203 protein-coding genes, 7 tRNA genes, 3 rRNA genes, 1 other RNA gene, 17 pseudogenes and 1 other annotated feature (2 of these 232 running past the window's edge) are annotated in these 230,686 nt (G+C 48.2%); of the genes and pseudogenes, 126 read left to right on the top strand and 105 right to left on the bottom strand.

The window, feature by feature from the left end; genetic code table 11:
• The 4 genes from hypD to hypA all read right to left on the bottom strand — a co-directional run.
• Positions 1 to 550, bottom strand: partial view of a hydrogenase formation protein HypD gene (hypD, locus tag ACE15A_RS18370; RefSeq protein ID WP_053509065.1) — the beginning only. It extends 572 nt beyond the left edge of the window; 550 of the gene's 1,122 nt are visible here — the first part of the coding sequence; its start codon is at positions 548 to 550; its stop codon lies off the left edge, out of view.
• The gene (gene hypC, locus ACE15A_RS18365; protein ID WP_023249362.1) at positions 550 to 822 is read right to left on the bottom strand and encodes a hydrogenase 3 maturation protein HypC; all 273 of its coding nucleotides are present in this window, start codon (positions 820 to 822) and stop codon (positions 550 to 552) included. The genes hypD and hypC overlap by 1 nt, the downstream gene beginning before the upstream one ends.
• Positions 813 to 1,685 carry a hydrogenase nickel incorporation protein HypB gene (gene hypB, locus ACE15A_RS18360; protein ID WP_023249363.1) on the bottom strand — a complete coding sequence of 291 codons (873 nt, stop codon included), beginning with the start codon at positions 1,683 to 1,685 and terminating at the stop codon, positions 813 to 815. The genes hypC and hypB overlap by 10 nt, the downstream gene beginning before the upstream one ends.
• 121 nt (positions 1,686 to 1,806) lie before the next feature.
• Positions 1,807 to 2,163 (bottom strand): hydrogenase maturation nickel metallochaperone HypA, encoded by a 357-nt coding sequence (hypA, locus tag ACE15A_RS18355; RefSeq protein WP_023249364.1) that lies wholly within the window; start codon positions 2,161 to 2,163, stop codon positions 1,807 to 1,809.
• 208 nt (positions 2,164 to 2,371) lie between these two features.
• On the opposite strand from hypA, the gene hycA reads away from it, so the two are divergent.
• The 11 genes from hycA (at position 2,372) to hypF (ending at position 13,379) form a co-directional block, all read left to right on the top strand.
• A complete protein-coding gene (hycA, locus tag ACE15A_RS18350) occupies positions 2,372 to 2,833 on the top strand; it encodes a formate hydrogenlyase regulator HycA (RefSeq protein WP_053509063.1) in 462 nt (153 codons plus the stop codon).
• A gap of 145 nt (positions 2,834 to 2,978) precedes the next feature.
• Positions 2,979 to 3,587, top strand: coding sequence for a formate hydrogenlyase subunit HycB (gene hycB / locus ACE15A_RS18345; RefSeq protein WP_053509061.1), 609 nt, complete (start codon positions 2,979 to 2,981; stop codon positions 3,585 to 3,587).
• On the top strand, positions 3,587 to 5,419 hold the full coding sequence (gene hycC / locus ACE15A_RS18340; RefSeq protein WP_053509059.1) for a formate hydrogenlyase subunit 3: 1,833 nt from the start codon (positions 3,587 to 3,589) through the stop codon (positions 5,417 to 5,419). Before hycB ends, hycC begins: the two co-directional genes overlap by 1 nt.
• Positions 5,420 to 5,421: 2 nt before the next feature.
• Positions 5,422 to 6,345 (top strand): respiratory chain complex I subunit 1 family protein, encoded by a 924-nt coding sequence (locus tag ACE15A_RS18335; protein ID WP_129382487.1) that lies wholly within the window; start codon positions 5,422 to 5,424, stop codon positions 6,343 to 6,345.
• 17 nt (positions 6,346 to 6,362) lie between these two features.
• Entirely contained in the window at positions 6,363 to 8,072 is a 1,710-nt protein-coding gene (gene hycE, locus ACE15A_RS18330) for a formate hydrogenlyase subunit HycE (RefSeq protein ID WP_053509057.1), read from the top strand.
• Positions 8,073 to 8,081: 9 nt separating this feature from the next.
• The gene (gene hycF, locus ACE15A_RS18325) at positions 8,082 to 8,624 is read left to right on the top strand and encodes a formate hydrogenlyase subunit HycF (RefSeq protein WP_023249369.1); all 543 of its coding nucleotides are present in this window, start codon (positions 8,082 to 8,084) and stop codon (positions 8,622 to 8,624) included.
• Positions 8,624 to 9,391 (top strand): formate hydrogenlyase subunit HycG, encoded by a 768-nt coding sequence (gene hycG, locus ACE15A_RS18320; RefSeq protein WP_023180410.1) that lies wholly within the window; start codon positions 8,624 to 8,626, stop codon positions 9,389 to 9,391. Before hycF ends, hycG begins: the two co-directional genes overlap by 1 nt.
• Positions 9,388 to 9,798 carry a formate hydrogenlyase maturation HycH family protein gene (locus ACE15A_RS18315; RefSeq protein WP_023249371.1) on the top strand — a complete coding sequence of 137 codons (411 nt, stop codon included), beginning with the start codon at positions 9,388 to 9,390 and terminating at the stop codon, positions 9,796 to 9,798. The genes hycG and ACE15A_RS18315 overlap by 4 nt, the downstream gene beginning before the upstream one ends.
• Complete coding sequence (hycI, locus tag ACE15A_RS18310) at positions 9,791 to 10,261, top strand: hydrogenase maturation peptidase HycI (protein ID WP_053509055.1); 471 nt, start codon at positions 9,791 to 9,793, stop codon at positions 10,259 to 10,261. Before ACE15A_RS18315 ends, hycI begins: the two co-directional genes overlap by 8 nt.
• Before the next feature lie 192 nt (positions 10,262 to 10,453).
• Positions 10,454 to 10,999 (top strand): electron transport protein HydN, encoded by a 546-nt coding sequence (hydN, locus tag ACE15A_RS18305; protein ID WP_023249373.1) that lies wholly within the window; start codon positions 10,454 to 10,456, stop codon positions 10,997 to 10,999.
• 145 nt (positions 11,000 to 11,144) lie between these two features.
• Positions 11,145 to 13,379: a carbamoyltransferase HypF gene (gene hypF, locus ACE15A_RS18300; protein WP_053509053.1), complete on the top strand. Its 2,235-nt coding sequence runs from the start codon at positions 11,145 to 11,147 to the stop codon at positions 13,377 to 13,379.
• Positions 13,380 to 13,481: 102 nt separating this feature from the next.
• Here hypF and norW read toward each other — a convergent pair whose 3' ends face one another.
• Positions 13,482 to 14,615 (bottom strand): NADH:flavorubredoxin reductase NorW, encoded by a 1,134-nt coding sequence (gene norW, locus ACE15A_RS18295; RefSeq protein ID WP_053509051.1) that lies wholly within the window; start codon positions 14,613 to 14,615, stop codon positions 13,482 to 13,484.
• A complete protein-coding gene (gene norV, locus ACE15A_RS18290; protein WP_053509049.1) occupies positions 14,612 to 16,051 on the bottom strand; it encodes an anaerobic nitric oxide reductase flavorubredoxin in 1,440 nt (479 codons plus the stop codon). Before norV ends, norW begins: the two co-directional genes overlap by 4 nt.
• Positions 16,052 to 16,235: 184 nt before the next feature.
• Between norV and norR the strand changes: the two genes are divergently transcribed.
• Positions 16,236 to 17,756, top strand: a complete 1,521-nt coding sequence (norR, locus tag ACE15A_RS18285) for a nitric oxide reductase transcriptional regulator NorR (RefSeq protein ID WP_053509047.1) — start codon at positions 16,236 to 16,238, stop codon at positions 17,754 to 17,756.
• Here the strand turns inward: norR and gutQ are convergent.
• The 7 genes from gutQ to srlA form a co-directional block, all read right to left on the bottom strand.
• On the bottom strand, positions 17,753 to 18,718 hold the full coding sequence (gutQ, locus tag ACE15A_RS18280) for an arabinose-5-phosphate isomerase GutQ (protein WP_053509045.1): 966 nt from the start codon (positions 18,716 to 18,718) through the stop codon (positions 17,753 to 17,755). The two genes, norR and gutQ, sit on opposite strands and share 4 nt — an antisense overlap.
• On the bottom strand, positions 18,711 to 19,484 hold the full coding sequence (srlR, locus tag ACE15A_RS18275; protein ID WP_053509043.1) for a glucitol operon DNA-binding transcriptional repressor SrlR: 774 nt from the start codon (positions 19,482 to 19,484) through the stop codon (positions 18,711 to 18,713). The genes gutQ and srlR overlap by 8 nt, the downstream gene beginning before the upstream one ends.
• A gap of 267 nt (positions 19,485 to 19,751) precedes the next feature.
• Positions 19,752 to 20,111, bottom strand: coding sequence for a transcriptional regulator GutM (gutM, locus tag ACE15A_RS18270; protein ID WP_000255198.1), 360 nt, complete (start codon positions 20,109 to 20,111; stop codon positions 19,752 to 19,754).
• A 76-nt stretch (positions 20,112 to 20,187) separates the two neighbouring features.
• Entirely contained in the window at positions 20,188 to 20,967 is a 780-nt protein-coding gene (srlD, locus tag ACE15A_RS18265) for a sorbitol-6-phosphate dehydrogenase (protein ID WP_053509041.1), read from the bottom strand.
• 10 nt (positions 20,968 to 20,977) lie between these two features.
• Entirely contained in the window at positions 20,978 to 21,340 is a 363-nt protein-coding gene (srlB, locus tag ACE15A_RS18260) for a PTS glucitol/sorbitol transporter subunit IIA (RefSeq protein ID WP_053509039.1), read from the bottom strand.
• Positions 21,341 to 21,351: 11 nt separating this feature from the next.
• Positions 21,352 to 22,323, bottom strand: coding sequence for a PTS glucitol/sorbitol transporter subunit IIB (locus ACE15A_RS18255; RefSeq protein WP_053509037.1), 972 nt, complete (start codon positions 22,321 to 22,323; stop codon positions 21,352 to 21,354).
• Positions 22,320 to 22,883 carry a PTS glucitol/sorbitol transporter subunit IIC gene (gene srlA / locus ACE15A_RS18250; RefSeq protein ID WP_053509035.1) on the bottom strand — a complete coding sequence of 188 codons (564 nt, stop codon included), beginning with the start codon at positions 22,881 to 22,883 and terminating at the stop codon, positions 22,320 to 22,322. The genes ACE15A_RS18255 and srlA overlap by 4 nt, the downstream gene beginning before the upstream one ends.
• A 249-nt stretch (positions 22,884 to 23,132) precedes the next feature.
• Here srlA and mltB point away from each other — a divergent pair, with 249 nt between their 5' ends.
• From mltB to luxS, 13 genes are all read left to right on the top strand, one after another.
• Positions 23,133 to 24,212: a lytic murein transglycosylase B gene (gene mltB, locus ACE15A_RS18245; protein ID WP_053509034.1), complete on the top strand. Its 1,080-nt coding sequence runs from the start codon at positions 23,133 to 23,135 to the stop codon at positions 24,210 to 24,212.
• Between the two features lie 186 nt (positions 24,213 to 24,398).
• Positions 24,399 to 24,896, top strand: coding sequence for a nicotinamide-nucleotide amidase (pncC, locus tag ACE15A_RS18240; protein ID WP_053509032.1), 498 nt, complete (start codon positions 24,399 to 24,401; stop codon positions 24,894 to 24,896).
• An 84-nt stretch (positions 24,897 to 24,980) separates the two neighbouring features.
• Positions 24,981 to 26,042, top strand: coding sequence for a recombinase RecA (recA, locus tag ACE15A_RS18235; protein WP_000963148.1), 1,062 nt, complete (start codon positions 24,981 to 24,983; stop codon positions 26,040 to 26,042).
• Between the two features lie 116 nt (positions 26,043 to 26,158).
• The gene (gene recX / locus ACE15A_RS18230; protein WP_053509030.1) at positions 26,159 to 26,659 is read left to right on the top strand and encodes a recombination regulator RecX; all 501 of its coding nucleotides are present in this window, start codon (positions 26,159 to 26,161) and stop codon (positions 26,657 to 26,659) included.
• 235 nt (positions 26,660 to 26,894) lie between these two features.
• Positions 26,895 to 29,525, top strand: a complete 2,631-nt coding sequence (alaS, locus tag ACE15A_RS18225) for an alanine--tRNA ligase (protein ID WP_053509028.1) — start codon at positions 26,895 to 26,897, stop codon at positions 29,523 to 29,525.
• Positions 29,526 to 29,759: 234 nt separating this feature from the next.
• Positions 29,760 to 29,945, top strand: coding sequence for a carbon storage regulator CsrA (csrA, locus tag ACE15A_RS18220; RefSeq protein ID WP_000906486.1), 186 nt, complete (start codon positions 29,760 to 29,762; stop codon positions 29,943 to 29,945).
• Positions 29,946 to 30,248: 303 nt separating this feature from the next.
• A tRNA-Ser gene (locus ACE15A_RS18215) sits at positions 30,249 to 30,341 on the top strand.
• A gap of 3 nt (positions 30,342 to 30,344) precedes the next feature.
• Positions 30,345 to 30,421, top strand: a tRNA-Arg gene (locus ACE15A_RS18210).
• 62 nt (positions 30,422 to 30,483) lie between these two features.
• Positions 30,484 to 30,560: transfer RNA gene (locus ACE15A_RS18205), tRNA-Arg, on the top strand.
• Between the two features lie 236 nt (positions 30,561 to 30,796).
• Positions 30,797 to 31,363, top strand: a complete 567-nt coding sequence (gene yqaB, locus ACE15A_RS18200; protein WP_023248988.1) for a fructose-1-phosphate/6-phosphogluconate phosphatase — start codon at positions 30,797 to 30,799, stop codon at positions 31,361 to 31,363.
• Positions 31,364 to 31,406: 43 nt separating this feature from the next.
• A complete protein-coding gene (locus tag ACE15A_RS18195; protein WP_072158695.1) occupies positions 31,407 to 31,775 on the top strand; it encodes a YqaA family protein in 369 nt (122 codons plus the stop codon).
• A 76-nt stretch (positions 31,776 to 31,851) separates the two neighbouring features.
• The gene (gene gshA, locus ACE15A_RS18190; RefSeq protein ID WP_023248990.1) at positions 31,852 to 33,408 is read left to right on the top strand and encodes a glutamate--cysteine ligase; all 1,557 of its coding nucleotides are present in this window, start codon (positions 31,852 to 31,854) and stop codon (positions 33,406 to 33,408) included.
• A 149-nt stretch (positions 33,409 to 33,557) separates the two neighbouring features.
• Complete coding sequence (luxS, locus tag ACE15A_RS18185; protein WP_053509025.1) at positions 33,558 to 34,073, top strand: S-ribosylhomocysteine lyase; 516 nt, start codon at positions 33,558 to 33,560, stop codon at positions 34,071 to 34,073.
• A 143-nt stretch (positions 34,074 to 34,216) separates the two neighbouring features.
• On the opposite strand, the gene emrB is transcribed toward luxS, so the two are convergent.
• From emrB to ACE15A_RS18125, 12 genes are all read right to left on the bottom strand, one after another.
• Positions 34,217 to 35,755 (bottom strand): multidrug efflux MFS transporter permease subunit EmrB, encoded by a 1,539-nt coding sequence (emrB, locus tag ACE15A_RS18180; RefSeq protein ID WP_053509023.1) that lies wholly within the window; start codon positions 35,753 to 35,755, stop codon positions 34,217 to 34,219.
• 16 nt (positions 35,756 to 35,771) lie between these two features.
• Positions 35,772 to 36,929 (bottom strand): multidrug efflux MFS transporter periplasmic adaptor subunit EmrA, encoded by a 1,158-nt coding sequence (gene emrA / locus ACE15A_RS18175; RefSeq protein WP_129382486.1) that lies wholly within the window; start codon positions 36,927 to 36,929, stop codon positions 35,772 to 35,774.
• Positions 36,930 to 37,055: 126 nt separating this feature from the next.
• The gene (gene mprA, locus ACE15A_RS18170; protein ID WP_000378431.1) at positions 37,056 to 37,586 is read right to left on the bottom strand and encodes a transcriptional repressor MprA; all 531 of its coding nucleotides are present in this window, start codon (positions 37,584 to 37,586) and stop codon (positions 37,056 to 37,058) included.
• A 496-nt stretch (positions 37,587 to 38,082) separates the two neighbouring features.
• Positions 38,083 to 39,267, bottom strand: coding sequence for an MFS transporter (locus ACE15A_RS18165; protein WP_023248994.1), 1,185 nt, complete (start codon positions 39,265 to 39,267; stop codon positions 38,083 to 38,085).
• Positions 39,268 to 39,431: 164 nt separating this feature from the next.
• Positions 39,432 to 40,427 carry a glycine betaine/L-proline ABC transporter substrate-binding protein ProX gene (gene proX / locus ACE15A_RS18160; RefSeq protein WP_023248995.1) on the bottom strand — a complete coding sequence of 332 codons (996 nt, stop codon included), beginning with the start codon at positions 40,425 to 40,427 and terminating at the stop codon, positions 39,432 to 39,434.
• A gap of 69 nt (positions 40,428 to 40,496) precedes the next feature.
• Positions 40,497 to 41,561 (bottom strand): glycine betaine/L-proline ABC transporter permease ProW, encoded by a 1,065-nt coding sequence (gene proW, locus ACE15A_RS18155; RefSeq protein WP_023248996.1) that lies wholly within the window; start codon positions 41,559 to 41,561, stop codon positions 40,497 to 40,499.
• Positions 41,554 to 42,756, bottom strand: coding sequence for a glycine betaine/L-proline ABC transporter ATP-binding protein ProV (gene proV, locus ACE15A_RS18150; RefSeq protein WP_053509022.1), 1,203 nt, complete (start codon positions 42,754 to 42,756; stop codon positions 41,554 to 41,556). Before proV ends, proW begins: the two co-directional genes overlap by 8 nt.
• Positions 42,757 to 43,110: 354 nt before the next feature.
• Positions 43,111 to 44,070 (bottom strand): class 1b ribonucleoside-diphosphate reductase subunit beta, encoded by a 960-nt coding sequence (gene nrdF, locus ACE15A_RS18145; RefSeq protein WP_053509020.1) that lies wholly within the window; start codon positions 44,068 to 44,070, stop codon positions 43,111 to 43,113.
• Positions 44,071 to 44,080: 10 nt separating this feature from the next.
• On the bottom strand, positions 44,081 to 46,225 hold the full coding sequence (nrdE, locus tag ACE15A_RS18140; RefSeq protein WP_053509018.1) for a class 1b ribonucleoside-diphosphate reductase subunit alpha: 2,145 nt from the start codon (positions 46,223 to 46,225) through the stop codon (positions 44,081 to 44,083).
• Positions 46,198 to 46,608 carry a class Ib ribonucleoside-diphosphate reductase assembly flavoprotein NrdI gene (gene nrdI, locus ACE15A_RS18135; protein ID WP_053509016.1) on the bottom strand — a complete coding sequence of 137 codons (411 nt, stop codon included), beginning with the start codon at positions 46,606 to 46,608 and terminating at the stop codon, positions 46,198 to 46,200. The genes nrdE and nrdI overlap by 28 nt, the downstream gene beginning before the upstream one ends.
• Positions 46,605 to 46,850, bottom strand: coding sequence for a glutaredoxin-like protein NrdH (nrdH, locus tag ACE15A_RS18130; RefSeq protein ID WP_023249001.1), 246 nt, complete (start codon positions 46,848 to 46,850; stop codon positions 46,605 to 46,607). The genes nrdI and nrdH overlap by 4 nt, the downstream gene beginning before the upstream one ends.
• Positions 46,851 to 47,121: 271 nt before the next feature.
• The gene (locus ACE15A_RS18125; RefSeq protein WP_053509013.1) at positions 47,122 to 47,553 is read right to left on the bottom strand and encodes a carboxymuconolactone decarboxylase family protein; all 432 of its coding nucleotides are present in this window, start codon (positions 47,551 to 47,553) and stop codon (positions 47,122 to 47,124) included.
• An 88-nt stretch (positions 47,554 to 47,641) separates the two neighbouring features.
• On the opposite strand from ACE15A_RS18125, the gene ACE15A_RS18120 reads away from it, so the two are divergent.
• Positions 47,642 to 48,976, top strand: coding sequence for a PLP-dependent aminotransferase family protein (locus ACE15A_RS18120; RefSeq protein ID WP_064055742.1), 1,335 nt, complete (start codon positions 47,642 to 47,644; stop codon positions 48,974 to 48,976).
• Positions 48,977 to 49,059: 83 nt separating this feature from the next.
• On the opposite strand, the gene ACE15A_RS18115 is transcribed toward ACE15A_RS18120, so the two are convergent.
• The gene (locus ACE15A_RS18115; RefSeq protein ID WP_001650455.1) at positions 49,060 to 49,386 is read right to left on the bottom strand and encodes a DUF883 domain-containing protein; all 327 of its coding nucleotides are present in this window, start codon (positions 49,384 to 49,386) and stop codon (positions 49,060 to 49,062) included.
• 162 nt (positions 49,387 to 49,548) lie between these two features.
• Between ACE15A_RS18115 and ACE15A_RS18110 the strand changes: the two genes are divergently transcribed.
• Positions 49,549 to 49,899, top strand: coding sequence for a DUF2002 family protein (locus tag ACE15A_RS18110; RefSeq protein ID WP_023249004.1), 351 nt, complete (start codon positions 49,549 to 49,551; stop codon positions 49,897 to 49,899).
• Positions 49,900 to 49,933: 34 nt separating this feature from the next.
• On the opposite strand, the gene alaE is transcribed toward ACE15A_RS18110, so the two are convergent.
• Positions 49,934 to 50,383, bottom strand: coding sequence for an L-alanine exporter AlaE (gene alaE, locus ACE15A_RS18105; RefSeq protein ID WP_053509009.1), 450 nt, complete (start codon positions 50,381 to 50,383; stop codon positions 49,934 to 49,936).
• 696 nt (positions 50,384 to 51,079) lie between these two features.
• Between alaE and stpA the strand changes: the two genes are divergently transcribed.
• The gene (gene stpA, locus ACE15A_RS18100; RefSeq protein ID WP_023249006.1) at positions 51,080 to 51,481 is read left to right on the top strand and encodes a DNA-binding protein StpA; all 402 of its coding nucleotides are present in this window, start codon (positions 51,080 to 51,082) and stop codon (positions 51,479 to 51,481) included.
• A gap of 102 nt (positions 51,482 to 51,583) precedes the next feature.
• Here the strand turns inward: stpA and ACE15A_RS18095 are convergent, their stop codons facing one another.
• The 3 genes from ACE15A_RS18095 to ACE15A_RS18085 form a co-directional block, all read right to left on the bottom strand.
• A complete protein-coding gene (locus ACE15A_RS18095; RefSeq protein WP_023249007.1) occupies positions 51,584 to 51,763 on the bottom strand; it encodes a hypothetical protein in 180 nt (59 codons plus the stop codon).
• A 132-nt stretch (positions 51,764 to 51,895) separates the two neighbouring features.
• Positions 51,896 to 52,423: a rhodanese family protein gene (locus tag ACE15A_RS18090; RefSeq protein WP_023249008.1), complete on the bottom strand. Its 528-nt coding sequence runs from the start codon at positions 52,421 to 52,423 to the stop codon at positions 51,896 to 51,898.
• Between the two features lie 9 nt (positions 52,424 to 52,432).
• Positions 52,433 to 52,732, bottom strand: coding sequence for a helix-turn-helix transcriptional regulator (locus ACE15A_RS18085; protein WP_023249009.1), 300 nt, complete (start codon positions 52,730 to 52,732; stop codon positions 52,433 to 52,435).
• A 182-nt stretch (positions 52,733 to 52,914) separates the two neighbouring features.
• On the opposite strand from ACE15A_RS18085, the gene ACE15A_RS18080 reads away from it, so the two are divergent.
• Together ACE15A_RS18080 and lysM are read left to right on the top strand one after the other, a co-directional pair.
• Complete coding sequence (locus ACE15A_RS18080) at positions 52,915 to 53,073, top strand: YqaE/Pmp3 family membrane protein (protein WP_000508175.1); 159 nt, start codon at positions 52,915 to 52,917, stop codon at positions 53,071 to 53,073.
• Positions 53,074 to 53,172: 99 nt separating this feature from the next.
• Positions 53,173 to 53,622: a peptidoglycan-binding protein LysM gene (gene lysM / locus ACE15A_RS18075; RefSeq protein ID WP_053509007.1), complete on the top strand. Its 450-nt coding sequence runs from the start codon at positions 53,173 to 53,175 to the stop codon at positions 53,620 to 53,622.
• A gap of 6 nt (positions 53,623 to 53,628) precedes the next feature.
• Here lysM and csiR read toward each other — a convergent pair whose 3' ends face one another.
• The 9 genes and pseudogenes from csiR to ACE15A_RS18030 all read right to left on the bottom strand — a co-directional run bounded on the left by csiR (position 53,629) and on the right by ACE15A_RS18030 (position 64,195).
• The gene (csiR, locus tag ACE15A_RS18070; protein WP_023249011.1) at positions 53,629 to 54,321 is read right to left on the bottom strand and encodes a DNA-binding transcriptional regulator CsiR; all 693 of its coding nucleotides are present in this window, start codon (positions 54,319 to 54,321) and stop codon (positions 53,629 to 53,631) included.
• 43 nt (positions 54,322 to 54,364) lie between these two features.
• Positions 54,365 to 55,765, bottom strand: a complete 1,401-nt coding sequence (gene gabP / locus ACE15A_RS18065; protein ID WP_053509006.1) for a GABA permease — start codon at positions 55,763 to 55,765, stop codon at positions 54,365 to 54,367.
• A gap of 129 nt (positions 55,766 to 55,894) precedes the next feature.
• Positions 55,895 to 57,178 carry a 4-aminobutyrate--2-oxoglutarate transaminase gene (gene gabT / locus ACE15A_RS18060; protein WP_023184538.1) on the bottom strand — a complete coding sequence of 428 codons (1,284 nt, stop codon included), beginning with the start codon at positions 57,176 to 57,178 and terminating at the stop codon, positions 55,895 to 55,897.
• A gap of 14 nt (positions 57,179 to 57,192) precedes the next feature.
• Entirely contained in the window at positions 57,193 to 58,641 is a 1,449-nt protein-coding gene (gabD, locus tag ACE15A_RS18055) for an NADP-dependent succinate-semialdehyde dehydrogenase (RefSeq protein ID WP_023249013.1), read from the bottom strand.
• Positions 58,642 to 58,662: 21 nt separating this feature from the next.
• Positions 58,663 to 59,939: pseudogene (lhgO, locus tag ACE15A_RS18050) on the bottom strand (L-2-hydroxyglutarate oxidase).
• A 25-nt stretch (positions 59,940 to 59,964) separates the two neighbouring features.
• Positions 59,965 to 60,942, bottom strand: coding sequence for a glutarate dioxygenase GlaH (glaH, locus tag ACE15A_RS18045; RefSeq protein WP_053509001.1), 978 nt, complete (start codon positions 60,940 to 60,942; stop codon positions 59,965 to 59,967).
• 304 nt (positions 60,943 to 61,246) lie between these two features.
• Positions 61,247 to 62,761, bottom strand: a complete 1,515-nt coding sequence (locus ACE15A_RS18040) for a tripartite tricarboxylate transporter permease (protein ID WP_053508999.1) — start codon at positions 62,759 to 62,761, stop codon at positions 61,247 to 61,249.
• Positions 62,762 to 62,771: 10 nt separating this feature from the next.
• Positions 62,772 to 63,206 carry a tripartite tricarboxylate transporter TctB family protein gene (locus ACE15A_RS18035; protein ID WP_077918491.1) on the bottom strand — a complete coding sequence of 145 codons (435 nt, stop codon included), beginning with the start codon at positions 63,204 to 63,206 and terminating at the stop codon, positions 62,772 to 62,774.
• Positions 63,207 to 63,217: 11 nt separating this feature from the next.
• A complete protein-coding gene (locus tag ACE15A_RS18030; protein ID WP_129382485.1) occupies positions 63,218 to 64,195 on the bottom strand; it encodes a tripartite tricarboxylate transporter substrate binding protein in 978 nt (325 codons plus the stop codon).
• Between the two features lie 155 nt (positions 64,196 to 64,350).
• On the opposite strand from ACE15A_RS18030, the gene tctD reads away from it, so the two are divergent.
• The 3 genes from tctD (at position 64,351) to ACE15A_RS18015 (ending at position 67,573) form a co-directional block, all read left to right on the top strand.
• Positions 64,351 to 65,025 (top strand): transcriptional regulator TctD, encoded by a 675-nt coding sequence (gene tctD, locus ACE15A_RS18025; RefSeq protein WP_023249019.1) that lies wholly within the window; start codon positions 64,351 to 64,353, stop codon positions 65,023 to 65,025.
• The gene (locus ACE15A_RS18020; RefSeq protein WP_053508997.1) at positions 65,012 to 66,427 is read left to right on the top strand and encodes a sensor histidine kinase; all 1,416 of its coding nucleotides are present in this window, start codon (positions 65,012 to 65,014) and stop codon (positions 66,425 to 66,427) included. Before tctD ends, ACE15A_RS18020 begins: the two co-directional genes overlap by 14 nt.
• 132 nt (positions 66,428 to 66,559) lie before the next feature.
• Positions 66,560 to 67,573, top strand: coding sequence for a HoxN/HupN/NixA family nickel/cobalt transporter (locus ACE15A_RS18015; protein ID WP_023249021.1), 1,014 nt, complete (start codon positions 66,560 to 66,562; stop codon positions 67,571 to 67,573).
• A 714-nt stretch (positions 67,574 to 68,287) separates the two neighbouring features.
• Here the strand turns inward: ACE15A_RS18015 and ACE15A_RS18010 are convergent.
• Together ACE15A_RS18010 and ACE15A_RS18005 are read right to left on the bottom strand one after the other, a co-directional pair.
• Positions 68,288 to 69,184 (bottom strand): antimicrobial resistance protein Mig-14, encoded by an 897-nt coding sequence (locus ACE15A_RS18010; RefSeq protein ID WP_023249023.1) that lies wholly within the window; start codon positions 69,182 to 69,184, stop codon positions 68,288 to 68,290.
• 304 nt (positions 69,185 to 69,488) lie between these two features.
• Positions 69,489 to 70,421, bottom strand: a complete 933-nt coding sequence (locus ACE15A_RS18005; protein WP_024149740.1) for a VirK family antimicrobial peptide resistance protein — start codon at positions 70,419 to 70,421, stop codon at positions 69,489 to 69,491.
• Between the two features lie 131 nt (positions 70,422 to 70,552).
• Here ACE15A_RS18005 and ACE15A_RS18000 point away from each other — a divergent pair.
• From ACE15A_RS18000 to fljA, 3 genes and pseudogenes are all read left to right on the top strand, one after another.
• Positions 70,553 to 70,804: pseudogene (locus ACE15A_RS18000) on the top strand (pentapeptide repeat-containing protein); the annotation flags it as partial.
• Positions 70,805 to 71,550: 746 nt separating this feature from the next.
• The gene (locus ACE15A_RS17995) at positions 71,551 to 73,071 is read left to right on the top strand and encodes a FliC/FljB family flagellin (protein ID WP_053508995.1); all 1,521 of its coding nucleotides are present in this window, start codon (positions 71,551 to 71,553) and stop codon (positions 73,069 to 73,071) included.
• Positions 73,072 to 73,136: 65 nt separating this feature from the next.
• Positions 73,137 to 73,676: a phase 1 flagellin gene repressor FljA gene (gene fljA / locus ACE15A_RS17990; RefSeq protein WP_053508991.1), complete on the top strand. Its 540-nt coding sequence runs from the start codon at positions 73,137 to 73,139 to the stop codon at positions 73,674 to 73,676.
• A 107-nt stretch (positions 73,677 to 73,783) separates the two neighbouring features.
• Here the strand turns inward: fljA and ACE15A_RS17985 are convergent.
• Positions 73,784 to 73,984, bottom strand: a pseudogene (locus tag ACE15A_RS17985) (hypothetical protein); the annotation flags it as partial.
• A gap of 864 nt (positions 73,985 to 74,848) precedes the next feature.
• Here ACE15A_RS17985 and ACE15A_RS17980 point away from each other — a divergent pair.
• The 7 genes and pseudogenes from ACE15A_RS17980 (at position 74,849) to ACE15A_RS17950 (ending at position 81,492) form a co-directional block, all read left to right on the top strand.
• Positions 74,849 to 75,181, top strand: coding sequence for a fimbrial protein (locus tag ACE15A_RS17980; RefSeq protein ID WP_053508989.1), 333 nt, complete (start codon positions 74,849 to 74,851; stop codon positions 75,179 to 75,181).
• A 455-nt stretch (positions 75,182 to 75,636) separates the two neighbouring features.
• Complete coding sequence (locus ACE15A_RS17975) at positions 75,637 to 76,191, top strand: fimbrial protein (RefSeq protein WP_053508987.1); 555 nt, start codon at positions 75,637 to 75,639, stop codon at positions 76,189 to 76,191.
• A gap of 49 nt (positions 76,192 to 76,240) precedes the next feature.
• Positions 76,241 to 76,819, top strand: coding sequence for a fimbrial protein (locus ACE15A_RS17970; protein WP_053508985.1), 579 nt, complete (start codon positions 76,241 to 76,243; stop codon positions 76,817 to 76,819).
• A gap of 46 nt (positions 76,820 to 76,865) precedes the next feature.
• A pseudogene (locus ACE15A_RS17965) lies at positions 76,866 to 79,312 on the top strand (fimbria/pilus outer membrane usher protein).
• Between the two features lie 8 nt (positions 79,313 to 79,320).
• A complete protein-coding gene (locus ACE15A_RS17960) occupies positions 79,321 to 80,049 on the top strand; it encodes a molecular chaperone (protein ID WP_053508983.1) in 729 nt (242 codons plus the stop codon).
• Positions 80,046 to 81,044, top strand: a complete 999-nt coding sequence (locus ACE15A_RS17955) for a fimbrial protein (RefSeq protein ID WP_023246863.1) — start codon at positions 80,046 to 80,048, stop codon at positions 81,042 to 81,044. The genes ACE15A_RS17960 and ACE15A_RS17955 overlap by 4 nt, the downstream gene beginning before the upstream one ends.
• Before the next feature lie 55 nt (positions 81,045 to 81,099).
• Positions 81,100 to 81,492 carry a hypothetical protein gene (locus tag ACE15A_RS17950; protein WP_053508982.1) on the top strand — a complete coding sequence of 131 codons (393 nt, stop codon included), beginning with the start codon at positions 81,100 to 81,102 and terminating at the stop codon, positions 81,490 to 81,492.
• A 52-nt stretch (positions 81,493 to 81,544) separates the two neighbouring features.
• Here the strand turns inward: ACE15A_RS17950 and ACE15A_RS17945 are convergent, their stop codons facing one another.
• The 9 genes and pseudogenes from ACE15A_RS17945 to smpB form a co-directional block, all read right to left on the bottom strand.
• Entirely contained in the window at positions 81,545 to 82,153 is a 609-nt protein-coding gene (locus ACE15A_RS17945; RefSeq protein ID WP_023246865.1) for a helix-turn-helix domain-containing protein, read from the bottom strand.
• A 964-nt stretch (positions 82,154 to 83,117) separates the two neighbouring features.
• Positions 83,118 to 83,226 (bottom strand): annotated as a pseudogene (locus ACE15A_RS17940) (IS630 family transposase); the annotation flags it as partial.
• A gap of 1 nt (position 83,227) precedes the next feature.
• Positions 83,228 to 83,360 (bottom strand): annotated as a pseudogene (locus tag ACE15A_RS17935) (integrase); the annotation flags it as partial.
• 165 nt (positions 83,361 to 83,525) lie between these two features.
• Positions 83,526 to 83,888: a transfer-messenger RNA gene (ssrA, locus tag ACE15A_RS17930) on the bottom strand.
• Between the two features lie 71 nt (positions 83,889 to 83,959).
• Complete coding sequence (locus tag ACE15A_RS17925; RefSeq protein ID WP_072158697.1) at positions 83,960 to 85,123, bottom strand: HlyD family type I secretion periplasmic adaptor subunit; 1,164 nt, start codon at positions 85,121 to 85,123, stop codon at positions 83,960 to 83,962.
• 7 nt (positions 85,124 to 85,130) lie between these two features.
• Positions 85,131 to 87,311 (bottom strand): type I secretion system permease/ATPase, encoded by a 2,181-nt coding sequence (locus ACE15A_RS17920; protein WP_053508978.1) that lies wholly within the window; start codon positions 87,309 to 87,311, stop codon positions 85,131 to 85,133.
• Positions 87,308 to 88,717, bottom strand: a complete 1,410-nt coding sequence (locus tag ACE15A_RS17915) for a TolC family outer membrane protein (RefSeq protein ID WP_053508976.1) — start codon at positions 88,715 to 88,717, stop codon at positions 87,308 to 87,310. Before ACE15A_RS17915 ends, ACE15A_RS17920 begins: the two co-directional genes overlap by 4 nt.
• 65 nt (positions 88,718 to 88,782) lie before the next feature.
• On the bottom strand, positions 88,783 to 100,257 hold the full coding sequence (bapA, locus tag ACE15A_RS17910) for a biofilm-associated protein BapA (protein ID WP_129382483.1): 11,475 nt from the start codon (positions 100,255 to 100,257) through the stop codon (positions 88,783 to 88,785).
• Between the two features lie 620 nt (positions 100,258 to 100,877).
• Positions 100,878 to 101,360, bottom strand: a complete 483-nt coding sequence (gene smpB / locus ACE15A_RS17905; RefSeq protein WP_001518569.1) for an SsrA-binding protein SmpB — start codon at positions 101,358 to 101,360, stop codon at positions 100,878 to 100,880.
• A 188-nt stretch (positions 101,361 to 101,548) separates the two neighbouring features.
• On the opposite strand from smpB, the gene ACE15A_RS17900 reads away from it, so the two are divergent.
• Together ACE15A_RS17900 and ACE15A_RS17895 are read left to right on the top strand one after the other, a co-directional pair.
• Entirely contained in the window at positions 101,549 to 101,986 is a 438-nt protein-coding gene (locus ACE15A_RS17900; protein WP_001543334.1) for a type II toxin-antitoxin system RatA family toxin, read from the top strand.
• Positions 101,976 to 102,266 carry an RnfH family protein gene (locus ACE15A_RS17895; RefSeq protein ID WP_053508972.1) on the top strand — a complete coding sequence of 97 codons (291 nt, stop codon included), beginning with the start codon at positions 101,976 to 101,978 and terminating at the stop codon, positions 102,264 to 102,266. Before ACE15A_RS17900 ends, ACE15A_RS17895 begins: the two co-directional genes overlap by 11 nt.
• A 165-nt stretch (positions 102,267 to 102,431) precedes the next feature.
• Here the strand turns inward: ACE15A_RS17895 and bamE are convergent, their stop codons facing one another.
• The 3 genes from bamE to nadK form a co-directional block, all read right to left on the bottom strand.
• Positions 102,432 to 102,770: an outer membrane protein assembly factor BamE gene (gene bamE, locus ACE15A_RS17890; protein WP_001203442.1), complete on the bottom strand. Its 339-nt coding sequence runs from the start codon at positions 102,768 to 102,770 to the stop codon at positions 102,432 to 102,434.
• Between the two features lie 149 nt (positions 102,771 to 102,919).
• Complete coding sequence (recN, locus tag ACE15A_RS17885) at positions 102,920 to 104,581, bottom strand: DNA repair protein RecN (protein ID WP_053508971.1); 1,662 nt, start codon at positions 104,579 to 104,581, stop codon at positions 102,920 to 102,922.
• A gap of 85 nt (positions 104,582 to 104,666) precedes the next feature.
• On the bottom strand, positions 104,667 to 105,545 hold the full coding sequence (nadK, locus tag ACE15A_RS17880) for an NAD(+) kinase (RefSeq protein WP_053508969.1): 879 nt from the start codon (positions 105,543 to 105,545) through the stop codon (positions 104,667 to 104,669).
• 123 nt (positions 105,546 to 105,668) lie between these two features.
• On the opposite strand from nadK, the gene grpE reads away from it, so the two are divergent.
• Positions 105,669 to 106,262 carry a nucleotide exchange factor GrpE gene (grpE, locus tag ACE15A_RS17875; protein WP_023180624.1) on the top strand — a complete coding sequence of 198 codons (594 nt, stop codon included), beginning with the start codon at positions 105,669 to 105,671 and terminating at the stop codon, positions 106,260 to 106,262.
• Positions 106,263 to 106,322: 60 nt separating this feature from the next.
• Here the strand turns inward: grpE and ACE15A_RS17870 are convergent, their stop codons facing one another.
• Both ACE15A_RS17870 and ACE15A_RS17865 read right to left on the bottom strand, forming a co-directional pair.
• Positions 106,323 to 107,609: an HlyC/CorC family transporter gene (locus ACE15A_RS17870; RefSeq protein WP_127624524.1), complete on the bottom strand. Its 1,287-nt coding sequence runs from the start codon at positions 107,607 to 107,609 to the stop codon at positions 106,323 to 106,325.
• Positions 107,610 to 107,628: 19 nt separating this feature from the next.
• Complete coding sequence (locus ACE15A_RS17865; protein WP_001664422.1) at positions 107,629 to 108,420, bottom strand: inner membrane protein YpjD; 792 nt, start codon at positions 108,418 to 108,420, stop codon at positions 107,629 to 107,631.
• A 165-nt stretch (positions 108,421 to 108,585) separates the two neighbouring features.
• Between ACE15A_RS17865 and ffh the strand changes: the two genes are divergently transcribed.
• The 5 genes from ffh (at position 108,586) to rplS (ending at position 112,309) form a co-directional block, all read left to right on the top strand.
• A complete protein-coding gene (gene ffh / locus ACE15A_RS17860; RefSeq protein ID WP_000460056.1) occupies positions 108,586 to 109,947 on the top strand; it encodes a signal recognition particle protein in 1,362 nt (453 codons plus the stop codon).
• A gap of 346 nt (positions 109,948 to 110,293) precedes the next feature.
• On the top strand, positions 110,294 to 110,542 hold the full coding sequence (rpsP, locus tag ACE15A_RS17855) for a 30S ribosomal protein S16 (RefSeq protein WP_000256453.1): 249 nt from the start codon (positions 110,294 to 110,296) through the stop codon (positions 110,540 to 110,542).
• Positions 110,543 to 110,560: 18 nt separating this feature from the next.
• Positions 110,561 to 111,109 (top strand): ribosome maturation factor RimM, encoded by a 549-nt coding sequence (gene rimM, locus ACE15A_RS17850; protein ID WP_023246179.1) that lies wholly within the window; start codon positions 110,561 to 110,563, stop codon positions 111,107 to 111,109.
• Between the two features lie 44 nt (positions 111,110 to 111,153).
• A complete protein-coding gene (trmD, locus tag ACE15A_RS17845) occupies positions 111,154 to 111,921 on the top strand; it encodes a tRNA (guanosine(37)-N1)-methyltransferase TrmD (protein ID WP_053508967.1) in 768 nt (255 codons plus the stop codon).
• A 40-nt stretch (positions 111,922 to 111,961) separates the two neighbouring features.
• Positions 111,962 to 112,309 carry a 50S ribosomal protein L19 gene (rplS, locus tag ACE15A_RS17840; protein ID WP_000065257.1) on the top strand — a complete coding sequence of 116 codons (348 nt, stop codon included), beginning with the start codon at positions 111,962 to 111,964 and terminating at the stop codon, positions 112,307 to 112,309.
• 156 nt (positions 112,310 to 112,465) lie between these two features.
• Here rplS and dgcN read toward each other — a convergent pair whose 3' ends face one another.
• Positions 112,466 to 113,686, bottom strand: a complete 1,221-nt coding sequence (dgcN, locus tag ACE15A_RS17835) for a diguanylate cyclase DgcN (protein ID WP_053508965.1) — start codon at positions 113,684 to 113,686, stop codon at positions 112,466 to 112,468.
• On the bottom strand, positions 113,679 to 114,197 hold the full coding sequence (locus tag ACE15A_RS17830) for a YfiR family protein (RefSeq protein WP_053508962.1): 519 nt from the start codon (positions 114,195 to 114,197) through the stop codon (positions 113,679 to 113,681). The genes dgcN and ACE15A_RS17830 overlap by 8 nt, the downstream gene beginning before the upstream one ends.
• Positions 114,198 to 114,636: 439 nt before the next feature.
• On the opposite strand from ACE15A_RS17830, the gene aroF reads away from it, so the two are divergent.
• The 3 genes from aroF to ACE15A_RS17815 are packed head-to-tail and all read left to right on the top strand — an operon-like array spanning position 114,637 to position 117,803.
• Entirely contained in the window at positions 114,637 to 115,707 is a 1,071-nt protein-coding gene (gene aroF, locus ACE15A_RS17825; protein ID WP_023246175.1) for a 3-deoxy-7-phosphoheptulonate synthase AroF, read from the top strand.
• Positions 115,708 to 115,716: 9 nt separating this feature from the next.
• On the top strand, positions 115,717 to 116,838 hold the full coding sequence (tyrA, locus tag ACE15A_RS17820) for a bifunctional chorismate mutase/prephenate dehydrogenase (RefSeq protein ID WP_023246174.1): 1,122 nt from the start codon (positions 115,717 to 115,719) through the stop codon (positions 116,836 to 116,838).
• 56 nt (positions 116,839 to 116,894) lie between these two features.
• A complete protein-coding gene (locus tag ACE15A_RS17815) occupies positions 116,895 to 117,803 on the top strand; it encodes an SMP-30/gluconolactonase/LRE family protein (RefSeq protein ID WP_129382481.1) in 909 nt (302 codons plus the stop codon).
• On the opposite strand, the gene pheA is transcribed toward ACE15A_RS17815, so the two are convergent.
• From pheA to bamD, 4 genes are all read right to left on the bottom strand, one after another.
• On the bottom strand, positions 117,764 to 118,924 hold the full coding sequence (pheA, locus tag ACE15A_RS17810) for a bifunctional chorismate mutase/prephenate dehydratase (protein WP_053508959.1): 1,161 nt from the start codon (positions 118,922 to 118,924) through the stop codon (positions 117,764 to 117,766). The two genes, ACE15A_RS17815 and pheA, sit on opposite strands and share 40 nt — an antisense overlap.
• A gap of 22 nt (positions 118,925 to 118,946) precedes the next feature.
• Positions 118,947 to 119,073, bottom strand: a sequence feature (Phe leader region).
• Positions 119,025 to 119,072 carry a pheA operon leader peptide PheL gene (pheL, locus tag ACE15A_RS17805; protein ID WP_102025861.1) on the bottom strand — a complete coding sequence of 16 codons (48 nt, stop codon included), beginning with the start codon at positions 119,070 to 119,072 and terminating at the stop codon, positions 119,025 to 119,027. (Overlaps the previous feature by 48 nt.)
• Positions 119,074 to 119,175: 102 nt before the next feature.
• Positions 119,176 to 119,514 carry a ribosome-associated translation inhibitor RaiA gene (raiA, locus tag ACE15A_RS17800; protein ID WP_000178449.1) on the bottom strand — a complete coding sequence of 113 codons (339 nt, stop codon included), beginning with the start codon at positions 119,512 to 119,514 and terminating at the stop codon, positions 119,176 to 119,178.
• A gap of 271 nt (positions 119,515 to 119,785) precedes the next feature.
• A complete protein-coding gene (gene bamD / locus ACE15A_RS17795) occupies positions 119,786 to 120,523 on the bottom strand; it encodes an outer membrane protein assembly factor BamD (protein ID WP_053508957.1) in 738 nt (245 codons plus the stop codon).
• A gap of 131 nt (positions 120,524 to 120,654) precedes the next feature.
• Here bamD and rluD point away from each other — a divergent pair, with 131 nt between their 5' ends.
• The 8 genes from rluD (at position 120,655) to ACE15A_RS17755 (ending at position 130,894) form a co-directional block, all read left to right on the top strand.
• On the top strand, positions 120,655 to 121,635 hold the full coding sequence (gene rluD, locus ACE15A_RS17790) for a 23S rRNA pseudouridine(1911/1915/1917) synthase RluD (protein WP_023246170.1): 981 nt from the start codon (positions 120,655 to 120,657) through the stop codon (positions 121,633 to 121,635).
• On the top strand, positions 121,632 to 122,363 hold the full coding sequence (yfiH, locus tag ACE15A_RS17785; protein WP_053508955.1) for a purine nucleoside phosphorylase YfiH: 732 nt from the start codon (positions 121,632 to 121,634) through the stop codon (positions 122,361 to 122,363). The genes rluD and yfiH overlap by 4 nt, the downstream gene beginning before the upstream one ends.
• 129 nt (positions 122,364 to 122,492) lie before the next feature.
• Positions 122,493 to 125,066: an ATP-dependent chaperone ClpB gene (gene clpB, locus ACE15A_RS17780; RefSeq protein ID WP_023246168.1), complete on the top strand. Its 2,574-nt coding sequence runs from the start codon at positions 122,493 to 122,495 to the stop codon at positions 125,064 to 125,066.
• 451 nt (positions 125,067 to 125,517) lie between these two features.
• Positions 125,518 to 127,059, top strand: a 16S ribosomal RNA gene (locus ACE15A_RS17775).
• An 85-nt stretch (positions 127,060 to 127,144) separates the two neighbouring features.
• Positions 127,145 to 127,220, top strand: a tRNA-Glu gene (locus ACE15A_RS17770).
• Between the two features lie 319 nt (positions 127,221 to 127,539).
• Positions 127,540 to 130,447 (top strand): 23S ribosomal RNA (locus tag ACE15A_RS17765).
• Between the two features lie 197 nt (positions 130,448 to 130,644).
• Positions 130,645 to 130,760 (top strand): 5S ribosomal RNA (gene rrf, locus ACE15A_RS17760).
• The 16S, 23S and 5S rRNA genes sit together here with 2 tRNA genes alongside, the layout of an rRNA operon.
• Before the next feature lie 57 nt (positions 130,761 to 130,817).
• A tRNA-Asp gene (locus ACE15A_RS17755) sits at positions 130,818 to 130,894 on the top strand.
• Between the two features lie 85 nt (positions 130,895 to 130,979).
• Here ACE15A_RS17755 and yafC read toward each other — a convergent pair.
• Complete coding sequence (gene yafC / locus ACE15A_RS17750) at positions 130,980 to 131,894, bottom strand: DNA-binding transcriptional regulator YafC (RefSeq protein ID WP_023248841.1); 915 nt, start codon at positions 131,892 to 131,894, stop codon at positions 130,980 to 130,982.
• 240 nt (positions 131,895 to 132,134) lie between these two features.
• On the opposite strand from yafC, the gene ACE15A_RS17745 reads away from it, so the two are divergent.
• Both ACE15A_RS17745 and ACE15A_RS17740 read left to right on the top strand, forming a co-directional pair.
• Positions 132,135 to 132,935, top strand: a complete 801-nt coding sequence (locus ACE15A_RS17745) for an endonuclease/exonuclease/phosphatase family protein (RefSeq protein ID WP_023177512.1) — start codon at positions 132,135 to 132,137, stop codon at positions 132,933 to 132,935.
• A 77-nt stretch (positions 132,936 to 133,012) separates the two neighbouring features.
• The gene (locus ACE15A_RS17740; RefSeq protein ID WP_023248842.1) at positions 133,013 to 133,783 is read left to right on the top strand and encodes a class I SAM-dependent methyltransferase; all 771 of its coding nucleotides are present in this window, start codon (positions 133,013 to 133,015) and stop codon (positions 133,781 to 133,783) included.
• A gap of 56 nt (positions 133,784 to 133,839) precedes the next feature.
• Here the strand turns inward: ACE15A_RS17740 and mltD are convergent, their stop codons facing one another.
• Both mltD and gloB read right to left on the bottom strand, forming a co-directional pair.
• Complete coding sequence (gene mltD / locus ACE15A_RS17735; RefSeq protein WP_053510640.1) at positions 133,840 to 135,207, bottom strand: murein transglycosylase D; 1,368 nt, start codon at positions 135,205 to 135,207, stop codon at positions 133,840 to 133,842.
• A gap of 71 nt (positions 135,208 to 135,278) precedes the next feature.
• On the bottom strand, positions 135,279 to 136,034 hold the full coding sequence (gene gloB, locus ACE15A_RS17730) for a hydroxyacylglutathione hydrolase (RefSeq protein WP_023248844.1): 756 nt from the start codon (positions 136,032 to 136,034) through the stop codon (positions 135,279 to 135,281).
• A 34-nt stretch (positions 136,035 to 136,068) separates the two neighbouring features.
• Here gloB and ACE15A_RS17725 point away from each other — a divergent pair, with 34 nt between their 5' ends.
• Positions 136,069 to 136,791, top strand: coding sequence for a class I SAM-dependent methyltransferase (locus ACE15A_RS17725; RefSeq protein ID WP_023248845.1), 723 nt, complete (start codon positions 136,069 to 136,071; stop codon positions 136,789 to 136,791).
• Here ACE15A_RS17725 and rnhA read toward each other — a convergent pair.
• On the bottom strand, positions 136,788 to 137,255 hold the full coding sequence (rnhA, locus tag ACE15A_RS17720; RefSeq protein ID WP_023248846.1) for a ribonuclease HI: 468 nt from the start codon (positions 137,253 to 137,255) through the stop codon (positions 136,788 to 136,790). The two genes, ACE15A_RS17725 and rnhA, sit on opposite strands and share 4 nt — an antisense overlap.
• A gap of 63 nt (positions 137,256 to 137,318) precedes the next feature.
• On the opposite strand from rnhA, the gene dnaQ reads away from it, so the two are divergent.
• On the top strand, positions 137,319 to 138,050 hold the full coding sequence (gene dnaQ, locus ACE15A_RS17715) for a DNA polymerase III subunit epsilon (RefSeq protein ID WP_023177499.1): 732 nt from the start codon (positions 137,319 to 137,321) through the stop codon (positions 138,048 to 138,050).
• Positions 138,051 to 138,185: 135 nt separating this feature from the next.
• Positions 138,186 to 138,262 (top strand) — tRNA-Asp (locus ACE15A_RS17710).
• 552 nt (positions 138,263 to 138,814) lie between these two features.
• Here ACE15A_RS17710 and pagN read toward each other — a convergent pair.
• From pagN to fadE, 6 genes are all read right to left on the bottom strand, one after another.
• Positions 138,815 to 139,534: an adhesin/invasin protein PagN gene (gene pagN, locus ACE15A_RS17705; protein WP_023248847.1), complete on the bottom strand. Its 720-nt coding sequence runs from the start codon at positions 139,532 to 139,534 to the stop codon at positions 138,815 to 138,817.
• 318 nt (positions 139,535 to 139,852) lie between these two features.
• A complete protein-coding gene (locus ACE15A_RS17700) occupies positions 139,853 to 140,164 on the bottom strand; it encodes an autotransporter outer membrane beta-barrel domain-containing protein (RefSeq protein ID WP_023248848.1) in 312 nt (103 codons plus the stop codon).
• Between the two features lie 70 nt (positions 140,165 to 140,234).
• Complete coding sequence (locus tag ACE15A_RS17695) at positions 140,235 to 140,501, bottom strand: hypothetical protein (protein WP_023248849.1); 267 nt, start codon at positions 140,499 to 140,501, stop codon at positions 140,235 to 140,237.
• Positions 140,502 to 140,587: 86 nt separating this feature from the next.
• Complete coding sequence (locus tag ACE15A_RS17690; protein ID WP_023248850.1) at positions 140,588 to 140,995, bottom strand: Spy/CpxP family protein refolding chaperone; 408 nt, start codon at positions 140,993 to 140,995, stop codon at positions 140,588 to 140,590.
• Positions 140,996 to 141,156: 161 nt separating this feature from the next.
• On the bottom strand, positions 141,157 to 141,924 hold the full coding sequence (locus ACE15A_RS17685; protein WP_023248851.1) for an amidohydrolase: 768 nt from the start codon (positions 141,922 to 141,924) through the stop codon (positions 141,157 to 141,159).
• A 108-nt stretch (positions 141,925 to 142,032) separates the two neighbouring features.
• The gene (gene fadE, locus ACE15A_RS17680) at positions 142,033 to 144,477 is read right to left on the bottom strand and encodes an acyl-CoA dehydrogenase FadE (protein WP_053510638.1); all 2,445 of its coding nucleotides are present in this window, start codon (positions 144,475 to 144,477) and stop codon (positions 142,033 to 142,035) included.
• A gap of 239 nt (positions 144,478 to 144,716) precedes the next feature.
• Between fadE and lpcA the strand changes: the two genes are divergently transcribed.
• Together lpcA and ACE15A_RS17670 are read left to right on the top strand one after the other, a co-directional pair.
• A complete protein-coding gene (gene lpcA / locus ACE15A_RS17675; RefSeq protein WP_000284051.1) occupies positions 144,717 to 145,295 on the top strand; it encodes a D-sedoheptulose 7-phosphate isomerase in 579 nt (192 codons plus the stop codon).
• A 125-nt stretch (positions 145,296 to 145,420) separates the two neighbouring features.
• Positions 145,421 to 146,188 (top strand): class II glutamine amidotransferase, encoded by a 768-nt coding sequence (locus ACE15A_RS17670; protein ID WP_023248853.1) that lies wholly within the window; start codon positions 145,421 to 145,423, stop codon positions 146,186 to 146,188.
• Here ACE15A_RS17670 and dpaA read toward each other — a convergent pair.
• Positions 146,159 to 146,899 carry a peptidoglycan meso-diaminopimelic acid protein amidase gene (dpaA, locus tag ACE15A_RS17665; RefSeq protein WP_023248854.1) on the bottom strand — a complete coding sequence of 247 codons (741 nt, stop codon included), beginning with the start codon at positions 146,897 to 146,899 and terminating at the stop codon, positions 146,159 to 146,161. The two genes, ACE15A_RS17670 and dpaA, sit on opposite strands and share 30 nt — an antisense overlap.
• Positions 146,900 to 147,151: 252 nt before the next feature.
• Here dpaA and dinB point away from each other — a divergent pair.
• Positions 147,152 to 148,018: pseudogene (dinB, locus tag ACE15A_RS17660) on the top strand (DNA polymerase IV); the annotation flags it as partial.
• 246 nt (positions 148,019 to 148,264) lie between these two features.
• On the opposite strand, the gene pepD reads toward dinB, so the two are convergent.
• The gene (gene pepD, locus ACE15A_RS17655; protein ID WP_023248856.1) at positions 148,265 to 149,722 is read right to left on the bottom strand and encodes a cytosol nonspecific dipeptidase; all 1,458 of its coding nucleotides are present in this window, start codon (positions 149,720 to 149,722) and stop codon (positions 148,265 to 148,267) included.
• A gap of 245 nt (positions 149,723 to 149,967) precedes the next feature.
• Here pepD and gpt point away from each other — a divergent pair, with 245 nt between their 5' ends.
• The 3 genes from gpt to crl all read left to right on the top strand — a co-directional run bounded on the left by gpt (position 149,968) and on the right by crl (position 152,218).
• Entirely contained in the window at positions 149,968 to 150,426 is a 459-nt protein-coding gene (gene gpt, locus ACE15A_RS17650; RefSeq protein WP_001292018.1) for a xanthine phosphoribosyltransferase, read from the top strand.
• Positions 150,427 to 150,514: 88 nt separating this feature from the next.
• Entirely contained in the window at positions 150,515 to 151,759 is a 1,245-nt protein-coding gene (gene frsA / locus ACE15A_RS17645; RefSeq protein WP_053510634.1) for an esterase FrsA, read from the top strand.
• Positions 151,760 to 151,816: 57 nt separating this feature from the next.
• Positions 151,817 to 152,218, top strand: coding sequence for a sigma factor-binding protein Crl (crl, locus tag ACE15A_RS17640; protein ID WP_000174693.1), 402 nt, complete (start codon positions 151,817 to 151,819; stop codon positions 152,216 to 152,218).
• 99 nt (positions 152,219 to 152,317) lie between these two features.
• On the opposite strand, the gene phoE is transcribed toward crl, so the two are convergent.
• A complete protein-coding gene (gene phoE, locus ACE15A_RS17635) occupies positions 152,318 to 153,370 on the bottom strand; it encodes a phosphoporin PhoE (RefSeq protein WP_053510632.1) in 1,053 nt (350 codons plus the stop codon).
• A 282-nt stretch (positions 153,371 to 153,652) separates the two neighbouring features.
• Here phoE and proB point away from each other — a divergent pair, with 282 nt between their 5' ends.
• The 9 genes from proB to ACE15A_RS17590 all read left to right on the top strand — a co-directional run bounded on the left by proB (position 153,653) and on the right by ACE15A_RS17590 (position 160,994).
• Positions 153,653 to 154,756 carry a glutamate 5-kinase gene (proB, locus tag ACE15A_RS17630; RefSeq protein ID WP_053510630.1) on the top strand — a complete coding sequence of 368 codons (1,104 nt, stop codon included), beginning with the start codon at positions 153,653 to 153,655 and terminating at the stop codon, positions 154,754 to 154,756.
• An 11-nt stretch (positions 154,757 to 154,767) separates the two neighbouring features.
• Positions 154,768 to 156,018, top strand: coding sequence for a glutamate-5-semialdehyde dehydrogenase (gene proA, locus ACE15A_RS17625; protein WP_053510628.1), 1,251 nt, complete (start codon positions 154,768 to 154,770; stop codon positions 156,016 to 156,018).
• Positions 156,019 to 156,133: 115 nt separating this feature from the next.
• Positions 156,134 to 156,209 (top strand) — tRNA-Thr (locus ACE15A_RS17620).
• A 175-nt stretch (positions 156,210 to 156,384) separates the two neighbouring features.
• Entirely contained in the window at positions 156,385 to 157,599 is a 1,215-nt protein-coding gene (locus tag ACE15A_RS17615; protein WP_053510626.1) for an integrase arm-type DNA-binding domain-containing protein, read from the top strand.
• A 326-nt stretch (positions 157,600 to 157,925) separates the two neighbouring features.
• Positions 157,926 to 158,126 carry an AlpA family transcriptional regulator gene (locus ACE15A_RS17610; RefSeq protein WP_049594956.1) on the top strand — a complete coding sequence of 67 codons (201 nt, stop codon included), beginning with the start codon at positions 157,926 to 157,928 and terminating at the stop codon, positions 158,124 to 158,126.
• A gap of 149 nt (positions 158,127 to 158,275) precedes the next feature.
• The gene (locus ACE15A_RS17605) at positions 158,276 to 158,560 is read left to right on the top strand and encodes a hypothetical protein (protein ID WP_053510624.1); all 285 of its coding nucleotides are present in this window, start codon (positions 158,276 to 158,278) and stop codon (positions 158,558 to 158,560) included.
• A gap of 72 nt (positions 158,561 to 158,632) precedes the next feature.
• A complete protein-coding gene (locus ACE15A_RS17600; RefSeq protein ID WP_053510622.1) occupies positions 158,633 to 158,935 on the top strand; it encodes a hypothetical protein in 303 nt (100 codons plus the stop codon).
• A gap of 69 nt (positions 158,936 to 159,004) precedes the next feature.
• Entirely contained in the window at positions 159,005 to 159,256 is a 252-nt protein-coding gene (locus tag ACE15A_RS17595) for a DNA-binding protein (RefSeq protein ID WP_053510620.1), read from the top strand.
• Positions 159,257 to 159,452: 196 nt separating this feature from the next.
• Positions 159,453 to 160,994 carry an RNA-directed DNA polymerase gene (locus ACE15A_RS17590; protein WP_053510618.1) on the top strand — a complete coding sequence of 514 codons (1,542 nt, stop codon included), beginning with the start codon at positions 159,453 to 159,455 and terminating at the stop codon, positions 160,992 to 160,994.
• A gap of 940 nt (positions 160,995 to 161,934) precedes the next feature.
• Here the strand turns inward: ACE15A_RS17590 and ACE15A_RS17585 are convergent.
• Complete coding sequence (locus tag ACE15A_RS17585) at positions 161,935 to 162,312, bottom strand: hypothetical protein (RefSeq protein WP_053510616.1); 378 nt, start codon at positions 162,310 to 162,312, stop codon at positions 161,935 to 161,937.
• 633 nt (positions 162,313 to 162,945) lie between these two features.
• Here ACE15A_RS17585 and ACE15A_RS17580 point away from each other — a divergent pair.
• A pseudogene (locus ACE15A_RS17580) lies at positions 162,946 to 163,483 on the top strand (membrane lipoprotein lipid attachment site-containing protein).
• Positions 163,484 to 163,493: 10 nt separating this feature from the next.
• Positions 163,494 to 163,769: a hypothetical protein gene (locus ACE15A_RS17575; RefSeq protein ID WP_053510614.1), complete on the top strand. Its 276-nt coding sequence runs from the start codon at positions 163,494 to 163,496 to the stop codon at positions 163,767 to 163,769.
• Between the two features lie 85 nt (positions 163,770 to 163,854).
• On the opposite strand, the gene ACE15A_RS17570 is transcribed toward ACE15A_RS17575, so the two are convergent.
• From ACE15A_RS17570 to mobQ, 3 genes are all read right to left on the bottom strand, one after another.
• Positions 163,855 to 164,889: a hypothetical protein gene (locus tag ACE15A_RS17570; RefSeq protein WP_137330529.1), complete on the bottom strand. Its 1,035-nt coding sequence runs from the start codon at positions 164,887 to 164,889 to the stop codon at positions 163,855 to 163,857.
• A 126-nt stretch (positions 164,890 to 165,015) separates the two neighbouring features.
• Positions 165,016 to 165,513 (bottom strand): hypothetical protein, encoded by a 498-nt coding sequence (locus tag ACE15A_RS17565; RefSeq protein WP_053510611.1) that lies wholly within the window; start codon positions 165,511 to 165,513, stop codon positions 165,016 to 165,018.
• Positions 165,514 to 165,606: 93 nt separating this feature from the next.
• Positions 165,607 to 167,007, bottom strand: a complete 1,401-nt coding sequence (gene mobQ / locus ACE15A_RS17560) for a MobQ family relaxase (RefSeq protein WP_063390157.1) — start codon at positions 167,005 to 167,007, stop codon at positions 165,607 to 165,609.
• A gap of 557 nt (positions 167,008 to 167,564) precedes the next feature.
• On the opposite strand from mobQ, the gene ACE15A_RS17555 reads away from it, so the two are divergent.
• The 3 genes from ACE15A_RS17555 (at position 167,565) to ACE15A_RS17545 (ending at position 168,937) form a co-directional block, all read left to right on the top strand.
• Positions 167,565 to 168,218: a hypothetical protein gene (locus tag ACE15A_RS17555; protein WP_064055725.1), complete on the top strand. Its 654-nt coding sequence runs from the start codon at positions 167,565 to 167,567 to the stop codon at positions 168,216 to 168,218.
• Positions 168,219 to 168,398: 180 nt separating this feature from the next.
• Entirely contained in the window at positions 168,399 to 168,641 is a 243-nt protein-coding gene (locus ACE15A_RS17550) for a hypothetical protein (RefSeq protein WP_053510605.1), read from the top strand.
• An 11-nt stretch (positions 168,642 to 168,652) separates the two neighbouring features.
• Positions 168,653 to 168,937, top strand: a complete 285-nt coding sequence (locus ACE15A_RS17545) for a conjugal transfer protein TraD (RefSeq protein WP_037036489.1) — start codon at positions 168,653 to 168,655, stop codon at positions 168,935 to 168,937.
• A gap of 274 nt (positions 168,938 to 169,211) precedes the next feature.
• Here the strand turns inward: ACE15A_RS17545 and ACE15A_RS17540 are convergent.
• The 3 genes and pseudogenes from ACE15A_RS17540 to ACE15A_RS17530 form a co-directional block, all read right to left on the bottom strand.
• Positions 169,212 to 169,456, bottom strand: a pseudogene (locus ACE15A_RS17540) (integrase core domain-containing protein); the annotation flags it as partial.
• Between the two features lie 20 nt (positions 169,457 to 169,476).
• Positions 169,477 to 170,919 (bottom strand): hypothetical protein, encoded by a 1,443-nt coding sequence (locus ACE15A_RS17535; protein ID WP_053510603.1) that lies wholly within the window; start codon positions 170,917 to 170,919, stop codon positions 169,477 to 169,479.
• A 439-nt stretch (positions 170,920 to 171,358) separates the two neighbouring features.
• A pseudogene (locus ACE15A_RS17530) lies at positions 171,359 to 171,559 on the bottom strand (tyrosine-type recombinase/integrase); the annotation flags it as partial.
• Positions 171,560 to 171,607: 48 nt separating this feature from the next.
• Between ACE15A_RS17530 and ACE15A_RS17525 the strand changes: the two are divergent.
• The 5 genes and pseudogenes from ACE15A_RS17525 to ACE15A_RS17505 form a co-directional block, all read left to right on the top strand.
• Positions 171,608 to 172,472 (top strand): annotated as a pseudogene (locus tag ACE15A_RS17525) (IS3 family transposase); the annotation flags it as partial.
• A 271-nt stretch (positions 172,473 to 172,743) separates the two neighbouring features.
• Positions 172,744 to 173,819 (top strand): annotated as a pseudogene (locus ACE15A_RS17520) (IS110 family transposase).
• Between the two features lie 30 nt (positions 173,820 to 173,849).
• A pseudogene (locus tag ACE15A_RS17515) lies at positions 173,850 to 174,101 on the top strand (IS3 family transposase); the annotation flags it as partial.
• A 132-nt stretch (positions 174,102 to 174,233) separates the two neighbouring features.
• Positions 174,234 to 175,301 carry a GNAT family N-acetyltransferase gene (locus ACE15A_RS17510; protein ID WP_053510596.1) on the top strand — a complete coding sequence of 356 codons (1,068 nt, stop codon included), beginning with the start codon at positions 174,234 to 174,236 and terminating at the stop codon, positions 175,299 to 175,301.
• Positions 175,298 to 176,263, top strand: coding sequence for a polysaccharide deacetylase family protein (locus tag ACE15A_RS17505; RefSeq protein ID WP_129382479.1), 966 nt, complete (start codon positions 175,298 to 175,300; stop codon positions 176,261 to 176,263). The genes ACE15A_RS17510 and ACE15A_RS17505 overlap by 4 nt, the downstream gene beginning before the upstream one ends.
• A gap of 22 nt (positions 176,264 to 176,285) precedes the next feature.
• Here ACE15A_RS17505 and ACE15A_RS17500 read toward each other — a convergent pair.
• The 7 genes and pseudogenes from ACE15A_RS17500 to ACE15A_RS17470 form a co-directional block, all read right to left on the bottom strand.
• Positions 176,286 to 176,411 (bottom strand): annotated as a pseudogene (locus tag ACE15A_RS17500) (integrase); the annotation flags it as partial.
• Between the two features lie 282 nt (positions 176,412 to 176,693).
• Positions 176,694 to 177,052, bottom strand: a pseudogene (locus tag ACE15A_RS17495) (tyrosine-type recombinase/integrase); the annotation flags it as partial.
• Between the two features lie 283 nt (positions 177,053 to 177,335).
• Positions 177,336 to 178,202, bottom strand: coding sequence for a hypothetical protein (locus ACE15A_RS17490; RefSeq protein ID WP_053510592.1), 867 nt, complete (start codon positions 178,200 to 178,202; stop codon positions 177,336 to 177,338).
• A 311-nt stretch (positions 178,203 to 178,513) separates the two neighbouring features.
• Positions 178,514 to 179,116, bottom strand: coding sequence for a hypothetical protein (locus ACE15A_RS17485; protein WP_053510590.1), 603 nt, complete (start codon positions 179,114 to 179,116; stop codon positions 178,514 to 178,516).
• Between the two features lie 399 nt (positions 179,117 to 179,515).
• Positions 179,516 to 180,319 (bottom strand): hypothetical protein, encoded by an 804-nt coding sequence (locus ACE15A_RS17480; RefSeq protein ID WP_064055726.1) that lies wholly within the window; start codon positions 180,317 to 180,319, stop codon positions 179,516 to 179,518.
• Between the two features lie 173 nt (positions 180,320 to 180,492).
• A complete protein-coding gene (locus ACE15A_RS17475) occupies positions 180,493 to 181,422 on the bottom strand; it encodes a hypothetical protein (protein WP_129382478.1) in 930 nt (309 codons plus the stop codon).
• A gap of 638 nt (positions 181,423 to 182,060) precedes the next feature.
• Positions 182,061 to 184,004 (bottom strand): Tir intimin-binding domain-containing protein, encoded by a 1,944-nt coding sequence (locus ACE15A_RS17470; protein WP_064055729.1) that lies wholly within the window; start codon positions 184,002 to 184,004, stop codon positions 182,061 to 182,063.
• Positions 184,005 to 184,636: 632 nt separating this feature from the next.
• Between ACE15A_RS17470 and ACE15A_RS17465 the strand changes: the two genes are divergently transcribed.
• The 27 genes and pseudogenes from ACE15A_RS17465 to ACE15A_RS17335 form a co-directional block, all read left to right on the top strand.
• A complete protein-coding gene (locus ACE15A_RS17465) occupies positions 184,637 to 185,068 on the top strand; it encodes a hypothetical protein (RefSeq protein WP_129382477.1) in 432 nt (143 codons plus the stop codon).
• On the top strand, positions 185,065 to 186,570 hold the full coding sequence (locus ACE15A_RS17460) for an EscC/YscC/HrcC family type III secretion system outer membrane ring protein (protein WP_053508699.1): 1,506 nt from the start codon (positions 185,065 to 185,067) through the stop codon (positions 186,568 to 186,570). Before ACE15A_RS17465 ends, ACE15A_RS17460 begins: the two co-directional genes overlap by 4 nt.
• Before the next feature lie 9 nt (positions 186,571 to 186,579).
• Positions 186,580 to 187,836, top strand: coding sequence for a type III secretion system inner membrane ring subunit SctD (sctD, locus tag ACE15A_RS17455; protein WP_053508697.1), 1,257 nt, complete (start codon positions 186,580 to 186,582; stop codon positions 187,834 to 187,836).
• A 1-nt stretch (position 187,837) separates the two neighbouring features.
• Entirely contained in the window at positions 187,838 to 188,071 is a 234-nt protein-coding gene (locus ACE15A_RS17450) for a hypothetical protein (RefSeq protein WP_129382476.1), read from the top strand.
• Between the two features lie 24 nt (positions 188,072 to 188,095).
• Complete coding sequence (locus ACE15A_RS17445; protein WP_053508695.1) at positions 188,096 to 188,461, top strand: hypothetical protein; 366 nt, start codon at positions 188,096 to 188,098, stop codon at positions 188,459 to 188,461.
• Between the two features lie 25 nt (positions 188,462 to 188,486).
• On the top strand, positions 188,487 to 189,092 hold the full coding sequence (locus ACE15A_RS17440; protein ID WP_114048588.1) for a hypothetical protein: 606 nt from the start codon (positions 188,487 to 188,489) through the stop codon (positions 189,090 to 189,092).
• A 15-nt stretch (positions 189,093 to 189,107) separates the two neighbouring features.
• Positions 189,108 to 189,893 (top strand): type III secretion system translocon subunit SctE, encoded by a 786-nt coding sequence (sctE, locus tag ACE15A_RS17435; protein ID WP_053508691.1) that lies wholly within the window; start codon positions 189,108 to 189,110, stop codon positions 189,891 to 189,893.
• Positions 189,894 to 189,914: 21 nt separating this feature from the next.
• A complete protein-coding gene (locus ACE15A_RS17430; RefSeq protein ID WP_053508689.1) occupies positions 189,915 to 190,640 on the top strand; it encodes a hypothetical protein in 726 nt (241 codons plus the stop codon).
• 56 nt (positions 190,641 to 190,696) lie between these two features.
• On the top strand, positions 190,697 to 190,915 hold the full coding sequence (sctF, locus tag ACE15A_RS17425; RefSeq protein WP_053508687.1) for a type III secretion system needle filament subunit SctF: 219 nt from the start codon (positions 190,697 to 190,699) through the stop codon (positions 190,913 to 190,915).
• Positions 190,916 to 190,956: 41 nt separating this feature from the next.
• Positions 190,957 to 191,157 (top strand): DUF1039 domain-containing protein, encoded by a 201-nt coding sequence (locus ACE15A_RS17420; RefSeq protein ID WP_164984587.1) that lies wholly within the window; start codon positions 190,957 to 190,959, stop codon positions 191,155 to 191,157.
• Between the two features lie 13 nt (positions 191,158 to 191,170).
• Entirely contained in the window at positions 191,171 to 191,539 is a 369-nt protein-coding gene (gene sctI, locus ACE15A_RS17415; protein ID WP_064055732.1) for a type III secretion system inner rod subunit SctI, read from the top strand.
• Positions 191,536 to 192,282: a type III secretion system inner membrane ring lipoprotein SctJ gene (gene sctJ / locus ACE15A_RS17410; protein ID WP_053508681.1), complete on the top strand. Its 747-nt coding sequence runs from the start codon at positions 191,536 to 191,538 to the stop codon at positions 192,280 to 192,282. The genes sctI and sctJ overlap by 4 nt, the downstream gene beginning before the upstream one ends.
• A gap of 6 nt (positions 192,283 to 192,288) precedes the next feature.
• A complete protein-coding gene (locus ACE15A_RS17405) occupies positions 192,289 to 192,882 on the top strand; it encodes a type III secretion system domain-containing protein (RefSeq protein ID WP_053508679.1) in 594 nt (197 codons plus the stop codon).
• A complete protein-coding gene (locus ACE15A_RS17400; RefSeq protein WP_129382475.1) occupies positions 192,879 to 193,604 on the top strand; it encodes a hypothetical protein in 726 nt (241 codons plus the stop codon). Before ACE15A_RS17405 ends, ACE15A_RS17400 begins: the two co-directional genes overlap by 4 nt.
• Positions 193,591 to 194,652, top strand: coding sequence for a TyeA family type III secretion system gatekeeper subunit (locus tag ACE15A_RS17395; protein ID WP_053508675.1), 1,062 nt, complete (start codon positions 193,591 to 193,593; stop codon positions 194,650 to 194,652). The genes ACE15A_RS17400 and ACE15A_RS17395 overlap by 14 nt, the downstream gene beginning before the upstream one ends.
• A gap of 394 nt (positions 194,653 to 195,046) precedes the next feature.
• Positions 195,047 to 197,089 (top strand): type III secretion system export apparatus subunit SctV, encoded by a 2,043-nt coding sequence (gene sctV, locus ACE15A_RS17390; protein WP_053508671.1) that lies wholly within the window; start codon positions 195,047 to 195,049, stop codon positions 197,087 to 197,089.
• Entirely contained in the window at positions 197,089 to 198,414 is a 1,326-nt protein-coding gene (locus tag ACE15A_RS17385; RefSeq protein ID WP_053508669.1) for a FliI/YscN family ATPase, read from the top strand. The genes sctV and ACE15A_RS17385 overlap by 1 nt, the downstream gene beginning before the upstream one ends.
• 5 nt (positions 198,415 to 198,419) lie before the next feature.
• Entirely contained in the window at positions 198,420 to 198,800 is a 381-nt protein-coding gene (locus ACE15A_RS17380) for a hypothetical protein (RefSeq protein WP_053508667.1), read from the top strand.
• 68 nt (positions 198,801 to 198,868) lie between these two features.
• Complete coding sequence (locus ACE15A_RS17375) at positions 198,869 to 199,204, top strand: hypothetical protein (protein ID WP_164984586.1); 336 nt, start codon at positions 198,869 to 198,871, stop codon at positions 199,202 to 199,204.
• Entirely contained in the window at positions 199,185 to 200,123 is a 939-nt protein-coding gene (locus ACE15A_RS17370) for a FliM/FliN family flagellar motor switch protein (RefSeq protein ID WP_053508662.1), read from the top strand. The genes ACE15A_RS17375 and ACE15A_RS17370 overlap by 20 nt, the downstream gene beginning before the upstream one ends.
• A pseudogene (sctR, locus tag ACE15A_RS17365) lies at positions 200,120 to 200,778 on the top strand (type III secretion system export apparatus subunit SctR). Before ACE15A_RS17370 ends, sctR begins: the two are co-directional and overlap by 4 nt.
• 16 nt (positions 200,779 to 200,794) lie before the next feature.
• Positions 200,795 to 201,055, top strand: coding sequence for a type III secretion system export apparatus subunit SctS (sctS, locus tag ACE15A_RS17360; protein WP_053508710.1), 261 nt, complete (start codon positions 200,795 to 200,797; stop codon positions 201,053 to 201,055).
• 4 nt (positions 201,056 to 201,059) lie between these two features.
• Positions 201,060 to 201,854 (top strand): type III secretion system export apparatus subunit SctT, encoded by a 795-nt coding sequence (gene sctT / locus ACE15A_RS17355; protein ID WP_226295956.1) that lies wholly within the window; start codon positions 201,060 to 201,062, stop codon positions 201,852 to 201,854.
• Positions 201,851 to 202,888, top strand: coding sequence for an EscU/YscU/HrcU family type III secretion system export apparatus switch protein (locus ACE15A_RS17350; RefSeq protein WP_053508660.1), 1,038 nt, complete (start codon positions 201,851 to 201,853; stop codon positions 202,886 to 202,888). The genes sctT and ACE15A_RS17350 overlap by 4 nt, the downstream gene beginning before the upstream one ends.
• A gap of 97 nt (positions 202,889 to 202,985) precedes the next feature.
• Complete coding sequence (locus tag ACE15A_RS17345; protein ID WP_129382474.1) at positions 202,986 to 203,996, top strand: outer membrane beta-barrel protein; 1,011 nt, start codon at positions 202,986 to 202,988, stop codon at positions 203,994 to 203,996.
• A gap of 507 nt (positions 203,997 to 204,503) precedes the next feature.
• Positions 204,504 to 205,352: a hypothetical protein gene (locus ACE15A_RS17340; RefSeq protein WP_129382473.1), complete on the top strand. Its 849-nt coding sequence runs from the start codon at positions 204,504 to 204,506 to the stop codon at positions 205,350 to 205,352.
• Positions 205,353 to 205,529: 177 nt separating this feature from the next.
• Positions 205,530 to 205,736, top strand: a pseudogene (locus tag ACE15A_RS17335) (IS481 family transposase); the annotation flags it as partial.
• 113 nt (positions 205,737 to 205,849) lie between these two features.
• Here the strand turns inward: ACE15A_RS17335 and ispG are convergent.
• Both ispG and ACE15A_RS17325 read right to left on the bottom strand, forming a co-directional pair.
• On the bottom strand, positions 205,850 to 206,947 hold the full coding sequence (gene ispG, locus ACE15A_RS17330; RefSeq protein WP_053508656.1) for a flavodoxin-dependent (E)-4-hydroxy-3-methylbut-2-enyl-diphosphate synthase: 1,098 nt from the start codon (positions 206,945 to 206,947) through the stop codon (positions 205,850 to 205,852).
• Positions 206,948 to 206,972: 25 nt separating this feature from the next.
• Positions 206,973 to 207,557, bottom strand: a complete 585-nt coding sequence (locus ACE15A_RS17325; protein ID WP_053508654.1) for a hypothetical protein — start codon at positions 207,555 to 207,557, stop codon at positions 206,973 to 206,975.
• A gap of 256 nt (positions 207,558 to 207,813) precedes the next feature.
• Between ACE15A_RS17325 and ACE15A_RS17320 the strand changes: the two genes are divergently transcribed.
• The 7 genes from ACE15A_RS17320 to ACE15A_RS17290 all read left to right on the top strand — a co-directional run bounded on the left by ACE15A_RS17320 (position 207,814) and on the right by ACE15A_RS17290 (position 215,365).
• Positions 207,814 to 208,425, top strand: coding sequence for a fimbrial protein (locus ACE15A_RS17320; protein ID WP_063390178.1), 612 nt, complete (start codon positions 207,814 to 207,816; stop codon positions 208,423 to 208,425).
• Positions 208,426 to 208,443: 18 nt separating this feature from the next.
• A complete protein-coding gene (locus tag ACE15A_RS17315) occupies positions 208,444 to 209,181 on the top strand; it encodes a fimbria/pilus periplasmic chaperone (protein ID WP_053508650.1) in 738 nt (245 codons plus the stop codon).
• A 149-nt stretch (positions 209,182 to 209,330) separates the two neighbouring features.
• Positions 209,331 to 212,519, top strand: coding sequence for an outer membrane usher protein (locus ACE15A_RS17310; protein WP_053508648.1), 3,189 nt, complete (start codon positions 209,331 to 209,333; stop codon positions 212,517 to 212,519).
• Between the two features lie 27 nt (positions 212,520 to 212,546).
• Positions 212,547 to 213,128, top strand: coding sequence for a fimbrial protein (locus tag ACE15A_RS17305; protein WP_053508646.1), 582 nt, complete (start codon positions 212,547 to 212,549; stop codon positions 213,126 to 213,128).
• A 63-nt stretch (positions 213,129 to 213,191) separates the two neighbouring features.
• On the top strand, positions 213,192 to 213,701 hold the full coding sequence (locus ACE15A_RS17300; RefSeq protein ID WP_164984585.1) for a fimbrial protein: 510 nt from the start codon (positions 213,192 to 213,194) through the stop codon (positions 213,699 to 213,701).
• A 16-nt stretch (positions 213,702 to 213,717) separates the two neighbouring features.
• Positions 213,718 to 214,308 carry a fimbrial-like protein gene (locus tag ACE15A_RS17295; protein WP_077944421.1) on the top strand — a complete coding sequence of 197 codons (591 nt, stop codon included), beginning with the start codon at positions 213,718 to 213,720 and terminating at the stop codon, positions 214,306 to 214,308.
• Complete coding sequence (locus ACE15A_RS17290) at positions 214,301 to 215,365, top strand: fimbrial protein (protein WP_053508641.1); 1,065 nt, start codon at positions 214,301 to 214,303, stop codon at positions 215,363 to 215,365. Before ACE15A_RS17295 ends, ACE15A_RS17290 begins: the two co-directional genes overlap by 8 nt.
• A gap of 679 nt (positions 215,366 to 216,044) precedes the next feature.
• On the opposite strand, the gene ACE15A_RS17285 is transcribed toward ACE15A_RS17290, so the two are convergent.
• The 14 genes from ACE15A_RS17285 to ACE15A_RS17220 form a co-directional block, all read right to left on the bottom strand.
• Positions 216,045 to 216,533 (bottom strand): hypothetical protein, encoded by a 489-nt coding sequence (locus tag ACE15A_RS17285; RefSeq protein WP_053508639.1) that lies wholly within the window; start codon positions 216,531 to 216,533, stop codon positions 216,045 to 216,047.
• A 244-nt stretch (positions 216,534 to 216,777) separates the two neighbouring features.
• Positions 216,778 to 218,850: an inverse autotransporter beta domain-containing protein gene (locus tag ACE15A_RS17280; RefSeq protein WP_164984584.1), complete on the bottom strand. Its 2,073-nt coding sequence runs from the start codon at positions 218,848 to 218,850 to the stop codon at positions 216,778 to 216,780.
• Positions 218,851 to 219,082: 232 nt separating this feature from the next.
• On the bottom strand, positions 219,083 to 219,484 hold the full coding sequence (locus ACE15A_RS17275) for a CesT family type III secretion system chaperone (protein WP_053508635.1): 402 nt from the start codon (positions 219,482 to 219,484) through the stop codon (positions 219,083 to 219,085).
• Between the two features lie 246 nt (positions 219,485 to 219,730).
• Positions 219,731 to 220,357, bottom strand: coding sequence for a helix-turn-helix domain-containing protein (locus ACE15A_RS17270; RefSeq protein WP_137330531.1), 627 nt, complete (start codon positions 220,355 to 220,357; stop codon positions 219,731 to 219,733).
• A gap of 176 nt (positions 220,358 to 220,533) precedes the next feature.
• Positions 220,534 to 220,896 (bottom strand): hypothetical protein, encoded by a 363-nt coding sequence (locus tag ACE15A_RS17265; protein ID WP_053508631.1) that lies wholly within the window; start codon positions 220,894 to 220,896, stop codon positions 220,534 to 220,536.
• Positions 220,897 to 221,173: 277 nt separating this feature from the next.
• Positions 221,174 to 223,225, bottom strand: coding sequence for a hypothetical protein (locus tag ACE15A_RS17260; protein WP_053508629.1), 2,052 nt, complete (start codon positions 223,223 to 223,225; stop codon positions 221,174 to 221,176).
• A 202-nt stretch (positions 223,226 to 223,427) separates the two neighbouring features.
• A complete protein-coding gene (locus ACE15A_RS17255) occupies positions 223,428 to 223,715 on the bottom strand; it encodes a hypothetical protein (protein ID WP_129382471.1) in 288 nt (95 codons plus the stop codon).
• A complete protein-coding gene (locus ACE15A_RS17250) occupies positions 223,712 to 224,224 on the bottom strand; it encodes a hypothetical protein (RefSeq protein WP_053508627.1) in 513 nt (170 codons plus the stop codon). The genes ACE15A_RS17255 and ACE15A_RS17250 overlap by 4 nt, the downstream gene beginning before the upstream one ends.
• A gap of 1,236 nt (positions 224,225 to 225,460) precedes the next feature.
• Positions 225,461 to 226,021, bottom strand: a complete 561-nt coding sequence (locus tag ACE15A_RS17245) for a disulfide bond formation protein B (RefSeq protein WP_053508625.1) — start codon at positions 226,019 to 226,021, stop codon at positions 225,461 to 225,463.
• A 9-nt stretch (positions 226,022 to 226,030) separates the two neighbouring features.
• Complete coding sequence (locus ACE15A_RS17240; RefSeq protein WP_023246090.1) at positions 226,031 to 226,189, bottom strand: DUF5993 family protein; 159 nt, start codon at positions 226,187 to 226,189, stop codon at positions 226,031 to 226,033.
• Positions 226,190 to 226,328: 139 nt separating this feature from the next.
• Positions 226,329 to 227,237, bottom strand: a complete 909-nt coding sequence (locus tag ACE15A_RS17235; protein ID WP_053508623.1) for a DMT family transporter — start codon at positions 227,235 to 227,237, stop codon at positions 226,329 to 226,331.
• An 854-nt stretch (positions 227,238 to 228,091) separates the two neighbouring features.
• Complete coding sequence (gene stbE / locus ACE15A_RS17230; protein WP_053508621.1) at positions 228,092 to 228,838, bottom strand: fimbrial biogenesis chaperone StbE; 747 nt, start codon at positions 228,836 to 228,838, stop codon at positions 228,092 to 228,094.
• Complete coding sequence (gene stbD / locus ACE15A_RS17225; RefSeq protein ID WP_053508620.1) at positions 228,804 to 230,129, bottom strand: fimbrial usher protein StbD; 1,326 nt, start codon at positions 230,127 to 230,129, stop codon at positions 228,804 to 228,806. The genes stbE and stbD overlap by 35 nt, the downstream gene beginning before the upstream one ends.
• A gap of 4 nt (positions 230,130 to 230,133) precedes the next feature.
• Positions 230,134 to 230,686, bottom strand: partial view of a fimbrial outer membrane usher protein gene (locus ACE15A_RS17220; protein WP_053508618.1) — the end only. Its footprint extends 2,003 nt past the window's final position; only the last 553 of its 2,556 coding nucleotides appear in the window; its start codon lies beyond the right edge, outside the window; the stop codon is at positions 230,134 to 230,136.

The following is a 230,686-nucleotide window of genomic DNA, read 5'->3' as shown; positions in this document are numbered from 1 at the left end:
TACGCAGCGTCGGGATCAACGTAATGTGCTGGCAGAAAAAGTAGAAGTTTCGCACGTCGCGCTGTTTTGCCTGCTGCAGCGTGATGGCGGTGGTCGGCATGGTGGTTTCAAAGCCCAGTCCGAAGAATACCACTTTGCGGGTCGGGTTATCCTGCGCCAGCTTCAGCGCGTCCATCGGTGAATAAACAATACGGACATCCGCGCCGCGCGCTTTAGCCTGCAACAGAGAACCCTGTTTCCCCGGCACGCGCATGGCATCGCCAAAGGTGCAGAAAATCACCTCTGGATGGCTGGCGATTTCCACGCAACTGTCGATACGTCCCATCGGCAGCACGCAGACCGGACAACCGGGGCCGTGAATAAACTCCACGTTTTCGGGCAGTAACTGATCGAGACCAAATTTAAAAATCGCGTGGGTATGACCCCCGCAGACTTCCATAATGCGCAACGGACGTTCGGCAGTGTAAGGAAGAAGGGTGGCGCGTTCACGCAGGTGTTCAATGAGCTGCATTACCTGTTCCGGCGCACGGTACTCGTCAACAAAACGCATTATCTCTCCTCACCATACAGCAGTGCGCCGACGTCCGGCTCAACATCAAACATATTTTGTAGCGCGTCGAGCGTATCGTGCGCTTCCGCTTCGTTAATGACGCTCATGGCGAATCCGACATGAACCAGCACCCACTGACCCAGACGCGGCTGACCGTTTTCATCACAACTGCCGACTAATGTGAGATCGACGTCGCGCTGAATGCCGCAGACGTCAACTTTTGCCTGATTGCCGTCAATGGCGCGGATTTGACCCGGAACGCCTATGCACATCGCTGCGCCTCCAGCCAGGCCAGCCACTGATCCATGCCTTCGCCGCTGGTGGCGGAAATCAGGATAATTTCAATCTCCGGGTTCACTTCACGCGCGCTGGCGATGCACTTCTCAACGTCAAAATTGAGGTAGGGCAGCAGATCGACTTTATTGAGCAGCATTAGCGACGCGGCGGCAAACATATGGGGATACTTCAGCGGCTTATCTTCGCCTTCGGTCACGGAAAGCACTGCGACTTTATGCTTTTCGCCCAGATCGAAGCTGGCCGGGCAGACGAGATTACCGACGTTTTCGATAAACAGAATACCGCGGTCATCCAGCGGCAGGCGCGGCGCGGCGTCGGCGATCATCTGCGCATCAAGATGGCAGCCTTTGCCCGTGTTTACCTGAATGGCGGGCGTGCCGGTGGCGCGGATGCGGGCGGCGTCGTTCACTGTCTGCTGGTCGCCTTCAATCACCGCGCACGGTACACGGTCTTTCAATTTCATCAGCGTTTCGGTCAGCAAGGTGGTTTTACCGGACCCGGGGCTGGACACCAGGTTGAGCACCAGATGCTGGCGGGCGGCGAAACGGGCGCGGTTGCGCTCTGCCAGACGATTATTTTTGTCCAGCACGTCGATTTCGACCTCCAGCATCCGCCGCTGGCTCATACCTGGCGCATGGGTTCCAGCTTCGCCATGACCGTAATGCAGATCGCCTTCTGCGGTCTGACTTGGGGTAAATTCAGGCGTTTTAATGCCTGTAATATTTAGCGCCGGGCGAGCCGCTGGGGCAAAGGGCGCGCTACGAAACGCAGAGTGTGGATTATGCTCATCGCCTTCTATATAAAGGTTGCCTTCAGCGCAACCGCAAGTCGTACACATCGCTTACTCCTGATCTTTTCTTGTTACAGGCTTTCTGCCGAATGGCGACGCGAGCGTCTTATCCGGCCCACAGGTTGTCATCGTCGTTGTAGGCCGGGTAAGGCGAAGCCGCCATCTGGCATTAATCTTCTGTTCCATCAATCTCTATGCGCCGAATTTGTAAGCCATCATCGGCCACAATTCGCAGCGTATCGCTATGACATTGTGGACAACGCCGTACACGATGTGTCAACAACGTGACATATTGTTGACAATGCTCACACCAGCATTCGGCTTCCTGTTCTTCGAGGTGCAGTTTACAACCTTCTGCTATCGTGCCGCGGCATACCAGATCAAAACAAAAGGAAAGAGCGCTGGTTTCTACGCAAGAAAATGCGCCAATTTTGATCCAGACGGCTGTCACATGTTTTGCACCGTATGCTGAAGCCTGTTGTTCAATCAATTCCAGTGCCCGTTGGCAGAGGGTGATTTCGTGCATATCGCCTCCCGTAGTGGTTGCCCCCTGTAAAGCAATATTTATGCCAATGTTTGCATCCCCTGGTAGGTCATGTCGACAATGACGAAATGACATGTCGTCACCGCGTCGAAACGGCAATAATTACGTCAATATGCTATTAAAACAATAGGTTAATAATTGGCATGAAAAATGCTTAACGCAGGCATCTCTGTTAAACGGGTAACCTGACATGACTATTTGGGAAATAAGCGAAAAAGCCGATTACATCGCGCAACGGCATCGTCGCCTACAGGACCAGTGGCATATTTACTGCAACTCGCTGGTTCAGGGGATCACCCTCTCGAAAGCGCGCCTGCATCACGCAATGAGCTGCGCGCCGGAAAGGGATCTTTGCTTTGTCCTGTTTGAGCACTTTCGTATTTACGTCGCGTTGGCGGATGGTTTTAACAGCCACACCATTGAATACTACGTTGAAACCAAAGATGGCGAAGATAAGCAATTGATTGCACAGGCACAACTCGATATCGACGGCAAGGTTGATGAACGGGTTAACAACCGCGATCGCGAGCAGGTGCTGGAGCACTATCTGGAAAAAATCGCCAGCGTTTACGACAGCCTCTATGCCGCGGTGGAAACCAACTCGCCGGTCAATTTGCGCCAACTGGTAAAGGGACACAGCCCGGCTGTATAAGCCTGAGGCGTTGCCCGCTTTGATTCGCGATGTGGCGCTGTGCCACGTCATGAATGTTTTGGGGATGGGCGTGTCGATAAGTGTCGAAAATGACATTTCAACGGCATGTTTTCGTCAAAAATGACAATCACCTGAGGAATGCCTGGTGAATCGTTTTGTAATTGCTGACTCCACTCTCTGTATCGGCTGTCACACCTGTGAGGCCGCCTGTTCAGAGACGCATCGCCAGCATGGCCTGCAATCAATGCCGCGCCTGAAAGTGATGCTGAATGAAAAAGAATCTGCGCCGCAGCTCTGTCACCACTGTGAAGATGCGCCATGCGCCACGGTATGCCCGGTTAACGCGATTAATCGCGTTGACGGCGCTGTCCAGCTTAATGAAAACCTGTGCGTGAGCTGCAAACTGTGTGGTATTGCCTGTCCGTTTGGCGCTATTGAGTTTTCCGGCAGCCGTCCGCTGCATATTCCGGCGAACGCCAATACGCCGAAAGCGCCGCCCGCGCCGCCTGCGCCTGCGCGTGTCAGTACATTGCTCGACTGGGTGCCGGGCGTACGCGCTATCGCGGTGAAATGCGACCTGTGCAGTTTTGACGAGCAAGGCCCGGCCTGCGTACGTATGTGTCCAACCAAAGCGCTACACCTGGTGGATAACACGGATATCGCCCGCGCCAGCAAACGTAAACGTGAGCTGACGTTTAATACCGATTTTGGCGATCTCACCTTGTTTCAGCAGGCTCAGAGTGGGGATGCATAATGAGTTCACTTTCACTGATTACTAGTGGCGTAGCGTGGTTTGCCGCCGCCGCCGCCGCCGTTCTGGCGTTTCTGTTTTCGTTTCATAAAGCGCTGAGCGGCTGGATTGCCGGTATCGGCGGCGCGGTCGGCAGCCTGTGTACGGCAGGCGCGGGGTTCACCGTACTGAACAGCGCCGTTACGGTTAGCGGCGTGATGCCGTTTACCGGCCACATGCTGCAAATTACGCCGCTGAATGCTATCTGGCTGATTACTCTGGGGCTGTGCGGTCTGTTCGTCAGCCTGTTCAATATCGACTGGCATCGCCATCCACAGGTAAAAGCCAACGGACTGTTGGTCAACCTGCTGATGGCGGCAGCCGTCTGCGCCGTGGTCGCCAGTAATCTGGGGACGATGGTGGTGATGGCGGAAATCATGGCGCTCTGCGCCGTGTTCCTTACCGGCGGTAGCAAAGAGGGCAAACTGTGGTTTGCGCTGGGTCGTCTCGGTACGCTGCTACTGGCAATCGCCTGCTGGCTGGTGTGGCAGCGCTACGGCACGCTGGATCTGGGGCTGCTGGATCAACGCGCTCAGCAACTGCCGCTGGGCTCCGATATCTGGCTGCTCGGCGTTATCGGTTTTGGTCTGCTGGCCGGGATTATCCCGCTACACGGCTGGGTGCCGCAGGCGCACGCTAACGCCAGCGCTCCCGCCGCCGCGCTGTTCTCGACCGTAGTGATGAAAATCGGGCTGCTGGGCATTCTGTCGCTGTCGCTGATTGGCGGTAATGCGCCGCTGTGGTGGGGCGTGGCGCTGCTGGTGCTTGGGATGATCACCGCCTTTGTCGGTGGCCTGTATGCGCTGATGGAGCATAACATTCAGCGTTTGCTGGCCTATCACACGCTGGAAAATATCGGCATCATTCTGCTCGGTCTGGGCGCAGGCGTTACCGGGATTGCTCTCAATCAGCCGGTACTGATCGCGCTGGGTCTGACCGGCGGACTCTATCATCTGCTGAACCATAGTCTGTTCAAAAGCGTACTGTTTTTGGGCGCGGGCAGCATCTGGTTCCGTACCGGTCATCGCGATATCGAAAAACTGGGCGGTATTGGCAAACGGATGCCGGTTATTTCTATCGCCATGCTGGTCGGTCTGATGGCGATGGCCGCGCTGCCGCCGCTGAACGGCTTTGCCGGCGAGTGGGTGATTTACCAGTCCTTCTTCAAACTGGGCAATAGCGGTGCGTTTGTTGGTCGTCTGTTAGGGCCGCTGCTGGCGGTTGGCCTGGCGATTACCGGCGCGCTGGCGGTGATGTGTATGGCGAAAGTTTACGGCGTGACGTTCCTCGGCGCGCCGCGCACGAAAGAGGCGGAAAACGCCAGTTGCGCGCCAATCCTGATGGGCGTCAGCGTGGTGGCATTGGCGATTTGCTGCGTACTGGGCGGGGTTGCCGCGCCGTGGCTGTTGCCGATGATTTCCACTGCGGTACCGTTGCCGCTGGAAACCGCGCACACCACCGTATCGCAGCCGATGATCACGCTGCTGTTGGTCGCCTGTCCGCTACTGCCGTTCATCATTATGGCGATGTTCAAAGGCAACCGTCTGCCATCGCGCTCCCGCGGCGCGGCCTGGGTGTGCGGCTACGACCATGAGCAGTCGATGGTGATCACCGCGCACGGTTTCGCCATGCCGGTGAAAGAGGCCTTTGCCCCGGTACTTAAATTGCGTCAATGGCTTAATCCTGTCTCTCTGGTGCCGGGCTGGCAGAGCGCGGCGGCAGCGGTGCTGTTCCGTCGTCTGGCGCTGATTGAACTGGCGGTGCTGGTGGTGATTGTGGTTTCACGAGGAGCCTGAAAATGAGTGTGTTTTATCCGTTAATTCAGGCGCTGGTGCTATTTGCCGTTGCGCCATTGCTGTCTGGTATTACTCGCGTGGCGCGCGCCCGTCTGCACAATCGTCGTGGGCCGGGCGTGTTGCAGGAGTACCGCGACATTATCAAACTGCTCGGTCGTCAGAGTATTGCGCCTGCGGATTCCGGCTGGGTTTTTCGCCTGACGCCGTTTGTGATGGTCGGCGTGATGCTGACTATCGCCACCGCGCTGCCGGTGGTGACCGTTGGCTCGCCGTTGCCGCAATTGGGCGATCTGATCACCTTAATTTACCTGTTCGCCATCGCCCGTTTCTTTTTCTCTATCGCGGGTCTGGATACCGGTAGCCCGTTTACTGCTATTGGCGCGAGCCGTGAAGCGATGCTTGGCGTGCTGGTGGAGCCGATTTTGCTGCTGGGCCTGTGGGTCGCCGCGCAGGTCGTGGGCTCTACCCATATTAGCAATATCACCGATACCATTTATCACTGGCCTGTCGCGCGCAGTATTCCGCTGATTCTGGCGCTGTGCGCCTGCGCTTTCGCTACCTTTATCGAAATGGGCAAGCTGCCGTTCGACCTGGCGGAAGCGGAGCAGGAGTTGCAGGAAGGGCCGTTGACCGAATACAGCGGTAGCGGCTTTGCGGTGCTGAAATGGGGCATTAGCCTTAAGCAACTGGTGGTGCTGCAAATGTTCGTCGGCGTGTTTCTGCCGTGGGGACAGATGGAAACTTTCAGCGCAGGCGGACTGTTGCTGGCGCTGGTGATTGCCGTCGTCAAGCTGATTGTCGGCGTACTGGTGATCGCCCTGTTTGAAAACAGCATGGCGCGACTGCGTTTTTGCGCCACTTCACGCGTGACCTGGGCCGGTTTTGGGTTTGCGTTTTTAGCCTTCGTCTCCTTGCTGGCGGCGTGATTTAAGAGAGTTTGAGCATGTCTGAAGAAAAATTAGGTCAACAATACCTTGCGGCGCTGCACCAGGCGTTTCCGGGCGTAGTGCTGGACGAAGCCTGGCAGACCAAAGATCAGCTGACTATTACGGTGAAAGTGAACTATCTGCCGGAAGTGGTGGAGTTTCTTTACTACCAGCAGGGTGGATGGCTGTCGGTGCTGTTCGGTAATGACGAACGCCAGTTGTGCGGCCACTATGCTGTTTATTACGTGATGTCGATGGAGCTGGGCACGAAGTGCTGGGTAACGGTGCGCGTTGAGGTTGATCCAAATAAGCCGGAATATCCCTCCGTCACGCCGCGCGTGCCGGCTGCCGTGTGGGGGGAGCGCGAAGTGCGCGACATGTACGGTTTAATCCCGGTCGGCCTACCGGACGAGCGCCGTCTGGTACTGCCGGACGACTGGCCGGATGAACTCTATCCGCTGCGTAAAGACAGCATGGATTATCGTCAGCGCCCGGCGCCGACCACCGATGCGGAAACCTACGAGTTCATTAACGAGCTGGGTGACAAGAAAAATAACGTGGTGCCGATTGGCCCGCTGCATGTCACTTCCGATGAACCGGGCCACTTCCGTCTGTTCGTCGATGGTGAAAACATTATCGACGCTGACTACCGCCTGTTCTACGTCCACCGCGGCATGGAAAAACTGGCGGAAACCCGCATGGGTTATAACGAAGTCACCTTCCTTTCGGATCGCGTGTGTGGTATCTGCGGCTTCGCACACAGCACCGCCTACACCACCTCCGTGGAAAACGCGATGGGCATTCAGGTGCCGGAACGCGCGCAAATGATCCGCGCTATTTTGCTGGAAGTGGAGCGTCTGCACTCGCATCTGTTAAACCTCGGCCTGGCCTGCCACTTTACCGGCTTTGACTCCGGCTTTATGCAGTTCTTCCGCGTGCGCGAAACCTCCATGAAGATGGCAGAAATCCTTACCGGGGCGCGCAAAACTTACGGCCTGAACCTGATCGGCGGGATTCGCCGCGATCTGCTGAAAGAGGATATGATCCAGACCCGTCAACTGGCGCAGCAGATGCGTCGCGACGTGCAGGAGCTGGTGGATATGCTGCTCAGTACGCCAAATATGGAGCAGCGTACCGTCGGTATTGGCCGTCTGGAACCGGAAATTGCCCGTGACTTTAGTAACGTCGGCCCGATGGGGCGCGCCAGCGGTCACGCCCGCGACACCCGCGCCGACCACCCGTTTGTCGGCTACGGTCTGCTGCCGATGGAAGTACATAGCGAGCAGGGTTGCGATGTGATTTCCCGTCTGAAAGTCCGTATCAACGAAGTCTACACCTCGCTGAATATGATCGACTTCGGTCTGGATAATCTGCCGGGTGGCCCGCTAATGGTGGAAGGCTTCACCTATATTCCGCACCGTTTTGCGCTCGGCTTCGCTGAAGCGCCGCGCGGCGATGATATCCACTGGAGCATGACCGGCGACAATCAGAAGTTGTACCGCTGGCGCTGCCGTGCGGCGACCTACGCCAACTGGCCGACTTTGCGCTATATGCTGCGCGGCAACACTGTCTCCGACGCGCCGCTGATTATCGGCAGCCTTGACCCGTGCTACTCCTGTACCGACCGTATGACTGTGGTCGATGTGCGTAAGAAGAAGAGCAAAGTCGTGCCGTACAAAGAACTTGAGCGCTATAGCATTGAGCGTAAAAACTCGCCGCTGAAATAAGGAATCGCCATGTTTACCTTTATCAAAAAAGTTATCAAAACCGGCACGGCGACCTCGTCTTATCCGCTGGAGCCGATTGCGGTTGATAAAAACTTCCGCGGCAAGCCGGAACATAACCCGCAGCAGTGCATCGGCTGCGCCGCCTGCGTTAATGCCTGCCCGTCGAACGCGCTGACGGTAGAAACCGATCTTGCGACCAATGAGCTGGCCTGGCAGTTCAACCTTGGGCGTTGTATTTTCTGCGCCCGCTGCGAGGAAGTATGCCCGACGGCGGCGATTAAACTGTCACAGGAATATGAACTGGCGGTGTGGAAGAAAGAGGATTTTCTGCAACAGTCCCGCTTTGCACTGTGTCACTGCCGCGTTTGTCACCGTCCTTTTGCCGTGCAAAAAGAGATTGATTACGCCATTGCGCTGCTCAAACACAACGGCGACAGCCGCGCGGAACATTACCGCGAAAGCTTTGAGACTTGCCCGGACTGTAAGCGTCAGAAATGCCTGGTGCCGTCCGACCGTATTGAACTGACTCGCCATATGAAAGAGGTCAGCTAATGAGCAATTTATTAGGCCCGCGTGACGCCAACGGCATTCCGGTACCGATGACGGTGGATGAATCCATCGCCAGCATGAAGGCGTCTCTACTGAAAAATATTAAGCGTTCGGCATACGTTTACCGCGTGGACTGCGGTGGCTGTAACGGCTGTGAAATCGAAATCTTTGCGACGCTTTCGCCGTTGTTTGATGCCGAGCGTTTCGGCATCAAAGTGGTACCGTCGCCGCGCCATGCCGATATTCTGCTGTTTACCGGCGCGGTAACCCGCGCCATGCGCTCTCCGGCGCTGCGTGCCTGGCAGTCGGCGCCGGACCCGAAAATTTGTATCTCTTACGGCGCCTGCGGCAACAGCGGCGGCATTTTCCATGACCTGTACTGCGTCTGGGGCGGTACGGATAAAATCGTCCCGGTGGATGTGTATATTCCAGGCTGCCCGCCAACGCCTGCGGCGACGCTGTATGGCTTTGCGATGGCGCTTGGCCTGCTGGAGCAGAAAATCCACGCGCGCGCGCCAGGGGAACTGGACGACCAGGCGGCGGAAATTCTGCATCCGGATATGGTGCAGCCGCTGCGCGTGAAGGTAGATCGCGCGGCGCGTCGGCTGGCGGGTTATCGCTACGGTCGTCAGATCGCCGATGATTACCTGACACAGTTGGGACAAGGTGAGCAGCAGGTGGCGCGTTGGCTGGAAGCGGAAAACGATCCGCGTTTAACCGAAATTGTCACCCATCTCAATCATGTTGTTGAAGAGGCACGTATCCGATGAGCGAACAGGTGGTGTTCAGTCAACTGAGCCGTAAGTTTATTGATGAGAACGATGCGACGCCCGCCGAGGCGCAGCAGGTTGTCTATTACAGCCTGGCGATTGGCCACCACCTGGGGGTCATCGATTGCCTGGAGGCTGCGCTCACCTGCCCGTGGAACGACTATCTGGCGTGGATCGCCACCCTTGAAGAGGGAAGCGATGCCCGGCGTAAAATGGAAGGCGTGCCGAAGTATGGCGAGATCGTTATCGATTTTAACCATGTGTCGATGCTGGCGCGCGCGTTTGATAACGCGCGCGCCGCGCAGACCCCGCAGCAGCAAGAATGGAGTAAACTGATGCTCAGTATGCTGCATGACATTCATCAGGAAAGCGCCATCTACCTGATGGTGAGGAGGCTTCGTGACTGACGTTTTACTCTGTGTCGGCAATAGCATGATGGGCGACGACGGCGCAGGCCCGTTACTGGCTGAAATGTGCTCGGCGCAGCCGAAGGGTAATTGGGTGGTGATTGATGGCGGCAGCGCGCCGGAAAATGACATTGTGGCGATTCGCGAACTGCGTCCTGACCGCCTGTTGATTGTCGACGCCACCGACATGGGACTTAACCCGGGCGAGATCTGCATTATCGATCCGGATGATATCGCTGAAATGTTTATGATGACCACCCACAATATGCCGCTGAACTATCTGGTCGATCAGCTCAAAGAGGATGTCGGCGAGGTGATTTTTCTCGGTATCCAGCCGGATATCGTCGGGTTTTATTATCCGATGACCCAGCCGATTAAGGACGCGGTAAACACCATCTATCAGCGCCTGGAAGGGTGGCAGGGAAACGGCGGATTTGCGCGACTGGAAGCGCCGGAGGCGTAACTTTTTGATGCCGAATGAGGTATTCGGCATTTCTTTCATCCCCTGAACGGTTGTCATCCGTCATCGTCACTTGTGTCGATGACATGCTTTTTCCCTCCGGTTAAAATAAAATACCATTATATAACATATGGTTAAATGTTGGCACGATTTGTGTATACATCGGCACATCATCTGTTATTGCTGGAGAATTTGATGAACCGTTTCATCATTGCTGACGCGAGTAAGTGCATTGGTTGCCGTACCTGTGAAGTGGCCTGCGTCGTATCCCATCAGGATAATCAGGATTGCGCATCGCTGACCCCTGAAACCTTTTTACCTCGTATCCATGTCATCAAAGGCGTGAACGTCTCTACGGCAACGCTGTGTCGCCAGTGTGAAGATGCGCCGTGCGCCAACGTCTGCCCGAATGGCGCCATCAGCCGCGACAAAGGCTTTGTTCATGTGATGCAGGAACGCTGCATTGGTTGTAAAACCTGCGTGGTGGCATGTCCTTACGGCGCCATGGAAGTGGTGGTGCGCCCGGTGGTTCGCAATAGCGGCGCGGGGCTGAACGTGCGTGCCGAAAAAGCCGAAGCCAACAAGTGCGATCTGTGTCACCATCGTGAAGCCGGTCCAGCCTGTATGGACGCCTGTCCAACGCACGCCCTAATCTGTGTCGACCGTAATAAGCTTGAACAGCTTAGCGCGGAAAAACGCCGTCGTGCGGCGCTGGATTCAACGGCATCTCTGCTTTTCTGATTTCTGCGATTGCGCGTAGAATACGCCACAAAGCATTGCCGGATGGCGGCATCAATGCCTTATCCGGCCTACGGTTCGTGCGATTGTAGGCCTGATAAGCGCGGCACCATCAGGCATCCGGGTTCGATGATGGCGGGAAAATGAGATGGTGACAGACACGCCTTCCGGCGTACAGCTACGCATTCGGGGCAAAGTACAGGGCGTCGGTTTTCGTCCTTTTGTCTGGCAGCTAGCGCAGCAGTTGCGATTACACGGCGACGTGTGTAATGACGGCGACGGCGTCGTCGTTCGGCTGCTGGAGGAGCCGTCGCAATTTATTGCCGCGCTCTATCAGGATTGTCCGCCGCTGGCGCGCATTGACAGCGTTGAACACGCGTCGTTGATATGGGAGCGCACACCAACGGATTTCGCCATTCGTCAGAGCGCAGGCGGTTCGATGAACACGCAAATCGTGCCGGATGCGGCGACCTGCCCGGCATGTCTTGCCGAGATGAATACCCCTGGCGAGCGGCGCTACCGTTATCCCTTCATCAATTGCACCCACTGCGGACCACGCTTCACCATTATTTGCGCTATGCCCTATGACCGGCCATTTACGGTGATGGCGACGTTTCCCCTGTGTCCGGAATGCGACAGCGAATACCGCGATCCGTATGATCGCCGTTTCCATGCTCAGCCCGTCGCCTGTCCGGCCTGCGGGCCGCAGCTTGAGTGGCGGAGCCAACATGAACGAGCGGAAAAAGAGGCGGCATTACAGGCGGCGGTAGCAATACTTAAGGCTGGTGGTATCGTGGCGGTGAAGGGAATTGGCGGCTTTCATCTCGCTTGCAATGCGCGTAATGACGAGACGGTGGCGAAATTGCGGGCGCGCAAACGCCGCCCGGCTAAACCGTTGGCCGTTATGCTGCCGGACGCAGAGGCGTTGCCGGAGGCGGCGCGCCGTTTGCTCGCTACTCCCGCAGCCCCGATTGTGCTGGTGGATAAGCAATATGTGCCTTTGCTGTGTGAGGGCATCGCGCCGGGGCTTACTGAGGTGGGCGTGATGTTGCCAGCCAACCCATTGCAACATCTTTTGTTGCAGGAGCTCAATGACCCGCTGGTGATGACATCCGGCAACCTGAGCGGCAGACCACCCGCCATCACCAACGAACAGGCGCTGGACGATTTACACGAAATTGCCGATGGTTTTTTGTTGCACAATCGCGACATTGTACAGCGCATGGACGACTCTGTCGTGCGCGACAGCGGTGAAATGCTGCGTCGTTCGCGGGGATACGTGCCGGACGCGATTGCGTTGCCGCCCGGATTTCACGATGTGCCGCCGATACTTTGTCTGGGCGCGGATCTGAAAAACACGTTTTGTCTGGTACGCGGCGAACAGGCGGTTGTCAGCCAACATTTGGGCGATCTCAGCGATGATGGTATCCAGGCGCAGTGGCGCGAGGCATTGCGCCTGATCCAGTCAATCTACGATTTTACGCCAGAGCGTATCGTCTGTGATGCGCATCCGGGTTATGTTTCCAGTCAGTGGGCCAGTGAGATGTGTCTGCCGACTGAGACTGTGTTACACCATCATGCCCATGCGGCGGCTTGCCTGGCCGAGCATGGTTGGCCGCTGGACGGCGGAGAGGTGATTGCCCTGACGGTAGACGGTATCGGGATGGGCGAGAATGGCGCGCTATGGGGTGGAGAATGTCTGCGGGTCAATTATCGCGAATGCGAACATTTAGGGGGGTTACCCGCCGTGGCGCTGCCGGGAGGCGATCTGGCTGCCAAACAGCCGTGGCGTAATCTGTTAGCGCAGTGCCTGCGCTTTGTGCCGGACTGGCAGGATTACCCGGAGACAGCGGGGCTGCAACAGCAAAACTGGAATGTCCTGGCGCGTGCCATTGAGCGCGGCGTCAATGCCCCGTTGGCCTCTTCCTGCGGGCGGTTGTTTGACGCGGTGGCCGCCGCGCTTCGCTGCGCGCCAGCATCGCTTAGCTATGAGGGCGAGGCCGCCTGCGCGCTGGAGGCGCTGGCCTCTCAATGCGCTAACGTTGAGCATTCGGTAACGATGCCGCTTAACGGCGCTCAACTGGACGTAGCCGTTTTCTGGCGGCAATGGTTGAACTGGCAGGCCGCGCCCGCGCAACGCGCCTGGGCTTTTCATGATGCGCTGGCGTGCGGGTTTGCCACGCTAATGCGCCAACAGGCTACGGCGCGGGGGATAACTACTCTGGTCTTCAGCGGCGGGGTGATACACAACCGCTTACTGCGCGCGCGTCTTGCCTTTTACCTTTCTGATTTTAATTTGTTATTTCCGCAGCGGTTACCGGCGGGCGATGGCGGATTATCGTTGGGGCAAGGGGTCATTGCGGCGGCGCGCAGGTTGGCCTGATGAAACAGGCCGGATGGCGACGCATAGCGTTTTATCCGGCCTGCGGTTGCGTACCGGTGGCGCATTGTGTTTTACCCGCCTTCACCATCCGGCATCAGACATTTACACCGGTAATGATTTCAGCAGAGTGAACGCCTCTTTCATGCGGTCTTCACTCACCACAAAGGCGCGTAGTTGGCCTTCTCCGCTCATGCCTTTGGCAATCATACCGTCAGATTCTGCGGTAATATGCCAGCTCAAATCGCGGCGCTGAGTTTCTCCCGCCAGATGCAGCGGCAGTTCCGGCGTTTTGACTTTGACCAGCATCGCCGGTAGCTTCAGCGGCGCGTTGCCGCCAAGCAGATTTTTCGCCAGGTACATCGCGCTTAACTGGATCGGTTGCAGGAAGGGCAGCACCTGACCGTTGATCTCCGCGCAGTCGCCGATCGCATAAATATCCGGGTGACTGGTCTGTAGATAGCTATCCACGCAGACGCCGCGGTTGATGACTACCCCGGCGCGGCGCGCCAGAGCGGTTTCCGGGCGTAAGCCGGTGGCGGCAATCACCGCATCCACCTCGATGCTACGCTGGCTTGCCAGCGTAGCGCGGATACCGGCTTCGGTTTTCTCCAGTTTTTGCAACTGCGATTTCAGCAGCAGGTGCACCCCCATATCGGTCAGGCGATGTTGTAAGCGGCTGCTCACTTCCGGTGGCATCAGTGAGGCGAGAAGGCTGGCGGCGTTATCCATCAGCGTTACCGTTTTCCCGGCGCGGCAGAAATCCATCGCTAATTCACTGCCAATGAGGCCGCCGCCGACAATCAGCACCCGCTGCGCGTCGCGCAGTTGTGTCTCACAGGCGCGGTACTCCTGCTGGCTATTCAGAGTAAGCATTAACTCACGTCCTGCAATCAGCGGCACAAAGGCCGCCGCCCCGATCGCCAGTACCAGCTTGTCGTACTGCCACTGCTTATCCTGACTTTTCACCACATGGGCATCGGCATCAATGTCAGCAACCCAGGTATGCGGGAACAGGCGCAGATTAAACTGTTCAGCGAATTCCCCCGCTAACTGGCGGGTGAGATCATCGGCGCGCTGCGACTGGCTGATAACGTGGCTGAGATCGGGCTTGTTGTACTCATCCATGCTGTCCGCCGCAATCAGGGTTAACGGCACATTCGCATCTTGTTTACGGATATTTTTGACGAGCTGGCGGGCGGCGAAGCCCGAGCCAATAATTATGATCCCCCGACTCATTTTGCCTCCGTCGCCAGTACGTCGAATACGTCTTTACCTAATGAACATTCCGGGCACAGGAAGTTATCCGGCACGTCGCTCCACGGCGTACCCGGCGCGACATCCTGCAATGGTTCACCCAGCGCAGGGTCGTAAATCCACTGGCATACGCTGCATTGCATTTTAGGGCCGAGGTCTGCGGCGGCGCAGGCTGTGATTTCTTCGGCTGGCGTGGTTTTCTGCGTGGTTTCCGGCAGCGGAGCAAGCGCCCACTGACGCGCGATGTCGCGACCGTGCTGACGGCACAACTCCAGCGCATCCAGATCCGGACGCCATTTCGTTTTCAGACTCAGGGACATTTCAAAACCGGCATCCTGTAAGCGCGTGGACAGTCGATCCACCGCGCCGCCGCTCCAGCCATGAGAACCGAAGGCGCTGGCGCGTTTGTTGCGAAAGCGCAGACCAGTCATCTCTTCCACCAGACCAGCGATTTTCGGCATCATCACGTTGTTCATGGTAGAAGTGCCGACCAGCACGCCTTTCGAACGGAACACGTTGGTCAGAATTTCATTTTTATCGCTGCGGGCGACGTTAAAGATTTTGACCGCCACGTTCGGGTCCACTTCGTTGATACCCTGCGCGATGGCATCCGCCATCATGCGAGTATTGTTCGACATGGTGTCGTAGAAAATAGTGATACGATCTTCCTGATAATCTGCCGCCCATTTCAGATACAGCTCCACGATTTGCATTGGGTTGTCGCGCCATACCACGCCGTGTGAGGTCGCAATCATGTCCACCGGCAGGTTGAAGCCGAGGATTTCGGTAATTTTTGGCGTTACCAGACGGCTGAACGGCGTCAGGATATTGGCATAGTAGCGCTGGCATTGTTCAAACAGTTCGGTCTGGTCAACTTCGTCGTTGAACAGGCGTTCGTCGCAGTAGTGCTGGCCGAAGGCGTCGTTACTGAACAGCACCGCGTCGCCAGTCATATAGGTCATCATGCTGTCCGGCCAGTGCAGCATCGGCGTTTCTACGAAGATTAACTGCTTGCCGTTGCCGATATCCAGCGTATCGCCGGTTTTCACCACCTTAAAATTCCATTCCGGGTGATGGTGATGGCCGTTGATAGAATCAATGGCGTTGGCGGTACAGTAGATAGGCGCGTCCGGGATCTGCGCCATCAGTTCGGTCAGTGCGCCCGCATGGTCTTCTTCGGCATGGTTAATGATGATGTAGTCGATGTCCGCGAGGTCGATTTCACTGCGCAGATTTTGCACAAACTCACGGCTAAACTTATGATCGACGGTATCGATCAGCACATTCTTTTCTTCACGAATGAGATAGCTGTTATAGCTGCTGCCGCGCAGCGTTTTGTATTCGGTTCCGTGAAAATCACGGACTTCCCAGTCGCGCTGGCCAACCCAATGAATATTATTTTTAACCAGAATAGACATAACCACCTCAATTCATTCAACGTTTGCAAAAAGTGTTTTGCTTATTGCAGGTAGTGTGCCAACTTTTCATCTAATTGATTTATATGAAATTATAATGATTTTATATTTTTGATGTAGTCAAAAAGACTATAAATAGTACTGTCAATATGACACTATGTATTGTCAAAATGACAATGAGGTAGCCATGAGTTTTTCCGTGGAGGTATTGGCGGGCATCGCCATTGAGTTACAACGCGGCATTGGGCATCAGGATCGTTTTCAGCGGCTGATTACTACGCTGCGTCAGGTGCTGGCGTGCGACGCCTCGGCGCTGTTGCGTTATGAATCACGACAATTTATTCCACTGGCGATTGACGGCCTGGCGCAGGACGTTCTCGGCAGACGTTTTACCCTGGAAGGGCATCCACGCCTGGAGGCCATCGCCCGTGCGGGGGACGTGGTGCGTTTTCCGGCCGATAGCGATTTGCCCGATCCGTATGACGGGTTGATTCCCGGACAGGAAAGCCTGAAAGTCCACGCCTGTGTTGGTCTGCCGTTGTTTGCCGGACAGAACTTCATCGGCGCGCTGACCCTTGATGCCATGACGCCGGAGCAGTTCGAGGTATTCAGCGATGAAGAGCTGCGGCTTATCGCCGCGCTGACCGCCGGGGCATTGAGTAATGCGCTATTGATTGAACAACTGGAAAGCCAGAACATACTGCCGGGGGCGTCTGACGCGTTCGAACCGAGAAAAGAGACGCACATGATCGGCCTGTCGCCGGCGATGATGCAGTTGAAAAAAGAGATCGAGATTGTGGCGAGCTCCGATCTTAACGTGTTGATCGGGGGGGAAACGGGGACCGGTAAAGAGCTTGTAGCGAAAGCTATTCATCAGGGCTCCCCCAGAGCGGTCAATCCGCTGATCTATCTCAACTGCGCCGCGCTGCCGGAAAGTGTGGCGGAAAGCGAGCTGTTTGGTCATGTAAAAGGCGCATTTACCGGCGCCATCAGCCACCGTAGCGGAAAGTTCGAAATGGCCGACAGGGGTACGCTGTTTCTGGATGAGATTGGCGAACTGTCGCTGGCGCTACAGGCCAAGCTACTGCGCGTATTGCAGTATGGCGATATTCAACGCGTCGGCGACGATCGCAGCCTGCGCGTGGATGTGCGGGTGTTGGCGGCGACCAACCGAGACCTGCGAGAGGAGGTGCTGGCGGGGCGTTTTCGCGCTGACCTGTTCCATCGCCTGAGCGTTTTCCCGCTCTTTGTGCCGCCGCTGCGCGAGCGCGGCGATGATGTGGTGTTACTGGCGGGCTATTTTTGCGAGCAGTGCCGACTGCGGCTGGGGCTGTCCCGTGTGGTGCTGAGTCCCGGCGCGCGCCGTCATTTGCTCAACTATGGCTGGCCAGGCAACGTTCGGGAGCTGGAACATGCCATTCACCGTGCGGTCGTGCTGGCGAGAGCGACCCGGGCAGGGGGGGAGGTGGTACTGGAGGCACAGCATTTTGCCTTGTCAGATGACGTTTTACCCACGCCGCCTGCGGAAAGCGATCTGGCGCTGCCGACCTGCCGCAATTTGCGTGAATCGACGGAGAACTTCCAGCGAGAGATGATTCGCCAGGCGCTGGCGCAAAATAATCACAATTGGGCGGCCAGCGCGCGGGCGCTGGAAACCGACGTCGCCAACCTGCACCGGCTGGCGAAGCGTCTGGGACTGAAGGATTAGAGAATGCCTGCCTGGTAAAAATCCTGCAGGTTAATGGCGCCGGTGAGTTTACCGTTTTCATCGACCACCGGCGCGGCGGTGATTTTGCGCTTCATCAGGATCTCTTTGGCGTCAATGGCGCGGCTTTGCGCCTGGAGCGTAATTCCGTTGGGCGTCATGGCTTCGCTTACCGGCGTGCTGAGCGCACCGCCGCTCACCAGCCAGCGACGCAGGTCGCCGTCGGTAAAGACGCCTTTCACAATATGTTGCTCATCGCAAACCGCCACCAGCCCCAGCCCGGTACGACTAAGTTCCAGCATTGCATCCATCACGCTGGTGGTGAGCATTACCTGCGGTATTGCATCGCCCTGGCGCATCAGGTGATGCACATTATTAAGTAAACGCGCGCCCAGTGCGCCAGCCGGATGCGAACGGGCGAAATCTTCTTCGTTAAAACCGCGCGCCTGCATTACTGCCATCGCCAGCGCATCGCCCATCATCAGCGTGTTGACGGTACTGGACGTCGGCGCCAGATGCATCGGGCAGGCTTCACGCTCGACGGAAATATCCAGAACGGCTTTTGCCGCTCGCCCCAGCGGAGAGTGAGGTTTACCGGTCATCGCCAGCAGCGCGACGGATTTATCTTCCAGACGCGGGATGATGAGGTCGAGTTCTTTTGCGCCGCCGGAATAGGAAATAAATAACATCACGTCACGGCTTTCAATCATCCCCAGATCGCCATGTAGCGCTTCCGCAGGATGAACAAAAAAAGCGGGAGTACCGGTACTGGCAAGCGTCGCGGCGATTTTTTTACCAATATGGCCTGACTTGCCAATACCGGAAACGATCACTTTGCCTTCACAGTGAATAATGATATTGGCGGCGCGGACAAAATCATCGCCCAGGCGCTCCGGCAGACGGCTGGCTTCCTGTAACTCCAGCATTAAGGTCTGACGGCCCGCATTTAGTAGTGCATCACTCATTGGTTTCTCCGGTTATGATAACGGTAATCCCTTTCTCTTCCAGCGCCTGACGAAATACCGGATCGATACCGGCGTCCGTGATCAGTTTGTCGACGCTTTCCAGACTGCACACCACATTGGGGCTTTTACGACCAAATTTTGAGGAGTCCGCCATCAGAATCACCTCGCGTGCGGCATTGCACATTGCCTTACTGACGGTGTAAACCTCGTTAAACGTGGTCACGCCAGCGTTCAGGTCAATACCGTCAGTCCCCATGAAAAGTTTATCAAAGGTGAACTGTTCAAAGGCGTTTTCCGCTAGCTGACCGTGAAACGACGCCGATTTTTTACGGAAGGTGCCGCCGGGCATCAGGATAGTTTGTTCGTTGTCCAGTTCCGATAGCGCGTTGACAATATGCAGGCTGTTGGTCATAACCGTGATGTTGCTAAAACGCGAAAGCAACGGCACCATCTGTAACACTGTGCTTCCTGCATCCAGAATAATGGAGTCGCCGTCATGGATATATTTCACGGCGGTTGCGGCTATCAGCGCTTTTTTGTGGGTATTGATAAGCGTTTTGTGATCAATAGGCGGATCGGACTCTTCTTTATTCAACACCACGCCGCCATAGGTACGGATGACGGTTCCGGCATTTTCCAGAATGACCAGATCTTTGCGGATAGTGGTGCCTGTTGTGTCAAAGTACTGGGCCAGTTCTTCAACCGAGCATTTTCCCTGTTTTTGCAGGTGCTCCAGAATCGCGGCCTGACGCTGACGAGGTTTCATAGGCGTGATTACCCTGACTTATCTATTTACCCGTCATACTTCAAGTTGTATGTGCGTTGGCATGACTCGGTCCTCCGGGCCTCGCCCTAAAGGGCCGCCGCAAGCGGCGTTCAAATCGGCCTTGCCAATTTGTCCTCGCTCACCCCGGTCACGTACTGATGTACGCACCTGGGGATTCGCTGCGTCGCCGCCTTCCTGCAACTCGAATTATTTAGGGTATTGGTTGCAAAATGATAATTTCGCAAGCTATTCGCATTCACAACGAAATTACCCATGTTTCAGTTTAAGCGCCAATGATAGTGCATTCTGCGCGAGCGAATCATGGGGAAAGATCACATCAGGCTGTAATTCATGCAAATGTTTTCCTTGCATTGCGGCAATTTTAACCGGTCTGGCGAATACCGTGAGGCCTTTCATCAATAAAGTGTCCGTTACCCGTTGCTGTTCGTCCAGCGCCACGGCAACCACCACCCGAGGCTTAAAACGCCCGCCGGAGCGCCCGACGCCGACCCGCCCCTGCTGGCTAAGTTTATCGAAAGCCCGATTAAAGCGGGAGATCTGCCAGCCGCCCAGCGCCAGTTGTGCGCACCAGGCGATAACGGCGACGGTAATCAGAGTGGAAACCATAGTGTGCTCCTGTTGTTTTACCTGATGGCGCCGTAGGCCGGATAAGGCGTTTACGCCGCTATCCGGCAATTCACGGTCAAAACATCACCTGACCGCCGGTTACGTTGATCGACTGCCCGGTGCAATAAGACGCTTTCGGGCTGGCATAAAATAGCAGCATGTTCAGCACATCCTGATAATCACACCCTCGTTTGAGCGGCACCTTATCAATGTAATACTGTTCCACCTCGTCGGGCTTAATGCCCAGTTTAGTGGCGTATTGCGGCAGTAACGACTGAAACATCGGCGATTTCAACAGGTTGCCGAGCATCAGCGAATGTACGGTAATGCCGTATTCCGCCAGGTCCAGCGCCAGAGACTGGGTTAACCCCACGCCGCCGAATTTCGCCGCGCTGTAGCCGGAGTTGTGTTTACTGCCCACTTTGCCTGATTTAGAGTTAATCTGAATGATACGCCCCTGAATGCCGTCGCGGATCATCAGGCGGGAAAACTCACGGGCGCAGAGGAAATAGCCCACCAGATTCACCTGTAACGAGCGGTCAAAATCGCCGAGCTGGAAATCGCTGATAAACGCCGCTTTGGCGATACCCGCGCTGTAGACCAGTAGATCGACGCGCCCGAAAATCTCATCTACGCCGCGGGAAAGCGCCAGCACGCTCTGCTCGCTGGTGGCGTCGGCGCCAAAACTGTACGCCATCCTTTCGCCAAAATCGGCGTTAATTTCCTGGGCGACATTCGCGGCTTTATCGCTTTGAATATCAACGACCGCCACGCGGTATCCTTCTTCTGCAAGCCCACGGCAAAGGAATGCCCCCAGGGTCTGGCCTCCGCCAATGACAACGGCAACTTGATTCATGTTTTTCTCCTTAAGCGACAAACGTCAAAATACAGCCCGGTGCGATATCGTCCGGTACTGGCCCCGCAACGTGTACGGTGCCGGGAAATTCCGCTTTGCGCAGACCGTCGAAACGCAGAGTGATATGCCCCAGTTCACGCAGGTTTTGCTCGGCTACGCTGCCAACCGCCGTGACCGGATAGCTATGCTGGCCCAGCTCAAACCGCGCGCCAGGCTGCAGCGCGCCGTTCATTTCGCCATGACAATGGATGAAGCAAAATTCTTCGATATCCGCCGGCGCGCCTTCCCGAAACGTAATCAGCATCTGTTCGCCGAGCGCTTCCGTCGCACTCTGGCCGATACGGGTGATGGTGGTTTGATAAATCACGCTCATGTCTGAACCTCTTATTGATAAATAAAGCCGGAAACAAACCAGGCGATAAGCACCGTAGGCGCGCCAGTCAGGAAGCGTCCGACCAGCACAGAGGGCACGCCGACGCGAACGGTGTCTTGTTTCGCTTCCGCCAGCGATAAGCCGACCGGGATGAAGTCGCAGGCCGCCTGCGCGTTAATCGCGAACAGGGCGGGAAGCGCCAGATGTGGAGGAATATTGCCCAGACCTATCTGAACGCCGATCAGGACGCCAATGACCTGCGCGATAACAGCACCAGGGCCGAGAAATGGCGACAGCAGAGGGAAAGAGCAGATCAATGCCAGCGTCACCAGCCCCAGCGGCTGGCTGGCTAATGGCGCCAGGCCGTGGGCGCTCCAGTCGCCAAGACCTGAGGCCATAATGATACCGATCAGCGCTGACACGAACGCCATAAATGGCAGAATGGTTTTTAGCACCGTATCAATGGTGTCGCGGCCGGACTGGAACAGTACCGCCACGGCGGAGCCCATTCCCATGCCGACTTTTGCCAGCAGGCCGTCGCTTTGCTCGGTGATTTTTTTGCTGGTGTCGTAGTCACGTCCTGCTGTCGCTGCGGCAGGCTGCGGGCTGGCAGACGTTTCGCCGACAAGAGTAATGTTTTCTTCTTTTACGCCGGAGACATAAATATCCTCAACAATATACTGCGCGAGCGGGCCGGACTTACCCGTCGAGTGAATATTAATAGTTGGAATCCGGCGTTTCGGGTAGATACCGCAGCGTAGCGTACCGCCGCAGTCGATAATGGCCGCGCCGATCTCCGCTTCCTGCGGTTCGCCTTCTTTAAAGCCGTCCACTGCTTGCCAGCCTGTTAGCTGCGCCAGTTTGTCGACGATCGCCGGGCGCGTACCGGCTGTGATATAGACGATCTTTTTGCCTGGCGTAACGTCCAGTTCAAGCGGGCCGCCCCAGCCGCCGGTGCCTTTCTCAATACGAACCCGAGTCATGATGCCGCTCCTGTCAGATGAACTTTCTGATCAAGTTGAATCCCCATTTTTTTCTCAAAAATAGCGGTGGTGAGATCGGTGACCCAACCGCGGAAGAAGTTCGTCACCAGACCTACCAGCAGATAGCTCACCGCGAGCGGACCGAGAGGAAGCCCTAACGTGGTGAGTCCGCTGGCGATCCCCAGATAAACAAACAGTTCGCCGGGATTGATATGCGGAAACAGACCGTTCATGGAGTGACAGCTATAGGAGGCCGCCGCGTAATAGCTCGGCTTGTACCTCTCCGGCATAAAGCGTCCCAGACTCAGAGTCATCGGATTACAAAAAACAAACGTCCCGATGCACGGTAAAAGCAGGTAGCGGGATAGCGGATTTCCGGCGCAGCGTTGGGCAAAATGCTCAATACGCTGCTGGCCGATAAAATTGATGAGCGCATTCATGATAACCAGCAGGCTTATCAGTAGCGGAAGAATGCCTGTCACCATACCGGTAAACACCTCTCCGCCTTTCTGGAATAACCCGATGAACCACTCCGCACCATGTGTAATGGTTTCGATCATTGTTCTCTCCTGTAGGGTTTTTAGTTTTTTTGCTAAGCTCTCGTTCATTTTAATCATATTGAAAGATTTAAAAGTGTTATTTTGATCGAAAAATAAAAGTAAAATATTTTAAGTTGAAAGATTTGTGGGGGGGACAGGTACAACCAGAAAAGGGATGAAGGGGGATTTATTCTCTTACGTCGCTTCCTTGTGCGACGGGGGATGTTTTACCATACTTCTCCCTGGCTGAATTTGTTTAATGGATGTCTCATGTTCAAGCGTCGTTATGTAGCGTTACTTCCACTTTGCGTATTGCTTGCTGCCTGTAGCAGCACACCAAAATCTTCCGACACTCAAACGACGACGGGCACGCCTTCCGGTGGCTTCCTGCTTGAGCCGCAGCATAACGTCATGCAAATGGGCGGCGACTTCGCCAACAACCCTAATGCGCAGCAGTTCATTGATAAAATGGTCAGTAAACACGGTTTCGACCGTCAGCAACTGCAGGAGATCCTCTCGCAGTCTAAAAGACTGGATTACGTTCTGCGTCTGATGGACAGACAAGCGCCGACCACTCAGCCGCCCGCCGGACCAAATGGTGCCTGGCTGCGCTACCGCAAACAATTTATTACGCCGGATAACGTGCAAAACGGTGTCGTGTTCTGGAATCAGTATGAAGACGCCCTGAACCGCGCCTGGCAGGTATACGGCGTACCGCCGGAAATCATCGTGGGCATCATCGGCGTGGAAACCCGCTGGGGACGTATCATGGGGAAAACACGGATTCTGGACGCGTTAGCGACGCTGTCATTTAACTATCCGCGCCGGGCGGAATATTTCTCCGGCGAGCTGGAAACCTTTCTGCTCATGGCGCGCGATGAACAAGACGATCCGCTCAATCTGAAAGGTTCTTTTGCGGGCGCGATGGGCTATGGACAGTTTATGCCGTCTTCCTATAAAGAATTCGCGGTTGATTTTAATGGCGACAATCACATCAATCTATGGGACCCGGTTGATGCCATCGGCAGCGTGGCGAATTATTTCAAGGCGCATGGCTGGGTGAAAGGCGATGCGGTCGCGATACCCGCTAATGGTCAGGCGCCGGGACTGGCGAATGGTTTCAAAACAAAATACAGCATCTCTCAGCTTGCCGCCGCAGGCTTAACGCCGCAGCAATCGTTGGGCAATTATCAGGAAGCCAGCCTGCTTCGTCTGGATATCGGTACGGGCTATCAGTACTGGTACGGCCTGCCGAACTTCTACACTATTACCCGTTATAACCACAGCACGCATTATGCGATGGCGGTTTGGCAACTGGGGCAGGCGGTAGCGCTAGCGCGGGTGCGCTAATTTGCTCTTCGCTTATCCGGCCCTCCCCACAGGCCGGATAAGATGCCTGGGCATCGTCATCCGGCAATGTTTTCCGCCGACCAACGAATTTTTCGGAACCCTCCTCGTAAAATCGACCGCCCATCCCCATCTCTGGTTGGAAAGTGCTATCTTGTCCGGCAGGATTTCTAACTGACAGAGGTCATAATGACGGACAGTGAACTGATGCGGCTTAGCGAACAGGTCGGGCTGGCGTTAAAAGCGCGCAGGGCGACCGTAACGACAGCGGAGTCCTGTACCGGCGGTTGGCTGGCGAAAACCATTACCGACATCGCCGGAAGCTCCGCCTGGTTTGAACGCGGCTTTGTCACCTATAGTAATGAAGCCAAAGCGCAGATGATTGGCGTGCGTGAAGAGACCCTGGCGCAGCATGGCGCGGTCAGCGAACCCGTAGTGGTAGAAATGGCGATTGGGGCGCTGAAGGCCGCTCGCGCCGATTTTGCTGTCGCTATTAGCGGGATTGCCGGGCCGGATGGCGGCAGTGAAGAAAAGCCGGTTGGGACGGTGTGGTTTGCTTTCGCCAGCGTCAGCGGAGAAGGGATTACGCGTCGGGAATGCTTCAGCGGCGACCGTGAATCGGTGCGTCGACAGGCGACGACATACGCGCTACAAACCCTGCGGCAACAATTTCTACAAAATACTTGATACTGTATGAGCATACAGTATAATTACTTCAACAGTACAAATTCACTATCCGGTTCAATACCAAGTTGCATGACAGGAGTAATAATGGCTATCGACGAAAACAAACAGAAAGCGTTGGCGGCAGCACTGGGCCAAATTGAAAAGCAATTTGGTAAAGGCTCCATCATGCGTCTGGGTGAAGACCGCTCTATGGATGTGGAAACTATCTCCACCGGTTCGCTTTCACTGGACATCGCACTCGGCGCGGGCGGTCTGCCGATGGGCCGTATCGTCGAAATTTACGGGCCGGAATCTTCCGGTAAAACGACCCTGACGCTGCAGGTGATTGCCGCAGCGCAGCGTGAAGGTAAAACCTGTGCGTTTATCGATGCGGAACACGCGCTTGACCCCGTTTACGCCCGCAAGCTGGGCGTTGATATCGACAATCTGCTCTGTTCCCAGCCGGATACCGGCGAGCAGGCGCTGGAAATCTGTGACGCGCTGGCGCGCTCAGGCGCGGTGGACGTCATTGTGGTCGACTCCGTAGCGGCGCTAACGCCGAAAGCGGAAATCGAAGGCGAAATCGGCGACTCTCACATGGGCCTCGCGGCGCGTATGATGAGCCAGGCGATGCGTAAGCTGGCGGGAAACCTGAAACAGTCCAACACGCTGTTGATTTTCATCAACCAGATCCGTATGAAGATTGGCGTGATGTTCGGCAACCCGGAAACGACGACTGGCGGTAACGCGCTGAAATTCTACGCCTCTGTTCGTCTTGATATCCGTCGTATTGGCGCGGTGAAAGAGGGCGATAACGTCGTGGGTAGCGAAACGCGTGTGAAAGTGGTGAAAAACAAAATCGCCGCGCCGTTTAAGCAGGCCGAGTTCCAGATCCTCTACGGCGAAGGCATCAACTTCTATGGCGAACTGGTTGACCTGGGCGTGAAAGAGAAGCTGATCGAGAAAGCGGGCGCATGGTACAGCTACAACGGCGAGAAGATTGGCCAGGGTAAAGCGAACGCGACTACCTGGCTGAAAGAGAACCCGGCGACAGCGAAAGAGATCGAGAAAAAAGTGCGTGAATTACTGTTGAGTAATCAGAATGCCACGCCCGATTTCTCCGTTGACGATAGCGAAGGCGTTGCAGAAACCAACGAAGATTTTTAATTGTCAGGTGATGGTTGGTCGGTCAAAACGAAGCCGCCATTCAGCAAAACGTTAAATTACCATCAAGGGCTGCATTTATGCGGCCCTTTTTGCATTTACCCTTGTTAAGGTTTTTTATGAGTGAACCCACATCGCGCCGTCCCGCTTATGCTCGTCTCCTTGATCGTGCGGTACGTATCCTTGCTGTTCGCGATCACAGCGAGCAGGAATTACGGCGTAAACTCTCCGCGCCGGTGATGGGCAAAAATGGGCCGGAAGAGATTGATGCGACGGCAGACGATTATGAGCGCGTGATCGCCTGGTGCCACGAACATCACTATCTTGATGACGAGCGCTTCGTGATGCGCTTTATCGCCTGTCGTAGCCGTAAAGGCTACGGCCCGGCGCGTATTCGTCAGGAGTTGAATCAGAAAGGCATCACCCGCGAATCGACAGAAAAAGCGATGCGCGAATGTGAAATTGACTGGAGTGAAATGGCGCGTGAACAGGCCGTTCGCAAATATGGCGAGCCGCTCCCTTCAACCTTTTCAGAAAAGGTTAAAGTACAGCGCTTTTTACTCTATCGCGGGTATCTGATGGACGATATCCAGCAAATATGGCGAAATTTTGCAGATTGAGCGCATACGGGATTTTACTTCCCGGTAAAGAAAACTTATCTTATTCCCACTTTTTCCGTCTGGACGCGGGTTGCTTAATGGCGAACAGCGTCTGCGACGAATATTCCTTAAATACACAAAATCATTCAAGCCGCATCAAAGCGGCAAGTGAGCCTCGGGAACGAGTGACCGGGGAACTCGCAGCCAACGCAGAGGCGGCTTGAAGGATGAAGTGTAGCTTGATTTCAGGATAATTATGAGCAAGAGCACCGCTGAGATCCGTCAGGCGTTTCTCGACTTTTTCCATAGTAAAGGACATCAGGTAGTTGCCAGCAGTTCCCTGGTGCCCAACAATGACCCCACTCTGTTGTTTACCAACGCCGGGATGAACCAGTTCAAGGATGTTTTCCTTGGGCTCGATAAGCGTAATTATTCCCGTGCTACCACTTCCCAGCGTTGCGTACGCGCGGGGGGTAAACATAACGATCTGGAAAACGTCGGATACACTGCACGTCACCATACTTTCTTCGAAATGCTGGGTAACTTCAGCTTCGGCGATTACTTCAAACACGACGCCATTCAGTTCGCATGGGAATTACTGACTGGTGAAAACTGGTTTGCTCTGCCAAAAGAGCGTTTATGGGTCACCGTCTATGAAACCGACGACGAAGCCTATGAGATCTGGGAAAAAGAGGTCGGCATCCCGCGCGAGCGTATCATCCGTATCGGCGACAATAAAGGCGCGCCATACGCATCGGATAACTTCTGGCAGATGGGCGACACCGGTCCCTGTGGTCCGTGCACCGAAATCTTCTACGATCATGGCGACCATATCTGGGGCGGCCCTCCGGGAAGCCCGGAAGAAGACGGCGATCGCTATATTGAGATCTGGAACATCGTCTTTATGCAGTTCAACCGTCAGGCTGACGGGACTATGGAACCATTACCGAAACCGTCTGTAGATACCGGTATGGGGCTGGAGCGTATTGCCGCGGTACTGCAACACGTTAACTCTAACTATGAAATCGACCTGTTCCGCACGTTGATTGAAGCGGTAGCGAAAGTCACCGGCGCCACCGATCTGGGCAATAAATCGCTGCGCGTTATCGCCGACCACATCCGTTCCTGCGCATTCCTGGTTGCCGATGGCGTGCTGCCGTCGAATGAAAACCGTGGTTATGTGCTGCGTCGCATTATTCGTCGCGCGGTTCGTCACGGCAACATGCTGGGCGCGAAAGAGACCTTCTTCTACAAGCTGGTTGGGCCGCTGATTGAGGTAATGGGCTCCGCAGGCGAAGAGTTGAAACGTCAGCAGGCGCAGGTCGAACAGGTTCTGAAAACGGAAGAAGAGCAGTTCGCCCGTACGCTGGAGCGCGGTCTGGCGCTGCTGGATGAAGAACTGGCGAAATTGCAGGGCGACACCCTGGACGGCGAAACCGCTTTCCGTCTGTATGACACTTATGGTTTCCCGGTCGATCTGACGGCGGACGTCTGCCGTGAGCGCAATATCAAAGTCGATGAAGCCGGTTTTGAAGCCGCCATGGAAGAGCAACGCCGTCGTGCGCGCGAAGCCAGCGGTTTTGGCGCGGACTACAACGCGATGATCCGCGTTGATAGCGCTTCTGAATTTAAAGGTTATGACCATCTGGAACTGAACGGCAAAGTGACTGCGCTGTTTGTCGATGGTAAAGCGGTTGAGGCGATTAACGCGGGGCAGGAAGCCGTTGTCGTGCTGGATCAGACCCCATTCTATGCGGAATCAGGCGGTCAGGTTGGCGATAAAGGCGAGCTGAAAGGCGCTGGATTTACTTTCGCTGTGGACGACACGCAAAAATATGGTCAGGCGATTGGTCACCTCGGCAAATTGTCTGCGGGCGCTCTGAAAGTGGGCGATGCGGTACAGGCTGACGTAGATGAAGTACGCCGCGCACGTATCCGTCTGAACCACTCCGCCACACACCTGATGCACGCGGCGTTGCGCCAGGTGCTTGGGGCACACGTTGCGCAGAAAGGTTCGCTGGTTAGCGATAAAGTGCTGCGCTTCGACTTCTCGCACAATGAAGCGATGAAGCCGTCGGAGATCCGTGAGGTTGAAGATTTGGTGAATGCGCAAATCCGTCGCAATTTGCCGATCGAAACGCATATTATGGATCTCGAAGCCGCGAAGGCGAAAGGCGCAATGGCGCTGTTTGGCGAGAAATATGACGAACGTGTACGCGTTCTGAGCATGGGTGACTTCTCCACCGAGCTGTGCGGCGGTACCCACGCAACGCGTACCGGTGATATCGGTCTATTCCGTATTATATCTGAGTCCGGCACCGCAGCAGGCGTTCGTCGTATTGAGGCGGTAACCGGTGAAGGCGCCATGGCCACCGTTCACGCGCAAAGCGATCGCTTAAACGATATTGCACATCTGCTGAAGGGCGACAGCCAGAATCTGGGTGACAAAGTGCGGGCCGTGCTGGAACGTACGCGTCAGTTGGAAAAAGAGTTGCAGCAGTTGAAGGACCAGGCCGCAGCGCAGGAGAGCGCGAATCTTTCCAGTAAAGCGGTCGATCTCAACGGCGTGAAGCTCCTGGTCAGCGAGCTTGCTGGCGTTGAGCCGAAAATGCTGCGAACCATGGTTGATGATCTGAAAAATCAACTGGGGTCTACCGTTATCGTACTGGCAACGGTTGTTGAAGGTAAGGTTTCTCTGATTGCGGGCGTGTCGAAGGATGTGACTGACCGGGTAAAAGCAGGGGAGCTGATTGGTATGGTCGCTCAGCAGGTGGGCGGTAAGGGTGGCGGTCGTCCGGACATGGCGCAAGCCGGTGGTACGGATGCGGCAGCTCTGCCTGCAGCGTTAGCCAGTGTACAAGGCTGGGTCAGCGCAAAATTGCAATAATTATAAGCGTTCGTTGGCGCCGCAGCCCGTGCTGCGGCGTTTACGTCGACGCTATCGACAACGATAAAGTCAGGTTGAAGTTTTGTATATCGGCTAAACTTAGGTTTAACAGAATGTAATGCCATGACTGCTTACACCTAAGGTGTTTGTCATCGCTTACTTTTTGGCGTTATATGATGGATAATGCCGGGATACAGAGAGACCCGACTCTTTTAATCTTTCAAGGAGCAAAGAATGCTGATTCTGACTCGTCGAGTTGGTGAGACCCTCATGATTGGCGATGAGGTCACCGTGACAGTTTTAGGGGTGAAGGGCAACCAGGTGCGCATTGGCGTGAACGCCCCGAAAGAAGTTTCTGTCCATCGTGAAGAGATCTACCAGCGTATCCAGGCTGAAAAATCCCAGCAGTCCAGTTACTAAGGTTTTCGCGTCTCACTTTTCGGGTGAGACGCGGCCTCTCTTCTTGTTCGCCCATGTTGTTCCTTCATTACTTTTTTCAACCTCACTGCTGATATGTTGCGCTTTGGCGGCCAGCGTGTCATCAAATTATCTGTTGATAAAACACTCTTTTTGGCTTTTTTACAGACTAATTGAGCGTGAAGTGTGCAAACGATAAAAGCTCTGGAAAAATTGTTTGACTTATAAGTCCCAGAAAGTAATATGTGCGCCACGCAGCGACGATGAGCAGAAACAAGTTCTTCGAAGCACTCGTAAGAGGCGTGTGGTGAGGTGGCCGAGAGGCTGAAGGCGCTCCCCTGCTAAGGGAGTATGCGGTCAAAAGCTGCATCCGGGGTTCGAATCCCCGCCTCACCGCCATTTGCATCCGTAGCTCAGCTGGATAGAGTACTCGGCTACGAACCGAGCGGTCGGAGGTTCGAATCCTCCCGGATGCACCATCTCTTACTTGATACGGCTTTCACAGCGGTATCAAAATCTGCAGTAAAGTAAGTTTCCCGATGCATCCGTAGCTCAGCTGGATAGAGTACTCGGCTACGAACCGAGCGGTCGGAGGTTCGAATCCTCCCGGATGCACCATATTCCCCGTACTTTCAGCGATGAAGATGCGGATGCGATGGCAGTAATAACCCCAGGCACCAGGAAGGATAACGTTGCTTCAGCAACGGCCCGTAAGGCAAGTAATCTTCCTGTATGCGTCATTTCCCTGCGATCGGTTTTCCCCTTATCCTGAACATTCCTCTTTATCTCTATTAGCGACAAAATCAACCAATTGCGATAAAGTACTGTCTGGTTATTCGGTTTGCGAGAACACGATGTACGCACGTTATGCTGGTTTGATTTTTGATATGGACGGTACTCTTCTGGATACCGAACCAACGCATCGCAAAGCGTGGCGTGAGGTTTTGGGGCGCTATGGTCTTCGTTTTGATGAACAGGCAATGGTCGCGCTTAACGGTTCACCAACCTGGCGTATCGCCCAGTCAATCATTGAGCTTAACCATGCCGATCTTGATCCCCGGTCACTGGCGCGTGAGAAAACCGACGCGGTAAAAAGCATCCTGCTGGACTGCGTAGAACCGCTGCCGCTGATTGAGGTGGTCAAGGCGTGGTATGGACGGCGTCCCCTGTCGGTCGGTACTGGTAGCGAAAGCGCTATTGCGGAAGCCTTGTTAGCGCATCTGGGGCTGCGTCGTTATTTTGATGCGGTTGTGGCGGCAGACCACGTACAGCATCACAAACCCGCGCCTGACACCTTCTTACTTTGCGCGCAGCGGATGGGCGTTATGCCAACGCAGTGCGTAGTATTTGAAGATGCCGATTTTGGTTTACAGGCGGCGCGGGCGGCAGGGATGGATGCCGTGGATGTCCGACTATTGTGAGTGACGGACTGTCTCTCCTGCCAGTAGTTTTCTCAGCGCTACGCTGTTACCCGGTAATTCTGAGGTTGTTTTGGTTGCCATGCTGGTCTCCGGAGTCAGTCATCCCTGGGTCTTAGTCTTAACAGCAACAATAGGTAATAGCCTTGGAGGGGTAACTAACGTTATTCTTGGGCGTTTCTTTCCGCTGCGCAAAACGTCGCGCTGGCAAGAAAAAGCGACTGGCTGGCTAAAGCGTTATGGCGCAGCCACACTATTATTAAGCTGGATGCCGGTAATCGGTGATTTGTTGTGCCTGTTAGCGGGATGGATGCGCATCCCGTGGGGGCGGACGATCTTTTTTTTGTGTCTTGGTAAGGCGCTGCGCTATGTTGCGCTCGCAGCGGCGACGGTTCAGGGCATGATGTGGTGGTAATAATTGTAGGTTTGGCATGCATGGCCGCTATTACAGTTATGCTTATTAAAACGATTTTGACAGGCGGGAGGTCAATTTGATCCCGGACGTATCACAGGCTCTGGCCTGGCTGGAAAAACATCCTCAGGCGTTAAAGGGGATACAGCGCGGGTTAGAGCGCGAAACGCTGCGTGTAAATGCTGATGGCACGCTGGCGACAACAGGTCATCCTGAAGCGTTAGGTTCGGCGCTGACCCATAAATGGATTACCACGGATTTTGCGGAAGCCCTACTGGAGTTTATTACGCCAGTCGATGGCGATATCCAGCATATGCTCACCTTTATGCGCGATCTCCACCGTTATACGGCCAGGAAACTGGACGATGAGCGGATGTGGCCATTAAGTATGCCCTGCTATATTGCGGAAGGGCAGGACATTGAGCTGGCGCAGTACGGCACATCGAATACGGGGCGCTTTAAGACGCTCTATCGCGAAGGGCTGAAAAATCGTTATGGCGCTTTGATGCAAACCATCTCCGGCGTACATTACAATTTTTCATTACCGATGGCATTCTGGCAGGCGAAATGCGGCGTTACGGAAGGCGAAGCGGCAAAAGAAAAAATTTCTGCCGGCTATTTCCGCCTGATTCGCAATTATTACCGTTTTGGCTGGGTCATCCCATATCTGTTTGGCGCTTCTCCGGCCATTTGTTCCTCTTTCCTGCAAGGAAAGCCGACCACATTACCGTTTGAAAAAACGGACTGCGGCATGTACTACCTGCCATATGCGACGTCGCTGCGTTTGAGTGATTTGGGCTATACCAATAAGTCGCAAAGCAATCTGGGTATCACGTTTAACGATCTACATGAATATGTTGCAGGCCTGAAGCGGGCGATTAAAACGCCGTCAGAAGAGTATGCGCGGATTGGTCTGGAAAAAGACGGTAAGCGACTACAGATTAACAGCAACGTTCTGCAAATTGAAAATGAGCTGTATGCGCCCATTCGTCCCAAGCGCGTGACGCGCAGCGGCGAATCGCCTTCAGATGCGCTGTTACGCGGCGGTATTGAGTATATTGAAGTACGCTCTCTGGATATCAATCCATTTTCTCCGATCGGCGTGGATGAACAGCAGGTGCGTTTTCTCGATCTCTTTATGGTCTGGTGCGTACTGGCCGATGCGCCGGAGATGAGCAGCAGCGAGTTGCTGTGCACGCGCGCCAACTGGAATCGCGTTATTCTGGAAGGCCGTAAACCAGGCCTTACCCTGGGGATTGGCTGTGAAACTGCACAGTTCCCGCTGCCCAAAGTAGGGAAAGATCTCTTCCGCGATCTGAAACGCGTGGCGCAAACGCTGGACAGTATCCACGGGGGAGAGGATTATCAGAAAGTCTGCGACGAACTGGTTGCCTGTTTTGATAATCCGGAGCTGACGTTCTCCGCACGCATTTTGCGCTCAATGATTGATACCGGTATTGGCGGTACCGGGAAAGCGTTCGGCGAAGCTTACCGTAATCTGTTACGCGAAGAGCCGCTGGAGATTTTGCAGGAAGAAGAGTTTATTGCTGAACGTGACGCTTCAGTACGTCGTCAGCAGGAGATTGAGGCGGCGGATACCGAGCCGTTTGCCGCGTGGCTTGCAAAGCACGACTGACCCAAAAGAAAAAGGCCACTCACGGAGTGGCCAAAATTTCATCACTGAAAACAGGGATGATGATAACAAATGCGCGTCTTTCATATACTCAGACTCGCCCCGGAACAAAGAGTTCAGTTTATTTTTAAAAAATTATCGGAGGTGACTAAATGCCATTGTTAGATAGCTTCGCAGTCGATCATACCCGGATGCAAGCGCCGGCGGTACGCGTGGCAAAAACGATGAATACCCCGCATGGTGATACCATCACCGTTTTCGATCTGCGTTTCTGCGTCCCGAATAAAGAAGTGATGCCGGAAAAAGGGATTCATACTCTTGAGCACCTGTTTGCTGGCTTTATGCGCGACCACCTCAACGGTAACGGCGTAGAGATTATCGATATCTCGCCGATGGGCTGTCGCACCGGTTTCTACATGAGTCTGATCGGTACGCCCGATGAGCAGCGCGTTGCTGATGCGTGGAAAGCGGCAATGGCCGACGTATTGAAAGTGCAGGATCAAAACCAGATCCCGGAATTAAACGTTTACCAGTGCGGCACCTGGCAGATGCACTCCCTGAACGAAGCGCAGGAAATCGCCCGCCATATTCTGGACTGTGATATTCGCGTGAATAGCAATACAGAGCTGGCGCTACCGAAAGAGAAGTTGCAGGAATTGCACATTTAGTCGTGCCCTTACTGCCCGGTGACGCTAACGCTTACCGGGCCTACATGTTGGGCAAGAGCTGCGTAGGCCGGATAAGGCAACGCCGCCATCCGGCATAACTCCCCGGCGCAAAAAAAGCCAGTTCATGTGAACTGGCTTTTTTATTAGTGCGCGCCGCCTCCGCCGCCACCCGCGCCGAACGGCGGTTTCGCGAACCAGACCAGGCCGAGCAGCACCAGGAATATTCCGGCTGACATCCAGAAAATTTCATTGGCGGAAATAATCAGCCCCTGATTCGTGATTTGCTGGGCTATCCAGCCTGACGCCTGTTGGTGCGTCATCCCTAAGCCCTCCAGCTTATCGTACATGGCCTGAGCGTTTGGATTATACGCCGTGACCGACTCCGTTAGCTGAGCATGGTGTAGCGACTCACGATCGGTCCACATGGTGGTGGTAATCGAGGTGCCGATGGAGCCCGCCAGCGTTCGCGTGAAGTTCGACAGACTTGATGCCGCCGCCAGCCGTTCGGGCGGTAGCCCGGAGAGTGTAATGGTGGTCAGCGGCATAAAGAAGCAGGCGACGGCAAACCCCTGAATAAACTGCGGCCACGCGGAAGCGCCGAAATTCATACCCGGTTCGAACGTCCAGGCGCGCCAGTAAAAACAAACGGCGTACATAATGAAGCTGAACGTGACCAGCCTGCGCATATCCAGTTTATGCGCGAAGCGTCCGATAATCGGTGACAAAATTACCGGAATAATGCCGACCGGCGCGGACGCCAGACCTGCCCACGTTGCGGTATAGCCGTACACCTCTTGCAGAAGCTGCGGCAGCAGAACAATGGCGCCGAAATAGAGCATATAAGCAAGGCTGATGCACAAGCACCCGATAGTGAAGTTACGCGATTTAAAAAGAGAAAGATCGACGATAGGGTGATCGTCGGTGAGCTCCCAGACAATCAGGAAACTGATGGCGATTACGGCTACCACGGTCAGGATGATAATTTCCTGCGAAGAGAACCAGTCCAGCTCTTTACCGCGATCGAGCATGATTTGCAGGCTGCCGATGCCAATCACCAGTAGCGCCAGACCGATGGCGTCAATACGCCGTCGTTCGGTGCGCGTTTCACGTCCGCGCAGCGTTTGTAACGTCATCAGGACGACGACAACGCCAATCGGCACGTTGATGAAGAAAATCCATCCCCAATGGTAGTTATCGCTGATGTAGCCCCCCAGTATCGGGCCGCAAATCGGCGCGACAATGACGGTCATTGACCAGAGCGCCAGCGCAATGGAGCGCTTCGCAGGCGGATAGTTATTCAGCAGCAGGCTTTGCGAGAGCGGAATCAACGGCCCGGCGACCACGCCCTGCACCACGCGGAAGAAGATCAGCATATTCAGGCTGCTGGATACGCCACAGGCCCATGAAGCCGCGGCAAAGGCGACCGTCGACCACATGAACAGTTTGACTTCGCCAAAGCGTTTTGCCAGCCAGCCGGTTAAGGGAATCGAGATGGCGTTCGCCACCCCGAAAGAGGTGATAACCCATGTCCCCTGGCTTAGGGAAGAACCCAGGTTCCCGGCGATGGTGGGAATCGCCACGTTGGCAATGGTGGAGTCCAGCACCTGCATGAATGTCGCCAGCGACAGCGCGATCGTCATGATGACGAGCTGCGCGCCTTCCAGCGGTTTTTGCTGTTGCATCACACGCACCTCAGGATTAACCCGCGTTAGCCTGCACGATGTCGTCGATCAGTTTATTGACCGGCGCGAGATTAATTTCGCGTGCGTTACTTTCGGCAACCGGCGTCGTTCGAACCTGACCGTCGCGGTTAGCAGTGTCCACAGTTACCAGCGTCGATAAACCAATACGCAGCGGATGTTGTTCTAACTGGCGGGCGTCCAGTTCGACGCGTACCGGCAGACGTTGAACCACTTTAATCCAGTTACCCGTCGCATTTTGTGCTGGCAGCAGGGAGAAGGCGCTGCCTGTCCCCATATCCAGACCGACGACTTTACCGGTGTATTTTACGTCGTCGCCATAAATATCGGTAATAATCGTAACTGGCTGCCCAATGCGCATATTCGCTAATTGGGTCTCTTTAAAGTTAGCGTCCACCCACAGATCGGTTGCAGGCACGACGGCCATCAGCGGCGTGGTGGGGCTGATCTGCGCGCCTGGCTGGACGGCGCGGCGGGAGACGTAACCGGTCATCGGACTGACGATGCGGGTACGCTCCAGCGCCAGCCAGGCGTTACGCACTTCGGTCGCCGCTTGTTGAACCGCAGGCTGATCTTCCAGTTTACTGTTGAGTATCATTGCCTGATTGGCATTGTACTGTTGAATGGCGACATCCAGTTGTGCCTGTGCGCTGGCGACGGCATCGCGGGCGTGTTGCAGCTCTTCACGGCCAATAAGGTTGGCATTACCCAGCGGCACACGGCGGTTAAGGTCGCTTTGCGCTTGCGCCAGGGCGGTTTTTCGCACGTCGATATTCGCCTGCAACTGCTTGCTGTTAATCATCAACTGGTGCGTCTGGCGCACGCTGGAGGCCAGCGCCGTTTTGGATTTTTCAAACGCCTGTTTGGCGTCGGTCTGATCGAGCGTGACCAGAACATCGCCCTCTTTTACAAAGTCGGTGTTATCAGCCCAGACTTTCGTCACGCTGCCTGACACCTGCGCCATGATTTGAACCTGGTTCCCTGCCACGTAAGCATCATCTGTCTCTTCAATATGACGCAATACTAAAAACCAATAAATTCCATATGCCACGGCAATAATAATAAAGAGCAAGGTAAGAAGTAGCAGCGCTGTTTTGCGTTTGCCTTTCTTCTTAGCCGATTGCTGCGGGGGTTGGATCTCCGCATTTGCGCTCATGTTGTTCTCCACGATCTTATTATTCACATCGGCTGAACCGACCTGTTGTCAGAAAGGCCAGCAGTAACGCATGCTGGCCTGTCCGCTTTCCTGTTATTAATCTGGATGTTTGAGCGGGTCGGCGCGTTAGCGCAGCGCCTCAAGAACAGTGCCTTCCTGCTCCATTTGATCAAGACGTGTCAGGAGCTTACGAGTGATGTGCTCAAGTTGATCTTTTTCGGCAGTGCTAAGTGATGACCAGAGTTGATGCAGACAATGATGCTGAGGCGGAAGCACTTCTTGCAAAAATGCCTGACCTTTCTCCGTTAATTGCAGATGCAAGCAACGGCGGTCGTTATCGCTCTCACGACGCTCAATCCAGCCTCGTTTTTCCAGTTCATCTGCAATGCGCGTCGCATTGGTGCGAGATGAACCCAGCGCGCAGCTTAATTCAGACGGCTGAATACTGTGGTTTTCCTGAGACTCCAGCGTAATCAACGCCATAAACAACGTCTCGTTAATCCCTTGAGCCTTCAGCATTTTATTGCGGTTTTCCAGGAGCTTGCCTTGCATGTGCATACAAAGGCGGGTCAAAAGAATTTCCTGATAAGGAAAGTCTTCGTGACGGCTGGCGCGAAATTTTAGCATTTGTTCAATGGGCGTAAACGAACTATCCATTTGGGCATGACCTCATTAATTTCAGCCGATATAGTAACGACAGTGACAAATAAAGTAAATGTATTATTAATACAAAATCATTCTTTCAGGCTATAAAACAGACAATGATACGCAGACTGAGACATCAGCGGGAACATTGGGCCCGGTAAAGCGCCGCCTGTGGCGAATCCAGGAATGATGAGAAAAGCGTGGGCGCCTGCATGAAAAAGTCAGGAGAGAACAAGAAGCGGGAGGGGCGAAAGCCAGGTAAATGGCCTTACAACCCAATGCAAACGCTACCGGAATATCACGGATAGCTATCGGTAAACGACCTTCGAATCCTTGAACAGGCGCTATTGGCCTGGGAGCAGATGGGGATGCAGGGCTTTCCATAGAATTATATTATTCTTCACCGGTATAAAAATAACCATGATAAATGAATAGCATAACCTTAACAGACTGGGGAGCTCCTTAACACCCTAAGGAGCTTAAACAAAGGTAAACGCTCACTATCCGCTTAATTTACGGCTTCCTGTCGGTGAAAACCTCGCCACCAGACCAGTAAATTAAGTAGGGCTACCGTGACACCCGCCAGACAAACGCCGGCCCAGCCGGCATGTTGCCAGGCGGAGGCGGAAATCAGCGACCCCGCGGCGCCACCGATAAAGTAGCTGGTCATATAGCCGGCGGTGAGCCGGTTACGCGCATCTGGATGCAAACGATAGATAACCGTCTGATTGGTGATATGTACCCCCTGAACCGTGAGGTCCAGTATCAGAATGCCAATAATCAGCGCCAGTACTGAGGTGTGCCCAAGCCAGATAGCCAGCCAGGAGAGTAATAGCAGCAGTAAGCCGACCGTGGTGGTGAGGTGCGATTTACCTTTATCGGCAAATCCGCCAGCCGGACGCGCGCCTAAAGCGCCGGCGGCCCCTGCCAGGCCAAACAGGCCTATCATCCCCTCAGAGTAGCTAAACGGCGGCGCGGCGAGTAAAAAGGCCATCGAAGTCCAGAGAATGCTGAAATTAGCAAAGGTCAGACAGCCCAGCAGCGCGCGGGTACGTAGCAGCTTATCGTGAATAAACAGGCTGAATACGGAACCCAACAGTTGCGGGTAGTTAAGATGGGTGTCGGATTTGAGCTTTGGCAGCCCGCGCCACAACGCGACGGCCATCAGTGCCATCAGTGCCGACGCTACCCAAAATACGGTGCGCCAACCGCCGAGGTTTGCCAGCAGTCCGGCGACCGTTCGCGCCAGCAGTATCCCCAGCAACAGGCCGCTCATAATGGTGCCGACCACTTTGCCGCGGGTGTCGGGCGTCGCAAGCGTGGCGGCCAGCGGAACCAGAATCTGCGCTACCACGGAGAACAATCCGGTTAAGGCCGTTCCGAGGATCATCATGCTAAGCGACTGACTACTGGCGGTGATCAGCATTCCGCCTGCCGCCAGCAATGTCATAGAGACAATCAGCATTCGGCGTTCAAACATGTCGCCGAGCGGCACCAGAAACAACAGGCCAGCGGCATAGCCCAACTGCGCGGCGGTAACGATAAACCCTGCGGAGCTGGCGGAAAGCGAAAAGTGATGCGCGATGGTATCAAGCAGCGGCTGGGCGTAGTAGTTGCTGGCGACCGCCAGACCAGTGGCCACAGACATTAAAACGATCAGCGCCGGGCTAAGCCCATGATTGGGTTTCGTCATTATGGTAATCGTGACTCAGGTAATCATTTCTTGGGAAAACAATCATAGCGGATGTTTATGAATAAAGGGGAACGGTGACGTGATGAATTGTGCGGTTTGAGGAGAGATTGAGTAGGCCGGATAGCGGCGCATGAACTGCGCCGCTATCCGGCATAAAAACGATATTATTTCTGCGCGGCCAGCGCTTCTTTCACCCAGCCGTCAAACTGCTGCTGATGGGCGTTGATCCAGCCATCCACGTGTCCCTGAACATCGGCTTCAGACGATTTACCAGCATGCATCATGGCGTTCTGCGCGTTGATATCCGCCAGCGGCAGCTTCATGATGGCGAACAGTTTCGCCGCCGCCGGGTTTTTCTCCGCCCATGTCTTATTGGCGACAATATGCATGGTATTGACGGGGAACCCATAGTTCGCGCCGTTCGGCAGTTTAGTCTCAATATTTTTCTGTTCGCCCGGCAGGGAGGAGAACGGCACCTGTAGCCAGATGACATCTTTACCCGGCTTCATTACGTCGCTCACCCAGTATGGCGTCCAGGTGTAATACAGCACCGGCTTGCCTTCTTTAAAACGGGTAATGGTATCAGCCATCATCGCCGCATAGTTACCGTGGCTGACCTCAACGGTTTTTTCGAGATCAAACGCTTTATTCTGGTGATTGATCACGGCTTCGCAGCCCCAGCCCGGCGAGCAGCCCATCATGTCCGCTTTTCCGTCGCCATTGGTATCGAAGATTTTGGCGATTTTCGGATCTTTTAGCTGAGCGATATTGGTGATGTTGTACTGCTCGGCGGTTTTTTTATCGATCAGATACCCCTGCGCAGCGCCGGAGACGAAGACACCCTCGCGGTAAAACTTTTTGTCTCCGCCTGCCGCGGCATACATATCATCATGCAGCGGCTGCCAGTTTACGGCGGTAAACGTCGCATCGCCAGAGGCGATGGAGGTATAGCCTACGTTGTAATCGACTTCACTTGGTTTATTTACGGTATAGCCCAACTTTTCCAGCGCCCGGCTGACCAGTAACGTCTGGAAGGATTCTTCAGAAATAGTGCTTTGAATAGGTTGGACGGTAATGCCTTTGCCAGGCAGGTCGGCAGCGAAAGCGCTGGCGGTGACAAGGGTGGCAAACGCTGAGGCAAATATCACGGTATGTCGCATCGTTGTTCCTTTAATTATGGTAGGGAGTTGTAAGCCCGGTAAGCGTAGCGTTACCGGGCGACAGGAGAGTTACTTAACGAAAGGGCGGGTGATTAGCCCAACAGGACCAGTGGTATACCAGCGACGGTTGCCGCGGCTACGCGAGTCGCGCCCGACGGCCTGCGTCAGACGGTCCAGAATGATGGCGAGAATCACAATGCCGACGCCGCCGACGGTTGCCAGACCCATATCAAGACGACCAATGCCGCGTAGTACCATCTGGCCAAGTCCGCCGACCGCAATCATCGAGGCGATCACCACCATCGAGAGGGCCAGCATCAGCGTCTGATTGACGCCTGCCATAATGGTGGGCATCGCCAGCGGTAGTTGCACTTTGAACAGCATTTGGCGCGGGCTGGCGCCGAACGAGCGCGACGCTTCAATTAAGTCGGCAGGCACCTGGTTAATGCCCAGGATCGTCAGGCGTACAATCGGCGGTAGAGCAAAAATAATCGTCACCACGACGCCCGGCACGTTACCGATGCCGAATAACATGACAATCGGCACCAGATAGACGAACGCGGGCGTAGTCTGCATCGCATCCAGCAGCGGACGAACTATTTTGGCTGCGCGCGGGCTGCGCGCCAGCCAGATTCCCATCGGTAATCCGATCATGACGCAGAACAACAGGGCGGTCAGCACCAGCGCCAGGGTAATCATCGCCTGCGACCAGGCGCCGATCGCACCGATCGCGATCAGCGATATCAGCGCCGCGATCCCCATGCCCATGCCGGAAACCTGCCAGGCAATCAGCGCGAAGAGAATAATCGCCACAGGGGCGGGCATTCCCAGCAGCAGTTGCTGAAAAGCGTTAAGGATGTAATCCACCGGCACACGAATCCCCTGAAAAAGGGGGCGGAAATGGGTGACGACCCAGTCGATTCCCTCGGTGACCCAGCTATCCAGCGGGATCAGCGTTTTATGGAACGGGTCCAGAAGAGAAAAGTGTTCAGGCGCTGGTGCTGGCCCGTTGTTCAGCCAGTCGGCACTGCCGCCATCCGTGGCTACGCCTGCCGGTGTTCCCCAGGCATCAGCCGTTTGCGCCGTAGTATCCGCCACCTGTGCGGTGTCCCACGGATTCGTTTGATCAGCCATTGTTTCCCCCCTCGCGATCTAAAGCCTGTAGCAACATACGTTTTGAAATAATGCCAACATACTGGTGTTCTTCATCGACAACCGGCACCGCGCAGGGCGCCTGACCGACGTGAGAGAGTAACTCGCTGAGTGGGGTTTGCGCATCAACGACTAAAGGGGCGTCGATAAGCGCAGCTTCAATCCCTTGCGCCTGACTTAATGCCGCTTTTAATGAGTCGATAGACACGACGCCCACGAATTTATTACCACGTTCAATGACGTAACCATATTCACGGTCTTCATCCTGTAATAATTTCAGTGCCGAACGGGGACCAAAACCTGGCGTTTTACGAATTAATCCGACCGGACTGCGACGGGCAATATCTTTGGCGCTAAAGACCTGACTAATATCCACGCCACGGAAGAACGTGCGGACATAATCATTTGCCGGATTATTCAGGATCTCATCCGGCGTACCAACCTGTACGACCTCGCCATTTTGCATAATGGCAATCCTGTCGCCAATACGCATAGCCTCATCAAGATCGTGGGAAATAAAGACAATGGTACGCTGATGTTTCGCCTGTAATTTCACCAGCTCATCCTGCATTTCGGTACGAATTAATGGATCGAGGGCGGAAAATGCTTCATCCATTAATAAGATGTCAGGGTTGATTGCCAGCGCGCGGGCAAGTCCAACACGCTGACGCATCCCACCGGAAAGTTCATCCGGATAGGCATGAGCGTAATTCTCAAGCCCCACCTGACGCAAGGCTTCCAGCGCTTTTTCACGACGCTCTTGCGCCGCGATGCCCGCTAATTCCATACCGAATGCCGTATTATCCAGCACGGTCATATGCGGCATGAGCGCAAATGACTGGAAGACCATCGCAATCTTTTTCCTGCGCACCTCGCGAAGCTCAGCGTCTGATATTTTTGCAATATCAACGCCGTCGATCAATACCTGTCCGCGGGTGGGTTCAATCAGGCGATTGAGAAGGCGTACCATTGTGGATTTACCCGAGCCGGATAATCCCATGATGACAAATATCTCGCCTTCTTCAATGGCCAGACTGGCGTCTTTAACGCCAAGCGATAGCCCCGTTTTTTCCAGTATTTGCTCTTTCGATAGTCCCTTTTCAATATATTTGAAGGCGCGTTGCGGATGCTCTCCAAATATTTTATACAGATTCTTCACTTCTAATTTAATTGCCATGCAATAGAATGATTCCTGTTATTTACTTATGTCGATATGTTACCTGATGGAAATAGTTACCTTTTTCTACCCTAACATACTCAGAATCTGAGACAACCCTGAATTTGCTTCTGGCATGAATATTGCGAGATGCTATTGGCTGTGATTTCCCATGATATAAGGGCTGAGCGCGAATGAGGTGGAGAAGATATTTTTTGTGACAACCATCAAAAATCCACCTGAATTGGGGAAATCCAGGAGAATAATGTCACTCGTATTGAGTGTAGAACATGCTGTAATATTTGCGCGATTTAACTCAACATTGCTTGAAATAATGGCATGGGAAATGTAACGTTATTTCCCATACCCATAAGGTTAAAAATTCCAGTCTTCGTCTTCGGTTTCGACTGCTTTTCCCATCACATAAGATGAACCTGATCCGGAAAAGAAATCGTGGTTTTCGTCGGCATTCGGCGAGAGCGCGGAAAGGATCGCGGGATTCACGTCTGCCATCTCCGGCGGAAATAACGCCTCATAACCCAGGTTCATTAAGGCTTTATTAGCGTTGTAGCACAAGAAGGCTTTGACGTCGTCAACCCAGCCGGTTTCCGCATATAAAACTTCTGTGTAGCGGATTTCGTTATCGTACAGTTCCATCAGCAAATCCAGCGCAAAAAGCTTTAACTCTTCACGCTCGATTGTCGATAGTTTTTGTAGCGCGATCTGATATTTATAGCCAATATAATAACCGTGAACCGCTTCATCGCGAATGATTAAACGAATCAGGTCGGCAGTGTTCGTGAGCTTACCGCGGCTGGAGAAATACATCGGCAGCCAGAAGCCGGAATAGAACAGAAAAGACTCCAGAAAGACGCTGGCAATCTTTTTCTTTAGTGGTTCATCGCTGACGTAATGAGCCAAAATAATCTGCGCCTTACGCTGTAGCGGCGGGTTTTCTTCGCTCCAGGCGTAGGCGGCATCAACATCTTTTGTCTGGCACAGAGTGGAAAAAATAGAACTGTAAGAGCGGGCGTGTACCGCTTCCATAAAGCTGATGTTCGACAGCACTGCCTCTTCATGCGGCGTGATGGCATCCGCCATCAACGACGGCGCGCCTGCGATGTTCTGGATAGTATCGAGCAGCGTGAGGCCAGTAAACACGCGAATGGTGAGCTGCTGTTCGGCGGCGCTCAGCGCCTGCCAGGCCGGAATATCATTCGATAACGGCACTTTTTCCGGCAGCCAGAAATTACTGGTCAGACGGTTCCACACCTCCAGATCTTTGTCGTCCTGGATCGTGTTCCAGTTGATGGCGCTAATACGAGATAATTTCATATTGCTTTCCTTATAGCGCGCAGGATACGCAGCCTTCAATTTCAGTACCTTCCAGCGCCAACTGGCGAAGCCGGATGTAATACAGTGACTTAATACCTTTTCGCCAGGCATAGATCTGCGCTTTGTTTATATCGCGGGTCGTGGCGGTATCGGGGAAAAACAGGGTGAGCGACAGCCCTTGATCGACGTGGCGCGTGGCTTCGGCATAGGTATCAATAATTTTTTCCGGACCGATATCGTAAGCATCCTGATACATATCCAGATTTTCATTGGTCATAAACGGCGCGGGGTAATACACACGCCCGGTTTTGCCCTCTTTGCGAATCTCAATTTTTGCCACAATCGGATGAATGCTGGAGGTCGCATGATTAATGTAAGAAATCGAACCGGTCGGCGGCACCGCCTGCAAATTTTGGTTATAGATGCCATAGCGCATCACATCGTCGCGCAGCTTTATCCACATTTCTCGTGTGGGCAGCGTAATGCCACTGCGGGCAAATAGCGCCCTGACTTTCGCCGTTTTCGGTTGCCAGTCGTCCTGTAAATACTGCGTAAAATAGTCGCCGCTGGCATAGCGCGACTGCGCAAATCCGGCGAAGGTTTTGCCGCGTTCACGGGCCAGCCGCATTGAAGTGTGCACGGCATGCCAGGTAATGGTGTAAAAATAGAAATTGGTGAAATCCAACGCCTCCGGCGAACCGTAGGCAATTCCTTCCCTTGCCAGATAGCCATGCAGATTCATCTGGCCCAGACCGATGGCATGAGAGGCGGCATTACCGGCGGCTATTGAGGGCACGCTGTGTATATGGCTCATGTCTGAGACCGCTGTCAGGCCGCGAATAGCGGTTTCTACGGTACGGCCAATGTCCGGTGAATCCATGACGTGAGCGATATTCAACGAGCCGAGATTGCAGGAGATGTCATGCCCGATGTGGGTATAGTCAAGGTTATCGTCGTAACGGGAAGCGCTATTGACCTGTAAAATTTCCGAGCACAGGTTGCTCATATTAATGCGACCGGCAATCGGATTCGCGCGGTTTACCGTATCTTCAAACATGATGTAGGGATACCCGGATTCGAACTGAATCTCTGCCAGTGTTTGAAAAAAGTCACGGGCGTTAATATAGGTTTTACGCACGTGCGGATCGGCAATTAATTCATCGTACCGTTCGCTAATGGCGATATCGCCAAACGGTTTGCCGTAGCGTCGTTGTACGTCATAGGGCGAAAAGAGCGCCATTTGCGCGTTTTCTTTCGCCAGCCGGAAGGTGATGTCCGGGATCACCACGCCGAGAGAGAGCGTTTTGATCCGGATTTTTTCGTCAGCGTTTTCCCGTTTGGTATCCAGAAAACGCAGAATATCCGGATGGTGCGCATGGAGATAAACCGCGCCGGCCCCCTGGCGCGCGCCGAGCTGGTTGGCATACGAAAACGCGTCTTCCAGCATTTTCATCACCGGGATCACGCCGGACGATTGATTCTCAATGCGTTTGATCGGCGCGCCCGCCTCGCGCAGATTGGAGAGTAAAAATGCGACGCCGCCGCCGCGTTTGGAGAGTTGCAGCGCCGAGTTCACCGCCCGCCCGATCGACTCCATATTGTCTTCGATACGGAGCAGGAAGCAGGAGACCAGTTCCCCACGCTGTTGTTTACCGCAATTTAAAAAAGTCGGGGTGGCGGGCTGGAAGCGACCAGAAAGCATTTCATCGGTCAGTTGGGTGGCCAGCGTTTCGTCACCCTGCGCCAGCGTCAGCGCCACCATTGTCACCCGATCTTCAAAGTGTTCCAGATAACGTTTGCCGTCGAAGGTTTTCAGCGTGTAACTGGTATAGAACTTCCAGGCGCCAAGAAACGTCTGGAAGCGAAAGCCGCTGGCGTGAGCGTGGTCGAACAGGCTGAGGACGAAGGCGCGGTCGTAACGCGCGAGGACCGCGTCATCGTAATAACCTTCCTGAACCAGCGTGTCCAGACGTTCATGCTGGCTGGCAAACGTCACGGAATGTGGGAGGACGTGGGCGGCAAAGAAGGCGTCGACCGCCTGCTGGTCCTTGTCGAACTGAATATGGCCTGCTTTATCATAAAGATTCAGCATCGCGTTCAGGGCGTGGTAATCCATTGTTTCCTGCATTACGCGCTCCGGGGTTGTTGTTGCCAAAATTCATTTACTCCTTTTCGGACGTTATCGATGTCGCGTTGTGTGCCCATGAGCTCAAAGCGGTACAGCCAGGGTACGCCGCATTTTTGTGCTATCACATCGCCAGCACATCCCCAGGCATCGCCGAAATTGCGATTACCGGAGGCGATGACGCCGCGAATGCGCGCCCGGTTGTGTTCATCATTTAAAAAGCGGATCACCTGTCGCGGCACCGCACCGGCCATCCCGCCGCCGCCGTATGACGGCACAACCAGAATGTACGGCTCGTCTACCCGAATTCGCTCCCGTTCATTGAGTGGAATACGCGTGGCGGGCAGCCCCAGACGCTGCATAAAGCGGTGCGTATTTTCAGAGCTGCTGGAGAAGTAGACGAGCGCGCTCATGCGCTTGCCGCGTGAGGCGTTGTATGCAGACGGTTAATCATGTCCGGGCGGAAGCCAGACCAGCTCAAATCGCCCGCCATCACCACCGGTAATTGACGAAACCCTTGCGCCCGGAGCGTATCCGCTGCATCCGGCACCAGGTCGACGTTCACCATCTCAAATTCAAATCCACGGCTTTCCATCGCCCGTTTCGTGGCGTGGCACTGAACACAGTTATTGCGAGTGTAAATAGTAATGCTCATGATTCGTATTTCCGTTTATAATGAGAAAACGGCGCGATGAAACGCGTCGGGTTGTCGTGTGCTGATACAGTCAATACTAGATGTAGTTGAATTAAGATTCAACCATACAAGATATGGGAATTTCCGATTAATTTTAACGTCGCTGATGAACACAGCGGGGTAGGGATGGCATGGCTAATTTTTGCCGGATGGCGGCGTGAACGCCCGATCCGGCCTACAGGTTCACGCATAACAGAGCCGGATAGCATCAGCGCCATTCAGCAAAAATGCGTCACATGCGCATACCGATCGCCAGACGGTTAAAGCAGTTCATCAAACCGATGGCGAAGGTCAGATCGCTGATTTCACGCGCGCTAAAGTGAGCGAGCAGCGGCAGATAAACATTATCTTCAGCGTGGGTTTCAGCAATGTGCGTCACCGATTCCGCCCAGGCTAACGCCGTACACTCTTGCTCGCTGAAATGGTGACTTACCCGCCAGCCTGCCAGCGCATCCAGTTTAGCTTGATTCACGCCAGCCTTACGCAGGGTCTTACTGTGCATCTCCAGACAAAATGCACAACCATTAATTTGCGAAATGCGCAGGTAAATCAGCTCCATCAGGGTAGGGTCAAGCGTGCTCTTTTCCAGCGCGTTTTTCGCCTGCACCAGAGCGCTGTAAACCTCCGGGCTCAGTTCATAATAGGGTTGGCGTAACGTCGTCATCATGTTTCTCCTCGTGTTGATGACGAGCACTGTAGCACTATAATGGTCTGTAAAAGAGAGCCATATTTTTACAGAAAAAGCAGACCATATGCCGCGCTATCAGCACATCGCTCGTCAGTTAAAAACGGCCATTGAGCAAGGAGAACTCGCGCCCGGAACGCGCTTGCCTTCCAGTAGGACGTGGGCGCAGGAACTGGGCGTTTCTCGCGCCACGGTGGAAAATGCCTATGGCGAGCTGGTGGCGCAGGGCTGGCTGGAGCGACGTGGCCAGGCAGGCACGTTTGTGAGCAACGCTCTACGGTTTGAGACGGCGCCGCCGATACCCGCTGTTTTTGCCGGAGAAAGTCCGGAGCCGAAACCCTTTCAGATGGGGTTACCGGCGCTGGATCTCTTTCCGCGCGAGAAGTGGGCGCGAGTAATGGGGCGTCGGTTGCGCACGCAGACGCGCTTCGATCTGGCATTAGGCGACGTCTGCGGCGAGGCGATTTTGCGCCAGGCGATAGTCGATTACCTGCGGGTTTCGCGTAGCATTGAATGTCTGCCGGAGCAGGTATTTATTACCTCCGGTTATGCGGATTCTATGCGGCTAATCCTGCGTACATTGTCTGTGCCGGGAGACAACATGTGGGTGGAAGATCCCGGCTTTCCGTTAATTCGCCCGGTGATAACTCAGGAGGGGGTTACGCTGGCGCCGATTCCGGTCGATGCCGATGGGCTGAATGTCGCGGCGGGGATGCGGGATTGCCCGCAAGGGCGCTTTGTATTGGTGACGCCCGCCCATCAAAGTCCGTTGGGTGTAGCGCTGTCGTTAACTCGCCGACGGCAACTTCTGGCATGGGCGGCGAATGTGCAGGCCTGGATTATTGAAGATGACTACGACAGCGAATTTCGTTATCACGGTAAACCGCTTCCGCCGCTCAAGAGTCTGGATGCCCCGCAGCGCGTGATTTACGCCGGAACGTTCAGTAAGTCGCTCTTTCCGGCATTACGTACCGCCTGGCTGGTGGTGCCGATAAAGCAGATTGAGCATTTCCGGCAACAGGTGTCGCTGATGCCCTGCAGCGTACCTTTGTTATGGCAGCACACGCTGGCTGATTTTATCCATGATGGCCATTTCTGGCGACATCTGAAAAAGATGCGTCAACATTATGCTCAGCGACGGTTATGGATAGAGGAGGCGTTGGCAGAACAGGGATTTGTTGTGACTTTACAGAAAGGCGGCATTCAATTGGTTATTGAGGTTGAAGGTGATGATAAAGCGCAGGTAGCGAAGGCGAATCAGGCGGAACTGGCGGTACAGGCGCTAAGCCGCTGGCGAGTGATTTCGGCAGGAAAGGGGGGCATTTTACTGTCGTTTACTAATATTACTTCCGCTGCCATGGCGAAACAGGTCGCATGGCAGCTTCGACAGGCGATACAGTAACTGTTTCGCCGAATGGCACGACTCTGGCCTGCGGCAATGATGCAGGCCAAATAAAGTATGTCGCCATCCGGCAGCGCACGCCGTTAGCGACGCAGGCTGAGCAGCGCCCCGATAAAAATACCTACCGCTGCGGCGGTTCCTACGCTACACCAGGGTTTTTCACGCACAAACGTATCCGCGCACCCCATTGCATCACAAGCGGCTTGTTTTACGCGAGTACGGCCATGCATCCGCGCTCGGGTCTCTTTCAGCAGCGCCTGTGCTTTACGTCGCGCAGCCTCGGCTTCGTCTTTCGCATCGCTTCCCCAGGATTTAAGGACATCTTCCAGACTGTCGGCTAATCGATTGACATCATTCTGAATATCCTGAACACCATCATCGACGTCGTTTCGGTTCGGTTTGTTAAGCATATGATCCTCCATTGATTTCGATGTAGCTTTCAGTGTAGTTCATATTTTTACCTGCTGAGGCTCGTTACGGCGATATCATTGCGTTTCTGGACTTTTCTGAAAGCGCTGATAACGGTCTATCGGGTAAGGTAAGCCCGCAGTAAAAGAGAATGAGGATAAAATATGTATTTACGACCTGACGAGGTGGCGCGTGTACTGGAAAAGGCAGGGTTTACCGTCGATGTGGTGACGAATAAGACGTATGGTTATCGACGCGGCGAGAATTATGTTTATGTTAACCGCGAGGCGCGTATGGGGCGTACCGCGTTGATCATTCACCCCAGATTAAAAGACCGAAGCTCATCACTGGCTGACCCGGCTTCGGATATTAAAACCTGCGATCACTACCAAAATTTTCCGCTCTATTTAGGCGGCGAGACCCACGAACATTACGGTATTCCCCACGGCTTTAGCTCACGAATAGCGTTAGAACGTTATCTGAATGGGCTATTTGGCGACGAAAAAACCAACTAAAAGCGCGACTGGCAACGCCAGTCGCGACGCTAACTTACGCCTTAGCCTGATGATAGCTGCTCACTTTAAACAGGCGACGACAATAATCCAGGAAGTAGCCATAAACCGCGCCCATTAACATTGAAACGACAATGTTTGAACTCACGGCGGCTATTATCTGGTGCCAGCCGGCGCCGACGGTCAGCAAAATGATAATATAAACGGGTGATTGAAAGGTGACATAAGCCAATATATCTGCCAGGCTTTTTGCCCATCCCGCCGGGCTTGCCTTACGCGCGACGCGCATAATCAGATCGCGATAAACGCCGTATGGCCATGCAATCAAAATGTTGACAGGTATCGCCACCAGCCTGGAAGAAAGCGACTGCTCAAAGCTCATTCCGGAGAGGAATATCTCGATCAACATGTTCACAACAGAACAGTAAACAACCATCGCAAACGTGTCTGCTACGGCATGACGCAAGCGTGACTGTGGAGAGAACATGTCAATGCTCCTTGTAACGTATCAATCAGAATGAGGTTATGGTTTGTAGTGAAATCACGAAGCACTTTTGCTTTTGCATAGAGTATGTTCCTGGATAGTAACTATCAACTAGTGTAAAGTTTTTATTTATGGGCTTTTTGTCGATAAAATACTCTGTGATTGTTTGTTTTTTGCTCGCAACGGGATTTTCGTTGTTGGTGATAACTAATTCTTTTTAAATCAATATATTATAATGCACTGTTTTTCTGGCGATTTTCAGCAGCATTCTGAATGTTGTCAGATGCCATGTACTCTCGGCTAACGGAACGTTCTCGTCATTTTCCAGCATAATTAAGGTTGTTGTCGGGTGTTTTTTAGCATAAAGCTCTGACGACCAGATTTGAATGATTAGTCTGTTATTGTGATGAAATATTCATTTTACATGAAGTCGGCCACAGTGGGGGCTGCCGCTGTTACTGAGATGTGCAATACGCTATAAACAGCCGAACGGGAAACCTACAGATATACTGCAGACAGGATAACCTGAAATACGTGGAGGGAATGAATATAGCCGTCAAGTTAACGGATTAATATAATTAATCGATTCCCTCTGGGTATATCTGTATGAACTTCAGGCTCTGGAAATATAATTCATAATGGCATACAATACTGCCTGTAATAGTTTTTTGTTTTCTGCGTTAAAAGGTTTTTATTGATATGAATCTGATGTTACAGAACTTAAATAATATCCGTACGCTGCGTGCTATGGCTCGCGAATTCTCCATTGACGTCCTTGAAGAAATGCTCGAAAAATTCAGGGCTGTCACTAAAGAAAGACGCGAAGAAGAGGAATTGCAGCAACGCCAGCTTGCGGAGAAGCAAGAGAAAATTAATACCTTTCTGGAGCTGATGAAAGCAGACGGTATTAACCCGGAAGAGTTATTTGCGATGGATTCAGCGATGCCGCGTTCAGCTAAGAAGCGCCAGCCGCGTCCGGCAAAATATCGTTTTACCGATTTCAATGGCGAAGAAAAAACCTGGACCGGACAAGGTCGTACGCCTAAACCGATTGCCCAGGCGCTGGCTGCGGGGAAATCCCTGGATGATTTCTTAATTTAAGCACGGATTGTATTTAACAAATGGCGCTTCGTTTCCGATCTCTATTAACGGTAACTCCGGCATGACCATCAGGAAACGTTGCGCCATTATCATTTTGATAAATCAGCACAGGCCAAAATCATCTTCTTCAGAATAAAGGGTGACGTCCACCGCTTTGAGCGTCAATTTTTCGCCCTGCTCATTGCGGGCCTGTACGGCAACAATTTGATCCTCATTCACTTCAATGACTTTCAGTTTCGGCCCTCCCATTCGGGGCTGTACTATATCACCGGGAGCGAACATACATCCTCCTGTTGAATGATGTTATAAACACGGATTCACTCTATTATAAACTGACTAGAACACAGTTAAACGAAAGCCATAAGCTCGGATTCAGTCTACTATAAACTTACCAATGTGCGGTGAATGTACCGCTTAATGAGTACGGGTATTCCAGGGCATTTTTTCCAGTAGTCGCGCCATTCCGCAGAAGCCTGTCATGCCTGCCAGCATTAACCCGGCGCCGACAAAACCGCTAATGAGGAAAAAGCCGCCGTGGATCGTATAGCCCAGAATCACCCCAAGTAACGTCAACCCGCCGGCGGCGATTTGCACCTGACGCATCAGCGGCAGCGGTTGCGATTTGTCTTCTGTGACGGGCAATCCTGCCGCTTTCCATCCGTCGATGCCGCCTTCCAGTAAACTGACCTGAGCAGGGGCGGCAATGGCCTGTAGTTTTGCCGCATTGCTGCTGGTTCGCTTACCTGACTGACAGTGAAAAATAATCTGTTCCGCTCGCAGGTTGGCGGGCAAAGCGCCTTGTTCAAGCCGGGAGAGCGGCGCCAGTTGTGCGTGTGGAATATGCTCGCGCAGATATTCGTCGGCGTCGCGCACATCAATCAGTTTCGCGCCTTGCGCTATCAGCGCTTGCGCCTCACGGGGGGAAACTATCCCAATGGACATCGTGCCTCCTTATGGACAATAGAGATTCTTTAACGTGGCGATAAGCGTATTAACCGCCTCATTTTTAATGAAATAGTAAATGCGCTGGGCATCGCGTTGACTATCAATCAGTCCTTCTTCCCGCATCCGCGCCAGATGTTGCGACGTCGCGGAGGGGCTTAGCCCGGTAATGCGCACCAGTTCGCCTGCACTGGTTTTGGGCGAACCACAAAGCATACATAAAATCAGTAATCTTTTTGGGTGGCTCATCGCTTTGAGCAGGGTCGCCGCCTGTTCTGCGCTGGCCTGAAGTTGTTCAAGCTCTGTCATCGTTATTTAAGCATTTTCTAAATTTAGTTAATTCTAAAATAAACGTCAACCTAATGCCAGCGTAAAGAGCGTAAAGGAGGGTAAAAGCGCGATGCGCGACTGGCAGGCTCAGGTAAACTGACTATGCTTAGAGATAAAATCTCTTTTTAAACAATGACTAATTTTGCTTGTATGGAGTGTATATGGGGTTCTGGAGAATTGTATTTACGATTATTTTGCCTCCGCTCGGCGTGCTTTTAGGAAAAGGGTTCGGTTGGGCATTTATCCTTAATATCCTGCTGACATTACTCGGATATATTCCGGGACTTATCCACGCATTTTGGGTTCAGATGCGTCATTAATTATCGGCCACCGGCGGCGCGTAAGCGCCGCTTATCAGGATAACCTCATTCCCTCTGCTACACTTTTCTCTGTGTATATTTTTGACAAGCGAGGTGAATATGGGTCTCTTCAATTTTGTAAAAGATGCAGGTGAAAAACTCTGGGACGCGGTAACCGCGAATCATGATAAGGACGAACAGGCGAAAAAAGTCCAGGAACATTTAAATAAAACGGGGATACCCGACGCTGACAAAGTGAATGTGCAAATTGCCGATGGAAAAGCGACAGTCACGGGTGATGGGTTGAGTCAGGAGGCAAAAGAAAAAATTCTGGTTGCTGTGGGGAATATCGCCGGGATTAGCAGCGTTGACGATCAGGTTAAAACCACAACGTCCTCGGCTGAAAGTCAGTTTTATACCGTAAAATCAGGCGACACCCTGAGCGCTATTTCAAAGCAAGTGTATGGTAACGCCAATCTGTATAATAAAATCTTCGAGGCAAATAAACCGATGCTGAAAAGCCCGGAAAAAATATACCCGGGACAAGTGTTGCGTATTCCTGAAGAATAATGGCTATCAGGTCACTCCTGGCAGCATTTTTCCTGTCATCGCCTGGCGAATAATGGGAATCGGCGTCAGCAAATGCTGACGCATTAATTCGCTGGCGCGTGACGCCTCGCGCGCCAGTATCGCTTCTGTTAGCGTGTGATGCTGGATATGTTTATCTTCCAGCATCTCGACAGACAGGACGGTTTCACGTAACCAAATAAAGCGGTAGCGGGCCGCCAGGTCGAATAATCGTTCGCGCATCTGTAGCAGATAGTGGGAGCCGCACCCGGCGACAATCGCGGAATGAAACGCCTGGTGGCGCTGATCCCATTCATCGAGCATATGCTCACTGGCATCGCTGGCTTCCAGTTTGCTGAGCATATGCGCTCGCGCCAGGATCTCCGCCTCCCACGCATCATCGCCGCGTTCAATCGCCAGGCGCACCAGCATCGCTTCCATATTGGCGCGCGCGTCAAAAATATCGAGGAGTTCCGCCTCTGACATGGAGGCCACGCGATAGCCTTTTTGATTCACCACGGTGACCAGCCGTTCCGCTACCAGTTGTGACAGCGCCTCGCGCAGCGGCCCTACGCCGAGCGCATAGCGGGAGGTTAATAAACTCATCCGCAGTTTTTCATCCGGCTGATAAGTGCCACGAATAATGTCATTTTTCAGCCAGCGATATCCATCTATGGCCGTCGGTTGGGAAAGGGCGGTCATCTTTTACTCCTGAGAAGCTTCCCGGCTGACGCCGGGAATAACGCTAACGTAGGGTTTGCAAGGGGGCTTTTTGCCACCTTATCAGTTTTTTCCAGCGAGACATAATGGGCACGGTACATATAATTCCCAGCCCTAACAGCCCCGTCGAAATGACTTCTAATTGTTGTGCCGGTCGAAATAGCATCACCACCAGGACAAAGCAGATAAAGCCGATAACCAGCCAGGTGAGCCACGGATAGAGCCACATTTTCAGCTTAATTTCTCCGCCCTGCGCCAGCAGAATTTTACGCATCCGTAATTGCGAAATCGCAATCACCAGATAGACCAGCAGCGCGATGGCACCGGAACTGTAGATGAGAAATTTAAACACTTTTGCCGGGGCGTAATAATTGACGATAACGGTTAAAAACGCCGCGCCGGTAGAGAGGAGAACCGCCACCCAGGGCGTTTTGCTACGGTTAGTTTTTCCCATTATCGCAGGCGCATCGCCGCGGCGGCTAAGGGAATAGAGCATCCGGGACGCGGTATATAATGCGGAGTTCAGACAACTGGTCACCGACAACAAAATCACGCAGTCCATAATGAATTTTGCGTGTGGAATATGAAACAGCTCCAGTACCGAGCGGTATGAGCCTACGCTTTTCAGGCCTGGCATATTCCACGGGATCAGCGCCACCACCACAAAAATGGAACACAGGTAAAAGATGGAAATTCGCCAGATAACAGAATTGGTGGCGCGTACGATATGTTTATCCGGCGTATCGGATTCTGCGGCAGCAATAGTGACAATCTCCGCACCCATAAAAGAGAACATGGTGATCAACATGGCGCTTAACACCGCGCCGAAGCCGTTAGGCATAAAACCGCCGTGATCCCACAGCCGGGAGATACCGCTTACCTCAGCATACGGATAAAAACCGCTAATCGCCGCCGCGCCCAGCGCGATAAACGCCAGAATGGCAATCACTTTACACAGCGCCAGCCAGAATTCGAATTCGCCGTAATTTTTGACGCTCAATAAATTACTTCCGGTTAAGGCAAGCGTAATCACTAATGAAAATAGCCAGACCGGAATACCCGGTATCCATGAATTCAGAATAATGGCGGCAATATTGGCCTCCAGCGGAATAACCAGCACCCAAAACCACCAGTATAACCAGCCGATGGTATACCCGGCCCAGGGGCCGATCGCTTTATCCGCATAGGTGGAAAAAGAACCGGTATCCGGCGTGGCGACGGCCATTTCAGCCAGCATTCGCATAATCATGACGACCAAAAGTCCCGCGAACAGATAGGCCAGCAGTACCGCAGGCCCGGCTTCCGCAATCGCCACGCTGGAACCGACAAACAGGCTGGCGCCGATGACGCCGGCGATCGATAACATGGTGACGTGGCGTGATTTCAGCCCGCCCCCTAATGCATGTGATTCTGACAATTGCCCCATCCTAAAACCTCTTTATTGTTATTGCGCTCGTTTACCGGATGGCGCCTCGCTTATTCGGCCTACAATCGGAACGGTTTTTGTAGGCCGGATAAGACAGTTACGTCGCCATCCGACGCTGCTTATTGGACATTACGCTTGTTTCGCCTCATCAAAGCACTGGGCGATAATCTCCAGACCTTGCCGAATCTGCGAGGCGTCAATGGTGAGTGGAACGAGGATGCGCAAGATGTTGTAGTAAGGACCGCAGGAGAGCAAAATTAACCCTTTATCGCGGGCGCGGGCTACAATGTCGGCGGTCAGAGTCGCGTTCGGTTTGCCGGGGTCGCCATTTTCGAACAACTCAATGGCGATCATGGCGCCCAGTCCGCGAACGTCGCCAATCTCACGGTGCGTTTCCGCTATCTCCATCAGGCCATCGCGTAGCGTTTTGCCAAGCGTATTCGCCTTTTGCAGCAGATTTTCCTGCTCGAAAATGTCCAGTACCGCCAGCGCGGCGGCGCAGGCAATCGGGTTTCCGGCATAGGTGCCGCCCAGACCGCCCGGCGCGATGGCGTCCATCACGTCTGCCCGACCGGTGACGCCTGCCAGCGGAAAGCCGCCGGCGATCGATTTCGCAAAAGTGGTAATATCTGCCGCAACGCCCATCTGTTCCATGGCGAACAGAGTACCGGTCCGGCCCGCGCCGCTTTGTACTTCATCGGCGATCAGCATAATGCCGTGTTGGTCGCATAGCGCGCGCAGTCGCTGCATAAACGCGGGAGAGGCGGCGTAAAATCCGCCTTCGCCCTGTACCGGCTCAATAATAATGGCGGCGATATCTTCCGGCGCGGCATCATTTTTAAAGATGCGTTCAATGCTGGCGATCGCGTCGTCGTCGCTGATGTTGTGCAGCGGGCAAGGATAAAGCGCGCGGTAGACATGGCCTGGCATCAATCCCATGCCAGCGGAGTATGGGTGTACTTTCCCGGTCAGAGAGAGCGTGTAGTGGGTACGACCGTGGTAAGCGCCGCTAAAAGCGATAGCGCCGCTGCGTTTAGTCGCCGCGCGGGCGATTTTCACCGCGTTTTCAACCGCTTCGGAACCGGTCGTGACCAACAACGTTTTTTTGGCGAAATCGCCCGGTACTTTCTGGTTCATGCGTTCGCACAACGCCAGGTATGGCTCATAGGCCAGCACCTGAAAGCAGGTATGCGACAATTTCTTCAATTGCGCTTCGACCGCTGAAACAATGCCCGGATGTAAATGACCGGTGTTCAGGACGGCAATGCCGCCCGCGAAATCGAGATACTCACGGCCTTCGACATCCCAGACCCGACAATTTTCCGCCCGCTCGGCGAAAATCGGGTGAATCTGACCCACGCCGCGGGGAACGGCGTTATGACGGCGCTGCATTAAAGCTTTATTGGTATTCATTAGCGACTCTCCTGTTAAAGGCCGATGCACATATATTTGATTTCTAAATAATCTTCGATGCCGTATTTGGAACCTTCACGGCCTAATCCGGAGGCCTTAATGCCGCCGAAAGGCGCGACTTCGTTGGAGATAATGCCGGTATTAATACCGATGATGCCGTATTCCAGCGCTTCGCCGACGCGGAAAACGCGGCTTAAATCGCGTGCATAAAAATAGGCTGCCAGGCCGAATTCGGTATCGTTAGCCTGCTTGATGACGTCTGCCTCGTCGCTGAAGCGGAACAGAGGCGCGAGCGGCCCGAACGTCTCTTCTTTGGCGACTTTCGCGTTATCAGGGACATCCGCCAGAATGGTCGGTTGAAAGAAGTTGCCGCCTAATTTGTGCGCTTCACCGCCCGTAATGACGCGGGCGCCTTTTTCCAGCGCGTCGGCGATATGCTCCTGGACTTTCGCCACGGCTTTTTCATCAATCAGCGGCCCGATAGCGACGTCGGCTTGCAGGCCGTCGCCGACCGCGAGTTTACTCACCGCCTGGTTGAGTTTTTCCGCAAAACGATCGTAAACGCCGTCCTGAACATACAATCTATTGGCGCAGACACAGGTCTGCCCGGCGTTGCGAAACTTCGAAGCCAGCGCGCCTTCGACGGCTTTATCCAGATCGGCATCGTCAAAGACGATAAACGGCGCATTGCCGCCCAACTCCAGCGATACTTTTTTAATGTCTTTGGCGCATTGTTCCATCAGTTGGCGGCCAATCTCCGTTGAGCCGGTAAACGACAGTTTGCGTACCAGCGGATTGCTGGTCAGCTCGCCGCCGATATCGCCTGCCGAACCGGTAACGACGTTAAATACGCCTGCGGGAAGTCCGGCGCGCTGGGCCAGTTCCGCCAGCGCCAGCGCGGAAAACGGCGTCTGGCTGGCGGGTTTGAGTACCATCGTGCAGCCTGCGGCCAGCGCGGGGCCGGCTTTACGGGTGATCATCGCCGAGGGAAAGTTCCACGGGGTAATCGCGGCGGTGACGCCGATGGGCTGTTTAATCACGATCAGCCGCTTATCGGCCTGATGACCTGGAATAGTGTCACCATAGATACGCTTACCCTCTTCGGCGAACCATTCAATAAACGAGGCGGCGTAGCTGATTTCGCCTTTCGCTTCCGCCAGCGGTTTGCCCTGCTCCAGCGTCATCAGACGTGCCAGATCGTCCTGATGTTCCATCATCAGATTGAACCAGCGACGCAGGATATTGGCTCGCTCTTTGGCGGTGAGCGCGCACCAGGCGGGCAGGGCGCGATTGGCGGCGTCGATGGCGTCGCGGGTCTCTTCCGCTCCCATTTTGGGCACATTGCCGAGCGGTTTCCCGTTGGCGGGGTTGCTCACGGGGATGACATCGCCGCCGCGCGCGTCGCGCCAGTCGCCATCGATAAATGCCTGCTGGCGGAACAGGGTAGAGTCGTTAAGTTGCATAATTGCTTCCTGTCTGAAGGGTTAACGGGTAAATGCGGCGTGTAATGCGTCCACGCTGCGTGCCGCACGCAGCGTACGTCCGGGGTTGCTCTGGCTTTCGCGTAGCGCCTGAACTTTGCTGACGATATGCGCGCCGATAGGTATCGCCGATGTTGCCGCCGGGGAGGGGGCATTACAGGTATGAATGGAACGCGGCGTCGCGACAAACAGAAAATCATCAATCAGTTTGCCATCCGGCGAAACCGCCTGCGCCCGCACGCCCGCACGCCCGCCGGCCAGGGCTGGAGATCGTTGACGGTCAGGCTGGGGCAGTACTTTTGTACCCGCCGCAAATAGCCGCTTTTGCACAGCGAGTTTTTCATCTCGCCCAGTCCGGAAAGCAGATGATTTTGCAGTACGCGGCGAATGCCGGCGGAGCGGAAAATCTCCAGGGTGTCGGTGAAGGAAACGTCTCGCTTACGGTAGCCTTCGCGTTTAAGCGCCAGCACCGCATTCGGCCCGACCGTGACGCTGCCGTCGATCATGCGGGTAAGATGGACGCCGAGAAACGGCATTGCCGGATCGGGGATCGGGTAGATCAAATGGTTAACGATCCGGTTGTGTTGCGGCGCCAGACGAAAATATTCGCCGCGGAAAGGGCAGATAATAAAACCGGGCTCCACGCCCAGCATTTTGACCAGCCGATCCGCCATCAGTCCCGCACAGCCGATAAGCGTAGCGGTTTCGATTTCCCGACCTTGCGAGGTGCGAATAACAACGCCGGCGTCATGTTCTGTTAGCGCGCTCACCTCGGCATGGTAGATAATCTCGCCGCCTTTGGCCTGAAAGCGGTTCCCCATGGCCGTCGCGACATCGCGATAGCTAACAATCCCGCTGGAAGGGACAAAAATCCCGCCCAGACCAATGATATTGGGTTCGCGTTCACGCAACTCCGCCGCGCTTAACCACTCGCGCTCCAGACCGTTGGCCGCTGTCCGCTCCCATAGCGCGCGCATCCGCGCCATCTCCAGCTCCGAGGTGGCGACCAACATTTTGCCGCAGGTGTCGTAGCGGATGTTGTTTTGATCGCAAAAGGTTTTGGTCGCCTGATTGCCCGCCAGACAAAATTGCGCTTTGAGACTGCCGGGCGTGTAGTACACCCCGGCATGGATCACACCGCTGTTATGCCCCGTCTGGTGGCAGGCCGGCGCGGACTCTTTTTCCAGCAACGCGATGCGCGCATCCGGGTATACATCAATAAGTTGCATGGCGGTCGACATGCCGATAATGCCGCCGCCGATAATCACAAAATCATACATCCGCGTAATTCCTTCGCCGTGGCGCTTATTGGTGAGTTTGATAATGGCTGGCGGCGTAGGCGAAGTAACCGCGCTGGCGCATCAGCTCTCGGCGCAAGTCAGGATGCGGCGTAAAACGATCGCGTCCATGCAGCCAGAACAGATTGTTAATCAGCAGGAATTTGCCGACCGGTACCGGCACTGAGAGGATGTTTTGACTGGTTTCCAGCGCGTCTGAAAGCTCGCTGAGCCAGACGCCTTCTTCAAAGTCTTTTGGCTGGACAAACTGGTCGATATAACGCATGACCGGGCGGCCTTGCTGGTCGACATCAAACACCGGATGCCAGGCGTCATGGCTAACATTCTTGCTTGGCGGTGCCGCCCAGCGCATGGTGCGACGCGCCAGCGGATGGGTAAAAAACGATTCAAGATGTTCCCAGTCATCAAGGTGCAGCAGCAGCGAGTTACCGCCTTCCATATTTTGTTCGTCGATTTTCATCATCAGCACGTAGTCGGTCACTTCCTCAACATAGGTACCGTCATTGTGCAGTTCCATTACGCGGTGGGGCTGGCGCAGATAACTGTCTGAATTATCAACATTTTTTACTACGAAACGCGCGTAGTACTGGCCGCTCATCGCATCGTAGTTAGAGCGACCAATAAGATGCGCCACCGCCGTCGCCAGTTTGACCATCTCTTCTGCCTGTGCGACATCATCGATCCCTTCGGCACTGATCAACAGCGCGCCTTCCGTACGGTTAAGTAGCGTTTTGATCAACAGCGGTTGTAGCTGATTGCCGCACAGATCGTCGAGGATCTTGCCGATTTTAAAACGTAAGAAGGATTTGTATTCCAGCGCCTGCAACGGCCACTGTGCAACTTGATGGAGAAATTGCGTCGTGGTATCCGCCGTAAACGTTAACGCCAGCAGGCGCGGCGACTGCGCCGAGGGGGCAAGGGTGAAACCAGTATGGCGTTGGGCTAAATCATCTGTGTTCGCTTTTACGGCAGTCAGTGCATTCATCAGAATCATTCCTCTCGGTAGATGGTCAGGGAGACATGGCGATGCTCATTTCGTAGCCATAAATTAAAAATATCGACATTTTCCAGGAACGCGTATGAAATAATCGCTTTTGTTTAATTATTGTGATCGAAAGCAACAAATATTTAACAATGTGGGGGGTGAGGTTAGGCGTGCAACGAGCCTGACAACTGCAAAAAAGGGGATGTAAAATCAGCGAGTTATGAGGATAGTGATGCTGGTGAGGGTGTCCGGCCAGGCGCATAAGCGCATAGGCCGGACAAGCATAACGTTTTTCAGCAGTAAATTAACCGGCGTCAACCTGCGGTTTACGGCTGTGTTTACGGAGCAGGCGTAACACTGGCGGTACGACAATGACCATGATCGCCATGATCAGCAGGGCTTTGGCGACACCGCTTTGCCACAGTATCGCCATATTACCGTTACTGATGGAAAGCGCGCGACGCAGGTTCTGCTCCAGCATTTCGCCCAGGACGAAACCTAGGATCAGCGGCGACATCGGGAAGTGCATTTTACGCAAAATGTACCCCAATACGCCGAGCGAGGCCATCAGCACCAGATCGAAGGTGGTGCTGTGTACCGCATACACCCCTACCGCCGATACTGCGGCGATGGCGGGTACCAGGAACCACAGTGGAATGGTGAGCATACGGGTGAACAGGCCGATCAATGGAATATTCATGATCAGAAGCATCACGTTTGCAATCAGCAGCGCAGCGATGAGTCCCCAGACGATATCCGGCTGTTCGGTGAACATCGCCGGGCCTGGCGTGATGTTGTACAGCGTCAGCGCCCCCATCATCACCGCGGTAGTACCGGAGCCGGGAACGCCCAGCGTCAGCATCGGAATGAAGGAGCCGCAGGCAGAGGCGTTGTTCGCCGCCTCCGGCGCCGCGACGCCGCGAATATCCCCTTTGCCGAAGCTATCGCTGTTGCCGCTGAGTTTTTTCTCGGTCATATAGGTAATGGCGCTGGCGATGGTCGCCCCGGCGCCCGGTAGTACGCCGACAAAAAAGCCGATTACCGAAGAACGCAGGGTGGTGCCGATACACTGCGCGCCTTCTTTCAGGTTGAACAACATACGCCCTGTTTTACGGACCAGTGTTTGCCCGCTGCTGGTATGTTCCAGCATTAAAAGTATTTCTGATACCGAGAACAGGCCGATTACCACGACGATAAACTGTACGCCGTCGGAAAGATGAACGCTGTCAAAGGTAAAACGATAAACCCCGGTGTTGGCGTCCACGCCGACGGTCGCAAGGCCAAGACCGATTAGCGCTGCCAGAAATGATTTAAGCGGGTTTTGCGCCATCATGCTGCCAAGACAGGCAATAGCAAAAACCATTAAGGCGAAATATTCTGCCGGACCAAAGGCCAGCGACCATTGCGCCAGCGCAGGGGCGAACAGAATGATGCCGCCGATAGCAATTAATGAACCGAAAAATGAGCTGACCGCAGAAATCGACAGCGCCACGCCGCCTTTTCCTTGCTGCGCCATTGGATAACCGTCCAGCGCCGTCATGATCGCTGCCGCATCGCCGGGAACGTTGAGCAATATGGAGGAGATCCTGCCGCCATATTCACAGCCAATGTACACCGTCGCCAGCAGAATTAGCGCGGACTCCGCAGGCAGATGCAACGCAAAGGCCAGCGGCAGTAAAATTGCCACGCCGTTGATCGGCCCCAGTCCTGGCAGCAGACCGACGATCGTGCCCACGAAGCAACCAATCAACGCGATAACCAGGTTTTCCGGCGTCATCGCCACCGCAAAGCCCTGAGAAAGATATATCCAGGTATCCATCGTTGCTCCGTTAACTCAGCCAGGCGCCGAGAGGTAAGGTGACATCAAGTAGCCGGTCAAAGGCATACCACAGCAGAATGCCCAGTACCGCGCCGGAGATGCCCGCCGCCGGAATCGTGGCGCCGAACAGCATCCCGATAACCATGGTGAGAAGTGCGGTGGCGATGGGAAAACCCAGCCATTCGAATCCCCAGGCATACATCAACAGGATGATGACCATGGTAACTAGCTTTTGCAGAACATGGCGGCGCGGCCAGCTAACCGTGTCGGGATGGCGTAATAAAAGCGCCAGCGCGCATAGCGCCATCAGGCCGATAATTCCCAGCGGAAAAGGACGGGGTCCGACGGGTTCATAGCTGTATTCGCTTTGGATCTGCCAGGCGATGAATAGCCCGGCGATACAGAGCAATAGCCAGATACCCGCAAAGATACGATCGCTCATCATTACCTCCGCGATTATTTCGCGAGTCCGAAGGCTTTCGCCTGCTCACGGTAATCGGTGACCTGTTTTTTCACGTAGTCATCGAGCTGCTGGCCGGTCATGTCGAACTCAAACAGGCCGCGCAGATCGCGCTGCTTTTTAAACTCGTCGGTTTGCTGGAGCTTCTTGAAGGTGTCCACCCACCACTGGTAATCGGCATCGCTGACTTTTGGTCCGACGTAGAAGCCGCGAATAATCGGCCACACCAGGTCGTAGCCCTGCTCTTTAGCGGTAGGGACATCGGCAAGCTGGCCCGGCAGACGATTTTCCGAAAAGACGGCAAGCACGCGAATTTTGTCGCCGCCCAGATAAGGCACCATTTCACTGAGATCGCCGGAGACAACCTGAACATGGTTGCCCATTAATGCCGTCACCGGCTCGCCGCCGCCCTCGAAGGCGACGTAGCGCATCTTGTGCGGATCGACGTTCGCCTTTTGCGCCAGCAACGCCGACTTCATCCAGTCCTGGCTGCCAATAGAGGCGCCAGCGCCGATGACCACGCTGTTAGGATCTTTTTCCATCGCCGTCATCAGATCTTTCAGCGTTTTCCACGGAGAATCCGCACGCACGGCGATCATGCCGTAATCGGTTCCCACGCTTGCCAGCCAGCGCACATCATCCACGCCGTAGCGACCAAATTTCCCCTGCGACAGGTTGAGCAGCGAACCGCCGGAAAAGGCGACCACAGTCCCGGGTTCGCCAGGGCGTTGAGCGACTATCGCGTTATAAGCCACAGCGCCGACGCCGCCGGGCATATACGTTACCCGCATGGGTTTTTCAATAGCGCCGGTCTCCAGCAAACTCACCTGAATCAGCTTACAGGTGAGATCGAAACCGCCGCCGGGTTTGGCTGGCGCGATACATTCCATTCGCGATGGCGCCTGTTGCGCCAGAACAGAGGTACTCATTAATAAAAGGCTTACAGTAAGGGTACGAAGTAATTGTTTTTTCATTTTTTTATCCTCACGCCGGACGTCCGGATTTTTCAGGATCGGAAGAAGATTTTTGTGATTATGTGAGCCGACATGTAGCAGTTCGGTTGCGTGATTGTTAAAACAATAACCTTTCAATTCCCTTTCAATGCGGCAGAAACTTTACAGGATGTGATATGCGTCTCTTATTGGCGGAAGATAACCGTGAGCTGGCTCACTGGCTGGAGAAAGCGCTGGTGCAAAACGGCTTTGCCGTGGATTGCGTATTTGACGGGCTGGCGGCGGACCATCTTTTGCACAGTGAAACGTACGCGCTGGCGGTGCTGGATATCAATATGCCGGGAATGGACGGACTGGAGGTGGTGCAACGGCTACGTAAACGCGGTCAGACCTTGCCCGTTTTACTGCTCACAGCGCGAAGCGCGGTGGCGGATCGCGTAAAAGGTCTCAACGTCGGCGCGGATGACTATCTGCCGAAACCCTTTGAACTGGAAGAGCTGGATGCCCGTTTACGGGCTTTGCTCCGGCGCAGCGCAGGTCAGATTCATGAAGTTCAGCAACTGGGCGAACTGATCTTTCATGATGAAGGGTATTTTCTGTTACAGGGACAGCCGTTAGCGCTGACGCCGCGTGAGCAGGCGCTCTTAACCGTATTGATGTACCGACGAACGCGGCCGGTCTCGCGTCAGCAGCTTTTTGAACAGGTGTTCAGCCTGAACGATGAGGTAAGCCCTGAAAGCATCGAACTTTATATTCATCGACTGCGTAAAAAACTCCAGGGAAGCGATGTCCGAATTACGACGCTGCGCGGCCTGGGTTATGTGCTGGAGCGCGGCGATGAAGTGGGTTAAGCCGCAATCGTTGTACCTGCAACTCTTGCTGTTCCTGGGACTGCCGCTGATTTTGCTGTGGGGGCTGTCGGCGTTTAACAGTTATGTCAATGCGCTACAGGCCGCCACTCAGGCTTATGATCGTACGCTGCTCTCCTCGGCGCGAACGGTATCGGAACGGCTGGTGGTGCGCAATAACCATCTGGAAGTTAACGTGCCGTGGGTGGTGCTGGATAGCTTCGAACTTAATATGAATGATCGACTCTATTACAAAGTCGTAGACCCTTCTGGAAAGGTAATATCCGGTTATGACGATCTACCCGCCATGCCGCCTGCTACGCCCCGTACCCGGCTTTATCCGGCACTGGCGTGGTTTTATCATACCGAGTATCGCGGCGAGGCGATCCGCGTGGCGCGTTTGCTACAGCCAGTCAACGAAGGCGGCATTATCGGCATGGCGGAGATTTATGTCGCAGAGACGCTACAGTCCCGTCGTTATCTGGCGGGCCAACTGCTGTTCTCTTCCTGGATCTCACAGGGTTTGCTGGTGTTGCTGACCCTGGTGCTGGTTGGCTGGTTATTACGCCGGGTCCTGCGGCCTATGCGCCAACTTTCGTCATTAATGGTACGCCGTGAACCGGGTCTGCTAACGCCGCTACCAGAACTGCTGCCGTGGTCGGAAACGCGCTTGTTAATCGTGGCGTTCAATCGCTACATTGACAGGCTTCGCGGTATCCTCTCCCGCCAGGAACGCTTCAGCGCCGACGCCTCTCACCAGTTAAAAACGCCGCTGGCAGTGTTAAAAACGCAGGCGGCGGTGGCGTTAGCCAGCCAGCAACCTCGCCACTGGTACGAAAGTCTGGAGGCGATGAGCGTAACGTTGGATAGTACCATTCAGCTCACGGAAAGATTGTTACAACTTTCTGCGGTAAAGCATAAAGAGCAGGGCGAGCGGCGTTTCTCGCCGGTGAATCTGTACGATGTCGTACAAAACGGCTGCTTTACCCGCCTGGCGCAGGCGCGCAGTAAACATATTGACCTGGGCTATGAAGGTGAACAGGAGGCGATGTGGATCGACGGGGATGAAGTATTGCTTGGCGAGCTGTGCGGAAACTTGCTGGATAATGCGCTGAAATACACACCTGAGCGTGGCATCGTCACCGCGCGGCTTGAACGGGATGGCGATGCCGTGACGCTGGTTGTCGAAGATAGCGGCCCCGGCATTGATGATGAGCACATCCATCTGGCGCTACAGCCGTTCCATCGACTCGATAACGTAGGAAATGTGGTAGGGGCAGGCATTGGTCTGGCATTGGTCAATGATATCGCGCGCCTGCACCGTACTCATCCCCATTTTTCCCGTAGCAAAGCGCTGGGAGGGTTATACATACGGATACGCTTTTTAAGCATTGCCCCGCAGTAATGCGCACAAATGTTTCAACGGTAAATAGCGTTTACAAAAAGATGCATCTTGATGTGTGATGTTTTTATCAAATGATCATACAGTCCCCCTACAAACCGTAGCGTTAATCAAAAATGTAGTGGGTGCAGGAGCATGAATAATCATACTAAACGACGGGGAATAGCATTAACCGTCTTTCTTGTCGGGGTTAACATCCTGGCCTGGATTTGGGCGTTCTGTGTTTTTCATCACCATGCGGTCATGCTGAGCGCAGCTCTACTGGCGTATAGTTTTGGGTTGCGTCATGCGGTTGATGCCGATCATATCGCAGCTATCGATACCGTCACCCGCAAGCTGATGCAGCAGGGCAAAACGCCTTTAGGCGTGGGAGCATTTTTTTCATTGGGACATTCAACCATTGTCATTCTGGCATGTCTGGCGATTGTTGTGACGTCGATGGCATTTCGTGATCGTATTGATATTCTGCATCAATATGGTTCATTGATCGGTACGGCTGTTTCAGCTTTTTTTCTGCTGGCGATGGCGTTGCTTAACCTGTTTATTTTGTTCAGCGTGTGGCGGCAGTTTCGTTCAGTTACGCGTGGCGAGCCAGCAGGGGCGCATGATAAGGCGTTACCTGGCGGGCTGATGACGCGTATATTTCAGCGTACGTTTCGTTTGGTCACTTCAAGCTGGCATATGTATTTTGTCGGTTTTTTGTTTGGTCTGGGATTTGATACCGCAACCGAAGTTGGGCTGCTGGGTATTTCCGCCTCGGCAGCCAATCAAGGGTTATCTCTATGGTCGATGATGATTTTTCCTGTGCTGTTTACCGCAGGGATGGCGCTGGTGGATTCCCTGGATAACTTTGTCATGGTAGGCGCTTATGGTTGGGCTTTCTCGCATCCATTACGTAAACTTTATTACAATATGACCATTACCGCCGCGTCCGTCATTGTTGCGCTGGCGATTGGCGGGCTTGAGGCGCTGGGGCTGATTGATGATGCGTTACAGTTAAGCGGAACATTTTGGCAGACCGTCAGCACGCTTAACGATCATATGGGGAATGTGGGCTTCTGGGTGGTGGGCGCTTTTGTACTATTCTGGCTGCTCTCGTTGCTGAATTATCGCTGGCGCGGCTATGATAACATCACTCTCAATACTTGATTGATTTCTGTAAAAATAGTATTCCGGCAGTGGTGTAAATCATTGCCGAAGAATCGTATCTCCTGAGAGTGTATTCCTCGCGGTAAGTACGTTATTTTTCGTGCTTGCATTTCATTATCAGCTTAAGCAATCCGATATAACATACGATGCCAAAAATAATAATAACAGTCGTATACCCAAGAATCAGCCAGTCTGCATGTGTCATAATATAATCCAGTTATCAGATATCCCGCGTTAAGGCAATCTTTAAGCCTGCTGTCAGCAAGAACCACAGTAACAGTTCAACGCTGTTGACGGTAAAATTGTTATGCACAAGAGAGTTGTTACAAATAACCTATACATTGAGCATAGACCTCACCCGCATTTTCGTAATGCCATAAAGCAAGGCTACACCTTTAATCTACTGGCGGTACGCCCAGCCAGAAGAGATAAAATGGTGGCTGTAACCATCATCTGCGCCTGATACCGAGTTAATGACACAGGCATGACAGTGTATAACCGCTGCACTCTTTTTAGCACGTTATCTGCAACATACCGTGTTAATCAATTCCATAAAACCGAGTATAGTGTAAGTGAATTTCGAGTAATTGTCATTATGATTATATGGATGTTAACTTATTTTTTAAATTCTGATGAGATTTTTTGTTTTTTTATCAATTCATCAGGATTTATGAAAAGTCAGGACGTAAAATATATTTACGTCCATGTTTTATTTTAACAAATCGATTTTCCAGTAAAATAGGGGGTCGACCACAGGCGTTTATATTCCCATTCAGGTTTCAGTATGCCAATGGAAAAAATTAATCTTTTCTGTCTTTCCTGACAATAATGTCTGGCGCGGTTAATATTTAGCCACATTAGTATGCTACCGGGGCTAAGATTCATGTATTCACTTTTTACACCGCTATTTGGAACATCAAAGTAAATGTTCAGGCGACTTTCAGACTTCAGCACAATATCAAACGCACAGGGAGCACCCTCAATATAAAGAATGTTACCGAACAAAAGGTGGCGCAACTGGGTAAAAAAATCTATTAAATTTTCGGGTGGATAACCGCTTAGCGTGTCACCGAAGCGTGACTGGAACAATGAGATAAAGGTGTGCGACAACTCTTCGGTAGAAAGTTCATCTACCGTTCTGACGTTTCCTCCGTTTCGTAGGAATTTTTGGTATTCATTACGGCGCCTTTTTTCGAATTTTGAAGAGAACGTTTCTTTGACCAGACAGTTTTGTTTTTTTCTGGCAATTTTCCATACCGCATTGCGTATTTGTGGCTGATGTAACACCGAAAGTCGGTTAGTACGATCGGGTAAGAAGCAGCGTAAATCTGGTGCCATCGGAATAAGTATCTCATCTGAAGATAGCGGGAAGGTTCTGCGCGTCAGGATGCCAATATTCTGATCATTACAGATAAAGTATGCGCCTTTAATGACATCATCTTCTTTATAGTGGAAGAATTTAAAATGCCAGTTATGGCGCCTCATAAAATAGTCAACAATATCTGGGTGCATGTTGATACTACCACCGTATTGTGTAAACGCCTCCCGGTACAGGGAAAAGGAAGATGGTTCCCAGCGGGTTAATATACGTTTAACTTCTTGTATTTTCACCAAAACTCCTGATGTAGATCACTGAAAATTCTATTTTGAATTATTTTGTTGTCCAGGCAAATAAAAATGTGACAGATGTTTAACTTGTATTTACTGGTTAACACGCTAATTGATGATGTTATGGTGAAGAGAATAAGATTAAGTCGTTGATAATAGTATGAGTGAAAGCTACGGTTTAATACCGCGCTTTTCACTCACAGGCTACTTTATATTTAACCATTCAGTAGCAATGAAGATTAGTTATAGATTTCAGAGAAAGCCGCTGAATGGTGGCAGGATCTGCAAATCCATATCTGAATTAGTCCTAATGGGAGAGGCTTTTAACCTCTTGTACTATTGTATCCAGAATATGATAGCGGTTCCGGTATTCTGCACGTTTCTTGCTGGGGATACTTTCAGGCGCTTTACGCATCACCTGTGATGGCAGATGGTATAAAGCACCTTCCTTAACGCCGTTTAGCGACTCCCAGAATTCACTATAGCTGGCCACAAAGGTCTTTTTCTTCTGGAATAAGTATCTGAGTTGGCGATAAACATGGTTGTTTTCACTTACCGCATAAATCTCCGTTACATTACAGGACTGAATAAATGTCGTAAATGCTTCATACAGCATCCGTTTAGGAAAGAGTCCGTAACAATCTTTGGTAGCGTTACGTATGACTTGAGGGCCAACATGTTTACTGGGCCCTTGTAACCCGGCAACCAGCGCTATTTGCTTCCCTTGATGGTGGATAAAGGAAAATGACAAACGCGCCAGCGGCGTATCATTGAAGCACAACGTTAATGTCAGTTCGCCTTCCCTGTCATAGCCACAGGGACCGCAGTAGATATCCACCAGAGCACCGTTTTTCCCTTCCAGGTGAGCGAGCAAGGTTTGCTCCTCGGACAACAGGATTTTTTTTATTTTATTTTCCGGAAAGGCCTGCACGAACTGGTAGTGTTCCAGAATAGCTCTTGCCCGGCAGCGTATGCTAAGTCCGGTATACAAATAAGGCCGCTGGATTTTTGCCGGCAACAGCGGACGATGAATTATCAACGTTCTGGGCTGATTCAGATTACATAATTCATTGAAGTATTTAATTGTCGTTACGGGGTTAATAAGACAACGTAATACAAATTTATAGCGAAACTTACGCTCTCCCCAGCGCTTATGCCGATAAGGCGTTTGCGCCATGACTTCTTTTAACATTAATAATGGATTGTATCTTTCTATATCATCACTCTGATGCATCGTCATACTACGGTCCTACTACTCGATAGACTCATAACCGAGACGGTAGCCTGATTGAGTTAAACGTAAAGGCAACGAGGAAGGCCATACAGACGATATTGTTAAACAGTTTATCAATGGCAGCAATAAGACGCCTAAACGCCAATGTTTCAGGTGCAACCCTTATATGTGCCAATATGAGCGATGCAACGTTAAAATGTAATACTATGATGGCCACTAATATGGAAGGGGCCATTTTAGCCCGGGCAAATCTGTAAAAGGCTAATTTAACTTCTATGAACCTGGCCGAAGTTGATTTGTCTCAGGCCAATTTAAAAAATGCCAACCTTAAAGATTCTACGCTAACCCATTCGCTTACCGAAGAAACCAGAATGTCTACAAGTACATAAACTCTCTTTAACGAATTTTATAGTGAAGATTTTTAGTCCTTTTTGACGTAAATCTGAAATAAAAGAAATGTAAGAATAACTATCTGTATCAAGCATGAGATAATTATATGAACAACACCCGACAGTAAAATCTAATAACGGTTGGTTGTCATTCTTGCCCGTAGAACCTGGAGAACGGGAAAGCGATGTGCAAGGTTAACCACATACAATATAAAGGGATTTTGCGAGGTAGTCGCGCTATTATTATAGCGGTCAGACCTGATACAGACTGACGGTTTTTTGTTGTAAAGTGCCTGATAAATATTATCAGGCGCTGTGTATTCTGGAGCCAGGCATGGCTATCTATCGAATGATCACAATAGTGTCCGAGCCCACCATTAAACACCAGACGAAAAATCCCTGACAAAATGTAAGAACAGTCCACCGTCGGCAGGGAAGCGTCGGTGAACTCTGAACCGCGCTATACCATCTCACCTGATTGTTTCTTGATTTTAATTAACTGTTTGAAAAGTAATGCTATTCCATTCATTCCTGTTTTGTAAAACCTCCGTTCTATAGACGGCATCGCTCAAAACACTAGCAGGTACTGCGTTCACATAGAAAGGCTTTTTAATCAAAACGTTAGGCGTAAGCAATTACAGACAGAAAAAGTAGTAAAGTTTATGCCTCAAGTGTCGATAACCTGGATGACACAGGTAAGCCTGGCATAACATTGGTTATCAAAAACCTTCCAAAAGGAAAATTTTATGGCACAAGTAATCAACACTAACAGTCTGTCGTTGCTGACCCAGAATAACCTGAACAAATCCCAGTCCGCACTGGGTACCGCTATCGAGCGTCTGTCTTCCGGTCTGCGTATCAACAGCGCGAAAGACGATGCGGCAGGTCAGGCGATTGCTAACCGTTTCACTGCGAACATCAAAGGCCTGACTCAGGCTTCCCGTAACGCTAACGACGGTATTTCTATTGCGCAGACCACTGAAGGCGCGCTGAACGAAATCAACAACAACCTGCAGCGTGTGCGTGAACTGGCGGTTCAGTCTGCTAACAGCACCAACTCCCAGTCTGACCTCGACTCTATCCAGGCTGAAATCACCCAGCGTCTGAACGAAATCGACCGTGTATCCGGTCAGACTCAGTTCAACGGCGTGAAAGTTCTGGCGCAGGATAACACCCTGACCATCCAGGTTGGTGCCAATGACGGTGAAACCATCGATATCGATCTGAAGCAGATCAACTCTCAGACTCTGGGTCTGGATACGTTGAATGTGCAAAAAGCGTATGATGTGAAAGATACAGCAGCAACAACGAAAGCTTATGCTGATAATGGTACTACACTGGATGTATCAGGTCTTGATGATGCAGCGATTAAAGCGGCTACGGGTGGTACGACTGGTGCGCCTACTGTAACGGGCGGTGCGGTTAAATTTGACGCAGATAATAACAAGTACTTTGTTACTATTGGTGGCTTTACTGGTGGTGATGCTGCCAAAAATGGCGATTATGAAGTTAACGTTGCTACTGACGGTAAAGTAACACTTGCGACTGGTGCAACTAAAACCACAATGCCTGCAGGTGCTACAACCAAAACAGAAGTACAGGAATTAAAAGATACACCGGCAGTTGTATCAGCTGATGCTAAAAATGCTTTAATTGCTGCTGGCGTTGATACTACAGATGCAAATGCCGCGACATTGGTCAAAATGTCTTATACCGATAAAAATGGTAAGACAATTGAAGGCGGTTATGCGCTTAAAGCTGGCGATAAATATTACGCTGCTGATTACAATGAAACTACAGGAGCTATTAAAGCTAAAACCACAAGTTATACTGCTGCTGACGGTACTACTAAAACGGCGGCTAACCAACTTGGTGGCGCAGACGGTAAAACCGAAGTCGTTACTATCGACGGTAAAACCTATAATGCCAGCAAAGCTGCTGGTCATGATTTCAAAGCACAGCCAGATCTGGCTGAAGCAGCCGCTAAAACCACCGAAAACCCGCTGCAGAAAATTGATGCTGCGCTGGCACAGGTTGACACGTTACGTTCTGACCTGGGTGCGGTACAGAACCGTTTTAATTCCGCCATCACCAACCTGGGCAACACCGTAAACAACCTGACTTCTGCACGTAGCCGTATCGAAGATTCTGACTACGCGACTGAAGTCTCCAACATGTCTCGCGCGCAGATTCTGCAGCAGGCGGGGACTTCCGTTCTGGCGCAGGCTAACCAGGTCCCACAAAACGTGCTGTCTCTGTTACGTTAATTTATTTAGTTTTATTCAGCCCCGTAAATCCGGGGCTTTTTCATTCAGCGTAGATATATACCTTTATGGAATGTATGGTTGTAAACGATATTTCCTACGGGCGAGAGGCTGAAACATGGCCGCGGGATTATTCAATGCTTGCTCGTCGAATTCAATTTCTACGTTTTAATGATGTCCCCGTTCGGTTAGTGAGTAATAATACCCAGCTAATCACAGGCTACATTGCGAAGTTTAATCCGAAAGAAAATTTGATTCTGGCTTCGGATAAACCTAAAGGAAATAATCGCATTGAAGTCAAGTTGGAGTCTCTGGCAATTCTTGAAGAATTATCAGGTAATGACGCTTTTAATATTTCACTGGTGCTGGCTGATAGATTTAATCTTCAGCAATATACTCCATCAAGAAAAGATTATTTCTCGATTTGTAATAAGTGCTATAAACAGGGCGTCGGTATCAAAATCTATATGAAGTATGGACAAGTTTTGACTGGTAAAACGACAGGTGTAAATGCTTGTCAGGTTGGTGTAAGGAAATCCAATGGCAATCATATGCAAGTTATGTTTGACTGGGTTAGCAGGATCACATCTTCGGATTACGTTGAATAACACATACGGTAATAATAAATTCGGTGAGGAAAATAAAAGTTAGGGGGGGCTTTACCGGAGAGTACCTGATGAATGGAGAACTGCCAATATTGAGCGTTTACTCGCTTTTGGGTTCTTCGCTTACTTACAGGTAGCGCATACCGGAAACACTCATTTTTCTTCCCTCCCTTCGCCTGGAGAGCGATTCGCAGAATCAAACCATCACCATCGAACCGGCTGATTTCTTTGTTGGCTGGCCTGGCGCTTGTGATTTCAGTGTAGCCGTCTTTGCCATTTTTGGACCCTCGATTTTGGGACTCCTCCGCGATAGGGCCCAAAAAGGGTGCCGTAACTCGTGGTCCTTAGTAAATATCACCAGACGACAACAAACACAAAAAAAGCCGCAGGGCCCGGTTGAGTTTCAGGTCGCCGTCAATACCCTGGATGGCGCGGGTAGGGCTGCGTTTGTCCAGTGGTCTGACTCGTCCCCGTATCAGGTTCTCCTGTACCCACTGAAACGTGGTCCACGGAGGCATTTTCTTATCCTCCCGGCGGCGGGCGATCAGGGCCTGCGCTTTGGTAATCGGCTTGTGGCCATCACCAAAGCGGAGTCATTATTCCGGCCCAGCCAGCTTGCCTGAGGGCCAATCAAATGTGCCATCCCTGCTGTACTTAAATTGCTTTCATTAGTAGAAAATGCTGATAAATCCCTGTCAAAACAAGATCGAATAAAACGATTAATTAATATCGTTTGATCGTCTTATGTTATGATTGTATCGGAATTGATCTATCTAAACGATTATACAAGAAGGCCATATAAACGGGATAATAGATAAGGGATGGGGGGATTTTTTTCGTTTTAATAAAATGGTATTACTTTCCGTCAGTTTCTACAGATTTTTCTTTCGTATGTCATTTCAAATTCATCATCCACATTCATTCATCAAATGAATACGGAAATCACCTTTTTCGTTATCTGTCATTACCAGAACATGAAGTTATGGTAATGACATGCGCTGTATTTTCTGGTGCCGCAGTGGCTGACGACACAACTAATGACGGCACAATTAATGTCAGCGATACGGTGGTTGAGGCACCATGCGTTATCGCAGAGAACAGCACTGATATGTCCGTGGATTTAGGACTATAAATAATTGGTTAGCTGAATAAATAAAACAGTAAAGCTCGTTAATGTGAATATTAATCTTATTAACTGTGCTCTTTTGGGTGCAGGAAAAGAAGGTGCCGATACCACCAAAGCGGATGTTACTTTCGATTCTTCAGCGGTGGATACCACTGATACAAATCTGCTGGCAACTACCTTTTCTACAGAGGTAACTGATGTTGGTATTCGTTTGCTGACCAGTGAAGACAATTCATTGAAGCTGGGAATCAGCAGTAAGGTGCCATTACAGATTTCATCTGCCGAGCAAACGCTAACATTTCAGGGGGATATGGAAAAAATTAAGAGTGAAATCAGCCAGACAGAAGCTGCAAACACAACTTACGTAGTGGAGTATAAGTAATATAAAATATAGCAAATAATATATTCATTCACTCAGCGAATAATATTAGAGACAATACACATTAAATGATCGCTTATATCGATCATTTAATGATTAATGATAGTTTTTATCTATCATAATTGCTTTATCGATCTGTACAAACAATTAGCAATATAATCCACCCGGAACGAATAATAATAGACGATCCATTTCTAAGTTTGTTTTTTATCTTTTTTTTAAAAAAACTACATTGAGCAAAAATTATGCATTTAATCGCTGCATTGCTTGCTGGTGCATTATTGGTGGCCTGTTCTTTCATGTTGTTGTGAATGATTTTGTCAGTCTCATAATTTATATCAATGTAATCTTTTTGAATTGGTAATCTTTTTTTTGGATCAGAAGAGGCCACTCTTATTTTATTAATTGCTGGAGTGGGTTGGAAATTTTTCTAATATTTCAAATTAAAGGGAAGAATTATGATTAAAAAGTTATTATTTGTGACAATCGCGTGCTCGGCATTCTCAGGTGTGGCAATGGCGGATGATGTTGCTAATGGTGGCACAATTAATTTCACCGGTACGGTGGTTGATGCGCCGTGTGTTATCGCAGCGGACAGCGTCGATATGTCCGTGGATTTAGGACAAACAACCATTGATTATCTGAATAAATATAGCAGCTCAAAACCTGTTAATGTGAACATCAATCTGACTAACTGTGCGCTTTCAGGTGCAGGAACAGATGATGCTGACATTACTAAAGCGGACGTTACTTTCAATTCTTCAGCCGTTGATACCTCCGACAAAGATCTGCTGGCAAATACCGACTCTGCCGGGGCTCAGGGGATCGGGGTGCGCTTGTTGAATGGTGATGGCGCTAATGTGGTATTGGGTACAGCTGATGAGATACCGCTGCAGGTTTCATCCTCAGAACAGACACTGACATTTCAGGCTGATATGGAAAACATTAACAGCGTGGCCATCACTCCCGGCGCCGTGGCTGCAAATGCAACTTATACCATCGCTTATAAATGATAATGGCTTAATGCAAGCCGGGGGAAACCATTTTTTGCGGGAGGGATATATGAGGTGTAAAGCTAAAGTAGGGCTGGTACTGACGGGGGTATTAATGATTGCTCCGGCATTTGCTGGCGAACCTGTAAATGGCGGCTCAGTCAACTTTACCGGAACAGTGGTCAATGCCCCATGTATTCTTGCCGGGGATAGCGTGGATATGACTGTTCCTCTGGGGCAGACCACAGTTAACTATCTGAAGCAGTATACCAATGCAAAGCTTGTCAATATCAATATTCATCTGACTAACTGTGCGCTTTCTGGTGCTGGGGCAGAGGGTGCAGATATCACTAAAGCACATGTTAGGTTTGACAGTTCGGCTGTCGAGACTGACGACTCCATGATACTGGCGAATACAGTATCCAGCGGTGCTCAGGGTGTTGGTGTAGAAGTTCTGACGAGTGATGGCCAGGTTATTCACTTTGGGGGAAATGGTACACCAGACGTGGCCTTACAAGTGACTTCTAGTGAGCAAACTCTGACCTTTCAGAGCCGAATGGTCAATATAGTTGCAATTGACGGAGGGGAAACTGATATCACTCCGGGACAAGTTGCGGCTAATGCAACATATGTTATTTCCTATCAGTAACCAGACAACCCTTTCCGAACGAAAGGGTTGCTTCAGAGATAATCAAATGCAGGGATGGATGGCAATGGTGGCTGGATGCTGCTTACTGGTTTCAATTCGGGCAGGTGCGACCGATTTTAACCTCAGCGTTATTGATAAAGATGCCCGTTCCCATGTGGATTTGAGCTGGTTCAGAAACCCGGCCTCGGTGCCACCCGGGCGTTATCTGGTTTCCGTGGCAGTAAATGATACCCTGCTGTCTGAGCAGCAGATGTTGTCCTGGCATGAAACCGATACGGGTTCACAGGTCTGTATCCCTCCGGCAATGGCCGATCGCTTTGAGTTACAGCCTTCGGTTCGTCAGTCGTTGCCGGATAACAATGGGTGTACAGATTTCTCATCCAGACCGGATATCCAGTTTAATTTTGACCAGCCAAACCAGCAGTTACACATTATCGTGCCGCAGGCCTGGCTGATGTACCATTCGAAAGGGTGGACGCCCCCTTCCGAATGGTCTGATGGTATTCCGGGGTTCCTTCTCGATTACAACCTGTTTGCGGGCACTTACCAGTCACAGGGCGAAAACCGATCGGATAACGCCAATACCTATGGTACTGCCGGGCTTAATGCCGGGGCGTGGCGTCTGCGTAGCGATTTTCAGTATTCCTCCTCCCGGCAGGGAGATGACAGCACAAAGGGCGGATCTTTTCCAGAACCTATCTGTTCAGGCCGTTGCCGGATATAGATTCCCGCTTTGTTGCCGGAGAGACAAACCTGCAGTCAGGCATCTTTGATACGTTCGACTTTACCGGGATATCCCTCAACAGCGACGATCGGATGCTGCCCTGGCAATTACGTGGCTATGCACCACAGATCACCGGCACCGCTCGGAGTAATGCAACCGTCAGTGTCAGTCAGCAGGGGCGAGTGATTTACCAGACGAAGGTCGCGCCCGGCCCGTTTGTGCTCCGCGATCTGAATCAAACCGTACAGGGAACACTGGATGTCCGGATAACAGAGGATAACGGCCAGGTCAGTACTTTTCAGGTTTCCGCCTCCACGGTTCCATTTCTGACCCGCAAAGGACAGGTGCGTTATAACGTATCAGCAGGCCAGGTCCGCCCCGATATCTCACATCATACCGCTGGCGAGGTATTCACGCTGGGCGAGGCCTCATGGGGGATATTATCCCAGACATCTCTGTACGGCGGTTTTCTGGGCGCGGGTGATCATTATCAGTCGCTGGCTCTGGGAATAGGTCAGAACCTCCTGTGGCTGGGGGCTATCTCTGTTGATGTGACTCGGGCTGCCAGCCAGTTACCGGATACGTCGAAGCAGACCGGTAACAGCTACCGGGTAATGTACAGTAAACGGTTCGATGAAACCGACAGCCAGATTTCAGTTGCGGCGCTACGCCACTCCGATCAGCATTTTCTCAGCTATGCCAGCTACACCGATCTTAAATACGGCAACGATGACGATCTGGAAAAACAATCGGTCAGCGTGAGCGGCAACCAGAATATTGCCGCACTGAACCTTAATCTGGATATCAGCATACTCCGGCAGACTTGGTGGAATAAATCCGCATCCACCACTTTCAATACCACACTTGGTTACACCTTCGACATGGGCCGATTTAAGGGCTGTACGGCCAGTATTTCGCTCAGCGATACACAGCATGACGACGATGAGGACGAAGATCGCCAGATCTATTTCTCGCTGTCGCTGCCCTTCGATAATTATCACCGACTGGGGTACGACCTGCGGCACGACAAACACGCCTCCCAGTCACTGTCGTGGAATGATTCAGCCGATCTTGATAACACCTGGGGAATTTCAGCGGGTGCGGACAGTAACGCACCACATACCGAAGCGAATTTCAGCGCCAACTACCAGCATCTGACTTCTGCCGGAGAGCTGCAGCTCTCCGGTGGCTGGCAGGATGCGGACTACCGCTCGGTTAACGGAAGCTGGAATGGCTCGCTGACGGTGACCCCCAGAGGTTATGCCTTCCATCGTAAAAGCGTAAGCAATGAACCCCGCCTGCTGGTCAGTACCGACGGGGTGAAAGATATTCCGATTAATAATGGTTCAGGAACCACGAATGCCTGGGGATATGCCGTGATACCAGTGGTCACCAGTTATCAGCCTGCCAGCATCAGTGTGGATATGAATCATTTGCCCGAAGGGGCATCAGTAGATGACGCCGTATTACAGGCCACCTGGACAGAGGGGGCGATTGGTTATCGCCATATGGCCTCCCGCTCCGGACTGGATATTTTCGGTGAGGTTCATACCCATGATGGTGTCCCTCCCGTCGGTGCAGAAGTGATGCCGGAAGGCGGAAATACAGATATTGGCATGATTAGCGATGATGGGCATCTCTGGCTGAGTGGTGTTAAAGGGGGTCAACACTATCACGTTCGCTGGAGTGGCAGCCATCAGTGCAGCTTTACTCTGCCGGATAACCTTGCGGTATCCGGTTCTCGTCTGATTCTTCCCTGCAATGAGTGAGAAATGGAATGAAAACTTATTTGTCTGTTGTGCTCGCTGTAATGATGATCTGTATGACCGCACACGCGGCTGTCAATATTGACCGGACGCGGCTGGTATTTAATGAAAGGGATAAAGCCGTCAGTCTGAAAATTGAAAACGAGAGTAAAAAATTGCCTTATCTGGCTTATGCGTGGGTCACGGACAGTCAGGGGCAGAAAAACGATGATTTTTTTATCGCCCTGCCACCTATCCAGCGCCTGGAGCCTGGTGCAATGTCTCAGGTGCGCATCATGAAACAGAATACCGCCAGACTGCCGCAGGACAGGGAGTCACTGTTTTACTTCGACCTGCGTGAGATACCGCCACAGCCCGACCTTCAGGGAAAAAACAGCGCCGTAATGCAGCTCGCCATGCAGAGTCGCATCAAACTGTTTTATCGCCCGGCCGCTCTACAGACAGAAAATATCCAGGACCAGGCAATCAAACTGAAGGTCACTCAGAATGGTAATTGGCTGACTATCAACAATCCCACCCCCTACCACATCACCATTGCCTGGATGGGGCAGGAAGGACAAACGCTGAACGGATTTAAAGGTGATATGGTGGCCCCGTTCGATTCCATCAGCGTGAAGGCGACTGGCAGCACGCGTTACCTGCTGGGTTACCTGGATGACTACGGCGCAATGAGAACGCTGGTGGTTTCCTGCCCTTCTTCGACCTGCAGCCTGAGTGAATATAAGGTGAAGAAACCATGAAACTCGTCCTGTCATTTATTCTGCTGATGTTTACCGTGTGCTGGTCACCCGGCACGCTGGCAATAGATTGCTACTATGGAGGCAAAGGCGGCCCGGTGGATAAGAGTGTCACAATCCCTTCATTTGCTATTCCGTCCACGATAGGAACCGGCGAAAAAATCTGGGTCTCACCCATAATAAAAGTGCCTGTCTATTGTGATAACAATACCCAGCCTGACGGACAGGATGAGAAAATTGCGCTGTGGGTTTCACCGCAGTCGGGAGCCAGCGATCCTTATCTTCAACCCGGCATCACCTTTGAAGGCGCCGATCATGATGCCGAAGGTGGGCCGGATGCCGTGGATACCGGCCAATGCGTGGGTAGCGCCTCATCAGGAAGTCAGTGTACAGGCGGAACGCCAACTTCCCGTCGGTTTGTTGCCCGGATAAGGTTCTATGTCAGACTGAAACAGCGGCCACCTCATGATTATGTTAGTACATTATCAGCAATTCCGTTAATTGCATTTGCCGGTTATGATGATGTCAGTAGTAACGGCCACAATTTGAAGTATACCCTGACCGGGCTGAATAATATTCGGGTACTGGATTGTGGAGTACATCTGAGCGTATCCCCGGAAAATGAAGTGGTGAATTTCGGTACTTTCAGTACCAGAGATATTCAGCGGCACAATATTACCAGGACGTTTACCGTCAAAGCGACCCGGGCTGAGGATGCTGAATGCTCTGACGGTTTTAAACTGAATGCGGCTTTTTTTACCGATGAGCACCTGTCTGCAGACCGACTGCTGTTGCGCCCCGGGAATGGACTGCAGTTGCAACTGTTATCCGGGACTGAGCCCGTGGGTTTTGAACGCTTTAATAGTTTTGCCGACTTTACAACAGGTGAACTCAGCGTGGAGAAAGAATATCACGCGGAACTGAGCCCGGTGCCGGGCCAGGATATTAAGCCAGGCTCCTTCACTATCGTTGTTTTATTACGAATTAATTATCATTAAAATTTTATAGTCAGGGAGCGCTTATTTATCATTTATTGATCATGCAGGGTGGATTATGGCTGACATAAAAGATGAAATAGCGCTGATTTATCAGGCTTTACTTCCGCTCTCATTACAGATAGAGACATCGGATGACCCTATATTTTCAACCTACTTTTTTGATGCAAGCGATGACGTTTTTTCAGTTTTAAAGGGAACCGGTTATCTTCATTGGAAACATGTTGGGAAAATGACTGGTGAAATACATGGGCCAATAGTGATTAATTCTCATACATTATTGCAACCATTTTTACATTGCGAATTTCTTGTATCGAATGGTACTGATGTAATTTATTTATTTGATGCTTTAAATTGGCGCTATTTTTTACTAAAAAACATTTTAGCTGACAAAACTGCCATTTATCATCTACACAGACGTTATAGTATTAACGCAATAGTTGAACGATAAATATATTTAACCTCATGCCCTTTAATAAGGTGACTGTTAAAGGGCAATATTATTATAGTGTAGTTTTTATCAGGATACCTTTTTCTATCTCTATCTTTCCTTCATCCCGAAGTTGTTTTAGTATCTTCATTATTACGCTACGGGACAGTGACGTTCTTTCTTTAATATAATCACTGGCGATGATTTTTCTTCGAAATTCCTCAGAATGAGAAGATAATGCCAGTAAGGCACGGGTGACGAGCGCTTTCGTATCTCTTCCTGTGTAATTCTTAAGTGAATTCACTGCCTCAGATAAAAGGTGTCCGAAATGTAACATGGCGGGCTCCCATAAATTGCGCTCACTCACAATTCTGGAAAATTGCAGCGGATCTATGAATTCGTAATCTATAGACGTGTAGGTATATAAATAGAGAGATTCATATTGCTCCATTCCAATATGTTGAAAGATTGATGCAACCCCTAATATTTCTGGTCCTTCTATTACCCTGAGAAGCAAGCGCTCTTCACGTCGGTACACTCCAAATGTTCCAGAGTGAATGATAATGCAGCGTGCATGTCCCTCTGAAACTAATGGAATTATTTCTTGTTTTTGTGAGTGATTGATATTTTCTTTTTTAGAAAGGTTATTAATTAATAGGGTGATGTTTTCGACAGGATTCATTATGCACTCCTTGCACGTTTAACAGACAAAACCTAACTTATTTATCATCTTATCATGTATTTTATTATTTAGGTAATGCATTGGCATGTATTATTTGAAATAAATAACAATCTTTATGTGGATTACAGTCAGAGCGTTTTTACAGGAGGATGGTGGCAAAAAACATTCATAATACTAATATTGTTTACAGATATATCAGATATTGATTCTGTGATGTGGAACACTATTTTTTAATAGCATGCGTATTGAATTAAAATGCTATTTAGATGAACATTGATTCTCAATAAGTTAGTGCCATATTGACTTGCATACGCACCAAATAATATACCTGGTACTGAGTTATTTTTTAAATTAAACACAACCAAACCAGGCCGTCATGGTCTGGATTGAATATTGATAACAGCATGCTTGGATTTTATACTGTTACTTAAAAGTAAAACCTTAGTACCAACGTTTGCTGTTTGGGATGTTAAAAAAATTTTATTGTATCTACTATGATGAAAACCTAATATCTCAATATTTAGTTTATTTATTGTTGGCGTTTTTGGAGTTGCAACTTCACTGATAACGTATTGTTTATGTTATCAATGTCATCTATTCATTGCTTGATTTTATTCAGGTAATGGGATGTAAGACCGGTTAGGAGCATATTATTGTATGATATTTTTCGGGGATGAGAAATTACAATTCTATTGTAGTATTTATTTTCCTGTTGTGTTGTGGTGCAGAACCCTTTATCACATGAATGATAATTATGCCCCGAGAAATAAGGAATATATTTAACCAAAAATGTATGTTTTTTCTCTGAGAGCTGCTACGTTTGCTATACGTAGCACTTGTAGCAAGGGAAAAATCGTCCGTTGCTTTTTAAAAATCTCAGCAACGCGTCTTAGAGTATATTATACGTTTATCTTTAGTTATGTTCCTGAGATTGCTTGCCCCTTAATGGTATTTGTCATTGAAACAGCATCAGCATAGCAGTTAGTCTGCGGGCATGGTTTTTGTCTCGTGTTTTATGGATAGTGTTCTGCATCAGGCGTCGTTCATTACGGTATTGGGGTTATGATCGACATCATACCAATTTTTCTTTCCTCCTTTCGACAAAGGAGCGATTCGCAGGATCAAACCATCGCCATCAAACAAGTTAACCGGAGGGCTTCGTGCTTTTGATTTCAGTGTCAGTGAGCTTCTTAGCGATTTTTGCCATTTTGAGACCCTCGGTTTTTGGACCCTTTATGTTGGGTCCCAAAAAGGGTGTCATAATCGGTAGTTTCCAGCAATTCTCGGTAGACTACCATAGACGTAAAAAAGCCCGCAGAGCTTGTGCTATGCGGGCTTAGTAGACTTTACTGTACTTCAAACAACTAAAAAGTGGTGGAGCTGGCGGGAGTTGAACCCGCGTCCGAAATTCCTACATCCTCGGTACTACATGCTTAGTCTGTCTTTACATTCGCCTGGCACCTGCGGACGGACACGCCACTACCAGACTAGCCTGATTCGTTTTAACGCTTCAACCCCAGGCAAGGCATCCACGCGATCTCTTTTGGGTTTGACCTCTCTTGATCCCCGTCCTAAGAGCGGAGGCTAGGGAGAGAGGGCTCTAAGCAGGTTATTAAGCTGCTAAAGCGTAGGTTTCGTCGTTTGCGACTATTTTTTTGCGGCTTTTTACGAGGCCAACCGCCCCTCGGCATGCACCTTGGGTTTCGCAAATCCCGTCGAATCCAGAATCAGCCCCAATGTGTAAGTTGAGTATAACAGACTTGTGACACGCGTGACCAGCCCCCGTATCTTCTTATCCTCAACGATTTACCGCTCGCGCAGCGCTTCTTTCGCTCGATTAAACGGTTTGATTAAATAGTCGACGATGGTTTTTTCACCGGTTTTGATATCCACCGTGGCGATCATGCCTGGAACAATCGAAAAACGGCGTCCAACTTTATTTTGTAGATAGTCCTGATGGGTGCGGATAAACACACGATAGTAGAAAATTTCCGGCTTCACCTTATCCTGAATGGTGTCCGGTGAAATGGTTTCTACTACGCCGTCAAGCCCGCCGTAAATGGCGTAATCATAAGCGGTGATTTTAACCAATGCGCGCTGGCCGGGATGAATAAAGGCGATATCACGCGGCGAAAGACGGGTTTCAATCAGCAGACGATCGTCTACCGGTACTATCTCCATCATCTCGCCGTTAGGCGGGATCACGCCGCCAATCGTCGTGACCTGGATATTCTTAACAATACCGCGTACCGGCGAACGTACGGTGAGGCGGGTAACGGAATCCTCGCGTCCTTTTAAAATGGCGGAGAGCATATCGACCTCGGCGTTCGCTTTCGACAACGCTTCGCGTGCCTGTACATAATATTGTGAGCGCAGGTCGGTAATTTTTAAGCCTAAATCACTTTTTTGTCGTTGCAGTCGCAGTACTTCAACATGACTGGCCGCGCCGCTTTTTTCCAGCCGCTGGGTAATGGCCAGCTCTTTATTAACCGATACCAGAGCATCCCGTAGTTCGGCTTCAGTATCGGCCAGTTGCGCACGGCGGCTTTTATAGAGACGCGTCTCTGCGGCAATCAGATCCGGCCAGCCGTTTAGCTCATCGGGGAAGGCGAGGGGTAAGTCGCTGACTTCCGCGGTTAACCGTGCGCTGGAGGCGAGTGAAGCGCGATATTTTGCCGCACTTTCGCCGACATTGGACGCCAGACGCGTAGGATCAAGCCTGGCGACAATCTGGTTAGCCTGGACCCTGTCGCCTTCCCGCACCGTCAATTGCGCCAGGATGCCGCCATCCAGCGACTGCAGAACCTGTTCGCGTGAACTGGGGATCACTTTCCCGTTGCCAGTGGAAACCTCATCCAGCCGGCCAAACCACGCCCAGATGCCGAGAATGAGAAATAACAGTGAGCAGATCAGAACAATACGACCCGCGCCGGAAAACGCCCGTTCACGCTGAATATCGGGATCGTCCATCGCGGCATCATGCTGACTGATTTTCATTTTTCCACTCCCTACGGTGACTTTGCATCCGATCCGCGTTAAGCGCCTGCGCTTTTGGCGCGTCCATCACCAGTTGCCCTTCTTTCAGGACAACGACACGCTCAACCAGCTCCAGTATTGGTACCCGGTGCGTCGCGACGATCAGGGTACGGTTGCCAAGCCATTGATGTAACCGCTGAATAAACTCTCGTTCCGTATGTTCGTCCAGCGAGGCGCTGGGTTCGTCAAGTAGCACAATATTGGGGGAGCGCAGCAGCATTCTCGCCAGCAACAGGGACTGACGCTGCCCGCCGGACAGGCCGTTACCGCCTTCCATAATGGGATGATCCAACCCTTTTGCCAGCCGTCTGACGAAGACGGCGCCGCCGCTGACTTCGAGCGCGTCAAAAATCTGTTCATCGCTGGCGTGTGGCGCGCCGAGCGTCAGGTTCTCACGTAGGCTACCGAAAAAAAGCCGCGCGTTCTGGCTAAGAAAGCCGATGTTGCGGCGCAAATCCGCCATATCGATGTGCGGCAAGCTGAGATTATCAATCCGGGCCTCTCCCTGAATCATCTCCAGGCCACCCGCCATCGCCTGTAAAAGTGTGGATTTACCCGCACCGTTACGCCCTAGTATCGCAATCCGCTCGCCTGGCATGATCTCCAGACGCACGAGGCGCAGCGGTATGCGTTGATCGTCGTTATGGTAACGAAACTGAGCGTTTTCAAAGAGGTAATGCCCGTGGAGGATGTCGCGGTGTATCAGGCTATCGTCATGCTGTGTCTCGGTGGGCAGTTGCATAATGTTGTCGAGACCCATCTTCGCCGCTTTCACCTGCTGCCAGCGCGCCAGCACGCCGCACAGGTTGGCCATTGGCGCGATCATCCGCGAGCCGAGCATCGACGCGGCGACCACCGCGCCGGTAGTCATACTGCCTTCAATGACCATCGGCGCGCCGAACATAATCACCGCGGCATACACCAGACTTTGTACCGACATCCCCCAACTGATAAGCCCTTGCGTGAGTTTGCGGGTGCGTAGACCCGACTCACCGGTAATACGGATATAGCTATTCCACTGCTGGAGAAAGCGGTTCTCCGCCTGCATCAGTTTAATATCTTCCAGTCCCTGAACGCTTTCAACTAAGACTGCATTGCGTAGCGTCGCTTCGTGGGCGGCCTGGTTGGCAAGGACAGCCAGTTTTTTTTGCAGTGCGACGCCCGGCAGGATCATCAGCAGAGCCGCCACTGGCGCTATCCATGCCAGCGGTGGGGCGATAATCGCCAGGATTATCATAAACAGGAAAAAGAAAGGCAGATCGACAATGGTCGCCAGCGTTGAAGAGGTGATCATCTCGCGGATCTGCTCCAGTTCGCGTAACTGCGAGATAAAACTGCCGGTGGAACGGGGGATAGCGCTGTTGCGCAGCCTTAACGCATGACCGAATACCCGATCGGAAATGCGCATATCGGCACGTTTACCGAGCACGTCCATAATGTGCGTACGCGCTTCACGCAGAAGAAAACCGAACAACACCGCTACCAGCACGCCGAAGGAGAGAACGTACAGGGTAGGATACGACTGTGCGGGGATCACCCGATCGTAAACCTGCATAGAAAAGACAATCCCGGCCAGCGACAGCACGTTAATTAGAAAGGCGGCGACCATTACCGGTAAATAAGGGCGGATATCCTGCAGAACCAACTCGCGCATCCAGTCGGGTTTAAAGCGGGAGATATAGCGGTCGACGCGGCTATCCTTGAGCGCCGATAGCGGGCGTAGCGCGGCAACATAGAGGATCTCCGGCAATAACTCGTTGAGCGTCAGACGGTTACGCTGACCCTCTTCTTCGATCACAAAAACATCTACCGCATCTTCGCCATTAACATGTTCGATGACCAATAACTGCCCGTCCCGGAGCTCGACAACCAATGGCAATCGCCACTGACTAAATGCCGTTTTGTCTATGCCCGGCGCATGAAAGGATAAACCCGCCTGCCGCGCGAGCTGCGTTAAGGCGGTCGTTCTGCTTTTCCCCCTAAACCACGGGGCGTTGGCCTGAATCGAACCGGGAGAACAGGCAACGCGATAATGACCGGCGACATGGCTGATGGCCTGCGCCCATTGGCTCAGCGCGCGCTCACTGAGTACCTCTTCTATATCGGGGGCGGCGCGGGTCATGGCTGGATCTCCACGGATTGAATACTGCGATGATTTAACGCGAACGCCTGACGAAGCGCGCCGGTGTTATACAGACAGTTCAGTTGCAACTGATGCAACTGGCTTTCCGTTTGCAGTTCGGCAAAGCGCGCCTGGTAAACTTCCTGTTCCGCATTAAGCACGTCAAGCAGTGGGCGCGAACCGAGGTCAAGGTATTGCTGCTGATACAGTTCACGCGTGCGTTCGCTAAGCTGCTGTTGCCGACGAAGGATTTGTAACGCGCTGGCAAGACTCATTGCCTGGCTGCGCGCCTCCATCAGTTTCTGGCGGACATCAAGCCGGGTGCGCTGAATGGTCGATTGAGCCGCGTCTACCGCATGGCTGGCAGCGTTGCGCCGGGCGGTCAACCCTCCGCCCTGGTAAAGCGGCATCTCAACTTTCACCCAGGTGGAATACTGGGTTTTATCGAGCACTTCATGACTGGGATATTTATCATTGAGATAATGTTGTACGGAAGGTTCGAGCGAAATCGTCGGCGTCATTTGCGCGTTGGCATATTCCAGATTCGCCCGCGCAACGTTGGCCTGCGCCCAGGCGGCCAGTACCGCGGGCACCAGCCGATCGTCGGGAGTCGACGTCTCACAGCTGCGAGCGAGTTTTGCCGGGAAGTCATTATTGATGCCATTAAGCGAATTCCAGCCCAGCCAGCTCATCAGTGATGCTTTCGCACTGTCGAGATTGGCCTGATACTGCGCCAGTTGCGAGCGGGCGGATTCGATTCTGGCTTCGGTTTGCACTACGTCAGATAGCGACGTGGCGCCTTCATCGCTGCGCTGCCGGATAAGTTTACCGATGCCGTCCAGCGCGACGAGCTGTTCTTCCGCCGCTTCTACCATTTGCTGCCAGCTCTGCGTTTGAACAATGGCGTTGGCGGTTTCGTGCGCGACGGTATCAATACTGAGCAACACATTGGCCTGTTGCTGCGCTGCGCCTGCGGTTTCGGCGCGAACCTGGCTTGCCACTTTGCCGAAGTCATAAAGCATTTGCGATACCGACAGCACCAGCGAGGGGCTATACCCGTGATCGGTGTAGGTGTTGCTGTACCCATTGTTCACGCCAGCGCTGACTTGCGGATAATATTTCGATCTGGCGACCTCTATTTGTTGATTCTGTGCGAGCAGTTTGCCGACGGCTTCGCGAATAGAAGGATGCCAGTTAACGGCGCGATTGACCGCGTCATTGAGCGTCAGGTTGCCCGGCGCGGCGGCGCTGAGCGGTAACTCGGCGGCGGAGCCATCCAGCGAAGGAAGCATCTGGTCCGTTGCTAATCCTTCGGATGTAATGATCGGCGGCGCTTCTGCGCCCCGGGTCTGATGATGAAACAAAGCAAATGCCAGTACGATGGCGACAGGCGCGACTTTTCCCATAGTTTATCCCTTTTAAATATCACAGCTTGTTGCCCCGAACGTCGTAGCGTCCGGGGCTTTTTTCATCAACCGCCGGTGATCAGGTGGTTGTTCTGCAACAGATCATTTAGCGTGAGCTGCACATTCTCCAGAGTGACAAGGTCAGTTGATTTAAACGCGCTGCCGGCACCGTCGCGATCGACGGATATCACCGTATTGGCGCCGCTGGTATGAACCTGAACAAAGTTACCCAGCGTCGCCGCCTGGTGATCCCAGCCGGTCAGCAGTTCGTGAATATCGATCTTATCGCCCTGCGCGGTGGAGAAGTTTTGCCAGCGATCGGCGCCGTTACCGCCGGTCGCGTCCGCGCCGTTTAACAGGTGGTAAATCAGCGTATCGCCATAGGCGGAGCCGATGAGAACATCGTTTTGGTTGGTACTGACGATTTGCGGTGCCATATCAATGGTCAATGTGGCGCTATCCGTATGACCCATCTTGTCATCCAGTTGATAGGTAAAGACCTCTTTACTGGTGATGGACGACATCGCGACGCCATTATTCAGGGTGTAGGTGTAGGCGCCATCGAGGTTAATTTGCAATGTGCCGTAATGTCCCTGAATCGTAGCGCTGGTGGTATTCGCTGCGGCGTCCAGCGTAGCGGCGCTGCCGTTATACCCGCTAATGCTCAGGCGGGTATTCACCGTATTAAGCTGATCCATCGCCCCCGCCGCATCGCTGCCGTCAAAAATATTGCCGAGAACGGTATGCGTTCCGGACGTTTCAAAATTATCCAGATCGACGGTGGTGCCGATGACGCGTGGTGTGATCGTCGCCGCCCCGGCCAGGGTATTGGTGCCAGTGAAGTTAAGCGTGTACGTTCCTGCATCCAGCTCCAGGCCGCTCAGGTTGACGGTCACCGTCGCGCCACCCAGCGTGATATTCGCCACCGGAACGGTTCCGTTGCGTATGACGGTCCCGTTCTCCTGAATGGCCCAGCTAATATTCAGATTGCCCAGCGTAATGAGCGTGGAGACATCAAAGACCAGTGATGCGCCTTTAAGCACGGTCCCCGTTGCAACGTCAAAGGTGCCGCTCCCGCTGCCCGATTTGCCGAGTAGTCCCCAACTGGCGCTGCCGACGCTGGCGTCCAGCCAGGCGGCGGTATCCTGAAGCGTGGCGACGCTAAGGGTATCGCTGACATCATTAATCGCATCCAGCGCCCTGGCGGTTGGCGTGATATTGAGCGAGGCCGTATCGGTATCGCCGTTTGGCGCTTTGACCGTATAAATAAAGCTGTCCGGCGTTTTAATGCTGTCGGCGCCGACACCGTTCTTCAACGTGTAGGTATAGTTGCCTCTTGCGTCAATGGTGAGTGTGCCATACAGCCCGTTTACCTCCGTCGTGCCGGTCGCAGAAATCGCCACGCCGTTCACTTCAGTGAGGAGGGCGTTGGTAGGGGCGACATCATTGGTCAGCACGTTGCCGGTGGTGTTGGCGGTGATACTGTCAACGGCATAGGTGTGATCCTGGGAAATCGCCAACGTATAGCCAGTGAGGACGCTAATGCCGCTGGCGGTATTCAGGACGAACAGGTATTCTCCGCCGGGTAACGTCAGGGTCAGCGGCTGGGACTGTCCGGCTAACAGCAGGGTGTTAATCCAGCCCTTTTGCACCCGGAACTGCTCATATTGTTGAATGGCATCGTTGAAGCGATAAACGTACAGATCGAACGTGGAGACCAGTGAGACGCCACCGACGGTTCCCTGTAACGTCATGGTTCGCGTAGCGCCTTCTTCAACGTTAAAGATGATCGGATTAGCCATATCATCAAGCAGATTCGCGTTCAGTACATTACCAAGTCCGACGCTTAATACCGTGACGCCGCTTTGTGTCGAGGGACCGTTGTTGACGTAGCTAACGTGGGTATCAAAGACCAGAGAGGCGTTATTGTCTGTCGCCACCACGCTGCTCGCTACAGGCGCGGGACCCAGATTGATAACCAATTGCGCGGCGCTGCTACCGACGCCATTCTGGGTGATGGTGTAGGTGAAGCTCTCTTTATGTCCATATCCTGCTGTAGGGTTAGTCAGAGTGTAGGTGTAACTGCCATCCTGATTAATGTGCAGCGTGCCGTATTGCCCCTGAATATCCACGCCGCCCGCGCCGACCAGCGTACTGACGCCGTTGGCGTTGGTGATGGCGGTGACCGTAGTGCCCGTCGGTGCGGTATCATCGGCCATGACGTTGCCGGTACTACTCGTTGGCCCGCTAATAATACCCGCGCTGGTCTGGTGTACATCGACATCCAGGCTGGTATACGACCCGGTGGCGAGCAGACTGGTGTTATAAGTGAGTACCCGGTACTGGCCTTCGCTCAGTCCGCTCAGGTTCAGGGTGACGCCGCTCCCGGTCAGGGTAAGCAAGTTCGCGAAGTCGCCAACGGCGGTGTTGACGATCGTCGTCCAGGCGCCGAGGCTGGTGTCGTAGCGCTGTACCACAATCTCCTGAGTGCTGAGAAGCGAAAGCACGATTCCCGTTGCGGCGGCATCGATGGTTACGTCTCCCGTACCACCTTCAGCAATGGTGAACTCAACCTGAGCGGTATCGTTACCCAGAACCGAGGCGACATTGCCAAGCGCGCCAACCAGCAGCAGGCCGTAATCCGAATAGTTTTGCGTACTGGTAGTGGCGGTAGAGGTCAGATCAAGGCTGGTGATATTATCCCTTGCCGCCAGCGGCAGAACCGGCGCGGTAATGCCTAACGTGCCGGAGGCGTTACCCGCAGCGTCAGTCGCCGTCACGTTAATGAGTTGACCTTCAATTTGTTTTGTCGGCAAGGTAAGAGACCATGCGCCGTTGCTGCCGGCGGTGGTGGTGAGCGTCACGCCGCCCGCCAGCGTGACGGTTACGATGCTGTTTGCCTCTGCCAGTCCGGAAAGTGAACCGCCATCGGTGCTGAGCGTACCTGACGGTGTTCCGGGCGCCAGCGTATCGACAATCACCGTCGCGGCGGTGGAGACGCTGCCTGTTCCGTTGGCGTTAGTCGCGGTGGCGGTGAAGGCGTGGCTGCCTTCGGTCAAATTGCCTGTCGGGGTAAAGCTCCAGTTTCCGCTGGCGTTCGCCGTGGTGGTGCCGAGCAGCGCCCCGTTGTTATAAATATTCACCGTGGCGCCCGCCTGAGCGGTACCATTCAATGTGGGTTGTGCGTCATTAGTGACCTGACCATTAGCGATAGCGCCGGTATAAATACCCACATCATCCACTACGTTGGTGATGATCGGCGCTTCCGGTACGCGCGTATCGGGCGCGGTAAATCCGGCGGCAATACCCGTGTTGCCTGCTTTATCCTGGGCAAATGCCAGCAGCGGCTGACCGTTGGTCTGCGCGGGCGTGAGTGTGGCGGTGAAGCTGCCTGTACCGTCGGCGATGGCGGTTCCCAGTACCACACCAGTATCAGAGGTAATTGTCACCGTACTACCCGCTTCCGCGGTGCCCGTCACGCGATTACCGATAGCATTGATGACCAGGTTGCCGGGCGCGCCGGGCGCAATGGTATCCACGATAATCGTTGTCGATTGCGAAGCGGCGCTAACGTTGCCAGCCGCATCGGCGGCGCTAACGCGATAGGCGTGACTTCCCTGGCCGAGCGCGGCGGTTGGCGTCCAGCTCCAGTTGCCGCTGGCATTGGCGTTCACGGTCGCGACCAGCGCGCCATTATCGAAGATACTTACCGCGCTGTTGGCTTCCGCGGTACCGTTGAGCGTCGGCTGTGTGTCATTGGTCGATTGTCCATTGCCAATGGCGCCGGTATTGTTCGGTACATCATCAACGATGCTGGTTATAAGCGGAACCGTTGGCGCAAGGGTATCGACCACTATAGTAAAATCGCTGGTTGCCGGGCTAATATTGCCTGCCGGGTCGGTGGCGGTCACTGTTAACGTACGCGTGCCGTCGCTTAACCCTGTAGTCGGCGTGAAGCTCCACGCGCCGTCCGCGTTAGCCGAGGTAACGCCAAGCAGAGTGCCGCCGTCATAAATACTGACCACGCTGCCCGCTTCGGCAGTACCGTTCAGAGTAGGGCGGTTATCATTGGTTATCTGACCATTAGCGAGATTTCCTGTTACTCCACCCGCTACGTCATCCACCACGGACGTCAGGATCGGCGTCTGCGGCGCGGTGGTATCGACCGTCAGGGTGAAGGCTGTACTGTTCGGGCTGTTGTTTCCGGCGGCATCGGTGGCGACGGCGGTGATGACGTGCGTTCCGCTTGCCAGCGTTGAGGTGGAGACGCTCCATGCGCCGCCAGGCTGAGCCGTTGTCGTGCCAATGACCGTACCATTTTCATAGAGCGTGATCGTGGCGCCGGCTTCTGCGGTGCCGCTGAAGATTGGCGTAGGATCGTTGGTACTTTGGCCGTTCGCGATTGTGCCGAGGCCTGGCGCCTGATCGTCACTGACTGACGTGATTACCGGCGCCAGCGGCGGCGTGGTATCGACGACGAAATTAACGCTGTCCGAAACGGGGCTGGCGTTGCCTGCGGCATCAACAGCAATGACGGTAATTACATGGTTTCCCGTCGCCAGAGAGGCGTTGGGCGTGTAGCGCCAACTACTGCTATTGTCGGCGGGAATTTCAGCCAGCAGCGTGCCGTTATCGTAGAGACGAATAGTTGTGTTGGCTTCACGGGTGCCGCTAATGACAGGGCGCGCCTCGTCGGTGATCTGCCCTGAACTCAGATTGCCGGTAATGGGTCCCGTACCGTCGTAAACCGTGTCAATAACAGGCGCGGCGGGAGCCGTGGTATCAATAGTGAACGAGCGTGTTTCGGACGCGGCGCTGGTATTGCCGGCCGCATCGGTTGCTGTCGCCGTCAGGTTCCAGACACCCGCACCCAGGGAGGTAGACGGTGTAAAGCTCCAGCTACCGTTGGACTGAACTTGCGCCGTGCCGACCAGCGCGCTGCCATTATAAATCGAGATGGTTGCACCCGCCTCACCGGTACCCGAGAGCGTCGGTCGGGTTTCGTTCGTCGAGCCGCCATTGGGGACGATGCCCGTTACCGGTGCCGTATTGTCTGCCACGCTGGCGATAACCGGCGCGGCGGGCGGTGTAGCGTCAATCGTCAGCACAAATCCGCTGGACACCGCGCTGCTATTACCCGCCGGATCGGTGGCGCTAAGGGTGAGCGTGTGGTTGCCGTTTGCAAGCGGCGTCTGCGGTGTGAAACTCCACGTGCCGTCGCTATTCACCGTCGTTGTACCGATGGACGTTGGATTACCGTCAAGATAGACATTAATCGTCGCGCCAGCCTCTCCGCGCCCGTTCAGGGTGGGCGTCGCATCGTTCGTTAGCTGCCCGCTGACCAGGTTGCCGGTAATGCCGGGCTGGTCATCCACGACGGAGGTGAGAACCGGGCTCGCGGGAGGCGTAATATCGACCACGATCGTCCACGGCGCGGAGACAGCGCTGGTATTGCCCGCCGGATCGGTAGCGCTAACCGTCAGATTATGGCTTCCCTCTGACAAATTGCCGGACACCGGGAAGGTCCAGCTACCGTTTTCGCCTACCAGAGCTGTGCCAAGCGGCGTACCGTTGTCAAAAATGGTGATTGTCGCGCCAGGTTCGCCAGTTCCGTTCAGTATTGGCTGCCGATCGTCGGTTGATTGCCCCGGTAACACCGGGACGGTTGGTTGATTGTTATCGTCAATCACGGAGGTGATAACCGGTACATCTGGCGCCTGCGCATCAATATTCAGCGTAAAGCCATCAGAAGGCTGGCCGCTATTGCCGGCGGGATCGGTCGCCACGGCGGTGAATAGATGGGTGTTGCTCTCCAGCGGCGCGTTCGGGGTGAAGCGCCAGTTACCGCTTTGATCTACCGTGGCGGAACCGATTTCTACGCCGTTATCCAGAATGCGGATCGTGGCGCCAGCTTCTCCCGTCCCGTTGAGCGTAGGGCGTGAATCATTGGTGAGCGCGCCGTTAATCAGCGTACCGATCACGCCGGGGACATCATCCGTTGCGCTGGTAATAACCGGTTGCGCCGGCGCGCTAAGATCGATAGTGATCCCGACCGGTGCGGACAGGCCGCCCTGGCCCTGCGCATTGGTTGCCTGGACGGTGAAGTTATGTGCGCTTTCGCTTAATGGCGTAGCGATCTCAAAGATCCAGTTCCCGCTGGCGTCAACGGTAGCAAAGCCTGCCGAATCGCCATCAATGAAGACTTCAACGGTAGAGCCGATATCGGTGGTTCCGCGCAGCGTCGGCGTGGTGTCGTCCGTGGCGCCGCCCGCCGCAATATTCCCCTGTACGCTCCCGACATTATCTTCAATCGCAGTGATGGTCGGGACGGTGGGCAGACCGCTGTCGGAGGCGAGGAAATCCGCAGCCGGGCCGTTATTCCCCGCGCGATCGATAGCGATCGCCGTTAGCGTACCGCCATCGGTTTGCGCCGGACTGAGCGTGACGGCGAATTCACCAGTGCTATTAGCGACAGCGCTGCCGACCAGGGTGCCATCGGCATTACGAATTTCAACGGTCGCGTAAGGATCGGCAAGTCCGGCGACGCGCGTACCATCGTCAGCCACCGTCTGGACTGTTGGCGCGGGCGGGGCGGTGACGTCCACGGTAATGGTGATCGGCTGGGTTTGCGCCGTGGTATTTCCAGCGCCGTCAGTCGCGCTGAAGGTTAGCGCATGACTGGCTTCTGACAATACTGGCGTATTGAATGTCCAGTTTCCGTCGATAACAAGCGCCGTACCGATTTCTGCGCCATTGTCGTAAATCGTGACGATGCTGCCGTTTTCGCCGCTGCCGTTGATAGTCAGCGTCCGATCGTTAGTAAAGGCGCCATCGGTTAATGGCCCGGTCACTGGCGCAACATCGTCGAGGATTTCGTTAACGACGGGCGGCTGCAACGGTACGGTATCGATGGTGAAGGTAAAGCTGTTCGATACGCCGCTGCTGTTTCCGGCGGCATCGGCGGCAATGGCGGTCAGGGTGTAGACGCCATCCGGCAACGCGCTGGTCACCGGCAGCGTCCAGGTGCCGGTCTCATCGACGGTGACGACGCCTAAAACGCTGCTGCCGTTATAGAGCGTAATTACGCTGCCGATGTCGCCAGTGCCGTGAATGACTGGCGTATTGTCGTCAGTGGTTGCGCCGCTGACAATATTATCCTGTACATCGCCGACGTTATCTTCGGCAAAAGTGATAACCGGATTTGCGGGCGCAGTCGTGTCTACCGCAAAAGTGACTGAGGCGGAAGGTGGACTGATATTGCCCGCTACATCGGTTTCCGTGACGGTAATGATATAGGTTCCTGGCGTCAGTGCCGCAGGCGTAAAGCTCCAGCTTCCGTTATCGCTTACCGTTGTGCGGCCAATTTCACTGCCATTATTGTAGAGAATAATCGTGCTGCCGATCTCTCCCGTGCCGCTGAAGGTCGGCGTGGTGTCGTTCGTTGCACCATTATTGCCGATGTTGCCGATAACCGGAGCGACGTTATCACTGATCAGCGGCGCGTCAGGCTGCGCTGGAGGCAGGGTATCAAGCGTGACGGAGAAGACACCGGAGGTCGGGCTACTATTGCCCGCGGCATCCGTGGCAGTGGCCGTCAGTACGTTTAACCCTTCGCTAAGATTACTGGTTAGCGGATAGGTCCAGCTACCCTGGGGATTGACCTGGACGGTATCCAGTACAGCCCCGTTGTTGTACAGGGTGATGATGGCGCCGGGTTCGCCGGTGCCGCTGAGGGTCGGCATACGCTGATTGGTAATACTGCCGTTTGCCAGCAACACCTCGCCTTCTCCGCCTGCGATAGCGGCTGACACGATCTGCGGCGCATCCGGTGCCTGGGTATCTACGCGTAGGGTAAAGCTGATGGATTCGGGGCTTTCGTTCCCCGCCGGATCGTTGGCGCGAGCAGTCAGAAGGTGGGTGCCGTCGCCCAGCGCGGCAGGCGGTGTAAACTGCCAGCGACCGTCCGCGCCGACCAACGCCTGACCTATAGCATTGCCGTTATCGTAAAGGATGATTGTGTCGCCTGCGGTGCCGCTACCGCTCAACCGGGGCCGGGATTCCTGGGTAATCTGATTGGTATCAATCGTATTTCCGTCGCCGTCAGCCACGCCGATAACGCCGGGTGCGGCAGGGGCCTGAGTATCAATGGTAATCGTAAAATCGGCGGAAAAAGGCGTGGTGTTGCCGTTACTGTCGCTGGCCGTCACGGTAAAGGTGTAGGTGTTGTCCGCCAGTGGCGAGGCCGTGGTGTAGGCGTAGCTCCAGACGCCGGAATTACCGACGATAATATCGGCCATCCGGGTGCCGTTCTGATACAGGTGTACTGTGGAACCCGGTTCACCTGTACCGTTAATCGTTGGCGTGCTGTCGTTAGTGAGCCCCAGATGCGCGACGCTACCGAGAATACCCGGCGCATCATCTGTAATGAAGGTGATTACCGGCTGCTGCGGCGATTGCGTATCGACCACCAGGTCGAATGAAGCGGCTGGACTTGCATTGCCTTTAGCGTCGGTTGCGATTACGGTTAGTCGATGCGCGCCTTCGCCTAAATTTTGCGACGGCGTAAACGTCCAGCCGCCGTTGGGCTGTAGCGTGGCGAGTCCCAGCGAAACGCCGTTATCAAAGACTTCGACGCGCGCGCCAGCCTCCGCCGTACCGCTAAGGGTGGGGCGGTTGTCGTTGGTGGTTTGTCCGTTAACCAGTGGCCCGGTAATACTTTCAACATCGTCCAGCACCTGAGTGATAATGGGCTTATCCGGGGCGGTGATATCGGGCGCTTGCGCTGTGGTTGGCGGGCTGACGTTGTTGGCGTTGTCGGTGGCGGTGACGGTAACCTGTTCGCCGTTCGTCTGTGCGGGGACGAGGGGAAGGGTAAAATGACCTTCGCTATCTACTTTTCCGCTACCGAGCGGCGTGCCGTCCGGCGTGGTGATCGTAATGGAGCTACCCGGTTCGGCGGTGCCGCTGATACTGGCGCCATCCTCACTAATTACCACGTTTTTCGGCATTTCCGGCGCGGTACTGTCCGGCGCGATGACCGTCGCGGCGGCGCTTTCGTTGTTCGCTATATCGGTGGCGGTAGCGATAAGCGCCTGGCCGTTAGTTTGCGCCGTATTCAGCGGAACGATAAATTGTCCACTGCCGTTAGCGACGGCGCTGCCAAGTATGGTATTGCTACTGTCGCGGATAGTGACCGTTGCCCCGGCTTCCGCCTGACCGCTTACGGACAGACCGTCGGTCGCCACAATAAGGCCGTCCGGTGCTGCAGGCGCAGTTTTATCCGGTGCGCTCAGAGTTTCTACCGGACCGCTATTCGCGGCTTTATCGGTAACGCTAATGCTTAATGTTTCACCGTTAATTTTCGCCGGGCTAATACCTATTGAGAAGGTGCCGTCGTCGCCTGCCGTTCCTCTACCGAGCGTATTTCCCTGGCTGTCTTTGATAACCACCGTGCTGCCAGCTTCCGTGGTGCCGGTGAGTCTGTCGCCGACGTCGCTAACCGCCAGGTTTTCCAGCACTGGCGGCTGCGTGTCGATATCAATGGTAAAGGAGACGGACTGCCCGCTGGTGCCGCGATCGTTTGTCGCGGTAGCGGTGAAGACATGGTCGCCATCGGGAAGCGCAAGCGAGGGGGTAAAGCTCCATTTGCCGTCAGCATCAGCGACAATGGGCGGAAGGGTCGGTACAGGAAAGCCGTTATCGTTAATCGATATCGTACTGCCTGGTTCGGCAGTACCGCTGAGGGTTGGACGGTTATCATCCGTGGCATCGCCATTTTTCAACAGCCCGGTAACGGTGCCAGCGTCATCCGTCACGGTAAGGATAATCGGTTGGGCAGGATACTGTGAATCAGAAGCGGTAAATTCTGTGGCGGGGCCGATGTTACCGACGGCGTCCTGAATACGCGCTTCCAGGCGCTCGCCGTGGGTCTGGGCCGGATTCAGCGTGATGCTGAATTGGTTATTTTCTCCGGTAATCGTGGAGCCCAGGTAATTTCCCGCCGGGTCATAGATCGACACGGTACTGCCAGCTTCAGCGGTACCGCTAACGGTTGTGCCGTCTTTCGCGACATTATCAATGGTAGCGGCGTCAGGCGGCGTAGTGTCCACAATGATAGTAGGCGTTGTAGTCACGTTGCTCACGTTTCCGGCTTTGTCGATCTGTTCGACGGTAAAGGTATGTTCGCCATCGCTTAACGGCGTAGTCGGCGTAAAGGTCCAGCGTCCATTTTCGTCTACGATAGCGCTGCCGATAACGGTTGATCCTTCTTTTATCGTGATGGTATTGCCTGCCTCTCCCTGCCCGGAAAATAGCGGTTTTGCCTCGTCAGTTCGGTCATTATTCTGTAGCGGCCCGGTGAGCAAACCGGTGTTATCGGCAATCAGTTCAACGATTGGGGCATCGGGGCTGAGTGTGTCGATAGTCAGCGTAAAGCTGGCTGATTCGCTACTTTCGCCTTTAACATTAGTTGCAATGGCGGTGAAACGATTTTCTCCGTCCGCTAGCGCGCCGGGAATGGCAAAACGCCAGCTTCCGCTGGTATCAACCGTTGTTGAGCCTATTTCCTGACCATTGGCGTAAATATGGATGACTGCGCCTGCGCTGCCGGTTCCCTCCAGAGTGGGGGTATTATCGTTCGTAAACTGGTTATTGCTCAGCGTGCCGGTGAGTGGAGCGGCATCGTCGATAGCGGCGGTGATAACAGGTGTATCGGGGAGAGGAATGTTGGGCGCATCGATGGTTGCGGATGGGCCTGTATTGCCGGCATCGTCAGTAGCGGTCACGGTAAGTTGTTCGCCGCTAAGCTGTGGCGCGGTCAGATCAATACTAAATTTACCGTCGCTATCCGCTTTGCCCTCGCCAACGACGTTGCCTGAAGGATCTTTGATCGTAATGGTACTGCCCGCTTCGGCCTCGCCGCTCACCGTTTTTCCGTCCGCTGAAATCAATAATTCGCTGGGAGCGAGAGGCGGCGTAGTATCTACAGGATTACTGCTACCTGGATTATTGCCGTTGGGGTTACTGCCGCCGGGATTGCTGTTATCAGGGGGATTACCGTCAGGATTGGTGTTATCGGGGGGCGGATTATCGCCATCCGAATGATGATGAGAATCGCCGCCGCCGGAAGACGCGATAGCGGCAATGCCGCCAGCCGCCACCGCGCCAGCCAGTACCCACGGCCAAACGGCGCCTCCTGCTTCATGGGAAGCGCCAGAAGTGACCAGCAGCTCATTAATATCAGCGATTTGTTCAAAATGTAGCCCCGCTTGCGGATTTTCCACCCACCATAACGTGCCATCGTTTTCCGCCAGTACCAACTGGCTTGCGCCCAGATCGTTGGTAACGTAAAAGTTTTTAATCGTGATCGTTTCGCCGGAATGGAGCGTCACCACCAGATCCTGATTAATGCGCGTAAGTTGACTAATTTCATCCCGGGCCACTGATAATTTAACAATTGAAGGCGCGTTAAGAGTGACCGCTGAGGATTCCACAGTCATGGAGACGCCAGTCAATTTCGAAACCACGGCGAGTAGACGCATAAATTAGCTCCTGATGGATTTGCTCTGTGTATTAATTAACGGGCACGACGTTCAGGGCAAAATGCGTAGACGAGCCTTCCCGTTCACCGTGAGAGATGAATTTCCGTAGCCATATTCTTTTTTATGAGCGTAGGTGAAGGTGTAGTTTTCTCGCCGAATAACCCTTTGTTTTTTGTGCCTGACTAGTGCTTTCGTATTAGATGATATAGTCAGAAAAAAACTTTTCTGCAAATTAAGATCTATTGATAGAAATGTTAGTGCGTCTGAAATATAACGAAGTTTGTGTTAAGGCGGGGAGGGTTGGCTAACAACTAAAGATAATTTTTTATTTATGTTTATGTTTTATAATTATTTTTTATTTTTTCTTGTTTTTGTTTTTTAACATAAAAGCAATACCTTTTGTGAAGGTATTCAACGACAATAAATTTTAAAAAAATTATTTGAAATGTTGCGTTATTAGGCTACAAACCTTTTTTAAAAACAAAGAATATATTCTTAATAAAATATGGTATTTATTGTTCTTGATAAGCACCAGACGCAGAGAATATATTTTCGGCACATTAATTAGATATGAATATTGACCAGCTTCATACTGAGAGGCTGGTCACAAAAAATGTCTATTATCGGCCTGCATTTTTCATAATGCGTGCTTTATCCAGTTGCCACTCACGTTCTTTAAGGTCGGAACGTTTATCATGCTGTTTTTTACCTTTCGCCACGCCGATCTTCACTTTGCACCAGGCATTTTTCCAGTACAGAGAAAGCGCGACGACAGTATAACCTTCACGATTAATACGGCCATACAGCGAATCCAGCTCACGCTGATTTAACAACAGTTTGCGGGTTCGGGTTGGGTCGCATACGACATGTGTAGAGGCCACCGCCATCGGCGTAAAGTTTGCGCCAAACAGCCAGGCCTCGCCATCTTTGAGGATAACGTAGCTGTCGCCGATATTCGCTTTTCCTGCGCGCAGAGATTTTACTTCCCAGCCTTGCAGGGCGAGACCAGCCTCGAACTCTTCTTCGATAAAGTATTCGTGCCGGGCGCGCTTATTCAGCGCGATGGTGGCTGAGCCCGGTTTATGTGCTTTTTTCTTCGTCATAAGTGTCGTGAATTCATAGGTAATCTGATATCGAAAACACCCCATTGCGTCCTGACGAGGTGCAAAAATCTATCTTAGCATGAGTTGGGCTATGCACGCACAATTAAGGCATGACGGTTGGGGACAGCATTTTTTTTACTCGCTGATAAGTGGTATTATTTACACGATTTATGTTGATGGGAATTGCTATGCCTCAGATTAGTCGGACTGCTTTAGTCCCCTACAGTGCGGAACAGATGTATCAGTTAGTGAATGACGTTCAATCGTATCCCCAGTTTTTGCCTGGGTGTGTTGGCAGTCGTGTCCTGGAATCATCGCCAGCACAGATGACGGCGGCTGTTGACGTATCGAAGGCGGGTATCAGTAAAACGTTTACGACGCGTAATCAGCTAACGCGTAACCAGAGCATTCTGATGCATCTGGTTGATGGTCCCTTTAAGAAGCTGATCGGCGGCTGGAAATTTACCCCGCTCAGCCCCGAGGCGTGCCGTATTGAGTTTCAGCTTGATTTTGAGTTTACTAATAAACTCATTGAGCTGGCGTTTGGTCGTGTATTCAAAGAGTTAGCGTCCAACATGGTGCAGGCTTTTACGGTCCGTGCCAAAGAGGTTTACCGTGCCGGATAAACTTATAGTTGAAGTGGCTTATGCGCTGCCGGAAAAGCAGTATTTGCAGCGCGTAATGCTGGAAGAGGGCGCGACGGTCGAAGAGGCGATTCGCGCTTCCGGCTTGCTGGAATTGCGCACGGATATCGATCTGGCGAAAAATAAAGTGGGTATCTACAGTCGCCCGGTAAAACTCACCGATACGGTGCAGGATGGCGATCGGGTTGAAATTTACCGTCCCTTAATCGCCGATCCAAAGGCATTACGCCGCCAGCGCGCCGAAAAATCGGCTGGCAGATAATTAGCCTCTTTTGTCGGATAACGGTGTGAAAGCCGTACCTGGCCTGAAGCGCAGGTGTGTCTGTAAGCCAGATAAGCGTAGCGCCATCAGGCAAACTCGTACCGAATGGCGGGGAAGAGTTTTGCAGGCCTGATGAACGTAACGTCATCAGGCGATATCACAAGATTACTTCGTCAACGCCGGTTTGTTATCAATATTCGTTAACACGCCGCTGCTGTTAAAGGTGAGCGTCAGAGTCTGCTGCGTCACGTTCTCATGTCCTGGCTGCTGGCGGAAAACATAAAACCAGGTGTTCGTACCAAAAGGATCGGACATCATCGGCGTGCCTAAAGCATACGCCACCTGTTGTTGCGTCATACCAACACGCACTTTGGCAACATCCGTAGGTGTAAGATAGTTCCCCTGATTGATGTCAGGTCGGTAAACCACTCGCTCCAGAGTGGAACAGCCTGCGGTCAACATCAGGAGTACTGCTGCGGCAGCAGTCAGCGTTTTACAGCGCATAGTGATTGGGTTCCTTTTCGGGCCTGAGCAGTACGTGGCTCATATGTAATATGCCGATGATAATAGACCTTTCATCACTTTAAAACCTTTTGCTGTCGGGTCTTACGGCGTTTTTGTTGTGAACTCAGACCTTCGGGAGATAAAAAAGTTTACGCTGCCAGCAGTTCTTTTGCGTTTGCCAGCGTATTACGCGTAACTTCACTTCCTCCCAACAGGCGGGCCAGTTCCTGTAAACGCGCACGTTTATCTAAAGGCTGCATATGTGTTTCGGTCATTGCCCCGTCCGTTTCTTTACTCACAAAGAAGTGCTGGTGACCGCACCCGGCGACCTGTGGCAGGTGAGTGACGCACATCACCTGGGTGGATTCGCCAAGCTGACGCAGGAGCTTACCGACCACGGCGGCGGTTGGGCCGCTGATGCCAACATCGACTTCGTCAAAAATCAGCGCCGGCGTTTCCATTTTGCGCGCGGTAATCACCTGAATAGCCAGCGCAATGCGCGACAGTTCACCGCCAGATGCTACTTTAGCAATAGGTTGTAGCGGCTGACCTGGGTTTGTAGTCACTTTAAACTCCACGCGATCGGCGCCGTCGTTGCTCAGATGATGCTCATCAAACTTCACATCGATAGTAAACAGACCGTGCGGCATCGAAAGTAAATGCATACTTTCAGTGATCAACTGCCCCAGTTCCTGGGCGTAAAGCAGGCGTTGTTGATGCAGCGCTTGCGCCGTTTCCAGCGCCTGTTGGTGATGCTTATTGACCGCCAGCGTCAGAGTTTCCAGCGAATCGGCCTGATCGTCGAGCTGCTGCTGTTCTTCGAGCAGTGACTGATAAAGCTGCGGCAGCGCTTCCGGGCTGACGTGATGTTTTCGCGCCAGCGAAATTTGTTTAGCGATGCGCTGTTCAAGCTCAAACAGGCGATTAGGGTCTAAATCCAGACGCTCGCAATAGTGGCGCAATTCATCGCTGGCTTCGGTGAGTTGGATAGTGGCCTCTTCCAGCATATCCAGGATGCCGGAAAGCTTGCTGTCCATACCCACCAGCTCGCTGACCAGTTGTTTTGCGCTATATAACTGGCTTTGCAGGTTAACGTCTTCGCCGTCCGCGAGTAGCGCCAGAGCGTTCTGGCTGGTCGTAAGCAACTGCCCGCTGTTAGCCAGCCGTTTGTACTCTTCGTCAATTTGCTCGAATTCGCCAGCCTGCGGGGTAAAGTCGTTCAACTCTTTTAACTGATATTGCAGCAGTTCCGCGCGTGCGGCGCGTTCCTGGCTTTGTTGCTGGTGATGGGCGAGATCGCGGCAGCTTTGATGCCATAATTGGTAGTGGGCGGCCATCTGCTGCGCTAAAGCGGATTCGTTAGCATAGCTATCCAGCAGCGATTTTTGCTGTTCGGGTTTGGTAAGCTGCTGGTGCGCATGTTGACCATGAATTTGAATCAGCAACTGACCGAGCTCACGCAATTGAGACAGGGGCACAGCGGTGCCGTTAATAAATCCCCGTGAGCGACCATCGCTGCTGATGACGCGGCGAAGCAGGCATTCGCGCCCTTCTTCAAGCTGGTTTTCTTCCAGCCAGCGCAATGCCGCAGGCGTGTCTTTCAGAGAAAAGCGGGCGCACAAATCGGCGCGGGTCGCTCCGGTACGGACCATATCGGCCTCAGCGCGACCGCCCAGACACAGGCCCAGGGCGTCAATCGCAATAGATTTGCCCGCGCCGGTTTCACCGGTGATGACGGTCATTCCGCTCTGAAAATCGATCTCAAGCTCACGAACGATAGCAAAATTGCTGATGGTCAGTTGCGCCAACATAGCTGTTTTCCTGTATGAAAAACCATAACTGTAATTAAATACAGTATAAACTGGTTTTTTATACAGTAAAGAGGCTGACGTAAAATTAGAATAATTTTTTTGACCAGCCGAGCTTTGTGCTTAATGTATTGAAATAGCTATAATCTTTGGGATGTATCAGGTTGAGATGGTAGTCGCAGCGGCGAATCAGCACATCTTCTCCTTCCTGAATAGGCAGCGCTATCTGGCTGTCGCAGCTAATTTCCAGATCGCTACGGCGATGCGAAAAACGCAGACGAATCGTGCTACTGCTGTTAATGACTAACGGGCGCGCCGACAAGGTATGCGGGAACATCGGCACCAGGGTGATCGCATCCAGTGAAGGGGTCAGAATAGGGCCGCCTGCGGAGAGCGAATAGGCGGTGGAGCCGGTCGGCGTAGAGATGATCAGACCATCAGATCGCTGCGAAAAAGCGAAGGTTTCATCAATATAAACCTCGAACTCGATCATATGCGCCACTTTTCCTGGATGCAGTACTACTTCATTAATGGCGGTGCTGATACGCTTTTGGCAATCCTGTTGACAGACCTGCGCTTCCAGCAGAAAACGTTTCTCGGAGATATAGCGTCCTTCCAGCACATCGGATAACTGTTGCAGGGCGTTGTCCGGATCGAGATCGGTCAGAAAACCAAGATTACCGCGGTTAATGCCAATCACATTGATGTCATAACGCGCCAGCGTACGCGCTGCGCCAAGCATATTGCCGTCGCCGCCCACGACTACCGCCAGATCCGCCTGTTGACCAATTTCCGCCAGCGTGCCGGTTGGCACATTTTTCAACTGTAATTCGTGGGCGATTTGTTGCTCCACAATGACCTCATAACCCTGAGCGCATAGCCAGCGGTAGAGCATTTCATGTGTCGTGAGTGCGGTGGGATGACGCGGATGCCCCACAATGCCGATACACTTGAAATGATTATTCATTTTTCTGAGGTCCTTGTAGCGAAGATTGATGACAATGTGAGTGCTTCCCTTGAAACCCTGAATCTGATCCCCATAATAAGCGAAGTTAGCGAGATGAATGCGAAAAAAAACGCGGAGAAATTCATGAGTAGTAAAGAACAGAAAACGCCTGAGGGGCAAGCCCCGGAAGAAATTATCATGGATCAGCACGAAGAGGTTGAGGCAGTTGAACCAAACGATTCTGCTGAGCAGGTGGATCCGCGCGATGAAAAAATTGCGAATCTGGAAGTTCAGCTTGCCGAAGCCCAGACTCGCGAACGCGACACCGTGTTGCGTATCAAAGCGGAAATGGAAAACCTGCGCCGTCGTACCGAACAGGATATCGAAAAAGCGCATAAATTCGCTCTGGAGAAGTTCGTCAACGAATTGCTGCCGGTAATCGATAGCCTGGATCGCGCGCTCGAAGTCGCCGACAAAGCCAATCCGGATATGGCGGCAATGGTCGAAGGGATTGAGCTGACGCTGAAGTCTATGCTGGATGTGGTGCGTAAGTTCGGCGTGGAAGTGATTGCTGAAACCAACGTGCCGCTGGACCCGAACGTGCATCAGGCGATTGCGATGGTGGAGTCGGAAGAGATTCCGGCAGGCAATGTGCTGGGTATTATGCAGAAAGGCTATACGCTGAACGGCCGTACCATTCGCGCGGCGATGGTAACTGTTGCGAAAGCCAAAGGCTAATTGCTTCTCGTAGCGCCGGGTAGCGGTTAACGCCTTACCCGGCCTACTATCGCTATCTGTTTATTCCGCCACGCTTTCCCGCAACGGTTTTACCGGTACAACCTTCACCTGCTTAATCATATTTTCCTGTACGTCGAGAATATCGATATCGTACTGTTCAATGCGCACGCGAGTGCCAGCGACCGGAATTTCCTCCAGCGCCTCCAGAATCACGCCATTGACGGTACGCGCGTCGTCTTCCGGCAGGTGCCAGTTAAACGCTTTATTGATTTCCCGGACGTTGGCGGTACCGTCAATAATAACCGAGCCGTCGTTCTGCGGCGTGACCTCTTCCGCCAGTGTCGGCGACATTGACGTGGTGAAGTCGCCGACGATCTCTTCGAGAATATCTTCAACGGTAACCAGCCCCTGGATATCGCCATATTCGTTGACGACCAGTCCGACTTTCTTTTTATTGCGCTGAAATTTAATCAGTTGCGTACTGAGCGGCGTACCTTCCGGGACGTAATAGATTTCATCGGCGGCGCGCAGCATCATCTCTTTAGTGAACTCTTTTTTCTCGGCCATTAACCGCCAGGCTTCACGTACGCGCAGCATACTGATGGCGTCATCCAGCGAATCGCGATAGAGCACAATACGTCCGTGCGGCGAGTGGGTAAGCTGCCGCTCGATAGACTTCCAGTCGTCATTGATATCGATCCCGATAATTTCATTACGCGGCACCATGATGTCATCCACGCTGACCTTTTCCAGATCGAGAACCGACAGCAGCATATCCTGATTGCGGCGAGAAATTTGCGAACGGGATTCATGCACGATAGTGCGTAATTCCTCTTTACTTAACGACCCGCTGACCACGATATCCGTTTTAATTCCCATCAGGCGCATCAGCAGGCGGGTGATGGTGTTAAGTAACCACACCAGCGGCATCATCAGTATCTGTAACGGCGCAAGCAGGAAGCTGCTGGGATAGGCCACTTTTTCCGGATAGAGCGCGGCGATAGTTTTGGGCAGGACTTCGGCGAATATCAGTACGACGAATGTCAGTACGCCGGTGGCGATAGCCACGCCGGCGTCGCCGTAAAGCCGCATACCCACAATTGTGCCGAGCGCCGAGGCAAGAATGTTGACCAGGTTATTGCCGATCAGCACCAGACTTATCAGTCGGTCGGGTTTACGCAGTAATTTTTCTACCCGTTTTGCCGAACGATTACCTTGCTTTGCCATATGGCGTAAACGGTAACGGTTTAGCGTCATCATTCCAGTTTCGGAACCGGAAAAATAGGCCGAGATGACCACCATGATGATTAATATGATAATCAGCGTGGTGGTGGAGATGTGTTCCAGGGGAAACTCCTTTAAAAGCTTAGCTTACAAATTGCTGTAATATGCGGCTACCAAAATAGGCCAGCGTCAGAATACCCGCGCCTGCGACGTTAAACCACACGACCCGACGACCCCGCCAGCCCTCATGGTAATGCCCCCACAGCAGAACAATATAGACAAACCATGCCACGATAGAGAGCACAGCTTTATCGATATTTTCCATACTGAACAGGTTATGCATGTAAAACAGGCCGGTACACAGGGTAAGGGTCAGCAGTACGACGCCAATCTGCGTAATATGAAACATTTTGCGCTCAATGCTCATCAATGGCGGCATTTCATTACTAAACGCCAGCTTTTTGTTCTTCAACTGATAGTCGATCCACGCCAGTTGTAGCGCATACAGAGCGGCGATTATCAGCGTCGCGTAAGAGAAAAGCGACAGTCCGATGTGCACCATCATGCCTGGGGTCGCTTCCAGATGCGTAATATATTCATTAGGCATGAACGTAGCGAAGGCCAGGTTAATCAGCGCAAAGGCATAGACGATGGGCAGAAGTAGCCAGCCGCGGTTACGCGACGCGACAACGGTCATCACCGTGCAGATCATCAGACTGACCAGCGAACCGACATTCAGCAGGCTCAGGTTTTGTCCACTGTCGCCGCCGGGCAGAATACGTGATTCCAGCGCGACAGCGTGGCACACCAGCGCGATGACCGCAGAAAGAATAGCCATACGCCGCCAGCCGCTGTTTTTTTGCAACAGTCCGGGAACGATCAGCGCGAGGCTGAAGGAGTAGGCGACAAGGGCAAGTAAAGCAAAAACGGGCATAGTTGTGTCGACAGTTGACCAGTGAGAAAGGAAAGCAGTATAGCGTTACGTGACCGCAGCTCCAACCGTTGCATAACAACAAAGGCGGCTTCATGGTATACTGTGGCGAAATTCTGTAACTGTGTCGCTGCGGCGACCAACCGTTTCCACCCCAGGCGAGAGACAATGTTTGATAATTTAACCGATCGTTTGTCGCGCACGCTGCGCAATATCAGTGGCCGTGGGCGCCTTACTGAAGACAACGTTAAAGAGACGCTGCGCGAAGTGCGTATGGCGCTGCTGGAGGCTGACGTTGCGCTGCCGGTAGTGCGTGAGTTTATCAATCGCGTAAAAGAGAAAGCGGTTGGTCATGAAGTTAACAAGAGCCTGACCCCAGGGCAGGAGTTCGTCAAGATTGTCCGTAGCGAACTGGTTGCGGCGATGGGCGAAGAGAATCAGACGCTGAATCTGGCCGCACAGCCGCCAGCCGTAGTATTGATGGCGGGCCTGCAAGGGGCGGGTAAAACTACCAGCGTTGGTAAGTTGGGTAAATTCTTGCGCGAGAAGCACAAGAAGAAAGTGCTGGTCGTCTCTGCCGACGTCTATCGCCCGGCGGCGATCAAACAGCTCGAAACGCTAGCTGAGCAGGTTGGCGTGGATTTCTTCCCGTCTGATGTCGGCCAGAAACCCGTTGATATCGTCAACGCCGCGCTGAAAGAAGCGAAGCTGAAATTCTACGACGTGCTGTTGGTGGATACCGCTGGTCGTCTGCACGTTGACGAAGCGATGATGGACGAAATCAAACAGGTTCATGCGTCTATCAATCCGGTAGAAACCCTGTTTGTCGTCGATGCGATGACCGGTCAGGATGCGGCGAATACTGCTAAAGCGTTTAACGAAGCGTTGCCGCTGACCGGCGTGGTACTGACCAAAGTTGACGGTGACGCTCGCGGCGGCGCGGCGTTATCTATTCGTCATATCACCGGTAAGCCGATCAAATTCCTCGGCGTGGGCGAGAAAACCGACGCGCTGGAGCCGTTCCATCCGGATCGTATCGCCTCGCGTATTCTCGGCATGGGCGACGTGCTGTCGCTTATCGAAGATATCGAAAGCAAAGTTGACCGCGCACAGGCTGAAAAGCTGGCGACCAAACTGAAGAAAGGCGACGGTTTCGACCTGAACGACTTCCTCGAACAGCTCAAACAGATGAAAAACATGGGCGGTATGGCCAGTCTGATGGGCAAATTACCGGGCATGGGCCAGATTCCGGACAACGTCAAATCGCAGATGGACGATAAGGTGTTAGTGCGCATGGAGGCGATCATCAACTCAATGACGCTGAAAGAGCGCGCGAAGCCGGAAATCATCAAAGGTTCCCGCAAGCGTCGTATCGCGCAGGGCTGTGGGATGCAGGTGCAGGACGTTAACCGCCTTCTGAAACAGTTCGACGACATGCAGCGCATGATGAAGAAAATGAAGAAGGGTGGGATGGCTAAGATGATGAGAGGTATGAAGGGGATGATGCCGCCCGGCTTCCCTGGACGCTAATTTTTTTCCGGCCTGGCTCACTTGCTATTTCGGCACCGGGGTGTGCTCGCCATCCTCACGTACTGCGTGGCCGCTAAAACAAGGGTATAAGGCTATCTTGTTTGCCATTTTAGTCCCGGGGTGTGCTCGAAATGCTCACGTACTGCGTGTACGCTCCGCTTTCTGCGCGCACGCCGGAACTAAACTGGCTGCACCGATATACGCCTTCTATCCCTTGTTTCGTGTTCAGTAGCAAGATGCTGATTGCATTTTCCCCAGAAATCAGTAAAATTTTCGGGCTTTTAATATGACGCCGGGCTCCGTTCCTCGATGGGGCCCGGTTGTTTTATTCACACAAGAGGATGTTATGGTAACTATTCGTTTAGCTCGTCACGGCGCTAAAAAGCGTCCGTTCTACCAGGTTGTTGTCACCGACAGCCGTAATGCACGCAACGGTCGCTTCATTGAGCGCGTTGGTTTCTTCAACCCAATCGCTAGCGAAAAAGAAGAAGGCACCCGCCTGGATCTGGATCGCATCGCTCACTGGGTTGGCCAGGGCGCAACCATTTCCGATCGCGTTGCGGCGCTGATCAAAGAAGTAAAAAAAGCAGCCTAATCTGTCACGGTGGTCATGATGAGCAAGCAACTCACCGCACAAGTACCCGCTGAACCGGTTGTACTGGGGAAAATGGGTTCTTCATACGGTATTCGTGGTTGGCTCAGAGTGTTTTCCTCCACTGAAGACGCCGAAAGCATTTTTGACTATCAGCCCTGGTTTATCCAGAAGGCGGGTCAGTGGCAGCAGGTACAGCTGGAAAGCTGGAAGCACCACAATCAGGATCTGATCATCAAGCTGAAAGGCGTTGACGATCGAGATGCCGCGAATCTTCTGACGAATTGCGAAATTGTCGTGGATTCCTCGCAACTTCCTGCGCTTGAGGAGGGAGACTACTACTGGAAAGACCTGATGGGCTGCCAGGTAGTCACCGCTGAAGGCTACGATCTCGGTAAAGTCATCGACATGATGGAGACCGGGTCGAATGACGTTCTCGTCATTAAGGCGAACCTGAAAGATGCATTTGGTATCAAGGAACGACTTGTACCGTTCCTCGATGGGCAGGTTATCAAGAAAGTCGATCTCGCTACTCGTACTATCGAAGTAGACTGGGATCCTGGTTTTTAAACCACCGGATAAACGGTAATAAATGGCGTTATGGGGATTGGCTTGTGTTTATTGGCATAGTTAGCCTGTTTCCTGAAATGTTTCGCGCAATTACCGATTACGGGGTAACTGGCCGGGCAGTAAAAAAAGGCCTGCTGAACGTCCAAAGCTGGAGTCCTCGCGACTTCGCGCATGATCGGCACCGTACCGTGGACTCCCGTCCTTACGGCGGCGGACCGGGGATGTTAATGATGGTGCAACCCTTGCGGGACGCCATTCACGCAGCAAAAGCCGCGGCTGGCGAAGGCGCTAAAGTGATTTATCTGTCGCCTCAGGGACGCAAGCTTGATCAAGCGGGCGTTAGCGAGCTGGCCACGAATCAGAAGCTAATTCTGGTGTGTGGTCGCTACGAAGGCGTAGATGAGCGCGTAATTCAGACCGAAATTGACGAGGAATGGTCAATTGGCGATTACGTTCTCAGCGGTGGCGAACTGCCGGCAATGACGCTGATTGACTCCGTTGCCCGGTTTATTCCGGGGGTTTTGGGGCATGAGGCATCAGCAATCGAAGATTCGTTTGCTGATGGGGTGCTGGATTGTCCGCACTATACGCGCCCTGAAGTGTTAGAGGGGATGGAAGTACCGTCGGTATTGCTGTCGGGAAACCATGCCGAGATACGTCGCTGGCGTTTGAAACAGTCGCTGGGCCGAACCTGGCTTAGAAGACCTGAACTTCTGGAAAACCTGGCTCTGACTGAAGAGCAAGCAAGGTTGCTGGCGGAGTTCAAAACAGAACACGCACAACAGCAGCATAAACATGATGGGATGGCATAGGCCCCCGAATATCAGTTTACCCAGGATAAGAGATTAAATTATGAGCAACATTATTAAGCAACTTGAACAAGAGCAGATGAAGCAGAACGTACCTTCCTTCCGTCCGGGCGATACCGTGGAAGTGAAAGTATGGGTTGTTGAAGGTACCAAGAAACGTCTGCAGGCATTCGAGGGCGTGGTTATCGCTATTCGTAACCGCGGTCTGCACTCTGCATTCACTGTTCGTAAAATTTCCAACGGCGAAGGCGTTGAGCGTGTCTTCCAGACTCACTCTCCGGTAGTTGACAGCATTGCTGTTAAACGTCGTGGTGCTGTTCGTAAAGCTAAACTGTACTACCTGCGTGAGCGTACTGGTAAAGCGGCTCGTATCAAAGAGCGTCTTAACTAAGAGCGCGCTTTCGCAACATCCGAAAGCTTGTAGAAAACAAGGGGCTGGCATTATGCTGGCCCCTTTTTTTATAGGTTACTCCACTTCATAGAAGATTTTATGATTAGGCTGGGTCTGTGATATCAACGTTGAGTCAGAAATGCTCTGGCTCGCTCCTTAGTTTAGCGAGCGTTCCGTACGCCGGTGTTTAGCCTGATACATATTTCGATCGGCCAGTTCTTGTAGTTTTTCGGCAGTGGCATGTTCCCATGTCAGCGCGAAGCCAATACTCAGGGGCATCGTTATCCGCAGGCCGTTATGTAGTTCAAAAGGTCGATTAAACGCCTGGGATAGCGCCGCGCAAATACGTTGTACTTCATACTCCGAATGTACACCGTAAAGCACCATCGCAAATTCATCGCCGCCGAGTCGGTAAGTCTGATAACGGTTACCACCGAACTCCGCTAATCTTTTGGCAACCTCAATAAGTACGCGGTCGCCTGCCGCATGTCCCCAGGTATCGTTAATATATTTAAAGTTATCGCCATCCAGAAATAACAATGCCGAACTGCTACGGGCGTAATTATCCTTCATCAGCGCGTTAATACAGCTGCGAAATGCCGCACGATTGGCAAGCCCTGTCAGCGGATCGTGCAGCGCGGTACGCAGTAGTTGTGCATTTTTAGCCTGGAGCCGTAGCTGCCACTCTTCCATCTCATCCAGAAGACTATTGAAATCCTGCGCAAAAAGGTGAAATTCCTCGATACGCTCATCAGGTACCCGGCGTGAAAAATTTCGGTTAGTGCGAACGTCGTGTACGACTTCAGTAATATTTTGTAGCGCATCCACAACGCCATTATGCAAATAACGCGTGAGCAGCAGGGCAATACCGGATGCCAGCAGAATACATCCTGTCAGCACTGCCAGCGATAGCCAGATAAAATGACCAATAAGGCTATCGCGGGCAACAAACCGTACTTCGCCGATGGCCCTACCGTTGTGCCAGACTGGTTGCGATACCGGTAATGGGAAAAGCCAATGGCTAATTAAACCGATGAGCTTATCGTCTGCGGCTCGCGCATCATAGCGCCATGAGGCGATGATACGGCCATTTTTATCGCGGACCTCCGCTGCTGAAAATTGTCCCTGACGTCCCAGAGTGGCGAGCGTTTCCGCCGCGGCCGCGTTATCGGAAAATACCAGCGCCGCTTCAAGGTTATGGGGCATCGTGGCGGCGGTCAAATCGAGATTTTTTTGCGCATACTGTTTGAGCGTAAGGACAGATGCAACGCAAATTAATAGCCAGATCAATGTCATTGTGAGCAGCACGCTGATTATACTAATCCGCCGTAGTGTGCGTTTAAATGTTGGTCTGGACAGAGAAAATTCCTTATTCATGCTTTTGATTCCGTGCAAGCATTAATACTTCTGGATTCACTCTCACGCCGCTATGCGAGAGGGAGTCCAGATTCACGGAAAATTTGACTTCATCATTGTTAATGATCAGACAAAATGCGCTGCCAATAATACATTCGGTATTTTGTTCGGTAATTAATAACAAGGCGTTAACTGGATAATGACGCGTTAATTCTACCTGATAAGATGGCGATTCATTGCCAAAGTAAAAACCGTCACAGCGGGCGCTCATGGCCTCTTGTGTTGTACGGATGACAAGAGGTTGATAAGGGAAAGCCCAGCCAGCCTCTTCGCTAAGTACCCTGACAAAACGCGAAGATGAAAATATGCATAGCCTTGGCGGTCCGGATAACGTCGGCCAGTGTGTATAACTGACGATACCGGAGACGATGGCGCGTACGGATTTCTCTTCTTCCGTGACGCGTTGAGCATACAGAGGCAAGCTTGCTAATAATAGCGATAACAGAAAGATAAATAGGTGAGAAAAACGCATTAACAAGTCCCCTCCATCTTCAGTCGTAAAGCATTAAAATACATCCATGATTATTTGTAGCAAAATAACATTATTTTGCCATATCGTCATTATTTCTTATTGATAATATGAATGTCTTAAGTGATATCACTAATATTAAATTTTTGTGATAACGGTATTAATTAACGTATATCAGAAAGTAAAATTATGCGTGCGGAGAAAAAATAATCAAAAAATGGCGAGCATTGCTCATTTTAGCGCTTTTCCGAGGATGGGAATAAAATAATTTACTTATAGTGTAAAATTTTTGATACGAAATGAAGGGTTTTAATCTGATTCTGCGTTTAGTGTAAAGTTTATTTTACGTAATATGGATTGAAATCTTTACTTTTTGTGGTATGGTTTAAACATCCTCGTGGAGGATCAACTATCGCAAACAAGAAAAGACAGGATCGCCATCATGCAAAAAGACGCGCTGAATAACGTACGTATCACCGATGAACAGGTATTAATGACGCCGGAGCAGCTTAAAGCGGCCTTTCCGTTGAGCCTGGCGCAGGAAGCGCAGATAGCGCAGTCCCGAGGAATCATTTCTGACATTATTGCCGGGCGCGATCCGCGTCTGTTGGTGGTATGCGGTCCTTGTTCTATTCACGATCCTGAAACCGCTCTGGAATATGCCCGTCGATTTAAAGCCCTTGCCGCAGAGGTCAGCGATAGCCTCTATCTGGTAATGCGCGTCTATTTTGAAAAGCCGCGGACTACCGTCGGCTGGAAAGGGCTGATTAACGATCCTCATATGGATGGCTCATTTGATGTGGAAGCCGGGTTGAAAATAGCGCGTCATCTACTGGTGGAACTGGTGAATATGGGGCTGCCATTGGCGACCGAAGCGTTGGATCCGAACAGCCCGCAATACCTGGGCGATCTGTTTAGCTGGTCGGCGATAGGCGCGCGTACAACCGAATCGCAAACCCACCGCGAAATGGCGTCTGGTCTTTCTATGCCGGTCGGCTTTAAAAACGGCACAGATGGCAGTCTGGCGACAGCAATTAACGCCATGCGCGCCGCTGCGCAACCCCATCGTTTTGTTGGCATTAACCAGGCCGGTCAGGTAGCGTTATTGCAAACCCAGGGAAATCCGCATGGCCATGTGATTCTGCGTGGTGGCAAAGCGCCAAATTATAGCCCGGCAGATGTCGCTCAGTGTGAAAAAGAGATGGAACAGGCGGGACTACGTCCTTCGCTGATGGTAGATTGCAGTCATGGTAACTCCAATAAAGATTATCGCCGCCAGCCAGCCGTGGCAGAATCTGTAGTTGCGCAGATTAAAGATGGCAATCGTTCAATCATTGGCTTAATGATTGAAAGTAATATTCATGAGGGTAATCAGTCTTCCGAACAGCCGCGCAGCGAAATGAAGTATGGCGTTTCCGTCACCGATGCTTGTATTAGCTGGGAGATGACCGATGCCCTGTTACGTGAGATTCATAAAGATTTGAGCGGCCAACTGGCGGTGCGTGTAGCATAAGAGGTTGTTATGGTTGCTGAATTGACCGCGTTACGCGATCAAATAGATGATGTCGATAAAGCGTTGCTGAATTTACTGGCTAAGCGCCTGGAACTGGTTGCCGAAGTCGGCGAGGTGAAAAGCCGTTTTGGCCTGCCTATTTACGTGCCGGAACGTGAGGCCTCTATGCTGGCTTCGCGACGGGCGGAAGCAGAAGCGATCGGTGTTCCGCCCGATCTCATTGAAGATGTCTTGCGCCGGGTAATGCGTGAATCTTACTCCAGCGAAAATGATAAGGGGTTCAAAACGCTTTGTCCTTCTCTGCGTCCGGTCGTCATTGTGGGCGGCGGCGGACAGATGGGGCGTCTGTTCGAAAAAATGCTCACGCTGTCGGGCTATCAGGTCCGTATTCTGGAACAGCAGGACTGGCCGCGCGCCAGGGAGATTGTCGCCGATGCCGGAATGGTGATCGTCAGCGTGCCGATTCATGTTACTGAACAGGTCATAGCCCAACTGCCGTGCCTGCCGTCCGACTGTATTCTGGTCGATCTGGCATCGGTGAAAAGCGGCCCGTTGCAGGCAATGTTGGCGGCCCATGATGGTCCTGTACTGGGCTTGCATCCGATGTTTGGTCCGGATAGCGGGAGCCTGGCGAAGCAGGTGGTGGTCTGGTGTGATGGGCGCCAACCGGAAGCGTATCAGTGGTTCCTTGAGCAAATTCAGGTTTGGGGCGCCCGGTTGCACCGAATTAGCGCTGTCGAGCACGATCAGAACATGGCTTTTATCCAGGCGCTGCGCCACTTTGCTACCTTCGCTTATGGGCTGCATCTGGCGGAAGAGAACGTCCAGCTTGAGCAGCTTCTGGCGCTATCATCGCCGATTTATCGACTAGAGCTGGCGATGGTCGGGCGTCTGTTCGCCCAGGACCCGCAACTGTACGCTGACATTATTATGTCATCGGAGCGCAATCTGGCGCTTATCAAGCGTTACTATAAACGTTTTGGCGATGCGATCGGTTTACTGGAGCAGGGCGATAAGCAGGCTTTTATCGACAGTTTTCGCAAAGTCGAACACTGGTTTGGCGATTATGCCAGACATTTTCAGAATGAAAGCCGTGTGTTATTGCGTCAGGCGAATGACAGCCGACAATAATGATGACATCTATACTGAAAGCCAGCTTTGCTGGCTTTTTTCGTTTAAGGAACCGTATGACTACGCCGCACGTTTTATTTGATTATGTCGGACATTTACCAGAATGCCCCACATGGAGCGAAGATGAAAGCGCGCTGTATTGGGCCGATATCCTGGAACAGGAGATCCATCGTTACCATCCGGCGAGTGGGGCGCATAGCGTGCTGGCGTTTCTGGAAGAGGTGGGATGTTTTGCCTTGCGTGAGCAGGGTGGATTTATTGTGGCCATGCGTCATGCTATCTGGCTGGCCGATAAAAATGGATTATTGCAGCGTAAGGTTTGCGACAATCCCTCTAATGCGAAACTGGCGCGTTTCAATGATGGCGGCACCGATGGCGATGGGCGTTTTTATGCCGGGACGTTCTGGGCGCCGGGTGACTATAATGGCGCGTTGCTGATGCGGATCGATCATGATCTGACGGCAAAAGTGATCCAGTGCGATATCCAGGGACACAACGGCCTGGCGTTCAGCCCGGATAACCAGTGGATGTATACCTCCGATACGCCGAATGGCGTGATTTACCGCACGTTACTTGATAAGCATGGCGAACCGGGTAAGCGTGAACTTTTTCGCCATTTTGGCGAAGGAGAAGGACTTCCCGACGGCGCGGCGATGGATAGCGAAGGGTGCTACTGGAGCGCGATGTTTGACGGCTGGCGCGTGGCGCGTTTCTCACCGCAAGGAGAGCCACTGGAAGAGTACCGGTTGCCGGTACGTTGTCCGACGATGGTTTGCTTTGGCGGCGCAGACATGAAAACGTTGTTTATTACGACTACCAGAGAAAATATGTCTGCTCAGGAAGTGGCGGATTATCCGCTCTCAGGCGCCATCTTCACCCTGCAGGTAACCGTCGCAGGGATGAAGAAAAGCCGCTTTATTGAACGTCAGGCAGGTTCTACCGGCACGACGTTTTCGCTGGGATAGCAGCCAAGCACTTTCATTGAGCGTGTGATCTCGCCCAGCTCTTTTAGCACACTTTGCATTACCTGCGACTCCAGGTTCGCCTGAATATCGAGATAAAACATCTCTTCCCACGGATTGCCGTGAATTGGGCGCGACTCCAGCTTCGTCATGATGAGATTGTGGTTACGCAGCACCAGCAATGCTTCAACCAGCGCGCCAGCCTGCTGCCCGGTGGCGATTAACAGAGTGGTTTTTGCCGGAACCTGATCGGAAACGTTGATGGCTTTGCGCGCCAGTACCAGAAAGCGGGTGATATTCTGCGTCTGGTTTGCGGCGATGCGTTCCAGCACCTGTAAACCGTGCAACATGCCGCCTGCCTCGCTGCCGAGCGCCGCGACGCGCGGAGAGTTCGCCTGCGCGACTTTTTCCATCGCTGCCGACGTACTTTCGGTATAGTCGATTTTCCAGTGCGGATAGCGGCTCAAAAACTTACTACACTGCTGGAACGGTTGCGGATGGCTGTACACCGTTTCGATGGTATTCAGATCCGTGGTGCCGCAAACCAGTACGCAGTGATCGATAGTTACGGTCATCTCACCGACAATCGACAGACTGGTGTGTTGCAATAAGTCGTACACATCGTTGATGGCGCCGGAGCTGGTGTTCTCTATCGGAACCACGGCGTAATCGGCCTGGCCGGTTTCGACCTGATGAAAAATATCGGCGAATTTTGCGCAGCCGCTCTCAATAAATTGCTCAAAATGGCGTGCGGCATACTGGCGCGCCGCGAGATGAGAATAAGAGCCTTTCGGCCCAAGAAACGCAATACGTGCCGAATGAGGGTGAGTATTATTCAGATGTTGTTGCAGCAGCGCCTGCTGAGTAAGCACGGAGTCTTCAATGATAAGCTGGAACAGACGGGTAATGTAGTGTGCGTCGAGATGGTGAGCTTTACCGAGATGGATGAGCCTGTCCAGCAGCGCGCGTTCACGATCGATATCCCGAACCGGACGATGTGACAGTAGCTTCGCTTGTCCCACTTCAATCGCCAGCGCGCGTCGTTTTGCCAGTAGAGCCAGTAACTCTTCGTCTAAGGCGCTGATTTTATCTCGCAGCGCCAGTAACGGGTTTTCCGATGTCATAGTGTTGCCTTTTTTGTTATCAATAAAAAAGGCCTCCCGGTGGGGGGAGGCCTTCTTGTTCGTCTTCGCATTCTTTATCACATGACGAAACGCCTCCCGGTCAGGGGAAGGTAAAAAAGAATGCGAAGAAAAACCGGGCTAGCTTCATAACTGTTTCCTTTGTGTACGTAAGTACAGTACCCGTACTGTTTTAATCCTGTCAACAAAAAACGCGCCCGAAGGCGCGTTGGCGATACACTCAATGTAAGGGACTACTCTTCTTCTGCTTCGACGAAGCTGGCATCTTTCACCGATGCGGTGGCACGACGGGCTTCGCCTTTGTGCTGCACTTTATTGAGCTGCCGTTCCAGCTTGTTGATCAATTCATTAATAGCGGTGTACATATCTTCGTGTTTTGCGCTGGCGACCAGATGTCCGTTCGGTGTATTAATGGTGGCGTCAGCAATAAAGCCCTGTGGCTCTTTGGACAGAATGATATGGGGATTAATCAGGTGAGTTTGCCATTTTTCCAGTTTGGCGAGACGGTCTGCGACATGTTGGCGGATTGCCGGAGTAATTTCCATTTGTTTACTGGTAATGTTCATTGTCATAAATTTTACCTCTTGTCTTTCCCGTCTTGGTGATTCCAGCATACCGTTCTTAATGTCAAAATGTGTGATATAAATCACATTATTTTGTCACTTTTTGTCAAGGCGAACTTTTTGTGAGGCATCGCAGGAAGAAGCGATCTTTTACTTGAGGAATGCCTGAAAGCAGGCCATATTTGACTGGATGTATTGCAGTGAAATCATTTCTGTTGCATCAGATACCGAATAAAAAAACGGCAGCCGGGAGGCTGCCGTTTTGCTTGTTTGTATTGCTTCAGGTGTTTTTGCTGTTAGCGGCAATAATTTTCGCTACTTTGTCAGCCTGCGCATTTAGCTGCATCTGACGATAGGCGTTTTCCATCAGCGGCAACGCATCGCGCGTGGCCTGCGTATCAGGATAATTGCGTAGCATACCTTCTACCCGGTTTACCACCGCAACCCATGCGCCGCGCGCGGTATAGTACTCTGCGACGGAATATTCATATTTCGCCAGACGGTTTTTCAGGAATACCAGACGCTTAGTGGCGTCGGTTGTGTACTGGCTATTAGGATAGTTGCGTACCAGTTTCGAAAAGTCATTGAACGCCGCCCGCGCATGCTGCGGATCGCGATCGCTGCGATCGACGCCAAAAAAACCTTGCAGCGCGCTATCATCCAGCGCCATGTTCGTCAGGCCGCGCATGTACATGACATAATCAATATTAGGGTGCGTTGGATTAAGACGCATAAAACGATCGATGGCGGCCTGCGCTAGCGGCAGATCGGCGTTTTTGTAATAGGCGTAGATAAGATCCAACTGCACCTGCTGAGAATACGGTCCGAATGGATAACGATTATCTAACGCTTCCAATTGCGTTATTGCCTGTTTCCAGTTACCGTCCTGCAGCTTTTGCTGAGCAGTCGCGTAGATTTCATTCGGCGGATTATCGGGCACCTCTTCCTTTGAACCCGAGCAACCCGCCAGAAACAGGCTCAACGTGGCTGCTGCCACCAGATATTTCATGCGCGTCATGACGTTTTGACTTTCCTCAAAATGTTTTACGGGAGATTCTCTGTTCCTGCTCCCGGTTAAGACCAGCTACAATAGCACACTATATTAAACGGCAAAGCCGTAAAACCCAACGTTAAACGAAGAAGCTGTATATGGCACAACGAGTACAACTCACCGCAACGGTCTCCGAAAACCAACTCGGTCAACGCTTAGATCAAGCTTTGGCCGAAATGTTCCCGGATTATTCACGTTCGCGTATAAAAGAATGGATTTTGAATCAGCGCGTGTTGGTCAATGGTCAACTTTGCGATAAACCAAAAGAAAAAGTGTTAGGCGGCGAGCGGGTGGCTATTGATGCGGAGATCGACGAAGAGATTCGTTTTGAAGCGCAGGATATCCCGTTAGATATTGTTTATGAAGATGACGATATTCTGGTTATCAACAAGCCACGCGATCTGGTGGTACATCCTGGCGCCGGTAACCCGGACGGTACGGTACTGAACGCGTTGTTACATTATTATCCGCCGATTGCGGATGTCCCGCGCGCGGGCATCGTGCATCGTCTGGATAAGGACACGACGGGGCTGATGGTGGTGGCGAAAACCGTTCCGGCGCAAACGCGCCTGGTGGAGTCTTTACAGTTGCGCGAGATCACCCGCGAATATGAAGCGGTCGCGATCGGACATATGACGGCGGGAGGAACGGTGAATGAGCCAATTAGTCGTCACCCGACCAAACGTACGCATATGTCGGTGCATCCGATGGGCAAACCGGCGGTGACTCATTACCGTATTATGGAACATTTCCGTGTGCACACGCGCCTTAGGCTGCGTCTGGAGACCGGACGTACGCACCAGATCCGCGTGCATATGGCGCATATTACGCATCCGTTGGTGGGCGATCAGGTATATGGCGGGCGTCCACGTCCACCGAAAGGCGCATCGGAAGAATTTATTTCCACGCTGCGTAAGTTTGACCGACAGGCGCTTCATGCAACGATGCTGCGTCTCTACCATCCTGTATCGGGTATCGAAATGGAGTGGCACGCGCCGATTCCACAAGATATGGTGGACCTTATCGATGCGATGCGCGCCGATTTCGAAGCTCATAAAGATGATGTGGACTGGTTATGAATGCACTGATTGTCCCGCAGTGGCCGCTGCCGAAAGGCGTCGCAGCCTGTAGCTCTACCCGTATTGGCGGGGTGAGTTTACCGCCTTACGACTCGCTGAATCTGGGCGCGCATTGCGGCGATAACCCGGAGCATGTTGAAGAGAACCGCAAGCGTCTGTTTGCGGCGGGCAATCTGCTTTCGAAACCTGTCTGGCTTGAACAGGTTCACGGTAAAAATGTGTTGAGGCTTACCGGGGAACCGTATGCCTCCAAACGTGCGGATGCGTCTTACAGCAATACGCCAGGAACCGTCTGCGCGGTAATGACGGCAGATTGTCTGCCTGTGCTATTCTGTAACCGTGAGGGAACAGAAGTGGCGGCGGCTCATGCGGGCTGGCGCGGATTATGTGAAGGCGTACTGGAGGAGACTGTCGCCTGCTTTGCTGACAACCCAGAAAATATCATCGCCTGGTTAGGCCCGGCGATCGGCCCGACCGCGTTTGAAGTGGGGCCGGAAGTACGTGACGCATTTTTAGCAAAAGATGCGCAAGCCGATAGCGCATTTTTGCCGCGCGGGGAAAAATTTCTGGCGGATATTTATCAGCTTGCACGCCAACGTCTGGCGAATACCGGCGTTGAACATGTCTATGGCGGGGATCGCTGCACCTTTAGCGAAAGTGAGACTTTCTTCTCTTATCGTCGCGACAAGACGACAGGTCGTATGGCAAGTTTTATTTGGCTGATATAACCTAAAGAATCAAGACGATCCGGTACGGGTAACTTTCTTTTCACATAATTCAGGTCATTCACCTTGAATAATTGAGGGATGACCTCATTTAATCTCCAGTAGCAATTTTGACCTGTTATGGGAGGAGTTATGCGTCTGGATCGTCTTACTAATAAATTCCAGCTTGCTCTTGCCGATGCCCAGTCGCTCGCGCTGGGGCACGACAACCAATTCATCGAACCTCTTCATTTAATGAGCGCCTTGCTGAACCAGGAAGGGGGATCGATACGTCCTTTATTAACCTCTGCCGGCATTAATGCTGGCCAGTTGCGCACCGCTATCGATCAGGCGCTGAGCCGTTTACCGCAGGTGGAAGGCACCGGCGGCGACGTACAGCCTTCTTCGGATCTGGTACGCGTACTGAACCTTTGCGACAAGCTGGCGCAAAAACGGGGGGACAATTTTATTTCGTCAGAGCTGTTTGTTCTGGCGGCGCTTGAGTCTCGCGGCACGTTAACCGATCTGCTGAAATCAGCCGGTGCGACCACGGCCAATATCACTCAGGCAATTGAACAGATGCGTGGAGGTGAAAGCGTGAACGATCAAGGGGCTGAAGACCAACGTCAGGCCTTGAAAAAATATACTGTCGATCTGACCGAGCGGGCTGAGCAAGGCAAGCTTGACCCGGTAATTGGTCGTGATGAAGAAATTCGCCGTACCATTCAGGTATTGCAACGCCGTACTAAAAACAACCCGGTGTTAATCGGTGAGCCAGGGGTCGGTAAGACGGCAATTGTTGAAGGACTGGCGCAGCGCATTATTAATGGTGAAGTCCCTGAAGGCTTAAAAGGCCGCCGCGTACTGGCGCTGGATATGGGCGCGCTGGTGGCCGGGGCAAAATATCGCGGCGAATTTGAAGAACGACTGAAAGGCGTGCTGAACGACCTTGCAAAACAGGAAGGCAACGTCATTCTGTTTATCGACGAACTGCACACGATGGTCGGCGCTGGTAAGGCTGATGGCGCAATGGATGCTGGGAACATGCTGAAACCGGCGCTGGCGCGTGGTGAGCTGCACTGCGTGGGCGCCACCACGCTGGATGAATACCGTCAGTACATCGAAAAAGATGCGGCGCTGGAACGTCGCTTCCAGAAAGTGTTTGTGGCTGAGCCAAGCGTTGAAGACACCATCGCGATTCTGCGTGGCCTGAAAGAACGTTACGAGCTGCACCACCATGTGCAGATCACTGACCCGGCGATTGTGGCGGCGGCAACGTTGTCTCACCGCTATATCGCCGACCGTCAGTTGCCGGATAAAGCTATCGACCTCATCGATGAAGCGGCATCCAGCATTCGTATGCAGATTGACTCTAAGCCGGAGGAGCTGGACAGGCTCGACCGCCGCATTATCCAGCTCAAACTGGAACAGCAGGCGTTGATGAAAGAGTCTGACGAGGCGAGCAAAAAACGCCTCGATATGCTGAATGAAGAACTGGACGATAAAGAGCGTCAGTACTCTGAGTTAGAAGAAGAGTGGAAAGCGGAAAAAGCGTCACTTTCTGGTACACAAACCATTAAAGCGGAGCTGGAGCAGGCGAAGATCGCCATTGAGCAGGCGCGTCGTGTTGGCGATCTGGCGCGGATGTCCGAGTTGCAGTACGGCAAAATTCCGGAGCTGGAAAAACAGTTGGAAGCAGCCACCCAGTCCGAAGGCAAAACCATGCGTCTGTTACGTAACAAAGTGACGGATGCGGAAATTGCCGAAGTACTGGCGCGCTGGACCGGTATTCCGGTTGCCAGAATGCTGGAAGGCGAACGTGAAAAACTGTTGCGTATGGAACAAGAGTTACACAGCCGCGTGATCGGACAGAATGAAGCCGTTGAAGCGGTCTCGAACGCCATACGTCGTAGCCGCGCGGGGCTGTCCGATCCGAACCGTCCGATTGGTTCCTTCCTGTTCCTCGGGCCGACGGGGGTGGGTAAAACCGAACTGTGTAAAGCGCTGGCTAACTTTATGTTCGACAGCGACGACGCGATGGTGCGTATTGACATGTCTGAGTTTATGGAGAAACACTCGGTGTCTCGTCTGGTCGGGGCGCCTCCGGGATATGTCGGTTATGAAGAAGGCGGTTATTTGACGGAAGCGGTGCGCCGTCGCCCTTATTCCGTCATCTTGTTGGATGAAGTGGAGAAAGCGCATCCGGATGTATTCAACATCCTGTTGCAGGTGCTGGACGACGGTCGTTTGACTGACGGGCAAGGGAGAACGGTCGACTTCCGTAATACGGTCGTCATTATGACTTCTAACCTCGGTTCTGATCTCATTCAGGAGCGTTTTGGCGAACTGGATTACGGTCGGATGAAAGAGATGGTGCTGGGTGTGGTTAGCCAAAACTTCCGTCCGGAATTTATCAACCGTATTGATGAAGTCGTGGTATTCCATCCGTTAGGTGAGCAACACATTGCTTCTATTGCTCAGATCCAGCTGCAGCGTCTGTACAAACGTCTGGAAGAGCGTGGTTATGAAATCCATATCTCCGACGAGGCGCTGAAACTGTTGAGCGCCAACGGTTACGATCCGGTCTACGGAGCACGTCCGTTGAAACGTGCTATTCAACAGCAGATCGAAAACCCACTGGCGCAGCAAATCCTGTCTGGTGAATTGGTTCCTGGCAAAGTGATTCGCCTTGAAGCCAATGGTGATCGTATTGTGGCAGTGCAGTAAGTCACAAATTTGAATAAAACGGGCCCTGACGGGCTCGTTTTTGTTTAAAAACCAGGCAAAAATAAGCTTTTGGTTCAAATGTTGTTTGAAAGGTGACCGATTGAGCTTTTTTTTGCATTTAGGTCTTGTCAGCCCCAAATAACTCCCTATAATGCGCCACCACTGACACGGAACAACGGCATACAGGCCGCCGGGTCAGGAAGGCTTCGTTAAGAAGTCGGTGAGGAAAGCAAAAATAAATGCTTGACTCAAAAAGAGGAAAGCGTAATATACGCCACCTCGCGACGGTGAGCTGAAAGCCGCGTCGCACCTGCTCTTTAACAATTTATCAGACAATCTGTGTGGGCACTCGAAGATACGGATTCTTAACGTCCCTGGACGAAAAATGAATACCAAGTCTCTGAGTGAACACGTAATTCATTACGAAGTTTAATTCACGAGCATCAAACTTAAATTGAAGAGTTTGATCATGGCTCAGATTGAACGCTGGCGGCAGGCCTAACACATGCAAGTCGAACGGTAACAGGAAGCAGCTTGCTGCTTTGCTGACGAGTGGCGGACGGGTGAGTAATGTCTGGGAAACTGCCTGATGGAGGGGGATAACTACTGGAAACGGTGGCTAATACCGCATAACGTCGCAAGACCAAAGAGGGGGACCTTCGGGCCTCTTGCCATCAGATGTGCCCAGATGGGATTAGCTTGTTGGTGAGGTAACGGCTCACCAAGGCGACGATCCCTAGCTGGTCTGAGAGGATGACCAGCCACACTGGAACTGAGACACGGTCCAGACTCCTACGGGAGGCAGCAGTGGGGAATATTGCACAATGGGCGCAAGCCTGATGCAGCCATGCCGCGTGTATGAAGAAGGCCTTCGGGTTGTAAAGTACTTTCAGCGGGGAGGAAGGTGTTGTGGTTAATAACCGCAGCAATTGACGTTACCCGCAGAAGAAGCACCGGCTAACTCCGTGCCAGCAGCCGCGGTAATACGGAGGGTGCAAGCGTTAATCGGAATTACTGGGCGTAAAGCGCACGCAGGCGGTCTGTCAAGTCGGATGTGAAATCCCCGGGCTCAACCTGGGAACTGCATTCGAAACTGGCAGGCTTGAGTCTTGTAGAGGGGGGTAGAATTCCAGGTGTAGCGGTGAAATGCGTAGAGATCTGGAGGAATACCGGTGGCGAAGGCGGCCCCCTGGACAAAGACTGACGCTCAGGTGCGAAAGCGTGGGGAGCAAACAGGATTAGATACCCTGGTAGTCCACGCCGTAAACGATGTCTACTTGGAGGCTGTGCCCTTGAGGCGTGGCTTCCGGAGCTAACGCGTTAAGTAGACCGCCTGGGGAGTACGGCCGCAAGGTTAAAACTCAAATGAATTGACGGGGGCCCGCACAAGCGGTGGAGCATGTGGTTTAATTCGATGCAACGCGAAGAACCTTACCTGGTCTTGACATCCACAGAAGTTTGCAGAGATGCGAATGTGCCTTCGGGAACTGTGAGACAGGTGCTGCATGGCTGTCGTCAGCTCGTGTTGTGAAATGTTGGGTTAAGTCCCGCAACGAGCGCAACCCTTATCCTTTGTTGCCAGCGATTAGGTCGGGAACTCAAAGGAGACTGCCAGTGATAAACTGGAGGAAGGTGGGGATGACGTCAAGTCATCATGGCCCTTACGACCAGGGCTACACACGTGCTACAATGGCGCATACAAAGAGAAGCGACCTCGCGAGAGCAAGCGGACCTCATAAAGTGCGTCGTAGTCCGGATTGGAGTCTGCAACTCGACTCCATGAAGTCGGAATCGCTAGTAATCGTGGATCAGAATGCCACGGTGAATACGTTCCCGGGCCTTGTACACACCGCCCGTCACACCATGGGAGTGGGTTGCAAAAGAAGTAGGTAGCTTAACCTTCGGGAGGGCGCTTACCACTTTGTGATTCATGACTGGGGTGAAGTCGTAACAAGGTAACCGTAGGGGAACCTGCGGTTGGATCACCTCCTTACCTGAAAGAAACGGTCTTTGCAGTGCTCACACAGATTGTCTGATGAAAAGTGAAAAGCAAGGCGTCTTGCGATTGAGACTTCAGTGTCCCCTTCGTCTAGAGGCCCAGGACACCGCCCTTTCACGGCGGTAACAGGGGTTCGAATCCCCTAGGGGACGCCACTTGCGCGGTAATGTGTGAAAGGCGTTGCCATCAGTATCTCAAAACTGACTTACGAGTCATGTTTGAGATATTTGCTCTTTAAAAATCTGGATCAAGCTGAAAATTGAAACAAGAACAATTCCGATTGTTCATGAGTCTCTCAAATTTTCGCAATCATGAAGATGACCTGTAAAAGGTGAAGTGAGCGAAGTGAAGACAAGGCGTACCGCACGCAGCGAGCGCAGTGGACTTGATGTCCATGAGCATCGCGAGTACGGAACAACGCAGTATTCACAACGCGCAACAAACCGGACAGAACAAGACATCTTCGGGTTGTGAGGTTAAGCGACCAAGCGTACACGGTGGATGCCCTGGCAGTCAGAGGCGATGAAGGACGTGCTAATCTGCGAAAAGCGCCGGTAAGGTGATATGAACCGTTATAACCGGCGATGTCCGAATGGGGAAACCCAGTGTGACTCGTCACACTATCATTAACTGAATCCATAGGTTAATGAGGCGAACCGGGGGAACTGAAACATCTAAGTACCCCGAGGAAAAGAAATCAACCGAGATTCCCCCAGTAGCGGCGAGCGAACGGGGAGGAGCCCAGAGCCTGAATCAGCATGTGTGTTAGTGGAAGCGTCTGGAAAGGCGCGCGATACAGGGTGAGAGCCCCGTACACAAAAGCGCACATGCTGTGAGCTCGATGAGTAGGGCGGGACACGTGGTATCCTGTCTGAATATGGGGGGACCATCCTCCAAGGCTAAATACTCCTGACTGACCGATAGTGAACCAGTACCGTGAGGGAAAGGCGAAAAGAACCCCGGCGAGGGGAGTGAAACAGAACCTGAAACCGTGTACGTACAAGCAGTGGGAGCCTCTCTTTATGGGGGGTGACTGCGTACCTTTTGTATAATGGGTCAGCGACTTATATTCTGTAGCAAGGTTAACCGCATAGGGGAGCCGAAGGGAAACCGAGTCTTAATTGGGCGTTAAGTTGCAGGGTATAGACCCGAAACCCGGTGATCTAGCCATGGGCAGGTTGAAGGTTGGGTAACACTAACTGGAGGACCGAACCGACTAATGTTGAAAAATTAGCGGATGACCTGTGGCTGGGGGTGAAAGGCCAATCAAACCGGGAGATAGCTGGTTCTCCCCGAAAGCTATTTAGGTAGCGCCTCGTGAACTCATCTCCGGGGGTAGAGCACTGTTTCGGCTAGGGGGCCATCCCGGCTTACCAACCCGATGCAAACTGCGAATACCGGAGAATGTTATCACGGGAGACACACGGCGGGTGCTAACGTCCGTCGTGAAGAGGGAAACAACCCAGACCGCCAGCTAAGGTCCCAAAGTCATGGTTAAGTGGGAAACGATGTGGGAAGGCCCAGACAGCCAGGATGTTGGCTTAGAAGCAGCCATCATTTAAAGAAAGCGTAATAGCTCACTGGTCGAGTCGGCCTGCGCGGAAGATGTAACGGGGCTAAACCATGCACCGAAGCTGCGGCAGCGACACTGTGTGTTGTTGGGTAGGGGAGCGTTCTGTAAGCCGTTGAAGGTGTCCTGTGAGGGGTGCTGGAGGTATCAGAAGTGCGAATGCTGACATAAGTAACGATAAAGCGGGTGAAAAGCCCGCTCGCCGGAAGACCAAGGGTTCCTGTCCAACGTTAATCGGGGCAGGGTGAGTCGACCCCTAAGGCGAGGCCGAAAGGCGTAGTCGATGGGAAACGGGTTAATATTCCCGTACTTGGTGTTACTGCGAAGGGGGGACGGAGAAGGCTATGTTGGCCGGGCGACGGTTGTCCCGGTTTAAGCGTGTAGGTGTGTGTTCCAGGTAAATCCGGTTCACTTTAACACTGAGGCGTGATGACGAGGCACCACGGTGCTGAAGCAACAAATGCCCTGCTTCCAGGAAAAGCCTCTAAGCATCAGGTAACATCAAATCGTACCCCAAACCGACACAGGTGGTCAGGTAGAGAATACCAAGGCGCTTGAGAGAACTCGGGTGAAGGAACTAGGCAAAATGGTGCCGTAACTTCGGGAGAAGGCACGCTGACACGTAGGTGAAGTGATTTACTCATGGAGCTGAAGTCAGTCGAAGATACCAGCTGGCTGCAACTGTTTATTAAAAACACAGCACTGTGCAAACACGAAAGTGGACGTATACGGTGTGACGCCTGCCCGGTGCCGGAAGGTTAATTGATGGGGTCAGCGCAAGCGAAGCTCCTGATCGAAGCCCCGGTAAACGGCGGCCGTAACTATAACGGTCCTAAGGTAGCGAAATTCCTTGTCGGGTAAGTTCCGACCTGCACGAATGGCGTAATGATGGCCAGGCTGTCTCCACCCGAGACTCAGTGAAATTGAACTCGCTGTGAAGATGCAGTGTACCCGCGGCAAGACGGAAAGACCCCGTGAACCTTTACTATAGCTTGACACTGAACATTGAGCCTTGATGTGTAGGATAGGTGGGAGGCTTTGAAGCGTGGACGCCAGTCTGCGTGGAGCCGACCTTGAAATACCACCCTTTAATGTTTGATGTTCTAACGTGGACCCGTAATCCGGGTTGCGGACAGTGTCTGGTGGGTAGTTTGACTGGGGCGGTCTCCTCCTAAAGAGTAACGGAGGAGCACGAAGGTTGGCTAATCCTGGTCGGACATCAGGAGGTTAGTGCAATGGCATAAGCCAGCTTGACTGCGAGCGTGACGGCGCGAGCAGGTGCGAAAGCAGGTCATAGTGATCCGGTGGTTCTGAATGGAAGGGCCATCGCTCAACGGATAAAAGGTACTCCGGGGATAACAGGCTGATACCGCCCAAGAGTTCATATCGACGGCGGTGTTTGGCACCTCGATGTCGGCTCATCACATCCTGGGGCTGAAGTAGGTCCCAAGGGTATGGCTGTTCGCCATTTAAAGTGGTACGCGAGCTGGGTTTAGAACGTCGTGAGACAGTTCGGTCCCTATCTGCCGTGGGCGCTGGAAGACTGAGGGGGGCTGCTCCTAGTACGAGAGGACCGGAGTGGACGCATCACTGGTGTTCGGGTTGTCATGCCAATGGCACTGCCCGGTAGCTAAATGCGGAAAAGATAAGTGCTGAAAGCATCTAAGCACGAAACTTGCCCCGAGATGAGTCTTCCCTGAGACCTTGAGTCTCCTGAAGGAACGTTAAAGACGATGACGTTGATAGGCCGGGTGTGTAAGCGCAGCGATGCGTTGAGCTAACCGGTACTAATGAACCGTGAGGCTTAACCTTACAACGCCGAAGATGTTTTGGCGGTTGAGAGACGATTTTCAGCACTGATTCAGAGTTGAGTACGCAATAATTTGCGCAGCAGCAAGGCGGCAAGCGAAGGAAAGGAAGGAGCATACAGAAGTATGTGCCTGACTTTACGAATGCAGCCAACACCGCTGATGCGATAAAGAATTGCGTACAGAGCACAAAAGAATTTGCCTGGCGGCCGTAGCGCGGTGGTCCCACCTGACCCCATGCCGAACTCAGAAGTGAAACGCCGTAGCGCCGATGGTAGTGTGGGGTCTCCCCATGCGAGAGTAGGGAACTGCCAGGCATCAAATTGCAGTAATCCGGGGTGACAGCCGGTGGTAGTAAAGTAAAAGAATTCGGTGGAGCGGTAGTTCAGTTGGTTAGAATACCTGCCTGTCACGCAGGGGGTCGCGGGTTCGAGTCCCGTCCGTTCCGCCACTTATTAAGAGCCCTGAGCATATGTTCAGGGCTTTTTTCTTGTCTATTGTTTATCGTTGCTCTTCTGGCAATAGTCTTCCGCATTTTAGCTCCCTTTGGCCGTATTTTCTGATGCTGCTTTTACATGCTCGCTGAGGAAATCAATAAAGGCCCGTATCCGGGTACTGACGGCACGATCGCTGTAGTAAACGGCACTGAAGGGCATTTCTACCGGTAACCGTTTATCTGCCATCAACTCTACCAACATGCCTTGTGCGATCTCTTTATCGATCATGTAGTCTGACAGGCAGGCGATACCATTCCCACTAAGGCAAAGCTGCTTCAACGTCTCCCCGCTGTTAGAGGAAATCCCGCTATGAATTTCATACAACTGCCCATCGCAGCAAGCAACTGGCCAGGTATTGAGCGAAAGCGGTTCGGTGAATCCCAGGCATACATGTTGCTTCAGTTCTTCGACGTTTGTGGGGGTGCCGTAGCGAGCGATGTAATCAGGAGACGCAATTATTTTTCGGTAGCTGGTAAATAAAGGACGAGCACGTAAGCTGGAATCGGTCAGAGTACCAGCACGTATCGCGACATCGACCTTTCGTTCTATAAGATTAATAAATGTTTCTGAGGAGGCCAGCGACAGCGTGACCTCCGGATAGCGCTCACGGAAAGGTTTTATCAACGGCATCAGAAAATGCAGGATAACTGGCGTGGCGGCATCAATACGCAGTAAACCGCGAGGAGTATTGCGGGTTTCCATTATTTCCGTTTCAGCAGCGGCCATTTCCTGCAATATTATCTGTACGCGGCGAAAATAGCGTTCGCCTTCTTCTGTAAGACTAAGCTGCCTTGTCGTTCGGTTAATCAGATTGACGCCCAGCTTCATTTCCAGTTTTTTTACTGAACGGCTAATTGCGGAATTGGCCTGTCCCAGCCGTTCTGCGGCGCGACTAAAACTCCTGCTTTCAACTACGGCTACGAAAATGGCAAGTTCTTCTGATGTCGCTTTCAAATTTGTACCTGTAGTTTGGCTTTACGTTGAATTTTGTTATTAAAACATTCGTTGGCGCAACATGTCATCCGATTGCTGTCAGACGTAGCGTTGATGGTTTTGGCAGATAAATGATGATGTAAGTGCTTGCAAACTTAACAATAGGCAATTGTACATTGAAAGTCTGCGCTAAAATCCCTATAACAGAATAACCATTCCGTTTCCGGATTGGTTGACGTTATAGAGGTTTGAAAGTCAAAAGTGCGAAAAAACACCTATGCGATGCGCTATGTTGCCGGACAGCCCGCCGAACGGATTTTACCACCAGGGTCGTTTGCGAGCATTGGCCAGGCATTGCCCGCCGGGGAACCGCTAAGCAGTGAAGATCGAATCCGTATCCTCGTGTGGAATATATTCAAGCAACAGCGGGCCGAATGGTTATCGGTGCTGAAGAACTACGGCAAAGATGCGCATCTGGTCCTGTTGCAGGAGGCGCAGACGACGCCTGAACTGGTACAGTTTGCCACCGCTAACTATCTTGCTGCCGACCAGGTTCCCGCTTTTGTATTACCTCAGCATCCGTCTGGCGTCATGACGCTTTCTGCCGCCCATCCAGTTTACTGCTGCCCTTTACGGGAAAGAGAACCGATTTTACGTTTGGCGAAATCAGCTCTGGTGACGGTATATCCATTGCCGGATACCCGTTTATTAATGGTAGTAAATGTTCATGCGGTAAATTTTAGTCTGGGCGTTGACGTGTACAGTAAGCAGTTACTTCCGATCGGCGACCAGATTGCGCATCATAGCGGCCCTGTCATTATGGCGGGTGATTTTAATGCCTGGAGTCGCCCACGTATGAATGCGTTGTACCGCTTTGCGCGTGAGATGTCACTGCGCCAGGTGCGTTTTACTGACGATCAGCGCCGTCGTGCGTTTGGACGACCGCTGGATTTTGTTTTTTATCGTGGTTTAAACGTGAGTGAAGCCTCCGTACTGGTGACGCGCGCTTCCGATCACAATCCGCTACTCGTTGAATTCAGTCCCGGCAAACCTGAGCAATAAAGGTGAGTCAGGTCTGCCGTGGGGCAGACCTCAACGGGTGCTGCCCTCTACTTTTCCCATAACAGAAGGGCAATACCATGACAACGCACTCCCACCATGACAATGTTGAAAAGCAGTTTGGTTCACAGGCGAACGCTTATTTACATAGCACCGTTCACGCAGAGGGGCGTGACTTAGCGCGGCTGGCACAAAGGTTGTCTGGCTTTTCCCTGGCGAGTGTACTGGATATGGGATGTGGGGCTGGACACGCCAGTTTTGTCGCCGCGCAATATGTCAACTCGGTCGTGGCATACGATTTGTCAGCCAGCATGCTTGAGGTCGTCGCCGGAGCGGCGGAAGAAAGACATTTAAGTAATATTACTCTCCGGCAAGGTTATGCAGAAAAACTGCCCTTTGAAGATTCGTCATTTGAGGTGGTGATTAGCCGCTATTCCGCGCATCACTGGCACGACGTTGGTCAGGCATTGCGTGAGGTTAATCGAGTATTAAAACCCGGCGGTGTGCTGATTATCATGGATGTCATGTCGCCAGGACATCCTGTACGCGATATCTGGCTGCAAACGGTGGAGGCGTTACGCGACACATCGCATGTCCGTAACTATTCCAGTGGTGAATGGCTGGCGATGATCAATAAAGCGATGCTGGTAACGAATACCGTGGTAACCGATCGTTTATCGCTGGAGTTTCGCTCATGGGTAACGCGGATGCGTACACCAGCGGCACTGGTTGAGGCGATTCGATTGTATCAGGCGAGCGCATCGGCAGAGGTGAAGCGTTATTTTGAGTTGCAGGATGACGGCTCGTTTAGCAGTGATACTATCATGCTGGAAGCGTATAAGGCGGTATAACAATTATAAAAGGCGCCGGGGGAAGCGGCGCCTTTTGGCTTTTTCGTAGGACAATATCAGGAGTCTGGCGTGCTATTGTCCTTCACAAACAACGTAAGCTGATCGCCCGGCTGTAGATTATCCGTATCATGGTTCCAACGCATCACATCTTTGATATTCACCCCGTGACGTCTGGCGATACTGGAAAGCGAATCGCCTTTACGGACACGATAGGTAATGCTATCGCTATTGTTTGCCAGTCGTTGTGCGCTGCTGCCAGCGCCCACAGTCAGGCTTTGCCCGATTTTCAGGCGGGAACCACGCAGATTATTCCACTGCTGCAAGTCTTTCGTGCTTACGCCAAGACGCGAAGCAATACCGGAAAGCGTATCGCCAGATCGCACCTTATAGCTACGGCTATTCAACGGCGTATTGTCGGCGATCAGTCGAGACTGAACGGCGTCAATCTCACCGGAAGCCAGCGACTCACGCAACTGCTCGGCATGCTTTTTGGGCACCATAACATATCGCGGACCGCTTACACCTAAGGTAGACCCTTTTACACCGGCATTAAATGTCTTCAGCTTGCTGATAGACATGCCCGCCATATCCGCAACCTGGGCCATTTCAACTGGACTGTTTAAACGAACTCGCGCCAACGCCCGGCTTTCATCTGTTGTTGGCAGACGTACGCCGTAGTGTTTGCTGTTTTTGAGAATCTCACTCAATGCCAGCATTTTAGGTACGTAGACTTTTGTTTCCCTGGGCAAAGAAAGCGACCAGAAATCCGTCGGTTTTCCACGCGCTTTGTTTGCTTTAATTGCCCTCATAACACGGCCTTCGCCGCTGTTATACGCTGCAACGGTTAACAGCCAGTCGCCGTCAAACATTTTGTTCAGACGCTGCATCATGTCTAGCGCGGCGGTCGTAGAGGCTACAACATCGCGACGCGCGTCATAATTACGGGTCTGCTTTAAACCATAATTGCGCCCTGTGCTCGGTATGATCTGCCAGATGCCTGCGGCATTGGCGCCAGACGTTGCGTGAGGATCAAAAGCGCTCTCCACTATGGGTAGTAGTACCAGCTCCATAGGCATGTTACGTTTCTTAACCTGCCCCGCTATCCAGTACATATACGGCTCTGCCCGTAAAGTTACATCGTGGAGATAGCTCTTATTGCGTAAATACTTCTGTTTTTGTTCGCGAATCCGGCTGTTTTCCGGAATTCCCATCTTCAGCTCGTCGCCAATGAAAGCCCACAAGTCTTGATCTGGCGCGATAGACGTTCCGTCGTCCATCCATCGTGCCTGACTCGTAAACTTTCCTGCTTCCCCTTGACCAGCTGCAGAAAGGCTCTGTGCGTGCTGTTGGACGTTGCCAGTGTTCTGAGACGCCTGGCACCCCACAAGCAGGACAGAGGCGAGTAATATCGCTTTTGCCTTCATGTGTGTGTCAATAGTTGCTTAAAAGACGACCGATCATAACGGCGAAGTTAGCGAATGACAAGTAAGAATTATCAGAACGTGTCTTTCTTTGACCTTAACCATGCAAAACGCGCTTCTGGTTGTTGCAATATTGTTTCTTTGTTAATTTCATTAATTAAATCAATATCTTCAATTCTTAAAAAAAGATTAATCTTACGCTCATTTTTAAGAATAACGGGTAATGTCATTTGTTTTTTTACACGTAACTCATTAACTTTACGATAATATTCATTTATGAACGAATCGTGCGGAAGTATGCTCAATGCGAACTTAATATTAGCTAAAGTATATTCGTGAGCGCTACAAATGAGTGTGTCGTCAGGTAGGGAATTTATTTTCATAAGTGATTGATACATCTGTGATGGCGTGCCTTCAAACAGTCGGCCGCAGCCGCCGGAGAACAGCGTGTCGCCACAGAATAGGTAAGGATGGCTAAAGTAACAGATGTGTCCTGACGTGTGACCCGGCGTGGCAAATATACTAAATTTATGTCCTAAAACGAGGATAATATCGCCATCGCCAACAAGATGGGTTGCTCCCTTGTCTTGCGTTTCCGCCGGTCCATAAACTGTCATTTGCGGGAAATGTTGCAACAGCTCTTTTACTCCGCCAACATGGTCGTGATGGTGATGCGTCAGGAAAATCGCCTCCGGAATCCACTTATGTTCAGCGATGGCCTTTAAGACCGGCGCAGCTTCGCCGGGATCAACAATCACACAGCGATCTTCATCATTGGTCAGCACCCAGATGTAATTGTCCTGAAATGCGGGAATACTGTTAAGATTCATATATTACCTCTCAAATAATTAGTGGAAGGTTGTGATGAAACCGGCAAGGCTCTCTCAAACTGTCGTTGCGCCCGGATGTTGGGGGGATTTGCCCTGGGGCAATTACTACCGTGAGGCGCTGGAACAGCAGCTAAATCCGTGGCTTGCAAAAATGTATGGTTTCCATTTGCTTAAAATCGGTAATTTAAGCGCAGAAATCAATTCCGAAGCGTGCGCGGTCTCCCATCAGGTGAATGTTTCATCGCAGGGGTCGCCGATGCAGGTTCTGGCCGATCCGCTACATCTTCCTTTTGCGGATAAATCCGTCGATGTTTGTCTGCTGGCGCATACTTTGCCGTGGTGTGCCGACCCACACCGTTTACTGCGGGAAGCCGACCGCGTATTGATTGACGACGGTTGGCTGGTCATCAGTGGATTTAACCCGCTCAGTTTGATGGGATTGCGCAAACTGGTACCCGTTTTACGTAAATCACCACCCTATAATAGTCGGATGTTTACCCTTATGCGGCAACTGGACTGGCTGTCTTTACTCAATTTCGAAGTGTTGCACTATAGCCGTTTTCATGTCTTACCCTGGAAAAAGCAGGGGGGGCGGCTTTTAAATACGCATATCCCGGCTCTGGGCTGTTTACAGCTTATTGTGGCCCGTAAGCGGACCATCCCGCTTACGCTCAATCCTCTACGACATAATAAAAGTAAAGCCCCCATTCGCCAGACCGTTGGTGCCACGCGGCAATATCGCAAACCGGATGGCTAGGCTTCTGCCTGGTAGCCACTATCTTCCTGCGTGGGATTCATTGCCGCAGCGCGCGCCAGTTCATCGCAACGTTCGTTTTCCGGATGGCCTGCATGGCCTTTGACCCATACCCATTTGATCTGATGCTGGCCTAACGCAGCATCGAGACGTTTCCAGAGATCGACATTTTTTACGGGTTTCTTTTCCGCTGTTTTCCAGCCGCGTTTCTTCCAGTTATGAATCCATTGGGTAATTCCCTGCCGCACATACTGGCTGTCGGTACTCAATATAACTTCGCAATGTTCTTTTAAGGCTTCAAGCGCGATGATCGCCGCCATCAGTTCCATACGGTTATTGGTGGTCAGGGTGTAACCTTCACTAAACGTTTTTTCATGGCCGCGATAGCGTAAGATAGCGCCATAACCACCAGGCCCTGGATTCCCCAGGCAAGAGCCATCGGTGAAAATTTCTACCTGTTTAAGCATCTCTGGTAGACTTCCTGTAATTGAAATCGATAACAAAACGCAAGTCTGACATAAATGACCGATATGAGCACTGCAATTACACGACAGATTGTCCTCGATACCGAAACCACCGGTATGAACCAGATAGGCGCGCACTATGAAGGTCACAAGATTATTGAGATCGGTGCGGTTGAGGTGATAAACCGTCGTCTGACCGGCAACAATTTTCATGTTTACCTGAAGCCGGATCGCCTTGTCGATCCGGAAGCTTTTGGCGTACACGGTATTGCCGATGAGTTTCTGCTGGATAAACCGGTTTTTGCTGATGTGGTCGATGAGTTTCTTGATTATATCCGCGGCGCGGAGCTGGTCATCCATAACGCATCGTTCGATATCGGCTTTATGGATTATGAGTTTGGTCTGCTTAAACGCGATATTCCTAAAACTAATACCTTCTGCAAAGTTACCGACAGCCTGGCGTTGGCGCGGAAAATGTTCCCCGGCAAGCGTAACAGCCTTGATGCGCTGTGTTCGCGTTATGAGATAGATAACAGCAAACGTACTTTGCACGGGGCATTGCTCGATGCTCAGATTCTTGCCGAAGTGTATCTGGCGATGACGGGCGGACAGACGTCCATGACGTTTGCGATGGAAGGAGAGACGCAACGTCAGCAAGGTGAAGCGACAATCCAGCGAATCGTTCGTCAGGCCAGCCGGTTACGGGTCGTTTTTGCCTCTGATGAAGAGTTGGCTGCGCATGAATCGCGGCTTGATCTGGTGCAGAAAAAGGGCGGAAGTTGCCTTTGGCGGGCATAATTCAGCCCTTTTTACGCGGTAAAAATCATCCTTCGGGCGATTTTTGCAGCAACTGATTCAAAAGGTGACAAAAAGCGTTGACGGGCGACACAGCAAACCGTAATATTCGCCTCGTTCCCAGCGGGAACACAATACGGAGCGGTAGTTCAGTTGGTTAGAATACCTGCCTGTCACGCAGGGGGTCGCGGGTTCGAGTCCCGTCCGTTCCGCCAACTCATTATTTAAACGCTATGCGTATCATTAATGAGTGAAGAAGCCACAAGTTAAACGACTTGTGGTTTTTTTTCGTCTTATGATTTCATCACACACCAGGGAAGAAAAGACAATAAGTGTGTCCCCCTTAGAGGAAATTGGTTCGCTTGTTTATAGTTTTCTACAGAAAACAGTCGGTTGCCTGTCTCCCAGAGATCTTCTTCGTGTCAATGTCATAACCGCCATTTTTCAGCGTATTCATAATCTATAAAGTCTTGGTTAACTTTATTTATATAATACAGGGTGAGTGTTTTTATATTTTATTGAATAAATAATGAGGCGCCTCAGAGAATGTGGCTTTGATTATTACGGGAGGAACATCTTTTATCGGAGTAATCCTCTAAAAAGCAGGTTTTTTCGTTGCCAGTGTCTAAACTTACTCTTCATGCCATTATCTTGTAGGGCACTTTTCCTGTATTCAGCGGTTTTCTGAAGGCGCAAGGTGATTAATTACTGGTGTCCGCCATTGCGCCTTTGGGAATCAATATCTCCTGCCATTTTACTGATGTTGTTTAAAATGCGTAAGTGATGCCAATCATGAAGTCATTGGATGCAGCTTTTGTGTCTGCGTAATAAGAGGTGTGTTCATCACCAGCATAGTTGTTTTTTGAAATGCTTACTTTGCCTGCATTAATGTATTTATAGCTGGCATCAATGGCAATATTATCTGTTACAGCATATTTTGCACCGATACCCGCGCCCCAGGCAAAGTTATTTTTTGAAGCAGAGAGGGTTTCATTAATGTCATAGCCAACAGGAATGGTGTTATTTTTTAGCTTCACGCGAGCGAGGCCAACGCCTGCGCTGATATAGGGTGTAAATGCTGTACTATTATGAAAATCATAATAGCCATTAACCATGTAAGTGGTCATTCTGACCTGATTTTTTACATTTATGTGTACTGGCTCACCAAATGCAGTAATATCCTGCCCGCCTTTAGCATCCGTCTCACCTCTGAAAGTGGTATCCAGTTCTAAACGTACTGGAAGCTGGAATGGGTCATAAAAGTCATAACCGATAGCAACTCCGCCGCCAAAAACGCCTTTGGTGCGGTTAGGTAACGTTGCATGGCCATTGACTATCTCATCCTGGCTGAAGGTTGAGTTGATTCCATAGAGGTTTACTACGGATGCCCCCGCTTTCCCGGTGATATAGGCCCCTTCTTTTGCTGATGCAGTAACGACATGGGTTACCAGAAGGGAAGCGATGCAGACTGCGAAAAAGTTTTTCATTTCAAAACCTGCCTTAATATTGGGATAAAAGACAAGTTTCACGGTATAGGGTATGGCATAACGATTACATAAACGAAGCCAAAAAAGCTGCTTATTGCAACACCGGGTTTTCTGGAGTCTGGTGAAAAAATGAGATGAAAATTTTAAATAACAATGCGATAAGCTATTTCTGGTTGAGGGGCGTCTGAATGATATGGCTTAAAATGTCGGCGTTGGGTTTGTTATCACATTAATACCTGTGTACCTTGTGACGTTCAGGCTTATGTTATTGAATGCCATCAATCTGAAAATTCAGATTGATGGCGCATAATGATGGGCTCAAAACTGATATTTTGCGCCGATATAAGCATTTACTTCGTTGTCAACATCGTGACCAAATACCGTATTGATACGGGTATTTGCGCTCCAGTTTTCTGAAAACTTCATATCCATTCCCAGTCCGGCGTTACCACCGTTAAGATTCTGACCGGCAAAACGATAATCGTCGGTATGGAAATCTGTCTCCGCGCCAAATTGCCCAACGTAAGCCAGCTCAACATAAGGTTTCACTTCTACGTTGTGTAATTGGTAGCTTACGCCTTCCTGCATACCGGCCCCGGAAACTTGCGCCGCCGCTGCCGGCGTCGGCATAAACCACGCTAGCGCTGGAATGACTGGTATCTGTAGCAGTAATGGTACTGTTCTTGAGCACGAGAGTATCCTACGCGTCTTCTCCCTCAGCCATCGTCCGTACGCCCTGATCAATGTCGGAATAATTGATGGTCGTGGTTGCATTCAGAGCAGCATCAACATCCAGTTTGCCCGTGAGAATCGCATTTGAAACGTCAGCAGTCGCGTTGCCGTAATTAGATTTCAGCCATAAGGAGTCAGATTGTAGGGCGGCTGATGACCCGAAATGGCTATTTGTAACGTTTGCTGTGATATCTCCGCTGCCGCTGAGTTCAATTTCGCCGCCTTCGGTGGTCAAGTTATTGACTGTAAGAAAAGGATTTAGATGAATGTGTATTTAACTTTGGATAAAGCCCGTTATCCATAAATAACGGGCAAAAATATTTACTCTAGCGCCTGGGCGAGATCTTGTTGTACCTGTTGGCGCTGTTCTGGTGTTAAGACTTTGCTTAAATCAAAATAATACTTGACCCGATAATAGCGCGCCTGCTGTTCTATGTTACTGAAGGCAGCAAGCTGCTGTTTCACGGCGGCATCATCCCATTTGCCGGATTTAATCACCTCTATCAGCGCGCCGTCTTTAATTCCCTTCATAGAAATCTGACTGACGTCGGTTTCCAGTTGTTGGTGAAGTTTTTTGATCCGGGTAATCTGATCGTTTGTGAGTTTCAGGTGCTGGACAATAGGATCCTGGGCGGGCAGGGGAGGATTGGGGACAGCGGCGGCGAAAGCGCCAAAAGAAACGCCCGCCAGAGTCGCTGCCAGTAAAGCTGTGCGTACAAAGTTTTTCATGGAGATATCCTGATAAGGGAATAATTAACCGTTTTTATCGCTCTCGAATGGCGAACGATTATCTTAGTCAGAATACGTTGCCTGCCACATTGCGCCACGCGAATTTGTTTTACGGAGAGTTACGGAGTGCAACAATCCCGCCGCGGTGAGCGGCAGGCTGGTTACAATGTGAATGGATCGGCATCGCGCCAGGCAGGAAATTTTTCGCGATAGTCCTGCAAGGCGGCGAGAGAAAGATCGGCATCGATGCGTGTCGCATGGTGTGGATCGGCGGTGGCGATAATGTCGCCCTGGGGATTAATTACCCGGCTATCGCCGCGATAATGAAACCCGTTGCCATCGGTGCCAACCCGGTTACAGCCTGCGACATAAGCCTGATTTTCAATAGCGCGCGCCGTCAGTAATGTTTGCCAGTGTAACGAGCGCGGCGCGGGCCAGTTCGCCACATACAGCGCCAGATCGTAATCATTGCGGTTGCGCGACCATACCGGAAAGCGCAGATCGTAACAGATCAGCGGCAGGATACGCCAACCGCGCCACTGCACGATGATGCGTTTGTCACCTGCGGTATAATATTGATGTTCATCCGCCATACGAAACAGATGGCGTTTATCATAGAAATGAACCTTGCCTTCCGGCTCAACAAGTAAGAAGCGATTTACGGCGCCGCGCTCAGTTTGTAGCGCCGCGCTGCTGGCAATCAGAGCGTCAGTTTGTCGGGCTTTGGCCTGCATCCACGCCATCACGCTATCTTGCGAAAGCGAGTTGTTAGCGGCTTCCATCGCAAAGCCGGTGGTGAACATTTCAGGCAGAACAATCACATCCCGGCCAGATACGAGCTCCAGTTGTCTGTCAAAATGACGCAGGTTCGCCGGGCCGTCCATCCAGACTAAAGGTTGTTGCAACAGGGTAATTTTCAAACCAGACACGATCGGGGCTCCTCATTGAACAGCGTCTTTACACTGTAGCATGAGCAATAATAAAAAAGCGGCAAGAAAAAGCCCCGCGAAAGCGGGGCAGGAAAGACGCGAGACCGATTATGCGGCTTCGACTTTACGCACTTTCTCCGGCAGCTTTACCGGCCTGGTCGCCAGCGCTTCAGGTTCAAAATCATCAACGTTGATACTGCGCAGGCGGCTCTCTTCCGCTTTCGCCAGAATGGCGGCTTCATCTTTATCGATAAGCCCTTTCGCCAGCGCATTGCGCGCCAGTTCATCCAGACGAGTAAACGGCAGATTTTTACCCAGTTCTTTGCAGATGCGCTGGTGAATCGGAGCGGCGGCGATGACATCACGCAGCGCTTCTTCCAGTAAACCGACCGGATTATGTTCGGCTGGCGTCAGATACTGACCGCGCCCAATACGTGAACGTGTGGCGTTCGGCACCTGCAGGATCTTCGCAACGGCGTGATCCAACTTATCAGACGGCGCCAGATAATGACGACCAGTCGGGAAGATCATCGCAGTGAGCAATCCGGTCACGACGCGGTTCGGGAAGTTTTGCAGCAGATCGTCCATCGCCTGTTCAGCACGATACAGCGCATCCTGTACGCCCCAGTGCACCAGCGGCAGGTCGGCTTCATGGCGACCTTCGTCGTCGTAACGCTTCAGTACGGCTGAGGCCAGATAAAGCTGACTCAGTACATCGCCCAGACGCGCGGAGATACGCTCGCGGCGTTTCAGGCTGCCGCCCAGTACTGCCATTGACACGTCGGACAGCAGCGCCAGGTTTGCGCTCAGTCGGTTCAGATGCTGGTAATAACGCTTCGTGGCATCGCCGGTTGGCGTATGGCTCGTTAAGCCGCGGGTCAGGCCAAGCCAGAAGCTGCGAACGGTATTGCTGCCGACATGACCAATATGTTTAAACAGCAGTTTATCAAAGGCATTCACATCGTTATTCTGCGCTGCGGCCATCTCTTCCAGTACATAAGGATGGCAGCGAATGGCGCCCTGACCAAAGATCATCATGCTACGGGTCAGGATATTCGCGCCTTCCACGGTAATCGCGATAGGCGCGCCCTGGTAAGCGCGCGCCAGGAAGTTGCTCTCGCCCAGCATAATGCCTTTACCGCCAGTAATATCCATCGCGTCGATAATGGACTGCTGGCCGCGGTGGGTGCAGTGATACTTCACGATAGCCGACAGTACTGCCGGTTTTTCACCCAGCATAATGCCGTAGGTGATTAACGATGCGGCGGCATCCATTACATAAGCGTTACCTGCAATGCGCGCCAGCGGTTCTTCAATACCTTCCATCTTGCCGATAGAAATTTTGAACTGACGACGAATGTGAGCATAGGCGCCGGTTGCCAGCGCGACGGATTTCACACCACCAGTGGAGTTGGACGGCAGGGTAATACCGCGTCCTACCGACAAACATTCCACCAGCATACGCCAGCCCTGCCCGGCCATTTTGGGGCCGCCGATAATATAATCAATAGGCACGAAAATATCGTTACCACGGGTTGGACCATTCTGGAACGGAACGTTAAGCGGGAAGTGACGACGACCGATTTCCACCCCCGGCGTTGAGGTGGGAATCAGGGCGCAGGTAATACCCAGCTCTTCTTCTCCGCCTAACAATTTATCCGGATCGGAAAGCTTAAACGCCAGGCCCAACACGGTGGCTATCGGCGCCAGCGTAATATAACGTTTGTTCCAGGTAAGGCGCATACCCAGCACCTGCTGACCCTGCCATTCGCCCATACAGACGATGCCGGTATCTGGAATCGCGCCCGCATCAGAACCTGCTTCCGGGCTGGTCAGCGCAAAGCAGGGGATCTCCTGGCCGCGCGCCAGTCGCGGCAGATAGTGATTCTTCTGCTCTTCCGTACCATAGTGCTGCAACAACTCGCCAGGGCCGAGTGAGTTTGGAACGCCGACGGTTATAGCCAGAATCCCGGAGACGCCGGACAGTTTTTGCAGTACGCGGGACTGCGCATAAGCCGAGAACTCCAGCCCGCCGTACTCTTTTTTAATGATCATCGCGAAGAAACGATGCTCTTTCAGGTAAGCCCACAGTTCCGGCGGTAGATCCGCCAGTTCATGGGTAATCTGGAAATCGTTCGCCATCCGGCACGCTTCTTCTACCGGACCGTCGAGAAACGCCTGCTCTTCGGCAGTGAGTTGCGGTTGCGGATAGTTGTGCAATTTTTTCCAGTCAGGCTTGCCCTGGAACAGATCGCCTTCCCACCAGGTTGTACCTGCATCAATCGCTTCTTTCTCAGTGCGCGACATCGGCGGCATGACCTTACGGAAGCCGCGGAACACCGGCGCGGAAATCATTGACTTACGCATCGGCGTGACGTTAAACGGCACGAGAATAATGGCCAGAGGAACCAGCAGCCAGATGGACCACAGGCCAGCGACGCCAAGTGCGGCGGTCCAGGCGAGCAGAATCAGACTGCTGAGAAATAAACTCACGCGGTGATAGAACAATGCGCCGAGCAGGACAATAGTCGCGAAAATACTCAAAATCATCATAACGAAAAGCTCCCTTGCTTGTAGGAGGTCTGACCACTTGTGATGATTAGGTTGTAGTGGATGTAAAATCTTTTATCAATGTGTTTACAAAATAATTACAACAAAGCTCACATTGTTGCCGTTTTTGGTGGCACGAAAAATCAAAAGCGCGAGGCGTTAATTCGGCTTATGCTTCTCGCCTGTACCGCTATCCGGTACACTGCATACTGTCATTTACATTCATGCTGAAGGATATCCTCATGTACCAGGATCTTATTCGTAACGAACTGAACGAAGCGGCGGAAACGCTGGCTAATTTTTTAAAAGATGACGCCAATATTCACGCCATTCAGCGCGCGGCGGTCCTGTTGGCTGACAGTTTTAAAGCGGGTGGTAAGGTACTTTCCTGCGGTAACGGCGGCTCCCATTGCGATGCGATGCACTTTGCTGAAGAGCTGACAGGTCGTTACCGTGAAAACCGTCCGGGCTACCCGGCAATTGCGATTTCTGATGTTAGCCATATCTCCTGCGTCAGTAATGATTTTGGCTATGACTATATTTTCTCTCGTTACGTTGAGGCAGTAGGGCGCGAAGGCGATGTCCTGTTAGGGATTTCGACGTCAGGGAATTCCGGTAATGTCATTAAAGCGATTGCCGCGGCCCGCGAAAAAGGCATGAAAGTGATCACCCTGACCGGTAAAGACGGCGGCAAAATGGCGGGAACAGCGGATATTGAAATTCGCGTACCGCACTTCGGTTATGCCGATCGTATTCAGGAAATCCACATCAAGGTAATTCATATTTTGATTCAGCTGATTGAAAAAGAGATGGTTAAATAAGCAGACTTTTTTCTGTGCTTTGCCGGATGGCGGCCTTGCAGGACTTATTTGGCCTATGATGGACTTGCGTAGGCCGGATAAACGCAGCGTCATCCGGCAATGAATTATGTTAAGGCAGGTGATGAATGTGCGAATTGCTTGGGATGAGCGCCAATGTGCCAACGGATATCTGCTTTAGCTTCACCGGACTGGTGCAGCGCGGCGGCGGAACCGGGCCGCATAAAGACGGCTGGGGAATTACCTTTTACGAAGGAAAGGGCTGTCGCACGTTCAAAGATCCGCAACCGAGCTACCACTCGCCGATTGCGAAACTGGTACAGAATTACCCGATCAAATCCTGCTCGGTTATTGCCCATATCCGTCAGGCTAATCGAGGCGAAGTAGCGCTGGAAAATACACACCCTTTTACCCGAGAATTATGGGGACGCAACTGGACTTATGCCCATAACGGTCAGCTCAACGGTTATAAGTCGCTGGAAACCGGTAATTTCCGTCCGGTGGGGGAAACCGACAGCGAAAAAGCGTTTTGCTGGTTATTGCATAAATTAACGCAGCGTTATCCCCGCACGCCGGGCAACATGACCGCGGTATTTAAATATATTGCGACGCTGGCGACGGTATTACGTGAAAAAGGCATTTTTAACATGCTGCTGTCAGATGGGCGATATGTGATGGCGTTTTGCTCAACACATTTGCACTGGATCACTCGCCGGGCGCCGTTTGGCGTCGCCACGCTGGTGGATCAGGATATGGAAATTGATTTCAGTTCACAAACCACGCCAAATGACGTGGTTACCGTGATTGCTACCCAGCCCCTGACAGGGAATGAAACCTGGCAAAAGATTATGCCAGGCGAATGGGCGTTATTTTACCTCGGAGAGCGTATAGTTTGAGGCCAGTTGCGGCTGAACGACTTCGTGACTCAACGGTTTGCTCACGACGTAACGTCCATCAACGATGGAAACAGTTGGCGGTTTATGCGTCTGTTCAAAATAATCGTAGCCGGGTTTTAGCTGCGCCCAGAAATCTTTGTAATAAGAATATTTATGACGCTGCATATTGGCGTCGGTCATCCGGAACGGATAAATACTCACCTGCACACTCGGCTGACCAAAAACCAGCGCGGCGGTGACAAACTGGAAAATCTCATCAATGCCGCTGTCGGTCATGGCATAGCAGCCGACGGAAACACAGGCGCCGTGAATCATCAGATATTTACCATCATAGCCATGCGCGCGATCGTAGGCATTTGGAAAACCAATATTGATGGCCTTATAAAAACGGCTGTCTGGCTTGAGTTGATTACGCTGAACGCTGTAAAACCCTTCCGGACTTTTAAAATCGCCCTGACGGCGTTTCGGGCCTAACCCGCCGGAATAGTTGCAAATTTTGTAGCTATCAAGCAACTGGTATTGCTCACCCATTTTGACGTAGAGATCAAGGGTGCGCTCTTCTTTAAAAATCTGAATATAGACCGGTGAGCCCATTAACTGCTGCTTATACTCTTTACTGACCGGCGTGACGGGGCTGCTGCTGCTCAGCAAACCGGCAAATGAGACGCACGGAATCAGAAGCATCGCAAGAAAAAATGCGATTTTACGCATACTGCTTGTTCCTTGATAAAACGGTTACACACGCCAGAACGGCAAAAGAGTCCCCAAATCGGAGTAATCTGGATTTGGAGCGCTCACATTAGCACCACAGCAGTTTTTCGCAAGTCCCCGTTTATACGTTTACAATTTTCCCGCAGCTTCTCGTCGTCATATCTTCGAATCCGTCGCTTGTTTTAACGCGAATGTCTCTTTGCGTGCAATAGAATGCACTGTATACTTAAACAGTGTTTCGGGAGGCGAACGATGCGCAAAATCATACATGTTGATATGGACTGTTTTTTTGCCGCGGTTGAGATGCGTGATAATCCGGCGTTACGCGATATCCCCATTGCCATTGGCGGGAGTCGTGAGCGTCGAGGCGTTATCAGTACCGCCAACTATCCTGCGCGCCAGTTTGGCGTACGCAGCGCGATGCCGACCGCCATGGCGCTAAAACTGTGCCCCAATCTCACCTTATTGCCTGGTCGCTTTGACGCCTATAAAGAGGCTTCGCGGCATGTACGTGACATATTTTCCCGCTACACTTCGCTGATTGAACCGCTCTCGCTGGATGAAGCCTGGCTGGATGTAACTGACAGTCCGCACTGTTATGGATCGGCGACTCTGATCGCCAGGGAGATTCGCCAGACCATTTTTAATGAACTGCAACTCACTGCTTCCGCCGGCGTTGCGCCAGTGAAATTTCTGGCGAAGATCGCCTCCGATCTCAATAAACCGAACGGGCAATATGTTATTACGCCAGCCGATGTTCCCGACTTTCTTAAAATGTTGCCGTTAGCCAAAATTCCAGGTGTGGGGAAAGTTTCCGCCGCTAAACTGGAAAATATGGGGTTAAGAACCTGTGGGGATATCCAACAGTGCGATCTGGCGATGCTTCTTAAACGCTTCGGTAAATTTGGCCGGGTTTTATGGGAGCGTAGCCAGGGTATTGATGAGCGTGATGTTAACAGTGAAAGGCTGCGTAAATCGGTAGGCGTTGAGCGTACTCTGGCGGAGGATATTCATGAGTGGTCGGACTGCGAGGCCATTATTGAACGTTTATATCCGGAACTCGAGCGCCGTCTGGCCATGGTGAAACCCGATTTACTGATTGCGCGACAGGCCGTTAAGTTTTTATAATTATTGCGATTGCGCTATCTAAATTTCAGTATGGTTATATGCGCGTCGTCGGAAAGTATGTGGGGCGAGGCTATCCCATCGGCAGCCGATGTTTCATCAAAGCGAGCGAGGTCATCCTGTCCGTATATGTAAAGGAATGGATTTCAGAGCCGTATTATAAAGCTATTGAACCCGGCGAGCGTTTACTGCCGGGTTCATTCTTAAAAAGTCCGCGCCCTTGCTGTGGCGCGGAGATCATTACTTCGCAGGAATCGCTTTCAGCAATTCGGTCAGCAATGTCCAGTAGTGACCGACGCTTTCGATATGTACCTGCTCATCCGGAGAGTGAGGTCCGGTAATGGTGGGCCCAATAGAGACCATATCCATATCCGGATAAGGTTTCTTAAACAGACCGCATTCCAGACCGGCGTGGATAATCTGGATGTTCGGCGTTTTGTTGAACAAACGCTGATAGGTTTCCCGCACCAGGTGCATGACCGGCGAGTTCGCATCGGGCTGCCAGCCAGGATAGCTGCCTTTCGCTTCGGTTTTCGCGCCAGCCAGCTTGCCCAGCGAATCCAGCATACTCACCACATAATCTTTACCGCTGTCGATCAGGGAGCGAATCAGGCAGTGAATTTCAACATTCGTATCAGACATTGTGACCACGCCAACGTTCAGCGATGTTTCCACTACGCCTTTCGCCACGTCTGAATTGCGGATCACACCATTCGGCGTTGCGTTCAGCAGGCGAACAAAGGTATCGCGTGACAGCGCGGTCAATGCGGCGTTATCGCTAGCGACATCATTGAGTTGCAGCGTCAGGTTTTTCTCTTTTTCCGCCAGTTCGTTTTTCAGAATATCCTGGTAAGCGTTAACTAACGTTTTCAGTGCTTCTACGTTGTCTGCGGCAACGGCGAGGGTCGCGAACGCTTCGCGCGGAATCGCATTACGCAGCGTGCCGCCGTTGAAATCGATCAGACGCAGATCCAGTTCTTCTGCGTGCCCGGCAAGAAAACGCGCCAGCAATTTGTTGGCATTGCCAAGACCGAGGTGAATTTCACCACCGGAGTGGCCGCCTTTGAGGCCTTTCAGGGTTAGCTTAAAGTACGCAAATCCTGCGGGTACAGCTTCACGGGTCAACGCCAGGTTAGAGGTAAAATCGATCCCGCCTGCGCAGCCCATATAGATCTCACCTTCTTCTTCAGAGTCGGTGTTGATCAGGATGTCGGCCTGCAACCAGCCGGATTGAAGGCCGAATGCGCCATCCATCCCGGCTTCTTCGGTCATGGTCAGTAGCACTTCCAGCGGGCCGTGTACGACATTGTCGTCAGCCAGTACCGCTAAAGCAGAAGCCATTCCGATACCATTGTCTGCGCCGAGGGTAGTACCGCGTGCTTTAACCCATTCGCCATCAATATAAGGCTGGATAGGATCTTTAGTGAAGTCGTGAACGGTGTCGCTATTTTTTTGCGGCACCATATCCAGATGCGCCTGTAAAACGACCGGTTTGCGATTTTCCATACCTGCAGTGGCGGGCTTACGGATCAGAATATTACCGACCTGGTCGCGCTCCACGTGAAGGCCTTTCTCTTTGGCCCAACCCACAATATGTTCAGCGAGTTGCTCTTCGTGATAGGACGGGTGAGGAATAGAACAGATTTTAGCAAAAATATCCCACAAAGGTTGTGGTGATAACTGAGACAGTTCAGACACGATAAGTCTCCTTGACGGTGCCCTGAAAAACATTCTTACAGGCCACAGGGTTAGCGGAATTGATTACTCTTACGAGATGCGATTGAGAATACCACTTTCTCCGCCTGCGGGTAGTATAAAGCATGCAAAAAGAGGCGCGGATTCCGCTAAACACTGGTTTTTAGCGCGTCAGGTCTCTATAATCTCGCGCAACCTGGTTCACCCTCAATTTTTAAGCCGTAGATAAACAGGCTGGGACACTTCACATGAGCGAAAAATACGTCGTCACCTGGGACATGTTGCAAATTCACGCGCGCAAACTGGCAAGCCGCCTGATGCCTTCAGAACAATGGAAAGGCATTATTGCCGTAAGTCGTGGTGGCCTTGTACCTGGCGCATTACTGGCGCGTGAATTGGGCATTCGTCATGTCGATACCGTATGCATCTCCAGCTACGATCACGATAACCAGCGCGAATTGAAAGTGCTGAAGCGTGCAGAAGGCGACGGCGAAGGCTTTATCGTCATCGATGATCTGGTCGATACTGGCGGTACCGCCGTCGCGATTCGCGAAATGTACCCTAAAGCGCATTTCGTCACGATTTTCGCTAAACCGGCGGGCCGCCCGTTGGTTGATGATTATGTTATTGATATTCCTCAGAACACCTGGATTGAACAGCCCTGGGATATGGGCGTGGTATTCGTACCGCCGATTTCAGGTCGTTAATCAGCAGTTTTTCAGAGCGCCCGGCAATGCCGGGCGCTGTTTTATTGGTTACAATAAGCCTCAATGAGTATCCAAGGAGGCTGCACGCATGACACAGGCTAACCTCAGCGAAACCCTGTTCAAACCCCGCTTTAAACATACTGAAACGTCTACCCTTGTCCGTCGGTTCAATCGTGGGTCGCAGCCGCCCATGCAATCCGCGCTGGACGGTAAGAACGTCCCGCACTGGTATCGTATGATAAACCGCCTGATGTGGATTTGGCGCGGCGTTGACCCACGAGAAATCCTTGATGTGCAGGCGCGCATTGTGATGAGCGACGCAGAGCGAACGGATGATGATTTATACGATACGGTCATTGGCTACCGCGGCGGCAACTGGATTTATGAGTGGGCAAAGCAGGCGATGGACTGGCAGCAGAAAGCCTGTCAGGAACAGGACGCCATGCGCAGCGGACGCTACTGGCTTCATGCCTCAACGCTCTATAACATTGCCGCCTACCCACATTTGAAGGGCGATGAGCTGGCGGAGCAGGCGCAGGCGCTGGCGAATCGCGCCTATGAAGAGGCAGCACAGCGGTTGCCAGGTTCGTTGCGTGAAATGGAATTTGCCGTTCATGGCGGTTCGCCGGTAACTGCATTTTTACATATGCCGAAAGGTGATGGTCCGTTTCCGACGGTGCTCATGTGCGGCGGCCTGGACGCCATGCAAACCGACTATTACACCCTGTATGAACGCTATTTGGCGCCGCGCGGTATCGCAATGTTAACGCTTGATATGCCTTCGGTTGGATTTTCATCAAAGTGGAAATTAACCCAGGATTCCAGCTTGATCCACCAGCATGTGTTAAAAGCGCTTCCTAATGTCCCTTGGGTGGATCATACTCGTGTCGCGGCGTTTGGTTTTCGTTTTGGTGCCAATGTTGCGGTGCGTCTGGCCTATCTGGAAGCGCCGCGTTTGAAAGCGGTGGCTTGCCTGGGGTCGGTGGTCCATGCGCTACTTAGCGATCCGCAACGACAGAGCACGGTGCCGGAGATGTATCTTGATGTGCTGGCCAGCCGTCTGGGTATGCATGATGCTTCGGATGAGGCGCTACGTGTGGAGCTCAATCGCTATTCGTTGAAAGTACAGGGTCTACTGGGCAGACGTTGTCCTACGCCAATGCTTTCCGGCTTCTGGAAAAACGATCCTTTCAGCCCGGAAGACGAGTCTCGCTTAATCACATCGTCATCTTCAGACGGTAAGCTGATAGAGATCCCTTTTAACCCGGTGTACCGCAATTTTGACAAGGCGCTGCAAGAAATCACCGACTGGATTCATCATAGATTGTGTTAATAGATTGCTAAATTCTATTGATTTGGTAAAACAGTTGCTTCATTAAAGGAGATCGCAATGACGTTACCGAGTGGACACCCGAAAAGTAGATTGATCAAGAAATTTACCGCACTTGGCCCCTATATCCGGGAAGGGCAGTGCGAAGACAATCGTTTTTTTTTCGATTGCCTGGCAGTTTGCGTCAACGTGAAGCCGGCGCCTGAGAAGCGTGAATTTTGGGGCTGGTGGATGGAGCTGGAAGCACAAGAGAAACGTTTCACCTATCGTTATCAGTTTGGTTTATTTGATAAAGAGGGCAACTGGACCGCAGTGCCGATTAACGAAACCGAAGTGGTGGAACGACTGGAATACACGCTACGCGAGTTTCATGAAAAGCTACGCGACCTGTTGATTTCTATGGAGCTGGCGCTGGAGCCGTCTGACGATTTCAACGACGAGCCGGTAAAACTGTCGGCATAACCCTGCTGCCATGCCTGATGGCGCTGCGCTTATCAGGCCTACATATTATCCGTAGGCCTGATAAGGTGTTTATGCCGCCATCCGGCACAATACGACTTATCAGAACTGGTAGGTCAACCCTATCGCAACGATATCATCGTCATTAATGCCTAACGTGTTATCGCTATCAAGCTGGTTGATTTTGTAATCTACAAATGCGGACATATTTTTGTTGAAGTAATAGGTTGCGCCAACGTCAATATAATTCACCAAATCCTCACTGCCGACGCCCTCAATATCTTTGCCTTTTGACAGCACATATCCTAATGATGGACGCAGACCAAAATCAAACTGATACTGGATAACCGCTTCGAAGTTTTGAGTTTTATTGGCAAATCCGCCGGAAATTGGCGTCATGTTGCGGGTTTCCGAATAGAAGGTCGCAATATAAATATCATTAGCGTCATATTTTAAACCCGTAGCCCAGGCTTCGGCTTTATCGCCGGTACCGCGGCGCTGCAGATTTTGCTCATTGGTGCGATCGGAATGAGTATAAGCGCCGCTGATGGCAAAATCGCTGCCGCCGAAATCATAGCTCAATGATGTCCCGAAGCCGTCGCCGTTTTGCTTTTTCACATCGCGATCTTCATTTTTCCCCTGATACTGTAAGGTAAGATCCAGTCCATCAACGATGCCGAAGAAATCGGTATTGCGGTAAGTCGCCAGGCCGCTGGCGCGTTTAGTCATAAAATTATCGGTCTGGGCGGAAGAGTCGCCGCCAAATTCGGGAAACATATCCGTCCAGGCCTCAACATCGTACAGCGCGCCCAGGTTACGCCCATAGTCAAAAGAACCGATGTTTTTTAATTTCAGGCCAGCAAAGGCCAGGCGGGTTTTTTGCTGGGACGAATCACTTTCGGCTTTATTACCGGCGAACTCAGCTTCCCAGCGCCCGTAGCCGGTCAATTGATCGTTAATTTGCGTTTCGCCTTTAAAGCCAAAACGGACATAGCTTTGATCGCCATCTTTGCTGTCATAATCGCTCATATAGTGCATGGCTTTAACTTTTCCATACACATCAAGCTTATTACCGTTTTTATTGTAAACTTCGGCGGCGTGAACAGATGCTGATGCGATGATACTCACCACTACTGCCAGAGTGCTCTTTTTCATTTCCATTCCTGTTTTAATTACGCGCTATGATTTGTCGGGAAACCCCGTAAAAAACAGGAAGGTTTTTAACGTTCGGCAATGAAAGATTTATGACAAAGTGAGAATTTTTTTAAAAAAATATGTTTAATTATTGCGGTAATAAAATTGTCAAATTCCACCGCTACGCTTGCTGATCCTGCGCAACAAAATTTCACGCTACGCGTACAGGTTGTTGGCAACCGGAGCCAGTCCTGCTAAAACGTTCATTTGGTCTTTATTTCTTATTTTGAACGGCAGAGAATCATGAGTGACAGCCAGACGCTGGTCGTAAAACTCGGCACCAGCGTGCTAACAGGCGGATCGCGCCGCCTGAACCGTGCCCATATCGTAGAACTTGTCCGCCAGTGCGCGCAGCTACACGCTGCGGGGCATCGTATTGTTATTGTTACCTCTGGCGCGATTGCCGCCGGACGTGAACATCTCGGCCACCCGGAACTTCCGGCAACGATCGCCTCTAAACAACTTCTGGCGGCGGTAGGGCAAAGCCGTTTGATTCAACTGTGGGAGCAGTTGTTTTCAATTTACGGTATTCACATCGGGCAGATGCTGTTGACGCGTGCGGATATGGAAGACAGAGAGCGCTTTCTGAACGCCCGCGATACGCTGCGTGCGTTACTGGATAACCATATTGTGCCGGTTATCAATGAAAATGATGCCGTTGCAACAGCGGAAATTAAAGTGGGCGATAACGATAACCTGTCCGCGCTGGCGGCGATCCTGGCAGGGGCGGATAAACTGCTGCTGCTGACCGATCAGCAAGGATTATTTACCGCCGATCCGCGTAGCAATCCGCAGGCGGAGCTTATCAAAGATGTGTATGGCGTTGACGATGCGCTGCGCTCTATCGCTGGAGACAGCGTTTCCGGTCTGGGGACTGGCGGTATGAGCACTAAGCTTCAGGCGGCAGACGTTGCCTGCCGCGCTGGTATTGATACGATTATTGCCTCAGGCAGTAAACCAGGCGTTATCGGCGATGTGATGGAGGGGATTTCCGTCGGCACTCGTTTTCATGCGCAAGCCTCGCCGCTGGAGAACCGCAAACGCTGGATCTTCGGCGCGCCGCCGGCAGGCGAAATTACGGTTGATGAAGGCGCTACCGCAGCAATGCTGGAACGTGGAAGTTCACTTCTGCCAAAAGGGATCAAAAGCGTGACGGGTAATTTCTCGCGGGGGGAAGTGATCCGAATTTGTAACCTGCAAGGGCGTGATATCGCTCATGGCGTCAGCCGTTATAACAGTGACGCTCTGCGGCGGATAGCCGGTCACCACTCTCAACAAATCGATGCGATTCTGGGCTATGAATATGGCCCGGTCGCTGTCCATCGTGATGACATGATTACTCGATAAGGAACAGGCATATGCTGGAACAAATGGGCATTGCTGCTAAAGCGGCGTCGTATAAGCTGGCGCTGCTCTCCAGCCGCGAAAAAAATCGTGTGCTGGGAAAAATCGCTGATGAACTGGAAGCGCAGACCGAGACCATTCTCAGCGCCAATGTGCAGGATGTCGCGCAGGCGCGTGAAAACGGTCTGAGTGAAGCGATGCTGGATCGCCTGGCGCTAACCCCTGCGCGTCTGAAAGCGATCGCCGACGATGTGCGGCAGGTTTGCTATCTGACCGATCCGGTCGGGCAGGTGATCGACGGCGGTCTGCTGGACAGCGGGCTACGCCTGGAGCGCCGCCGCGTGCCGCTGGGCGTGATTGGCGTTATCTATGAGGCGCGTCCGAACGTTACCGTTGATGTGGCTTCTTTGTGTCTGAAAACCGGTAATGCGGTGATTCTACGCGGTGGGAAAGAGACGCATCGCACGAATGCTGCAACTGTTCGTGTCATTCAGAAGGCGCTGAAAGCTTGCGGTTTACCGGAGGCAGCGGTTCAGGCGATTGATAATCCGGATCGTTCGCTGGTCAATGAAATGCTGCGTATGGATAAGTATATTGATATGCTTATCCCGCGCGGCGGCGCAGGCCTGCATAAGCTGTGCCGCGAGCAGTCGACGATCCCGGTGATTACCGGCGGGATTGGCGTGTGCCATATCTTTGTCGATAGCAGCGCAGAAATCGCCCCGGCGCTGAAGGTTATTGTTAACGCGAAAACCCAGCGCCCGAGCACCTGTAACACGGTGGAAACCTTGCTGGTGCATCAGGACATCGCAGAACGTTTTCTGCCTGCGCTGAGCCAGCAGATGGCGGAGAGCGGCGTGACGCTGCACGGTGATGAAATCGTCATGCAGGTAATGAGAGGCCCGGCTAAACGCGTTCCGCTGAAGCCAGAAGAACTCGACAACGAATTCCTGTCTCTGGACCTGAATGTGGTCATTGTCATGAACGTTGATGATGCGATTGACCATATCCGCGAACATGGTACTCAGCACTCCGATGCGATTTTGACGTGTGATATGCATAATGCTGCGCGTTTCGTGAACGAAGTGGATTCCGCTGCGGTTTATGTCAACGCCTCTACCCGTTTTACCGATGGCGGGCAGTTTGGGCTTGGCGCAGAAGTGGCGGTCAGCACGCAGAAATTACATGCCCGCGGTCCAATGGGGCTTGAAGCGCTTACCACCTATAAGTGGATAGGCTTTGGCGATGGTACGGTTCGTGCGTAATTAATGGCGAGCGGTGCAAAAATAGCCGGTTGAGTAGCAAGGCTATTGACGCACCGCTCGGTTAGTTTTAACCTTCTACCCCGTGATTCACCCATATGAACACACCCTTCTCAGGGCCGATATAGCTCAGTTGGTAGAGCAGCGCATTCGTAATGCGAAGGTCGTAGGTTCGACTCCTATTATCGGCACCATCCTACCTATTTTAACGTCTCCCCAAGTCTACTCAAACACCCTTTAAACCCTTATAATATGCGGTTTCACGGCCCTTATTGTCTCTGCTCGTCTACTCACGTTCACGGAAATCTACGCTGAGTTGGGGGTATCAATGGGGGTATTAGCTGTTCGGTCTAAAGGAGATACCCCCAGATGAAGCTCAATGCCAGACAGGTCGAGACTGCCAAGCCCAAAGATAAACCCTACAAGATGGCTGATGGTGGTGGCCTCTACTTATTGGTTAAAACCAATGGGTCACGCTACTGGCGTTTAAAGTATCGTATCGATGGAAAGGAAAAGTTATTGGCGCTGGGGGTATATCCCGATGTGTCCTTGGCTGATGCCAGAGCAAAACGTGATGAAGCTAGAAAGGGTATCGCTGGGGGTATCGATCCTTTGGAGGCTAAAAAAGAACAAAAAGTTGAGCGTGAAGCGCAGGTCAAAAACACCTTTCAAGAAATTGCGCTCGAATGGCACAACATGAAAGTGAAGAAATGGTCTGCAGGGTATGCCTCTGACATTCTTGAAGCCTTCAACAAAGACGTCTTCCCGTTCATTGGTCAACGCCCAATCGCAGACATTAAGCCGCTGGAATTGCTGAACGTGCTGAAAAAGATGGAAGACCGAGGCGCGACCGAGAAAGCGAAAAAAGTGCGCCAACGCTGCGGCGAAGTGTTTCGCTACGACATCGTGACAGGCAGAGCCGAGTATAATCCTGCGCCAGAGCTCACCAGTGCCATGCAGGGGCATGAATCTACACATTACCCATTCCTGACCACCGAAGAGCTTCCCGCCTTCTTTAAAGCCCTTGCGGGTTACTCTGGCAGTGAATTGATGGTGCTGGCAGCGAGATTGCTGATCATTACTGGCCTGAGAACAGGTGAATTGCGCGGTGCGTTATGGTCTGAAATCGATACGAATAAAGCGCTATGGGAAATTTCTGCTGAACGCATGAAAATGCGCCGTCCCCATATCATCCCGCTATCTACCCAAGCGTTAGCCATTATCGAACAGATCAGAGCAATGACGGGGCAATTTCCTTTACTGTTTCCGGGACGCAATGACCCAAGTAAGACCATGAGCGAAGCCAGTATCAATCAGGTATTCAAGCGAATTGGCTATACAGGCCGGGTTACGGGTCACGGCTTCCGCCATACCATGAGCACCGTTCTTCATGAACAGGGCTACAACACCGCATGGATTGAAACCCAATTGGCGCATGTTGATAAGAATGCTATCCGTGGCACCTACAACCATGCGCAATATCTCGATGGCAGACGTGAGATGCTGCAATGGTATGCTGACTACATGGCAAGCCTTGAGAAAGGCGGCAATGTGGTGCAGGGAACGTTTAATCGGCGTGGATAGAGATAACTGCTGATGAAAGAAGGGCTATGTCTTAACGGGCATAGCCCTTTTTCTTGGCTAAAGCAGATAAGAATTAAGTCAGAATTTAAACTGATAGTGATTAACTAATTGATTAATATGAAAATTATAAAATACCTTAAAACAGGAAAATAAATAGCACTTATTGCTAAATCGCTCTATACCCCGCCCAGTGACAGCTCTCCCGCCATTTCATCTTTTTTTGTATGAAAAACACTCAATTCGAGTTCAATTCTGATTTTCCTAGGGTTGAACGTCATAAGCGATCTGCAGATACTACATTCATCAAAACAACAACGGAGAAATATATGACAACAAGAAGACTTATTCGCCTGCCGGAAGTGATGAATAAAACAGGATATAGCAAAGCATGGATTTATCGACTTATTAGCAGGGGCGTATTCCCAGAACCGATAAAGATTGGAATAAGAGCCAGAGCTTTTGTTGAAAGTGAAATCGATGAATGGATTGAAAACATTATTCAGTTTTCACGTAAACACGCTGATTAATGAACAATACACTATTAATACGATGAGGAGGTTTTATGTAAAACGTTAAACGCTGTGTTTTTTAAAATACTATAAAATAAAAACTAAAATATTTCATGCATTAATAATGCAGGGTATTTTACACTATAAACAAAGAAAAGGAAAAATATATGAATAAGAAAAATAATGGTTTTGATAGGATCGCTACTGAGATGTTTCTAATATCAGCAATGCAAGAGTATTATCTTATCTATTGGGATATAGTCAAAAAAGGCCCCAAAGAGGCATTTAATTTACTTACTGATAATCATCACATGGAAACAGTCTATGACCAAGTAATCGAACGAGCTAAAAAGGGTGTAGCAATAAATAAGCACTATCTTATCGATTTTAAAGGGGTGAGAATGGAGGTAATGATTCTGCATACCAAAGCCTTAGTGTTAGCCTATATGTAAATCTATTTGGCCCCTTCTTGGGGCTGAAAATAAACTAAATATTAAATAATCATATAAAAGTGAGAGTTAATCATGTCTAAAAATAATAAAGTTAAAAACAAATCTACAAAACTGTTCCTTGATCTTGCTAAAAGATCATTTGAGGAAAGTTGGATCAGTTTACTAAAAGATCACGATGGGGATATAAGAGAGTATATTAGTGATCATGATTTTATGAGTGCAACTATCATGAGCGTGATAATGCATATTAAAAATAACTTTGAGAGTTTAACACAGAAAGAAGGAAATAATGGAAATATTGACGAGGTTGATCTTAAGGTAATCGCTAATCTGCTGGTGAGGCATTCGTATTTATTTGTTCACAAATCTTTGTAGTTTTCTTTGAATATATATTTGCCTCGTAAGGGGCAGATAAACAACATTTATGATAACAGGAGAAATCTGATGATTGATGAGTTCCACGTTATGTTTATGTATAAAAAAATCCAAGCTGAAGCCGCTACTACTGATATCAAAACACTTAATCAGCTTTTGAAGAAGTTCCGAAAAGTGGTAGAGGAGCGGCGTGAGGAGTATTATCAGAGTATTGGTGAAAATAAGGTGCGTAAGCTGAGGATGAAGAGGCTCCTCAAGCTGATGGAAAAGGATAAGGTATCACCAGAGGAACTATGCTATTTTGGCTCAGGCATGAGCTGAACGTTTGTGGTTGAGTGCTATCCTCAATCTGACAGGCTGGTTTGTTCCGGTAGCAAACAGAACTAACGTCTTCATTATTAACTGGATGTAGTCCACAAAATCATTGATCTTTGACTCATTTTAATGATGCAGCATAAGACATTGAGACAAAAGGAGTGTTTAATATACCCCTGAAAATTATACTTGTGGGGGATATATGACATTAATTACCGAAATGGCGGCAGAAGACGCAAGGGATTTTTTTTTAAAACACAATAGTTATTGCAGTTTTCCACTTCCTGTTTACTTTGATTTTTCGCCTCTTCTGCACGCGGTGAGTGATGCGCTGGATCAGAAGCAAAACGGTATTAATGATATTGGCTACAAAAAAGCATGCAATTATGAAAACGTAAACTATATATTGCAAACAAACAAAGATGGTCACTACTCTTGGCGACCATTCGATTTGATTCATCCTGCCATTTATGCTCACATCGTTCATAAAATAACCGAAGAAGAGGCATGGGATCTCTTGGTCGATAGGTTTGATACTTTTCAAATAAATGAAAAAATAGTGTGCGCAAGTTTGCCAAGAGAATCTGAAGATGATGATATTTCTGATACCGCTGAGACTGTATCGGGATGGTGGCGTGATGTCGAACAAGAATCTATCAATAAATCTCTTCAGTTCAAATATCTGTTCACTACGGATATAGCAAATTTCTATCCATCGATTTATACCCACTCTATTCCTTGGGCAATTCATACTAAAGAAGAAGCGAAGGAGGTAAGAGGGGATAATACAAATCTTGGAAACCGAATAGATCACGCCTTACGTCAAATGCGTTGGGGACAGACAAACGGTATTCCTCAGGGTTCTGCACTTATGGATTTTCTTGCTGAAATAGTTCTAGGCTATGCCGATGAATTGCTAGGGGAGAAGCTCGAAGAAGAAGATATTGATGACTATCATGTTATTCGATACCGTGATGACTATAGAATATTTACAAATAGTAAAGAGGATTCTGAGGCAATAGCGAGATATCTTACTGTTATTCTGCAAAAATTAGGATTACAGCTTAATGCGTCTAAAACATCTCTTTCTGAAGATATTGTCCTCAGCTCGATGAAACCCGACAAGCAAGAAGCTTTAATACTCTTTGGCAAAAGTGTTAATACTACGACTATTCAAAAGACGCTTTTGAAGCTTGTTATTTTCTCACGTAAATATAAGAATTCAGGTCAGCTTGAAAGATACTTAGCCAAGATAAATAAGCGTTTAGAACGCATGAACAAGCTGAAAGAGGATGTTCGACCGATCGTTAGCATCATTGCTGATATTATGGTTAATAATCCACGGACATTTCCATCTTGTGCATTGGTATTAAGTAATGTACTAAAATTTTTAGAAGATGATGATGAGAAAGTAGAGTTAATTGAACTGATTAAATATAAATTTGAACCTATCTTGGGGACTGGGATTTTAGATATCTGGCTACAACGTATCTCTTATCACATTGATAGCGATATAGAATATAAAGAGACCCTTTGTTCTATCGTATCTGGCGCACACGATAAACCACATGAGCATGTTTGGAATTCGGAGTGGATTACTGACAATAATTTTAAGAACATAGTGATGGCTACCACTTTTATTGATTCTGAAAAGCTTGAAGACTGCGAGCCAGTAATACCTGAAGATGAAGTTGTGCTATATCCTTATGATAGTGACTATGATTATGAGGAAGAAGAAGAGTAGTTTTCTTGACGAAAAAAAATTATAGAGATCAGCATCCTATCAAGTAAATTGTGGAATACCCATCATTTACTTGATTTTATTAAAGGGCTTAGAAAAAATAATATTGTCACGCTATATCTATTATTTAAAAAAATACTAAATACTTTCGACTTTCTCTTGACGAATAATATATATCGGTTAAATAGAATAAAGATACAAAAAAAGTCAGACTATGACGTCTGACTTTCTAAGGACTAAAGAAGTTTTGCCGACTTTTGAAGCCTTGTAATCGAGTTAAGCAAGAACTGATTACAAATATAAATAAAGTATTACCCAGTCACTTATATTTGTCAAATCTAAATCGCAACTTTTTACAAACTTCAAATACCATTTCTAAAAGCTTCAGAGTCCTCGAAAGCAATCAAATCAATAGCCTTTGTATCAGGTCTGCATATGTGGAGTCATTGAGCGCGAGCCGCTTACAAGAGTTGTCCGTATGTTTGTTGATTGTAGGTATAGAAGGGGGAGCGACGAAATACCAACTCGAAGCGAAGCTCTAAACAGATAAATGAAGTTGTAATGGAATGGCTATGAGAAAGCCCTACCTTTGCTTAAACGCATAAATAGGGGATAGCAATACATTTTATCTGCATGGGCGAATCTGGGAGTGTCGTAGGGTGTCCTGTGTTGGAAACGATCCAGAACTCTAAGCCAGATCAACTTGGGTGAAGTCATATATTTTCATCTTGGTTCTCGCCAATCCTGATCGATTTTTGACTTTTTCGTCAGAAATTTCAGGAGGTGAAACCTTGGGTGAAGTCCACTTTCGGGGGGGCACACGCAAGGTAAACACATTTATAATAAGTTATGCTATGAGATAATAAAATAGATGGGTGCCAATTTAAATGGCACCCATAAATTAAAAGTAAAACTAGGAAAAAATATATTTGGCTGTTATTCGTTAATCCAACAATCCTTTCGAAACCTTACTCGCCGTCTGGCTGAAATTATATCGGTCAACAACATTCTCTTTGAACCAGATCTCAAGAGAGTTCATGTGAGCCGTGTTGCTGTTCTTCAGCAAGGCCAGACCGGGGATGTAGTTCGAGATCTGACTCTCGCCTGACATGCTGGAATAGGACCACATCTCCTGACCATCATTGGTGGCTCGCGTCTGAGGTTCACCGAATGCATTAATAACATCTTGCTGGGTCGTTTTCCCTTTAACGAGTTTGGTTTTTACGGTTTGTTGGGATTCGTCTTTAAGGGATTTGTTGCCATAGGTGGTGCAAGCGGTAAGAGGCAGGATCACCAACGCAGCGATAAACAGTTTTTTCATGTTAACTCCATATAAAAAGTAAACGAAAAAATAGGCGTAAAGACGCCGGGACCAGATGCGATATACCTCTGTCTATTTAAATTTGTGTTAATGGCTGAAGAAAAGAGCCGCTTATCAGAAGCCTATGAATCTTTTTATCTAATCAGCTAACGGCATCCCTCATGGTTGTTTTCCCTGATGCTGCATTAATAAAGGCCAAGCAAGGGCCATAGGGCAGTACTGGCTGTTGGTCATTGGGTTTGACGTTCTATACCCAAGAATCAACCCACAAACGGTCCAGTGATCCTTCTGTTCACTTTATCCAGTAACGATTCATCTAGCAAGAAAATGATCGCTATTGCAGATCGATAAATTGATATTGATAGCCTGTATCGATTAATGATTCTTTATCGATCGGCGTTTTAATTGTTTTAATCGATCGATATATATTTAATGATGGATTATAACTATCATTGTTTTGATTTTGATCGTTACAAACGATATGACGGCCCACAAAAATAATTTAATCCTATCAATTGGTTAATCAGGTGGTTTTGTTGCGTTATGCCAGTAAGAACAAGCCTTAACGACTACAGATGCGCTGCAGACAACCTCTACATAACAGCATTTTTGATTATCAGGATGGATAGGAAGATGAAGAAGATTTTACTTGTTGCTGGCACAGCTCTTGTTCTGGCGGGATGTGGGGAGAAAGGCGACTTTGAGAAGGCGATTAACGCGAAAATTTCAAAATCAAAGGTGTGCTACTCACTGCAACACAATGACTTTGCTTTCAACAAAGGTTTTCCTGTAAAGGTTAATCATGGCTATCGTTCTGCTGGATACAATGCCAGCGATGAAATCCTGAAAGGTCTTCACTGTTTCACAGCAGTCTAACGGCTTTAGTAGCGTTGATGTTCTGGAAGTCACCGACAAAGGACAAGAGGTTGATTTTTGGAACCGTGAGGAAGGTGCCTGTGTCGGTCACCGTGCTGTCGCAGAGATCACAAGTTGGACTGAACCGAGTGAAGGTAATGGCGCTAAAATCACGCAAGTGACCTATACATGGAAACTGGATGGCGTTCCGGGCTGGGTTGATAAAAATGTTTTCTCCGGCGTGAAAGGGATGGGTGAACCAGAAGAAGCCAACATTATTCTGGTGAAAACCAATAACGGCTGGCAGGCTAAATAAGGGCACGCTCATGGAACGCAATAAAATCCAGTGTCCTTTCTGCTTAAAAGAAAGTCAGCATGGTGTGCGAGTTTGCACTGGCTGTATGGCGACTGTTCTGTATAGAGCCTATCCGCAGTGGTATGCGCTTTTGGTTATCTTTCTGTCGTTTGGTCTGTCAATCCTGATAGGAATGTCTACAGGTATAGCTGGGGCTACTATCAGTTTGCCGATTATAGGCATTGTCGGACTTATTGCTGGGAAGGTTATCTTTTCTGATAATGTTGTTTTCAGGCGAAGGATGTAGCTTGTAAACCGTGAATAAATCACGCTTCAATTGAAGTATTTAAGCGTGATTTATTGTAAATGCTAGTCTTGTCATTTCTATTAAGTTAGTTATCGTGAGAAATATGTAATCTTAGAATCGGTAGTATCTCGCTTTGATAGTCTTTAGGTGCAAAAATATTAAATATCATCGGGTCGATATCTAAACTAAGGCTGGATACGTTTCCTGATATATCTGTTGTGAGTTGGTTGAAGACTGATGATATTATGCGACTATATGGTCCGCAGTTATTAAATGGTTCAAGATTCCCTGAGTATGTAAATTTTAAGCCATTTACATTGTTATCATTTTTTATTTCTTCCATTATTACATTTTTCCATTTTACATGTGTTAGTAAATAATATGAAATTATTTTTTCTTTTTTATTCGTAATTTCAATTCCATCTGAAAATATCTTATATCCATCTATATCCCATTTTATTTTATTTTCCTTCCTACAAATTGAAACTGTTTTATTTTTGTTTTCAGAAAATAAGTGTAATTCCATTTTAGGCTTTTGCGTTATGATAAATGCATCACCCAGCCTATTCATTTGAGAGTATGGGGCTGCTGTTGTGTAATCTATGACATAGCTGTTATCTATTTTTTGTAAAACTTCCAGCGGGATAAGTATCCACATTTTCCACCTAGAAAAATAAATAGCAAACTTAAGAGGTAGTTGATTTATATCAGCGTATCTTTTTAGTTTCTCGACATAATCCATTTTTAGCATAAATTTCTGGTCGGGATTCTTGTTATTACAATTTTTTACCTCAACAAGAATTTTTTCTTTATTGTTTAATATCAGCTGATAATCAGGGGCTTGAATTTCATCACCTGAAAAAAATAGTTCTCCAGAGTCCTCTTGCTTGAGAAATTTAACCTCACCTAAAGCTCCAGCAACGTAGGCAAAAAGTGCTTCAGTTCTTTTTCCGTAAGCTAGTGTTTTATTTTTAACAGAAGACTCAAGTGATTTTTTAACACGAGAAATAAAATCATTCAAAGCTGATGAATCATTAATGTTATAACTATGTTTCAATGAAAGAGATGAAAATAACTCGAAAGCATCGAATTTTTCCGGGTCTCTGATTTTCTTTTTCATTATAATCCTTAAAAGATTTATGGTGTTAATATAGAACACCAAATAATTAAGTTATGACTTGCAAAGTATTAATTTAATACTTTAAATTAAACTATTAAATCAAAGTGCTGCAAGGTGTAGTATGCTTTATCGTTTGTGAACTATTCTTTTAAAGTCAATCAATTGACTATACCCAAGATGAATTTCTTCAATAAAGTCATCTCCAATCGTTGGAAAGCCTTTTTCGAAGTTATCTTCTCCTTGGATCTTAAATAATTTATATAGATAACTTTCTTTTTTAAATGATACATGTACAGCAGGAAATGGTCTGCTTTGTATAATATTTTCATTTAGTTCTCTGTCATCAATTAGGTTGTATTGATCTCCTGTTATATCAACCACAACATCATTAATTTCAAGCCAGTAGTGAGTTATTTTTCCATTTTTACCTGCCGCAGCATTTATTCCTTTTATCATAATTTCGGGCCACAACGTTAGGAAATGATAAGAAAGAAGTATCGAAGAAATTTTACAATTCATTACAGGGAAACTGTCTGTTAAAACATTATTGTTGTTTTTATCACATTTTTCTATCAATTCCCGAAACTTAATAGCCTCTTCTTTTATGACATTAATGGTTGGCAAGATTCAATTCCTTAGCAATATGTCGTGATTCACGTTCCAATATACATTAGGATCAGCTTGATAAAAAGAATAGTTTATCTTTGGCGATCATTCTCAATCTCTGTAACCCGTAGGTCTTAACTTCAGCGAACTTCGTTTTCTCATTTGATCTGTTGGTATAGATGGTTTCAGATCCATAATGCTATCTGTTATGGGTTGTTCGCGCTGTGGACAAGTTGGAAAACGCCTGATCTCATCTGAAGTAGGCTTGTAATTATCACTGTTAAATCTGGCACGCTTTTCAAACTCAGCGCGTGGCACATAGATACCCTGAACCTCGTCAAAGACATAGTGTTCAGCAGTACGCTTATCGTGTTCAGCATCGATGGAAACCGGGACTGGCTTCTTCTTGGCCCAGACGAATTTCTCTCTTATATATTCAACCACCAGTAGGGTGAAACGCTTGAACAAACCCGTCTGACGGGGTTTAGCCTGCTTTTTCTTACTTTTAACAGGAGCGCGTTTAACTGCTCTGGCAGCTGACGGGGATGGGGTTTTCAATTTGGTGCGTGTATGAGGTGCAGGGGCAACCAGAACAGATTGTTGCTCTTCGGATGATGATGACTGCGAACCTGTTTCAGGTAATACGATTTCAATAGGCTCAGGCATTTCTGATACGGTGAAGTTTCTAAGGTCAACAACGATCTGCAGATCTAAATCTTTGAAGGTGTTGTATGTAGCCTGAGCTTCTTGTTTCATCTCATCACGAACAGCCTGCTCAGCAGCGCGTTTTTCCTGAACGCTTTTGCTATTCCACTTGGCACGATGGACACGTTGCATTGGTGGGCGGCTGGTCAATGTTGCCTTGGCAAGCCATAACGCTTTTTCTACAACATCCAATGTAATAGCGGCGCTTTCGAGTGCTTCAGCGTGTTGAGCATCAATAGAACGGTGATCAATACGTTCATTACTGCCAGCAGCGGCAAGATAGCGATTAGCAATCACTGACCATGATTCACGCCACTTGATAACGTTTTTCTTGTCATTCCAGCTTCTATCTTTTTTGCCAAAGCCATCAGCGGTAATCGGTTTTAATGTCAACATCACATGAGCATGAGGATTATTACTGTCAAGATCATGAAAAGCGATATCAGTAATCATGCCCTTATCAACGAAATTTTTCTGGCAGTATTCAGCTACTAATTTTATCTTGTCTTCATTGCTCAGTTCACAGGGAATAGCTACATCAAAATAACGGGCTGTTTGACCGTCTTTCTGACGCTCAACTCTCTCAACTTCATTCCATAGTGCTGTTGATCTTTCGATAATATGAGCAGGTGCTGAAACAGGGGCTAATATCTGATGATGGAATAAATCTGTCCTGTGGCTGAAATCATATGTGTTTCCAGTGCGATCATCTGTTATTCTGCAACGCGCATGGTAGGCAGCCTTCCTACAGGAAGACATGCCCTCAGAACGTTTCAAAATTTTAAATTCCAGATGAAAAATCGCCATAAAATACAAACCTCAAATATAACAATGCTGCTGTTAGTTTTTCGTAAGAAAAACTTTTGTGTTGATGTGGACCTTTCTTTTAGCCTGCGGCAGGCAACTGTCGGTAGACCCCACACGCTCACGAAGTGAGTGTATAAGTGGGCATTGTTTTTTCTAACAATGTAAAACCTCTACTTAATTAATACGGAATATATTATTCCCTGTAAACCAAATCGCCAAATTAAGCGGCGCAATCTAGATGAAAGGGTGAAGTATTCCGCAATATTACATAGATGGGTTTTAGGTGATGTCCGAATAATAATGGTGGTTTTAACTTACCCCGCCGTAGAGTGTGGTAAGTAAAAACAGAGAAATAGTAGCCTTTATCGGTACTTTTCTCTGTTGCACAACTCTCTGGTTACGATGTAAAATTAAGATGGAGACGCGACAGGTGAAATAAAAAACACTAATAAACAAAAATAAGTAACGCAGCGAGTATTAGACAAGAAATTAGTAATGGCTGTTCTGGAGTGTTGTTGTATTTACTTTGAATATTATTAATATAAGGTGATTTTAAAGTGAATTTCTTTAAACGAGATGATGGTGTTTTAGACGTAATTACAAAAGCAATTACTGTTGTTAGTTTTATTTTTGGTATCTGGATCTATTTTCACACAATACACCCTGTATTTCAAAAAGAGTCGGAATTGCAAGATTTAAGGAAAGACAAAGTAAATATTCAAACTGACAATGAAAGACTGGGCAAGGAAACTGCAAAAATAAAAAATGATTTGCACATTCAAACAGAAAAAATCAAAGATCTAAATGAGAGGGCGGGTAATTTATCATTAGAAATTGAATCTAAAAACTCTGAGTTGGCATCTATAAATGAGAAGTTAGAAACAGCACATAATGAGGCTGTTTTGAGTAAGTTGAATTTAATAATGGATAAAATAATTTCTGCATATTTAATTTCTATTGCACAAGGTAAAAATAAAGAGTTCAATGTTATTGAATATTCTCATGGCTTAATAGAAATTCATGATCGAGCTAGGGAATTAAATATATACGATAAAGAGGCATACTCTTATTTTGTTAAGTATCTGGATGAAAATAAAAGCAGAAAGTTTATAACGGATGAGGAAATATTTTCTTATGCTATCATGATTCCATATTATTATAAGATGAGTAAGCATCTAGTTAATACTAAAGGAATCGAAAAACATAAATAATGCTCAGCAAAGAACGATAATTTGAACCGATGCTAACATGACTTTAGCCCCCCTTGGGGGCTATTACGTTTACGGGTTTTTAAACTAGGTTTATTTCTTGGGGGATTAATTCCCTTTTGTATTGATAATTATTTTAATTGTGTTAATTGAATTATACATTAAAAGTATTAGGAGGTTATAATGTATAAAAATAACGATGAAGCCATTGATTGGGAAGCCAAGCGACTTCTTGATGATGGTATCTATACCGATACAGAACAAGCCTATTTAGAAGCCGAAAAAATAGTAATTAATATACGGGAACAAGCAAAACAGCGACAGATTAAACAACAGTTCAAGATAAAAATAAAATCAATCAAGAAAAAAATTGGACAAGGTTATGATTATGCTGATGTCCCGTATTCCAACAAGAGAAAACATTGAGGAGAAGATAAATGACAACAAAAACAATCAAACAACAAATTGCTTCGGCACAGGAACGTCTATACTTCTTGGAAGCTAAAAAGAAACAACAAACAAAAAAAGAAAATACACGTAAGAAAATTATTTTCGGTGCAGAGGTTGCCAAAGTCTTAGAATGTGATATTAGTTATGTAGATAAAGAATTAGTCTTTGGGGTTTTGCTTAATATACCCAATCTTCATGAGAGTGATGTTGATGCCTACAAAGCACAAGGCCAAGCCTATATCGAAAGTGTTTTAAATAAATCCAAGTCCTAATCATGTTTCTCACGTCCGAACGGTGAACCGGCCTAAAACTCGCTTTTAGGTCGGTGAACTGTTGAGCAAGCCCCAGAGGGCGCGGTAGTCAATTTTCGGTATGCTTTCGATACCTGAGATGAAGCAATGGATAAGGACAGCCCTGACTGTCAAATTTGGAGTGTCCAATCTGGTCAAAACCAATGCGCGTGTATTAGCTCAGGCCTAATCTGACAGTTGCCGGTTATTTATACAGGAATCTGTCAGATTACATCTGGGTTAAATTTTTCTTGACTCAGATGAGTGCCCCATCAAGTAACATTTCCATTGGCGTTCGCCTACAGCACATTTTTACCTGATGGGTGCTTTCATTATTATAGTGAGCCAGCCATTCATCAAAATTCGACTGTAATGTGCCGAGATCTCCGTACAATTTTTGCGGAAGGTCACCTGATAAAACTCCTGCAATATCGTTCGGTGGAACTGCTCGCAGATACTATTTTTATGCGGTGAGATGGCTCAGGTTTTCGTATGTTCAATTTAGTCAGCATTGAGTAAATTTAAATGCGTTTGCTGGCGGAGTCCTTTTGTTGGGCATCGATGTGAATAATTTTTGAAACTTTCTTTCCTTCTTTTTCGGCAGCAATTCTGGCTTGCTGAACTTTTTGATATTTGTCTCCGATATAGCCAATATCAACTATTACGAAAAATGCACGTTCAGTGTCATCCCCTTTTTTATAAATTTCAAGCTGCTTTTCATATCCGTGCAATAACTTTCCATTAGACGAGAGTTTTACTTCCACTAATACTTTTTGTTCAAAGCCTTGTGAAAGCTTAAAGTCAACGGGGCCATTTCCTGAATCGGCTTCAGGACTTATATCTAAGTTGTTTGCTTTACAATATGAATATGCAACAGCAAATAGCAAACGTTGTGCAGCTTTTTCTTTACGTGGCTTTTTATCATCAGCCCACATTTCTTTCCATAACCCTTTGTTTTCAATGAGATCCTTGAATTGATTTAAAATGTCGCTTACAAGATGTTCAACATCATCCAAAGTTAGTTTTTTATTATATCCTGAAAGATTAAACGGATATTTCTTGTCTATTGAAGATGCCAATCTTAACCAGAATAATTCACCGTTTCTATCCGCTTTGAAATCGTAGGGCTCTTTTTCTACTTCTTTTATTAATGTTAGCAAATCCTCAAAATATTCTTTTTTCTCTAAAGCTCGACGTTTGGCTTCATCTTTTTGCTTTTTGGTCATAGATGCGAGGAGATTACCAATATTTGTATTGATTCTGTCTCTTAAGTCAGTGTTCTCCTTCATTGTGTGGACAGCACCACTCCAATCTGTAGAAATTGGTAAGTCGCGGACAATATCTTTAGGAACTAATATTAGTGGCTTATTTGTTAATGGATTGTGGGGGGCGTTGTATTTATTCCCTTTAAAAGTGAATTCTTTTGTTGGGATCTTAAGTGTTATGTTTACTCTTTCTGAAAATTTAACTAAGGCATCAAATATTATATTGGTGGTCATGTCACTAATTCGGTCCGCCCCAATACCTTCTTCAAATAATGACATAACCATGAATAAATCGGGATCATCAATATCCATACTTACAATTTGATGAGCAGTTTTCATCGTATTATTAACAAGCTGAGGTCCAAATCCTGAGCCTTTGGCTGATGAGCCATAACCCAGACATGTCCAGCCTATTTCGGAAAATGAAAATAATTTTTTTGCAGTTCTCCATGCAATATCACTGTCATTATCTATTTTGCATGCACTAAGCAGCTTTATTATTTTTGTGAAAGTGTCGATGTATTTTTGATCTGCATCATCTTTCATTTCTGAATGTTTACTTTCAGGGAGTAGCATTGGGTCAATAAAAAGCAATGTATCTGATTCTAACAGAACATCAACAACATCTAATTGATCAAGTATTGAAGGGGGAATTTTGAAGTAAGATGAAATGGTATCAATTTTCTTAACTGTGCTCATATATAATCCTTTCTCATGCAATATTTAACTTTATAAAACAGAAAGAGTCAGATTTAATTTATATATAAATTTTGCTGTGTGGTTTTATTCCTGTTTTCTCCATTCACATAGAATGCAAGAATGTGGACTTGATCACATTATTTTGAACATCTGAGCCTGTGTTGAGTGCTAACAACAACCCTTATATATCAACCTGCTACAGCATGCTCATACTCTGTGCATTACTTCGTAATGTTAGCACATTTTATTCGTAAGTTCAGGGCATTAAGCTGTCATGTGAGGGATTAGGCAACTTAGTATGACATTTCCATAATGACAAAAAATCCATTGGGGGTATCTTTGGGGGTATCACCAAAGATGAAACAGGTGATTTACATTGCTAATCAATGAAATAGTGAATAGGTATTGTTCCTATTATCGCACCATCTAAATCAAATGCTTACGTATTATTCGTACCTTCCTTATTTTTACTGTGGGACATATTTGGGACAGAAGTACCAAAAATAGAGTTAATTTGTCGAGCGTGTTCAGTCAGGTGATTTGGTGCCAGATGAGCATATCGGCGAACCATTTCGATAGACTCCCAGCCACCCATTTCCTGCAATACAGAAATCGGAACGCCAGCCTGAACAAGCCAACTTGGACGGGCCCCACCCCGGTAGACGATCCTGCCCTATAGTTTGAGCATATGGGCACACCACGATTTACACCTGAATTTAAGGAAGAAGCCGTCCGTCAGATAACGGAACGCGGTTATTCCGTTGCTGAAGTATCCGACCATTTTGGCGTTTCTGCGCACAACCTCTACAAGTGGCTACGGGCTATCAAGCCTGATAACAGCGAGCAGCATGCTCGGGATTTACTGGAAGCCAAAAGCGAGATCCTGAAACTACGGGCGCAGCTAAAACGCACCGAAGAAGAACGGGATATCCTGAAAAAGGCCGCGCGGTACTTTGCAAGGGAGCCCGACAGAAGTACCGCTTTATCAACGAGCACCGCACTGTATGGGGTGTGATGACGATGTGTCGGGTACTGAATGTCGCCCGGGCTGGGTTCTATGCGTGGCTGCACAACCCGGTCTCGGCACGTGATAAAGATAACCAGCGTTTGCTGATGCTTATCCGTGACTCATATTCACTGAGCGGATGCGTATATGGTTACCGGCGGGTTCATGGCGACCTGAACGAAATCGGTGAAACCTGCGGTAAAAAACGGGGGGGCGTATCATGCAACTGAACCGGATCAAAGCCGTACGCGGCTATAAAGCGCCACGTCGTATCGCCGGCCGACCTTCAGTGGTAGCTCCTCATCGCGTACAGCGGCACTTTACTGTTGTCCGGGACACTCAGATCTGGGACACAGACATCACTTACATCCGCACCTGGCAGGGTTGGTTGTATCTGGCGGTGGTTATCGATCTCTTCGCCCGTAACGTGGTCGGCTGGTCGATGAAGCCCACTCTCTCACGTGAACTGGCACTCGACACGCTGATGATGGCCGTCTGGCGTCGAAAACCTGACGGCGAGGTCATCGTACATAGCGATAGTAATAATGCCAGTGTCAGTTTTTATCATCACTCAGTTTGCTGTTTAACCGGATTGGTGTGATTACTGATGCAGTGAAGATCTTCCCGCATCCTGACTCACACAGCGATCGACCTTTTGTGTCTGCCCTGGACTCGTCGGTTGCCGGAAGCATCTTCATGCGAGGCATCTCCTCACCGGTGCGCGTGACTCTAGAAGGGCCTGACGGCTTGTCTCTTTACTGTCCTGTCCGGGTTATCTGTCTGGAGATTCAATTCTGTTTCCTCACAGGAGCCCTGTCATGGCTGATAAAGTTACCGAAGCCGCCATTGTGGGTGGCGTGGATACACATAAAGATCTGCACGTTGCTGCTGTCGTGGATCAGAACAACAAAGTTCTGGGAACCCGGTATTTCTCCACAACACGGCAAGGTTACCGGCAGGTGCTGGCATGGATGACCTCATTTGGGGTGTTAAAGAGAATTGGTGTTGAATGCACAGGCACCTATGGCTCAGAACTGCTTCGCTATTGTCAGAACGCTCGTTTAGCAGTTCCTGAGGTGACTGCGCCAGATCGGATGGAACGATGCAAACGAGGCAAAAGTGACACAATTGATGCTGAGTGTGCTGCTCATGCAGCATTCTCGGATATCAGGACAGTTACGCCAAAAACGCGTGATGGCATGATTGAATCTCTCAGGGTGTTAAAAACCTGCCGAAAAACAGCGATATCAGCCCGCAGAGTCGCTCTCCAGATTATCCATTTCAATATTATCTCTGCTCCGGATGAATTACGTGAACAGCTTAGAAATATGACGCGCATGCAGCTCATCAGGACTCTGGGATCCAGTCGGCCTGATGCCAGTGAATACCACAACGTTACAAACACTTATCGTATTGCATTGAAGTCCTTGGCCCGACGTTATCTCGAATTACATGATGAAATCGCTGATCTGGATGTCCTGATTGCGGCGATTGTCGACGAACTGGCACCTGAACTGATTAAACGTAATGGTGTTGGGTACGAAAGCGCTTCGCAGTTGCTGATCACTGCCGGAGATAATCCCCAACGACTAAGCTCTGAATCAGGATTTGCAGCACTGTGTGGTGTCAGCCCTGTTCCTGTCTCTTCTGAAAAACGAACCGCTACCGACTTAATCGGGGCGGAGATCGTGCTGCGAATAGTGCACTTCATATTATCGCCATCGGACGTTTACGAACTGACGCAAAAACTAAAGAATATGTCGCCCGGCGAGTGGCTGAAGGGCATACAAAAATGGAAGCAATACGCTGTCTGAAGCGATATATCTCACGTGAGGTTTATACACTACTGCGAAATCAAAACAGGCAGGTCAACAGTATCCCGATAACGGCTTGACTCTTAGAAGGGCGTCCAGGGTAGCCAGTATGGCAGCGCTTCTGCCGGGCCAATAACCTGGCACCGAGCATGAGCCTGCGTGGCAACTGCCGGGATAATGCGGTGGCCGAATCGTTCTTCAGTTCACTGAAAAAAGAGCGCATCAGGAAGAGGATATACAAAACCCGGGCTCTGGCCCGGGCGGATATCTTCGATTACATTGAAGTGTTCTACAACCGGGCCCGGCGTCACAGTCACCTCGGCGGCGTCAGTCCGGAGGCCTTTGAACAGGCCTCATCGTGAGGACAGAATTTGTCTACTGTCGTGGGGTCAGTCCAAGCTTGAAGTTTAACCTAATAGCAAGCATATCGTGAATTGATAGTGGCTAAGTGAGTATATGATGACTATCATATACTCACTTATTAGGAGGTGTAAATGACTGTAACTATAGGAAAACCTTCAGACTTTGGCATATCGTCTAGGGATGTATGCAACTTCTACAGCGAAAATTGGCCTCGTAAAATAGCTCTAAGCGATGATAAATTTTACAACTGGCAATTTGTGAACAATTCATCAAACTTTGGTGTTGATGAATGCTGCATAGCTGTTACTGATGATGAAATTATCGGCGTAATGGGGTTAAACTCTCGCGATTTCTATCTGTCAGGGAAGAAGAAAAAAGGGGCAGAGTTAACAACATGGGTAGTATCGGAGAAACACAGGAACAAAGGTTCTGGCCCATCAATGATATCGTATCTGAAGAATACCTATGAGGTTATGACAGGGATGGGAATTTCTCTTGCCGCACTTCCAGTATATCTGCGTAGTGGATTCAGATATATAAAATCAATCCCTAGGCATGTTCATGTAATAAACTGGGATGCGATAGAGAATTTTGTTGAAGGGGCTCCTCTTGCTAAAAAATATGCAAGAGGTCAGTTTATTTCTCATAAATACAAATCAGGAAACGTAGATGATGATTTTATTGACGGGATTAATACTTCACTAAGTAGTAGATATAATTTCTTTTCAAGGTCTTCAGCAGATGTTAGATGGAGGTATGATCAGCATCCTTATTTCAACTATCACACATATTCAGTTAATGATAACTGTCATGCCACAGTAAGAATAGACAGGAATATAGATGGATTTGTTATGGCACATTGTGTTGATATTTTTGGAGATGAATCATCATTTGCGTCTGCAGTAACTTCGGCAATAGAATACGCTGATGCTCATGGCGCTGATGCTATAGACTTTTTCTCAACTAACGCAACACTGAACGCTACAATGTCAGCAATGGGACTTTTTTCTACATTAGATCATGACTTCTTTAAATTTCCTCATCTCTTTCACCCTGTAGAAATCAGAAGCCCTGCAACAACTTCTCTAATAGTGTGGTCAAAAAATGAATTGTGTGGGATGCTTGATGTGTCTATGTTACACATCACAAAACAAGATGCAGACTTTGATAGGCCAACAATTCATGGGATGAAAAAATGAGTAATTTAACTGTTGTAATGTATCATTATGTTAGGCCTATTGAGCGGTCAAGATACCCCGCAATTAAAGGCATTGAGCTTAACGACTTCAAGGAGCAGGTAGGATATATCAAAAAAAACTACAATCCTGTAACTATTGAAGAGGTATATGCCAGCTACTATGAGCAGCATGACCTGCCACCTAATGCAGTCCTTCTGACGTTTGATGATGCCTACCTTGATCATTTCAAATATGCATATCCAATCCTCAAGAAAAACGGAATACAGGGATGCTTTTATACTCCAGCCAAAACAATAGAAGAAAAAGAAATTCTTGATGTAAACAAAATACATTTTATTCTCGCAGCTTGTACAGATATTTCAAAACTACTTGCTGATACAAAATCACTTTTTGAGCTACTCCGCGAAGGATATGATGTAAAAGAATTTCATGAATATTTTGTAGATCTGGCAATTGAAAATAGATTTGATACAAGAGAAGTCATTTTTATAAAACGATTCCTGCAGGTAGCACTACCAGAAGAGCTACGCTGGAAAATTTGCCTTTCACTTTTTAACACTCATGTAAAAGTGTCACAAGAGGCATTCTGCGAAGAGCTATATATGACTAAGGAGCAGCTAAGCCACATGGCAGACGATGGCATGCATATTGGCAGCCATGGTTATAATCATTATTGGTGGAACAAGCTCGATAACAGAACCCTAAACGATGAGATAGATAAATCTCTGACATTCCTTAAGTCAATTGGTGCATATAGCGACAACTGGACGGCGTGCTACCCCTACGGCTCATCAAGCCAGAGTGTTACCAACCTGCTACGTGAAAAAGGATGCAAATTGGCATTTACTACTGTAGTTGATGTGGCTAACTCTAAATATGATAATCCGTTACTTATCCCTAGGCTTGACACTAATGATTTACCAAAGGAATCTGAATCCAATACAAATCAATGGTATAGATGATTTCCCTGTAATGTAGGTGGCGCTATGCCACCTGTTTATCTAGCCAGTCAGCCCAAAATTGCATCATCTCTCTACGGGTATCAAGATACGCTGCATGGTTGTACACAGAACGTGTCCCGCCACTTACGTACGCGAGTTGCATCTCTAATTGCATCGCTGTTCTGTAACTTTTAGTTGTTCTGAGTTATGAGGGTGAGGTGGTTTTCTTGGTGAGCATCTGAACGCCGATTTGTGGGATAGGGCTGGTGGGACAGATTCGGGACAGTCATCCGTTTTTAACGATTGGCATGGATTGCTATCTTTTCGTATCATGGACGTATGAGCGCAGGTATGACGCGGTATGTTGTTGACTTAAAAGGTAGTTCTTATAATTCGTAATGCGAAGGTCGTAGGTTCGACTCCTATTATCGGCACCAGTATTTTCAAATAGTTATCTTATATTCAAGTAAGCTACATTCTCCTCTTGTGCTGTATTTGTGACATTGCGACCAATAATAGCGTCAATTTTGCTCACGTGTTCAGTCAGGTGTCCCGCTGACAAATGAGCGTAGCGTTGAATCATTTCTGGCGTTTCCCATCCACCCGCCTCCTTGAGTGCAAGAAGAGAAACTCCAGACTGAACCAGCCAGCTTGCCCTGGTGTGCCTTAAGTCATGGAATCGGAAGTTGCTAATGCCTGCCCGCTTTAGTGCTCCCTTCCATGCCTTATTGCTGCCGGTGCGCATTTTCCTGACGGCTGCGGTAAGCTGGGGGGATGCACAAACACCCATCGTTTATGGAGCCCTTGCTGTGCCGCTTCTTCTATCAGCTTCGCCTTCGCCAGTTTCATGGTCCCGTCTATCAACGGCTGAATGAGAAGTGTGTCCGGTGTCGTGCCTTCATGTAAAAAGACGAAGAATTCTGGTCTTGAACTGTCTGGAATCAGGAGCAGTGCATAGAGATAAAAAGGCGCTATTTATATAACGCCAGGACTCTTCAATTATACTCTTAAACGATCGGTATTACCTCTTGTAAGAGGTATGTTTAGGATCTACTGAGGTTTTGAAGCAGTTGCCGCATTCTGAAAATGGCAATTAAATAATGAGCAATTTATCTGCAATTGCCATCCAGCCTGCAGGTTCCTTAATTAATTTATCAACATGATGCTTTCCCCATACAAATCCAGTAAGGCCTTTGCGTTCAAATAATTCAAAGAGAATTGCCCTTGCCGGACCAGAGTCATCATTGTGTCGGCTGAAAGTTTCAATCAGTATTGTTTCTTGCATAGCCCGCCAGTGTAAATCTATTGCAGTGTAGCGGCATACATTAGAATACTTGAGATTTATCCCCACTTTTGCTGCTGAGCTTAACGAGCTACCAATAATGGATAGGGCAGTAGATAATACTGGCACGGCAGACAATACAGCAACGCTGACTTGTCCTCCACGGACGGCTAGTTTTAAATTCTTCATAGTGATAAGAACATCAAGCCAGGACTGAATGGTGGCGCTTTCTTTATACTTCATCGCAATGTCCCGAAAACCCGCTAAATGCCTCATCGTCGATGCGCAAGCTGCTCCTCCCTGGCCGACAGTTCCCACATCAACGCATGTCACCAGGGAACCACCAGCCCCTGCGATAGCAATAGCGGATGACGCTGCCGAAACGTAACCTCTTTTTCGCAGGTACTTAATAGTTTCTGGACTGGAGTTATCATCATGTTGATTCCATACAAACCATGGATTTGGCACAGGTATTACGGGATGGTTATTGATTAAGCTATGGAGTTCTTTGACGATTGTGGTGGTAGCATTAAATACAGGTATGTTTGTCAGGGTATCGATCAGGGCTGTGCCGCTATCAGCAATAGCCCAGAGTATCTCGTTTTTATCAACATCCTCTTTTGCAGCATCCACTATTTTTGTTCTGATTTCATCATAATATGAGTCTGTGTTCTTCATATTTTGTTCTCCTGTGAGCATTTAGAATAATGTATATAATTTTGTTTGAATTTTCATAGGGTGACCATTTTCTCGATAAATAAAGATAAAAGGAGTGTTTCTCATCAAGAGATTTAATGGTCTTAAAAGAAATTTTTATGGAGTAAATTTAGATTTTGTATATTATATAATATATTGTTTATGCTGCCTACCAAATCAAAACAATCGTTTACACACATCTTACTGAAGATGTAATATATATTATATGCTATTGATTTAATAACGCCATATAATAATTGGTGTAAAAATAGATACAAAGACTCTCATAAAAGTTAATTTCGACTTGTACTTAGTTTATCATATTGACTTAATATTAATTCGCTTTTGGTTAACATGAGGTCTTCAGCTAAAGCGTTATTTAATTCTTGATAGGCATTCCTGTGAAATATTGAACGCTCGCCAGTGAACAATGTTCTATAGTTATCATCCCATCCTGGTGCAGCTCTTCGCAGGTCATTTATTTCTGCTCTTATTTTGATTCCGTGATGAATGTTATCAATAATAAAAGCCTGTTGGTTCATATATTCAGTATAGCGTTCTATTGTTTTTTTCGACCAAATTGCGCGCTGAGAATATACGATTTCATTTAGCATATTATGTGTTTTGATTATTTCTTCGGGGGAGTAGCTTTGCCAATCCCCCTTTTCCTCTATGAAACAGTATATTCTGTTAAGTGGGATCTTTATTTGATCGTAAATACTGAGTCTTTTATCAATAAGTTTTGCTGATATATTACTTAACAACGTACGGTGCGCTTGCTGTTCGACTACACTATGTTGCACAACATAGGCAATAGAAGCAACCGATAATGAAATAATAACAGAAACGATAAGTTTAATGATTTCAATTTTACGAGTGAAAGATCTATCATTCATTTTGTTCCATTTCCAATAATCTACATCACTAAAGTAGTAGGTTAAATATTATAGGCGAACATGATACTATTTAATGTCTCGGCACCTATTAAGGTAGTTGGATAATTCTATTTGGTAGCATTGTTTATATTATTCCACTAACAGAATTCAGTGACTGTTCGATAAAAAACATAAATAATGCAAATGACTTATTCTACTGCTAATATCTTTTATAAACTACGTACTTTTCCGGTAAATTCCGTTGCTTTATGACAATTTTTAACGGGATAAGTACAAAATACATAGCATTACCTGGCTTTAAATTTAATTTATAACAAACAGACTATTAATTTAATAATAGTCTGTAAGAGTAACCTATGAGTAGTGCTATGTAAAAAATAGAGGCATAGATATACACTATCAAACCATATTTTTTAATTTGGCTAAACCAGCTTCATTAGAAGGAACTTTAAATCGACTTGAATCAAGACGAATTTGATTGCGAGAAATAGTTAATTGTCGATTTAATTGTTTTATATTTTTTTCGATAGCCATTGCTTTTTGTGCATCCCGCGCACAACTATGCCATAAATTATGGCCTTTTAAATATTTTACCTTAACAATGTTTCGCTCTGTTGATCTACCCCACCCCCACCGACCAGTATCTTTAACAATTACTGTCTCTTTTCTCATAAGTGAAGTCGATATATTAGTTAACAGTATATATTTACTGCTTGCTGTTTTCGCATTTAAACATTCATCTTTTTGTTTAGTGGTAATTTGAGAATGGGCAATATCGATGTCTTTTATTTTTTCATTCAGTTTTAACATAGATTCTTTATAGACTGGCATTAAGTTCACATGTTTTTGCGTAGCATCTTTTATGCTAGAAAAATGTTTCTCCATTCTCTCACTTGCAAGACAAGCGTCAGATTTTATCTGCGTAACATTTTTTAGCGCTTTACTGAGTTTCGCTAATTTTTCGCTTTCACAATGACTACCTTGTTTTTTTATAATATCGTGAAGCGAATTTAATATCGTTAAGTCAGCAAAAGAAATACGCTGATCATTCTTAATATACTTAGCTACTTCTTTATCAATGAATTTTATATCAGCCTTACTCAGGCGAAGTTTAGGTAAGTCCGCAACATTCTGATTTTGCTCTTTTTTATAAGAGTTAATCGTTGTTAAAAAAGTTGAAAGATCTTTATGAGATAATTTCATAATTTATTCTCTGATTGTTTTGTCAGGGTTTCTTTATAGAATAGCATGTACGCATCATAACAATGAAGTCCATTTTTATTCTCGTTGTTGTGTAAAGTGCATTGTAGGGGCTCCTTGTTTAATTCTTATTTCTTATGTTTCTTATTCTGGCCAGGTGTTTTACGTTCAAAAAATTAATTGCCGGAATCTGTTAGCAGTTCTGCATTTTTTCTTATTGTAAGTGCAAATAAATTGTCACGTAGCAACTTTATATTTGACTGTTTATTATGGAAAACTATTGGCGCCGGTTTTACAACCATCTTTTTAAGATCATTCAGGCCCTGGTCATTGTTTGTGATAAAAAATTTTTCTGCTAGTGTATCGATACGGATCTTGCTTTGGATGATATTTTTTTCCATTTTATCCAGATCTGAATTTAGCTTACGAATTTCATTAAGCTCACATTTAAACTGATCCCAGGTTAATGAACTTGCAGGAAGGTTAGATATGGCTTTTTGTATACTTTTAATATCCACGTCATTATATAAAGTAAGGTTATTGTTGATTGTTATTTTATTTGCGCATGACTCAATAAAATCTTGAAATTTGATAAGGAGTTGTTTGCTATCTTTTTCTGCTATGCAGTCTGCAAATTTCTGTCTGGCCTGTTCTGAAATATTCTTTTCAGGTAAAGCACTAAGTTTTTCGTATAATATCTGAAAACGACAATCACGCTCTTGTTGCAGCCTGCTTTTATGTTGATCTAGTGCCTTAATATTGAGTTTAGTACTCGTAATAGCATCCCATGCCTTGCATGATTCAGATTTTATTTTTGATAAATCTTTAAGAGAGTTATGAAGCTTGGCTAATTTTTTAGCAGTACACTGGCTGCCTTGATTTTGGATAACATCGAACAGTTTATATAATTGTTCTCTATCGTGTGCAGAAATATACTCTTTATTCCTAATATACTTCGCAATTTGTTTATCAATAGACTTGATATGCAAGAAGCTAACATGCCCGGAGTGAGTATTATTGATATCAATATCCTTAGTACCATAAATAGATTCATTTAAATTATTTAAGAAGACTGGAAATGGTTGTGCTGAAGTTGATGTTTTCATTATCAATCCTAAAAGGTGTATTGCCATTATTGTTATTTTTACATGTTGAATCATGTTGATGGAAGTCTATTTTTATTATGATAAGTGTCGTGATTATGGACTATTCTTGATGTGTTTTTGGTTATTGCTAATGTAAAAAGAAAATTGATGATGGAAATATAATAGTATGTGAGGCTATTTTTATATAAAAATATTTTATTTATAGCTCTCTCATGATAATTTCTGCATTAAATCTGTCTTGTTACCAGAATTTATTTTCGTATAGTCGATGCTGGCGTTAGCATGTCGAAGGATTATCTATTAATAGACTGGATTGCTTCTTGCAAAGTGTGGACATTTTGACGAGGAGCATAGATCTGTTCCGTCATTGTGTTCCTGCATATTTATTTGAGAGCGTATAATATCAAGGACTAATTGAATTATCAGAGACCGAGGCTGGTACTGATGCTAACGATTGAACACGATTCTCTATGATTTTCATATGCGCATTATATGTCATGAAAAATATATGTTATACTCACATCCTTGTGAGTAAGGCTACGCTGACATATAAAAAATTGTATCACTATAATCAGATAATTTAGGTAATTTATTTATGGTGAACTCTGCGGTCGATCTGGTCTAAGTTAGTGTTTTTCCTAGACTAACGTTCCGATATCGACAGAATCTGATGTATCCTCCGTATAGACTGACGACGAATCACTGCTGTCAGATTCTATATCTTCCGCAAAATTGTCTATTCTCCCGGCTAACGATCCGTCTCTCGCGGCTAACGATCCGTTGCTACTAAGATCAGATCGGGCATCAGTGGCCGCCGCATACATATCATTTCCTCCCTCCTCAGGTGACGAGCCGGCATTGTCAGATGCAGTTATATCATCCTGTATTGCAGATGGTTTTTGGTTAACCGATTGATCTTTTACCTGTTTTTCAGCCAGTTTGTTGTGGTGGATGTTCGTAAAAAGTTTTGCAAAAATTGGTACTGAGAGCGCCGCCACGACGCTACCGAGCCCTTCTATTGCATCAAATCCGGAGCTCGAAATACCGGATTGTGTTACATTGGTTTGACTATTCACGTAATTTTCGACGGTTTGTTCAATGTTCCCCAGTTTGTTTATAACGGTCTGTGTTGATTGACTAATATCGTTGGCAGTGCTGCTGGCGTTAGCCAGAGTATCACTGACTTTGCTTATATCCGTCGCCTTTGCATTAATCCGGTCAATTGTAGAGCTTAACGCTGTGCTCGCCATATTTTTTGCTTGCTGCGCAATTTGAGTGGCTTGTTCTTCGCATTCCTCTTTTGCAGCAGTGGTCAATTGACCAGTTGGAACCAAGTTACCATAATCGTCGACTGTCATCTGTTGGTTATTTGGATCAGCGAAAGCAGTTGCCTCTGTTTGTACCAGCGCTGTATCATAAGCTTTCCTTTCGATGTCTGAAAGGATTTGATCTTGTGCTGAAGAAAGCCACTCTGCAACTTCAGTTATTTGTGTGACGTTGTCTTCACATTGTGTAGCAATATCGTTCAGCATACTGCTAATCTGATCTTCAAGCTCCACACTATTTTCCAGACTGGTAATCTCATCTTGTAAGTCGGCTGGAATATCAACAAGTTGATCTGCTTCCGCCGTGTCGGCAGTAGAACGCTCCCCTCGTAACGTGAAACCTAGCACATCAATACCTACCCCAAGAAGCAGCGTCGCTATGCCAATAATGGAGAAAAGTGTGTTATCAGATATTCGGTGCGTGTGTTTTTGTTTCGCCTCTTGCACAGGCGTTGCATTGAGTTCAACTTTATCTTTAGTAGAAGTATTGTTAATACTATCAATTAGTTGCAGATTATTATTGTTAGCTGAACTATGACTGTTTCCAGGAGCATTATTCTCAGATGAACTCAAATCCTCTCGGTAGTGAATATTATTGTCAGTTAAGTCAGAACTGCCTTCATCAACATTATTCTCAGATGAGCTCAAATTACCTCGCTCCTGAACATGATTGTTAGCTGAGCTACGGCGCTCTATATCAGCGTTATTCCCAAATGAGTTCAAATGACTATCAGGATTATGGGCATCACTGGCGATCCTGTCGTTAATGGCAGGCATATTAGTACTCTGGTCGCGAGTGATGACACCAGACGTACTGGCATTTACGTTTGTTAAATTAGATGTATGCCCGACGGTCCCTTGCTTTTCAACACTCGTTGATGCCACGCAGCCGGTGTCTATCGGTAATAAGGAGCGTTTTTCTAACCGCATTTCTTTCGGTTGTACTACCTCCGATTTTAAGTTAGCAGTAGCAATACTTGCTTTATTCTCACCTCGCGATAACGCTTTATCCAGATAAGCAACTTTCTCCGAAAAGGCTTTCCTGTCAAATGTATTGCTATCAGAGCTAATATTATCCTTAATCGCCGTTGCAGAAGGGTGCTGTGAGGTAGCCTGCATCGCTCTTAGCTGCTTGCCCTTGTTAGAGGCTACTACTGACGCATTAGTTGTTGGACCGAATACTGAAGCAAATACTTGAGTTCCACGACCTGTAATATCACCACCGAAACGTTCATAAGTACCAACTACAGCGCTCATCCGTTCTGGTATGTTAGCTAAATTAGAACCTTTGTTGTTAAAAAAATCCGTTGCGGTAGTAAGGGGATCTTGATGATTTTTAATAAGTTCTTTCGTAAGAGCTGGAGCAAACCCATCGGCAAGGCCAGGTCTTTTTCTCCCGCTATGGTCGATAAGTCGAACTGTATTAAACGCTGAATCTTTCGGTGTATTATAAATTTCCTGTTTAATAGCACTTGTATTACCACCATTATTAAGGCCAGAAGCTCTGGGTGGTAAAGAGGGGGGGGGGGGTTGGTATGCTAACTGGTATAGGCATGCTTAGCTCCTGAATTTAATTTACGTATATACTCATGATATTTCGAGTATCATTTGCGTTGGCTTTTTTACTTCAGCCATTTACTTCATTGTAAATGGCTGGGGATTCGTTGTGTCGCCGCTTGTCAGCAACTCTAATGACTTAAGGTATAAACGTACAGGTTAACCAAGAAATGATAAGTGAATCCGGGCAATAAGAGCAATAATAAAGTGACACTCATTATTCTTCCTCTGTGTCTATTTTTGGACTAATTAAAGTGTAATTTAATGGGTTGTTTTTTGTGGTGTGTTTTGCGACATTGGCAGTCGAATTGGAGAGGGAGGTTGCATACATAATGGCAACATGGCTGGATATTCCAGACATATTTTGGTTAGGGCATAAGAACAATAGCGGTGAGTGTATTGAGTTTACTGTTCAGATAAACTTTTTATCAGGGAAAATTATTGAGAACAGTGATTTTTGGTTATTGATGGTGAAGTTACCAACGCCGTCGGAGAAAGATGTAGCTCGCTGGATAACATGTAGCGGTGTACTTCTGGCTGCAAATGGTGCCTGGCAATACGGAATTATACAACGAGATAATATCTGGTGGTTGGTCCAGCGTTTTACGAATCAAGTGGAGTTATATGTACTATGCCAAAAAGTGAATGAGCACATTGCGGTAGCTACGCTTCTTGGTCGGAGGCTTCAAAATCAATTGCAGAATGTCATAACCAATGACAATCAATTCCGTTTATCGCATATGGTTAGAAATGGTTTAGTATGAGAGCATTGCTTTTTTTATTCATATTGATTTTATTGCCAATTGAGGCATTTTCTGCGTCTACCCTCGATTGGAAGGGGCCCCCTTTCTTTGTTATGACTCACGGTATGCTCGTGAGCGAACTGTTGAAAAATTTTGGTGCAAATTATGATATACCGGTCATTACCAGTCCGTCTATTCGAGATGTTTTTATCGGTCGCTTCGAAAAGGGTACGCCGGAACAGCAGTTGGATAGGCTTGCTCGTACTTATAATTTGGTTTGGTATTATGATGGTAAGGCGCTCTATGTTTACAAAAACAATGAAGTGAAATCTTCTGTTATTACGCCAGAATTTGATACTCGTGAACAGCTTAAGGAATATGTTCTTCAGGCAGGCGTTCTTGCTGAAGGGACATGCCAGCTTCGTCAAATTGGTGTTTCGCAATCTTTTGAGATCTATGGAGTCCCTGAATGTGTTAAGCATATCACAGATATAGCCAGCCAGCTAAGCGTTGCCTCGCGTAACCAGGCTCAGGTAGATCAACAAAAAGAAAATGTCCAGGTATTTCCATTAAAGTATGCATCTGCAACAGATGTAACTTATCAATATCGGAATCAGAGTGTAATAATTCCTGGTGTTGTGACGGTGTTACAGCGAATGAATAATTCGCAGGCAGTTAATAGTGCCAGCACACCAACACAGCTTAATGCAGCGCAACAGGAAACCGAAAGTAGTGGGCCAACATTTTCTGCTGACCCGCGTCAAAATGCAGTGGTTGTTCGTGACCATGATGCCAATATGCCAATGTACCAACGTCTTATTTCACAGTTAGACCATCGGCAGGATGCGATTGAAATTACGGTGTCCATTATTGATGTTAATGCTGAAGATCTTGGCGCATTAGGTATTGACTGGGCTGCAAACGCTGATATAGGGGGAATGAACTTACAGCTTAATACCAATTTATCCAGCGGCAGTGGCTATGCGACTTCAGTGATCACTAATGCGAGCGATTTTATGGTCAGAGTCAATGCACTGGAGCAAAAATCCCAGGCAAAGGTGTTATCCCAACCTTCGGTGGTGACGTTGAACAACGTACAGGCTGTATTGGATAAAAATACAACGTTTTATACCAAATTAGTGGGGGATAAAGTTGCTAAGTTGGCCTCCATTACAAGTGGAACATTAATGCAGGTTACGCCACGCGTCGTAAAAAATGAGGCTGGAATTGCTGAAGTGTTGTTACTTTTAAGTATTCAGGATGGGAGCCAGCAGTCGTCAGCTCTTGGTGCGGATGGTATGCCGCAGGTTCAGAATTCAGAAATTGATACTCAGGCAACGTTAAAAAGTGGGCAAAGTTTGTTACTGGGGGGCTTTGTTCAGGATCAAGATATCGTAACGGAACGCAAAATTCCGTTATTAGGTGATATCTATTTGATTGGTAATTTTTTTAAAAGCAAGGAAACAACAAAAGTACAAACCGTGCGCCTATTTTTGATCAAAGCGGTACCACTTAAAATTTAAGAGGGCGTGATGGATTACGTATATAAAATAAAATTTTTAAATTCTTCTTTGGTCGGTCGTGAGCTGCTACTGCGAGAAGGCATATTTAGTATTGGGACAGGTGATTGTGATGTCTGGCTGTCTTTATCTGAGAGTGAAGAAAAACAGATAGAATTTGATATCAGCAGTCAGGGGATTAGTTTAACGAAGACCACTAAAATCTGGCGTAACGGCATTGAGGGGATTGCTCTTGCGGGGGAGCTTTTACCTTTACAGGCTACTCTTGATATAGCGGGTATACAGTTTGCCCTTGGGGAGATGGATAGTTGTCTGGATTCATTGATAGCTGTCACCCGCAAGAATAGTACTATATCATCAAATCACAATAGATTTATTATTATACTGATCATCGTGATGGTCATTGCCAGTTTAGTGTTACTGTGTGGTACAGGGTATTTAATCTATAATGCGCGAGCGAGAGAGAATTCTGTATTGCCAGATGTTGAGGTACAAAAGAAGTTAGTAGAACTTGAAAACCAACATGTTCTTCCTGGGGTTAAATTTGTCTGGGAAAAAAATGACGTGGTTAATATATCAGGACAATGCAAAAGTGAGAAGTTACTGCAACCAGTACTGGATTTCCTAAAAAATAATGATACCAATTACATACTGGATGTTATTTGCGATGATCGTCTAATACAGAATGTTATGGATGCCTTACAGATTAATGGTTTTGACCGGGTTTTCGCATATATGGATAAAGCTCCTGGAAAGGTGATTATTAGTGGTCAAATAGAAGAAGATCAACGGTGGCAACGGGTTGTTAAGCTTTTGAACGATATGCAGGGGCTACGTTCCTGGTCGGTTAAATCAGTAAATGATAAAGAGTTGGATGAATTGATTAGTGACTTGCGCAAGTTGAAATTATTGCCAATGTTGAGCATTCAACGTGTAGATGACCGTATTATTGTGAGTGGACATCTCAATCTTCAGGAGCGTAACTCATTGTATACTTTAATTCGACATCATATGCTTTCTTATCCGGGAACACAGGAAATTATCTACCAGAATATTAACACTAGTTCGAGTGCGCTGGGTATTTTACCTGCTCCTGTTGCGAGTATTGGTGGTAATAGTGATTTTCCTTATGTCATTCTGGACGATGGTACTCGCTTGCAAAAAGGGGCTGTGCTGCCTGGGGGGTATCAAATCGTGAATATCGACAGTATTAACGGTATCGAACTTACTAAACGTGGGGAGCTATTGCATCTACCCTTGGGATTATGATATGACAAAAAATCGTTTTGTAAATATTATTGGCAATGTCACCGAAAGTAATGAGAAATTAAGACGTGATCCATACGGAACATATTTCTTTCAATTGCAGGAAATACTTACCGAAGCTATTAATGAGAAAAATAATTTCCCTGAAATTTACCGGGAGTCGCTAGTTCATGCGTTACTATCTGGTATACGTGTTATTGAAAGAGTGTCGATGAATTATCGGCATAAGAATCCCTGACATTGACTTTTGAAAGGACGGGCTATGAATGGTATTGATGATATTCAGGCGAACATAGAGCGTGAACGATATAAACTTATTTCTGAAGTAGAACGTTTTGAAAAATTAAAAGTAACCTATGAACAGTTAGTCGAGAAAGCAAAGACTGACCCTAAAATTGCTTCTCAGCTAAAAGAGTTTGAGGTATTACATGGGGAAATATTGTTGCAGGATATGACGAATATTGCGGACCAAATCCGCCGGGCAAAAGAACAGTACCAATCTCTAAAACGAATGGTTGCTATCGCTAATACTTCTTCAGTGAATGTGCAACCTCAAAAGATAGATGGTAACGCTACGCCTGAAAGAAAAGAGGCGTTAAAGCCAAAATTGTATAAAAGTTTTATGTAGAAACAAATTTAACACGGACTATCATATGTATTCGAATACCGAAGTAAGTGCAACGTCAAACCAGTTTTATACATCATCAGTAGTTGCAGCTTCAACAGCTGAAACATCAATGATGGTATCAGAAATGAGTGTATTTAGTGTCATCTGTCTACTTTATGTTGAACACTGTTATGCAGTTGTCGGTTTAGTCGCGAACGTGGGGCAGCAATATAACGTTCAGACAGAAAATGAGTTGGCATGTCAAAAAATGTCCAATGAAACAAATGAAGTGCTTGTCAACGTGCAAAATGAAGTGGATCAAAATAATAATCCTAATGAGACGGCGGCATTGCCTGATGATGTTGTCGATTATATCAACGACAATGCCATTATTATAACAGGTGTAACTGATGGAGGTGAGGGCGGTACTTTTTCACCTATTAGTACCGATGATAAATTTAATGAAGGGCAATTACAAGCTATCAAGGGGCAGTTTGATATTATGTCGACATCATATTCAGATTCGAATAGTAAATATCAACTTGAGTTACAGGTTGCGTTACAGGCTTTAACTCAGAGTATTACTGCCATTTCACAGACAATGTCTAAATCTAACCAGGTTATTACTCAAATAGTCTCAAACTTTAAATAGTTTTTGGAGGTCTATATGCAAATCTTAGGCGTAAATTCTACCAGCAGCGCTGATGTTGGTAGAAATTTAATGACCATCAAATTTATGAACAGAATAAATATGTTACTTTCTGTTCAGAGTCAAGCCATTCAAAATAAAGGAGAGATTGCTGGTATCAAGCAGCAGCAGCAAGATGCAATCGACACTCAGAAGAAGAATGAAGACGAGTATAAAAAAGAGCAACGTCATCGTATCCTTCATGCCATTGTGAGTATCATTGCGCATGTAATTAATTTAGTCATGACTATCGTTCGACCGGTTAAACATATTGCTAAAGCGGCCAGGAAAGCAGTGACCAAAACGGTACGTAAAAGTATAGGGAAGGCGAGCCAGGGTTTGATGCAGCATATCGGGTTATCGCAACCGATGAAGCGCATGGCTGGGGGCGCTAAGAAAGCCCTTAAAACCGGTGTTGAAAAACCAGGCATGGGTAAGCGTGCATTAACTCATATTGCTAACGGTGGCGCTAAGCGCTTTATCAAGCGCACCGCAGTGATTGATGGTATCAGCGGTGGTCTGAACGGTATTGGCGATGGCGTTTTTAAGGTACAAACAGCCAAAATAAAAAATGCCATTGATAATTTGCAGAACAATATTGATCTTATCAGTACAAACTATGAGCTTTCTGAGTCTCTCAAGCAGAAAGAGCAGGATAATATCAAAAAGCAGGTTGATGCAAATATACAAATGCTAGAAAACGTTACATCTGCAGTAAATTCAATGGGCAACCTACAGATGCAAGTTTTGACTAATGCCGTATAACTAATCCTGGAGTATAAAATTATGGCAACAACGATTACTGGCGCTACCAGCAACGTAGCGGTACAAAGCGGTAATGTTTCCGGTCAGTCAATGGACATGACCTCTTTTGACCTGAAAGAACAAATCATTGCTACTTTTAAAGAGCTGGCAGAGCAGGCATGTGAGATTCGCAACATGCAGTTGACGTCGGCGACGACTCAGGAGGTGAGCTCTTGGGGTCGTCAGGTGTCCTCATTTCAACATCAACGCGATTCTGCGAGTAAGACGATGAAATCTACAATTCTTGCCGGTGCAGGTGAAGTGGTGGGTGGCATTGTTTCAATGGGATGTTCGTTTGGTGGGCATGTTGCATCTAAAGGTATCACTCATAAGGAGCGATACAACCGTCGTCAAGCGCTGAAGGGTGCTAAAGGATTAGCGGGAGATGCGCTCGATAACTATCTTAAGGCTAATGAGAGACCCCTTAATCCACATAGTAAGTTAGGTATATTAGGGCAATGTGGTGAGCCTATCGGTAAATTGATTAGCCAGCCCTTTTCGATTGGAGGGAGCATCATTGGTTCCGGGGCTAAGAAATTAGATTCTATCGCTGAGATGGATAAATATAATAGTAATTTGGCATTGAATAATGCAAAGCAATATGCAGATGCTGGTAAAAAAATTTCCAGTCAATTTGCCACTGTTGCTAGTTCTCTGGCCTCGGCCGCAGAGCGCTTTTCTCGTGCGATTACAGCCGTAGCAGGCTAATACTTAGTGGCCTGCATAGCAGGTCACTATTAATTATCATTTAATGGAATATTGCCATGAGTAGTCTTGAAAGTGTTAATGCTCAATTATTACAGACCGCTAATAATAACTGGAGTAATGTGCAAAACATGATGTCTCCTTCTGATCTAAATAATCCACTTGATATGTTACGCATTCAGGAATGGGCTCAACAATATTCAACGGCAGTGCAGCTTGATAGTGCTGTAATAAAAATGTTCAAGGATCTTCTGTCCGGTATTACGTCAAAAATATAATGAACAGTATACAAAAACGATTATTAGTAGAGTGCTTAATAATGGCTGCGCAGTATAAGATGCGTTCTGAAGGTAATTCTATCCTTGACGTTCTACCTTTCCTGGTTGCAGATGAGAATGATAGAGCACTCTGTGAAGCCCTCTATTATATTTTACTTAAGGATGAAGCTGCTTTTTTTAGTGTAAGAGAATTACTCTCACCTGAAATGAATAAAAAACTCGATTTTTTTATCTTAAATTAATAAATGGTGGTTTATGGACGTATCAGTAGTAACAAATTCGACACTACAATCTTTACCTTCAAATGATGTGGCTACGCATATCAATGTTCCTGATGTAAAGGATATTGAGGAATTTAAAAGAATGATGGCAGCTTCACAACCAGTACCAGAAGCTAATCTTGTAAATGGAATACAGCAACAGCAGGAATTGTATGCCAATACTATTGCGAAAATAAATTCAGTTGCTGACACCAATCTTATGCATGGAACAAAGGTTGATAGTGCGACAAATTTACTAAATACCCAATATGCGCTTTTCAATTTGTCTTTCAATCTGGATCTTACCGCGAAGGTTGCTGGGCAATTTTCTCAGGCTGTTAATAAATTGACGACGATGCAATGACACGTTTTTTTAGGTTTTTAAGTCTATTGATACTTGTTACGTTGCTCTGTGGTTGTAAGGCCGAGCTTTATGACAATTTATCTCAGGATGAAGCTAACCAAATGGTTGCTCTGCTGCTGTCCCAGCATATTGATGTAGATAAAACTGTAAATAAAAATGGCTTATTTTCTATATCAATTGATAAAAGTGACTTTATTTCTGCTGTTGAGATACTTCGCCTTCACGGTTACCCGCAAAAAAAATATCGTAATGTGGAGGATGTTTTTCCCAGTGACCAGTTGGTTACTTCTCCTGGGCAGGAGTTAAGTAAGATTGTTTATCTAAAAGAGCAGAATATTGAAAGAATGCTATCTGATATGGATGGTGTTATTTCTGCACGTGTGTCTATTGCTCAATCTATGCTTACTGATGATGCTCCAGAGGAACAGATGTCATCAGTATCAGTGTTTATTAAATATTCACCAGAAACTAATTTACAAAACTCTGTTACTCAGATTAAAGGGTTAGTTCATGACAGCATTCCCGATCTTGATTATGACAAAATTAGCATAGTTTTACAGCCTGTTCACTACCTCAATCCGGGTATTAAAATTGTAAAAAACGAGACAGTTAAAGACTGGCTAAATATTTATGGTTTCTGGCTTGCAATGACGCTAGTGGGGGGGGCATGGATAATTTTCCTTGGCAGTATTTTTCTAATTAAAAATAAAGAACGGAAAAGAAAAATTTCACAGAACGGATAATGATATATGTTTCATGACAAGGAGTATCAAATTCTAGTTCGTCTATATGCTTGTCCTGGTGAGTTTATACACGGACAGTACTGGGCGCTGTATGAATTAAGCCACTGGCTTGATGACTACCAGATGTTTCCGGCGCTTCGTCCGTCGATTGATCATCTGCTCCACCACCACTTAGGATGGAAATGGCATACACAAGCAGCAGAAATGTCCCCGTGCCAGAGACAATGGATTACCTGGATACCAAAACTTCCCGTCATGCTAACGGCTTTGGGGCTGATATCTCTTAATAGTATAGACTATTTTTTACTAGGTGATTATCGCAGGGTGCTAATTAATCTGTTAGGTGAGGTGACTGTTAATCAGCTTTTTTCCTTATGGCACGGTGAAAATGCCGCGCCTACAGTTGCGGCGCATGAATTACCTGCAGTTTCCTTTTCTTTAGGACTGCAAATTTTTTCTCAGATAGTTGGTGATGACTGGATTGGTAATATTATTATGCATACGTTACCTCCTATAGAATATAGCGATGTAGAGCAATTGAGACAGAATGAATTAGATGATATAAATTCAATGCTGGCACGAATTGGGAGGTTTATTTGAACGTTAAAAATGAACATATTCTCTTTGGGTTTCCGGTAGAACATCTCTCTTATGCACCAGAACCTACTAAATTAATAATATCACCTGATGACCTGGCAGAATATTATCATGTAAATAATGACATCGTCAGAGCCCGAGGTTTAGCTGCCAGATCTATCAGAAGAATGCGCAGGAAGCAGCGACAACTTTGTATTGCTCAGCAGCAGAAGCTTGCTGAGGAAAATAAATCTCAGTTAAAACAATTGATCAGCGAAAATCAAAATGAACGAAAAAAATTATTGGCTGAGACCGTGAAATGGCTAGTTGAGGAACAGGATATCGAGCGGCAGCTATATTTTTCGGCGATGCAAAAAGCCCGTCAATGGACTATTGAGGCCCTCCAACTGTGGGGGATTGAAGCTGATTGGGATAGTGCTATCTATATGCGCGTCAAAACAATGCTTAAACAGTTCCAAAAAGAACCTAACTTAGTCCTGGCGCTACCTTCGCAGGACAAGGCAAACGCATTCGAGCAAAATTTATTAGCTGATTGTGAATACTCACAACATATTTTTCAGGTTGTGGTTGATTCTAATCTTGAATCCTGGCAGGCAACGTTAGGTAATTCGCTAGTTAGTGTCTTAATTGATATGCACGCGGAATTAGATGACATTCTGCAACAATTGCGTAGCCAGCCTGTAGCCAGCACAGTAATGACGGCGGAAGAGAATGGACAAGATTAGTTATTCGCAGCCGGTTTCATTGTGGCATGGACAAACCCGGGAGGAACTTGAGAGGAAAGTTGAAACGCGCCAGCAGTTACAGGATGCGTTACCCGCAAATGATATTGAGGCCGCATTAAGTGAAATGCAGGATGTGGCGTTGCAGGATACCATGGAGGATATGAGCCTGATGCTGGGAAACCGGCTAAAAGGAAAAATGCAACGTACCCTGGGTTCGGGTGATGATGAAAGGATTGAACGTGATGAGCAGCTTGCTTTATTAGCAGAACAGGTGGTTGGGGATAAACTTGAAGCTGTTCTGAATAATGTCAGCGCGAGTGGAACAGAGGATTTATTAACGCTGTTTCGTCAGGGGACGTTGAACTTTAGTGAGGCAGCATTATTGTTGGCGGCTGAAGCGGGTTCGCTAGCGCCAGGAAGTAAGCGTCGTAAACAGATCTCTTCCCGGTTAGATGAATTACTTGCAGAACATCAGGATTGGGTTTTGGCGATGTTTGCTGAGCTGGAGTTAGGCTCTATAAACTCTGATGCAATGCAATCTATGCAGCGTATTATCCGAAAGCATCACCAACAGGATCAGGAGGGCAGTAACCCAGAAGGGGTGTGGCAGTGGTTTAATGAGATCAAAAAATGGTCAGATCGCGCCAGCCGCATTCGCATTCTTATACATACTTTTGCATATGAACTTTCTGCAGGAGGGGATGGTACTGTAAGCCCTCGTCTGATTACAACATTGATGGATTTGAAGAAGTTACTGGTGTTTCTCGGTATGGAGGATATAGCTCGTAGACTGGCTAACGTCATTGGTCTTTCAGAAGATGAAGCATTAAGTGAAATACTGCTTTTGATAGAACAACGCTGGATGTATTCGGAGTGGTTAGCGAACCGAATTCAACAACTTCGTATAAAAGATAATAAACGCGTATTGTATCTTATCAGGATGAACGAGGTTGTTAAATTTCTTCCCGATATCTGTTTCCTGGACTTACAACAAAGAAATCAACTGTCTGAAGCTATCGAAGAGTACATCAACCAATTAAGCCAATAATACTGTATATGAGAATATTGCGATGATTTTGAATTTACAGATGATAAGTAAGCTCGAACTATTTTTCTCATTTTGTGGAATTCACAGAATTAATATTACCTCGCAAAATACATTTTCAGTCGGTTCCTTTATTGCACAAGTTAATGCCGTGGATATTGGCGCGAAAATTGAGTTGGTTTTGATATTAAAAATAAATGCGCCACGGCCCGATATTGCACTAAGGATGTGTCAAAGTATGCGACCGGAGTCTATTTTTGGAGTTGTTGGGAGCTTTTTTTTTCGTCAATAATCGCTTGTCATTGAGTTGCCTGCTGCCTGAAGAGTTAGGTGCTGAAGATTGGTATCGAATTTTCGAATATCAAAAGGATTATATGCTTTCATTTTTGAGTGAACAATGAAGAACGTTACTTTATCTGATCTGGCGAAGATTAGTAGATATCAGGGGGCAATCTTAGCTACGGTACTGGTTTTGGCCGTATTTATGATGATACTACCACTACCGACAGAGGTAGTGGATGTACTGATTGCTTTCAATCTGATGTTTTCGCTTGTGTTATTGATGGTCGTTGTTTATTTGAATAATGCTGTTGAGTTTTCAGTATTTCCTTCGTTATTACTTATTACTACCTTATATCGCCTGTCTTTAACTATGAGTACTTCCAGATTGATTTTGCTACAGCATGATGCTGGCAACATTGTCTATGCTTTCGGTAATTTCGTTGTTGGTGGAAACCTGACCGTTGGACTAATTATCTTTTCTATTATTACCATTGTGCAGTTTATTGTTATTACCAAGGGGTCTGAACGTGTTGCTGAGGTTAGCGCACGATTCTCTCTTGATGGTATGCCCGGAAAGCAGATGAGTATTGATGGTGATTTACGTGCTGGCTCCATTACCGTTGAGCAGGCGGCCATGCGTAGGGAAATGGTTCAGCACGAAAGTAAACTGTATGGTTCTATGGATGGTGCCATGAAGTTCGTAAAAGGGGATGCGATTGCCAGTATCATTGTTATTTTGGTAAATATTTTTGGTGGGATGGCGATTGGCGTAATGCATGAAGGTATGAGAATCTCAGAGGCGCTTTCCACCTATTCCATACTTTCTGTTGGCGATGGCCTGGTTGCGCAAATACCTGCTCTATTGATCTCTATTACCGCCGGTGTGCTGGTCACGCGAGTACCTGGAGTAAAAGGTAAAACAAATCTCGCCACCGAACTGTTTCATCAACTTAGTGGCCGCAGTATGCCACTTATCATTGCAAGCTCTGTTCTTGTGATTTTCGCTTTTATTCCTGGATTTCCTGCCGCAGTATTTTTACCTATGGCTGCTCTTATTGGGATAGTCGGTTATCTTGTTTACCGGCGAGGAGATCATGGTGATGATACTCATAGCGCTGAACAAGGGAATAATGGCAGCACTAATTTGTCTCCGGGAGTAGAGCCACTATTAGTACGAGTGCATTCTTCCATTGATGAGGGGGGGCTCTCTGATGCGCTGGAAGCATTACGCTGGCGTTTTTTTGAAAATTATGGAATCGCATTAGGTAAAATTAGAGTTGAAAAATTGGGGAGTGAAGAGGAAGGCGACACGCCTAAAGTGGTCTTCTGTCTTTATCACGAACCTGTCTGTGAAGTCTTTCTGGTGGCAGACCATCCCTATATGGCTACTTCTGGCGCCTCGCTGACGGAGGTACAATCGGGGGTGTACAAGCAAAAATTGTTGTCTGGCGTGGATATATATTGGTTAAGTGAAGAGGCCAAAGATCAGGTTTTATCCCAGGGGGATACCGTTTATGAATGTGCACGAGGTTTAACCTGGTGCCTTGAAGTGATACTTGAGCGAAATGCGAAAGAGTTTATTGGCGTACAAGAGACACGCTACCTGATGGATGCTATGGAGAGCAACTATTCGGAACTGGTTAAAGAACTGCAACGACAGGTGCAGCTAAATCGCGTTTCTGATGTATTACAGCGTTTAGTGGAAGAAGGGGTTTCGATTCGTGACTTACGTACTATTTTTGAGACGCTCATTATTTGGTCACCAAAGGAAAAGGATATTGTCACGTTGACTGAATATGTTCGTGTTGCATTAAAGAGACAAATAGTTAATCGGCAACACAAAAAGGGTACAGGGAAGGTATGGATCATCGGTTCTAATATCGAAAATCTTATTCGTGAATCAATACGACAGTCTGTTGCAGGAGCTTATTCGGCAATGGAGCCAGATGTTACTCAGAATATCACAGATCGAATCGCACAGGCGCTTGGTGATCACCAGCAGGGGATTGTGTTAACCGCTATTGATACCCGGCGTTACTTACGAAAAATGATTGAGTCGGAACATTTTATGTTTTCTGTTCTTTCATTTATGGAAGTAAATGATGTAAACGAATTTGATGTTATGGGGGGAATTGACCTGATAGGTGATGTCTCCTGATGCGCAAACCCGATATAGGTAAATTAATTACTAGTATTAATGCGACACAAATGCAGGGAAAGTTACATGCCCCAAGAGTTATACCTGTTGGTTACCTGACGGAGGTTAATACAACAGTGTTAAAGGCGTATTTGCCGTGGGCTCATTTGGGTGAGCTTTGCTATATCGGTGCGCAGAGATTACTGGCAGAGGTGGTGTCACTACAGGATGGTTATGCCTGCTTATCTCTCTTTGATATCGCTGTTGGACTACGGTGTGGAACATCTGTCGTTGCTTCTGGTGCTGAGTATCAAATCGCCGTCGGTGATTTTCTGCTGGGTAAAACGTTAGATGGATTAGGACGTTTGCCAAATAGCAGCGATATTCCTTATGGGGTGGAATATCGTCCTTTAGAATCGGCCCCACCAGACCCCATGGAAAGGGCATTAATTGAAGAGATTTTACCTGTCGGTGTCAGGGCGATCGACGCTACACTCACCTGTGGCCGTGGGCAGCGGTTAGGGATTTTTGCTGCGGCCGGCGGGGGGAAAAGCACGTTGTTGAGTATGCTCTGCGATGGGGTTGAAGCTGACGTTATTGTACTAGCCCTTGTTGGGGAACGTGGACGTGAAGTTCGTGAATTTCTCGAATATACACTGAGCGACTATGCTCGCTCACGCTGTGTCACAGTAGTGGCGACTTCAGAGAGAGCCGCGTTAGAACGCCTGAAAGCTTCTTTCGTTGCGACAACAATAGCAGAGTATTTCCGTGATCAGGGTAAAAACGTTGTACTCATGATCGATTCTCTCACACGCTATGCCCGTGCAGCGCGAGAGGTGGGGTTATCCAGTGGTGAACCACCGGTTGCTTCGGGATTTCCACCCTCCGTTTTTGCAACGTTGCCACGTTTGCTTGAACGAGCCGGGAACGGCAAGGTTGGCAGCATAACCGCTTTTTATACAGTGTTGGTTGAAGGGGACAATATGAATGAGCCGATAGCCGATGAGGTTCGTTCTATTCTTGACGGTCACATTGTATTGTCACGAAAGCTTGCCGAGGCCAATCATTATCCCGCAATAGATGTTAGCGCCAGCGTTAGTAGGGTGATGCGGCAAATTGTAACTAGTGAGCATATGAGGTTGGCCGGGCATTTACGAACATTAATAGCCTTGTATCGTGAAATTGAATTACTGGTTCGTGTAGGGGAATACAGAGAAGGGCAGGATCCTGATGCTGATAAGGCATTAAGGTGCTGGCCCGTAATACAGCAGTTTCTACAGCAGGCCGCGGGTAATCCACAATCACTATCGGAAACGCTAGAATTGCTGAAGTTAGCAGTGGAATAGCCAGTATGCTTCAGCAGCTTATGAAGATTAAACAGCATAGAGAAAGAGGACTCAGAAACGAACTGGCTCATACAACGCGTTTGCGTCAACAAGTTGAGCAAGAGATATCTCTCCTGCAACAACATCGGAATGAAATAAAAGATAAATGGCAATTAGCATGCCTGGAGTTAACGGGAGTCATAGATCACAGAGTGTTAATGAGATGGAGTGAACATATGCATAGTTATCAATTAAAATATGAGGCTATTGGACAGCAAATTTCAATGCAGCAACAGCTCCATACGCGACTGACTCAGGAAGAAATAGAGTTACAAGGCATGTTAAGACAAGTACTAAGATCACAAGATAAAATAAACTATATGATTTTAGAAGGCGTTGATAATTGATGCCTTACGACATGATATTACCTTCCAGGAAGATAATAGTTTCGCGGGATAATGTTATAGATCCTCCCATGAAGATTAGTTCTATCGTTTTCGAAGAGAAAGAGATGTTCAGGCAAATGTCCCTGAAATTTCAGTTGGCTAGTTTTTTATCATCTTTTGGTATATGTGTTGAAACTCATTCTGAAAGGGATAATAACGTCTGTTATCAGGTAAAAAGTGGCTTTTTTTATGACATGTTAATATTTATTTCGTTTCATGAAGAAACTTTGCTGATTATATTTAAAGTGGATACTTATGAGCAAGGATACACTCTTCAAAAATTATCACCAGGGATTGCGAAGAAATTGTCTGCAGGGTGTGAAACTTGCAAAGTTGAGGTGGTGCTTGAAAATCGAAGGTTATAGTCATCTATTTATTGAACAATCGACATTGATTGGTTCTGGTTATTATAAAAACAATAGTAAATCCATTCTTAATTTACGTATGATTAGTGGAGAGGGTATCTGGTGGACATTTAGATGGCATCAACAAGAGTTAAATGCATGGTGTGAAGAATCTTCCTGGCGTAACTGGATTGAAGATAAAATACATTTTTTCACTTTACATGAGGTCGATCGCCATTTCCTTCAATTAGTCGGTGAGTGGAGTTTATTGCCTGTAAGCGATGAAATGAAGCTCGCAGAAATTTCACTAAAAGAGATAACGGGTCAATCCAGTCTCTTGCCTTGCTGGAGTCCAGTACTGACTTTAAATCAAGTTGATAAAAAATTTGAGATATATTTAATTGATTGGCCTGCTGATGCACTTCGCTGGTTAATCAAGGGATGGACGCCATTGGCCGAAACAATAGGATCTTCTAAACCTTTGCTGCGTTGTCCAGTCACAATAGGCCGTATGACGATTCCTTTGAGAATGCTCAAGCAATTTGTGTTGGGAGCGGTAATCATTATTCAGACTGACAATCATTTAAACGCTGGTAACTATTGGATGCTTGCTGCTGAAATTATCATTAAATTAGTTAGAACCAACGAGGAATATACTGTGAGTGAGATTACCACGGAAGAACAGAATGATATTATTGATGCGAATCCTGTATTGACCTCTTTAGATGATATTAATGTGAGCATCGCTTTTGAGATTGGAAGTATATTAATGTCTTTTGCAGAATTAGCAGCTTTGAAGCCGGGTAGCATTATAAAATCAGAGCTTTCTACGGCAACAACAGTAAATATCCGTGTTAACGGACGAGTCTTTGCTACTGGTGATTTTATTTTACTTGATAATGTACCGGGAGTCCGTGTTAATAAATTATTGCAAGGATGAAAAACGTGAATGACTTTATCCATCAACCTTATGCGCTAATTATTTTACTGGTATGTCTTTCTATTTTGCCTTTTATAGTGGTTAGCTGTACTTCTTTTTTGAAAATAGCAGTTGTGTTTTCATTGCTACGAAATGCATTAGGGATACAACAGATTCCTCCTAATATGGCAATCTATGGCCTTGCTCTCATTCTAACATTTTTCATAATGGCACCAGTAGGCATGTCAATAAACGACAACATTCAAAAAGAGCCGTTTTCTATTTCTGACTCGAATTTATATGAGAATATTGATAGAACAGTAATTAAGCCTTATTTATCATTTTTGAAAAAAATACAAAAGCGAAACAAATTCGTTATTTTAGCCAGATCGGGAATAAGATATGGCCGAAAAAATATCAGCAAAGACTGAATGAAAACTCCTTGTTTGTTATGCTACCTGCTTTTGGTATTACGCAACTAGATGAAGCATTTAAAATAGGTCTACTGCTGTACTTACCATTCGTAGCAATTGACTTGATTGTGTCAAATATCTTGCTGGCACTAGGGATGATGATGGTTTCGCCTACTACGATATCCCTGCCATTTAAGATTATGTTGTTCATTATTGCAGGTGGATGGCAGTATCTGATAGAGAAATCAGTCCTTTCCTTTTAATTCAGGGTAGATGATAGTGAATAATGCAGTTATAGCTCATCTTGGAGTGGAACTTTTATGGATTGTTGTATGGCTTTCTCTACCCACAGTTGCGGCAGCATCTATCGTTGGGGTACTTATTAGCCTTATACAGGCTGTAACACAAATTCAGGATCAAACAGTTCCATTCCTGATTAAACTGGTAGTTGTTTCAATAGTACTTGTTATGACTTATAACTGGATGGGAAATTCTTTGATTAACTATACCAATCTGATATTCCAGCAAATTAACAGGTAATGTTGTGAATGATATTCTATTGAGTGTCGTAAAATTTGGCCCGCATTTTTTTATGGCTTGTTTACGGCCATTGGGATTATTTTTGATAATGCCATTACTGGAGAGTAAAAATATCGGTGGATCATTAATTCGTAACTCAATTATCATGTTGTTAGTTGTCCCCATATATCCTGCAATAGATGCGAGTAATTCTCTTATAGAGGATAATGCTATAGGATTTCCACTTTTTTTGGTAATGTGCCAGGAAATTGTGATTGGGATATTGATTGGGTTTGTTGCGGGAATTCCTTTTTGGGCAATTGATTCTGCTGGTTTTCTGATTGATACTATGCGTGGTTCATCAATGGGCAGTATTTATAACCCGACTCTCTCTGAATCATCAACGTTACTTGGTGTGTTTTTTTCTCAATTATTGACTGTTGTCTTTTTTAGCTGTGGTGGGATGAATGCACTAATTACGACTTTATATGAGTCTTATGTTTTATTTCCTCCCGGTAAATATATTGCCTTTAATCAGCAGTTGCTAATATTTATCAAGCAGCAATGGGATTTATTGTTTAATTTATTTCTAAGGTTTTCATTGCCAGCAGCTGCAATTATGTTACTAACTGATGTTGGTATGGGGTTACTTAATAGAACTGCGCAACAGCTTAACGTTTTCTTTTTGGCAATGTCGATAAAAAGTATACTTGCATTGCTGGTTTTAATGATAACCATTGGGTTTTCGCTGAGTGATCTAGGGCATGTAATCTCAAGTAATCTATTGTCATTTCATACTCTTTGGGGAAACATTCAATGAGTACAGAAAAAACACTCCCCCCGACACCTAAAAAATTACGGGAAGCGCGTGAAGAAGGACAGGTAGCCAAAAGTAATGAACTGGCAGCAGGTGTTCAGCTTGCTGTTATTTTATTATACCTCTATACTTTTGGTAATGATATTTGGAAGGATTTAAGTGAAATACTATTGCTAACATTTGATCAATTTGAACAACCCCTGCCAACAGCGTTTTCTGCATTTTTTTCAGCACTTTGTTCTTTCATTTTTAAAGATCTTGCTTTTATGTTTTTAATATTGTTTTTTGCATCAATTGCATCATATATAGGACAAATTGGATTTTTATTTTCAAGTAAGTCACTGATCCCTAAAATTAATAAGCTTGATGTTGTTAAAAATCTGAAAAATATACTTTCGATAAAGTCGCTTGTTGAATTATTAAAGAATGTAGTTAAGATGGTAGTAATTGGCTGTGCTTTTTATTATCTATTTCATCAATATACACCTTCGCTTAGAAATATGGTGTATTTGAAACCTATTGAGGCTATGCAAGTAACAGTGCAGATTATTTTTTGGCTTTGGGGAGTGGTAGTGTTATGCTATATTGTTTTTTTTCTTGCTGATTATTCTTACCAACGCTATGAATTGATGAAAAATCTAAAAATGTCACATGAAGAAGTTAAAAAGGAAATTAAGGAAATGGAGGGGAATGAGGAAATAAAAAGGCATCGCCATTCCCTACACCAGGAGATACAAAGTGGCAGTTTAGCGGTGATGGTTAAGAAATCTAGTGCTGTGATAAAAAATCCCACCCACCTGGCAATATGCATTTATTACAATGAAGATACTACACCTTTACCAAAGGTTGTTGCTAAAGGCGCTGATTATCAGGCTTTAAAAATAATAGAAATTGCAGAGAAAGAAGGTGTTCCTGTAATTGAAAATATACCTCTTGCTCGTGGATTGAATAAAGATATTGCTATCGGTCAATACATCACGCCGCCATTTTTTCATGCGATTTCTGAAATTTTAGCAATGATTAAAATTAGAGGGTAAAATTGGATTTTTTGGAGTCCTTTGTTGTTCTCTTGTGTGTGGTTTGATTTTGCTAATATCCCTGTGAAGAATTCAACTTTCATATTGGGATAATTGTGTGGGCACTAAACATCTTTTAACAGGAAAAACTTTTTGCCTGATCTTGCTGCCATTGCTACCTTTGGCTACTAAGGCTCATGCTGCTAGTGACGGGTTATACGCAGGTGCTAATGTTGGTTGGTCAAAATTTGACAACAATAACTTCACTGAAAGCCATCGCAAGGATACTATCGGCTTTGGTGGTTTTATTGGTTATCAGTTCTCTCCATGGTTTTCATTGGAGGGGGGCGCTAACAGCCTTGGCAGTGTGAAGGGAAATGATGGTCAATCCATAGATGTGCAGGGAATCACCCTGAGCAGTAAATTTACTTACTCTTTGTCAGGCCAGGACCTGTATGGACGAGTGGGTGGTATGTGGTACCGTAGCGATATGAGTAACGATGATATTAATAAAAGTGAGGTTGGTACAGGCATGGCGCCTTTACTTGCTATAGGGGTTGAGCATAGCTGGAGTTCGAATATGACATCGCGCATCGAATATCAATGGACGGGACATATTGAGAATGATGCGGCGACCTCAGCTACCCTAAATAATGGGTATTTATCTCTTGGCATAACATGGCATTTCGGCCAGGCTAGCGAATCGATGCAACCATCTATTATAAGTCATCCAGTTGAGGATGTTAAACCGCCGATATCAGAAACTGTACCGCTAAACCATGAGTTGGTAATCTATTATCCATTTAATCAGTATATTCTCTCAGAAAAGAATCGACAGAAAATTATTGATTTTTATCATCAAAGAAAACCAGACTCGGTAACAAAATTCAACATTGATGGTTATAGTGATATAACAGGGAGTGAAAAAAATAATTTTATCATCTCCAGCCGTAGAGCAGATAATGTCAGGGAATTATTGCTTGAGCAGGGCATTAATAAAAAAAATATATCTGTACATGCGCACGGAAGTACTTCAAAGTTCAATAAGCATTTGTCAACTAAACATAGTTTATCAGATCAGGAAGAGAACTATTCATTGAATCGTAGGGTCTCTATCCTGACGGATTAACGATGAGTCATTTTCCCTAAAATTTTAGGGGGGGAGTAATGAACTTTACCATTGGAGCAAAGATTTTTTTTGCTGGTTGCTGTATAGTCACAATTGTGGCTTGTACGTTTTTATTGGCACTGATTTTTTAGAGAATATTTTCTGATAATCCATATTTTAATGATTGCCGGTATGAGCAGACATTCTTTATGCCGGCTTTGTTCTAATGAGCATAAAAATTTTATTACATAGCAATGTGGTAGTAAATAGCGAAGGCTTTCCAATCCAGGACAAGAATATACTGGGAAATTTAGATGTAAAAATAGCTGCTCTTGTTGTTGAAACGTTCAATCAGTTGAGAGTATTAAATATATATAACAACGGGTGGATATCATCATTTTTCTCTTTCAGTTGTTTCTGGTGATTCTATGGATATTGTTATCAACTCCAGAAATCCATCGAATATTATCGTAGGTAAAGTTTATATTCTATATCGCACATTATTTAATAAAGTGAGGTAAAAATAATATGAAGATAACAAATAGCAATTCTTATGCTATGAATATCAGTAGAGCTCAGGTGTTGCCTCAAGTTCTGGCAGAAGAGATTGATAGCCTTATTCACAACACCCCAATACTGCCAGGTTCGGATGCTTCTACTGCAGAAGCGCATAGACGTGACATGATAGCATGTAAGAATATATTGATATCGGATGGTATATGGAGTCAGCAACAAGACGATGAGAAGAATAGAAAAATCACGGTAGGTATGCAAGCAACAATTGAAACTGGGCTGATGAATTGTTTAACTTGCGATCCTACAGCGCGTTTATCTGTAATAGTCCATACAAATAATCCCCCAACACCATTATGTGCAGAATATCTTCCTCAGTCATTACTTCACTCTGATATTCGAGGAAACAGGGCGATAGAATCAACGGTTACTAGTCGTCAAGAAACAAATGAGTTCTTTTTGCGATCAAATAATCAAGTTTCATTCTCTGCATTGTATGGAACAAAACGTGCATCCGATGCAGAGCAGACATATTTTGATAAAAAAGTAGCTTCCAATCCAGGCTTGTTTGCGTTTCATACCCAAGAAAATCCACCTGTAGAATTATCAGGGGCAACCTATGTTTATACTAACAGGCTAAATGAGAAAGTGATTATTGGTGTCAGAATCACCCAAGCTAATGATCCTTCGAAGATGTGTTCGCTATTTATCGGGCGTGATAGTCATGCCAGACAGGTAAGCCCACATCTCCGAATGCTTAATGATTACATTAGAACGATACAATCTAATTTACTCGAAAATAGTTCGGTCGCTGATCGACGAAACTATTTTGAGTTAATGTCTGTTTGTAGTCTGATCTCATAGGTGGCTTTGCCTGCTGCTATAAAAATCACTTCATTGTCGGAGGCTTTTTGTGACCGGGACAGGTGCTGAGCTGTATTACTCGCGACTTGATCTGACCTATGGCCTTGAAAGGTTGAGAGTTACCGATTTTGATATGGGCGTCGAATCCTTATACAAAATACGAGGTAACTCTCATGTTTCATAAAAACGATACTGAACGAGTTTTATCAGGTGATGTTCCGCAAAAAATCATACGGAGATCTTGAAATATTACAATCGGATCATGATGAATGGCTGGCTTACTATAATAATGAACCAACCCTTCAGGGAAAATTGTGTTGTGGCCGAACGCCAATAGAAACGTTACTTGATGATGGAAAGCGCATCTGGGTTGAGAAAATTTAAAGCAGATGTAATCTGACAGATATCTGTATAAATAACCGGTAACTGTCAGATCAGGTTTGAGCTAATACACTTGAATGTAGCAGGGATTCACATCCTTTACGGCGTGCAGGATGTCAGGATTTCTCATGACTGTCTTGAGTAAGTAGCATTCGGATTTCCTTCTCAAGTTCATCGATCATATTTTCATTATTCAGACGTTTTTTCTGTCTTATTCCATGTAAATATAGTGCGCTTTTACTCTTACTTCCGGCTACTCCTATCGTTGATACCAGTGCTTCTCCCGGACCATTCACAACACAACCAATAATTGACACATCAAGAGGAGTGACAATATCTTCGAGTCGTTGCTCGAGCTCATTCACCGTGCTGATAACATCAAATTCTTGACGTGAACATGTCGGGCAAGCGATAAAATTAATCCCTCGTGAACGTAAACGTAAGGATTTTAGAATATCAAATCCTACTTTTATTTCCTCTACAGGATCTGCAGCCAAAGATACACGTAAAGTATCACCAATACCTTCGGCAAGCAATAATCCGATACCGATAGCAGATTTTACCGCTCCAGCCCGAAATCCCCCTGCTTCAGTAATTCCAAGATGCAATGGCTGTTCAATTTTTTTTGCCAGCAAACGATAGGCGTTTACCGCAAGATTCACATCAGATGCCTTCACACTAACTTTAAAGTTATCGAAATTATTCTTTTCCAGAATATTAATATGCCGCATAGCCGATTCCAGCAGTGCTTCCGGTGTTGGTTCACCATATTTTTCCTGAATATCCACTTCAAGCGAACCTGCATTGACACCAATACGGATAGGTATATTACAGTCCCGAGCACAATCAATGACTGAAGATATCCGTTGTTCATTACCTATATTTCCGGGGTTAATTCGCAAACAATCAGCACCGTAAGCTGCGACTTTTAATGCAATACGATAGTCAAAATGAATATCTGCAATCAATGGTACCTGACTGTATTGTTTCAATTTCTTAAAAGACTCTGCTGCCTCCATCGTGGGAACGGAAATCCGAATCATATCGGCCCCTGCCGATTCTAGTTTGTGGATCTGCTCTAATGTGGAATGTATATCACAGGTATTAGTATTTGTCATTGATTGTACAGTTATCGGAGCATCACCACCTACAGCGACATCGCCGACGTAAATTTTTTTTGAATTGCGTTTTTTATATAAAATAGCATTTTCCATAATCTTACCTAATAATTAATGTTGGTTACTGATTACGTGCCGCGCTTTGCTCTTGATATCTCTTATAATACTCATTGACCATTACTTCAATTTGCAATTTGTAATCTATGGGTTGGTTTCTAAAATAATTTTGGCGTCTGTCTCGCATAAGTTGATATTCTCTATATTGAATTCTTTTTTTATCTACCGCTTTCCCAAACATATTTGTAGCTTTTATAGTATCCTGGAGGGAATGAAATTTCCCCGCTTCCAAACGACTAGCGTTTTTGTTCACCAAAGCTATTAAAAATTTTGTCTCGGCCTCTCTATTATATACATAAGGATGATCCTTCGTGACCCCAAAGGCTTTTATCTTTTCTCTTATTAGTTCATCGCGGCAAGCTTCTATAGTTTTATATTTATATCCCATGTAAAGTGTGATGGAGAATGTCTGCTCGCACAAAGATAAACTATAGTTTAAATCATTTAGTGATTTCTCCGGGTTCCTTCTTAGACGGATCCTGAATTTATGAAAACAACCATTTTTATGGTTATCGCTACGATCATCCCTTGTACTATAAGTAGAAGGAGACATTGTTGAAACCGACGTATTTAACTGTGTGTTTGGCATAAAACCTCCTGGTAACAATAGGATGTTACTGTATTTGTTTCTGTAGTGGGAGACTAATCTGGGAGAGGGAGGGAGGTAATCGTACACATGCCAGGGTAAATTAATATGGATCGTTGTTGTTTTTTATTCCCTCGCATATGTCTATTTTTACTCCTTTTGTGTGCTTGAATTACTGCGGAGCAATGATGGATAATTCTGTTGTTTCCCTTTTGGGGAAACATAATGATAGAATTGTCTACCAATAAGAGTTTAGGTTATGTCAAAAGATTATTCAGCGTGGTACAAGGTTGGTTGTTCGCTATGTGTTGCTTGTGCGGTGCTCTCTTCTGCAGGAGTGATAGCTGCTGACGGTGATGTTGGCATTATTACATTTACGGGAGGTGTCACTGGTGAAACATGTAAAATTTCCAACTCAACTGGTTCACAAAGTTCAAATATGACATTGGTTATGCCTGTTGTCGCAAAAAAAGATGTTGAATCCGCAACTATTGAAAATGGTGGTGTAGGACGAACGCCTTTCGATATTGAGCTTAGTGGTTGTGCCACCGGGATTTCCAGAGCACAAGTGTCATTTTCCTCTGAAGAGTTTGCGAACTTAACAGATGGTACTCTAAATAATGATACGACGATTGATGATGCAGCAAAAAATGTCAATGTTGTCCTTTTCAATAATGGAAATTCACAAAGTTCACAAGTTTTTATCGGGCGTCAGGATGATACTCCCCAGATTGTAACACTTGACAATGGCAGTGGCGTTTTTTCATTCGCGGCTGCTTATGTACCTGGTCCACAGTTTAATTCTGATTCAAATCAAATTGTTCCCGGTAAGGTTCACACCAATGCAACGTTTAGTATTACGTATTATTAGCAATTAGTGGAGCTTATTATGCGCATATGTACCAATGGCATAAGGTTTTTTCTGTTGACATTCTTCGGATTATTTCCATTATATTCTCAGGCTGATATTGTGATATCCGGGACTCGGGTTATTTATCCAGAGGGCAAAAGTGCTGTAACAGTCCATCTTGACAATCGTGGTGAGCGTCCATTGCTCGTACAAACATGGCTTGATAATGGGACTGAAAACAAGTCTCCGGATGAAATAGACGCGCCATTTGTCATAACACCACCAATTACACGTATTGATAAAGACCATGGGCAAACTGTGCGAGTCATTTATACCGGTGGAACGTTGCCGCAAGATCGTGAATCATTGTATTGGTTCAATGTGCTGGAAGTACCCCCAAAAGATGATTCTTCAGCGTCTGCTAATAAGCTTCAATTAGCATTTCGAACACGCATCAAATTTATTTACAGGCCACGTTCTTTGGATGGTGATTTGGCCTCTGCACTGAAAAAAGTTAAATGGAACTGGGGACGCAATAAAAAAGGCTATTTTTTCACTGTGACGAATAATAGTGGCTATTATTTATCAATGGACAAAGCCAATATTGACATTGCAGATAAAAATTATTCAATTAATACGGAAATGTTAAGTCCTTTTGGGACTGCACATTTTCCCATTGTCGCATCGAATGGAATCAATATTCCAGAACATGGAAAAATCAACTACTCTGTGGTTAATGACTTCGGTGGGCTAACGACAGCGAATGTGTCATTATGATATTCGTCATATAGTTGTTCATGGAATTTATCATTTAAATTCGCCTGTCATAATTGTGCCCGTAAATAGAGTGATATCATTTTACTCTATGATATTACGCTATTTACTTGCAAAACCATGCTAAGCATTCATTGAGCAAGAGTTTCCATATGTATCAAAATAGAAAAAGGAAGTGGGGTTGGGTATTTGTTGGTAGTGGGGTTTGTATTGTGACTATCTCATTTGTAACTTATGGACTTGTTGGAAATGAAAAAGATGTAAATTCTTCTCCTGTTGTAAAATATGCAGAAGACGATCCCACTGACACTGATGTCGCAGAACAGAAGATACGGAGTATTTTATATTCAAATGGCCCAGAAAATGCGTCTTTGAATGTTGCAAGACCAGGAGAAAAAATAATTTCAAAGGTAGATCAAGACGAAATGCGCAGCCAGAAAATGGCTGCAACGGGTGAAATGCCAGTACCTACGTATGCGAAAATTGAGAGTCAGCCTGTTCAGCAAGCTAATAATAACTTGCATAATATTTTTTTATCTGGAAACGCCAAAAATTCTACCGGAATTATTGTTCCGTTGAAAGAGCATGATGGAAAAAAACAAGATACTTCCTTTGATGCTATGAAAGCAGCATCATTAACTACACTTGTTCAACGTGAAAAAAGTAATGATGTCTTTCGTGATGTACATAAATCGGTTCTCAAAGAGAGGCAACCAGGCTCATCTTTTCCAAAGCAAATTAGGGCTTCAAAGCGGTCTATTACAGGTGATGACGCAGGTACGACTTCCAGATCTGTTGTTGCTCTGAACGAACTTAGTCGGAGTGCGCAAGAGCCTGACATATCGGGTGGGGATGAAAAAGTTGAGTTTGATTCACGCTTTCTGAATGGTAATGCTAAAGATGTTGACGTAAGCCGTTATGCCGAAGGTAATCCAGTGATGCCGGGAAATTACAATTTGGATGTCCTTGTTAATGATCAGCTAAAGTTAAATGCAACGATCTTATTTATTGATGATGGTAATAAAAACATTTCTCCCTTTGTTACTGAAAAAACACTGACGCAGCTAGGTATTAAATATTCACTTAAGTCTCAGGATAAGATGAAGAAGGCGGGTGAGGATTATTACAACTTACTAAAAGTCACGCCCGGGATAAAAGTACGTTTTGATCAGGAAACGCAAGAGTTAAATATCAGTATCCCACAACTTTATATAGAAAACAGACCGGATGGTTATATTGACCCAAGCCTATGGGATGAGGGTATCACTGCCGGTACATTTTCATATGACGTCAATGCCTATCATTCAGACAACGCGGATGATTCAAGCGACAGTGTGTATTCAGGGCTTCACTATGGGCTCAATTTTGGTGAATGGCGGTTTCGCAGTCGTGGTGCTCTGAACTGGGAATCAGGCAATAAAGCTACCTATGATAGTCAAGAGGCCTGGTTACAGCGTGATATTGCCTCCCTGAAGTCTCAGTTGGTTATTGGTCAAAGCAGTACCCGTGGCGATACATTTGATTCTGTAGCAGTAAAAGGTATTCATCTTTATAACGATGATCGTATGTTAACTGGAGCTGAGTCTGGTTATGCTCCGACTATCAAAGGGGTAGCTAACACCAATGCTAAGGTCACCGTTAAACAGAATGGTAATATCATAAAACAGGTCACTGTACCGCCTGGCCCATTTGAAATAACAGATATTACTCCCTCCGGGTTCGGAAATGATTTGGATGTGACGCTCACTGAGGCTGATGGCAGGGAGCAACATTTTTCGGTTCCTTTCTCCTCTGTTTCACAACTTTTACGTGAAGATAGCCTGCGTTGGGAGGTTGCCTTAGGTCAGTTAGACCAGGATGGATTGTACCATTCCCCTGATATTGCGACCGCATCTGTCTATTACGGTCTGACTGACAAACTGACTACCTATGCAGGATTCCAGTCAACAGACCAGGACTACGACGCATTTTTGTTAGGAAGCGCCGTCAATACTGCTTTAGGCGCTTTTGCGTTTGATGCGACACAGTCCTATGCCACGCTGCCTGATATCGGAAAATGGAATGGTACGAGTTACCGTTTGTCCTATAGTCAGCAATTAGCGCAAAGTAAAACCTCAGTTAACGTTGCTGCATGGCGTTATGCTACAGAGCATTATTTATCTTTGAGTGATGCAACTAATATTTATGATCAATTAAAACATACCCAAAATCAGGCTCAATGGGTGATCAGTGACTATCAAAGATTAAAGGATCAATTGCAAGTCAATATTACCCAGCCTCTTGACTTTTATAATGAATATTGGGGATCGCTGTATGTGTCAGGGAGTTGGAATAGATATTGGTCAGAGCAGAGCAACACCCAATATTCATTAGGGTACAGCAATGCTTTCCGTTGGGGAACATACAGTATTACCGCTCAACGCAGCTATGATGAGAATAATGATTCGGATGATAGTGTTTATCTAAGTTTTAATTTACCGTTTGAAAAATTATCCCCAAATTTTAAGAAAAAATATGGGTTTACTGATGTTAATATGGGGCTGCGAAGCGATTCTGACGGCACTACCCAGCTTGACGCCAGTACCAATGGTAATTCAACCGATAACCGATTCAATTATAGTTTGAACACCTCATATTCGGCAGACTCTAACCAGTCGGGTAACAATCTCACGCAGGTTGGGGGAAATGTTAATTATGCAAGCCGGTTCGGTCCATGGAATGCATCACTCTCCGGCAGTGACCGGGGTGATAAGCAAATGTCATTGGGTGCTAGCGGAGGCATGATCCTTTACCATGGTGGGCTTGTTTTTGTCCCGGATAATATTGATAGCGCAAATACGATAGCATTAGTTAGTGCGCCTGGGGCCGAAGGAAGTCATGTTGGATCTTCTGATAACCAAATCGATCACTCTGGCTATGGTGTAGTCACTAATTTATCTCCCTATCATCGTAATATGGTAAATGTAGATATTAGCCAGCTTGATAACTCCGTTTATTTGGATAATACCTCTGCAACAGTTATTCCTGATGCCGGTGCGGTAGTGGAGGTTAGTTTTAAGACTAAAGTGGGAACACCGTATGTCTTTGACATTATGACCGAACAGCATTCTCATATACCATTCGGTGCTGACGTGTATGATGAAAATAATGAATGGCTTAGCGCGGTTGGACAGGGTGGTAAAGTGTTACTTCGTGGGATGAAGGATACTGGCACATTGCATATTAAATGGGGGGAAGATACAAGCCAGCAATGCTATGTCAATTACCATTTGCCTGCACGGAATGATAAAAAAAATACCAGTATGCTGCTATCTGCAATGCTTTGTAAGCAGAATAATTAAAATAAAATTTACACTAAGGATCATACGATGATGACTTTTGGAAGGCGGTATCATGGTTATTTTTTCTGTTTTTTATCATGTATTATTTCATGGAAAGTTAATGCGCTGAACCTTGACCTTGATTTCATAGCCAACATTAAAATCTCAACTTGCGATATGACATTGCTGGGTGGCAAGTCTACTGGAGGAAATAACTATACTTTCACGATTGGTAATAATGGTAAAGTGGGGGCGATGGACATTATTAATCACCTGGACAGCGCTTCCACAGATTTTTCCATAGGCATAGTTAATTGCGCCCCTGAAATTAGTAAAATTAATGTATCCATTGGTGGAGCGGCTGTATCCGGGATGACTACTGCGTTAGTTAACTCTTTGGCCGGGAGCGATGGCGGCGCAAAAAATATAGGATTAACTATTGCCCGCCAGACTGCACCGGATACCCCTTTTACCATCAACAGTACTGCAGACGATGGAGGGTTGGTGTGGACCCAGGATGAAATTCACAGCGGTACTGTACCTTTAATTGCTCGTTTGATTAGCACTTCCGATAAAATATCAGCAGGGAATTTTAGTACTATTGCTACTTTCAATTTTACCTATGAATAAAAATATAGGATATTGGGTGTTATTATGCTTAATCTGCAGAGAATGATACTTGCCGGAGTATTGGTGTCATCATCTCAAATTAGTTTCGCTCTTACTGATACTGCTTCAATAACGGCAACATTTAATTCGACAATAGAAAGTGGGACTTGCAAAGCAGTTTTACATGATGATGCTGGTAACTTAGTTGATACACTGGATTTTGGTAATATGTATATTTCTGAGTTTAACAGTAATAAACCAACTAAAAATTTTAGTATTGCTCTTAATGATTGCCAGGCAGTAACGAAAGTTACCATTGCGCCATCCTCCTCCTCTCTATGTACTAATGGTGATGGACAGGAAGATGCTTTTGCCAATACGAATGGTGATGCCAAAGGGATTGCTGTTGAATTATGGAGTGGCGAACCAGATGCCGGTACGAAATTTATCTGCTCGCAATCATCAGGACAAAGTTTTTCTGTGACCGATGATACGACGATTTTACCGATGAGCATACGAATGATACCGACTGAAACCACATTACAGGCCGGGAGTTTTGATACAACTCTTACACTTATCGTTACATACCCGTAGATTTGAGAAAGACAACATGAATTATCGACATTCACTATGGTACTGTTGCCTTCTGACTATGCTTATCTTTCAGATAGATACCGTAAGGATAGCGCATTCTGCAGAGCAAACTCTTTCGTTAAATGTGAAAGCAAATGTGGTTGAAAATAGTTGTAAGATTTCTTTTTCCGACTCCGGGTCTGTTGACCTTGGGAAGCAAAGTATTGCTGCGATTGAAAGCGTTGACTCTTTTACCAATTATATCGGTAATGGAAAGCATTTTTCTATTAACGTATCAGATTGCTCTCCGCTGAGTAGTGGTGGTATCAGCAAGCTTATTTTTAACTTTTCCCCTCAATCAGGTACTTTCCCCGTAGAAAGTTCTCAGGCATTTGCTAATGATATATTACCTGCTGATGGAGGCGCAACTGGCGTAGGGTTAGTTATCTTTGCTGAACAGCAGGATAAAAATGTGCTTGATGAATCCGGGCATTCGAATGCTATTTTTGATGTAACATCTGATACCTATCTAAATAGTTATGGTTTTTTTGCGCGCTTGCAAAAAATTAACACTATTACAGAGGGGGATTTTACGACGCATGTGACTGTAGAGGTAACTTATGAATAATGGACGTATCGCTTGTAAACTATCAAGGCCTGTCATTGGTGTTTTTTTATTTTCTTTCTCTATCCATGCGTTTGGGGCAACTGAGTGTTTTTTTAATGGTGCAAAAACGGATACATTAACCTTTGCATCACAATCAGTTGATATTACTTCCCCCGTTTCTGATACAAAAATTTTGAAAGATAATATCAAAGGTTCTGTAATAGTAACTACTTCATGTAATGCTGGTCAGGGAGGGCAAGACTTAAACTCAAAGCAATCAGGGGTTGCGGTGACAAGTACCACTATTAATGGTGTTAAAGTAGCATTATTTCCCACAAACGTTACCGGAATTGTATATGGAATAAAATTCGTCTCGAATTCAGAGCCACCAACGGGTTACATTGCAATGAGTACGGACTACATAACGGTTTTTTCAGTTGATGATGATCATGATAAAGAGTACTGGAAAGGTAAGTCAGGTCATTTCGACTTGACACTTTTCCAGACCCGAGATTATGTACCAGGGCAGGGGCATACCATAACACCTAACGCAAATATGGTTGGTGATTTCCGAATTGGTTCCCAGACTGATGCGCAGGATATTCAGATTAATAATAATTCATTCACTCTTAACATCCCGCAACCGACATGTGATGCGGCCACGCTTGAAAATTCAGATAATGCATCAGGGACTCAGGTTAATCTTGGTGATTACTATACGAGTGAACTGATTGGTAATAAACATCCGAAAAAAATTCCATTTACTATAAAATTAACCGGCTGTGGTGGTGTTAATCATCTGATTACCAAACTAACGTCCCAATACGTATCACCTTATAGCAATAGTATGTTGGCTGATATCAATAATGCACAGCGTGGTGTCGGTGTACAGATATACTCAACGAATGATGTCGCATTGATTCCAAATGATGCTAATAGTTATTATTCTGTCCAGGATTCAAGCACACCTGATACTCGCGAGGCTAATTTTTATGCAGTGCTAAGTGACGATGGGAAGGGAGTAATAACCACAGGAACATTTAAAGCTATGGGAACATTTACCTTTACTTATAATTGATTTTGTGTTTTGAGTACTCTTATGAAATTGGCCTGACCACACTCCTCCACTGAGGGCTTCCCCCAGTAATGAGCGGATAAAAAAGGACGGGCATAAAAAATGCGATCGACTGATTTTGCCAACAATTCAATGAGATTACGTCTATGCCCGATCGTTTATTATGTCAGAGCTTTTTACGCGATACCTTAGAATCCCTTTCACCAGTATCGTCGGGTTGCACTACTTGATCCCCCTGCCGCTATCAGCCGGGGATGATGTCGTCGGCATTGGGTTCGATTATTGGAGATATTAATATCAACCCGGACCAGGGACTTTATGCAACAGGGTGCATGCGCATTTCTTTTTTTACCCGCCTGAACTCCAGTTCCTTATTGGTAATAAAAAGCATTAGCGAATCATCTTCATACTACTTCCGTCATCTGAAGGTCTGGTTTGCGTTGGCTTTGAATATTTTGTCTCTGAATAACCTTGTTCTCTGCGCAGAGTTAGCGGTCAACCATAGAAGTGGGGCTTTATCACTGTTCATCCTGGTGATGCGGGGCAGGATGCATTGATACACTGGTTACGAATTATTGGATTGAAATAGCCTACCCCCTCTCTTTTGGATAAAGTGTAATGACAAAAGGGAGCGGAAAACATGTCTGATAGTTTCAATTCGAAGAAGTCCACCAGAAATCCGTTAATGCAACGCGTCGGATTGATACTCAAGCATTGAGTCAATGTCGAGTTGTGATTCGTCGGCTACTGGAAAAGGAAGAACCATTGCATGTAGTAGAAAAGCGATTACGAAAGTTGCCCGGGTATTGTCATTCAGATCTGCCGGAGCATACGCAATAACCCGGTTTTCCCCAGTGGCGTTACCAATACAAAGCAAGAGACCCTGTTGATGCCTTTCGAAGAGGATACGTAAAACCGTAAGAGGAAGTGATGACCAGTCATCGCCGTTCAATACAAGATTTTTGATCGCTTCGTCCGCTTCTGGTTCGTATTGCGCTTTATACCGGAGGGTTTTTAGACGGTGCAAATGGGGAGTAAAAATCTCATTGAGAGACCAGAGAATTTTAACGGTATCTTGCCCGTTGAAGCCTACCAGGCTGCATGATTCTAACGGTTTCCCAAGTGTCTGCTCATAAAAGGCATTAAGCAGATGGAATGTTTCTGGATTCATTTTATGTCCTAAATTCAGGGGAGAAACGGGATTATTTCCACATGCTTTCTATGCTCAACCTATCGGCCAGAGTTATCTGTGAGCCAGAAGGTCTCCATCTCGCTTAGGGAGGCGTCTGTCTTATGTGAGTAAGATTAGAATTTATAAAATAAGGATTGTAGGGGGAAGTTGTCGCGTTGAGCATGGGATAATCAGTTTATGTGTATGTGAGTAAAATGCCAGCCCTTCGGGCTGGCATTCATTTTTATTCCAGGCATCCCTGATATTCAGGATCTGTTTTTAGCAAGTTAGGATAATTGGCACCATCTCTCATGCGGTAACCCGTCCCGACATCACTCGTTGTCTCGCTCTCCGCCCAAACATATTTATTCATTGCCTGATAAGTTGGGTAACTATCCATATTCCCCCACATTGCCGTTATGCGTTGGAAATCAGCCAATGCTGGTATTTTGCGACCCATTTTTTCACAGTTAGCTTTTGTATCATCGTAGGTCGCCAGTGATGAGGAAACATGTAACATTTCATTCCCTTTTGCTATATGCAACGAGCTGGCATCATCAGATTGCCTTCCCAGACTGGTAATACGGATAGTAAAGTTAGCTAATTGATCCTTGATCGTTACGACGCCATTTTGATCGACTGAAGCAATATCCTCGTTCGATGATTCCCAGCTATAATGGCCATCCCCACCCTGTGCGGTAGAACTAAGTTTAAATTGTGTGTTGCTAATCCATGAGGACGGTAGCGAATTATCAAGCAGTGCTTTCCCTGCCAGCTGTAGTTGTCCGGTAAGTGCTGGTGGATCATAAAATGTAATCGTCTGGTTAGTGCAGTTATTTGTACCCGTAATACATGCTGTAACAGTCACCGGCCCATCTGTAGTGTCAGATAATGTTGTTGAGGCGATAGCTATGCCACTCTCATCTTTTGCCGTAACTTCGGTTTTGCTAAAGGAACAATCGCTACCGCCGCAGATTCCGCTGGTGGTGGAGAATGTGATAGAAGTGCCCGGTGCTGGATTACCCGTGGAATCGGTAACAATCACACTAAGAGGTTCAGCGCGATCGGTCCAGGCTGTTTCTGGTGTTTTAAAGGTTATTTGTGGGTTTCCTGCACTCGATTCAATAACTGTAAATTGAGTTTGTGCGCTATTTGAGGCATTGTTGTGGCGATCATAAGCGATGCCCTTAAGGGTATACTGCCCTGCGACAGGAGGTAACGTGACAGTGAAATGTGTCGCGTCGCTACCCTGTGTAACAGATCCATTGGCTTTCAGCAGGGATGATGATGGGTCCCATTGAATATGATCAAGCCCATTTTTTGTATCAACCGATGCTGTCAATGGTACCTGCTTTGATATCTCCCCGCTTAATGATGCAGGTAGCGAGAGTTTAATGACATCTTGTTTGCGATATTGCATAACAATATCATTGTTACGCTCAACGAAATCGAAGCGTGACCCCATTAAAGATCGACGAATTTGTACTGCATCTGGGGAAATTTGTTGTGACCAGGGAATACCAAATGCATAGTTGAAGGACACTGATATTGCCGTATCGTCCAGTGAATCACTTCCCTTTTTATAATCTGCTGCAAAGGTGACTAAAGGAATTGGTGTATAACTGAGTCCTACAGTGATGGCATTTGGATTCGTTTGCAGATGGTCGGTACCAAATAATGCGACATCATCACCAAAATATTGTTCATATTTCACATGCCCGCCTAGCTGAGCATAAGAAGGTAAATAACCTTCTATTTGTATATCATAGCCATCGGCAGCCTTTTCATCATAATCTTGTAATTCGTCAGAATCTTGCCAGTCACTAAGTGCAAAATATCCGTTGCCACTGAATTTGAAATAGTCACGCCAGAGTTCAAGGCCAACACCCGTACGGGTTACATTGCTACTCATATTTTGATCATAGAATAGATTATAACCTAACATGGTATTATTTTTCAGAAAATAACGTTGCCCAAGACCCACATTAACAATCATATCATCAGAATCCTCGTAATGTGTATCGAACTGGATATAGTCAAGACGATTTTCTTGATTGTGAAGGCCAAACAGCAGGTCGGCGCTACTGCCGGCTAAAGCCTTACTATTTTGTGTTTGTGTATTGAGCGTTATGCGAGCATTTCCGTACTGCTTTAACCACTTTTCAAAAGCATCGGATGCTAGCTGAGATACCTGCGCATAAGCATAGTTACTCACTGATTCGCGTGATTTTGCGAATGATGATGCGCCTTTGATGATTTTATTTTCAAAAGGGGTGGGTTGTGTACTCGGTGTTAATGTGGAATTTAGTGTCGGCAAATCCTCATTTTTCGCCGTTTTTGACGAGTCGATATTTTGGGCATAAACTACCGAAGATATACAAGTTAAAACGAGTAAAAAAAGATTTTTTTTTCATAAGAATAATTACTTAATGTTGTTTATTTTTTGAAATATGGTGCAGCTAACTATTAAGTTTACGGCTATACAATATTCTGCTATCCAACCGAGGTCAGGAAGCTAGCACCAGCAATATTAATGTATTAAGTCTTTTTCAAAGCTCCAACTCTGCCAGAGTGCTTCGTACATTTTTTATCGTATCAATAATTTTATCGATACTTTCTTCGATAATGTTGGTTGTTAAGTTATCCAGGTTTAGAACTTTCATTAAAATGAAAGCCTGTGCTTGTGATTCATAACAGCATACAAGCTCAGCGCTACTGAAAAGATAAGTATTTGCAGAAATAAGTACTAGTGCTTGCTTATGGGCGTCTTCGATTGTGGTATTGGCTAAAACACCATACATGTATATTTTTTCGTCACTATCAGCAATGAGAGTAATGTCATATTCCTCATCAATAAGAAATGAACAGATACCATCCTCATTAAACTTCATATCCGGTACGCCCTGAGTGATACCAAATTCTTTTAAAATTATATTTGCCCGTAATGACATCCAATTACTCCTTATAAGCTGTGTGCTTATTATCCATTAAAATTTTACAAGACTGAATTTCGCTTGGGTATATCGCCAGACTATAAAGCTATTTATCTGTTTATGACAAGGCCAATAATGCATTAGTTACAGGATTAATAAATTACCTTGCGGTCTCATTTTGGATTCCAATGCAGCAGAGGTCTGGCAGTGAAGATAATACATAAAAATACTGTTAAAATTTTTCTGGTAATTTTTTATTAATTCTTATAAGTTTTCCATTTTCCATTTTCCATTTTCCATTTCAATGAAACCACCAATTTTTAGTTGTGCTAAAATTTTTAGAATCATGCTGCGTGATAACCTTGAAAATGTCTGCATGTACTTGACAACGGTATACCTTTCCTTGATAGCATAGGAGTTTTCATTTTCCATATAAATTAGATAACTGCGAATTATTTCATAAGCAGATTGTAAACCTGATGTGGAGGCTCGAACTGCTACTGTTGCTAACGTGGGTAACAAAATCTGAACAACTTCACGCCACATGCCATTTTCATCTATAATCTTATTGAAGACGTCAATGTCAACTGAATCCAGTAAGCATGGTGATATTGATTCAAACTCGCAAATAGCACCAGTTTGTCCTAACTGGCCTAGCCCAAGGATATAAGGACTGGTAGTTATACCCAGATTATGTTTTTTTTCACCTTCGCCGATAGATACAAGCAATGCGCCATCAAGCAAAAAATAAATCTTTTTTTGCATTGAATCTTTTTTCTCCTTAGGATCTAAAATACTCCCCGACTCAAGCAAAAATGGCTGTGTAACAGGAAAGAGAGATAACAATTTTTCTATGTATTCGGTGGGTTTATCAATGTCATAAAGATTCATTTATTTACCTGTACTTACGTGTATCCAGAAAAAAATCTATGAAACATAATATTACCAGATATTTTGCATTTGAATCGCCATTAATGGTGTATTATTACACACCTTGTGAACATATTTCGATAAGTGCACTAATGTGAGATTTAACTTCTAATAAAATAACTTTTCATCAATTTTTGCTACTTTTTGTGTCTTATTGTTGCCAGGTGTAGTAGAGATTGGCTAATGGTTGTAATGAATTTTAGTTTTTCCATTGCTACATTCTTGCTCTTTTTTTGTTCTTCTGATAATTTCTTCAAGATGATTTTTGTAGGTAAATTTACGCATTCTTCGTAGCTGATGTTTAATACATTAGCAATGTTTTTATTTACTTTAGGCGTTGTTTTTATAGTGATCTTTTTTTTGTCATCAACCTGCAAGCTATGCTCATCAAAATCTTTCAGAATCTGAGATATTTTTTCTATTTTAAATTGTAAATCCATTATTTCAGAATTATATAATTTAATTTTTTTACATTGAGATTGTTGATCTTTACTGCTCATATTAGCAAAACTCCAGTTTATATATTATAAGAATGAAATAAAATCAGCGTCTGAATACTATTCGCTATCATCATTCTTTTTGCACATATATTGATTTATATATCAAATCAGGTGTAGCGAGAAGCCCAAAATTAGACATTGTCTATGTTTTATACGACACCGCCTTATCGCATCATGGGACCAGCAGTATACGGCTAAAAATGTAACAGCCAGTGCCTGATGTCAAATTCTCAAACACCCGTACTTTCAGACGCTGCATATTATAACTTTCTGAAAATCAAACCAATAATACACTATAGTGGAAGTCCCTAAGATATAAAGATAGATCGAGATTGGCATTTTGTGGATAACTGATGCCTCTGTTTACTTTATTTTCATAATCTATCAGTTCGTTGTTATAATAAATTTCAATGTCAGGATCTTGCCAATTACTTATGACCCGATTATTACGATATAATTCTGAAGCATGTTGTTTAGCTGATTCAAGACGCTTAAGGGCAGCTTGAACATTCGCTGGTGGTAATAATTCGCTTAGGGTTTCTGCATAATCAACAGCATCGATAGACATTAATGCGTCGTAAGTCTCCTGAGAAATAAGATCAGGCACTATTTTTTGATTTATCCCAGTAATATTTATTATGGTTTCTTGACCGATATGATCTAACATGCGAATATCAATTACCGGGCTATGATAATCATCAAGGTATAGTTTTCCCTGCGATGTTCTAAGAAAATAAGGGGTTAACTTATTCCTGTCTTGTACAGATATATTTAGATTATTTACTGATATAATACCTATACCTGTTAATGCTACGCTAAAGGAGGCATCATTATCAATCCCTGTTACTTTTATGTTGCCGGTAAGCTTATCAATATCGATAAGATAATTATCAGAATGTCGATCTATTTGGCCGGCTAACGCATCAGCCCATTCCAGATTATTTAATTCATGCCGTAAATTTGCTTTTGCAATTTCCAATTTGTTATTTGTTTTACATATGCTAAGAATCGATTCTAACTGGGATTGAGTTATCCCGCCTGTACTTACAAGATCACAAGGTGTTTTTCCAGGAGCTTTATTCATAAAAAGTCCAAACTGTTTTTTATACACTCCCGCTGTTGCTGTTGATACTATATTTTGACAACCTAAATACTTGGCTACCTCACTGGATGCAATATTACGAACTAGCATTTCTGAAAAGTTATTGCCGTCCAAACAATGAAGTTGAAGATTACCTAATCCATAACGACCAACATACTCAGGTTTAAAAACTTTCTCAATAGGATGTTGTCCATGTGGTGCGTTATAAACACACAATGTCACTTCATTTACGCTTCCGCAACCTAGCGTATGAGCTGATTTAAGCCTTTCGGAGGATGAATCCTTTTCAAGATATTTAGGTGGAATACCGCGTGAGTAACATTCTATCAAGGCATCAGAGCCCGGTGAATTATAAAAGGCTTGTGTCAGATAACGTCCAGTGTTAGTAAAGTTTCCCGAGGCGTATTTTATTGATAGCTGAGATAGTTCGATTAATCCAGATGAAAAAACCCGATAATCAAAAGAGTTATATATTGTCCGATTGAAACTATCGCGTACTATTTTAATAAGACTTTGAGGGAGCTTTCCTATAATATGATAGGACCACGTGTTCACATATTCAATCATTTTTTGTACATCTCGATGTACCGAATTGAGCTCGCTTAAATCCCCAAGCCGTTTTGCCTGTTCTTGTAGATTAGTCTGGAGTTTTTCTGTATATTGTATTATATAATTAATGACTTCTTTTTCTTCCGTATATATGTACGGAATTTTGTCCTGGGCCGTTTTCAGAGTGTTTATTGTCGGTTGAAATAGTTGGTTTATCGAATTTTCGAAAACAGGATTAATATTAGCTGTTGCAATTATTTTACATCTTCCGAGTGCGAGATTTAGTGATTTGTTGATAGTGTTGAAAATAATATCGTCATATATTAATTTTGTTCTTTCATATGTTTTATTTTGCGATAGCATTGCGTTTAATTTGAACTGGAGGTTGCGTGTTTTATTTTCTAATCGGTGATAGGCGATTTTATTATTTATCCCATTATTATTTTTCTCTAATATATCCAGATCAATCAATAACTCGTTGACTTCTTTATAAAATTCTTGCATTGCTTGAGGAGTGCCATGCATATTAGTGACAACATTATCTAAATTTTCACCGATATTTTTCATGATGTCGATATTGTTTTTTCGATTGGAATTATTTGCCTGGCTGGCAACGTTGAGCATTTCGCTGATGCGGCGTTCACAATCTTCTGCGCATAAGCTAATATATTCTAGCATATCACCAGTAACCGTTTTTCCATATATTTTTAACTTTTCTTTAAGTGAATATTACGCTTTAACAGCTTGATTAAGCGCCTTAAATACTTCTGAATCTGAATGAGTTGAAAAATCGTTAAGTTTGTAATCTTCCAGTTTTCGCATGCAAATATCAGCATGACAAATTGCCTTCTTTAGTTGTGTACAGGCATGGGTGGACTGACTAATAAAAAAAATTGTGATCTTTATTCTTAGCAGGTAAAATATGGTTGCTATTTATTTTGTTAATCAGATTAATATGAGATATTTCATTCATACCACCATGATTAGATATGTTTTGTTGTATGATTTTTTTGAGTCGGTTTATAGTCTCAGACTCACTTAGTCGTTCTACAGATGCTCTTGCTCTTATTCCTGGTAACTGTTTTCTGTTGTGCGGTTGCGGATGGCTACTATCCGCTGAACTTGTATTTGGATTGCTTATTAAGAATGTTCTATTTAAAGTTGTCATATATTTTTACCGTGAATTTGTTTTTTATTACTACTTTCAAGTATATCTAACAGTTCTGCTAACACTGAACCTTCATATATTGTTTTATTATCTCTGGTATTGACTATCTTAAATTTGAATTCATCAGCGTCCATTATTATATATATTTTTGCTTTTTGGTTTTGGAAGTAAAATTCGGATTCCATTGCACTGCTGCAAGCATTAACAAATAACTCCCCAATATCCTGTGCTGGCATATTATCAGTCGTGTCAATATCTGAGTATATGCCTCGAATAGGTATATCTAAAGCGACACCACATTGTGATGTTTCCCATATAATGCGCCAGCACCAACTTTGGACCCCATGGCCTACGAGTCCTTTGAATATATAGCCATCATTAAGACTTCTTTTAAAAATACTTTTATCTCTATCGGATTGTTGACTAAATATATCAAACGAAAGTTTTTCTGGTAAGGAATGCGAGTTAAGCATATTAAATGTATTTATATAAATAGATTCATTTTTCATATGACTTCCTGTTTATAATGATAATTAATGCATAGATCTATCTCTCTATCTCCAGACGTTTTACCTCGCTTGCGTGCTCATATTCTAAGTAATTGGAATTACAGGAAAAAATGATTGCAAAGAGCCTCTGGGGGCGAGGCCCTGGGTGAGGGAAACCAACTTATATGACCCCTGGTAACAGCCACCGGTGAGTCTTCACTATACTTTTTTTGCCATTTGCTGAGCTGCCTGGACATTGATGCTATACAGATGTGCAACACGGTCATTTCGGGCTCTATAGGTTGTTGAATAAAAGCAATTCTCTCTGCTAAGTATGATTCCCCTCAAATGATAATAACTCTTCAATCATCTTATTATTGACTACCTCTTATTTCAAGAGAGATAAAGTATTTGGTTGTTTATGATACGACTTAAGACTATCTATAGTAATCATATACTAGCAGTTATAAAATAAAATTGCGATTGGGTGGGTACTATTCAACTTCATGAGGAGTACAAATGATTTTTACTAGACTATTATTAGAGTCGTTTGTTTTTATTTTATGATTACTGCCTCTTTCTGAAAGAATGAAAGGTAAAATTACACACATCTGATATTATTTTTGGTTGCTTGCATGAGTATAATCGCAGATTGAAGTGCCCCCCCTCATCTGTAGAGTAAATATTTTTTAAGTTAAGGTTATTTTCCACTATAACGGTATTAAAATGTTTTCTGATGCTAAATAGCTGCGCTAAAATAGTAGATCACTTTGAGGGTATTCAGGCCAAACTGTGCGATACCGATCATAGCATCAATTCCACTGTAAGTTTGTTTTTCTGAATTTAACTATGTGGCAATATTTTCATGAGTAAGATCAGATAAAGGGAGATCAAGCAGGTATGCTAATGTAATGGCTGGGGTAAGTAAACAGAGTGAATACACATCAACGTTAGTCAATTTAAATCCACATATGATTTAAATTAGTCGCATATTTTATAAAGACAAATGCGTATTATGATGTGGTTGTTCAGTAGGTTGGAAAGGTATAAACATTGTATTCGTAATGCGAAGGTTGTAAGTTTGATTCCTATTATTGCACCATTACAACGTTACTGAAACGTCCGTGTTAGCCCATAATCATTCCAATTTCTACAAGACAGGTGCTTGCTATATATTTACCGCTCAGTCATTTTAAAAGTGCGTCATAACCGGAGAACTGTCCTCGTCAGGAGGCCTGTTTTCAGAAAGGCAACATCCTATTTCGACAGTAGCTTATATGTGACCGGGTTAGCAGCACATTCCCCTCCGCCACATTCCAGTACAGTTGAAATAAGGTTGGCAGTAATCAGTAACAGAAATACCCAACCGACAATACTGAACAGGTCCGGATTAATATTCAATGAACGAAATGCAACATTCATGCTACTGATTGCCAGAACTACCGCAACAGCAATAATAATCAGAATTGACGTAATCAGAGTCCAGGTATAAAAGTGTAATCCAAAAAATGCAGAACCATATCCTGTGTCACCGGGCATGATATGCAAACACATTTGCCGGGATGCCATAACTCCGGTCAGGATACTGCCAATAATTACCATCCCGTAATGTATACCTCGTAGACCAAAGCAGAGGTTAAATAAAAAGCCAAAACCGGCGATGATGAGACCAGCCCGCTGTAATAAGCAAATTGGACAAGGCAGCTCATGCCTAACGAGTTGATAATAAAAGGCTACAACCAGAGCAACGCATATCCCAAGGAGTCCCACCTGATTAATCAGATGAACAAATGTTGTTGGATGATGATGCGTTTTCATACACACTCCTTAAAATGACAAAGCCAGTGAATTGGTCATATGATGAATGAATGATAAAATAGTGACGATGAGTAAAACGCCCCACAGAATGTAGCTGACTTTATCCTTTCTGTTTATGGCCCCCATTGCCACGCTCAGTGCAAGCAAGAATGGCAGAAACATGAACATAAAAAACTCCTTTATTACATTGTTTGTTAAATATAATCGCTGCGTATTACCGGGCCTGTATTCCAGCTTATCCACCCCGCATTAGTCGGAGCTCAGTAAGGCATCAGGAATTATTTGCGTTATTATAAATCGATTATTTCTATGATGAATTATCCTGGCATCTGCTGGTTACAGAGATATTTCTGGCGACAAGAGTAAGAAATATCCCGATAGCTAATGGTATAATAAGCAGCATTGAGTGTGTTGAAATAGCATATCCATAAATATAGTCTTCCAGACTTACCGCAATCAGCGGAAAGATAAGAAATACAAGCGAAGCCTGGAAGGCATTAGCCTTTTGCTGAAGCGCAAAGTAGCACAGGATACCAAAAACTCCGGCAAAAGCCCCGAGATACAGGGTAGCTAATATTGAGTGTACTGAGAAGGTTGATACTTGTGGTCTTTCAAAAAACCATCCTGTCGCAGAAAGTATCAACCCAGCTAAAAGGCACGGGAGCGCATTAAATGTGATAACAGAGACAGTACAACTTCTTTTCTTACATTGTGTATATATTATGGCATGGATTAACACAGCAGAAATAAGCGCAGTGATACCCTGCCAGTGACTCTCTGTACTTGTATTCGTTTCTTCAAGAAGTATCCCCGTCAATGCAGTGATTGCGATAGTTAAGCCCGCGATCTGCATTAGTTTCGCTTTTTCATTTAGAAACAACACCGATGCTATCAAAACGGCCACAGGCATATTAGCAAAGATAATGGCGGCAAGCCCAGAGTTGACATAGGTTTCACCATAAATCATTAGTGAGAAAGGAATAGAAAAATAAAAGATGCAAATCACAAACTGGAATAATCGTTGTCCGGGAGGAAACAACAGCGGTTTTTTTCTTAACCATGCAATGATGATTAAAAAAGGTGCTGCAAACATAAACCTCATTCCGGTTGCAAACACTGGAGGGATAGTTTCAACGGCAATTCGCATAGCCAACCATGTAGTCCCCCAGGTCAGTGAAACTAGCAGGAATAATATAGATATCGACACCTTGCGCATAAGATGCTCTCCGTAAAAAAATTAATGTAGCTTTTTAGCTAGAAAAAAGTAGCATTTTCTTCACTGTGTTTTTTATATGTTTAGATAAAAATTTCTCTATCAGAAGATGCAGTTATGCTGAATGAGAAAAATAAGAAATGACTCAGGCTGTTACCACACCATTGTCCACTGCGCCTGCAAGACCTGGCAGCAGTTGTCGATTTAATGTCTATTCTTGCTGGAAGGCATAAAACGCCTTGAAGATGAAGAGCTCATCATTAGTCGGGTTCCCTTGTTGAGCCAGGACAAGTTTAACTTATCGCTTTCAACCCTTACGATGATAAATGATCTTATCCACCCATAGTGGACATACGGCTAAATGAGTAAATTCTCAAGTAAGAGGCTGGATCTGTATCAACCAGTAAGAAGCCCCGGAAACAGCACCGGCTGAATTCCGTCAGGAAGCTCTGAAACTCGCTGAATGTACGTTGCCCGCGAACGATTGTTAATCAGCACCGTATCAAGAATAATTGTTTGTTTCACAAGGAGATAGAAAAAACCTATAGCTTTGCGCCGGGGCGGAGGCAGGAGGAGATAACTCGTTGTAATAGAATGTTTTTATATGGCGACCTTAATACTGGCGCCATTTGGGATAAAATCTAATCAATTAACAAAATTGTGATCCGCTTCTAAATTACTTCTCCTGGCCGTACGGCTACCTGGAAGAATTTGTTCTGAGTCAGATTCATCACCAGAGCTTGTAAAACCCATTACGTAGCCGCAGAACATAATGGGTTACCAGAGCAAAACAGTTTATAACGTAACATAGATGCCAGACACACTACGACGCGATACGTTAAGCGTGTCGGTTTTTTTCAATGAATAACTGACATATTATATTTTTCCAGTATGGCTGTATATTGTCGCCAGTTTCCAGATTCATTGATTACTGCATAATTTATCGATGTTCCCGGCGTTGGCGAGCGTGTTAGCGGCACATTAAGTGCTGTTTTCGGCGCAACCATGATATCCCCGATACTTTTCTTGCCATCCATCGTTAACGTTAAACTCATATACCACAAGGTAGGGTTAACGATCCGTATATTATTCTCTTTAGCAATAAAGCGTAATTTTTTCTCCTCCGCTTCCGTTGGCGCTTTTAACCCGGTCGGGCGGATTAAAATTTTTAGCCTCAAACGAAGCGGTAATACCAGTTTTCGCGGGTTGTTTTTAATGTCCTGGGTGACTGGCGGTATCTGATAAATGTTTAGCCAGAAGAGACTCTCCCGGTCCGTTGCAAGCTGCTGGCGGGAACTCAGGAGCAGGCGAAGCGTTCTCAGTTCTCCTGGCTGCATTTTAAATACCGGCGGCAGCGCCACCAGCGGCGTTTTGCTATTATCCGGAGAGGCGTCAATGTTTCCGGCGTCGGTCCATACCTGTAACAGCATCGGCGTTGTATTATCGTTGGATAATGTCAACGATTGAGCGATATCATCTGAAGCAAAAATAATTCGGGTTCTGTCAATATTAACGGCGGCTTGTGCTTGACCATACCATCCCGTCAACCAGAGTAGCGTTAATATGACTTTACTGAAAACTAACCACTGCCTGTAATTGCGCATTCACGCTTCCTGCCGTTACTGTTTGTCCGCCGATCGCCTCAAGCGAGGCAGTAAAATCACCGCTGTAGGTTTCTACTGAACCGGATGATACCCGTGTGGTTAAATCTTTATAGCCATACCAGCCTCGGGCGTTGCCGATGCCCGTCTTGATACGATCGGGCAACAGATTAATCGGCGTACCGGCATCGTTATAGATGCGGATTCCCACTCCGGAAGCTACGCCGGGTTCGCCATAATGGGTGTCCAGTAGCCACGACAGACCGCCTGCGGATGTGGTTAGCCCCAGGCGATGCGCCGCCGCCACGGCGGTTGGTTGATTAACTACAAACCCCATCGCGACATTGGCGGCACTAATGGTTGGACGGGGGCTGGATACGGCGCCGGACTCACATTCCAGGCTGACGTGGAAAGGTACCTGGCTACTCCCCCCGGCAGCTAATACACCGACGGCGACAGGGGGAATTTTCACGATCGCAGGATAATCTGTGATTTTACATAACGCGCCGCGAACATACGTGACGCTATTATAGGTACTCCATGCCCCGGGCCACTCCTTAGGCCAGCCATAATAATCAATAGCATGATCCAGTCCCGTTTTGATTTGCTCAGTAAGCAAGCCTGGGCCTTTAAACGCTATATAACCCCGAGGCTGCGTCCAGGTATCTCTGTCCAGTGGATTCGTGTAGACAAAATGTTGGCTTGAGTCAATTTTAAACATCTCATATAACACGTTGCTAAACGCGCTGGCAGGAATATAAATATATTTATCATCCTGAAACCAACTGTCTGCGGTAAGTTGGCGTTCTTTCCAGAAACGGCTGTAATATTCGCCGGTACTAAGGTTTGTCATACGGACAGCAACATTACGCTCCACATCATAATAGGCGCCTTCCACTTCGGAAGTAAAAAATGCTCCCGCAAAAGCGCTATCGCCATTTGTCGAATACATCTCATAGAGCTTCCCGGCATCGGAGGAATCGCAGCGGTAAAGTACCTGTTTACTGGAATAGGGCGTTCCGGTGGCGGCTGTCAGGAAGTTACCGATGCCACTGGCCAATAGTGTGCCGGAGGGTTGAAATTTTTCACTATTACTGATGCTAATCACCGTTGGTAAACCGATATTACCGGTATTCGTGTCAGTTGCGCCGAGCCAGTTTTGCGCCGTGTAGCCAGCTTTTATCGCCGCGTCAGAGAGCGCGCTCTTATCGATGACTTTTATACATGACGACCATGTTCCGGCGCTAACGAACAGGCTGGTGATAAACAACAGCGTTCGGAAACTAAAAAGCATTGTGCTATTCCTTCTCGCAGATTTTGTTCAGATAGAGAAACGGTTCTTTTGTGTGAAGATCGAGTTGGTAGGCAACCCGGCAACGCTGGTTTGCCCCTTTTCCCCAGCTCACCAGCAGAGAGCCGGACGGATGGGCGATACGGGCATAAATCTGTCCACTCTGGCCGACCATTCCGATGTTTATGCCTTCACCGTTGAAAACATCAGCGCCCATTGGCGGTATGCCGCCATCTGGCATCTTCACGGAGATCAGCACCGCTTTGCCGCTGATAGTGGCGAAATTGACACGCGCGATGGCTCCGGCATAAGGCACAATCTGCTGGCTTCCTCCCGTTAGTTCGGTATCGCTGCGCATCTTACGGGTATCGAGCGTAACGTTATTGACGCGGTAAGGAGATAACGAAGGCAGAATGGCGTAACCAAAGTGATCAACCACAGCGCCCTGACCATTCTGTACGACCGCGCCCTGCGCGCCATCGGCATGGATGAGCGCAAAGGTATCGCTGGTATAGGGGCCAGCCGTCAGACCGCCAGGGTGGAGTACCAGGGTGCCGGAC

This window comes from Salmonella sp. HY31 (assembly GCF_042604575.1).
Lineage (GTDB): Bacteria > Pseudomonadota > Gammaproteobacteria > Enterobacterales > Enterobacteriaceae > Salmonella > Salmonella diarizonae.
The sequence above is the reverse complement of the archived record's forward strand: the minus strand, read 5'-3'. Positions and strand labels throughout refer to the sequence as shown.

Excerpts from the sequence above, each read along its gene's own strand:
- ACE15A_RS17470 (WP_064055729.1), bottom strand. The coding sequence starts at position 184,004 with ATGAGCGCTGTAGTTGGTACTTATGAACGTTTCGGTGGTGATATTACA.
- ACE15A_RS17295 (WP_077944421.1), top strand. The coding sequence starts at position 213,718 with ATGAATTATCGACATTCACTATGGTACTGTTGCCTTCTGACTATGCTT.
- ACE15A_RS18315 (WP_023249371.1), top strand. The coding sequence starts at position 9,388 with ATGAGCGAACAGGTGGTGTTCAGTCAACTGAGCCGTAAGTTTATTGAT.
- pheA (WP_053508959.1), bottom strand. The coding sequence starts at position 118,924 with ATGACATCGGAAAACCCGTTACTGGCGCTGCGAGATAAAATCAGCGCC.
- clpB (WP_023246168.1), top strand. The coding sequence starts at position 122,493 with ATGCGTCTGGATCGTCTTACTAATAAATTCCAGCTTGCTCTTGCCGAT.
- smpB (WP_001518569.1), bottom strand. The coding sequence starts at position 101,360 with ATGACGAAGAAAAAAGCACATAAACCGGGCTCAGCCACCATCGCGCTG.
- ACE15A_RS18020 (WP_053508997.1), top strand. The coding sequence starts at position 65,012 with ATGAAGTGGGTTAAGCCGCAATCGTTGTACCTGCAACTCTTGCTGTTC.
- ACE15A_RS17465 (WP_129382477.1), top strand. The coding sequence starts at position 184,637 with ATGGCAACATGGCTGGATATTCCAGACATATTTTGGTTAGGGCATAAG.
- ACE15A_RS17690 (WP_023248850.1), bottom strand. The coding sequence starts at position 140,995 with ATGAAAAACTTTGTACGCACAGCTTTACTGGCAGCGACTCTGGCGGGC.
- ACE15A_RS17235 (WP_053508623.1), bottom strand. The coding sequence starts at position 227,237 with ATGCGCAAGGTGTCGATATCTATATTATTCCTGCTAGTTTCACTGACC.
- ACE15A_RS17945 (WP_023246865.1), bottom strand. The coding sequence starts at position 82,153 with ATGAATCCTGTCGAAAACATCACCCTATTAATTAATAACCTTTCTAAA.
- rpsP (WP_000256453.1), top strand. The coding sequence starts at position 110,294 with ATGGTAACTATTCGTTTAGCTCGTCACGGCGCTAAAAAGCGTCCGTTC.
- nadK (WP_053508969.1), bottom strand. The coding sequence starts at position 105,545 with ATGAATAATCATTTCAAGTGTATCGGCATTGTGGGGCATCCGCGTCAT.
- hypB (WP_023249363.1), bottom strand. The coding sequence starts at position 1,685 with ATGTGTACGACTTGCGGTTGCGCTGAAGGCAACCTTTATATAGAAGGC.
- hycE (WP_053509057.1), top strand. The coding sequence starts at position 6,363 with ATGTCTGAAGAAAAATTAGGTCAACAATACCTTGCGGCGCTGCACCAG.
- ACE15A_RS18095 (WP_023249007.1), bottom strand. The coding sequence starts at position 51,763 with ATGTTCGCTCCCGGTGATATAGTACAGCCCCGAATGGGAGGGCCGAAA.
- ACE15A_RS17575 (WP_053510614.1), top strand. The coding sequence starts at position 163,494 with ATGGAACGCAATAAAATCCAGTGTCCTTTCTGCTTAAAAGAAAGTCAG.
- pagN (WP_023248847.1), bottom strand. The coding sequence starts at position 139,534 with ATGAAAAACTTTTTCGCAGTCTGCATCGCTTCCCTTCTGGTAACCCAT.
- emrA (WP_129382486.1), bottom strand. The coding sequence starts at position 36,929 with ATGAGCGCAAATGCGGAGATCCAACCCCCGCAGCAATCGGCTAAGAAG.
- ACE15A_RS17605 (WP_053510624.1), top strand. The coding sequence starts at position 158,276 with ATGAATAAGAAAAATAATGGTTTTGATAGGATCGCTACTGAGATGTTT.
- nrdH (WP_023249001.1), bottom strand. The coding sequence starts at position 46,850 with ATGAGCATTACTATTTACACTCGCAATAACTGTGTTCAGTGCCACGCC.
- lysM (WP_053509007.1), top strand. The coding sequence starts at position 53,173 with ATGGGTCTCTTCAATTTTGTAAAAGATGCAGGTGAAAAACTCTGGGAC.
- ACE15A_RS17725 (WP_023248845.1), top strand. The coding sequence starts at position 136,069 with ATGAAACCGGCAAGGCTCTCTCAAACTGTCGTTGCGCCCGGATGTTGG.
- ACE15A_RS18110 (WP_023249004.1), top strand. The coding sequence starts at position 49,549 with ATGTATTTACGACCTGACGAGGTGGCGCGTGTACTGGAAAAGGCAGGG.
- gutQ (WP_053509045.1), bottom strand. The coding sequence starts at position 18,718 with ATGAGTGATGCACTACTAAATGCGGGCCGTCAGACCTTAATGCTGGAG.
- sctI (WP_064055732.1), top strand. The coding sequence starts at position 191,171 with ATGGACGTATCAGTAGTAACAAATTCGACACTACAATCTTTACCTTCA.
- ACE15A_RS17970 (WP_053508985.1), top strand. The coding sequence starts at position 76,241 with ATGAGGTGTAAAGCTAAAGTAGGGCTGGTACTGACGGGGGTATTAATG.
- ACE15A_RS17740 (WP_023248842.1), top strand. The coding sequence starts at position 133,013 with ATGACAACGCACTCCCACCATGACAATGTTGAAAAGCAGTTTGGTTCA.
- rimM (WP_023246179.1), top strand. The coding sequence starts at position 110,561 with ATGAGCAAGCAACTCACCGCACAAGTACCCGCTGAACCGGTTGTACTG.
- tyrA (WP_023246174.1), top strand. The coding sequence starts at position 115,717 with ATGGTTGCTGAATTGACCGCGTTACGCGATCAAATAGATGATGTCGAT.
- csrA (WP_000906486.1), top strand. The coding sequence starts at position 29,760 with ATGCTGATTCTGACTCGTCGAGTTGGTGAGACCCTCATGATTGGCGAT.
- rnhA (WP_023248846.1), bottom strand. The coding sequence starts at position 137,255 with ATGCTTAAACAGGTAGAAATTTTCACCGATGGCTCTTGCCTGGGGAAT.
- tctD (WP_023249019.1), top strand. The coding sequence starts at position 64,351 with ATGCGTCTCTTATTGGCGGAAGATAACCGTGAGCTGGCTCACTGGCTG.
- srlA (WP_053509035.1), bottom strand. The coding sequence starts at position 22,883 with ATGATCGAAACCATTACACATGGTGCGGAGTGGTTCATCGGGTTATTC.
- ACE15A_RS17240 (WP_023246090.1), bottom strand. The coding sequence starts at position 226,189 with ATGTTCATGTTTCTGCCATTCTTGCTTGCACTGAGCGTGGCAATGGGG.
- sctF (WP_053508687.1), top strand. The coding sequence starts at position 190,697 with ATGAGTAGTCTTGAAAGTGTTAATGCTCAATTATTACAGACCGCTAAT.
- ACE15A_RS17405 (WP_053508679.1), top strand. The coding sequence starts at position 192,289 with ATGTTTCATGACAAGGAGTATCAAATTCTAGTTCGTCTATATGCTTGT.
- mobQ (WP_063390157.1), bottom strand. The coding sequence starts at position 167,007 with ATGGCGATTTTTCATCTGGAATTTAAAATTTTGAAACGTTCTGAGGGC.
- bapA (WP_129382483.1), bottom strand. The coding sequence starts at position 100,257 with ATGCGTCTACTCGCCGTGGTTTCGAAATTGACTGGCGTCTCCATGACT.
- lpcA (WP_000284051.1), top strand. The coding sequence starts at position 144,717 with ATGTACCAGGATCTTATTCGTAACGAACTGAACGAAGCGGCGGAAACG.
- nrdI (WP_053509016.1), bottom strand. The coding sequence starts at position 46,608 with ATGAGCGCGCTCGTCTACTTCTCCAGCAGCTCTGAAAATACGCACCGC.
- stpA (WP_023249006.1), top strand. The coding sequence starts at position 51,080 with ATGAATCTGATGTTACAGAACTTAAATAATATCCGTACGCTGCGTGCT.
- frsA (WP_053510634.1), top strand. The coding sequence starts at position 150,515 with ATGACACAGGCTAACCTCAGCGAAACCCTGTTCAAACCCCGCTTTAAA.
- srlR (WP_053509043.1), bottom strand. The coding sequence starts at position 19,484 with ATGAAACCTCGTCAGCGTCAGGCCGCGATTCTGGAGCACCTGCAAAAA.
- ACE15A_RS17420 (WP_164984587.1), top strand. The coding sequence starts at position 190,957 with ATGGCTGCGCAGTATAAGATGCGTTCTGAAGGTAATTCTATCCTTGAC.
- ACE15A_RS17270 (WP_137330531.1), bottom strand. The coding sequence starts at position 220,357 with ATGAATCTTTATGACATTGATAAACCCACCGAATACATAGAAAAATTG.
- rplS (WP_000065257.1), top strand. The coding sequence starts at position 111,962 with ATGAGCAACATTATTAAGCAACTTGAACAAGAGCAGATGAAGCAGAAC.
- ACE15A_RS17325 (WP_053508654.1), bottom strand. The coding sequence starts at position 207,557 with ATGCCAAACACACAGTTAAATACGTCGGTTTCAACAATGTCTCCTTCT.
- proA (WP_053510628.1), top strand. The coding sequence starts at position 154,768 with ATGCTGGAACAAATGGGCATTGCTGCTAAAGCGGCGTCGTATAAGCTG.
- gutM (WP_000255198.1), bottom strand. The coding sequence starts at position 20,111 with ATGGTTTCCACTCTGATTACCGTCGCCGTTATCGCCTGGTGCGCACAA.
- ACE15A_RS18125 (WP_053509013.1), bottom strand. The coding sequence starts at position 47,553 with ATGACGACGTTACGCCAACCCTATTATGAACTGAGCCCGGAGGTTTAC.
- ACE15A_RS17450 (WP_129382476.1), top strand. The coding sequence starts at position 187,838 with ATGACAAAAAATCGTTTTGTAAATATTATTGGCAATGTCACCGAAAGT.
- ACE15A_RS17285 (WP_053508639.1), bottom strand. The coding sequence starts at position 216,533 with ATGAATCCAGAAACATTCCATCTGCTTAATGCCTTTTATGAGCAGACA.
- norV (WP_053509049.1), bottom strand. The coding sequence starts at position 16,051 with ATGTCTATTCTGGTTAAAAATAATATTCATTGGGTTGGCCAGCGCGAC.
- ACE15A_RS17310 (WP_053508648.1), top strand. The coding sequence starts at position 209,331 with ATGTATCAAAATAGAAAAAGGAAGTGGGGTTGGGTATTTGTTGGTAGT.
- ACE15A_RS17670 (WP_023248853.1), top strand. The coding sequence starts at position 145,421 with ATGTGCGAATTGCTTGGGATGAGCGCCAATGTGCCAACGGATATCTGC.
- ACE15A_RS17460 (WP_053508699.1), top strand. The coding sequence starts at position 185,065 with ATGAGAGCATTGCTTTTTTTATTCATATTGATTTTATTGCCAATTGAG.
- ffh (WP_000460056.1), top strand. The coding sequence starts at position 108,586 with ATGTTTGATAATTTAACCGATCGTTTGTCGCGCACGCTGCGCAATATC.
- ACE15A_RS17610 (WP_049594956.1), top strand. The coding sequence starts at position 157,926 with ATGACAACAAGAAGACTTATTCGCCTGCCGGAAGTGATGAATAAAACA.
- gabP (WP_053509006.1), bottom strand. The coding sequence starts at position 55,765 with ATGGGGCAATTGTCAGAATCACATGCATTAGGGGGCGGGCTGAAATCA.
- ACE15A_RS17340 (WP_129382473.1), top strand. The coding sequence starts at position 204,504 with ATGAAGATAACAAATAGCAATTCTTATGCTATGAATATCAGTAGAGCT.
- ACE15A_RS18255 (WP_053509037.1), bottom strand. The coding sequence starts at position 22,323 with ATGACTCGGGTTCGTATTGAGAAAGGCACCGGCGGCTGGGGCGGCCCG.
- bamD (WP_053508957.1), bottom strand. The coding sequence starts at position 120,523 with ATGACGCGCATGAAATATCTGGTGGCAGCAGCCACGTTGAGCCTGTTT.
- ACE15A_RS17590 (WP_053510618.1), top strand. The coding sequence starts at position 159,453 with ATGACATTAATTACCGAAATGGCGGCAGAAGACGCAAGGGATTTTTTT.
- csiR (WP_023249011.1), bottom strand. The coding sequence starts at position 54,321 with ATGACCGCCCTTTCCCAACCGACGGCCATAGATGGATATCGCTGGCTG.
- ACE15A_RS17550 (WP_053510605.1), top strand. The coding sequence starts at position 168,399 with ATGTATAAAAATAACGATGAAGCCATTGATTGGGAAGCCAAGCGACTT.
- mltB (WP_053509034.1), top strand. The coding sequence starts at position 23,133 with ATGTTCAAGCGTCGTTATGTAGCGTTACTTCCACTTTGCGTATTGCTT.
- ACE15A_RS17900 (WP_001543334.1), top strand. The coding sequence starts at position 101,549 with ATGCCTCAGATTAGTCGGACTGCTTTAGTCCCCTACAGTGCGGAACAG.
- ACE15A_RS17535 (WP_053510603.1), bottom strand. The coding sequence starts at position 170,919 with ATGAGCACAGTTAAGAAAATTGATACCATTTCATCTTACTTCAAAATT.
- ACE15A_RS17385 (WP_053508669.1), top strand. The coding sequence starts at position 197,089 with ATGCGCAAACCCGATATAGGTAAATTAATTACTAGTATTAATGCGACA.
- ispG (WP_053508656.1), bottom strand. The coding sequence starts at position 206,947 with ATGGAAAATGCTATTTTATATAAAAAACGCAATTCAAAAAAAATTTAC.
- ACE15A_RS17995 (WP_053508995.1), top strand. The coding sequence starts at position 71,551 with ATGGCACAAGTAATCAACACTAACAGTCTGTCGTTGCTGACCCAGAAT.
- ACE15A_RS17700 (WP_023248848.1), bottom strand. The coding sequence starts at position 140,164 with ATGCCGACGCCGGCAGCGGCGGCGCAAGTTTCCGGGGCCGGTATGCAG.
- ACE15A_RS17815 (WP_129382481.1), top strand. The coding sequence starts at position 116,895 with ATGACTACGCCGCACGTTTTATTTGATTATGTCGGACATTTACCAGAA.
- norR (WP_053509047.1), top strand. The coding sequence starts at position 16,236 with ATGAGTTTTTCCGTGGAGGTATTGGCGGGCATCGCCATTGAGTTACAA.
- ACE15A_RS17350 (WP_053508660.1), top strand. The coding sequence starts at position 201,851 with ATGAGTACAGAAAAAACACTCCCCCCGACACCTAAAAAATTACGGGAA.
- ACE15A_RS17975 (WP_053508987.1), top strand. The coding sequence starts at position 75,637 with ATGATTAAAAAGTTATTATTTGTGACAATCGCGTGCTCGGCATTCTCA.
- fljA (WP_053508991.1), top strand. The coding sequence starts at position 73,137 with ATGGAATGTATGGTTGTAAACGATATTTCCTACGGGCGAGAGGCTGAA.
- ACE15A_RS17395 (WP_053508675.1), top strand. The coding sequence starts at position 193,591 with ATGGACAAGATTAGTTATTCGCAGCCGGTTTCATTGTGGCATGGACAA.
- dgcN (WP_053508965.1), bottom strand. The coding sequence starts at position 113,686 with ATGAATAAGGAATTTTCTCTGTCCAGACCAACATTTAAACGCACACTA.
- pncC (WP_053509032.1), top strand. The coding sequence starts at position 24,399 with ATGACGGACAGTGAACTGATGCGGCTTAGCGAACAGGTCGGGCTGGCG.
- ACE15A_RS17290 (WP_053508641.1), top strand. The coding sequence starts at position 214,301 with ATGAATAATGGACGTATCGCTTGTAAACTATCAAGGCCTGTCATTGGT.
- ACE15A_RS17950 (WP_053508982.1), top strand. The coding sequence starts at position 81,100 with ATGGCTGACATAAAAGATGAAATAGCGCTGATTTATCAGGCTTTACTT.
- ACE15A_RS17865 (WP_001664422.1), bottom strand. The coding sequence starts at position 108,420 with ATGCCCGTTTTTGCTTTACTTGCCCTTGTCGCCTACTCCTTCAGCCTC.
- recA (WP_000963148.1), top strand. The coding sequence starts at position 24,981 with ATGGCTATCGACGAAAACAAACAGAAAGCGTTGGCGGCAGCACTGGGC.
- ACE15A_RS17920 (WP_053508978.1), bottom strand. The coding sequence starts at position 87,311 with ATGACCCGCGCCGCCCCCGATATAGAAGAGGTACTCAGTGAGCGCGCG.
- glaH (WP_053509001.1), bottom strand. The coding sequence starts at position 60,942 with ATGAATGCACTGACTGCCGTAAAAGCGAACACAGATGATTTAGCCCAA.
- ACE15A_RS17245 (WP_053508625.1), bottom strand. The coding sequence starts at position 226,021 with ATGAAAACGCATCATCATCCAACAACATTTGTTCATCTGATTAATCAG.
- ACE15A_RS18035 (WP_077918491.1), bottom strand. The coding sequence starts at position 63,206 with ATGATGAGCGATCGTATCTTTGCGGGTATCTGGCTATTGCTCTGTATC.
- ACE15A_RS17380 (WP_053508667.1), top strand. The coding sequence starts at position 198,420 with ATGCTTCAGCAGCTTATGAAGATTAAACAGCATAGAGAAAGAGGACTC.
- yqaB (WP_023248988.1), top strand. The coding sequence starts at position 30,797 with ATGTACGCACGTTATGCTGGTTTGATTTTTGATATGGACGGTACTCTT.
- ACE15A_RS18040 (WP_053508999.1), bottom strand. The coding sequence starts at position 62,761 with ATGGATACCTGGATATATCTTTCTCAGGGCTTTGCGGTGGCGATGACG.
- emrB (WP_053509023.1), bottom strand. The coding sequence starts at position 35,755 with ATGCAACAGCAAAAACCGCTGGAAGGCGCGCAGCTCGTCATCATGACG.
- sctE (WP_053508691.1), top strand. The coding sequence starts at position 189,108 with ATGCAAATCTTAGGCGTAAATTCTACCAGCAGCGCTGATGTTGGTAGA.
- ACE15A_RS17925 (WP_072158697.1), bottom strand. The coding sequence starts at position 85,123 with ATGGACGATCCCGATATTCAGCGTGAACGGGCGTTTTCCGGCGCGGGT.
- nrdF (WP_053509020.1), bottom strand. The coding sequence starts at position 44,070 with ATGAAATTATCTCGTATTAGCGCCATCAACTGGAACACGATCCAGGAC.
- ACE15A_RS18015 (WP_023249021.1), top strand. The coding sequence starts at position 66,560 with ATGAATAATCATACTAAACGACGGGGAATAGCATTAACCGTCTTTCTT.
- bamE (WP_001203442.1), bottom strand. The coding sequence starts at position 102,770 with ATGCGCTGTAAAACGCTGACTGCTGCCGCAGCAGTACTCCTGATGTTG.
- sctD (WP_053508697.1), top strand. The coding sequence starts at position 186,580 with ATGGATTACGTATATAAAATAAAATTTTTAAATTCTTCTTTGGTCGGT.
- raiA (WP_000178449.1), bottom strand. The coding sequence starts at position 119,514 with ATGACAATGAACATTACCAGTAAACAAATGGAAATTACTCCGGCAATC.
- ACE15A_RS17255 (WP_129382471.1), bottom strand. The coding sequence starts at position 223,715 with ATGACAACTTTAAATAGAACATTCTTAATAAGCAATCCAAATACAAGT.
- ACE15A_RS17440 (WP_114048588.1), top strand. The coding sequence starts at position 188,487 with ATGTATTCGAATACCGAAGTAAGTGCAACGTCAAACCAGTTTTATACA.
- ACE15A_RS18030 (WP_129382485.1), bottom strand. The coding sequence starts at position 64,195 with ATGAAAAAACAATTACTTCGTACCCTTACTGTAAGCCTTTTATTAATG.
- srlD (WP_053509041.1), bottom strand. The coding sequence starts at position 20,967 with ATGAATCAAGTTGCCGTTGTCATTGGCGGAGGCCAGACCCTGGGGGCA.
- ACE15A_RS17445 (WP_053508695.1), top strand. The coding sequence starts at position 188,096 with ATGAATGGTATTGATGATATTCAGGCGAACATAGAGCGTGAACGATAT.
- ACE15A_RS17490 (WP_053510592.1), bottom strand. The coding sequence starts at position 178,202 with ATGAAGAACACAGACTCATATTATGATGAAATCAGAACAAAAATAGTG.
- ACE15A_RS17430 (WP_053508689.1), top strand. The coding sequence starts at position 189,915 with ATGGCAACAACGATTACTGGCGCTACCAGCAACGTAGCGGTACAAAGC.
- stbE (WP_053508621.1), bottom strand. The coding sequence starts at position 228,838 with ATGCGCAATTACAGGCAGTGGTTAGTTTTCAGTAAAGTCATATTAACG.
- hycA (WP_053509063.1), top strand. The coding sequence starts at position 2,372 with ATGACTATTTGGGAAATAAGCGAAAAAGCCGATTACATCGCGCAACGG.
- ACE15A_RS18335 (WP_129382487.1), top strand. The coding sequence starts at position 5,422 with ATGAGTGTGTTTTATCCGTTAATTCAGGCGCTGGTGCTATTTGCCGTT.
- grpE (WP_023180624.1), top strand. The coding sequence starts at position 105,669 with ATGAGTAGTAAAGAACAGAAAACGCCTGAGGGGCAAGCCCCGGAAGAA.
- dpaA (WP_023248854.1), bottom strand. The coding sequence starts at position 146,899 with ATGCGTAAAATCGCATTTTTTCTTGCGATGCTTCTGATTCCGTGCGTC.
- phoE (WP_053510632.1), bottom strand. The coding sequence starts at position 153,370 with ATGAAAAAGAGCACTCTGGCAGTAGTGGTGAGTATCATCGCATCAGCA.
- ACE15A_RS17600 (WP_053510622.1), top strand. The coding sequence starts at position 158,633 with ATGTCTAAAAATAATAAAGTTAAAAACAAATCTACAAAACTGTTCCTT.
- ACE15A_RS17265 (WP_053508631.1), bottom strand. The coding sequence starts at position 220,896 with ATGAGCAGTAAAGATCAACAATCTCAATGTAAAAAAATTAAATTATAT.
- ACE15A_RS17485 (WP_053510590.1), bottom strand. The coding sequence starts at position 179,116 with ATGAATGATAGATCTTTCACTCGTAAAATTGAAATCATTAAACTTATC.
- hycG (WP_023180410.1), top strand. The coding sequence starts at position 8,624 with ATGAGCAATTTATTAGGCCCGCGTGACGCCAACGGCATTCCGGTACCG.
- ACE15A_RS18165 (WP_023248994.1), bottom strand. The coding sequence starts at position 39,267 with ATGACGAAACCCAATCATGGGCTTAGCCCGGCGCTGATCGTTTTAATG.
- proV (WP_053509022.1), bottom strand. The coding sequence starts at position 42,756 with ATGGCAATTAAATTAGAAGTGAAGAATCTGTATAAAATATTTGGAGAG.
- gpt (WP_001292018.1), top strand. The coding sequence starts at position 149,968 with ATGAGCGAAAAATACGTCGTCACCTGGGACATGTTGCAAATTCACGCG.
- proX (WP_023248995.1), bottom strand. The coding sequence starts at position 40,427 with ATGCGACATACCGTGATATTTGCCTCAGCGTTTGCCACCCTTGTCACC.
- ACE15A_RS17545 (WP_037036489.1), top strand. The coding sequence starts at position 168,653 with ATGACAACAAAAACAATCAAACAACAAATTGCTTCGGCACAGGAACGT.
- crl (WP_000174693.1), top strand. The coding sequence starts at position 151,817 with ATGACGTTACCGAGTGGACACCCGAAAAGTAGATTGATCAAGAAATTT.
- ACE15A_RS17505 (WP_129382479.1), top strand. The coding sequence starts at position 175,298 with ATGAGTAATTTAACTGTTGTAATGTATCATTATGTTAGGCCTATTGAG.
- ACE15A_RS17585 (WP_053510616.1), bottom strand. The coding sequence starts at position 162,312 with ATGAAAAAACTGTTTATCGCTGCGTTGGTGATCCTGCCTCTTACCGCT.
- ACE15A_RS17570 (WP_137330529.1), bottom strand. The coding sequence starts at position 164,889 with ATGAAAAAGAAAATCAGAGACCCGGAAAAATTCGATGCTTTCGAGTTA.
- mprA (WP_000378431.1), bottom strand. The coding sequence starts at position 37,586 with ATGGATAGTTCGTTTACGCCCATTGAACAAATGCTAAAATTTCGCGCC.
- aroF (WP_023246175.1), top strand. The coding sequence starts at position 114,637 with ATGCAAAAAGACGCGCTGAATAACGTACGTATCACCGATGAACAGGTA.
- sctV (WP_053508671.1), top strand. The coding sequence starts at position 195,047 with ATGAAGAACGTTACTTTATCTGATCTGGCGAAGATTAGTAGATATCAG.
- ACE15A_RS17510 (WP_053510596.1), top strand. The coding sequence starts at position 174,234 with ATGACTGTAACTATAGGAAAACCTTCAGACTTTGGCATATCGTCTAGG.
- mltD (WP_053510640.1), bottom strand. The coding sequence starts at position 135,207 with ATGAAGGCAAAAGCGATATTACTCGCCTCTGTCCTGCTTGTGGGGTGC.
- stbD (WP_053508620.1), bottom strand. The coding sequence starts at position 230,129 with ATGCTTTTTAGTTTCCGAACGCTGTTGTTTATCACCAGCCTGTTCGTT.
- ACE15A_RS17305 (WP_053508646.1), top strand. The coding sequence starts at position 212,547 with ATGATGACTTTTGGAAGGCGGTATCATGGTTATTTTTTCTGTTTTTTA.
- gloB (WP_023248844.1), bottom strand. The coding sequence starts at position 136,034 with ATGAATCTTAACAGTATTCCCGCATTTCAGGACAATTACATCTGGGTG.
- ACE15A_RS18120 (WP_064055742.1), top strand. The coding sequence starts at position 47,642 with ATGCCGCGCTATCAGCACATCGCTCGTCAGTTAAAAACGGCCATTGAG.
- hypF (WP_053509053.1), top strand. The coding sequence starts at position 11,145 with ATGGTGACAGACACGCCTTCCGGCGTACAGCTACGCATTCGGGGCAAA.
- ACE15A_RS17475 (WP_129382478.1), bottom strand. The coding sequence starts at position 181,422 with ATGAAAACATCAACTTCAGCACAACCATTTCCAGTCTTCTTAAATAAT.
- ACE15A_RS18115 (WP_001650455.1), bottom strand. The coding sequence starts at position 49,386 with ATGCTTAACAAACCGAACCGAAACGACGTCGATGATGGTGTTCAGGAT.
- norW (WP_053509051.1), bottom strand. The coding sequence starts at position 14,615 with ATGAGTCGGGGGATCATAATTATTGGCTCGGGCTTCGCCGCCCGCCAG.
- alaE (WP_053509009.1), bottom strand. The coding sequence starts at position 50,383 with ATGTTCTCTCCACAGTCACGCTTGCGTCATGCCGTAGCAGACACGTTT.
- hypC (WP_023249362.1), bottom strand. The coding sequence starts at position 822 with ATGTGCATAGGCGTTCCGGGTCAAATCCGCGCCATTGACGGCAATCAG.
- alaS (WP_053509028.1), top strand. The coding sequence starts at position 26,895 with ATGAGCAAGAGCACCGCTGAGATCCGTCAGGCGTTTCTCGACTTTTTC.
- proW (WP_023248996.1), bottom strand. The coding sequence starts at position 41,561 with ATGGCTGATCAAACGAATCCGTGGGACACCGCACAGGTGGCGGATACT.
- hycC (WP_053509059.1), top strand. The coding sequence starts at position 3,587 with ATGAGTTCACTTTCACTGATTACTAGTGGCGTAGCGTGGTTTGCCGCC.
- ACE15A_RS17320 (WP_063390178.1), top strand. The coding sequence starts at position 207,814 with ATGTCAAAAGATTATTCAGCGTGGTACAAGGTTGGTTGTTCGCTATGT.
- gabD (WP_023249013.1), bottom strand. The coding sequence starts at position 58,641 with ATGCAACTTAACGACTCTACCCTGTTCCGCCAGCAGGCATTTATCGAT.
- srlB (WP_053509039.1), bottom strand. The coding sequence starts at position 21,340 with ATGAGCGTGATTTATCAAACCACCATCACCCGTATCGGCCAGAGTGCG.
- fadE (WP_053510638.1), bottom strand. The coding sequence starts at position 144,477 with ATGATGATTTTGAGTATTTTCGCGACTATTGTCCTGCTCGGCGCATTG.
- ACE15A_RS17480 (WP_064055726.1), bottom strand. The coding sequence starts at position 180,319 with ATGAAATTATCTCATAAAGATCTTTCAACTTTTTTAACAACGATTAAC.
- ACE15A_RS17615 (WP_053510626.1), top strand. The coding sequence starts at position 156,385 with ATGAAGCTCAATGCCAGACAGGTCGAGACTGCCAAGCCCAAAGATAAA.
- ACE15A_RS18090 (WP_023249008.1), bottom strand. The coding sequence starts at position 52,423 with ATGTCCATTGGGATAGTTTCCCCCCGTGAGGCGCAAGCGCTGATAGCG.
- proB (WP_053510630.1), top strand. The coding sequence starts at position 153,653 with ATGAGTGACAGCCAGACGCTGGTCGTAAAACTCGGCACCAGCGTGCTA.
- sctJ (WP_053508681.1), top strand. The coding sequence starts at position 191,536 with ATGACACGTTTTTTTAGGTTTTTAAGTCTATTGATACTTGTTACGTTG.
- hycF (WP_023249369.1), top strand. The coding sequence starts at position 8,082 with ATGTTTACCTTTATCAAAAAAGTTATCAAAACCGGCACGGCGACCTCG.
- ACE15A_RS17830 (WP_053508962.1), bottom strand. The coding sequence starts at position 114,197 with ATGCGTTTTTCTCACCTATTTATCTTTCTGTTATCGCTATTATTAGCA.
- ACE15A_RS17960 (WP_053508983.1), top strand. The coding sequence starts at position 79,321 with ATGAAAACTTATTTGTCTGTTGTGCTCGCTGTAATGATGATCTGTATG.
- ACE15A_RS17955 (WP_023246863.1), top strand. The coding sequence starts at position 80,046 with ATGAAACTCGTCCTGTCATTTATTCTGCTGATGTTTACCGTGTGCTGG.
- yfiH (WP_053508955.1), top strand. The coding sequence starts at position 121,632 with ATGAATGCACTGATTGTCCCGCAGTGGCCGCTGCCGAAAGGCGTCGCA.
- gabT (WP_023184538.1), bottom strand. The coding sequence starts at position 57,178 with ATGAATACCAATAAAGCTTTAATGCAGCGCCGTCATAACGCCGTTCCC.
- ACE15A_RS17915 (WP_053508976.1), bottom strand. The coding sequence starts at position 88,717 with ATGGGAAAAGTCGCGCCTGTCGCCATCGTACTGGCATTTGCTTTGTTT.
- dnaQ (WP_023177499.1), top strand. The coding sequence starts at position 137,319 with ATGAGCACTGCAATTACACGACAGATTGTCCTCGATACCGAAACCACC.
- ACE15A_RS18080 (WP_000508175.1), top strand. The coding sequence starts at position 52,915 with ATGGGGTTCTGGAGAATTGTATTTACGATTATTTTGCCTCCGCTCGGC.
- ACE15A_RS17595 (WP_053510620.1), top strand. The coding sequence starts at position 159,005 with ATGATTGATGAGTTCCACGTTATGTTTATGTATAAAAAAATCCAAGCT.
- luxS (WP_053509025.1), top strand. The coding sequence starts at position 33,558 with ATGCCATTGTTAGATAGCTTCGCAGTCGATCATACCCGGATGCAAGCG.
- ACE15A_RS17275 (WP_053508635.1), bottom strand. The coding sequence starts at position 219,484 with ATGTCATTACGGGCAAATATAATTTTAAAAGAATTTGGTATCACTCAG.
- ACE15A_RS17375 (WP_164984586.1), top strand. The coding sequence starts at position 198,869 with ATGAAGATTAGTTCTATCGTTTTCGAAGAGAAAGAGATGTTCAGGCAA.
- ACE15A_RS18085 (WP_023249009.1), bottom strand. The coding sequence starts at position 52,732 with ATGACAGAGCTTGAACAACTTCAGGCCAGCGCAGAACAGGCGGCGACC.
- ACE15A_RS17315 (WP_053508650.1), top strand. The coding sequence starts at position 208,444 with ATGCGCATATGTACCAATGGCATAAGGTTTTTTCTGTTGACATTCTTC.
- ACE15A_RS17260 (WP_053508629.1), bottom strand. The coding sequence starts at position 223,225 with ATGCTAGAATATATTAGCTTATGCGCAGAAGATTGTGAACGCCGCATC.
- hydN (WP_023249373.1), top strand. The coding sequence starts at position 10,454 with ATGAACCGTTTCATCATTGCTGACGCGAGTAAGTGCATTGGTTGCCGT.
- ACE15A_RS17250 (WP_053508627.1), bottom strand. The coding sequence starts at position 224,224 with ATGAAAAATGAATCTATTTATATAAATACATTTAATATGCTTAACTCG.
- hypA (WP_023249364.1), bottom strand. The coding sequence starts at position 2,163 with ATGCACGAAATCACCCTCTGCCAACGGGCACTGGAATTGATTGAACAA.
- ACE15A_RS18005 (WP_024149740.1), bottom strand. The coding sequence starts at position 70,421 with ATGACGATGCATCAGAGTGATGATATAGAAAGATACAATCCATTATTA.
- recN (WP_053508971.1), bottom strand. The coding sequence starts at position 104,581 with ATGTTGGCGCAACTGACCATCAGCAATTTTGCTATCGTTCGTGAGCTT.
- rluD (WP_023246170.1), top strand. The coding sequence starts at position 120,655 with ATGGCACAACGAGTACAACTCACCGCAACGGTCTCCGAAAACCAACTC.
- recX (WP_053509030.1), top strand. The coding sequence starts at position 26,159 with ATGAGTGAACCCACATCGCGCCGTCCCGCTTATGCTCGTCTCCTTGAT.